At 34.1% G+C, this 230,686-nt stretch carries 204 protein-coding genes, 8 tRNA genes, 2 rRNA genes, 1 other RNA gene and 8 pseudogenes (2 of these 223 cut by a window edge); 140 read left to right on the top strand and 83 right to left on the bottom strand.

The window, feature by feature from the left end; genetic code table 11:
* The 4 genes from OOL01_RS07720 to petA all read left to right on the top strand — a co-directional run.
* Nucleotides 1-450, top strand: partial view of a tetratricopeptide repeat protein gene (locus OOL01_RS07720; protein WP_264686742.1) — the 3' portion only. Its footprint begins 417 nt before the window's first position; only the last 450 of its 867 coding nucleotides appear in the window; its start codon lies beyond the left edge, outside the window; its stop codon occupies nucleotides 448-450.
* A 64-nt stretch (nucleotides 451-514) separates the two neighbouring features.
* Nucleotides 515-587, top strand: a tRNA-Val gene (locus OOL01_RS07715).
* 51 nt (nucleotides 588-638) lie between these two features.
* Nucleotides 639-3,341, top strand: coding sequence for a DNA topoisomerase (ATP-hydrolyzing) subunit A (gene gyrA, locus OOL01_RS07710; protein ID WP_264686741.1), 2,703 nt, complete (start codon nucleotides 639-641; stop codon nucleotides 3,339-3,341).
* A 94-nt stretch (nucleotides 3,342-3,435) separates the two neighbouring features.
* Nucleotides 3,436-4,035, top strand: coding sequence for a ubiquinol-cytochrome c reductase iron-sulfur subunit (gene petA, locus OOL01_RS07705; protein ID WP_006014178.1), 600 nt, complete (start codon nucleotides 3,436-3,438; stop codon nucleotides 4,033-4,035).
* A gap of 327 nt (nucleotides 4,036-4,362) precedes the next feature.
* On the opposite strand, the pseudogene OOL01_RS07700 reads toward petA, so the two are convergent.
* Nucleotides 4,363-5,190: pseudogene (locus OOL01_RS07700) on the bottom strand (IS630 family transposase).
* Between the two features lie 118 nt (nucleotides 5,191-5,308).
* On the opposite strand from OOL01_RS07700, the gene OOL01_RS07695 reads away from it, so the two are divergent.
* Nucleotides 5,309-5,437: a hypothetical protein gene (locus OOL01_RS07695; RefSeq protein WP_264686740.1), complete on the top strand. Its 129-nt coding sequence runs from the start codon at nucleotides 5,309-5,311 to the stop codon at nucleotides 5,435-5,437.
* On the top strand, nucleotides 5,403-5,531 hold the full coding sequence (locus OOL01_RS08575; protein WP_406718456.1) for a reverse transcriptase N-terminal domain-containing protein: 129 nt from the start codon (nucleotides 5,403-5,405) through the stop codon (nucleotides 5,529-5,531). The genes OOL01_RS07695 and OOL01_RS08575 overlap by 35 nt, the downstream gene beginning before the upstream one ends.
* A 25-nt stretch (nucleotides 5,532-5,556) precedes the next feature.
* Here the strand turns inward: OOL01_RS08575 and OOL01_RS07690 are convergent.
* Nucleotides 5,557-6,377 (bottom strand): annotated as a pseudogene (locus OOL01_RS07690) (IS630 family transposase).
* 80 nt (nucleotides 6,378-6,457) lie between these two features.
* Nucleotides 6,458-6,696, bottom strand: a pseudogene (locus tag OOL01_RS07680) (transposase); the annotation flags it as partial.
* A 285-nt stretch (nucleotides 6,697-6,981) separates the two neighbouring features.
* Here OOL01_RS07680 and cutA point away from each other — a divergent pair.
* The 3 genes from cutA to OOL01_RS07665 all read left to right on the top strand — a co-directional run bounded on the left by cutA (nucleotide 6,982) and on the right by OOL01_RS07665 (nucleotide 7,946).
* Nucleotides 6,982-7,317, top strand: a complete 336-nt coding sequence (gene cutA / locus OOL01_RS07675) for a divalent-cation tolerance protein CutA (RefSeq protein ID WP_010402294.1) — start codon at nucleotides 6,982-6,984, stop codon at nucleotides 7,315-7,317.
* A tRNA-Gln gene (locus tag OOL01_RS07670) sits at nucleotides 7,308-7,379 on the top strand. The genes cutA and OOL01_RS07670 overlap by 10 nt, the downstream gene beginning before the upstream one ends.
* A 138-nt stretch (nucleotides 7,380-7,517) precedes the next feature.
* Nucleotides 7,518-7,946, top strand: a complete 429-nt coding sequence (locus OOL01_RS07665) for a hypothetical protein (protein WP_264686738.1) — start codon at nucleotides 7,518-7,520, stop codon at nucleotides 7,944-7,946.
* Here the strand turns inward: OOL01_RS07665 and OOL01_RS07660 are convergent.
* Both OOL01_RS07660 and dapE read right to left on the bottom strand, forming a co-directional pair.
* The gene (locus OOL01_RS07660; RefSeq protein WP_007301973.1) at nucleotides 7,943-8,233 is read right to left on the bottom strand and encodes a hypothetical protein; all 291 of its coding nucleotides are present in this window, start codon (nucleotides 8,231-8,233) and stop codon (nucleotides 7,943-7,945) included. The two genes, OOL01_RS07665 and OOL01_RS07660, sit on opposite strands and share 4 nt — an antisense overlap.
* A 440-nt stretch (nucleotides 8,234-8,673) precedes the next feature.
* Nucleotides 8,674-9,870, bottom strand: coding sequence for a succinyl-diaminopimelate desuccinylase (gene dapE, locus OOL01_RS07655; protein WP_264376163.1), 1,197 nt, complete (start codon nucleotides 9,868-9,870; stop codon nucleotides 8,674-8,676).
* 42 nt (nucleotides 9,871-9,912) lie between these two features.
* On the opposite strand from dapE, the gene OOL01_RS07650 reads away from it, so the two are divergent.
* Nucleotides 9,913-11,178 carry an iron-containing alcohol dehydrogenase gene (locus OOL01_RS07650; RefSeq protein ID WP_264686737.1) on the top strand — a complete coding sequence of 422 codons (1,266 nt, stop codon included), beginning with the start codon at nucleotides 9,913-9,915 and terminating at the stop codon, nucleotides 11,176-11,178.
* 554 nt (nucleotides 11,179-11,732) lie between these two features.
* Here the strand turns inward: OOL01_RS07650 and OOL01_RS07645 are convergent.
* The 6 genes from OOL01_RS07645 to dnaE all read right to left on the bottom strand — a co-directional run bounded on the left by OOL01_RS07645 (nucleotide 11,733) and on the right by dnaE (nucleotide 18,311).
* Nucleotides 11,733-11,804: transfer RNA gene (locus OOL01_RS07645), tRNA-Met, on the bottom strand.
* On the bottom strand, nucleotides 11,804-13,096 hold the full coding sequence (purB, locus tag OOL01_RS07640) for an adenylosuccinate lyase (RefSeq protein WP_010402755.1): 1,293 nt from the start codon (nucleotides 13,094-13,096) through the stop codon (nucleotides 11,804-11,806). The genes OOL01_RS07645 and purB overlap by 1 nt, the downstream gene beginning before the upstream one ends.
* A 236-nt stretch (nucleotides 13,097-13,332) precedes the next feature.
* Entirely contained in the window at nucleotides 13,333-13,887 is a 555-nt protein-coding gene (gene rplI / locus OOL01_RS07635; protein ID WP_010402757.1) for a 50S ribosomal protein L9, read from the bottom strand.
* A gap of 3 nt (nucleotides 13,888-13,890) precedes the next feature.
* Nucleotides 13,891-14,169, bottom strand: coding sequence for a 30S ribosomal protein S18 (gene rpsR / locus OOL01_RS07630; RefSeq protein ID WP_010402759.1), 279 nt, complete (start codon nucleotides 14,167-14,169; stop codon nucleotides 13,891-13,893).
* Complete coding sequence (rpsF, locus tag OOL01_RS07625; protein WP_029237619.1) at nucleotides 14,169-14,942, bottom strand: 30S ribosomal protein S6; 774 nt, start codon at nucleotides 14,940-14,942, stop codon at nucleotides 14,169-14,171. The genes rpsR and rpsF overlap by 1 nt, the downstream gene beginning before the upstream one ends.
* A 48-nt stretch (nucleotides 14,943-14,990) precedes the next feature.
* Nucleotides 14,991-18,311, bottom strand: coding sequence for a DNA polymerase III subunit alpha (gene dnaE, locus OOL01_RS07620; RefSeq protein ID WP_264686736.1), 3,321 nt, complete (start codon nucleotides 18,309-18,311; stop codon nucleotides 14,991-14,993).
* A gap of 200 nt (nucleotides 18,312-18,511) precedes the next feature.
* Between dnaE and OOL01_RS07615 the strand changes: the two genes are divergently transcribed.
* Both OOL01_RS07615 and OOL01_RS07610 read left to right on the top strand, forming a co-directional pair.
* A complete protein-coding gene (locus OOL01_RS07615) occupies nucleotides 18,512-19,666 on the top strand; it encodes an ankyrin repeat domain-containing protein (protein ID WP_264686735.1) in 1,155 nt (384 codons plus the stop codon).
* Nucleotides 19,632-19,922, top strand: coding sequence for a hypothetical protein (locus OOL01_RS07610; protein ID WP_264686734.1), 291 nt, complete (start codon nucleotides 19,632-19,634; stop codon nucleotides 19,920-19,922). The genes OOL01_RS07615 and OOL01_RS07610 overlap by 35 nt, the downstream gene beginning before the upstream one ends.
* On the opposite strand, the gene OOL01_RS07605 is transcribed toward OOL01_RS07610, so the two are convergent.
* Together OOL01_RS07605 and lipB are read right to left on the bottom strand one after the other, a co-directional pair.
* Entirely contained in the window at nucleotides 19,894-20,862 is a 969-nt protein-coding gene (locus tag OOL01_RS07605) for an LD-carboxypeptidase (RefSeq protein WP_264686733.1), read from the bottom strand. The genes OOL01_RS07610 and OOL01_RS07605 overlap by 29 nt on opposite strands.
* The gene (gene lipB / locus OOL01_RS07600; protein WP_264686732.1) at nucleotides 20,862-21,479 is read right to left on the bottom strand and encodes a lipoyl(octanoyl) transferase LipB; all 618 of its coding nucleotides are present in this window, start codon (nucleotides 21,477-21,479) and stop codon (nucleotides 20,862-20,864) included. Before lipB ends, OOL01_RS07605 begins: the two co-directional genes overlap by 1 nt.
* A gap of 239 nt (nucleotides 21,480-21,718) precedes the next feature.
* On the opposite strand from lipB, the gene OOL01_RS07595 reads away from it, so the two are divergent.
* From OOL01_RS07595 to OOL01_RS07585, 3 genes are all read left to right on the top strand, one after another.
* Complete coding sequence (locus OOL01_RS07595; protein WP_264686731.1) at nucleotides 21,719-23,332, top strand: hypothetical protein; 1,614 nt, start codon at nucleotides 21,719-21,721, stop codon at nucleotides 23,330-23,332.
* Between the two features lie 273 nt (nucleotides 23,333-23,605).
* On the top strand, nucleotides 23,606-24,781 hold the full coding sequence (locus tag OOL01_RS07590) for a phage portal protein (protein ID WP_264686730.1): 1,176 nt from the start codon (nucleotides 23,606-23,608) through the stop codon (nucleotides 24,779-24,781).
* A 53-nt stretch (nucleotides 24,782-24,834) separates the two neighbouring features.
* Nucleotides 24,835-25,284 carry an ankyrin repeat domain-containing protein gene (locus OOL01_RS07585; RefSeq protein ID WP_064085664.1) on the top strand — a complete coding sequence of 150 codons (450 nt, stop codon included), beginning with the start codon at nucleotides 24,835-24,837 and terminating at the stop codon, nucleotides 25,282-25,284.
* A 69-nt stretch (nucleotides 25,285-25,353) separates the two neighbouring features.
* Here OOL01_RS07585 and OOL01_RS07580 read toward each other — a convergent pair whose 3' ends face one another.
* Nucleotides 25,354-27,834, bottom strand: a complete 2,481-nt coding sequence (locus OOL01_RS07580) for an AsmA-like C-terminal region-containing protein (protein ID WP_264686729.1) — start codon at nucleotides 27,832-27,834, stop codon at nucleotides 25,354-25,356.
* A 396-nt stretch (nucleotides 27,835-28,230) separates the two neighbouring features.
* On the bottom strand, nucleotides 28,231-29,727 hold the full coding sequence (gene murJ, locus OOL01_RS07575; protein WP_264686728.1) for a murein biosynthesis integral membrane protein MurJ: 1,497 nt from the start codon (nucleotides 29,725-29,727) through the stop codon (nucleotides 28,231-28,233).
* Between the two features lie 144 nt (nucleotides 29,728-29,871).
* Between murJ and OOL01_RS07570 the strand changes: the two genes are divergently transcribed.
* From OOL01_RS07570 to OOL01_RS07535, 8 genes are all read left to right on the top strand, one after another.
* A tRNA-His gene (locus tag OOL01_RS07570) sits at nucleotides 29,872-29,947 on the top strand.
* A gap of 147 nt (nucleotides 29,948-30,094) precedes the next feature.
* Nucleotides 30,095-30,655, top strand: a complete 561-nt coding sequence (locus OOL01_RS07565) for a hypothetical protein (RefSeq protein WP_264375806.1) — start codon at nucleotides 30,095-30,097, stop codon at nucleotides 30,653-30,655.
* 89 nt (nucleotides 30,656-30,744) lie between these two features.
* Entirely contained in the window at nucleotides 30,745-32,793 is a 2,049-nt protein-coding gene (gene mnmG, locus OOL01_RS07560) for a tRNA uridine-5-carboxymethylaminomethyl(34) synthesis enzyme MnmG (RefSeq protein WP_264686727.1), read from the top strand.
* Nucleotide 32,794: 1 nt separating this feature from the next.
* A complete protein-coding gene (locus OOL01_RS07555) occupies nucleotides 32,795-34,591 on the top strand; it encodes an aminopeptidase P family protein (RefSeq protein ID WP_264686726.1) in 1,797 nt (598 codons plus the stop codon).
* Nucleotides 34,592-34,685: 94 nt separating this feature from the next.
* Nucleotides 34,686-35,051 (top strand): hypothetical protein, encoded by a 366-nt coding sequence (locus OOL01_RS07550; RefSeq protein WP_264686725.1) that lies wholly within the window; start codon nucleotides 34,686-34,688, stop codon nucleotides 35,049-35,051.
* Nucleotides 35,052-35,148: 97 nt separating this feature from the next.
* Nucleotides 35,149-35,793: an alpha/beta hydrolase gene (locus OOL01_RS07545; RefSeq protein ID WP_264686724.1), complete on the top strand. Its 645-nt coding sequence runs from the start codon at nucleotides 35,149-35,151 to the stop codon at nucleotides 35,791-35,793.
* A gap of 5 nt (nucleotides 35,794-35,798) precedes the next feature.
* Nucleotides 35,799-36,578: an SDR family oxidoreductase gene (locus OOL01_RS07540; RefSeq protein ID WP_007302062.1), complete on the top strand. Its 780-nt coding sequence runs from the start codon at nucleotides 35,799-35,801 to the stop codon at nucleotides 36,576-36,578.
* 90 nt (nucleotides 36,579-36,668) lie between these two features.
* Nucleotides 36,669-37,697, top strand: coding sequence for an ankyrin repeat domain-containing protein (locus OOL01_RS07535; protein WP_264686723.1), 1,029 nt, complete (start codon nucleotides 36,669-36,671; stop codon nucleotides 37,695-37,697).
* Nucleotides 37,698-37,951: 254 nt separating this feature from the next.
* Here the strand turns inward: OOL01_RS07535 and OOL01_RS07530 are convergent, their stop codons facing one another.
* The 6 genes from OOL01_RS07530 to OOL01_RS07505 form a co-directional block, all read right to left on the bottom strand.
* On the bottom strand, nucleotides 37,952-40,846 hold the full coding sequence (locus tag OOL01_RS07530; RefSeq protein WP_264686722.1) for a hypothetical protein: 2,895 nt from the start codon (nucleotides 40,844-40,846) through the stop codon (nucleotides 37,952-37,954).
* On the bottom strand, nucleotides 40,827-43,181 hold the full coding sequence (locus tag OOL01_RS07525) for a VirB4 family type IV secretion/conjugal transfer ATPase (RefSeq protein WP_264686721.1): 2,355 nt from the start codon (nucleotides 43,179-43,181) through the stop codon (nucleotides 40,827-40,829). The genes OOL01_RS07530 and OOL01_RS07525 overlap by 20 nt, the downstream gene beginning before the upstream one ends.
* A gap of 54 nt (nucleotides 43,182-43,235) precedes the next feature.
* Nucleotides 43,236-43,601, bottom strand: coding sequence for a hypothetical protein (locus OOL01_RS07520; RefSeq protein ID WP_264686720.1), 366 nt, complete (start codon nucleotides 43,599-43,601; stop codon nucleotides 43,236-43,238).
* A 104-nt stretch (nucleotides 43,602-43,705) separates the two neighbouring features.
* Nucleotides 43,706-45,085 (bottom strand): DUF350 domain-containing protein, encoded by a 1,380-nt coding sequence (locus OOL01_RS07515; RefSeq protein ID WP_264686719.1) that lies wholly within the window; start codon nucleotides 45,083-45,085, stop codon nucleotides 43,706-43,708.
* A gap of 132 nt (nucleotides 45,086-45,217) precedes the next feature.
* Nucleotides 45,218-46,213, bottom strand: coding sequence for an NAD(P)H-dependent flavin oxidoreductase (locus OOL01_RS07510; protein WP_007302056.1), 996 nt, complete (start codon nucleotides 46,211-46,213; stop codon nucleotides 45,218-45,220).
* A gap of 5 nt (nucleotides 46,214-46,218) precedes the next feature.
* Nucleotides 46,219-46,740, bottom strand: coding sequence for a cytochrome b (locus OOL01_RS07505; RefSeq protein WP_213863969.1), 522 nt, complete (start codon nucleotides 46,738-46,740; stop codon nucleotides 46,219-46,221).
* A 265-nt stretch (nucleotides 46,741-47,005) separates the two neighbouring features.
* On the opposite strand from OOL01_RS07505, the gene OOL01_RS07500 reads away from it, so the two are divergent.
* A complete protein-coding gene (locus tag OOL01_RS07500; protein WP_264685566.1) occupies nucleotides 47,006-48,178 on the top strand; it encodes an NADH-quinone oxidoreductase subunit D in 1,173 nt (390 codons plus the stop codon).
* 18 nt (nucleotides 48,179-48,196) lie between these two features.
* Here the strand turns inward: OOL01_RS07500 and recJ are convergent, their stop codons facing one another.
* Nucleotides 48,197-49,936, bottom strand: a complete 1,740-nt coding sequence (gene recJ / locus OOL01_RS07495) for a single-stranded-DNA-specific exonuclease RecJ (protein WP_264686718.1) — start codon at nucleotides 49,934-49,936, stop codon at nucleotides 48,197-48,199.
* A gap of 666 nt (nucleotides 49,937-50,602) precedes the next feature.
* On the opposite strand from recJ, the gene miaB reads away from it, so the two are divergent.
* The 3 genes from miaB to OOL01_RS07480 all read left to right on the top strand — a co-directional run bounded on the left by miaB (nucleotide 50,603) and on the right by OOL01_RS07480 (nucleotide 58,408).
* Nucleotides 50,603-51,925, top strand: coding sequence for a tRNA (N6-isopentenyl adenosine(37)-C2)-methylthiotransferase MiaB (gene miaB / locus OOL01_RS07490; RefSeq protein ID WP_264686717.1), 1,323 nt, complete (start codon nucleotides 50,603-50,605; stop codon nucleotides 51,923-51,925).
* A 436-nt stretch (nucleotides 51,926-52,361) separates the two neighbouring features.
* On the top strand, nucleotides 52,362-55,532 hold the full coding sequence (ileS, locus tag OOL01_RS07485; protein ID WP_264686716.1) for an isoleucine--tRNA ligase: 3,171 nt from the start codon (nucleotides 52,362-52,364) through the stop codon (nucleotides 55,530-55,532).
* 44 nt (nucleotides 55,533-55,576) lie between these two features.
* Nucleotides 55,577-58,408: a hypothetical protein gene (locus OOL01_RS07480; RefSeq protein WP_264686715.1), complete on the top strand. Its 2,832-nt coding sequence runs from the start codon at nucleotides 55,577-55,579 to the stop codon at nucleotides 58,406-58,408.
* On the opposite strand, the gene pheT is transcribed toward OOL01_RS07480, so the two are convergent.
* The gene (pheT, locus tag OOL01_RS07475) at nucleotides 58,405-60,744 is read right to left on the bottom strand and encodes a phenylalanine--tRNA ligase subunit beta (RefSeq protein ID WP_264686714.1); all 2,340 of its coding nucleotides are present in this window, start codon (nucleotides 60,742-60,744) and stop codon (nucleotides 58,405-58,407) included. The genes OOL01_RS07480 and pheT overlap by 4 nt on opposite strands.
* A 110-nt stretch (nucleotides 60,745-60,854) precedes the next feature.
* Nucleotides 60,855-61,124, bottom strand: coding sequence for a hypothetical protein (locus OOL01_RS07470; RefSeq protein WP_010402566.1), 270 nt, complete (start codon nucleotides 61,122-61,124; stop codon nucleotides 60,855-60,857).
* Nucleotides 61,125-61,340: 216 nt separating this feature from the next.
* Here OOL01_RS07470 and OOL01_RS07465 point away from each other — a divergent pair, with 216 nt between their 5' ends.
* From OOL01_RS07465 to OOL01_RS07440, 6 genes are read left to right on the top strand one after another with little or no spacing between them, the layout of a single operon-like run.
* On the top strand, nucleotides 61,341-62,066 hold the full coding sequence (locus OOL01_RS07465; protein ID WP_007302047.1) for a F0F1 ATP synthase subunit A: 726 nt from the start codon (nucleotides 61,341-61,343) through the stop codon (nucleotides 62,064-62,066).
* 59 nt (nucleotides 62,067-62,125) lie between these two features.
* Nucleotides 62,126-62,353 carry a F0F1 ATP synthase subunit C gene (locus OOL01_RS07460; protein WP_006014985.1) on the top strand — a complete coding sequence of 76 codons (228 nt, stop codon included), beginning with the start codon at nucleotides 62,126-62,128 and terminating at the stop codon, nucleotides 62,351-62,353.
* 3 nt (nucleotides 62,354-62,356) lie between these two features.
* A complete protein-coding gene (locus OOL01_RS07455) occupies nucleotides 62,357-62,836 on the top strand; it encodes a F0F1 ATP synthase subunit B family protein (protein ID WP_007302046.1) in 480 nt (159 codons plus the stop codon).
* Between the two features lie 7 nt (nucleotides 62,837-62,843).
* Complete coding sequence (locus OOL01_RS07450; protein WP_052264897.1) at nucleotides 62,844-63,320, top strand: F0F1 ATP synthase subunit B family protein; 477 nt, start codon at nucleotides 62,844-62,846, stop codon at nucleotides 63,318-63,320.
* A gap of 5 nt (nucleotides 63,321-63,325) precedes the next feature.
* A complete protein-coding gene (locus OOL01_RS07445; RefSeq protein WP_264686713.1) occupies nucleotides 63,326-64,915 on the top strand; it encodes a glycosyltransferase family 2 protein in 1,590 nt (529 codons plus the stop codon).
* Nucleotides 64,897-65,892 carry a COX15/CtaA family protein gene (locus OOL01_RS07440; protein ID WP_264375028.1) on the top strand — a complete coding sequence of 332 codons (996 nt, stop codon included), beginning with the start codon at nucleotides 64,897-64,899 and terminating at the stop codon, nucleotides 65,890-65,892. The genes OOL01_RS07445 and OOL01_RS07440 overlap by 19 nt, the downstream gene beginning before the upstream one ends.
* Here OOL01_RS07440 and OOL01_RS07435 read toward each other — a convergent pair.
* Nucleotides 65,875-67,854: an acetyl-CoA carboxylase biotin carboxylase subunit gene (locus tag OOL01_RS07435; protein ID WP_264686712.1), complete on the bottom strand. Its 1,980-nt coding sequence runs from the start codon at nucleotides 67,852-67,854 to the stop codon at nucleotides 65,875-65,877. The genes OOL01_RS07440 and OOL01_RS07435 overlap by 18 nt on opposite strands.
* Before the next feature lie 61 nt (nucleotides 67,855-67,915).
* Nucleotides 67,916-68,593: an ankyrin repeat domain-containing protein gene (locus tag OOL01_RS07430; protein ID WP_264686711.1), complete on the bottom strand. Its 678-nt coding sequence runs from the start codon at nucleotides 68,591-68,593 to the stop codon at nucleotides 67,916-67,918.
* A 151-nt stretch (nucleotides 68,594-68,744) separates the two neighbouring features.
* Here OOL01_RS07430 and gltX point away from each other — a divergent pair, with 151 nt between their 5' ends.
* A complete protein-coding gene (gene gltX / locus OOL01_RS07425) occupies nucleotides 68,745-70,097 on the top strand; it encodes a glutamate--tRNA ligase (protein ID WP_264686710.1) in 1,353 nt (450 codons plus the stop codon).
* A 740-nt stretch (nucleotides 70,098-70,837) separates the two neighbouring features.
* Here the strand turns inward: gltX and OOL01_RS07420 are convergent.
* A complete protein-coding gene (locus OOL01_RS07420; protein WP_264686709.1) occupies nucleotides 70,838-71,293 on the bottom strand; it encodes an Hsp20/alpha crystallin family protein in 456 nt (151 codons plus the stop codon).
* 372 nt (nucleotides 71,294-71,665) lie between these two features.
* On the opposite strand from OOL01_RS07420, the gene OOL01_RS07415 reads away from it, so the two are divergent.
* Nucleotides 71,666-72,373: a pyridoxine 5'-phosphate synthase gene (locus OOL01_RS07415; RefSeq protein WP_010402508.1), complete on the top strand. Its 708-nt coding sequence runs from the start codon at nucleotides 71,666-71,668 to the stop codon at nucleotides 72,371-72,373.
* Between the two features lies 1 nt (nucleotide 72,374).
* On the opposite strand, the gene OOL01_RS07410 is transcribed toward OOL01_RS07415, so the two are convergent.
* The 3 genes from OOL01_RS07410 to rplM form a co-directional block, all read right to left on the bottom strand.
* Entirely contained in the window at nucleotides 72,375-72,677 is a 303-nt protein-coding gene (locus OOL01_RS07410) for an HU family DNA-binding protein (protein ID WP_019236673.1), read from the bottom strand.
* 145 nt (nucleotides 72,678-72,822) lie between these two features.
* Entirely contained in the window at nucleotides 72,823-73,272 is a 450-nt protein-coding gene (gene rpsI, locus OOL01_RS07405; protein WP_010402504.1) for a 30S ribosomal protein S9, read from the bottom strand.
* Nucleotides 73,272-73,730, bottom strand: coding sequence for a 50S ribosomal protein L13 (rplM, locus tag OOL01_RS07400; RefSeq protein ID WP_006014941.1), 459 nt, complete (start codon nucleotides 73,728-73,730; stop codon nucleotides 73,272-73,274). The genes rpsI and rplM overlap by 1 nt, the downstream gene beginning before the upstream one ends.
* A 104-nt stretch (nucleotides 73,731-73,834) precedes the next feature.
* Between rplM and OOL01_RS07395 the strand changes: the two genes are divergently transcribed.
* The 3 genes from OOL01_RS07395 (at nucleotide 73,835) to OOL01_RS07385 (ending at nucleotide 76,253) form a co-directional block, all read left to right on the top strand.
* Complete coding sequence (locus OOL01_RS07395; protein ID WP_264686708.1) at nucleotides 73,835-75,073, top strand: TolC family protein; 1,239 nt, start codon at nucleotides 73,835-73,837, stop codon at nucleotides 75,071-75,073.
* 10 nt (nucleotides 75,074-75,083) lie between these two features.
* Entirely contained in the window at nucleotides 75,084-75,599 is a 516-nt protein-coding gene (locus OOL01_RS07390) for a PopZ family protein (protein ID WP_010402496.1), read from the top strand.
* 75 nt (nucleotides 75,600-75,674) lie between these two features.
* Nucleotides 75,675-76,253: an RlmE family RNA methyltransferase gene (locus OOL01_RS07385; RefSeq protein WP_264686707.1), complete on the top strand. Its 579-nt coding sequence runs from the start codon at nucleotides 75,675-75,677 to the stop codon at nucleotides 76,251-76,253.
* Between the two features lie 26 nt (nucleotides 76,254-76,279).
* Here OOL01_RS07385 and OOL01_RS07380 read toward each other — a convergent pair.
* A pseudogene (locus tag OOL01_RS07380) lies at nucleotides 76,280-77,151 on the bottom strand (IS982 family transposase).
* Nucleotides 77,152-77,278: 127 nt separating this feature from the next.
* Between OOL01_RS07380 and OOL01_RS07375 the strand changes: the two are divergent.
* Nucleotides 77,279-77,680 (top strand): hypothetical protein, encoded by a 402-nt coding sequence (locus tag OOL01_RS07375; RefSeq protein ID WP_264686706.1) that lies wholly within the window; start codon nucleotides 77,279-77,281, stop codon nucleotides 77,678-77,680.
* Between the two features lie 581 nt (nucleotides 77,681-78,261).
* Here the strand turns inward: OOL01_RS07375 and OOL01_RS07370 are convergent.
* Entirely contained in the window at nucleotides 78,262-79,839 is a 1,578-nt protein-coding gene (locus tag OOL01_RS07370) for a lysine--tRNA ligase (RefSeq protein WP_264686705.1), read from the bottom strand.
* A gap of 64 nt (nucleotides 79,840-79,903) precedes the next feature.
* Between OOL01_RS07370 and OOL01_RS07365 the strand changes: the two genes are divergently transcribed.
* The 9 genes from OOL01_RS07365 to OOL01_RS07325 all read left to right on the top strand — a co-directional run bounded on the left by OOL01_RS07365 (nucleotide 79,904) and on the right by OOL01_RS07325 (nucleotide 95,445).
* Complete coding sequence (locus OOL01_RS07365) at nucleotides 79,904-80,200, top strand: type IV secretion system protein VirB3 (RefSeq protein ID WP_006015054.1); 297 nt, start codon at nucleotides 79,904-79,906, stop codon at nucleotides 80,198-80,200.
* A gap of 9 nt (nucleotides 80,201-80,209) precedes the next feature.
* On the top strand, nucleotides 80,210-82,615 hold the full coding sequence (locus OOL01_RS07360) for a VirB4 family type IV secretion/conjugal transfer ATPase (RefSeq protein ID WP_010402460.1): 2,406 nt from the start codon (nucleotides 80,210-80,212) through the stop codon (nucleotides 82,613-82,615).
* Entirely contained in the window at nucleotides 82,608-85,160 is a 2,553-nt protein-coding gene (locus OOL01_RS07355; protein WP_264686704.1) for a TrbL/VirB6 family protein, read from the top strand. The genes OOL01_RS07360 and OOL01_RS07355 overlap by 8 nt, the downstream gene beginning before the upstream one ends.
* Nucleotides 85,161-85,177: 17 nt before the next feature.
* Nucleotides 85,178-87,709: a TrbL/VirB6 family protein gene (locus OOL01_RS07350; RefSeq protein WP_264686703.1), complete on the top strand. Its 2,532-nt coding sequence runs from the start codon at nucleotides 85,178-85,180 to the stop codon at nucleotides 87,707-87,709.
* Nucleotides 87,706-90,612, top strand: a complete 2,907-nt coding sequence (locus OOL01_RS07345; RefSeq protein ID WP_264686702.1) for a TrbL/VirB6 family protein — start codon at nucleotides 87,706-87,708, stop codon at nucleotides 90,610-90,612. The genes OOL01_RS07350 and OOL01_RS07345 overlap by 4 nt, the downstream gene beginning before the upstream one ends.
* Before the next feature lie 81 nt (nucleotides 90,613-90,693).
* Nucleotides 90,694-93,945 carry a TrbL/VirB6 family protein gene (locus OOL01_RS07340; protein ID WP_264686701.1) on the top strand — a complete coding sequence of 1,084 codons (3,252 nt, stop codon included), beginning with the start codon at nucleotides 90,694-90,696 and terminating at the stop codon, nucleotides 93,943-93,945.
* Nucleotides 93,929-94,558: a WD_0853 family protein gene (locus tag OOL01_RS07335; protein ID WP_064085846.1), complete on the top strand. Its 630-nt coding sequence runs from the start codon at nucleotides 93,929-93,931 to the stop codon at nucleotides 94,556-94,558. Before OOL01_RS07340 ends, OOL01_RS07335 begins: the two co-directional genes overlap by 17 nt.
* 104 nt (nucleotides 94,559-94,662) lie before the next feature.
* Entirely contained in the window at nucleotides 94,663-95,211 is a 549-nt protein-coding gene (gene rsmD, locus OOL01_RS07330) for a 16S rRNA (guanine(966)-N(2))-methyltransferase RsmD (protein ID WP_010402438.1), read from the top strand.
* A gap of 87 nt (nucleotides 95,212-95,298) precedes the next feature.
* On the top strand, nucleotides 95,299-95,445 hold the full coding sequence (locus tag OOL01_RS07325; RefSeq protein WP_164819305.1) for a hypothetical protein: 147 nt from the start codon (nucleotides 95,299-95,301) through the stop codon (nucleotides 95,443-95,445).
* Nucleotides 95,446-95,998: 553 nt separating this feature from the next.
* Here OOL01_RS07325 and OOL01_RS07320 read toward each other — a convergent pair.
* Entirely contained in the window at nucleotides 95,999-96,532 is a 534-nt protein-coding gene (locus tag OOL01_RS07320; protein ID WP_264686700.1) for a hypothetical protein, read from the bottom strand.
* 134 nt (nucleotides 96,533-96,666) lie between these two features.
* On the opposite strand from OOL01_RS07320, the gene OOL01_RS07315 reads away from it, so the two are divergent.
* Together OOL01_RS07315 and OOL01_RS07310 are read left to right on the top strand one after the other, a co-directional pair.
* Complete coding sequence (locus OOL01_RS07315; protein WP_264375731.1) at nucleotides 96,667-97,275, top strand: superoxide dismutase; 609 nt, start codon at nucleotides 96,667-96,669, stop codon at nucleotides 97,273-97,275.
* Between the two features lies 1 nt (nucleotide 97,276).
* Nucleotides 97,277-98,551 (top strand): M16 family metallopeptidase, encoded by a 1,275-nt coding sequence (locus tag OOL01_RS07310; protein ID WP_264686699.1) that lies wholly within the window; start codon nucleotides 97,277-97,279, stop codon nucleotides 98,549-98,551.
* Here OOL01_RS07310 and OOL01_RS07305 read toward each other — a convergent pair.
* From OOL01_RS07305 to OOL01_RS07290, 4 genes are all read right to left on the bottom strand, one after another.
* On the bottom strand, nucleotides 98,548-98,865 hold the full coding sequence (locus OOL01_RS07305) for a WD_0736 family protein (protein ID WP_010402415.1): 318 nt from the start codon (nucleotides 98,863-98,865) through the stop codon (nucleotides 98,548-98,550). The two genes, OOL01_RS07310 and OOL01_RS07305, sit on opposite strands and share 4 nt — an antisense overlap.
* A gap of 104 nt (nucleotides 98,866-98,969) precedes the next feature.
* Nucleotides 98,970-100,181, bottom strand: coding sequence for a tRNA guanosine(34) transglycosylase Tgt (gene tgt, locus OOL01_RS07300; protein ID WP_254229541.1), 1,212 nt, complete (start codon nucleotides 100,179-100,181; stop codon nucleotides 98,970-98,972).
* Nucleotides 100,182-100,682: an NADH-quinone oxidoreductase subunit NuoE gene (gene nuoE, locus OOL01_RS07295; protein ID WP_264686698.1), complete on the bottom strand. Its 501-nt coding sequence runs from the start codon at nucleotides 100,680-100,682 to the stop codon at nucleotides 100,182-100,184. It lies immediately after the preceding gene.
* A gap of 97 nt (nucleotides 100,683-100,779) precedes the next feature.
* On the bottom strand, nucleotides 100,780-102,843 hold the full coding sequence (locus tag OOL01_RS07290; RefSeq protein WP_264686697.1) for an ankyrin repeat domain-containing protein: 2,064 nt from the start codon (nucleotides 102,841-102,843) through the stop codon (nucleotides 100,780-100,782).
* A gap of 589 nt (nucleotides 102,844-103,432) precedes the next feature.
* On the opposite strand from OOL01_RS07290, the gene OOL01_RS07285 reads away from it, so the two are divergent.
* Nucleotides 103,433-105,670 carry a hypothetical protein gene (locus OOL01_RS07285; protein WP_264686696.1) on the top strand — a complete coding sequence of 746 codons (2,238 nt, stop codon included), beginning with the start codon at nucleotides 103,433-103,435 and terminating at the stop codon, nucleotides 105,668-105,670.
* Between the two features lie 157 nt (nucleotides 105,671-105,827).
* Nucleotides 105,828-106,177: RNase P RNA component class A (gene rnpB, locus OOL01_RS07280), an RNA gene on the top strand.
* A 355-nt stretch (nucleotides 106,178-106,532) separates the two neighbouring features.
* Here rnpB and OOL01_RS07275 read toward each other — a convergent pair.
* A complete protein-coding gene (locus OOL01_RS07275) occupies nucleotides 106,533-107,303 on the bottom strand; it encodes a response regulator transcription factor (RefSeq protein ID WP_010406882.1) in 771 nt (256 codons plus the stop codon).
* Nucleotides 107,304-107,626: 323 nt separating this feature from the next.
* Here OOL01_RS07275 and OOL01_RS07270 point away from each other — a divergent pair, with 323 nt between their 5' ends.
* From OOL01_RS07270 to OOL01_RS07255, 4 genes are read left to right on the top strand one after another with little or no spacing between them, the layout of a single operon-like run.
* On the top strand, nucleotides 107,627-108,604 hold the full coding sequence (locus OOL01_RS07270; protein WP_264686695.1) for an NAD(P)H-dependent glycerol-3-phosphate dehydrogenase: 978 nt from the start codon (nucleotides 107,627-107,629) through the stop codon (nucleotides 108,602-108,604).
* A gap of 19 nt (nucleotides 108,605-108,623) precedes the next feature.
* Nucleotides 108,624-109,106 carry a phosphatidylglycerophosphatase A family protein gene (locus tag OOL01_RS07265; RefSeq protein WP_029237689.1) on the top strand — a complete coding sequence of 161 codons (483 nt, stop codon included), beginning with the start codon at nucleotides 108,624-108,626 and terminating at the stop codon, nucleotides 109,104-109,106.
* Entirely contained in the window at nucleotides 109,096-109,887 is a 792-nt protein-coding gene (locus OOL01_RS07260) for a GNAT family N-acetyltransferase (RefSeq protein ID WP_064085647.1), read from the top strand. The genes OOL01_RS07265 and OOL01_RS07260 overlap by 11 nt, the downstream gene beginning before the upstream one ends.
* A gap of 35 nt (nucleotides 109,888-109,922) precedes the next feature.
* Nucleotides 109,923-111,059, top strand: coding sequence for a hypothetical protein (locus tag OOL01_RS07255; RefSeq protein ID WP_019236658.1), 1,137 nt, complete (start codon nucleotides 109,923-109,925; stop codon nucleotides 111,057-111,059).
* Between the two features lie 3 nt (nucleotides 111,060-111,062).
* On the opposite strand, the gene OOL01_RS07250 is transcribed toward OOL01_RS07255, so the two are convergent.
* From OOL01_RS07250 to OOL01_RS07220, 7 genes are all read right to left on the bottom strand, one after another.
* Nucleotides 111,063-111,848, bottom strand: coding sequence for a succinate dehydrogenase iron-sulfur subunit (locus tag OOL01_RS07250; RefSeq protein ID WP_264686694.1), 786 nt, complete (start codon nucleotides 111,846-111,848; stop codon nucleotides 111,063-111,065).
* Nucleotides 111,849-111,902: 54 nt separating this feature from the next.
* A complete protein-coding gene (ybeY, locus tag OOL01_RS07245) occupies nucleotides 111,903-112,361 on the bottom strand; it encodes an rRNA maturation RNase YbeY (RefSeq protein ID WP_015587883.1) in 459 nt (152 codons plus the stop codon).
* A gap of 339 nt (nucleotides 112,362-112,700) precedes the next feature.
* Complete coding sequence (locus tag OOL01_RS07240; RefSeq protein WP_064085650.1) at nucleotides 112,701-113,099, bottom strand: EVE domain-containing protein; 399 nt, start codon at nucleotides 113,097-113,099, stop codon at nucleotides 112,701-112,703.
* Complete coding sequence (ftsZ, locus tag OOL01_RS07235) at nucleotides 113,099-114,283, bottom strand: cell division protein FtsZ (protein ID WP_264375783.1); 1,185 nt, start codon at nucleotides 114,281-114,283, stop codon at nucleotides 113,099-113,101. The genes OOL01_RS07240 and ftsZ overlap by 1 nt, the downstream gene beginning before the upstream one ends.
* 231 nt (nucleotides 114,284-114,514) lie before the next feature.
* Nucleotides 114,515-115,003, bottom strand: a complete 489-nt coding sequence (locus tag OOL01_RS07230) for a hypothetical protein (protein WP_264686693.1) — start codon at nucleotides 115,001-115,003, stop codon at nucleotides 114,515-114,517.
* A gap of 77 nt (nucleotides 115,004-115,080) precedes the next feature.
* On the bottom strand, nucleotides 115,081-116,547 hold the full coding sequence (locus tag OOL01_RS07225; RefSeq protein ID WP_264686692.1) for a YifB family Mg chelatase-like AAA ATPase: 1,467 nt from the start codon (nucleotides 116,545-116,547) through the stop codon (nucleotides 115,081-115,083).
* On the bottom strand, nucleotides 116,477-118,108 hold the full coding sequence (locus OOL01_RS07220; RefSeq protein ID WP_264686691.1) for a recombinase family protein: 1,632 nt from the start codon (nucleotides 118,106-118,108) through the stop codon (nucleotides 116,477-116,479). The genes OOL01_RS07225 and OOL01_RS07220 overlap by 71 nt, the downstream gene beginning before the upstream one ends.
* Before the next feature lie 342 nt (nucleotides 118,109-118,450).
* Between OOL01_RS07220 and OOL01_RS07215 the strand changes: the two genes are divergently transcribed.
* The 3 genes from OOL01_RS07215 (at nucleotide 118,451) to OOL01_RS07205 (ending at nucleotide 122,063) form a co-directional block, all read left to right on the top strand.
* Nucleotides 118,451-119,647, top strand: a complete 1,197-nt coding sequence (locus OOL01_RS07215) for a hypothetical protein (RefSeq protein WP_264686690.1) — start codon at nucleotides 118,451-118,453, stop codon at nucleotides 119,645-119,647.
* A complete protein-coding gene (locus OOL01_RS07210) occupies nucleotides 119,613-120,722 on the top strand; it encodes a hypothetical protein (protein WP_141457035.1) in 1,110 nt (369 codons plus the stop codon). The genes OOL01_RS07215 and OOL01_RS07210 overlap by 35 nt, the downstream gene beginning before the upstream one ends.
* A 102-nt stretch (nucleotides 120,723-120,824) precedes the next feature.
* Nucleotides 120,825-122,063, top strand: coding sequence for an IS256 family transposase (locus OOL01_RS07205; protein ID WP_264686429.1), 1,239 nt, complete (start codon nucleotides 120,825-120,827; stop codon nucleotides 122,061-122,063).
* Nucleotides 122,064-122,096: 33 nt separating this feature from the next.
* Here OOL01_RS07205 and OOL01_RS07200 read toward each other — a convergent pair whose 3' ends face one another.
* On the bottom strand, nucleotides 122,097-125,396 hold the full coding sequence (locus tag OOL01_RS07200) for a peptidase M2 (protein WP_264686689.1): 3,300 nt from the start codon (nucleotides 125,394-125,396) through the stop codon (nucleotides 122,097-122,099).
* A 529-nt stretch (nucleotides 125,397-125,925) separates the two neighbouring features.
* On the opposite strand from OOL01_RS07200, the gene OOL01_RS07195 reads away from it, so the two are divergent.
* The 3 genes from OOL01_RS07195 to OOL01_RS07185 all read left to right on the top strand — a co-directional run bounded on the left by OOL01_RS07195 (nucleotide 125,926) and on the right by OOL01_RS07185 (nucleotide 128,790).
* Nucleotides 125,926-125,998, top strand: a tRNA-Val gene (locus OOL01_RS07195).
* A gap of 28 nt (nucleotides 125,999-126,026) precedes the next feature.
* Nucleotides 126,027-126,923: a cation diffusion facilitator family transporter gene (locus OOL01_RS07190; protein WP_264686688.1), complete on the top strand. Its 897-nt coding sequence runs from the start codon at nucleotides 126,027-126,029 to the stop codon at nucleotides 126,921-126,923.
* 55 nt (nucleotides 126,924-126,978) lie between these two features.
* On the top strand, nucleotides 126,979-128,790 hold the full coding sequence (locus OOL01_RS07185; RefSeq protein WP_264686687.1) for a hypothetical protein: 1,812 nt from the start codon (nucleotides 126,979-126,981) through the stop codon (nucleotides 128,788-128,790).
* Here the strand turns inward: OOL01_RS07185 and plsY are convergent.
* The 5 genes from plsY to OOL01_RS07160 are packed head-to-tail and all read right to left on the bottom strand — an operon-like array spanning nucleotide 128,785 to nucleotide 133,649.
* Nucleotides 128,785-129,360, bottom strand: coding sequence for a glycerol-3-phosphate 1-O-acyltransferase PlsY (gene plsY, locus OOL01_RS07180; RefSeq protein ID WP_052264701.1), 576 nt, complete (start codon nucleotides 129,358-129,360; stop codon nucleotides 128,785-128,787). The genes OOL01_RS07185 and plsY overlap by 6 nt on opposite strands.
* A 12-nt stretch (nucleotides 129,361-129,372) precedes the next feature.
* Nucleotides 129,373-130,839, bottom strand: coding sequence for an alanine/glycine:cation symporter family protein (locus tag OOL01_RS07175; RefSeq protein WP_052264702.1), 1,467 nt, complete (start codon nucleotides 130,837-130,839; stop codon nucleotides 129,373-129,375).
* 2 nt (nucleotides 130,840-130,841) lie between these two features.
* A complete protein-coding gene (locus tag OOL01_RS07170; RefSeq protein WP_264686685.1) occupies nucleotides 130,842-132,176 on the bottom strand; it encodes an alanine/glycine:cation symporter family protein in 1,335 nt (444 codons plus the stop codon).
* A gap of 22 nt (nucleotides 132,177-132,198) precedes the next feature.
* The gene (locus OOL01_RS07165) at nucleotides 132,199-132,969 is read right to left on the bottom strand and encodes a CDP-alcohol phosphatidyltransferase family protein (RefSeq protein ID WP_019236894.1); all 771 of its coding nucleotides are present in this window, start codon (nucleotides 132,967-132,969) and stop codon (nucleotides 132,199-132,201) included.
* Entirely contained in the window at nucleotides 132,966-133,649 is a 684-nt protein-coding gene (locus OOL01_RS07160) for a phosphatidylserine decarboxylase (RefSeq protein ID WP_264686684.1), read from the bottom strand. Before OOL01_RS07160 ends, OOL01_RS07165 begins: the two co-directional genes overlap by 4 nt.
* Before the next feature lie 218 nt (nucleotides 133,650-133,867).
* Here OOL01_RS07160 and OOL01_RS07155 point away from each other — a divergent pair.
* From OOL01_RS07155 to OOL01_RS07130, 6 genes and pseudogenes are all read left to right on the top strand, one after another.
* A pseudogene (locus OOL01_RS07155) lies at nucleotides 133,868-134,638 on the top strand (ankyrin repeat domain-containing protein); the annotation flags it as partial.
* A gap of 450 nt (nucleotides 134,639-135,088) precedes the next feature.
* Complete coding sequence (locus OOL01_RS07150) at nucleotides 135,089-136,321, top strand: hypothetical protein (RefSeq protein ID WP_264686682.1); 1,233 nt, start codon at nucleotides 135,089-135,091, stop codon at nucleotides 136,319-136,321.
* A 221-nt stretch (nucleotides 136,322-136,542) separates the two neighbouring features.
* Nucleotides 136,543-138,915: a DNA topoisomerase (ATP-hydrolyzing) subunit B gene (gene gyrB / locus OOL01_RS07145; RefSeq protein WP_264686681.1), complete on the top strand. Its 2,373-nt coding sequence runs from the start codon at nucleotides 136,543-136,545 to the stop codon at nucleotides 138,913-138,915.
* A gap of 186 nt (nucleotides 138,916-139,101) precedes the next feature.
* Nucleotides 139,102-140,568 (top strand): Asp-tRNA(Asn)/Glu-tRNA(Gln) amidotransferase subunit GatA, encoded by a 1,467-nt coding sequence (gene gatA / locus OOL01_RS07140; protein ID WP_064085246.1) that lies wholly within the window; start codon nucleotides 139,102-139,104, stop codon nucleotides 140,566-140,568.
* Nucleotides 140,569-140,679: 111 nt separating this feature from the next.
* Nucleotides 140,680-143,208, top strand: coding sequence for a DNA polymerase I (gene polA, locus OOL01_RS07135; RefSeq protein WP_264686680.1), 2,529 nt, complete (start codon nucleotides 140,680-140,682; stop codon nucleotides 143,206-143,208).
* 967 nt (nucleotides 143,209-144,175) lie between these two features.
* The gene (locus tag OOL01_RS07130; protein ID WP_406718772.1) at nucleotides 144,176-145,066 is read left to right on the top strand and encodes a hypothetical protein; all 891 of its coding nucleotides are present in this window, start codon (nucleotides 144,176-144,178) and stop codon (nucleotides 145,064-145,066) included.
* Nucleotides 145,067-145,074: 8 nt separating this feature from the next.
* Here the strand turns inward: OOL01_RS07130 and OOL01_RS07125 are convergent, their stop codons facing one another.
* From OOL01_RS07125 to OOL01_RS07105, 5 genes are all read right to left on the bottom strand, one after another.
* Nucleotides 145,075-145,857 carry an exodeoxyribonuclease III gene (locus OOL01_RS07125; RefSeq protein WP_017532452.1) on the bottom strand — a complete coding sequence of 261 codons (783 nt, stop codon included), beginning with the start codon at nucleotides 145,855-145,857 and terminating at the stop codon, nucleotides 145,075-145,077.
* Nucleotides 145,857-146,564 (bottom strand): uroporphyrinogen-III synthase, encoded by a 708-nt coding sequence (locus OOL01_RS07120; protein ID WP_064085243.1) that lies wholly within the window; start codon nucleotides 146,562-146,564, stop codon nucleotides 145,857-145,859. Before OOL01_RS07120 ends, OOL01_RS07125 begins: the two co-directional genes overlap by 1 nt.
* Before the next feature lie 233 nt (nucleotides 146,565-146,797).
* The gene (locus OOL01_RS07115; protein WP_264686679.1) at nucleotides 146,798-148,327 is read right to left on the bottom strand and encodes an actin-bundling T4SS effector WalE1 family protein; all 1,530 of its coding nucleotides are present in this window, start codon (nucleotides 148,325-148,327) and stop codon (nucleotides 146,798-146,800) included.
* 193 nt (nucleotides 148,328-148,520) lie between these two features.
* A complete protein-coding gene (locus tag OOL01_RS07110) occupies nucleotides 148,521-150,197 on the bottom strand; it encodes a coiled-coil domain-containing protein (protein WP_264686678.1) in 1,677 nt (558 codons plus the stop codon).
* Nucleotides 150,178-150,570, bottom strand: coding sequence for a hypothetical protein (locus OOL01_RS07105; RefSeq protein ID WP_264686677.1), 393 nt, complete (start codon nucleotides 150,568-150,570; stop codon nucleotides 150,178-150,180). Before OOL01_RS07105 ends, OOL01_RS07110 begins: the two co-directional genes overlap by 20 nt.
* Before the next feature lie 129 nt (nucleotides 150,571-150,699).
* On the opposite strand from OOL01_RS07105, the gene OOL01_RS07100 reads away from it, so the two are divergent.
* Nucleotides 150,700-152,025, top strand: coding sequence for a phosphomannomutase/phosphoglucomutase (locus tag OOL01_RS07100; RefSeq protein ID WP_010407162.1), 1,326 nt, complete (start codon nucleotides 150,700-150,702; stop codon nucleotides 152,023-152,025).
* Nucleotides 152,026-152,155: 130 nt separating this feature from the next.
* Here the strand turns inward: OOL01_RS07100 and OOL01_RS07095 are convergent, their stop codons facing one another.
* From OOL01_RS07095 to OOL01_RS07085, 3 genes are read right to left on the bottom strand one after another with little or no spacing between them, the layout of a single operon-like run.
* On the bottom strand, nucleotides 152,156-152,743 hold the full coding sequence (locus OOL01_RS07095; protein WP_064085309.1) for a CvpA family protein: 588 nt from the start codon (nucleotides 152,741-152,743) through the stop codon (nucleotides 152,156-152,158).
* Between the two features lie 57 nt (nucleotides 152,744-152,800).
* Entirely contained in the window at nucleotides 152,801-153,397 is a 597-nt protein-coding gene (locus tag OOL01_RS07090; RefSeq protein WP_064085308.1) for a riboflavin synthase, read from the bottom strand.
* A gap of 40 nt (nucleotides 153,398-153,437) precedes the next feature.
* Nucleotides 153,438-155,159: a hypothetical protein gene (locus OOL01_RS07085; RefSeq protein WP_264686676.1), complete on the bottom strand. Its 1,722-nt coding sequence runs from the start codon at nucleotides 155,157-155,159 to the stop codon at nucleotides 153,438-153,440.
* Nucleotides 155,160-155,840: 681 nt separating this feature from the next.
* Here OOL01_RS07085 and pheS point away from each other — a divergent pair.
* The 12 genes from pheS (at nucleotide 155,841) to ruvC (ending at nucleotide 164,292) form a co-directional block, all read left to right on the top strand.
* Nucleotides 155,841-156,884, top strand: a complete 1,044-nt coding sequence (pheS, locus tag OOL01_RS07080; protein WP_264686674.1) for a phenylalanine--tRNA ligase subunit alpha — start codon at nucleotides 155,841-155,843, stop codon at nucleotides 156,882-156,884.
* Nucleotides 156,885-158,120 carry an NTP transferase domain-containing protein gene (locus tag OOL01_RS07075; protein ID WP_264686673.1) on the top strand — a complete coding sequence of 412 codons (1,236 nt, stop codon included), beginning with the start codon at nucleotides 156,885-156,887 and terminating at the stop codon, nucleotides 158,118-158,120.
* Between the two features lie 78 nt (nucleotides 158,121-158,198).
* Nucleotides 158,199-158,669, top strand: a complete 471-nt coding sequence (locus OOL01_RS07070) for a P44/Msp2 family outer membrane protein (RefSeq protein WP_264687266.1) — start codon at nucleotides 158,199-158,201, stop codon at nucleotides 158,667-158,669.
* A 234-nt stretch (nucleotides 158,670-158,903) separates the two neighbouring features.
* A complete protein-coding gene (locus OOL01_RS07065; RefSeq protein WP_264686672.1) occupies nucleotides 158,904-159,368 on the top strand; it encodes an outer membrane beta-barrel protein in 465 nt (154 codons plus the stop codon).
* Between the two features lie 218 nt (nucleotides 159,369-159,586).
* Nucleotides 159,587-159,889, top strand: a complete 303-nt coding sequence (rplU, locus tag OOL01_RS07060) for a 50S ribosomal protein L21 (RefSeq protein WP_264686671.1) — start codon at nucleotides 159,587-159,589, stop codon at nucleotides 159,887-159,889.
* Nucleotides 159,890-159,899: 10 nt separating this feature from the next.
* Nucleotides 159,900-160,169 carry a 50S ribosomal protein L27 gene (rpmA, locus tag OOL01_RS07055; protein ID WP_006012184.1) on the top strand — a complete coding sequence of 90 codons (270 nt, stop codon included), beginning with the start codon at nucleotides 159,900-159,902 and terminating at the stop codon, nucleotides 160,167-160,169.
* An 8-nt stretch (nucleotides 160,170-160,177) separates the two neighbouring features.
* Nucleotides 160,178-160,254, top strand: a tRNA-Ile gene (locus OOL01_RS07050).
* A gap of 39 nt (nucleotides 160,255-160,293) precedes the next feature.
* Nucleotides 160,294-161,460: a methionine adenosyltransferase gene (metK, locus tag OOL01_RS07045; protein WP_264686670.1), complete on the top strand. Its 1,167-nt coding sequence runs from the start codon at nucleotides 160,294-160,296 to the stop codon at nucleotides 161,458-161,460.
* 109 nt (nucleotides 161,461-161,569) lie between these two features.
* Nucleotides 161,570-162,235 (top strand): TenA family protein, encoded by a 666-nt coding sequence (locus OOL01_RS07040; RefSeq protein ID WP_264686669.1) that lies wholly within the window; start codon nucleotides 161,570-161,572, stop codon nucleotides 162,233-162,235.
* Nucleotides 162,236-162,274: 39 nt separating this feature from the next.
* Nucleotides 162,275-162,934, top strand: coding sequence for a TenA family protein (locus OOL01_RS07035; protein ID WP_264374610.1), 660 nt, complete (start codon nucleotides 162,275-162,277; stop codon nucleotides 162,932-162,934).
* A gap of 47 nt (nucleotides 162,935-162,981) precedes the next feature.
* A complete protein-coding gene (locus OOL01_RS07030) occupies nucleotides 162,982-163,809 on the top strand; it encodes a cytochrome c oxidase subunit 3 (RefSeq protein WP_264682306.1) in 828 nt (275 codons plus the stop codon).
* Nucleotides 163,810-164,292: a crossover junction endodeoxyribonuclease RuvC gene (ruvC, locus tag OOL01_RS07025; RefSeq protein WP_264686668.1), complete on the top strand. Its 483-nt coding sequence runs from the start codon at nucleotides 163,810-163,812 to the stop codon at nucleotides 164,290-164,292. It abuts the gene before it with no gap.
* A 29-nt stretch (nucleotides 164,293-164,321) separates the two neighbouring features.
* Here ruvC and ruvX read toward each other — a convergent pair whose 3' ends face one another.
* Genes ruvX through OOL01_RS07010 form a run of 3 tightly spaced genes read right to left on the bottom strand, consistent with a single transcriptional unit; the run spans nucleotide 164,322 to nucleotide 167,750 of the window.
* Nucleotides 164,322-164,789, bottom strand: coding sequence for a Holliday junction resolvase RuvX (gene ruvX, locus OOL01_RS07020; protein WP_264686667.1), 468 nt, complete (start codon nucleotides 164,787-164,789; stop codon nucleotides 164,322-164,324).
* 57 nt (nucleotides 164,790-164,846) lie between these two features.
* A complete protein-coding gene (locus OOL01_RS07015) occupies nucleotides 164,847-166,631 on the bottom strand; it encodes a ribonucleoside-diphosphate reductase subunit alpha (RefSeq protein ID WP_264686666.1) in 1,785 nt (594 codons plus the stop codon).
* A 48-nt stretch (nucleotides 166,632-166,679) separates the two neighbouring features.
* Nucleotides 166,680-167,750 carry a class I SAM-dependent DNA methyltransferase gene (locus tag OOL01_RS07010; RefSeq protein WP_264686665.1) on the bottom strand — a complete coding sequence of 357 codons (1,071 nt, stop codon included), beginning with the start codon at nucleotides 167,748-167,750 and terminating at the stop codon, nucleotides 166,680-166,682.
* A 331-nt stretch (nucleotides 167,751-168,081) separates the two neighbouring features.
* On the opposite strand from OOL01_RS07010, the gene OOL01_RS07005 reads away from it, so the two are divergent.
* The 3 genes and pseudogenes from OOL01_RS07005 to OOL01_RS06995 form a co-directional block, all read left to right on the top strand.
* Nucleotides 168,082-170,846: ribosomal RNA gene (locus OOL01_RS07005) — 23S ribosomal RNA — on the top strand.
* A gap of 67 nt (nucleotides 170,847-170,913) precedes the next feature.
* A 5S ribosomal RNA gene (rrf, locus tag OOL01_RS07000) occupies nucleotides 170,914-171,020 on the top strand.
* Nucleotides 171,021-171,210: 190 nt separating this feature from the next.
* Nucleotides 171,211-172,021: pseudogene (locus tag OOL01_RS06995) on the top strand (IS66 family transposase); the annotation flags it as partial.
* A 32-nt stretch (nucleotides 172,022-172,053) separates the two neighbouring features.
* Here OOL01_RS06995 and OOL01_RS06990 read toward each other — a convergent pair.
* From OOL01_RS06990 to rpmH, 3 genes are all read right to left on the bottom strand, one after another.
* Entirely contained in the window at nucleotides 172,054-172,263 is a 210-nt protein-coding gene (locus tag OOL01_RS06990) for a hypothetical protein (RefSeq protein ID WP_264686664.1), read from the bottom strand.
* 73 nt (nucleotides 172,264-172,336) lie between these two features.
* The gene (gene rnpA, locus OOL01_RS06985; RefSeq protein WP_080589533.1) at nucleotides 172,337-172,714 is read right to left on the bottom strand and encodes a ribonuclease P protein component; all 378 of its coding nucleotides are present in this window, start codon (nucleotides 172,712-172,714) and stop codon (nucleotides 172,337-172,339) included.
* Complete coding sequence (gene rpmH, locus OOL01_RS06980) at nucleotides 172,698-172,832, bottom strand: 50S ribosomal protein L34 (protein WP_010404613.1); 135 nt, start codon at nucleotides 172,830-172,832, stop codon at nucleotides 172,698-172,700. Before rpmH ends, rnpA begins: the two co-directional genes overlap by 17 nt.
* A gap of 107 nt (nucleotides 172,833-172,939) precedes the next feature.
* On the opposite strand from rpmH, the gene pstC reads away from it, so the two are divergent.
* From pstC to OOL01_RS06965, 3 genes are all read left to right on the top strand, one after another.
* Complete coding sequence (gene pstC, locus OOL01_RS06975) at nucleotides 172,940-174,028, top strand: phosphate ABC transporter permease subunit PstC (protein WP_264375924.1); 1,089 nt, start codon at nucleotides 172,940-172,942, stop codon at nucleotides 174,026-174,028.
* Nucleotides 174,029-174,122: 94 nt separating this feature from the next.
* On the top strand, nucleotides 174,123-175,559 hold the full coding sequence (gene atpD / locus OOL01_RS06970) for a F0F1 ATP synthase subunit beta (protein ID WP_029237661.1): 1,437 nt from the start codon (nucleotides 174,123-174,125) through the stop codon (nucleotides 175,557-175,559).
* Nucleotides 175,560-175,564: 5 nt separating this feature from the next.
* The gene (locus OOL01_RS06965) at nucleotides 175,565-175,906 is read left to right on the top strand and encodes a F0F1 ATP synthase subunit epsilon (RefSeq protein ID WP_010404622.1); all 342 of its coding nucleotides are present in this window, start codon (nucleotides 175,565-175,567) and stop codon (nucleotides 175,904-175,906) included.
* A 362-nt stretch (nucleotides 175,907-176,268) separates the two neighbouring features.
* Here the strand turns inward: OOL01_RS06965 and OOL01_RS06960 are convergent, their stop codons facing one another.
* On the bottom strand, nucleotides 176,269-178,551 hold the full coding sequence (locus tag OOL01_RS06960) for a coiled-coil domain-containing protein (RefSeq protein ID WP_264686663.1): 2,283 nt from the start codon (nucleotides 178,549-178,551) through the stop codon (nucleotides 176,269-176,271).
* 409 nt (nucleotides 178,552-178,960) lie between these two features.
* Here OOL01_RS06960 and fsa point away from each other — a divergent pair, with 409 nt between their 5' ends.
* Nucleotides 178,961-179,605, top strand: coding sequence for a fructose-6-phosphate aldolase (gene fsa / locus OOL01_RS06955; RefSeq protein ID WP_007302527.1), 645 nt, complete (start codon nucleotides 178,961-178,963; stop codon nucleotides 179,603-179,605).
* Nucleotides 179,606-180,379: 774 nt separating this feature from the next.
* Here the strand turns inward: fsa and OOL01_RS06950 are convergent.
* Together OOL01_RS06950 and OOL01_RS06945 are read right to left on the bottom strand one after the other, a co-directional pair.
* Nucleotides 180,380-180,847: a hypothetical protein gene (locus tag OOL01_RS06950; RefSeq protein WP_010407187.1), complete on the bottom strand. Its 468-nt coding sequence runs from the start codon at nucleotides 180,845-180,847 to the stop codon at nucleotides 180,380-180,382.
* 132 nt (nucleotides 180,848-180,979) lie between these two features.
* The gene (locus OOL01_RS06945) at nucleotides 180,980-181,609 is read right to left on the bottom strand and encodes an SDR family NAD(P)-dependent oxidoreductase (protein ID WP_264686662.1); all 630 of its coding nucleotides are present in this window, start codon (nucleotides 181,607-181,609) and stop codon (nucleotides 180,980-180,982) included.
* A gap of 289 nt (nucleotides 181,610-181,898) precedes the next feature.
* Here OOL01_RS06945 and carA point away from each other — a divergent pair, with 289 nt between their 5' ends.
* The 36 genes from carA to OOL01_RS06765 all read left to right on the top strand — a co-directional run bounded on the left by carA (nucleotide 181,899) and on the right by OOL01_RS06765 (nucleotide 202,717).
* Nucleotides 181,899-182,987: a glutamine-hydrolyzing carbamoyl-phosphate synthase small subunit gene (carA, locus tag OOL01_RS06940; RefSeq protein ID WP_264686661.1), complete on the top strand. Its 1,089-nt coding sequence runs from the start codon at nucleotides 181,899-181,901 to the stop codon at nucleotides 182,985-182,987.
* 109 nt (nucleotides 182,988-183,096) lie between these two features.
* Nucleotides 183,097-183,178: transfer RNA gene (locus tag OOL01_RS06935), tRNA-Tyr, on the top strand.
* A 4-nt stretch (nucleotides 183,179-183,182) separates the two neighbouring features.
* Nucleotides 183,183-183,253: transfer RNA gene (locus OOL01_RS06930), tRNA-Gly, on the top strand.
* A 78-nt stretch (nucleotides 183,254-183,331) separates the two neighbouring features.
* Complete coding sequence (gene tuf, locus OOL01_RS06925; RefSeq protein WP_264686636.1) at nucleotides 183,332-184,504, top strand: elongation factor Tu; 1,173 nt, start codon at nucleotides 183,332-183,334, stop codon at nucleotides 184,502-184,504.
* A gap of 14 nt (nucleotides 184,505-184,518) precedes the next feature.
* Nucleotides 184,519-184,839 (top strand): 30S ribosomal protein S10, encoded by a 321-nt coding sequence (gene rpsJ / locus OOL01_RS06920; RefSeq protein WP_012482004.1) that lies wholly within the window; start codon nucleotides 184,519-184,521, stop codon nucleotides 184,837-184,839.
* Between the two features lie 9 nt (nucleotides 184,840-184,848).
* A complete protein-coding gene (gene rplC / locus OOL01_RS06915; RefSeq protein ID WP_264686660.1) occupies nucleotides 184,849-185,571 on the top strand; it encodes a 50S ribosomal protein L3 in 723 nt (240 codons plus the stop codon).
* A gap of 2 nt (nucleotides 185,572-185,573) precedes the next feature.
* Nucleotides 185,574-186,188, top strand: coding sequence for a 50S ribosomal protein L4 (rplD, locus tag OOL01_RS06910; RefSeq protein ID WP_006012216.1), 615 nt, complete (start codon nucleotides 185,574-185,576; stop codon nucleotides 186,186-186,188).
* Nucleotides 186,185-186,472, top strand: a complete 288-nt coding sequence (locus OOL01_RS06905; RefSeq protein ID WP_264686659.1) for a 50S ribosomal protein L23 — start codon at nucleotides 186,185-186,187, stop codon at nucleotides 186,470-186,472. The genes rplD and OOL01_RS06905 overlap by 4 nt, the downstream gene beginning before the upstream one ends.
* A 1-nt stretch (nucleotide 186,473) precedes the next feature.
* Nucleotides 186,474-187,298 (top strand): 50S ribosomal protein L2, encoded by an 825-nt coding sequence (gene rplB / locus OOL01_RS06900; RefSeq protein WP_264686658.1) that lies wholly within the window; start codon nucleotides 186,474-186,476, stop codon nucleotides 187,296-187,298.
* A 3-nt stretch (nucleotides 187,299-187,301) separates the two neighbouring features.
* Nucleotides 187,302-187,586, top strand: a complete 285-nt coding sequence (rpsS, locus tag OOL01_RS06895; protein WP_264686657.1) for a 30S ribosomal protein S19 — start codon at nucleotides 187,302-187,304, stop codon at nucleotides 187,584-187,586.
* 9 nt (nucleotides 187,587-187,595) lie between these two features.
* The gene (rplV, locus tag OOL01_RS06890) at nucleotides 187,596-187,946 is read left to right on the top strand and encodes a 50S ribosomal protein L22 (protein ID WP_007302537.1); all 351 of its coding nucleotides are present in this window, start codon (nucleotides 187,596-187,598) and stop codon (nucleotides 187,944-187,946) included.
* A 39-nt stretch (nucleotides 187,947-187,985) separates the two neighbouring features.
* Nucleotides 187,986-188,606 carry a 30S ribosomal protein S3 gene (gene rpsC / locus OOL01_RS06885; protein ID WP_007302538.1) on the top strand — a complete coding sequence of 207 codons (621 nt, stop codon included), beginning with the start codon at nucleotides 187,986-187,988 and terminating at the stop codon, nucleotides 188,604-188,606.
* A gap of 11 nt (nucleotides 188,607-188,617) precedes the next feature.
* On the top strand, nucleotides 188,618-189,031 hold the full coding sequence (rplP, locus tag OOL01_RS06880) for a 50S ribosomal protein L16 (protein WP_006012233.1): 414 nt from the start codon (nucleotides 188,618-188,620) through the stop codon (nucleotides 189,029-189,031).
* 11 nt (nucleotides 189,032-189,042) lie between these two features.
* Nucleotides 189,043-189,246, top strand: coding sequence for a 50S ribosomal protein L29 (gene rpmC, locus OOL01_RS06875; RefSeq protein ID WP_007302540.1), 204 nt, complete (start codon nucleotides 189,043-189,045; stop codon nucleotides 189,244-189,246).
* On the top strand, nucleotides 189,239-189,469 hold the full coding sequence (gene rpsQ, locus OOL01_RS06870; RefSeq protein ID WP_010404696.1) for a 30S ribosomal protein S17: 231 nt from the start codon (nucleotides 189,239-189,241) through the stop codon (nucleotides 189,467-189,469). Before rpmC ends, rpsQ begins: the two co-directional genes overlap by 8 nt.
* Before the next feature lie 18 nt (nucleotides 189,470-189,487).
* Complete coding sequence (rplN, locus tag OOL01_RS06865; RefSeq protein ID WP_264686656.1) at nucleotides 189,488-189,847, top strand: 50S ribosomal protein L14; 360 nt, start codon at nucleotides 189,488-189,490, stop codon at nucleotides 189,845-189,847.
* Nucleotides 189,847-190,161, top strand: a complete 315-nt coding sequence (gene rplX, locus OOL01_RS06860) for a 50S ribosomal protein L24 (RefSeq protein ID WP_406718418.1) — start codon at nucleotides 189,847-189,849, stop codon at nucleotides 190,159-190,161. Before rplN ends, rplX begins: the two co-directional genes overlap by 1 nt.
* A 6-nt stretch (nucleotides 190,162-190,167) precedes the next feature.
* A complete protein-coding gene (gene rplE, locus OOL01_RS06855; RefSeq protein WP_264374629.1) occupies nucleotides 190,168-190,704 on the top strand; it encodes a 50S ribosomal protein L5 in 537 nt (178 codons plus the stop codon).
* Between the two features lie 12 nt (nucleotides 190,705-190,716).
* Nucleotides 190,717-191,025, top strand: a complete 309-nt coding sequence (rpsN, locus tag OOL01_RS06850; RefSeq protein WP_007302545.1) for a 30S ribosomal protein S14 — start codon at nucleotides 190,717-190,719, stop codon at nucleotides 191,023-191,025.
* Between the two features lie 22 nt (nucleotides 191,026-191,047).
* Nucleotides 191,048-191,443, top strand: coding sequence for a 30S ribosomal protein S8 (gene rpsH / locus OOL01_RS06845; RefSeq protein ID WP_007302546.1), 396 nt, complete (start codon nucleotides 191,048-191,050; stop codon nucleotides 191,441-191,443).
* 16 nt (nucleotides 191,444-191,459) lie between these two features.
* Nucleotides 191,460-192,005: a 50S ribosomal protein L6 gene (gene rplF / locus OOL01_RS06840; RefSeq protein WP_010404706.1), complete on the top strand. Its 546-nt coding sequence runs from the start codon at nucleotides 191,460-191,462 to the stop codon at nucleotides 192,003-192,005.
* Between the two features lie 5 nt (nucleotides 192,006-192,010).
* Nucleotides 192,011-192,382: a 50S ribosomal protein L18 gene (gene rplR, locus OOL01_RS06835; RefSeq protein WP_052265059.1), complete on the top strand. Its 372-nt coding sequence runs from the start codon at nucleotides 192,011-192,013 to the stop codon at nucleotides 192,380-192,382.
* 12 nt (nucleotides 192,383-192,394) lie between these two features.
* On the top strand, nucleotides 192,395-192,907 hold the full coding sequence (gene rpsE, locus OOL01_RS06830; protein ID WP_010404712.1) for a 30S ribosomal protein S5: 513 nt from the start codon (nucleotides 192,395-192,397) through the stop codon (nucleotides 192,905-192,907).
* Between the two features lie 3 nt (nucleotides 192,908-192,910).
* The gene (gene rplO / locus OOL01_RS06825; RefSeq protein ID WP_006012263.1) at nucleotides 192,911-193,381 is read left to right on the top strand and encodes a 50S ribosomal protein L15; all 471 of its coding nucleotides are present in this window, start codon (nucleotides 192,911-192,913) and stop codon (nucleotides 193,379-193,381) included.
* 3 nt (nucleotides 193,382-193,384) lie between these two features.
* Entirely contained in the window at nucleotides 193,385-194,713 is a 1,329-nt protein-coding gene (secY, locus tag OOL01_RS06820; RefSeq protein WP_010404717.1) for a preprotein translocase subunit SecY, read from the top strand.
* The gene (locus OOL01_RS06815; protein WP_052265056.1) at nucleotides 194,710-195,351 is read left to right on the top strand and encodes an adenylate kinase family protein; all 642 of its coding nucleotides are present in this window, start codon (nucleotides 194,710-194,712) and stop codon (nucleotides 195,349-195,351) included. The genes secY and OOL01_RS06815 overlap by 4 nt, the downstream gene beginning before the upstream one ends.
* Before the next feature lie 59 nt (nucleotides 195,352-195,410).
* Complete coding sequence (rpsM, locus tag OOL01_RS06810) at nucleotides 195,411-195,779, top strand: 30S ribosomal protein S13 (protein ID WP_006012270.1); 369 nt, start codon at nucleotides 195,411-195,413, stop codon at nucleotides 195,777-195,779.
* Between the two features lie 24 nt (nucleotides 195,780-195,803).
* The gene (rpsK, locus tag OOL01_RS06805; protein WP_006012273.1) at nucleotides 195,804-196,190 is read left to right on the top strand and encodes a 30S ribosomal protein S11; all 387 of its coding nucleotides are present in this window, start codon (nucleotides 195,804-195,806) and stop codon (nucleotides 196,188-196,190) included.
* Between the two features lie 20 nt (nucleotides 196,191-196,210).
* Nucleotides 196,211-197,278, top strand: coding sequence for a DNA-directed RNA polymerase subunit alpha (locus tag OOL01_RS06800; RefSeq protein ID WP_264375913.1), 1,068 nt, complete (start codon nucleotides 196,211-196,213; stop codon nucleotides 197,276-197,278).
* 7 nt (nucleotides 197,279-197,285) lie between these two features.
* Nucleotides 197,286-197,714, top strand: coding sequence for a 50S ribosomal protein L17 (gene rplQ, locus OOL01_RS06795; RefSeq protein WP_010404731.1), 429 nt, complete (start codon nucleotides 197,286-197,288; stop codon nucleotides 197,712-197,714).
* An 11-nt stretch (nucleotides 197,715-197,725) separates the two neighbouring features.
* Nucleotides 197,726-198,079 (top strand): YraN family protein, encoded by a 354-nt coding sequence (locus tag OOL01_RS06790; protein WP_010404733.1) that lies wholly within the window; start codon nucleotides 197,726-197,728, stop codon nucleotides 198,077-198,079.
* Nucleotides 198,080-198,117: 38 nt separating this feature from the next.
* Entirely contained in the window at nucleotides 198,118-198,666 is a 549-nt protein-coding gene (atpH, locus tag OOL01_RS06785) for an ATP synthase F1 subunit delta (protein ID WP_007302557.1), read from the top strand.
* Entirely contained in the window at nucleotides 198,663-200,204 is a 1,542-nt protein-coding gene (atpA, locus tag OOL01_RS06780; RefSeq protein WP_007302558.1) for a F0F1 ATP synthase subunit alpha, read from the top strand. The genes atpH and atpA overlap by 4 nt, the downstream gene beginning before the upstream one ends.
* A 9-nt stretch (nucleotides 200,205-200,213) precedes the next feature.
* The gene (gene greA, locus OOL01_RS06775) at nucleotides 200,214-200,708 is read left to right on the top strand and encodes a transcription elongation factor GreA (protein ID WP_007302559.1); all 495 of its coding nucleotides are present in this window, start codon (nucleotides 200,214-200,216) and stop codon (nucleotides 200,706-200,708) included.
* A gap of 3 nt (nucleotides 200,709-200,711) precedes the next feature.
* Entirely contained in the window at nucleotides 200,712-201,356 is a 645-nt protein-coding gene (gene ribB / locus OOL01_RS06770; protein ID WP_007302560.1) for a 3,4-dihydroxy-2-butanone-4-phosphate synthase, read from the top strand.
* A gap of 71 nt (nucleotides 201,357-201,427) precedes the next feature.
* Nucleotides 201,428-202,717 (top strand): M48 family metalloprotease, encoded by a 1,290-nt coding sequence (locus tag OOL01_RS06765; protein WP_264686655.1) that lies wholly within the window; start codon nucleotides 201,428-201,430, stop codon nucleotides 202,715-202,717.
* 1 nt (nucleotide 202,718) lies between these two features.
* Here the strand turns inward: OOL01_RS06765 and OOL01_RS06760 are convergent, their stop codons facing one another.
* Together OOL01_RS06760 and fabG are read right to left on the bottom strand one after the other, a co-directional pair.
* Nucleotides 202,719-203,054: a TrbC/VirB2 family protein gene (locus tag OOL01_RS06760; RefSeq protein WP_007302562.1), complete on the bottom strand. Its 336-nt coding sequence runs from the start codon at nucleotides 203,052-203,054 to the stop codon at nucleotides 202,719-202,721.
* A 95-nt stretch (nucleotides 203,055-203,149) separates the two neighbouring features.
* Complete coding sequence (gene fabG, locus OOL01_RS06755; RefSeq protein ID WP_264375910.1) at nucleotides 203,150-203,884, bottom strand: 3-oxoacyl-[acyl-carrier-protein] reductase; 735 nt, start codon at nucleotides 203,882-203,884, stop codon at nucleotides 203,150-203,152.
* A gap of 566 nt (nucleotides 203,885-204,450) precedes the next feature.
* Here fabG and ppdK point away from each other — a divergent pair.
* The 4 genes from ppdK to OOL01_RS06735 all read left to right on the top strand — a co-directional run bounded on the left by ppdK (nucleotide 204,451) and on the right by OOL01_RS06735 (nucleotide 209,924).
* The gene (ppdK, locus tag OOL01_RS06750; protein WP_264686654.1) at nucleotides 204,451-207,078 is read left to right on the top strand and encodes a pyruvate, phosphate dikinase; all 2,628 of its coding nucleotides are present in this window, start codon (nucleotides 204,451-204,453) and stop codon (nucleotides 207,076-207,078) included.
* Between the two features lie 184 nt (nucleotides 207,079-207,262).
* Nucleotides 207,263-207,616: a hypothetical protein gene (locus OOL01_RS06745; protein WP_264686653.1), complete on the top strand. Its 354-nt coding sequence runs from the start codon at nucleotides 207,263-207,265 to the stop codon at nucleotides 207,614-207,616.
* A gap of 185 nt (nucleotides 207,617-207,801) precedes the next feature.
* Nucleotides 207,802-208,632: a hypothetical protein gene (locus tag OOL01_RS06740; protein ID WP_264686652.1), complete on the top strand. Its 831-nt coding sequence runs from the start codon at nucleotides 207,802-207,804 to the stop codon at nucleotides 208,630-208,632.
* Between the two features lie 257 nt (nucleotides 208,633-208,889).
* Nucleotides 208,890-209,924, top strand: coding sequence for an efflux RND transporter periplasmic adaptor subunit (locus OOL01_RS06735; protein ID WP_264375907.1), 1,035 nt, complete (start codon nucleotides 208,890-208,892; stop codon nucleotides 209,922-209,924).
* 50 nt (nucleotides 209,925-209,974) lie between these two features.
* Here OOL01_RS06735 and OOL01_RS06730 read toward each other — a convergent pair.
* From OOL01_RS06730 to OOL01_RS06715, 4 genes and pseudogenes are all read right to left on the bottom strand, one after another.
* A pseudogene (locus OOL01_RS06730) lies at nucleotides 209,975-210,795 on the bottom strand (IS630 family transposase).
* Between the two features lie 61 nt (nucleotides 210,796-210,856).
* Nucleotides 210,857-211,170: pseudogene (locus tag OOL01_RS06725) on the bottom strand (transposase); the annotation flags it as partial.
* 226 nt (nucleotides 211,171-211,396) lie between these two features.
* A complete protein-coding gene (locus OOL01_RS06720; protein ID WP_264686651.1) occupies nucleotides 211,397-212,155 on the bottom strand; it encodes a cell division protein FtsQ/DivIB in 759 nt (252 codons plus the stop codon).
* Entirely contained in the window at nucleotides 212,136-213,089 is a 954-nt protein-coding gene (locus OOL01_RS06715; protein ID WP_264686650.1) for a D-alanine--D-alanine ligase, read from the bottom strand. The genes OOL01_RS06720 and OOL01_RS06715 overlap by 20 nt, the downstream gene beginning before the upstream one ends.
* A gap of 449 nt (nucleotides 213,090-213,538) precedes the next feature.
* On the opposite strand from OOL01_RS06715, the gene OOL01_RS06710 reads away from it, so the two are divergent.
* Nucleotides 213,539-213,862 (top strand): hypothetical protein, encoded by a 324-nt coding sequence (locus OOL01_RS06710; protein WP_264686649.1) that lies wholly within the window; start codon nucleotides 213,539-213,541, stop codon nucleotides 213,860-213,862.
* A 459-nt stretch (nucleotides 213,863-214,321) separates the two neighbouring features.
* On the opposite strand, the gene OOL01_RS06705 is transcribed toward OOL01_RS06710, so the two are convergent.
* Nucleotides 214,322-214,696, bottom strand: coding sequence for a ferredoxin family protein (locus tag OOL01_RS06705; protein ID WP_010405211.1), 375 nt, complete (start codon nucleotides 214,694-214,696; stop codon nucleotides 214,322-214,324).
* 61 nt (nucleotides 214,697-214,757) lie between these two features.
* On the opposite strand from OOL01_RS06705, the gene dprA reads away from it, so the two are divergent.
* The 4 genes from dprA (at nucleotide 214,758) to OOL01_RS06685 (ending at nucleotide 218,509) form a co-directional block, all read left to right on the top strand.
* Nucleotides 214,758-215,834 (top strand): DNA-processing protein DprA, encoded by a 1,077-nt coding sequence (gene dprA, locus OOL01_RS06700; RefSeq protein WP_010405215.1) that lies wholly within the window; start codon nucleotides 214,758-214,760, stop codon nucleotides 215,832-215,834.
* 254 nt (nucleotides 215,835-216,088) lie between these two features.
* Nucleotides 216,089-216,229 carry a hypothetical protein gene (locus tag OOL01_RS06695; protein ID WP_010405218.1) on the top strand — a complete coding sequence of 47 codons (141 nt, stop codon included), beginning with the start codon at nucleotides 216,089-216,091 and terminating at the stop codon, nucleotides 216,227-216,229.
* A gap of 630 nt (nucleotides 216,230-216,859) precedes the next feature.
* Complete coding sequence (locus OOL01_RS06690) at nucleotides 216,860-217,168, top strand: transposase (RefSeq protein ID WP_264375903.1); 309 nt, start codon at nucleotides 216,860-216,862, stop codon at nucleotides 217,166-217,168.
* A 102-nt stretch (nucleotides 217,169-217,270) separates the two neighbouring features.
* Nucleotides 217,271-218,509 (top strand): IS256 family transposase, encoded by a 1,239-nt coding sequence (locus tag OOL01_RS06685; RefSeq protein WP_264686429.1) that lies wholly within the window; start codon nucleotides 217,271-217,273, stop codon nucleotides 218,507-218,509.
* 318 nt (nucleotides 218,510-218,827) lie between these two features.
* Here OOL01_RS06685 and OOL01_RS06680 read toward each other — a convergent pair whose 3' ends face one another.
* From OOL01_RS06680 to OOL01_RS06670, 3 genes are read right to left on the bottom strand one after another with little or no spacing between them, the layout of a single operon-like run.
* Nucleotides 218,828-219,193 (bottom strand): helix-turn-helix domain-containing protein, encoded by a 366-nt coding sequence (locus tag OOL01_RS06680; protein ID WP_264686648.1) that lies wholly within the window; start codon nucleotides 219,191-219,193, stop codon nucleotides 218,828-218,830.
* A 40-nt stretch (nucleotides 219,194-219,233) separates the two neighbouring features.
* Nucleotides 219,234-219,566 carry a helix-turn-helix domain-containing protein gene (locus tag OOL01_RS06675; protein ID WP_264685158.1) on the bottom strand — a complete coding sequence of 111 codons (333 nt, stop codon included), beginning with the start codon at nucleotides 219,564-219,566 and terminating at the stop codon, nucleotides 219,234-219,236.
* 51 nt (nucleotides 219,567-219,617) lie between these two features.
* On the bottom strand, nucleotides 219,618-220,550 hold the full coding sequence (locus OOL01_RS06670; RefSeq protein WP_264686647.1) for a hypothetical protein: 933 nt from the start codon (nucleotides 220,548-220,550) through the stop codon (nucleotides 219,618-219,620).
* Nucleotides 220,551-220,748: 198 nt separating this feature from the next.
* Between OOL01_RS06670 and OOL01_RS06665 the strand changes: the two genes are divergently transcribed.
* From OOL01_RS06665 to OOL01_RS06645, 5 genes are all read left to right on the top strand, one after another.
* Nucleotides 220,749-220,961 (top strand): hypothetical protein, encoded by a 213-nt coding sequence (locus OOL01_RS06665; RefSeq protein WP_264686646.1) that lies wholly within the window; start codon nucleotides 220,749-220,751, stop codon nucleotides 220,959-220,961.
* Nucleotides 220,948-221,544 (top strand): hypothetical protein, encoded by a 597-nt coding sequence (locus tag OOL01_RS06660; protein WP_264686645.1) that lies wholly within the window; start codon nucleotides 220,948-220,950, stop codon nucleotides 221,542-221,544. The genes OOL01_RS06665 and OOL01_RS06660 overlap by 14 nt, the downstream gene beginning before the upstream one ends.
* A 289-nt stretch (nucleotides 221,545-221,833) precedes the next feature.
* Nucleotides 221,834-222,187: a recombinase family protein gene (locus OOL01_RS06655; protein WP_264686644.1), complete on the top strand. Its 354-nt coding sequence runs from the start codon at nucleotides 221,834-221,836 to the stop codon at nucleotides 222,185-222,187.
* Nucleotides 222,188-222,199: 12 nt separating this feature from the next.
* Nucleotides 222,200-223,498 (top strand): recombinase family protein, encoded by a 1,299-nt coding sequence (locus OOL01_RS06650; protein ID WP_264686643.1) that lies wholly within the window; start codon nucleotides 222,200-222,202, stop codon nucleotides 223,496-223,498.
* Between the two features lie 19 nt (nucleotides 223,499-223,517).
* The gene (locus OOL01_RS06645; protein ID WP_264686642.1) at nucleotides 223,518-223,778 is read left to right on the top strand and encodes a hypothetical protein; all 261 of its coding nucleotides are present in this window, start codon (nucleotides 223,518-223,520) and stop codon (nucleotides 223,776-223,778) included.
* 136 nt (nucleotides 223,779-223,914) lie between these two features.
* On the opposite strand, the gene OOL01_RS06640 is transcribed toward OOL01_RS06645, so the two are convergent.
* The 3 genes from OOL01_RS06640 to OOL01_RS06630 all read right to left on the bottom strand — a co-directional run bounded on the left by OOL01_RS06640 (nucleotide 223,915) and on the right by OOL01_RS06630 (nucleotide 225,416).
* Nucleotides 223,915-224,286, bottom strand: coding sequence for a helix-turn-helix domain-containing protein (locus tag OOL01_RS06640; RefSeq protein ID WP_041582616.1), 372 nt, complete (start codon nucleotides 224,284-224,286; stop codon nucleotides 223,915-223,917).
* A 34-nt stretch (nucleotides 224,287-224,320) separates the two neighbouring features.
* Nucleotides 224,321-224,653, bottom strand: coding sequence for a helix-turn-helix domain-containing protein (locus tag OOL01_RS06635; protein ID WP_041582615.1), 333 nt, complete (start codon nucleotides 224,651-224,653; stop codon nucleotides 224,321-224,323).
* Nucleotides 224,654-224,756: 103 nt separating this feature from the next.
* Entirely contained in the window at nucleotides 224,757-225,416 is a 660-nt protein-coding gene (locus tag OOL01_RS06630) for a JAB domain-containing protein (protein ID WP_012673223.1), read from the bottom strand.
* A 327-nt stretch (nucleotides 225,417-225,743) separates the two neighbouring features.
* Here OOL01_RS06630 and OOL01_RS06625 point away from each other — a divergent pair, with 327 nt between their 5' ends.
* A complete protein-coding gene (locus OOL01_RS06625; protein WP_264686641.1) occupies nucleotides 225,744-226,514 on the top strand; it encodes a polysaccharide deacetylase family protein in 771 nt (256 codons plus the stop codon).
* 20 nt (nucleotides 226,515-226,534) lie between these two features.
* Nucleotides 226,535-228,091, top strand: coding sequence for a penicillin-binding transpeptidase domain-containing protein (locus tag OOL01_RS06620; protein WP_264686640.1), 1,557 nt, complete (start codon nucleotides 226,535-226,537; stop codon nucleotides 228,089-228,091).
* 99 nt (nucleotides 228,092-228,190) lie between these two features.
* Here OOL01_RS06620 and lon read toward each other — a convergent pair whose 3' ends face one another.
* Nucleotides 228,191-230,647, bottom strand: a complete 2,457-nt coding sequence (gene lon, locus OOL01_RS06615) for an endopeptidase La (protein ID WP_264686639.1) — start codon at nucleotides 230,645-230,647, stop codon at nucleotides 228,191-228,193.
* A 15-nt stretch (nucleotides 230,648-230,662) separates the two neighbouring features.
* Nucleotides 230,663-230,686 carry the final stretch of an ATP-dependent Clp protease ATP-binding subunit ClpX gene (clpX, locus tag OOL01_RS06610; protein ID WP_264686638.1) on the bottom strand. Its footprint extends 1,254 nt past the window's final position, so 24 of the gene's 1,278 nt are visible here — the last part of the coding sequence; its start codon lies off the right edge, out of view; the stop codon is at nucleotides 230,663-230,665.

Below are 230,686 nucleotides of genomic sequence, written 5' to 3'. Positions count from 1 at the left end.
GCTAACAAAGAATTTAAAAAAGCTGTAGAGATTTACACAAGACTGTTAAAAGAATATCCTAGCAACCCTTATGTATTAAAGAATTTTCTGACGATAATCTCACAATATGATCCTAATTTAGCATTGAGTGAAATGTTGAAATTGTATGATACACTCAGAAATAGCGCCCCTTTATCAGCAAATTTAGGTTTGATCTATATGAAAAAAGGGGATTACGTAAAAGCTAAAGAATATATGAAAGCAGCAATTTCTTTAGATCAAAACAATATTTTTTATACCTATAATTTAGCTGTTATTCTAGATAAGCTCTCAGATTTTAAAAATGCCACAGCATGTTATTCAAAGTTGTTGAACATGTCAAAAAATGCAAGTGAAAGAATACCTTTATACAAGGTAGCAGCAAGGCTAAAATTTATACAACTCCATAGTGCGCACCCAGCGATTCCATAAGAGTTGCTTGTATCGCTATTTTTGTTTACAACAACAACATTGAACTCTAGAATTATATCTAGAGGGGCAATTAGCTCAGCTGGTAGAGCATCTCGTTTACACCGAGGAGGTCGGCAGTTCAAGTCTGTCATTGCCCATTAGCCTAGTTGAATATTAATATTACAATTATTTCAATCAAAGTATAGAAAATGCAAGACAACATAGTACCAGTTTCAATAGTGAAAGAGCTAGAGGATTCTTATCTCTCCTACGCAATGAGTGTGATCATAAGTCGAGCTATACCTGATGTGCGAGATGGATTTAAACCTGTTCATAGGCGCATATTATACGCAATGTCGAGGGCTGGGTTCGATGCCGGTAAACCGTATAAAAAAGCAGCTCGTATAGTCGGGGATGTAATGGGAAAATATCACCCACATGGTGACATGGCTATCTATGACTCCTTGGTCAGGATGGCTCAAGATTTTTCTCTTCTTTTACCACTTATTGATGGGCAAGGTAACTTTGGTTCGATAGATGGAGATCCGCCAGCTTCAATGCGATATACAGAAGCAAGGCTCCACAGAGTGTCGCATTTTTTACTAAATGATATTGACGAAGATACAGTTGATTTTAGGCCAAACTATGATGGAAATGAAACAGAGCCTGTTGTACTGCCTGCAGAATTTCCGAATCTATTGGTAAATGGTGCAAGCGGTGTTGCAGTTGGTATGGCAACCAATATTCCTTCTCACAACCTTGGAGAAATAATAGATGCTTGTATGTTATATATAGATAATCCTGAAGTTACTTTGGATGAGTTACTTGAAGTGATGCCAGGACCGGATTTCCCAACTGGGGGAACGATTCTTGGAAGGTCTGGAATAAGATCAGCATTTGCAACGGGTCGTGGATCAATTGTTGTGCAAGGCAAGACTCACATGGAAGACCTGTTACAAGATAGGCAAGCAATAGTGATTGATGAAATACCTTACCAGGTAAATAAAGTAAAATTAATTGAGAAGATAGGTGAGCTTGTAAAAGAAAAAAGAATTGATGGCATAACAGAAATTAGGGATGAATCTGATAAGTCTGGTATTAGGGTAGTAATTGACCTCAGAAGAAATGCTGAAGCAAGTTTTATACTTAATCAAATATTGGGACTAACTCCACTAAGAAGTAGTTTTAGTGTTAACACTTTAGTCCTCAACAACAACAGGCCTGCTTTGATGTCGTTGAAAGAAATTATAGCTGCTTTTATTGATTTTAGAAAAGAAGTATTAATCAGGAGAACAGAGTTTCGTCTAAGAAAAACGAGGGAAAAAGCTCATATATACATAGGGCTCTACATTGCGGTCTTGAGCATAGATGAAGTGATAAAAATCATCCGTGGTGCAAAAGATCCTGCGGAAGCAAGTAGAGAACTTTTAAATAAAGAATGGAAAACTTCAGCTGAGATAAACACAATTATTGGATTAATCTCAGACAGCACAAGCTTTTTGAAAGACGGAGTGTATAGATTAACTGAGCTGCAAACGAAAGCTATTCTTGACATGAAATTGCAACGTTTAACAGGCCTTGAAAAAGACAAATTAGAAGCTGAGCTAAGTTCAATGATCAACCTGATAAAAGAATATATCGCTTTTCTTGGCTCAGGAGAGAAGTTGATGAAAGAAATAAAAAACAATCTACAAGAAATAAAGAACAGATTTACTGTGCCGCGAAAAACTTCAATAGAGGAATCAGATACGGACATTGAAGCTGAAGATCTAATTCCACAAGAGGATATGGTGATAACCGTAACTATGAATGGTTATATCAAGCGTGTGAAGCTTTCTCATTATAGAACTCAGCGTCGTGGTGGAAAAGGAAAGCTAGGACAAGGATTAAAAGAAGAGGATGTAACCACAAAATTATTTGTTGGGAATACCCACACTAGCCTTTTATTCTTTTCTAATATTGGCCGAGTCTATAGATTAAAAGTTTATAAGTTACCTATTGCAGAGCCAACTGCACGTGGAAGAGCACTTGTTAATATATTCCCGCTTAGCGATGGTGAAACTATAACTAATATAATGCCATTACCAAGTGAAAATGACGAAAATCAAAACATAGTTTTTGCTACTGCTCATGGGAACATAAGGCGCAACTCTTTAGCAGATTTTCACTATATTCCAAGCAATGGAAAAATAGCAATCAAGCTCGATGAAGGAGATAAGTTAATATCAGTTAAAGTATGCAATGAAATTGATCATGTTTTTCTTTCAACAAGATTCGGCAAAAGTATCAGATTTGTTGTAAGTGATGTGCGTCAATTTAAAAGTCGCAATTCAGATGGCGTAAGAGGTATCAAACTTGCAAAGAATGACAGCGTGATATCTATGACCATATTAAATGGGATAGGTGTAGCAACAGAAACAAAAGAACTTTACTTAAAAGTTCCACTTGCAAAAAGACTGGGGACTGCAATTAATAACTCCATTGATTCTAAATTGGAAAAGACTTTGAATGATTTAGGAATAGATAACAAACTGTTCTTAAAACTTGCAATGAATGAGGAGTTCATATTAACTATTACTGAAAATGGCTTTGGTAAAAGAACTTCTGCGTACGAGTATAGGGTAACAAATAGAGGTGGTGTTGGTATTACAAATATCCTTACTACCGACAGAAACGGTAATGTTGTTGCTAGCTTTCCAGTTGAACAGGGTGATAATATCATGCTTATTACAGATAAAGGAAAGTTAATTCGTATTTCAGTAAATGATATCAGAATTGCAGGACGTAGCACTCAAGGAGTCACTCTGTTTAAAACAGAGAGTAGAGAAAAGGTGGTGTCAGTAGCGAAAATTGAGGATCCCGATTCCACTGAAAATAGTATTTCCGAAATTGACAACTCTGTTTCTTCTTAACTGTATAGCAAAGGTTAAACAAATAGTGCAAATTTCTATTGATTAATCTATAATATTTAAATTAAAATATATGTCTATGTTCAAGTAGAGATTGATGGATAAGAAGTTAACTAAAAATAAAAAATCATTGACGAATGAGAAGAATAAAAAAACATCTCTTGTTAAAGATTTTGCCAAAAATAAGAGTAGAAGAGATTTTATCACATTAACTACGTGTGCCATGGCAGGTATAGGAGCTGCAAGCGGTCTTTGGCCATTGGTTAAGTCTATGAATCCTTCTGCTGAGGTTTTAGCGATGTCTACGGTTGAGGTTAATCTATCTGATATTCAAGAAGGACAAGGAAAAAAGGTAAAATGGCAAGGTAAGCCAGTATTTATCCGCAAGCGCACAAAACAAGAGATTGAGGCTGCAAGAGCCATAAATGCAGAAAATTTGAGAGATCCTGAATCAGATGAAAAAAGAGTATACAAAGGAAAAGATGAATGGTTAATTATGATTGGAATATGCACCCATCTTGGATGTGTACCAGTTGATCACGCTACAAAAGACGGCAACGGTTGGTTCTGCCCTTGTCACGGTTCATATTATGACACATCAGGCCGAGTAATTGGCGGTCCTGCACCAAAGAACATGGCTATACCTGACTACTTTTTTCCAAGTGAAAATATTGTAGTAATTGGCAAGAAGGCTTAACGGATTTTCATAATTAAAGTAATAAAAGTATATTGCATTTCAAGAAGCACACTGACTTCATAGGCAAAGCTCTTGAAGTCTATCAAGCTAATTTTATACTATGCACATATTCGGGTGATAATTAAGAAACTTGCCTGCCAAATTTTCAGAGTTGACAGCTAAATTTAAAACTTGTTCCTTTGCGTCAGAAAAATTCTGACTAACTTGCTTAAAGTTATTTTCTAACTCTTCGAGGATGGAGCTGAAATTAAAAAAACTTTTCTGCATTTTATCAAGATTTTGAGTTATATAGCTTAATATAGCTCTTTTCATAATAGTCCGAAAAGCTTATAGAAAAGCGGAATCAACAGCATGACGAAAAGATGTGAATAGAGGGATGTTTTTCCTAGCTCTGTTTTTTATAGCAAACCAATAATGCTCAATTTTGTTAAAATCGGGAGAATAAGGCGGTAGATATAAAATTTCTGCGCCAACTCCTTTAGCAAATCTTATTAGACTTATGAAAAGTAGCATTATCAAGGATAACAGTTTGTCCAGGTTTCAAAATCGGTGTCAGAAACTGCTCAAACCATTTATTAAAGATATCCATATTACAGTGGCCTTCAAATGTTAACGGAACAACTATTTTTCTGCCGTTTAAGGCTGCAATCATACTGATTCGTTGAATTTTTTTACCAGATTTTAGAGCATAAAACCTCTGTCCCTTCTGGCAATATCCATAACTCGGTGTTATCAATGCCAGACTCATCTATATAAACTAAGTTTTGAGGTTCTTTTGTTGCTATAATTTTCAAAAATTCAGCGCGTTTTTCTTCGTTTCTTTCTTTGTATCCATATGTCTTTTTTTGCGTGTGAGTCCAATTTTTTTAAGAGCTCGATGGATCGTTGGGATACTAACATTGCTCCAAAGCTTAGCCATTTCCGATACCACCATATTTTTTAGCAAATTCAGTAAATTTATTCCAGTCAGTAATTTTGTGATTATAACCTCCATTTCCAAGTTTTTTTGACTGAAAATCTCCTGTTTCTTTTCTTCTTTGCTGCCACTCCCATAACGTAGTTCTTCCAATTTTAAATCTTGCTGCCACCGTTTCCCTGCTTTCTCCTTCTTCTAGTGCTTCCATTGCTTTTTTTATAACTATATGCTGCTGGCATCCTTACCTTCACTACTATAAAACCTTATTTTACCTCGTTTGGACTATTATGAAAAGAGCTATAACTAAGAAGGTGGCCCACTAAATGCTTCTATGTGGAGGGATTGTTTAAGAAGCTAATGCCTAAAGTAATATTTGGGATATGCAGACGTAAACACTGTAATTTGGAAGGTAAAGTTGTGAATAGTAGTGAATATGTTATGAGCCAACAAAATGTTAAGTATGAATGGAATTTGGCGCAAGCTTGAGAAATCTTCATTTAAGCTACAAAAACGAATTTACCGAGCTTCACAATGTAATGATATCAAGAAGATGCATAATCTTCAGAGGTTATTACTATAGCCCTTCCCATAATAGTCCAAAAAGGTCATAAGAAAGAAGAATCGACAGCATGACGAAAAGATTTGAATAAAGGAATGTTTTTCCTGGTTCTGTTTTTTATAGCAAACCAATAATGTTCAATTTTGTTAAAATCTGGAGAATATGGAGGAAGATATAAAATTTCTGCACCAACTCCTTTAGCAAATCTTATTAGACTTATGAAAAGTAGCATTATCAAGGATAACAGTTTGTCCAGGTTCCAAAATCGGTGTCAGAAACTGCTCAAACCATTTATTAAAGATATCCATATTGCAGTGGCCTTCAAAGGTTAACGGAGCAATTATTTTTCTTCCACTTAAGGCTGCAACCATGCTAATTCGTTGAGTTTTCTTCCCAGATTTTAGGGCATAAAACCGCTGTCCTTTCTGGCAATAACCATAGGTTCAGTGTCCAGACTCATCTATATACACTAATTCTTTAGGTTCTTTTGTTGCTATAACCTTTGAAAATTGAGCTCGCTTTTCTTCATTTCTTTCTTTATATCTGTAGGTCTTTTTTTTCTTGTGAATCCTATATTTTTAAGTGCTCGATGAATTGTTTGTCTACTAATATTGCCCCAGCATCTCTGACTGAGTTTTGCCACCTTGCTCATTTGCAAATTCGGCAAATGCATTCCAGTCGGTAATTTTATGCCACGCTTCCAAGCTTTTTTGATTGAAAATCTCCCGTTTTCTCACGTCTTTTCTTCCACTCATATAAAGTTGTTTTTCCGATCTTAAATCTCTTGGCAACAGTTTCTCCACTCTCTCCTTCATCCAATGCTTCCATTACCTTTTTTCTTAAGTCATAACTATTTGCTACTGGCATCCTTACCTTCCACTACTATCAATCCATATCTTACTCTTTTTGGACTATTATGAGAAGGGCTATACTGACAAAATTCATTTTTGTTGCAAATACCCTTTTACAAACCCTACCGTTTGTCTTAAACCAATTCTAAAAAGATTAACGATTATATGCACCAAAATCACAACTTTATCACTATAAATATAGTTGCCACCCTGCATCTTTGGACTATTTTCATACCAATTTTCGATAGCTTCATCGATGTAACGAAAAATATTCCCCTTTTTTCAAGGAATTTGTTATATTCGTTTTGGTTACTGACTTTCATTTTCTGTGGCATATTTTTTCTTCAACAGTTAAATGGCTGTTTTATAATGAATTTTGTCAGTAACTGCCAGTTCTTTTCACTTGAGCGATGCAACAAAGCCATCCCAGTGTCACGCACTGGGATGACAAGAGGAGAACTACTGGGATGGCAAGAGGAGAACTACTGGGATGACAAGGGGAGAGCTACTAAATGACATCTTCAATTTCTGTGTGTCAAGCACTGAAGAGGTCTCTCCTATTTTCTCTTGATGAATAAATCTAAGTAGAGTATAGTAAAAATGCATTTATGTAGCGGTTAATGAGCAATTTAGTTTTAGTCTATATAACTTTTTCAAACTTGAAAGAGGCTAAGGCTATTTCTGAAGAATTGTTAAACGAGAAGTTAATTGTGTGTGTAAATATATTTCCTGAAGTAAATTCTCTGTATTTATGGGAAGGTAAAATTAATAGTAATTGTGAAGTGGTGACAATTATGAAGAGTAGGAATGATCAGGCTGATAAGATTGTAGAAAAAATCGAGGCAATGCATTCTTATGATCAACCAGCCGTTGTGATAATACCCATAGGAAAAGCGAATAAATCTTTTACTAATTGGGTTAATAATGTTATTGATATAAACAATATTGGGGTGTAGCCAAGTGGTAAGGCAGCGGTTTTTGATACCGTCACGCGAAGGTTCGAATCCTTCCACCCCAGCTTTATTAAAGTGTGCGTGAAATGATATCACTTTTTTATAAATTAAGGTTATTTAATTATATACTGGGCAGCTTGAAAGATATAGTTGTCAAGCTATTTCTTTTCACTCTGTATCTTTATACATCGAGCATTATGCTTATGTTTCTCACCAATGGTTTTTGGTATACTGTAGAGTTTGGCTCTTTCAAAAATGCATTTTACCATTTGTATCAATATTTAAAATGGTATTATGAAAATAGAGATGATTTGGGTTATGGAGTTTCTATTAGAATATTAGTAGCGTTTCTTACTCCGCATTTTCTCTACAAATTATTTTCTGGCACAGGCTGGAAGTCTTTTTTCAAGGAGAAGATAGTTCAGATACTCAGAACAAGAAGAAAAATGAGTAATAAACCAAATGGCAGTAGTTATGGTTATAGTAATAAGAACAGTTACGGTAACAATAATCTTCAAGAGGCAGAACGGAAAGTGAATATGATAAAGCAGCTATTAATCCAAGATATAGATGAAGCTATAGAAAAAAGATTAAATGATATTTTTCTTGGTGAGAGGGGTAAACCTCATTAAAAGGGCTTTATCTTTTTTAGAATTGGCTGTATTTTGTTTTTTACGTATAACGGATCGCAATCAGCCAGTATACATGTTTCAACAAAATCTTGACTGAAGTCTGATAGCCAGGAAATTGCTTTACGTTTCTCTACCAAGCTTTCTGTTTTTTTACAGTTACTTGCTGCATCAATCATTGCCTGTGATATCACTGATTGCCACAGTATGCAGTACCTTTGTATATCATCTAAAGTGCTATTTGCTTCGTGATGGTGAAAAAATTCTTTGAAATTGAAGTTATTTGACATTATGTACCTCTTTAAGTTGAAAATTAGAATTTGAAGTAGTGCGAAAGTTGTCTGCTGCAATGAGTAGCCTTTATGACAGTCAGACCGGGTTTTATGTGAGCTATAAATGTTTAAGAAATTATATCTATTCAGATCTATGTGAAACCAGTGCTTCTTTTCTTGTTATCCGAGCTGGGATCCAGGTTGACAAAAGCGCTTTACAACGTTTTGTGTACAAAACACCAGTGTTGCATGACACTATTTGTTCTTATACCCTTTTTGTCTATCTTATTTTGTCACTCTGCTGAACAGATAATTTTCGCCAATAAGCTTTTTACTGAGTTTTTGTTATTGAGCTTGCACAGATCAAAGACAAGTTTTGAGTCAAAAATACTCTTAATATTATAATAAGGGGCTGGTAAAATGTGTCTAGTAAGTTTTCTTCTCTATGCAACTGCACCTCAAGCTAATAATGGACCATCAGGCGTATTACCAATTACATTGATCTGGTTTAATATTTTATTAGTGGGGTAAAAATAATTTTTTATAAACTCCTTATATATAGCTGTTAATTTATGTATATCGTCTATTGATACGCATTCATTTACCTGATGTGCGGTTTTGTTGATCATACCAAATTCAATTACTGGACAAATATCCTTAATAAACGCAGCATCAGATGTGCCACCACTTGTGCTCAGCACAGCATCAATACCGGTAATTTTATTTATCGCATCAAGCATAATATCAGTATTTCTGTCAGGATTAGAGAGAAAAACGTCCCTGCTGTTCTGCATAGAAAGTTTATAATCGTTAGTCACATTGGTGCATATTGCATCAATCATCTTATATAAAACGTCTGGTGTTTGTGTATTGTTATATCGAACATTAAAACCTGCTGCTATTGAACTAGGTATTAGATTATTAGTATTATTTCCAACGTCGATAGTAGTAATTTCGCAATGTGAAGGCTGAAAGTATTTATTACCAGTATCAAAAGTGGTATCTTTTATCTTACTTAGTATCGATACCATTTTATATATTGGATTATCTGCTAGATCTGGGTAGGCAACGTGCCCTTGTTTACCATGGCAAATCAATTTAAATGTTGCAGAACCTCTTCTACCTATTTTTATGGTATCACCTAATTTCTCACTACTCGTTGGTTCTCCAACTATACAAAAATCTATCTTTTTTTGCTTACTTTTCATCCATTCCAAAACTTCCTTTGTTCCATGTTCTTCCGCGCTTTCTTCAGCACTGGTAATCAATGCACTGATTGAACCACTGAATCGAAACTTACCTGCAACTGAATCTACCATAGCAGCAATAAATGCGGCTATTCCACTTTTCATATCAGCTGCTCCTCTTCCATATAGCATTCCATCTCTAATTTCTGGCTTAAATGGATCAGATATCCAATCTTTTAACTCACCTGGTGGTACAACATCAACATGTCCAGCAAAACACAAGTTTGGTACTCCATTTATATATTTCGCATAAAGATTTTTAACTTTATCACCAAACTCTAAAATCTCACATTCAAAACCACTTTTCTTGAGAATGGCTGCTATATGCTCTATTGCCCCATCGTCTTTTGGTGTTATACTTTTAAAAGAAATTAATTTCTTAGTTAGTTCTACAGGGTCAATCTTCATATTAATCTTGAAATACTAACATTACCGTATTGTAAACATTCTATGCGATATTTAAAACAAATATTACAGCACACAGAACAAGTTCTTATTAGGGAAGTAACAGTACTTGCTGATAATATCTATGAAATATGTAGACAATATGGAAATGACATTTTTCTGATTGCAGATGAAAATACAGCAAAACTTTTAAACAAAAACATACTTAATAAAGTTTCTCATTTAATTATTCCAGCCACACCTGTCATTCCAGCGCGTGACTATGATGGATCGCAGTGTCACGCTACTTGGATGACACCAAATAGACTGAACAGAGCTGCTTCTCTCCAAGCTGTAAACCTAGTTAGAAATAAAGCAAAAGATAGTGACTTAATGGTTGCATTTGGCAGTGGCACTGTTAATGATATCTGTAAGTACGCAAGCTATTTAGAAGGCAAAGACTACATATCCTTTCCAACAGCTGCTTCCATGAATGGATATAGCTCTGCAAACGCTTCAATATTAGTTGATGGATATAAAAAATCGTTCGGAGCACATCTTCCAAAGGCAATATACATTGATACCGATATAATTGCCAACGCACCACCACGCCTCACATTAAGTGGATTTGCAGATTTCATCTGCCGTTCAACAGTACAAGCCGATTGGCTATTATCTCATCTATTACTTGGCACAGAATATAATGAACTCCCCTTTAAACTTGTTCGCAATCTGGAGGAAATTTTGCTCAGAGAACACTTGGCACTTGCTAAAAAAGATAAAAGAGTAGTTCCATTACTTATGGAAGCCTTATTGATTTCAGGACTCGGAATGGTGATGTCAAAAGGCAGTTACTCTGCAAGTCAAGGAGAACATATGATAGCTCATGCAATTGAGATGGTAACACAGGATTATTCCTCCTCGTTACATGGGGAAAAAATTGCTGTGACAACGATTACCATGGCTAACTTGCAAGAGGAGATATTGTCAATACGAAACCCGATTACCAAACCGATCACTTTAGATGTAAAACATATAACTCAGTGCTTTGGTAATACCGAATTTATAAAAATTCTAAAGCAGAAGCAAATGATGCAGCAAAAAATTCAAGAGATTATTTGCAAAGAATGGAGTAATATTTCTAGTTTAATTAAGCAAAATTTACTATCTGCAAAACACCTGCAGAAAGTATTTGAAGATCTATCAATTCCGTACTTACCGGAGCATCTTAATTGGAACAAAGAGCAATATTGCAAGGTAGTCAATCTTACATTTGCAACAAGAGATAGATTCACCTTTCTTGACCTGGCTGGTTGTATAGAAAAAAGTTAGATTTTGTGTATTCGTTCAGGAGGGTAGCAAAATAAGATAGACAAAAACACAGTAACAAATGGTGTCATGCAAGTAGCTATCCAGCCTTTCTTAACAACAAAAACTTAGCATGACTTTTGTGCTCAAAAAACTTCTGGATTCCAGCATCAAGTGCTGGAATGACATGGTAAAATATTATTCAAGTAGCCTCTGTCCCAGTACCTATTCGGTGTCATTCAAGTCAACTCTTTTCTTGTCATCCCAGTGCCTAGACACTGGGATCCAGAAAACTTCACTTTAAATGAGTGCATTAGATTGTCTTTATATAGATGCCAGTGTCAGCTACTCGGATGAAATTCATTTAGTTGTCTTTTCTCATCTACTTTACCACTTTCTTGAACGGATACCATTAGCCATTCCCCTGAATAGATACAACAAATGTTGTATCTTTATCACTTCACATACATTATTCCATATACTATATGAACAACTGAAAAAAAACTTCAGTTAATTGACAATGAATCACGTTATTTTGTCAAGTGCGCTGCTATCGCCAAACCATAGCTTAGCTTGAGTGGCTGAGGAGGGATTTGAACCCCCGACCAAGAGATTATGATCCTCCTGCTCTACCACTGAGCTACTCAGCCTAATTAAAAACCTTGCTATATATGTAATCTATATGTTTCATATAATACTTCAAATCAAACAAAGACTCAAGTTTTTCAGAGTCAATAATTCCATGCAAGGATTTATCTTGTTTCAATTCGAACAGAAAATCACTGTTATCTTGCTTTACTTTCATTGCATTATTCTGAACAATTTTATATGCCTCTTCCCTCGCCAAACCACTATTTACCAACTCGAGTAATACTCGTTGTGAAAAAACCAAGCCTTTTGAAGAATTTAAGTTCTTTTCAATGTTTTCCTTATTGATCACCAATTTATCTATCAAATCTGTTAATCGTACTAAAGCAAAATCCATTGCTATACAAGCATCAGGAGCAATGCATCTTTCCACAGACGAGTGCGATATATCTCGTTCGTGCCATAATGCAACATTTTCTAATGCAGGAAAAACATAGCTGCGTATTAAGCGTGAGAGCCCAGTCAAATTCTCACTTAAAATAGGATTACACTTATGCGGCATAGCAGAACTTCCCTTCTGACCAGTGGAAAAATACTCAGAAATTTCTCCAACTTCAGTTCTTTGCAAGTGACGTATTTCAACGGCAATATTCTCTATTGAACTTGCAATCACTCCTAAAACTGAAAAGAATATTGCGTGTCTATCACGAGGAATGACTTGAGACGATATGGTTTCAGGTATAAGTCCCATTTCTTTCGCTACATACTCTTCAACAAACGGATCAACATTTGAAAAATTACCTACTGCACCTGATATTTTACAAATCGAGATCTCTGTTTTCGCGCTAATTAATCTCTGATAATTGCGTTTAAATTCAGCATAAAATCTAGCAAATTTTAATCCAAGAGTTGTTGATTCTGCATGCATTCCATGACTGCGCCCAACACAAACAATATTTTTATAGTCCTCAGCCTTTTTTTTCAGTGCTGCAAGTATATTTTTTAAATTTTCGAGCAAAATATCACATGATTCCTTTAACTGAACCGCAAGGCATGTATCTAAAACGTCAGAACTTGTCATTCCATAATGAAGATAACGAACATCAACTCCCGCTTCTTCAGCAACATATGTTAAAAAAGCTATAACATCATGTTTTACAATGGATTCAATTTCGTTAATACGTTCAATATCAAATTCAATAACATCAGAGAGCTTCTGAGCAACACTATTTGGAATCACTCTTAACTCTGCTTGAGCTTCACACGCTAATTTTTCTATTTTGAGCCATATATTAAACTTATTTTTTTCTTCCCAAATGGAAGACATTTCTTTGCGGCTATAGCGTGGGATCATTTTTGATTTATTTCAATAATGGTGTCATTCCAGTGCATGACACTGGAATCCAGATATAAAAGTATTTGCAAATTATTCAATGGACAACGGATTCTAGAAGCATAAAATAATGTCCATGATGAAATAAACTGGATCCCAGTGTCACGCACTGGGATGACATGAGGGGAGCACTGGGATGATACCAGCTTAGCAATGGAAGACATTTCTTTACGACTATAACAAGGGATCATCTTTGATCAGCTATCATCACCATCAGTAGCTTCTTTACTCGCATCTTGCTCTGCCTCTTGTTGCTCAGATTTCTGATTTTGCAACTTTACTTGCCTCAATTCATGTGCATCTTTTTCAGATCTTACAACGTATATAGTAATTGGAACTATCACTTTACTATGTAATTCTATATTTACTTGATACTCGCCCAAATTTTTGATACTTATTCCACCAAAAGATAAACTATGATGACTTATATCATATCCTTCTTGTAATAAAGTTTTTGCAATTTCACGTGTGGTTACAGAGCCAAAAATCTTTCCATCCTCTGAAGCTTGCTTTATTAATATAATAAATTTATCATGCAGTGATGATGCAAGCACTTTTGCTGCATTTAATTTTTTGATATTTTCTTCTTCCAATAATAAACGCTGTTCCTCTAACTTTATTAAATTTTCCTTAGTGGCTTTCATCGCCTTTTTTTGTGGAAAAAGAAAATTACGTGCATAACCTGGCTTAACTTTGACAACTTCACCAAGCTTACCTAAAGTTGTTATATTTTCCTTTAAAATTATTAACATAAATTACCTAACTTTTTTAGTACAGTAAGGAGCAAGAGCTAAAAAGCGTGCTCTTATAATTGCTAAGCGCAACTTTCTTTGTTTTCTTGCGCACACACCTGTTAACCTTCTAGGTAATATTCTACCATAGTCAGAGGTGAATTTGGACAATAAATCTATATTCTTATAGTCTATGTCCTCATCTTTAGATGCAGTAAGAGGACAGACCTTAGGACGCCTAAAGCCAGTTCTGTTATTTACAGACACGTAAGAATTATTAAAACTATTTCGTCTTTTCATCATTATGCACTTTTCTCCTCAATTTGTTTATCCAGCATGTAAGATTTACCTTTAAAAAACTCATTAACCCGTACAGACAAGTGGCGAATAATATTCTCATTCAGTTTTACTCTACGCTCAAATTCATCCATAATGCTTGAAGTAAAACTTATACACATCATACAGTAATGACCACTTTTCATCTTATTTATTGGGTATGCAAAATCCAATAGACCCCAATATTCATATTTTATCAATCCTGAAGCTTCAATATTTTTCAAAAGCACTTCCAGCGTTTTACTCAATTGATTTGAGTCTACTATTTTAAAACTTTTTAAAACCTCTTGAAGGGGCTTTATTAGATGTTGTGAAATATTTTCCTTAAAAGCATTTACTACATTATAGATAAATGCACTTTTAGTGTTAGCTCCTGGAAGGTCCATAAAATTTTGTTTTATTCCCGTATCACTTAGTTCATTTTTCAATTCTTTATCGATTCTTGACTTTATTTCTTTTAAATTTGAAAAATCTTCTTCCAATTCAACCCATAAAATTTTTGTCAGAGTTTCCAAAAAATCAGAGTAAACAATCAGACTTTTTTTAATGCTTTCAGTACTTGCCTCTAGCTCTTGTTTTGTAACTGTGCTATGTTCTCTTTCTATGAGACCTTTAACCTCCTGAGAAATAACATCTGCTTTAATATTTTTCAACAAAATAGCCAATTCTTGGACCATTTCTTCTACTTCTTGCTGCAATAAGTTCGGTTGTGCTATAAAAGTAAATTCATAGAGATTCACTATATCTTCCTTTAATATCAATTAAACACTTTATTATATAAAACTTTTTTATATAAGCAAGTTATTTGTATTAATTTCTACGCCTTCAATCCAACTTAAGTGAGATATTTCATAAATAGCTTGGGGGGTGATTGAATATGTACCTGGCAACAAGATGCTGACTTTATGTTTTTTGAGAAGAAACTTTAGCATTATTTTGGTTTTGCCTCCATTTTTCAACACTGAATTCAACTCCTCAGCAACTTTTTGCGAGTCTGCACATACAGCAGTTAAAACTAATCCTTTCATTAGAGAAGTAACCTTTTCTGTAAATTCAGATATGTCCTTTCCTGATAGTCTCGTTGTGTTTTCTGAAATTTCAAGATCAATTATCACAAATGCTCCAGGTGAAAATAGATTCCTTTTTTCTTCTATTATTTCATTATTGTAGAATGCTATTTCAGAAACATTGTGGGGATCAGAAAGTGTTAGGATAACAAATCTTCCACGTTCTGAGGTTCTCATACGCACATTTAATATTACACCAGCAGTTTTTATCGTCTTACTCTCTCCGATAAACCCAATATTTAATTTTTTCAAGAGAGTTCTAAACTTTTCAAGTGGATGATTAGTTAAGTAAAATCCCAATGAAAATAACTCATGCTCTAATTTTTCCTCTTCATTAAAATCTTCCACGTTCTCAAGTTTTGGCTTCAGAATATCAAGATTACCAAATAAAGCAGCTTGATTTGACTGCCTATTTTTATTTGCAAAGTAAATCAATGTGTCTATTGACTCGTATAACTGCTTTCTATTTTTGTGCACACTATCGAAAGCTCCAGATTTAATTAAGCTTTCTAGCGCCCTCTTATTTATCATATGACCAGAATTTTGAATAAATTCCCATATGTCCTTATAAGGTGCATTTACTATTCCTTCTGCTGTAGCAAAACCAACATTACGCAAAGCAGCAATTCCGTAGCGTATGTGCTCACCCTCTATTGAAAATTCAGCCTTAGATTTGCTGATATCAGGCGAAAGAACAGCAACTCCACTGAATTTTGCAGCATGATAAAACAAATTCAGTTTGTCTCTATCATCAATGTTGAGATTCATCAAGGCCGTAAAAAATTCTAGCGGGTAGTTAGCCTTAAGGTAAGCTGTTTGGTAAGATATAATCGCATATGCAGCAGCGTGGGATTTATTAAATCCATAACCAGCAAATTTTGCAACAAGATCAAAAATATAACTTGCCCTGTCGTAATCAACACCGTTTTTTGTTGCTCCTTGAACAAAAAGTTCACGTTGTTTATCCATCTCTGCCTTAATTTTCTTACCCATGGCACGTCTGAGTAAATCCGCCTCTGCTAAGCTATATCCAGAGAGAATACGCGCTATTTCCATTACCTGTTCTTGGTAGATTATTACTCCGAATGTTTCTTTTAACACCTCCTCAAGCAATGGATGAATGTAATCTGGCTCTTCAAGTCCATGCTTTCTTGCAACATAAGTTGGAATGTTATCCATAGGCCCTGGGCGATAAAGAGAAATTAAAGCGATGATATCTTCAATGCAGTCTGGCTTTAGTTTGATTAAAGCTTCTCTCATTCCCGAACTTTCAAGCTGAAACACTCCGATTGAATCACCTCTTGAGAGCATTTCATAGGTTCTTTGATCAATCAAAGAAACCGAGGAAATATCAAATTTTTTTTCATCACGATTAATTAAACGACATACATGATCTATTAGTGTTAGCGTACCAAGTCCAAGAAAATCAAATTTTATTAACCCAGCTTTCTCTACATATTTCATGCTGTATTGAGTGATTGGCAGAGCCGAATTTGGATCATAATAGACGGGAACAAAATTTTCTAATTTTTGATCGCATATTACAATTCCAGCAGCATGAGTTGAAACGTGACGATATATTCCTTCGAGCTTTAGTGATATATCAAGAAGCTTTGCAATTACCTCATCACTATCTCGTTCTTTCTGTAGGTTTTGATCAAGCTCTATCGCTTGCGATAAAGTTACAGGATTTACTGGATTAAATGGAACCATTTTAGATATTTTATCCACTTGAGAGTAAGGCATTTGCAATACTCTACCAACATCACGCAATACTGCCCTTGCTTGCAATTTTCCAAAAGTGATTATTTGAGCAACATAACCGTACTTTTTCTGAACATAATCAATAACCAGGTCCCTTTTCTCTTGGCAGAAATCGATATCAAAGTCAGGCATCGATACACGATCAGGATTTAAAAATCTTTCAAAGATCAGACCAAACTTTATTGGATCAAGATCTGTAATTTGTAAGCTCCAAGCAACAATCGATCCAGCACCAGAACCTCTTCCCGGTCCAACTGGAATGCCATTTGCTTTGCTCCAACGAATGAAATCAGAAACTATCAAAAAGTAGCCAGCGTAGTTCATCGAAGTTATTACGCTTAGTTCGTAATTCAGCCGATCGTAGTATTGTTTAAGGTCTATGTCCGTTTCATTTGCAATGCGGAATTCTAATCCTGCAACTGCCTGCTCCCTCAGTTCTTCATTCTCAGTTTTATTTTCTCGACAAGGAAATTTAGGCAAGATAGGCTGCCTGCTTCTTGGCATGTAAGAGCACCGCTTAGCTATCACTGAAGTGTTATGAATTGCTTCGGGAATGTCGCTGAACAGTTCCTCCATTTCTGCCACAGATTTGAAGTAATGCTCGGTAGTTAACTTCTTTCTGTTATTCTCCAGGGCATAACTGCCCTCTGATATGCACGTTAATATGTCATAAGCCTCATAGTCAGACTTATTTGGAAAAAACACATCATTCGTTGCAACTAGTGGTATATTGCGCTGATAAGCAAAATCTATTAAAGCTTCTTCAAGCTCTAGCTCTTTATTCAGCCCATGACGCTGCAATTCAACATATAAATGACCATCGAATGCTGAGAGCAGTCTTTTTATCGTTTCTTTATCTTGCTTCAATAACAGTTGAGCCAATATGCCGTCATATCCACCAGTTAAGGCGATTAGGCCTGAACTTAAATTTAATAGCTCATCAAAATCAACGTAAGGAATATCGCTGTTATTCTTGCACTTTTTAAAAGACTCACTCACCAAGGTGACTAAATTAGTGTACCCTTGTTCATTTTTTGCAAGTAGCAGTATTGATAAATTTTGTTCTAAGTGTCGAACGATAATATTGCATCCTATTATTAGCTGTATTCCCCTACTTGCTGCATATTCTGCAAATTCAAGTGAGCCAAATAAGTTACCTGAGTCAGTAACTGCAACTGCCGGCATTTTGTTCTGCAAACAAAGACCAATCAGCTCCTCAATTTTAACCGAACTCTCAAGCAGAGAATAAACGCTATGAACACGCAAGTGTATGAACATAAAAAACTTTAGATTAGCAATAAAAGGATAACATTAATTTGCTCATAGGGATATGAAAAGGTCTAACACTGAAATAACACCAAAGAGGCTATTTGAATCTAATTTACTATTCACAATCCCGGTTATTAGCTTGTTTTAATTGACTTTTTATCATAATCATGTAATAATTAAACATATCGTTTAATATTGAAGGTAAAATCATGACAGGAGAATATGAATTACTGAAAAAAGTACTGAGGACGATTGAGGTTAAGGAAGGCTTAAATAAAGATAATATAAAAGATAATATAATTGAGGAAATACAAGAAGAACTAAAGAAACAGGATCAAGGTCTATATCAAGAGTGGGAGAAAGATGAATTTGATGTAAATGATGCATTTGATATTCTCCTACGCAGAAATCAGAAGTTATTAATTATAGCTGTTCAGAATGGTTACACAAAGACAGTAGGGGTTTTACTCGAAGCAGGAGCAGATGTTAATGCGAAAGATATGTTGAATCGCACTGTTTTGCACTATGCTGCTTTGTGTGGTCGCAAAGAGATAGTAGAGTTTTTAATCTCAAAAGAAGCAGATGTTAATGCGAAAGATGTGTTGAATTGCACTGCTTTGCACCATGCTGCTTTGTATGGTCGCAAAGAGGTAGTAGAGTTTTTAATCTCAAAAGGAGCAGGTGTTAATGCGAAAAATATTTTTTGGTGCACTGCTTTGCACTATGCTGCTTTGTATGGTCGCAAAGAGATAGTAGAGTTTTTAATCTCAAAAGAAGCAGATGTTAATGCGAAAGATATTTTTAATTGCACTGCTTTGCACTATGCTGCTTTTAATGATCACACAAAGATAAAAGAGGCTTTATTCGGAAGAGGAGCAGATTTTGATGTAGACGAACCTCTTTTTTTACATAATGATGCTAAGAATGGTTGCGTAGGTATAGTAGGGATTTTACTTGGAAAAGGAGCACGTGTTAATGCAGTAGATTTATTTAAAAAGACTCCTTTAGATTATGCTAAGAATCAAGACTTAGTAAAAGCTCTATTAGACGCAGGAGGACGTTCTTTTGTGGAAGAACATAATAATAAGGCAATGATTGTGAAAGCACGTAATAAGGCAATGATTGCTGGTGGAGTGAATACATTATTAGGCACTGCTATAGCAGTGGCACTTTTTACAACTGGAACAATTACAGCTCAGTTGATACCTATAGTTATAGCAGTGGTTGCAGTTACAGCAGCAGCACTGGTAGTTGGTTGTGCTACATATGCGCGGTCAAAGCCTAGTACTAAAGTTGATGGAGCAGAGAAACCATCTGCTGCCTTAATAAATGGACAGCAGGGAGTTACTAGCATTCCTTCATAGTAGAGCGCGTGACGCTGTTTCACTTTATGACGATGTCATTCCAGCGCGTGACGCTGGAATCCAGTCTATTTCATCACAAACATTGTTTTTGACATATACTCCTACAATCTTTTGTTTATTACATGATTTGTTATATATGGATCCCAGTGTCAAGCACTGGGATGACAAGAAAGAGGGCTACTCGGATGACAACGAAGGTGCTGGAATGAAAGGAGTGTTAGATAAAGCTACTTGTATAACTGTTGCACATCCATAAACTCCTTCTCGTCTTGAACGCTAATGGTAGCGTGAGTGTTGAAAGGTAAAGGGTCATTTATATGTCCATGGCCTACTCCTTTCATTGTAAATACTGGAAAGTTGACACTTTTTGCAAACCTTTCTTTTACAATTTCGACAAGATTATCATTATAACAGTTAACAAAGTCACCGAATATTACTGCATCTACTCCATCAAAAATATGAGCTTGTTTTAGGTGATCTAGACTGCGCTCAATTGAATATGGATAAACTCTTATGTCTTCTAAAAATAGAATTTTGTCTTTTGCATTTATTTGCCAAGCAGTTCCTATACTGTTTTCAACCAAAGTCATATTACCACCGATGATTTTAGACTCTAATCTGCCATTTTTTAGTCTAACTCCATTATTTATCATCTTTAAGTTGTCAAATCTGATAGAGTTGCGTTGGTTAAGAATTAATTCTTTTAATTTTTCAACAGAGCTTTCAGCAACAGAGTTATTTACTATCATTTCTAACATGGTGCCGTGAAGAGTTTGCCAATCATATTTAACTTGCAGATAAATATGTAAAGCAGTGATATCACTATAGCCTATAAGAATTTTTTTGTTTTGAGCAATTCTTTCTTTTTTATCATTGGGTAACTTTTCTAGATAGGGAATTAGCCGAGAAGCCCCTTCTCCTCCTCTGATACACCAAATTATTTTGCTATCATCAGTGAGCGCATTAACCAAATCATTCGCTCTAAACTCATCAGAGTTAGAATAAAATGGGTTGTCATTACTGTATATTTTCTCCGAAATGTGAGGATTAAAACCCAAAGTTTTTACGTATTCTCTTATAGTAGGCAGATCTGATTCTTTTCCTTTCGAAGAAGGAGCAATAATATCAACTTGATTGATTGTGTGTGCAGGATTAGTGAGTAAAAGGCATAGAAAATAAAGAATAAAGGAATACATTAAAATATCTTATGAAACTCTTGCTTTAATATATCATCTAATTCGCAAAGAGAAACTTTTACTCCTAGTTTTTCCATTGATGTAACGCCGTAATCTTTTAGTCCACAAGGAATAATACCCTTATAGTGGGAAAGGTTTGGAGAGACATTAAGTGCTATGCCATGATAAGTTACCCATTTTCTCAAGCGAATGCCAAAAGCTGCTATTTTTTCTTCTACTCCGTTGTTGTTCACCCAAATGCCTATTCTATCTTCCTTAAATTCCCCAAGTATATTAAAGTGTTTTAAAACATTTATGATCCAATTACTTAGGTCTCTGATATATAGTTTTATGTCACATTTGTTTCTTTTTTTAAGATTTAGCATTAAGTATATAATACGCTGCCCTGGACCGTGATATGTATATTTACCGCCCCTGCCTGTTTTATAGACAGGAAACAATTTTTCAATAATGTCATCATCTGTTGCACCGATTCCTGCAGTATAAAGTGGAGGGTGCTGGAGCAGCCATACTAGCTCGTCAGATAAATTATTGTAAATTTGTTGAATTTTTGCTTCCATGAATTTTATAGCATGGTTATAATCAGTAAATTGGTTAGAGATTAGCCATTCTGTCATATTCAATTTCTTTTATTTAATTTTATAATACTTACTTGCTTTTCAAGCAAATTTAGGCTTTTGGTAAGCTTTTAAGGCTTTCCGTATAAAGCTATATAGGGCTTTTGTAACAAAAAAGGAAAGTTATCACCTAATAATAAAGAATTTGACATATATTGCTAGATACGCTAATATTTTTAATAAATACTTAATATTCATGTTAAATTAAAATATTTTGGTTAATTTTGTAGGGGAATTTTATGTTAGGTACAACACAAGAAAATCAAAATGAATTGAGTCAGTTTAATCAAGAACAATGGGATCAATTCGTAAAAGACTTGATTAAAAAGGAAAAGGAAGATTTAGAAGTAGTAAAAGAACAATCTAAGAAAAATAAAAAGGAAAATATAGAAACTCTGGAAAAACATTTCCATGATAGAACAATTCAGCCTATAAGCGAGTTCAAGAAAGTAGGAGAGAAAGAAGCAGGCTGCAGCTCAGGATTTCAAGCAGAGCATGAGTATAGTAACAATGAAGGTGATAAGGCACCTTTCATGATTAAGTCTGTTCTAAATCATACGCTTACAAAAGAGGAAGAACAGTCTAAGTTAGCACAATTCAAAGAATCTTTTTACAAAGGATCAAGAAAAGCTACAAAATTGCAAAATCCTTATTTGCCAGATTTTGTAATAAACAATCTTATTGATCAATTATGGCAGCAAGTAGAAAGCAATATATGTCATGATGACCTCAATATTGCTGATTTTATCAGGGAATATGTTGCTGGTGGTTTATATAAGCTGTTTTTATATGACAGAGCTCCAATTGTTGAATTGGTAACAAATAACGATTTGCCAAAGGAAAGATTTGCTAATCGTAATGATCAATTTAAAGAGCACATTGAGAAAGAGAAATACCAGGATAAGCTTTATCTGAGATCAAAGTTTTTGGACAAATTTACAACATTAATGGATCTTCAGGAAAAAGGCAAAAATTACCAAGATGCAAAAGGTTTTGAGAAAATACTGGCTGCTCAAATATTGCTTGGAGAAGTTGACATTACACAATCAGAAAATTTTGGTGTAATAGAAGAGGAGTATGAAAATGCAAAGGGTAAAAAAGTAAAAGAAAAACTCTGGGCAAAAATTGATCATGGTAGGTCATTCTATTTAAGCTTTAGTAATACCAAGGATTATTTACAAAACTTTTTTACCTTTCTGACCGAATTGAGAAGATATGGCATAAAAATAGATCTAGAAAAGCTATCAAAAGAGTTAGAGGATTTTTTTGACTATTATGATCAGAATAAAGAAAAATTTGAAGCTTTAATAGATAGGAAGGCAAGCACTTTAAATCATGTATTGAATCCTAACATGCAATTTAACCTTAGGTATATTGATGGATCCATATTGAATGTTAGGAATTTTAAGTACATGAAAGGAGAATTTAAAGTCCAGAAGATGAAGAAGGTAGGTTTTTCTTTTTCTCTTCCAATTCTTGATAACGATTCTCCAAGTACTAGTTTTAGTGATTACTTTAAGCAAAACTTAGAAACCCAGGTTAAAATGGCAAGAAATCTTACTGGTCCATTGAAAGATCTTGCTGGACCATGGAAAAATTTCGATAGAATTGAAAAGATTTATAGTTACGTAATCAAACCTTCATTCTGTCTATTTGTTCCAACGTTAATAGCAGCTATATTTACAAGTGGAACCTTAGGCACAGCTTTTACTGTAGCTGCAATGATTACAGGAATGTGTATGCTTGTTGGAATAGTGACAAACATTTGTCTTAATGTTTATGCAATGAGTAGCTGCAATAGCAAAATTAACAATCCAAAAGTTGAGGAATACCAAAGAGAGCTTCAGCTTTGATAACAGCTTTTCTGGTTTCTTTAACGATGGTGTAGTTGAAGTAGTCCATGTTTGTCATCCGAGTAGCTGACACTGGTATCCAGCTTTTCATACAATCTAGTCAAAGGTGTTCGTTCTGGTATAAAACAGCTATGCTCACCAGTTAAGTGCGCTATCTACAATTAAATTCTTGGATCCCAGTGTCAAGCACTGGGATGACATCATTCTTGTAACACCAATTGATATAATTCAACTACAATTTCAAATTTTTAACAAAATTTTCAGGAGGCACATATGAATTTTAACATTTTTCAAAGAAAGAAAAGCAGTGAATACTCTGCTTTGCAACTAATGATGGAACCAAGTTGGAGTAGGCGTGATTATGTAAGTTTTGCTGAGGAAGGTTACATAAAAAATGTTATTGCCTTTCGAGCAATTAATATGATCGCAAGTGCTTCATCTTCGGTACCTTTTACTCTCTGCCAGCTTACTGACCAGGGAAAATCACAACTAAAAGCGCATCCATTACTGAAGTTACTTTATTCTCCTAATCCAATGACATCAAAATCGGAATTTATTGAAGGGATTGTGACTTATCGATTAGTTAATGGCAATTCTTATGTATTGATGATTGAGGCGCAGAATAAACCAACAGAGCTTTATCTTCTGCGCCCTGATAGGGTTGAAATTATTCCGGGGAGAAGTAACGTTCCTTATGCCTATCGTTATACCGTAAATAACAACAGTTATGACTTTAAAGTTGATAAATTGACTGGGCGTTCAACAGTACTGCATCTTAAAACCTTTAACCCTTTGAATGATTGGTATGGACTTTCACCAATTGAGGCAGCTGCATATAGTATAGATCAGCATAATCAGGCTGGTGCTTGGAATCAGGCAATGCTGCAAAATGGAGCAAGACCAAGTGGTGCAATAGTTGTAAAATCAGAAAAGGATGGAAGTGGTGGAAACTTAAGTCAAGAGCAGTACCAACGCTTAAAAGGACAGATAAATGATCATTACTCAGGTCCTGTCAACGCTGGAAGACCTATATTGCTTGAAGGAGGTTTAGAGTGGAAGGAAATGAGCTTATCACCGAGGGATATGGATTTTATTGAGTCAAAACATAGCTCAGCTCGTGATATTGCGCTAGCTTTTGGCGTTCCGCCGCAGTTGCTTGGCATACCAGGTGATAATACTTATAGCAATTTGATCGAAGCACGTCTTTCCCTTTGGGAACAGACGATTTTACCAACGCTAGAAAATATTATTTGTCACTTAAATTCTTGGCTAGTGCCCAAGTTTGGTAAAGATTTATGTTTGTCATATGATAAAGACGCGATAGAAATTCTAATGGAGAAAAGACAAAAGATGTGGAAATACGTGCAAAACGCAAGCTTTATGACGCTCAATGAAAAAAGAGAAGCTTTTGGCTTGCCACCGTTACCCGGTGGTGATAAGTTGAATTGATATTTATATAGTGTAGATATTTATACTAAGCTGTAATAAACTGGGGGTATTTTATGTATCAAGAACAAGGAAATTCAGTAAGTAATTCTCGATTTACTCTTCCTCATATAGAATTGTTATCGACATGCAAAGCGAATGTTAATGCAGCAGATCATAAGGGTGCTACTCCCTTACATTATGCTGCTTGCGGAAACCGCTTAGAGGAAATGAAATTATTGCTTAAAAACGGAGCGAGTGTTAATGCAGTAGATCATAATGACGCTACTCCCTTACATTATGCTGCTTGCGGAAACCGCTTAGAGGAAATGAAATTATTGCTTAAAAACGGAGCAAATGTTAATGCAGTGGACAATTCTGGTTTTACTCCTTTGCATTTGTCTGTTTGTGAAGGCTACACGGAGATAACACAGTTATTGCTTGGAGAGACAGAGAGTCCAAGCACAAGCTGCAGCGACGCAAGCATTGAGAATGTACAAACAATCAATCAGTCTTATCATTGGTGAGAGTAGAACATCTTTTACTAAGGTCTAACTTAAAGATAGATGGTCCCTTAAATCCTACATCTAAATGAGTTAACTATTTTTCTTGCTAACTAAGGTGTTGTAAATTTGGTCTACATCAAAACTCATCTTAGGGCACCAAATAGGGCCATCTAAGTGTGCCTCGATATAAAGAGGACTATTATGATTTGGTAGTATGAAAAAGAGTCTGAATATAGAAATTAAGGAGAAATTAGATAAGATTAAATTAGAAGAGATAGAACCTGATGCTTGATCGATACTAAACTGTGAACTAGTTGAACATACACCACTGTTAATACTTACTTTTCCATTAATATTTTCAAAAAGCGTACTGCCATTATATATATCAACGTAAGCAAGCTTGGAAATTTCAGGTTTATTCTTACTGCTTAACAACTTAGTGATGAATGAATTAAAATCCACATTTGTAAACTCTATTTTCTGTGCTTGAAAGTTTACATTTCCTGATAAGTTACTAGCCCAATCATCAAAGCTTGTCCCTTGAGTTTTGATTTCACCACTTAAGCTTATCTTGCCATTTATGTTATTAACTCCTATAACTTCCTTGGTGTCCAAATTTGCAATAGAAAATTTTGTGTGAATTGAGCCTGCTTTTAGATAACCCTGAAAAAACATTTGTCCATGTTCTAGTATGTAACTTATCTGTTTGATAGTGATAGTGTTGTTTCTTATCACTGTATCCAAGTTAAAATCTTTTAAGACGTTTTGCCCAATTTTAAATTCTGTAGTTTTGATTTCCACGTTTGCATCAAAATCTCCTTTCTCATCTAAAAAATTAAGCTGCTTTGTTGACCATTGAATTTGATTTATTTCATTTCTTGAGTTTCTTTTTACCTCTAATAGTTTTGGTAATTTAAAGATATTTCCATTAAATTTATTACCTGTAAGGTTTACGTCTAATAAAGGCTTAGTGTATTTTTGATCCACTAATATTTTTACACTACCGGTAATGTCGAAATCTTCTCCGAATAACTTTATTTTATCTGCAACTAGCTTGTTCTCTTGTATTTTTAATGAAAAATCCAAATCTTCAATTTTTGTGCCATTGAATATAGAATCTTTAACACTAGTTCTTATATTTACATCATATTTAAGATTTTTCAGCCATTGCACTTTGCTGAATAATGAATAATCATATTTATCTATATTAATGTTATGTATGCTAAATTTGCTATCGATCATATTGTGTTTTTTTGTGTGATTTACCTTAATTGATCCTTGCCAAGATTCTTTGTTATTTAGCAATCTGATATCTGAAAGAGATAATATTCTAGGTGCTAAATATAGTTTAGAACTTGCTGTAAATTGACTTTTCTCTCTTTCTTGCATCTTGATAGAAGGTAAAATATGTGAGATGAACGACTCACCCTTTATCAATATATCACCATTAAATTCAGACAAGTTGCCATTGTTTGAAACTCTTCCTGATAAGCGAGATATATTATTGGTTCCAGGAAATTGAAGAAGAGTATCAACGTTTATTTCGCCATTAGCAGATTTTAGCGTAGCATGAAATTTGTCCAATATCCTGTTTTGATATTGAATATTTGAAGCTTCCATATTAAAATCCAAGCTCAGGTTCTTTGGCACAACCTCTCTAAAAGATTCTAAAAGACCCTTCATATCTGTTGTTTTGTGTGAGCCGTTTTTTAGGTCGACTTTACTAAAACTAATATTGATATTAGTATGATCACTTTTTCTATCATTTTGTATTATACCAGTGCCTTGCATGCTTTTGGACTCAATTTTTAAATCAGTTGCCGTAAACTCGCTTTCATTGAGATTGATATTGGATGATATCTCAATATTTTCGCTGGGAATCACATAAGAAAGGAAGCTAAGATTAATGATTTTTGCTAAATTGCTCACAGAACCGGAACTGTTATTGATTGTCAGTATTAAATTACCCTGTTGATTTCTATTACCTTTAAATAGCAAATTTGCAAAATTTGAATCAACACTAATGTGTACATTATTTTTTGTGACATTAACCTTTCCAGAAAAATCGTAATTGTTGTCACCAATCTGTACTTCACCAAAAAACTGCTTATTTTTTTTTATAGCAACTTCCTTGATGTTAATAGTATCGGCGTTAAAACTTATTTGGCTGTCCTTTATTAATATATCAACTATATTATCATTGGCTTTCGTATTTATAATATTAAGTAAATTTTCTTTGTTGCTTTTCATGCCCAAAAATGAGATTGACTTTGGTTGCAATGAAAATGAAAACAACGATGGCCTTATTTCAATTTTTTTTGCACTAATTAAATCTGATAATTTTTGTTCCTTGTTTTTGTTATATTGTACATATACATTGTAAATAGTAAGTTTTGGAGTAATGAGCGAAACTTCAATTTTTCCTCCAACATGTACTTTAGCATCATACGTCTTCTCTAACTCTTTTACGATATATTCTCTGTAGCCACTCCAATCCTTAAAAGTTGCAGCAACGTGCATGAGAATTAATAGAAACAAGATTGATGATATGGCGTATAAAGAAAGTTTCATAATAGACCTCTCATTCCAGCATCCCTTCTCTTCTTGTCATCCCAGTCTGGGATCCAGGAAATTTGATTAGACATTAAGTTAATTAGCAAAAAAGTAGCTATTCTTATGTTAAAACACAGCATTTTTACATGAGAAGCTGGTCTGATGAGCACTGGGTTCCCAGTGGAAATTGCTCTCAAACCACAACACTCATACAGTTGTGTGTGTGACACTGTGATCCAGCGTGACTTAAATAAGGTTTTCCAGATTATATAATCAACAAAATTTCTGGATCCCAGTGTCAAGCACTGGGATGACAGGAATAGGTGCTGGGATGACAGGAATAGGTTATGGGATGAAAGGAGTGGATATTGGAATAGTAGCTGAAATGACATATAGCAATACAAAGGGTGTAATTTATACATATTTCAAATTATTCAAATTTCCTCTAAAAATTAGGTAAAGAGTGCTAGAATAAATAATAACACTCAAAGCTATTAAAGTTACTAAATAAACAATACGAGCTAGCCCTCTATCGAAAAACAACCCTGCTGATAAGTAATTAGAGAGATAAAGAACTATTGACATAACCAATGTTGCAGTGAGAATTTTTACAATATTTAGTAATAATGCTTGGCTAATCTTATACATCTTATTTATTGTTAAATAATTAATCAATAAAATAGAATTTATCCAAGTGGAAATGGAAGTAGCAATAGCAATTCCTATATGTTGGTATTTGTTCATTAATATGAGATTTAGTATTACATTAATTCCAAGGCACGTTAATGAGAACATAGTTGGTATTTTTAGCTTTCCCCTAGCAAAGAATGTGGGTAGCAATACTTTATTTATAATAAATGCGGGTAAAGAAAGAGAAAATGCTACTAATGTAGGAACAGTTTGCTGCACTGCATAATAATCAAATCGGCCGTAAGAAAAAAGCGTAAGTAAAATTATGTCAGGAATAATGATAAAAGCAGCAGTTATTGGCATAATTAATATTAACCCTATATTAAGGGCCTTGTTCTGTATTTTGACTATATTCTCAGTATCATTTATTCGTTTTGAAATCAGAGGAAGAAGTACTGTACCAATTGCAGTGCCAATTACTCCTTGCGGTAGTTGATTTAGTCTATCGGCATAATATATATAAGAAACTGCATTTGGTATAAAACTCGCCATGATTGTGTCAATCCATACACTTATTTGTATTACACAATTGTTGATAATTGCAGGTATCACACGTTTAAAAAATAATTTTACTTCGTTACTTAATTCTAAACTAAAAGAAAAGAAAGCCTTTAATTTGTATGCACTAAATATTATTAAAAGTAGCTGCAAAATCCCTCCAATCAGGACAGCTATAGAAAGGTTATGAGCCGGTGTTTCAGTGTAAGGTAAAAACAAACTGATGATTAAACAGAGGTTCAAAATGATTGGTGAAATAGCTGTTGAAGCAAAATGCTGTTTTACTTGCAACATTCCACCAATAAGTGATGCGATTGACACGAAGATTATGTAGGGCATCATAATTTTCGACAAAGTTACAGTAAAGGTAAATTTATTTTGGTCAAATCCAGGAGTGAAGATTTTGATCATGTAAGGGAAGAAGGTTTGTGTGATAAGGCAAAAAATTACTAGAATAATAAACGTAATGGATATTACACTACTTGCGAAATTAAATGCCTTTTTATTATCATATGACTCTGCAGAGTATAATGGTATGAATGAGGTAGTAAATGCTCCCTCTGCAAAAAACGATCGAAATAAATTAGCAAAGCGAAACGAGGAAAAGAATATATCTGCAAGAGAAGTTGCACCAATAACTGTAGCAATCAATACATCTCTTATTAGCCCTAAAATTCTTGAAATAGCTGTAAAAAAACTAAATGTGAAAATACTTTTAAACATATCACGATTTCAATACGATTAACTATAATGCTAAAAGCATAAATGAAAATGTTTATTCGCTAAACTTAAAACTCTATGCAAAAGTAGGTAGCTTAAATAATTAATTGACTATTTATGCTTGTGTGTTAGAAATTTTATACCTTGGCGGGCGTAGCTCAGTTGGTAGAGCGTCAGTTTGTGGTACTGAATGTCGCCAGTTCAATCCTGGTCGCTCGCCCCACTAAAAATTTCCACTTTACATAAATATAAACATTAGATATTTTTGCACGTCCGTTAGCATTCCTTGTTGCTTTAGTATTTAGATGGCGGAGGGGAAGTTTGCGATTTAGAGTAAAAATGATGCCTATTAATTAGTGAGAGGGATTGTATGTATATTTGTTTGTTAGCTTATAGTATAGTGTCAGCACTAGGAGTATTAGCTTGGTGGTTAAGTTTTGACACTTCATCACCTTTAGCCATAGGTGGAATTGCTGGTTGTATAGCTCCAGCATTGATTGCGATTTTTCACGTAGGATGTTTGCTATATAAGTTTTGCAAAAGAGATCCTATTGAGGAGGATCATGGAAAAGTAGCAAATTTTTTGAGTTTGATGATATCTACAAGCGCTGCAATTGGAGTTACACTTGCTGGAAGCATAGCTGCTATTTTTCCTAATCCAAAAATAGGATTTACATTAATAAGTGGAATGATAGGGCTGATAGCACCGATTTTAGGGCTTTTTGCAACTGTAGCTATAGTGCATTGTGTAGATGAAACAGCAATTAAATCTGCAGTAAGTGCAATTTCGATTACAGATTCTACATATGTCAAAATATCTCAGGAAGAAGAAGTAGATGAATGTATTACCTTTCCGGAAGAAGAAGTTAATAAAAGTATCATCTTTCCCAAAGTTGAAAAAGTTTTTTCTGCGAGAGAGACGGCAGTTTGAGCTAAGTTAGTGTGCAATGTTGTAATCTGTAAAATTTGACATCAATCACTGATAGTTGGAATATTATAGAGTAGGAATTACTCAAGAAGATGCATAAGTACGATGTAGTGGTAGTAGGTGGCGGTCATGCCGGGTGTGAAGCAGCTACAGCTGCAGCTCGCCTTGGTGCAAACACACTACTTATAACTCACAAAATTTCAACTATAGGAGAGATGTCTTGTAATCCAGCAATTGGAGGAGTTGCAAAGGGTGTTGTAGTTAGAGAAGTAGACGCCCTTGATGGAATAATGGGGAGAGCTATCGACCGAGCAAGCATACACTCGGTCGTTTTAAATGGCAGCAGAGGCGCAGCGGTATGGGGCCCACGTGCACAGGCAGACCGAAAATTATACAAAAAAGCAATACAGGAAATTATTCTAAATTATAACAACTTGACAGTAAAAGAAGAGTCAGTTGACGATTTTCTTATCGAAAGTGATAGCAATGGAGAATCTTATATAAAAGCTGTAATAACAGACTCAGGTGAACGTATACTGACAAGCAGAGTTGTTTTGACTACAGGGACTTTTTTACGTGGTGTGATTCATATAGGAGAGCAAACAACTCCTTCTGGAAGAATGGGGGATAAACCTGCAATAGAGCTTGCAAACACGCTAAAGAAGTATGATTTTAAACTGGGCAGATTACGTACCGGAACTCCACCGAGGCTTGATCGTGGCACTATAAACTGGTCGGTATTACAAGAACAAGTGGGTGACAATCCACCTACACCATTTTCTTATCTTACAGAGAAAATTAACCAGCCTCAGGTTTCATGTTTTATTACTCATACTAATGAACATACACACAAAGTAATTCGAGAGAATCTTCACAGATCAGCTTCTTCATATTTAGATAACGTTATTGCACCAAGATACTGCCCATCAATTGAAACTAAAGTTAAAAAATTTGCAGAAAAAAATAATCACCAAATATTTCTAGAACCAGAAGGGATTGATGATAACACTATATATCCAAATGGAATTTCAAATTCATTGCCCATCGAAGTGCAGCATGAAATGATAACGAGTATAAAAGGGCTTGAAAATGCAGAAATATTAAGACCTGGATATGCAGTTGAATACGATTATATCGATCCACGAGAGCTATTTCATACTCTCGAAACTAAGAAAGTTAAAGGACTATATTTTGCTGGTCAAATTAATGGTACCACTGGATATGAAGAAGCAGCCGGGCAGGGAATTATTGCCGGAATCAATGCAGCATTCTCTTTATCTCAAAAAAGTTTTGTTCTTCATCGTACAGACTCATATATCGGTGTAATGATAGACGACTTGGTCACTAAGGGAATTGCTGAGCCTTACAGATTATTCACCTCGCGTGCAGAATATAGACTGGCAATCAGGTCAGATAATGCAGATAGAAGATTGACACAAAAAGGTTATGACATCTCTCTTGTGTCGCATGAGAGATACTCTGTTTTGCAGGGTAAACTTAAATCCATTAAGCAACTTGAGGAGAAATTAGAGAGCCTAACAATTACTCCTGAGCAGCTCAGGTCCTATGGCATTAAAATATCTTATGATGGAATAAGAAAAACAGCATTAAATTTGCTCGGTTATCCAAATATTGACTGGAATAAATTACGAGAAATATGGCCAGAGTTAAACATGGATTCCAGTGTCAGCTACTTGCATAACACCAAAGCACCTCTTCCTGTCATCCAAGTAGCTGACACTGGGATCCAGTACTTGAATGATGATAGAATGGATGCAGTTGACACTGAAAAAAATGTAGATTCCAGCGTCATGTGCTGGAATAACACTATAACTGATAGCATAGCCAAGAATGAAATATATGAAGCAGTTGCAATTGAAGCAAAATACAAGCCTTATTTAGTAAGACAAGAAGCCGATATGAAGTTTCTACAAGAGGAAGTTAATACTCAAATTCCAACTAATTTCAACTACTCACAGATTAAAGGCTTGTCAACTGAAGTGATAGAAAAGTTGCAGTCAATAAAGCCAGCAACAATTGGTATTGCGAAGCAAATACAAGGTATCACTCCAGCAGCGATAGTTAGCATATTAGTGTACCTTAGGAATAAGAAAACGAAAATAGCTGCTAATTCTGCGTAACATGTCAAAAATCGAAGAATTTCGCTCTTTTATGCACGAAATAAATGTTGATGCATTTATGTTGCATACTAAAGACGAGTATTTAAATGAATATTCAAAAGAGTTAGCAGAGTTATGTGGCTTCACGGGAACAAATGGGCTACTTATCGTTACAAAGAGTAATAAGTGCCCATTTTTTACAGATGGACGCTATATCACACAAGCTCGCAGTCAGCTCGATCAGGGCAGTTTTCGAGTATATAATATACAAGAAGAGGATCCACACAAATGGGTAAAAGCAAACTTAACATTGACTACCTCACTGGGTTACTATCCGCAATATTTTACTATGAAGGACATAAGAAAATATGAAGGCATTTGTAAACTAGTACCATACTTAATTAAAAAAGATAGTAGTCATAAAGCACAAACAATAGTCTCACATGTATCTGGTGAGAGTGGTAAGGATAAATGTGAAAGAGTAGCTAAAAACATAGAGGCTGAAGCAGTGCTTCTGACTGATCCAAATTCAATTTCGTGGTTATTAAATTTAAGAAATGGAAGCGCTGAATACACTCCTTGTATATTGGGTCGTGCAATACTTTATAAAAACGGCAATGTTGATTTATTTATTCAAGATAAAGAACATTCAACTATAGAAGCAAATTTTGATAACCATATAAATGTTTTTGATATTAGTGAGCTAGAAAATTCACTACATAAGTTAAATTTGGTGGTGATAGATCCAAGCACGACTCCAATGAGCATTATGAATGCAATAGATCCCTTGTATAACCATTATTTAAATGAAAAATCAGCTTCGGTGTCATTCCAGTGCTTGACCAGAAATAAAAAAGCATGGATCCCAGTGTCAAGCACTGGGATGACAATAAGTAATGAAAGAGGTCTAATAGAAAATAAGCAGATAATTGAGAAGGAGGATCCTTGTTTGATTCACAAAGCAGTAAAAAATCAAACTGAAATAACTGGAGCTATAAGTGCGCACATCAAAGATGGAGTAGCAGTTATAAATTTTCTATATTGGCTTGAAAACAATATTGACAGTGAAATTACTGAGCTTGAAGCTGAAGAAAAAGTTTTAGAATACAGAAAAGAGCAGAATTTGTTTAAGCAACCGAGTTTTCCAACAATTTCAGCATTCAACGAGAATGGAGCAATCATTCATTACCGTGCAAGCAATAAGACAAATAAAGTCATTCAAGAAGATGGGCTGTATTTAATTGACTCTGGTGGTCAGTACCTTGATGGCACAACCGATGTTACAAGAACTATAGCAATTGGTAGTCCAACCAATGAGCAACGAGCTCACTACACAATAGTATTAAAAGCTCACATTGCGATAGCAAGTGCGGTCTTTCCTTCTGGCACTACTGGTGGAGAATTGGACATATTAGCGCGTATACATTTATGGAAATTTGGAATGGATTACATGCACGGTACAGGACATGGAGTAGGAAGTTACCTTTCGGTACACGAAGGACCGCAAGCAATATCAAGAGGAAATAAAGTGGAACTCATTCCAGGCATGATACTTTCTAACGAGCCTGGTTATTATATTCCAGGAAAGTATGGAATAAGAATTGAGAATCTGATGTATATTGAAAGGCGAGAAAACGTCTTTTTAAGCTTTAAACAATTGACCTCTGTTCCTTATGATAAAAAGCTAATAGATATACAAATGCTTACTGAAGATGAAGTTAAATGGATAAATAGCTATCACCAATTTGTTTATAAAAATATAGAAAATGGCATAAAAGATAAGGAATGGTTAAAGAGAGTATGTGAACCTTTAAAATAGTTAATTTGTCATTTAATCAAGTATTAATATAGTTGTTCTTGTATTGTTTTTAATTAAAAACAATATATAATATTAGTTTCAAATAGGTGTAATTATGACAGATAAAATGCAAGATGATGAATTTATGAAGCAGTACATGGATACTTGCAAAGAGCAAATAGAAAAATTGGCAAGCGACCCTAATTTGCTTCAACAGACCTTAAAGCCATTCATGCAAATGTCTCAGCAACTTATGGCTGGCGGTATGCTAGAAGGAAATATGCCTAGCATGATACCTGATATGGGTGGTATGGATATCAACAAGATGATTGCTCAGATGAAGGAAATGTATGATTACATAAAGAGTAATCACAAAGAGCTCATGAGAAAAGATACTTCACAAATTCAAGAGCTTGATGATTCCAGCAGAAGATTGAGAGGCTTGGTCAAGAAATTGATAGAGAAAGTTGAAGCTAAGTAGTATTTATTCATATCAAAGAGCTATAGCAGTAGTGAGGTCTTGTTCCTCAAATTTAGTATTACCATAAAGTTAAATATAAACATAAAGGGATGAAGAGATGATTGAACTACAAAGCCAAGAAATTTGTCCAAATGGAAATAAGAAAAATTTGATTATTTTTTTTCATGGTTGGGGTTCAAGTGGCGATAATTTCGCTCACCTTGCTAAAGTTATGAGCAAATTTTTACCCGATTCATGTTTTGTGGTACCGAATGCTCCGTTTGAGAGGGAAATAGGTAATGGTTATCAGTGGTTTAGTTTAGAGGATCGTAGTGAAGAAGCACTATATAATGGAGTGAAAAATGCTGCATCAATTGTAAATCATTTTATTGATACAAAATTAAAGGAGCTTAATTTAAAAGATACTCAGCTTTCTTTAGTTGGATTTTCTCAAGGGGCAATGCTTGCAATACATGTGGCTCTTACCCGGCTTCAGTCTTGTGCGTCAGTTGTTGCGTATTCTGGTAGATTTCTTTCGCCTTCAAAAACTGCACCGGAGATCAAATCAAAACCTAACATATGTATTATTCATGGTGACGCTGATGATGTGGTACCTTTTTCTTCCCTTGATTTAGCGGTTAAAGCTCTGAAAGAAAATGGAGTAAACGCTCAAGGATACCCAATTCATGGATTAGGCCATATTATTAATGAAGAAGGAATAAGGTTAGGGGTTGAGTTTATCAAGAAGAATTTTGGAAATTAATTTCCATGCACTTGTTTTGCTTTGGTTACGGATATGTAGCTAAATTTCTATCGAAAAAATTGCTAAATTTAGGCTGGAAAGTTAACGGTACATCAAGAAATAAAGATATACAACTTTTTGATTATGAAAAGGTTGATCAAGATCTGCTTAAAAGCGTAACGCATGTTTTAGTTTCTATTCCTCCAGACGGCGATGATGTTATGGAGAGATACGGTCATTGTCTGGAGAATATTAAATGGCTTGGTTATCTGTCTGCAACTAATGTTTATGGTGACCACTGTGGTAATTGGGTGAATGAGGAATCTGAAACAAAGCCTATAGAAATTAGAGGAGAAAAGCGCCTTGAGTCTGAAAAGAAGTGGCTAAGTAGCAAATTGCCTGTACATATTTTTCGTTTGGCTGGGATATATGGTCCTGGTAGAAATGCGCTAATTGACCTGCAGCTTGGCAAAGCAAGAAATGTGAAAAAAATTTTTTCTCGTGTTCATGTTGAAGATATATCGAATATTTTATTTTCTTCCATGCAAAATATAAAGCCTTATGAGATATACAATTGTGCAGATGATTTACCTGCTACGCAATCTGAAGTGGTCACGTATGCAGCCGAGCTTCTCAATATTAGCCCTCCAGAGCCAGTTGAGATTTCTTCCGTACCAAATTACGCACGGGGTTTTTATTTAGGGTCAAAAAAAGTAAGCAATACTAAAATTAAAAAAGACCTTGGTGTCTCTCTAGTTTATCCTGATTACAAGGTGGGTTTAAAGAGTTTGTATATATTAGAATAGAGAAAATAGATTGCCAGATGCAAAAATTTTTCTTGAATGTTCCTTGTTTTGATGTAGTACCACTAGGCATACTATTATATAGAGGTAAATATGTTCAGCAATCAATCGCTCCCGGTTGAAAATATTCTATTACATCAAGCCGCTTATAATGGTAACATAAATGAAGTTAGGTTATTACTTAATGTAAAAACTGATATCAATATCAAGGATAAAAAAGGATTTACAGCCTTGCATTTTGCTGTTTATTCAGGACATTTAGACGTAGTAAAGTTACTAATCAGTAAAGAAGCTAATATTCATGCAAGAACTACTAAAGGCAGTACAGTTTTACACTTTGCTGTTGTAGCTAAAAGCAAAGCTATAGTAGAGGAGTTAATTAAAGCGGGAGCTGATCCCAATATAAAAGACTGTACTGATGGTAAGACACCTTTACATATTGCTGCTCAAAATGGACTTGTAGAAGTTGTAAAGGTGTTACTTAATACTCAAGAAATTGAGATTGATGCTAAAGACAATGAATTTGGTATAACAGCTCTGTACTTAGCCTCTCAGAACGGACATACTGAAATAGTTGAACTATTAATTAGCACAAAAAATGCTGATGTTAACATAGTAGATAAAAAAAATAATGTCACACCCTTGTATCTAGCTGCTCAGAATGGGCATGAAGCAGTAGTCAAGTTGCTTCTTGATAATGGTGCTAAGGTCAATGGCTGTAATGTCGATAGAGATCCTTTAAGTGTAGCTATCAAGAATGGCCATAAGAAAATAGTTGAGTTATTACTTAGTATAGAAGGAATAAATGTCAATATTGGCGATAAGATTGGCAATACACCTCTACATATAGCAGCTATAACAGGCCGCAAAGAAATAGCAAGATTACTATTAGCAAAAGGAGCTGATGCTAATATTAAAAACCATTCAGGAGATACTCCTTTACAAATAGCTGAGATAATTGAAAACTCTACAGTTTTTATGCTTGAAAAGGATACAAATTCAGTACTTCTTGTGAAAAAAGGAGTTAAGGAGCTTTTGTCACAACATGTGAAGAACAACAAACCTAGCTCATCAGTAGATAAAATTGACGTATTTGTTCAGCAGAGTAGCAAAATAAGATAGATGAGAAAACTAGTTTGTGACATTGGCGTCCAGTTAAATTTACATGGATTCCAGTGTCAAGCACTGGAATGACATTATGGAAGCTGTGATGACAAGGAAGGAAGCACTAGAAAGAAATGGGTGTCACGCACTGGGATGACATTATGGGAACTGAGATACAAGAAAAGAAACACTGGTTTGACATGCACCTGAACAGATACTCTCAGTAATGTAAATTCAACTTTACCCCATTTGCAACCATCAGGGTTCTTTGACTATAGACCTAACAATTCTTTTCTAATTTCTTCTTTAATTGTATCAATAATCTTTTTATCAAGTTTATTTATTAAGGAATCATCAATACCTGTGATGTCATCTGGATTTTGTATCATTTTTTCAATAGCATCATCTATTTTTTTTACTCTTTCTTTATTAATTTCATCAAATATAGGTTTAATTTTCACATAACCAGGAGCGCCCTTGCTATAACTTTTGCTGCTTTCGTTGATACAACCACCAGCACCATATGTTTTATTCACGTAGTTTTTACTACATTTTGTTACATCTTTATACCCAATCTCACCATTTTCTATATATGCTATTTTATTATCTTTACTAGAGTTTAGCTTGTCCCCTTTCTTAATTTCTTCTTTTAATTTTAAACTTTGTTCATGAATTATTGTATCTTTGTAATTCTTTCCCCCATAGGTTCTGTATGTACCTCCGCCTGCAACAGTAATTAAATCTTTACAAATTGTTTCTGAAGAGTCTCTGCACATTTTTATTAAAGTTGGTCCCCCATCCTTGTTAGATTCATCATCTTCTTGTCCACCACCTCCTTCTGTCACTTTTACTTTAATATAGGGATAATTGGGGTTGATTTTTAGTTTAGCTTTAATGTAATCACCTGGCATTCCTAGTCTACTTACAGTAGACTGAGCTTTATCAGCTATATGACCAGCTTCACCACCTCCCCATGCTTCTATTTCAACGTAATCATACATTGACAGATCATCTGTATAGCCATCTCCAAGCTCATAAAGTTTTTGATCCCTGTTTTCAATAATCTGCTTCTTATGTTTCAATTGTGCTATTATTATTTCACGTAATCTCTTTTTTAAACCCTCTAAATCGAACCTACACAATTTATCAGCATAAAAGACTTCTGTTCTATTTGCTTTAATCGGTTGATTTTTTAATTGTGTGCACTTTTGTATTTCACCTTTCTCGTTTTTTACTGTTTTACCATCCTTATCCTTGCAATCCACTTCCTCATATCTTAAGTAAAATAGTTTATCATTCTTATCTACATACTGTGTTGAGCGACTACATACTCCATCAAAGCAGAGGCAACCATCATCACCGTGATTACAGTTTTTTTCTTCATACTTTCCATCTGTTAACTCATATACTATTTTGCATTTGTCACAATTTTGTTTTGTATCTACCTCTTTATCCTCTTTTGCCATGCAGTTATCTCTAGACTTATTTTCAGCAGGAATGGAAATATATCCTTTTTTATTAAATATTATTTCATTCAGTGCATCTTGTGGCTTTGCTAAAACCTCAATTGTTTCGTTACAGGGAAAATAATAAAGCTGATCAGACTCCTTTGAATAAACAGTATTGTATTTATTGTATCTTGCCCCCATTGATTTTAGCGATATTAGCTTACTTTCTTTTTTAAGAACAAACTCCTCTGGTTCTGGTTGCCACCCAGAAAGGCAGAGCATTTTACTTTTAGAATTTTCTTTATATTTTATTTCTACTTTTGGATATCCTGAGCCATCTAGTTTGCACTTACCATTCTGAAGCTCTTTACATTCTGCTTCGATATCGGGAACATACCCATATTTTTCTAGAACTTCAAATTGCGAATTATTTTTTAATATACCTTCTATTACGCTATCGATGTCGCTTTTACTGTTACTGCTATCAGTTGTTTTTGCCACTATTGCTGGCTTTACTACTTTTAAAGGTAGATGGCCAACATATGTAGGAGAATTTTTATTAACATAAAAAGTACAGATGCCATTACTGTGAGTTCCACGTGCGTCATAAGTACAAACGTTCTCACTCATCTTTATTTTTACTTTTAGCGTATTTTCGCCTTTACCCTCATTAGGCTTTGGTATGCTCACTTCTTCAATCTTTGGAGCAGGTGGCGCTGGGAAGCAGCGAGCAGGAAATTGTAATTTTCTTTCGGACTCTTCTTCCTCAGTACCATAGTATTCAGCGCAGAGCTGACCTTTTTTTCTATAGGTTTTGAGATAATGGATAGTATCTTTAATAGTAAATGGATAAATTGGAGTATTCTCACTATTTGAAAAACCGCGCGGAAAAGGTAGCTCCCTTCTTTCTTTCAGCTCACCAATAATGACTCCAACTCTTGGATGGAAATAATCATTTTCTTCATTTGTTATAGGAACAATTCTAACTTGTGGTGGTGACATCGCAAGTTGTTCACAAAATGGAGGTGGGCCAGGTGCAAGTGGTACAGGCACACATTGTACTTTGGTTTGATAGCAGGTATCGCAAACATTTTCCATATTCCCTGGACGGAAAATATTTTCCCCTGAAAATACTCTAGAGCCCCATGAAGAAATTCCTGACATACAAGCCCCCTTTTGACTACAAGCGCATATTTTAGGGGCATTAACAAATTTTACTTTTTCTTCATCAGTAACACCATCTGCCCATTCCCATTCAAGGCGTTTCGCAATTCCTTCTTTGATTTCTTTACTGTTATCTGTCTTAATTGTTCCATCAGCTAACATTTTATCTCCTTCCCAATCGATAAAAGCTGCTGCAGAAACTCCAGCACCTGTGGCTTGTGTGCCATATATTTTGTGGCAAGATGTTCCACTGGATAATATATAACAGTTGTCGTTCCCTTCGTAATTGCAGACCTTAATCTTTGGATCGAAGTAACCTTCTGGTCCCTGATTATTTACTGCTGTAACTTTAATAAATTGCAATAATTTTTTGTCAAAGTCTAAATCGCTCCACTTGCCTTTAAAAAAATTTGCAATACCTTTTCCTGTTTTATTTCCTACAACCTCAAGTTCAGTATTGCTCTTTACAAAATACGGACAATCAGCATATCCTTGATAAGAAAGACAAAATATCAAGGAGAATATCAATAAAAAATTAAGCTTTACATTTTTCATAGAACGCCGGTAACCACTTACTCACTTTTTCGCCTTTTTCCTTTATTGCTTCATACATATACTTTATAGTCTCTTTATTAGCTGAAAGTACATGTATTTCTTTCATATTCTTCAAATCTAGATTTAAAGTTACTAAACCTTTGTATTGCTTTATCAAAAATAAACCTTCCTGTGTTGGTGTTTGCAAAATGACATTCAGTTCCTCTTTCGACAGAGAAAATGCTTTCATGTATAACCTGTTTGCATTTATGTTCGGCATCAGGATTCTCGTATCGACATGCTTATCTAAATATTGAGTAAACTTGCTAGCAAATGCTAGGTTTAAGTTTTCAGTACTTAGAATTACTACAACATTTAACTTTGTCATTCTTTGCATCCAGTCGTCAAACTCTCCCTCTGTAGGAAAAATATTACTTATCTCCCATGCTTCATCCAAAACAAGTATTGCAGGTGAGCCATCACATTTTGCTTCGAAAGAGTATAAGAAATAGTAAAGTATCACGGACATACATTCTTTTTGCTTAGTGAGATTTGCAGTATTGAGGGATATAGTTTTTGTTCCCCAGTCAATATCTGACTCATCACCATCTTGGAATAAGTAAGCAAATTCACCTTCACCACACCATTTACTTATTTTGCCTCCAAGAAGTAAAAGCACTTCAGAAATTTGAGAAATAGATCGCGATTCTCTTGGTATAGCAAATATAGAATCTACAATTTTTTTTGTCTTTTCTTCTACGTCTACCAAACTTGCATTTGCAACCATCCTTTTGATCAATTCAACAAGCATATTGCGATTAGAAGCACTATCTTCAATGTTCAGTGGGTTAAATTTTAGACTTTTATCTTTATATTTTGGATCAATTATGTAATATTGGCCGCTTACTGCTTTAGTAAATATTATTGATTTTCCAGTATTATCCAATATAACAATCCTAGGGTTAAATTTTCTTGATTCCGAAAGTAAGAAATTGATCAGTGAGGTTCTACCTGAATTTGGAGCTCCAAGTATTGTGGTATGACCATTATTTTTCTTTCCATGAAAGTTAAAAAAGTAAGGACTGCCTTTTTTTGAAAAAAAAACTGTTACTGCTTCTTTCCATCTTCCTCCTTTTAACGTACCTGATGTAAAATCATGCAACATAGCAAAGCTGCAAGCATATTTTTCTAATATATTTTTTGGTTGTGTAACAAAAGCAAAGTTTCCAGGAAGCTGTGCCCAAAAATGATTTTCCATGTGCAGATCAGTTCTAAACATCATCAACCCGATTAACGACATTACAGAGGATAAATCGCTGATATTTTTAGCTAACCTATTCTTATCATCTGCAAAGATTGTAACAATAATTTTCTGTTGACAAAAATCCATAGCAGAAATTTTTTCAAGCTCTATTATTTCATTTATTCCTGAGTTTTGAAGTAAGGTATTGTCCTCACTGATTTGCAGTATATTAATTTGTTTTTTAAATTCTTTTACTGCTTTATTATTACTAGTAAATATTATTATTTCTGTGATGATAAGCTCAGAGTCAAGTTGCAAACACCTATCTATATTTTCTAAGGGGATTTCTCGATATTCCTTTATGCAAAAAATAGAACCAAACTTCTGTTGACCTTCAAACGATGTTTGAAATTTATTGAAACCAAAAGCTACTTTTAGGTTTTTCACATGCTGCGATAGATCCCTTTCACATATTGGATAATCTTTGTGCGTTAATGTAATAATGTAATGGAGAAATTCCATCATTTGAGAATATATTTTGCCTTCACTAGACCTAAGGCCCAGTTTTTTAGCTCCAAAAGGTTCTAAATCTTTTTGAATCAGGTCAGTTATTTTTTGTAATTCTTGATGATTTTTTTGTAAAAATAACTTGTGCCTATTCTTTATCCTGCCAAAAAAAAATGCATTATTAATATGTTTGCCAAAATCACTAAGTAACACCACAATGTATAACTCATTTATATACTGTAGTTTACTATCAACTAGTTTATTAAACCACGTTGAGTGTAGCTGATCGGAAAAGTCTGCAGTTTTATTCCACTGTAAGCTCAGTTTATTGCGCTTACGGACAGTGTGAATCCAAACTGTAAAATATAAACTCTGGATATTTTTTGATATACTTTTTCTAATTTCAGTTCTAAGATCACCATAGTTATCAACTGAAGAATAGTCTTCTAACTTGATTATTTTTAACAATTCCCCCTGTTTTGTTAGTATAGTTTCTTCATCGTAGTGGCAAGCATAAGGGATAAAATCTAAATTAATACTTTCTAGTAACGCTAAATTGTTCTTTTTTTCAGAATTAGAGCTAGTGGCCGGTACTTTTGGTTGCATACAACATTATGTGTATTCAATAAAAAGATAATTAAAAAACATAAAAATACTATCTTAATTTTTATCTTTTTCTTCGCTGTCGGGCTGTAATTTTATATCTTTTGCAAAGTTGAATTTTTCTTTCAAGTAATCTGTTGCTTTTTCTGTACTCCCAAACATCATGATCAGTACACCAAACAGTATCATGAAGAAAATTAGACCTCTGAACACTACTGCAAGTATCACTGTAGCTATACATAACCCTATAATTGTCGAAGGATTCATATTTTCCATAGTATCTTTAACTGAAAATGAAGAAATAAGTTCTTTCAACGTTCCTGGTATATTTTTCAATTCATCACTTGCTTTGCTAGAACATGACATGAAGATAAAACTTAACAGGGCTACAATAGCAAAAACTTTACCCAATTGAATACGCATCAGCTAAATACCTTTAAGATACTCCTTAACTGTAACAATTTTTACATCAATAGGCAAGAACCGAATTCACTTGCTCACCATAAGTAACTCATATTTAACTTTTATCACTGTGTTAGCCCTTTATTATCAACAAGAGGACTCACACTAATGGATATCAATTTACTTGACAGAATATTTGAACAAAATTCAGCAGCAGCAGCTGTAGCAAACACTGCAGCCACCACAAACAGTCCTGCTCCTACTAATCCTGATGTCATTGCTCCTGCAAAAATGCACCCTATTGCTAAGAGAGCAGAACTTGTTACAAGTGCGACGTGAAGGTTTTTGTTATTGAGTTGTTTAATTTTACTATTATTTTCATAATTATTGGATTGCATTGTATCTTTTACCTTACTGCCTGTCACTGAGATCACACAATGAGGACCTTCTTCAGTCTTCTTATAATGTTTAGAAGGGGATCTTCTTCCGCTTGGGCCTTTGGGTCTTGTTTTGTTCGGATGTGCTAATTTTGTTTTTCCTTCATCTTCTAGTTGCAAACTATTATCTTCCTCAGCAGGGTTTAATTTTAAGTGTACACTTTCCTCAGATGAAATGCTTGTTACTGAAGTTAAGCTGTTCCTTCTGCTACTTGATGCCAAGCTAGATGAATTTATTCGACTATCTAAATCACTACTACTACTACTGAGTTTAGAAGTATTTGCACCACTTGGCACTTCTACAGCATTCACAGTTATATTAGGCTTTTCATTTTTTAAATCTTTACTATCAATCGAAAGATCAGATTGACTATTCAATTGTGATTGTGTGATCTTCTTTCTTGCTTGCGGTTGTTTTGATGTAAGAATTGTTGAAGCATCATAACTATCTAAACTTCTCAAGGGATTATATGTTCCAGAGATTCCTTTTCCACTTACACCCTTAGCTAAAGAATCCTTTTCCAGAGGATTAATACCTGAATTTTTGGGAATTTCAACTTCACCAGAAAGAATTTGTTTGTTAAATAGTTCCATAGTATTATTTTGTCTATTTGCTTGATTACTTCTAAGACTTTTCTGATTTTGAATAGTGCTACTAGAATGATCTTTGTCACTACTTTTATTAGTAATCCCTGTAATCTCTAAAATTATTTCTAATATTTTTCCTCTTCTTGTTGGTGATCTTTGTGATGATTTTTCTTCATTGTTAAGTACTGAAGATTTCATTAATTCCTCTGACTCTATCACTTTTGTTTTCAATGCTGGAAGGAAGTTGTCAATATAATATTTATAATATTCTTCTTGTTTTCTCAATGACTTTTCTAATTCAATTAATACGTTGGGATCAGCTCCTTTGTTAAACAACTCTATGCATTTTGCGATAGTTCCATCTCCCTTTTTTAGATTTCCATGATTATGTGTTTTTTTTGTGACCTTTTTGTATATAGCATTGTACAATTGTTGATTAATATCTTCACTCTTCTGATGTTTTGCAAAACGACTTAGCATAACATTTCTCCATACATAACAAAATGTATGAATACCTCTTTAGCGTTAATTTTACATTAAAACTGGGCAGTTATGCCTTATTGCGGATAATTATAGCAATTTGCTAACAATTTTCTTTGCTGATTACTGATTTTACATTTCAACATAATTGCTTGCCTGTTGAACTAACATATCTATCACTTCTTTTACAGGCTTTTCTCTATCAACCATGCCAACACTTTGACCGGCCATTAAAGATCCTGTTTCAACATCTCCATCAATTACTGCCCTTCTTAAGGCTCCAGCCCAGAACTTTTCTATTTCAAGCTGCCCATTTTCTTTTGAGATTTCTCCATTTTGATATTTATCAATAATGTCTCTTTGATGCTCCATAAAATCGTCACTTGCTTTGTTAACTATAGCCCTTACTGGAATTACAGGGAAATCAGCACTAATCTGCACAGAAGATACAGCATTACGCGCAGCTGATTTGATGAATACTTCTTTAAAATTTTTGTGAGCGATTGACTCATTCGTGCAGACAAATAATGTACCTATTTGACAGCCACTTGCTCCCATTTCTAGGTAGTTCACTATCATTTCGCCTCTTCCTATTCCACCTGCAACAAACACCGGTGTTTTCTCATTTTTAAAATGAGGTAATATCTCTTGTGCGAGAACAGAAGTGCTAACAGGACCGATATGTCCTCCTGCTTCCATACCTTCTATTATTAACGCATCTACTCCCATTTTTACTAACCTTTTCGCGAGGCTTAATGCTGGTGCAAAACACATAACTTCAATGCCCGCACTCTTGATTTTTTCTATATTAGGCTTCGTTGGTAGTCCACCGGCAAGCACTATATGGCTTACTTTCGTTTCAATGCACACATCTATCAACTCACTCAACTTTGGGTGCATAGTAATTAGATTTACACCAAATGGTTTGTTAGTTAATTTCTGTGTCTCTATGATTTCTTTTTTCAGTAAGTCTGGAAACATTGCACCGCAAGCAATCACGCCAAATCCACCAGCATTTGAGATTGCTGAAACCAAATTTCTCTCTGAAACCCAGCTCATAGCGCCACCCATTATGGCAAACTCACTACCGAGAAAATTTGTTCCTTTTTTCCAGAGGCTACTTAACATATAACCTATATCATACGTTTAAAAATGTTTTGTTTATCTATAAATGTGTGTTTTAAAGCACCAATTATATGCAAGGCTATAAAGAGTATCATAAAATATGCAAGTATCGAGTGTAACTGATTAGCTGCACTAGCTAGATCTTCATTATGGTTAATTAATAAAGGGATATGGAAAAAATATTTGATCTCTTTGCTAGAAGCAGAAGACATGACATAACCAGATAGTGGCATTAGCACCATCAAAGCATATAAACCAAAGTGTATCGTTTTGCTCGCATTGATTACAAATCGAGAAAAATTGGCTGGTAATGGCGGAACATAAGTAAAGACGCGAAAAAATATACGTACTATAATTAATCCAAGAACGGTGATACCACAAGCCTTATGAACAGCGTATATGCTGAATTTAATTTCACTGCTAATCGGCAAACTTTTCATGTACAGCCCAGAACAAAGCATGCCAATAATAAAAGCAGACATTAACCAATGAATGATCCTTAAACCTAAACTATATTTATTGTCTTTCATTAATTTTGATTACTCTAAAGTAGAATTTATATAGTAGAAAAACTATTTCTCAATCAAAATTATCTATACATAATTTTGCTGCCTTGATCAACATAAGTGCAATAATTGTATGTGACACATAAACATTGTCTATCAGATTATGAAGAAGTGGTGAAGTTTTTGAGAGTTTTTCTATTGTAACGATGAGTTATAGCTTGTACAAGAAGCCTATTGACTTTAAGCACATTTTACCCTATACAATTCCAATACCTTAAGCTACCAAAGCATGCCTGATCTAAAGACAATGATGCTAAATTTTGGCCCTCAGCACCCAGCTGCACACGGGGTGTTACGTCTTGTTTTAGAGATGGATGGTGAAGTGATCGAGAGGGCAGATCCCCATATTGGGCTTTTGCACCGTGGCACTGAGAAGTTGATAGAACATAAAACGTATCTTCAAGCTCTGCCTTATTTTGACCGCCTTGATTATGTGTCACCAATGTCACAAGAGCATGCATATTCGTTATGTGTAGAGAAATTATTGCAGTGCGAAGTTCCGATTAGGGCAAAATATTTGCGTGTTCTATTTTGTGAGCTGACAAGAATACTAAATCATTTACTAAATATCTCTTCCCAAGCACTTGATGTTGGGGCGATGACTCCTCTTTTATGGCTCTTTGAAGAGAGAGAAAAAATACTCGAGTTCTATGAAAGGGCCTCAGGTGCAAGATTTCACGCAGCTTATATAAGGCCAGGTGGACTTGCAGCAGATATCCCAGAAGGTTTGATTGAAGATATTGCAAAATTTATAGAGCAATTTCCAAAGTATATAGATGATGTTGATGAGCTTCTAACAGAAAATAGGATATGGAAGCAACGCACTGTAGGAATTAGTGAAATATCAATAAAACAGGCGCTTGATTGGGGCTTTAGTGGACCAATGCTCCGTGCTGCTGGACTTGCTTGGGACTTGCGAAAAAGCCAGCCATATGAGATATATGATCAGTTAGATTTTGATATACCTATCGGCCAAAATGGTGACTGTTATGACCGTTATTTAGTAAGAATGGCAGAGATTAGGCAATCTATTAGCTTGGTGAAGCAATGCATAGAGAAAATTCCTAAAGGGCCAATAAAAACTGAAGATAGAAAAATTTCTCCACCGCCAAGAGCAGAAATGAAAGAATCTATGGAGGCTATGATTCATCATTTTAAGCTTTATTCAGAAGGATATCATGTGCCAGAAGGTGAGGCATATGTGGCTGTTGAAGCACCAAAAGGTGAGTTTGGAGTATATATAGTTTCAGATGGTACCAATAGACCTTATAGATGTCGAATAAGAGCACCTGGCTTTGCGCATTTACAGGCCTTAGATTTCATGGCAAAAGGACACATGCTTGCTGACATTGCAGCAATTATCGGTTCACTCGACATAGTCTTTGGTGAGATTGATAGGTAATTATTTTAAAATAGTAACTTAACTAATGGTTAAGACATCTTCTATCATAAATTGTATAAATTCATTGCCATTCCAGTAATTCATAGAGATTTTACCCAAAATGGCTTTAACATTACCCTGCATAATAGCAGAGCCGAGCTCAGTATTTGCACAGCGAAACGCAATAGCTTTGACCATAACATTATCGTCAGCAATAAAACATTTTATATGGTCAACTCCTATAACTTCCGGCTTTCTTATCTTTGCCCCTTGAATGATGAATCTTGGTTCAGGATTGCCAGCTCCAAATGGCTCTAAGCGCTGCAGTTGATTCCAAAGGGATAAGTTTATTGCTTTAGCTGTTACTATACCATCAGCTTTTATAGTTTTATCGTTTGTGGAGTTTGCAAATCTTTCAGTAAAAAAATCATGTAGATCACTTATTTTATCTTCTTCAATCGAAAATCCTGCTGCCATACTGTGACCACCACCTTCAATGATTAGGTTGGTAAATTTTGCAGAAAGAACCGCAGCACCAATATCTACTCCAGAAATTGACCTACAGCTTGCTTTTCCTATTCCATTGTTTAAAGATATCACTATCGTTGGTAAGTGAAACTGCTCTTTTAGTCTTGATGCAATGATACCAATTATTCCCTGGTGCCAATTACCACTTACCATTATAAAATTTACACCTAAGTGGGCAAAATTTTCCGCTTGTGTTGTGGCTTCCAAAATAGCCTCATTTTCTAGCATTTTTCTTGCATTATTCAAATCTATTAGTTTTAGCGCGATTGAATGTGCATCATCATCATCATCGGTGGAAAGCAACCTTGCACCGAGCGATGCTTCTCCAATTCTTCCTCCGGCATTTATACATGGCCCAATACTAAACCCTAATCGTGAAACACTTGGTTTTTCAAGGATTCCCAAAGCGTCAAACAAAACACGTAAGCCAACATTTTTTCTTGCTGACATAACTTTTAATCCTTGTAAAACAAAAGCCCTATTTAGGCCTGTAATCTGCATAACATCGCAAACAGTTCCAAGAGCAACCAAATCCAGTAGATCAAATAAATCTGGTTCTTTTTTGTTGGTAAAAAATCCTTGCTCACGTAGGATTCTGTTAAGAGCAACAATTAGCAGAAATGACATTCCAACTGCTGCTAAGTTATTATAAGGAGAGCTCTCATCAAGGCGGTTGGGATTAACAACTGCTACAGCACTTGGTAATTTTTCTGTTCCAAGGTGATGGTCGACAACTATAATATCAAGTCCAAAGACTTTTGCATCTTCTATTGGTTGATATGCAAGCGTACCGCAATCAACAGAAATACATAAATCAATACCATTCTTTTTAAGTTGTAATAAAGCATCTGTGTTCAATCCATAGCCCTCATCAACACGATCTGGAATATAGATTATAGAGCGTGTTCCAATCGCTCTTAGGTACCTATTAATCAATGCTGATGACGTTGCACCATCAACATCGTAATCACCAAATATTGCAATATTCTCATTATTGTTTATTGCTTTTATTATGTGAGAAACAGCTTTATCCATATCAAGGAGGTGAAAGGGATCTGGTAATAGCGATCTGATTAGTGGGTGTAAGAAGTCATGTGCATTTTCTATGTTAACACCACGAGCAACTAATATTCTTGCTAATATTTCTGGCAACTCAAATCTCTGTATAAGAGTAAAAATCTCCCTTTGATCTGCTTCTTGTAACTTCCACAGTGCATTTGTTATGCTGCGTTTTTCAATATCAAGTAGCATATTTTTTGTAAATAAAACTACTTTACCAGAACTTTTACGCTTGTTCTATAATTGTGTTAGACTTCTGTATAACCTAAAGAAAGATATAGGAGAGTGTCACTCGAAAGGAATCACATTTATTTTGACAAAGAGCATCTGTAAAATCTGATACTTCTTCTTGCATAACATGCTCTTTAATTAGTATTATATCTATATTAGCATATAAGTGTGAATATTATATTAGTGTAATTACTTTTTGGTATACATAACAAATTTATGCCTGGAAACAGTTTTTGGTTACTCAAACCTTTTCTACCTTTATTTCATATTCTTTAAAGTATTTTTTGCACTTTCTTTATAAAAACCATAGGTACCAATCGGTTTTTAGCTTAAGAATAAAGGTTAAGTATCTGGAATTCTGGACATAAAATCCTCCTGAAAGATTAGAAAGAAAATGCAGCGCATATACAACAGAATTTGAACACGTGCTGAAGAAGATACACTACGTTTTTTTTTGAAAAATTGACTAAAAAGTCTGCAGACGAAGATAGATTTTTGAGCTCTTAAAATACCTCTACTGTTAGAGTAAGGAAAGCGAGAAGGTTTGTCAAGCAATCTTTATTGGCTGTTGTACTAGAATTCAGTTTTTCGTATAATTTGCTAGAATTTGTGTGAAGAATTTTAAATATGAAAGGCCTATATATTAAAACTTACGGCTGTCAGATGAACGTTTATGACTCCATTTTAATGGAGAATATAGTTAAGCCTTTAGGGTTCAACGTTGTTAGTGATGCAGAACAAGCTGATTTGGTGATATTAAATACTTGTCATATTAGAGAAAAGGCAGCAGAAAAGCTTTACTCAGAGCTTGGAAGAATCCATTCATCACAAAAAAATAAGGAAATGACCATAGTGGTGGCTGGATGTGTAGCGCAAGCAGAGGGAGAAGAAGTGTTCAGAAGGGCTCCTTTTGTTGATATTGTTGTTGGTCCGCAGAGTATTTCTGCTTTACCGGAGTTAATAGTCAAAGCAAGCAGAAGTAAAGGTCATGTAATAAATACTGATTTTCCAGAAGTTGCGAAGTTTGATAAATTGCCAGATGAATGCTATGGCAATAGCCAGGGGTCTTCTGCGTTTCTTGCCATACAAGAAGGTTGTGATAAATTTTGTACGTTTTGTGTGGTACCATATACACGCGGGGCTGAGTATTCACGACCAGTAAATGAAATATTCCGTGAAACATTGAAGTTAGTTGCAAATGGGGCAAGGGAAATCAATTTGCTCGGTCAAAATGTTAATGCTTATCATGGAGAGTGCGAAGGAGAGGTGTGGGATTTAGGAAAATTAATTAGTCACATTGCTAAAATTGAAAAGCTAGAAAGAATCCGCTACACAACTTCTCATCCAAGAGATATGCACGAATCTCTCTACTTGGTACATGCGGAGGAATCAAAACTCATGCCGTTTGTTCACCTACCTGTGCAGTCAGGTTCGAATAAAATATTGCATGCAATGAATAGAAAACACACTGCAGAGGAGTATTTGGAAATAATAGACAGATTTCGCAAATTGAAACCTGAAATCGAATTTTCTTCTGATTTTATTGTTGGTTTTCCTGGAGAAACTGAAAAAGATTTTGAGGAAACTATGAAGTTAGTAGAAAAAGTAAAGTACGCTCAGGCTTATAGTTTTAAATATAGCCCAAGGCCAGGAACGCCAGGGGCGGAAAGAAAAGATCAAGTACCAGAAGAGGTTAAAACAGAGCGTCTTCTTCGTTTACAGGAATTAATTAGCAAGCAACAACTTGAATTTAATCAGAGTATGATAGGAAAAACTATTCCTGTTCTATTCAGTGATAAAAAAGGTAAACACCAAAATCAAATTATTGGTAAAAGCCCATACATGCAATCAGTATGCGTTGATGATCCTGACGATAAATACAAAGATAAAATAGTAAATGTAAGGATATTGGAAGCTCGGCAAAATAGTTTGTTGGGATGCGCTGCCTAATTAGAGAAAAGTGCTCCCATGGTCTCATGTAGAAGCACTTTGTGTGTTTTTATAAGTTTATAAGCTATCTAGATTTAATCCTTAAGGGACTACAACTCTCTGTTACGCAATCATATGAGACTTGATGTAATAGATTTGCGGGATTTTTTTTCTTTTCCCACTGATAGTGTACTTTTTCAACCTTTCCAGAATTATTATATTCATAAGAAAGCGATCTCCAAATAACGCTGCTTTTACTATTATTTTTGTTAGCATCGTGAAATTTCTAATAAGGCCAACTGTTATTGTCTTTATTCATCTTTAACTTAAGTAAATAAGTCTGATTTATTAATATGCTGTATAATAATGTCAACACCTATCAATGTTTATAGAAACAGAGTTTTTGAATTTGTAATTTTCTGGAAAGCTCTATATTCTTTGATTTTATCCAGTTAAAATGAATATGAAGTATTATCCTGATACAAGCAGCAGTCCTGATTTTTCATTGCTAGAAAAGGAAATCATAAAATTTTGGCAGGAAAATAAAATTTTTGAGCAGTCAGTCGAGAAACGTTCCAAGGATCATTGTTTTGTATTTTATGATGGGCCTCCGTTTGCAAATGGACTTCCGCATTACGGACACTTGCTTACTGGTTTTATAAAAGATGCATTTGCAAGATATCAAACTATGCTGCAAAAAAGGGTTGAACGCAGATTTGGTTGGGATTGCCATGGGCTACCGGCTGAGATGGGCGCGGAAAAGGAACTTAGAATATCTGGTAGAACTGAGATAGAGAAATTTGGCATTGAAAAATTCAATAATCATTGCCGTACTTCTGTGATGAAATTTTCATCAGAATGGGAGAAGTATGTAAATAGACAAGCAAGATGGGTAGATTTTCACAATGACTATAAGACTATGGATAAGTCATTCATGGAGTCGGTCATGTGGGCATTTAAGCAGCTTTATGATAAAGGTCTGGTGTATGAATCAATACGCGTTGTTCCCTATAGCTGGGCGTGCGAAACTCCACTCTCTAATTTTGAAACAAGGCTTGATAATGCATATAGAGAAAAAATTAGCAAAGCTGTAACTGTTGCTTTTGAACTTTTAGAAAATCCAAAGCAATTTAAACAAAAATGTAGATTACTTGCTTGGACTACAACGCCTTGGACGTTGCCGAGCAATCTTGCACTGGCAGTAGGGGAGGATATTGAGTATTGTATGGTGTTAGTAAATGGTGAAGTCTGCATCTTTGCTGAAAGTTATTTAGAGAAATTTGTCAGCCACTGTGAACAAAGCAATATTCAATATGAAAACTGTAATACAAAACTTAAAGCGAGTGATCTTGCAGGTCTTTCCTATAAACCACTGTTTGATTACTTTAAAGATACAAAAAATGCGTTCCGTGTTTTCATTGCTGATTATGTTACAGGAGAAGATGGTACTGGTGTTGTGCACACTGCTCCTGGATTTGGTGAAGAAGATTTTTACCTTTGCCAAAGCCATGATATTCGAGCTGTTTGTCCAGTTGATAACGCTGGAAAATTTACTACTGAAGTTTCAGATTTGGCAGGAGTTCATGTTTTTGATGCCAATGATACAGTAATCAAGAAATTAAAAAGGCAGGGGAGCTGGTTTAAAACTGAGCAATATATTCACAATTATCCACACTGCTGGAGAACTGACACTCCTTTAATCTACCGCACTATGCCTTCTTGGTATGTTGCTGTGACAAAGTTTAAGGGAAGAATGACAGAGCTAAATAAGAGAGTTAATTGGATGCCAAATCATATAAGAGATGGTCAATTTAGAAAATGGCTTGAAGGAGCGCACGACTGGTCTATTTCACGCAATCGATTCTGGGGTACTCCAATTCCTGTGTGGAAATCAGACGATGCAAAATATCCAAGAGTGGATGTGTATGGCTCAATAGCAGAACTAGAGCGAGACTTTAATGTTAAGATAGATGACTTGCACAGACCGTTTATCGATACTTTGACGAGACCAAATCCTGATGATCCAAAAGGAAAATCAGTTATGCGTCGTGTGCCTGATGTGTTTGATTGTTGGTTTGAGTCTGGCTCGATGCCGTTCGCGCAAGTTCACTATCCGTTTGAAAATAAAGAATGGTTCGAGAAAAATTTCCCTGCGGATTTTATCACTGAATATATAGCACAAACAAGAGGATGGTTCTATACGCTTTTTGTGCTTTCCACTGCTTTATTTGACAGTGAGCCATTTAAGAACTGCATATGCCACGGTGTGGTTCTTGATGTGAAAGGGCAGAAATTATCCAAACGTCTGAATAATTATGCGGACCCAATGGAAGTGTTTGACAAATATGGTTCTGATGCGCTGCGTTTTCTTATGCTGTCTGGTTCCATTGTCTGCGGTGGTAATTTACTACTCGACAAAGAAGGAAATTTAGTGCGTGATGTTCTGAAAAACGTAATAAAACCTATTTGGAACAGTTATCACTTTTTTACTATGTATGCAAATGCAGATGGAATTAAAGCTGAGATTTGTAGGGATTATCAGAATACTATTGATTGCTACATGATTTCAAAATGTTTTGAAGCTGTGGAAGGTATGCGAGCTTCTATGAACAACTATAACTCTCAGGAAGCTTGCAAAATCTTGACAGATTTTTTTGAAGTGCTAAATAATTGGTATATTCGTCGCAGTCGCGAGCGTTTTTGGAAAAGTGACTTAGATCAAGATAAAACCGACGCTTATAATGTTCTATACACAGTTTTTTATTACATACTACGGGCTGCAGCTCCTTTGTTGCCACTTATAACAGAGACTATATGGCAAGGGCTTAAGTACAAAGAAACATCTGTTCATTTGGCTGATTTTCCACAATTAGATAGATATAATAGTGAACTCATTGCCAAGATGGATTTGGTAAGGGAAATATGTAATGCTGCACTCTCTATTAGAAACATGTTTAACATACGTATAAGGCAGCCACTTGGTAGCATGACTATTTATCATAAGTCTTCCTGCAATTTTCTTGAAGATGAATATCAAGAGATGGTAAGAGATGAGGTGAATGTAAAAGAACTAGAAATAGTAAGTGAATTGAAAGAGGTTGCATCACTAGAGTTAAAATTAAATTTTCCTGTGCTTGGAAGAAAAGTTCCAGACAAAATCAAGAAACTAGTTCAATACGTTAAGGAAGGAAAGTGGAAGCAAGTTGAAAACGAACAGATATTTTTGGGAGATGAAACAGAGAGCTATACTATGGAAAAAGGTGAATATGAACTATTATTAAAAGCAAACAGTGAATATTCTGCTGTGTTTGATAATAACAAAGGAGTTGTTATTCTAAATACTGAATTAAATAATGAACTAATTCTAGAAGGGCTGGCAAGAGATATTGTGAGGCTTATTCAAGAAACTAGAAAACAGGCTGATTTTTATATATCAGATAGAATCAGAGTAATAATCAAAGCAGAAGATGAGAAAATTAAGGAAGCAATAAATACATGGGTTGAATATATAAAAGATCAGACCCTTGCCTTATCTTTGGACACTAATAAAGAGATCGAGGCCGATTTCTATTCTAAGGAATACCAAGGTTTGACAGTTGGTATTAAGTTAATAAAGTTGCAAAGTTAGTAATGTTTATGCTATACTTAAATTGCTTTAAGTAGGGTGGTGATATGAATCAAGTTGTTGCAGATGGTCATAGAGAAGTTATTGATTTAAATAACAACAGTGATGGTTTAGGTAAAGTAGAATCTATTTCCAATGTTGCTTTGGAAGAGGAAGAAGAGTTTTTTGATGCTATGGAAGATGTTTCTAATGTAGAAGAAGGGAATGATTTAGGTCTTGCTAATTCAGAAGAGGAAGAAGAGTTTTTTGATGCTGTAAGTAAGCAGGATTGGTTAATTAAACAAATAGCTGCTTTTAATGTTCCGCTCAGTATATTTCATTATAAAGATTATAATTCTGACTTTTTTACCTCCTGGTATAATATGTCAAGCGAAATATTGAAAGAGATAAACAGAGCTTGCCCAGAGAAGAAAATATTAAATTTAGCTCTGTCAGTTTTAATGCTTCCTTATATTGCTTTTACTGCACTGGGGTTAGTCATATACAGTAGATTTAAAGCAAATAGCAAGACACAAGAAGGTGTAGTGAAAGATAAGACAAAAAAGAGTGAAACAGGTGTGCCAAAAAGATTGGCATATGGCGCTCTTGCTGCAATGGCAATTTTTGTTAATGTGACTGTGCTTGTAGCCTTAATCGTTCCTGCAACAGTTGCTTTGGCTACTTTTTATCTTTTAAATAGAGATTTATCTCACTCTTTAGTTACTGCTCTTAAAATAACTATGGGGCAGTATTCTAATAAGCACCAAAATATAGAGGTATCTTTTCATGAAATGGAGGTTTCTGAGTCAAGCATTGCATATGATATGGAAATAAAGTTTCCACCGCAATTTAAACAATTACTTAGAGATTTATGCGATAATGAAAATAATCAGTGGTTTAGTGTAACGCGGGATTCAGAGCGCAATATCGTACTGAAATTGTCAACTAACATCAATTTAAAAAATGGTCTTAAGCCCTTGCGTAATAAAATCAAGAGTGTGCTTGCAACTTCGATTCAAGAATGCGCAAGAACTATGGAAGAGCTGATGAAGCTAGAAAAGAAAGATATTACACATGATAAACTGAAGGAATTGTTGAACGAATTCAGGCTGAAAGTTGTAGATAGTATAGGCCATCAATTGACAACTCATTTGATAGAAAATGCTTATCAAGTTGCCTTCATACAAGCAATTAAGTTTCAGCAAAATAGACGGGGAGAAGATTTTTCACTGGAGGATGAGCTAAAAAATACTTTAGTGAAACAGAAATTAGAAAGTCAAGGTAAGGAATTACCAAATGAGAAAGAGATGATAATAGGAGATATAAAAAAACTGAAAAATAAAGAGGCACTTGATTTAGCTGATGAAGATGATCGATTAGAAGCATTGGGAAAAGTAGGTGGGATAACAAGAGATATAAGTGATGATGCACTTCCTGTATTTAAAGCAGAGTGGGAACGACTTAAAGAAGAAGGGAAAATAGCTAAGAGTACAATCATTGATGTTTATAAGGATATATATCCTCAAGAAACGAAGAAAGCTCTAGATAACACTAAAAGAGAGATTGAGTGTTTAAAAAAAGAAGGACAGGAAAGATATATTAGGATACATGAAAAATTGAAAGCAATATATGATGAAGGAAAAAATAACTTAACAGACAATGATTTAAAAAGGAAATTAGAAGGTCTTTTTAAGTTCGAGTATGGTGATCAAGAAGTTGAGCGAAGGCTAGTAAAATCAGTAATGAGAAAAGCAAAGGGTGAGTTAAGCCTGTTAGGAATACTAAGCTTAATAGACCAGTTTCGAGATTTAGAAGAGGAGATAAAAGGTCCTTTGAATGGGGAAAGTTTAGAAGAAGCTTCAGGTAAAGTGAATGATTTTATAGCAAAGATGTATTTAGAAATAACGAAACGTAAAACGCAAGATTTGTTTAAAAGTCAAGCAAAGGGTATAGAGAATTCATGTAAGCTGTTAGAGGAAAAGGAGCCGGATTTAGTACAGAGGATTAATGTGCACCGAGTGAAAATTGCAGAATGCTTAGATCAACCTATATCGTTAAGAGAAGTAATAGAAGTAATAGAAGAAAGTGAGGATTTAAATAAGTACTTAGAAGATGAGCGAAAGAGAAAAGGAGAAAAGCATCCAAATACAAAGCTAATACAGAAGCACTTAGAAAATAACAAAGAAATTCTAAAAGCATTAGAACAGTTAAAATTAGAAAAAGAAGGATTATTGATAAATGAAAAAACAAAAAATAATTATAGAGAAGAGCTAGAATCTCGTGAAAAAATAAAATTTGCAATAATAGAGGATGATTTACTGGAGGCGTTCGAGCATGAAATTTTTGATGAAGAAGCAATTAAGAAGTTGCTAGAGAAAGCAGAGCTTGGGTACTATTTGGCAGAAAAGTGCATAAAAAGTCCTGTAATTAAAATGAAAGATAATATCAAACACTTTTGTCAAGATTTATTGTCTCCTCTAGTAGAGAGATTAGCAAATCTTATAATAAATAATGTACCAAAAGATAATGAGAGTGGTGTGTGGAGGATTTGGAACTCTCTCAAAGTTGGTTTTAATTATAATGTGATTGGATGGTCAGCTACTGTAAACAAAGATAATAGCACAGAAGGGAAAGCATTGAGTGTGGCACATGATACTAATAAGGAAGTAGAGACATTTCTTCAACATTTTCAATCAAGTTATGAAGAAATTGGAGTTTTTTTAGGTAATTTATTTTCTGATGATGGAACGACATTTAAAAATGATGTCTGGCCTAAAGTAGAAGAGCATTTGCATGGAATGTGGGATAGGTTTTTCAAGGATATTGAATTCAAGATAGGGAATAAATTGGATGAAGTAAACGTGACACAGCAAAATCAGGAAACGGCGATTACGGCTTAATAATGAGCTCTCAAAGTTCCTTCAGTATTTTCACACACTAAGTTTACTATCATATTTGATTCTTTTTGGATTTCCTCTTCAGTTAAAGTGTGAGTTGGAGAGCAGAAAGTAACTGAAAATGCTATAGACATCTTATTCGATTCTATATTGTTTCCATGATATACATCAAATATCAAAACTTCTGTGATGAGCTCTGAGCTTTTTTTCACCATATTGATTATACTGCCTGCTGCTACATCTTTATTTACAATAAATGCAAAGTCGCGTTTTACACTTTGATATTTATAATCGATAAATTTTTTTCTACTTATAGGTAAATTTTCGATATTTTCTAATATCAACTCAAAGCCTACAATTTTTTGTTTGATGTTAAAAAAATCCAATATACTCGGATGCAATTCTCCAAAATAACCAACTATTTTACTTCTAAAAGATAAGGAGCCTGATTTTCCTGGGTGATAATATTCTTTTTCTGCTCTCTCTATTGCTAAATTATCACAATTGACATTAAAAAGTTCCAAAGCTGTTATGAGGTCAGCCTTTGCGTCAAAAATATCTATTTTTCTATCAGTGTTATAGTGGTTTTTCGGCGAATTATTTCCTGATCTAATTCCACTTAAAACGTACTTAGACTGAGCCTCACCATTATAAATTGGTCCAATTTCAAAAATTGCGAGATCAGATATCCCGTGAGCAATATTATCTGCAGTGACTTGCAACAAATTTGGTATGACACTTGGCCTCATTATATTGAAGTTATTATTAAATGGATTATCGATAATGAATAACTTATTCAAGTAACCAAACTTTTCAGCTGTTGATTCACTCATAAAAGACCAAGTTATCACTTCATGAAACCCTCTGCTTGTCATTAAAATGCGCAAATCATCTTGTGTCTCTTCTTCTACTGTAACGTCTTCTGCTAGTTGCTCTTCCTTTATTTTATCATAGCCGTATATTCTTACTACCTCTTCAACTAAGTCAGCAGGTATGGTTACGTCCGGTCTCCAGCTTGGTACTTGTATATTCCAATTACCTTCGGTTTTTTTATCGATACTAAACCCTAGCTTTGTTAAAATATCGAATACCTCATTAGGTGATGCAGATACACTTCCAAGTTTGTTTGCATTCTGATAATCAAAATTTATCTTGGTATAAGCCTTATTCAAATTGCCAGCAGACACTATGCTTGACACTTCTCCGCCACATAAATCCAAAATCATTTTGGCTGCAAGATTGAGTCCATCAAGGGTAAATTCAGGGTCAATTGAACGTGCAAATCTGTAACTTGAGTCTGTGGAGATGCCTAGCTGCCTTGAAGATTTAGTGATGGAGATGGGGTCAAACCAAGCAGACTCTAAAAAGATATCAGTAGTTTCAAGAGTGCATTCACTGTACTTACTGCCCATAATTCCAGCAATTGCCTGAACGTTTTTATCATCAGAAATAACGCTTATGTCTTTGTTCAATGAGTATTCTTTATCATTTAAACCAATAAATTTTTCTCCATCGTTTGCTTTACGTACTGTGAGCTCTCCTTCTATTTTTTTTGCATTATATGTATGCATTGGGCGATTAAAGGATATCATGATGTAATTAGTAATATCAACTATTGCAGAAATGGAGCGCATTCCTATCGATTCCAGACTATCTTTTAGCCATTTTGGACTCTCTTTATTTTTTACATTAGTGATATATACTCCACTAATAAAACTCTCCCCATCGATGACTTTGACGTTTATTAGTGAGTTCATAGAAGCGGTAAGTTGTGGAATGATTAAAGTCTTTAACGTTCCAATTCCAGTTGCTGCTAGATCACGTGCTATTCCATAAACACCTAAGCAATCTCCACGGTTTGGAGTGATGTTTATGTCAATTGCAGGATCGCAATTGAAAAATTTATCTCCTGTTTTATAATCATCAGAAAGCTCGATTATTCCTTCACTTTCATCTTGAGTCAGCGAAAGCTCAGAGGCAGAGCAGAGCATCCCTTCACTTAGCACTCCTCTTATTTTTGTAGGCTTAATTGTAAAGTTGCTTTCTGGCAATGTGCTACCAAGAGATGCAAGTACAGTCTTCATGCCTTCTTTAACATTTTTTGCTCCGCAGACTATCTGCAGAACTTTACTTCCATCATTTACTCTACATAATTTTAATTTATCAGCATTTGGATGAGGTGCGACTTCTAATACTTCTGCAACAACAAACCCGGCCAATCTGGAATTGTCGATCACATTCTCTACTTCCAACCCTATGTGAGTTAATTTATCAGTAATTTCCTCTAAACTAGCATTGGTTTCTAAGTACTCTAATAACCAAGATAATGTGAATTTCATCTATCTAACAAGAAACAAAAATTCATAGTAATGTAAAATGTGATGTTTTTAAAGTTTGTTGTAATAAGTGGCTTCTATATTGCAAGAAACAACAGAGAAGCCTACTCTTTCTACAAAGAAAGAATTTTCTTTATATCACCTTTGCAGTCCATTTCCATGCAGAGTTGAATGTTCATATTGTGATCATCTATATGGAAATTATAAATGTAAGCATCACCAGTGAAATTTCCTATAACATCATGGCTTTCATTTAGCATTTCACCTGCCATGTGGAAAAGACCAGTGTCTGAGTTAGAAGAATAATCTGTAAACTTGATGTACCCGTTACCACATTCCTGTTCTAAATTTAAAGGTGGATTAGTAAAATCTATTTCGTTCATAATTGCCTCATATTAAAACTAAATTATAGTTAAAATAAGATGTTAAGTCAAGAATTTAGAATAAGATTGGTAGCTGACTATAATTTGCATTTTAATTGTATATTTTGTTAATATGTTAATGCTATAATAATACAGAGCTCCTTATATTAATTCTTGACTTTATTCTATAAAATTTATACTTTATTTACTGCTGCAGTTTAAGTATACAGGGTCAAAATGGCGTTAAATCCGCTAGAACAATTTAAAGTATATACAATAATAGAACTACCAAAATTATTTGGGTATGACATAAACTTTACCAACTCATCTCTTTTTATGATGATCTCGGTGATATTAATGGTACTGTTTTTGCTCCTTGGAATAAGAAAAGGTGCAGTAATACCAGGATATTTGCAAGCTGCAGTTGAATATGTATATGATTTTGTTGTTTCAATAATAGAAAGTAACACTGGAAGCAAAGGTTTGGAGCACATTCCTTTGATATTTACAGTATTTATTTTCATTTTATCGTGTAATTTAGTTGGTGTTCTTCCTTATAGTTTCACAGTTACAAGTCATGTGATAGTTACCTTCGCTTTATCAATGGTGGTTTTTACTTATATAACGATTGTTGGGTTTAAAGAAAGAGGAGTAGAATTTTTACGCATATTGCTACCAAAAGGAACTCCTTCGTGGCTTGCACCTATAATCATCATTATTAAATTATTTGCTTATTTAGTAAGACCGATTAGTTTATCAATAAGGCTTGCAGCAAATATGATTGCGGGTCATACAATCATCAAAGTGATAGCAGGATTCGTCATAAATATGAACATATTTTTTACACCTGCACCTTTTTTGTTTATAATTGCACTAATAGGATTTGAAGTATTTGTTGCAGTTTTGCAAGCTTATATATTTACTATATTAACATGTGTATATTTGTCAGATGCAGTAAAGTAATTGACTTCCTTGCAGAATATTTTACAATTATATTATAAAGAAATAGTTAAAGGTAATATATGGATTTAGTGGCTTTAAAATTTATAGCAATTGGTTTGGCTGTATTTGGAATGCTCGGTGCTGGTTTAGGTATAGCTAATATCTTCTCTGCTATGTTAAATGGGATTGCGAGAAATCCTGAGTCAGAAGGTAAAATGAAAAGTTACGTTTATATTGGTGCTGCCATGGTTGAAATCATGGGGTTGCTTGCGTTTGTACTTGCAATGTTATTAATATTTGCTGCTTAACAGATGCCACAGCTTGATGTTTCAACTTTCTCTTCTCAAATTTTTTGGTTTTTAATTTTTTTCTCTTCACTTTTTTTTGTAGTGAGTTGTTTGTTTTTACCGAAGTTAGATGAAATAATAAGCACTAGAAGTAAAGAAGTGTTAGATTCATTTAATAGTTCTATTCACCTTTTAAGACTTACAGAAGAGCAAATTGCCAAGTATAATGCAGCTTTAAATCAAGCTAGAGTACGGGCAAAAAAAATCATAGATGATGCATTTGCTCAAGTAGAAGAAATGAGAGCGAATGTTAAGGATATATTGGAAGAGGAAGACAAGAAGATGATTAAACTTGTTGAAGAAAAGGTAGTACAATTTAAATCTAAGTATATTAGTGAATTAAAACAAATGGCTACTAGTATTGCTTTGATTTACTATACTAAGTTAACTAATTCTGAGATTGAAGAGGAATTTGTTGCTGACTTGGTGTCAAAAGAATTTTAGGGTTTTTATGTCTACATTACTAGTTATAAGCCTTGCTTTTTTAGTAGGTTTTATCCTCTCATATAAATTGCTAAGGAAGGTAATAAAAAACGCGCTTAACAATAAACGTAACAAAAGCAAGTTTTCAAGTGAAGAAACTGAAAAATTCAGAAAAGATATGTTGGAGTATTACAAAAAATCTTCTGAAAAATACAAAAAATTAGATGCAGAAGTTAACAAAATGATGAATGAAGCACTTGATAAGGCTAATAGTATTATTAAGCATAATAGACAGCAACTCGATCAAACGTTAGATGAAAATGCCCATTCTAATTTGAAGAAAGTTACTGACCAAGTTGAAAAAGCTCTTGGGGATTTACAAGCTAACACAGCGAGTATAGCTGCTGATGCTGTAAAAAAAATAATGCATGAACGTAAAGATGATAAGCGTAGTAGTGAGGTTATATCTTCGTTTTCACGTGACTTGAGCAAAAAGTTGCATTAAGTTTAATGCCTGTACTTCAAACTGATAATGTAGAAAAAATTAAATTTGATTCTAGTTTATGCAAAGAACAAGAGAAACTTTTCTACTATAGGTTTAATATAATTCCTTGGCAAAAATTAAATGATACTACTTTTTTTATGGTTGAAGACATAAGCCAAGATATCAACCTTTGGGTCGAATCTCATTACGGTATTGAATATGTATTGATAAAAGTAGATAGCAAACAGATTTTAAATCTTCTTAACTCACACTTTGGTATTTCAGAATTCGCAAGTAACTACTTATATTATAAGAATCCTAATTTTTCAGCTAAAAGCATTAGGCTCAGTTCAATCTTTTTTTCCTCTTTCTTTGTTATGATTTCGACTTTAACACTGACAAAAAAATATGCATATTTTGCTTTGGTGTTGATATTTATAATCGGATGTTCTAGTTCTTTATTCAAATTTGTAACTAAAATTTTTGGCTTGCGTAAAATTTCTAACCAAAAAGCAGATTATGATAAGATGAATGAACCTATATATACTATTTTATTGCCTGCTTTTAAAGAGAATGCGGTTATAAAGCAATTGATTAAGAGCATTGAAAGTTTGGATTATCCAAAATCAAAATTAGATGTAAAGCTTGTGATAGAGAGCGATGATCAAGAAATGTTGGCAGCTATAGAAAAATGCACTTTACCACAGTATTTTGAAGTAATAAAAGTGCCTCATTCTCTGCCTAGAACAAAAGCTAAGTCATGCAATTATGCTATGAGCTTTGCTAGAGGAAAGTATGTGGTAATATATGATGCAGATGACAAGCCAGATCCGTTGCAGTTAAAAAAAGCACTAATTGAATTTAATAAGGGCGACGAAAAGTTGGCTTGTGTACAGGCGAAATTAAATTACTATAACTTTGGTTGCAATTTTCTTACAAAATTCTTTTCTCTCGAGTATATGAACTGGTTTCAATATTTTTTGCCTGGATTTCAAAAAATGAACATGCCAATACCTTTGGGTGGTAGCAGTAACCATTTTTCAGTGGAAATTTTAAAGAAAGTGCTTTTTTGGGATGCTTACAATGTCACTGAAGACGCTGACCTTGGTTTGAGACTTGCGCAAATGGGATATAAAACCAGGATTATTGATTTAGAAACATTGGAAGAATCACCAACTACTGTGTTTGCTTGGATCAAACAAAGAGCACGCTGGATTAAAGGTTATATGCAAACTTATATCGTTCATTTAAAAAATATAAAATTACTTTTTAAGCACACTGGGCTTAAGGGAGTTTTGCTATTAAACCTTTTTGTTGGTTCCTCAGCTTTTATATTTTTCACGACTCCTTTTTTGTTACTTTCATTGGTGCTGACTCAAATTTTGAATGAATTATTCTTATATTATTTTATAATAGTATACGGTATTAACTTGATTTTTTTGATAATAGCTATCAGACAACAAAAAATGCCTTTTTATTTTTATATAGTATCAATATTTTTTCCCGTCTATAGTCTACTACATAGCGTTGCAGCTTTTCTCGCTTTGTGGGAATTTGTTATTCACCCTCAGCAATGGAATAAAACTCAGCATGGATTATGGAAGCAAAACCTGTAGCTATTTGGCTTTTTCTCTGCTCTCTCATGGTGATTTGCATGGTGGGAATTGGTGGATTTACCAGACTTTCAAAAGCAGGATTGTCAATCACGGAATGGAAACCAATTACCGGAACATTGCCACCGCTGAGTGAACAAGACTGGCTAAAAGAAAAATCAAAATATGAAGCTACACCTGAATATAAAGCATTTAATTATGGTATGAGTATGGAAGAGTTTCGCACCATATACTTAATAGAATATGTGCACAGGTTAATTGCAAGGCTGACAGGTTTAGTTTTTATCTTACCATTTATATACTTTACACTAAAAAAAAGAATACCTAAAAATGCAGTAATAAGGTTATCTACAGCACTATTATTTGGAATTTTACAAGCTTTTGCTGGTTGGTATATGGTAAAAAGCGGTTTGGTATCTAATCCTCATGTTAGTCACTATAAGCTTGCACTTCACTTACTGCTTGCATTGGTTATTTTTGCATTATTGTCGTATCAATTTTTTGATTACCAAATCAAACCAAAACAGATAATTAAAATTAATAGCAACATTACATGTTACATATGGATAATTTTAATCCTAGTTACAATACAAATAATCTTCGGTGCATTTGTTGCGGGATTAAATGCTGGCTTAATTTACAATACCTTTCCACTAATGGATGGACAAATTGTTCCGGAAGATTTATTTTACTTACAGCCTACATGGCTCAATATCTTTGAAAATAGAGTAACAGTGCAATTCATACACCGGGCATTGGCATTGCTGATATTAGTTCTGACAGCAATACTCACAATAAAAAATGCCAGTGTAAAACCAGTATATATTATGCTACTCTCCGTCATTATTCAGGTAATTTTAGGAGTAGTCACTTTGTTGCTGCATATACCAATGGCCATTGCCATAGCCCATCAAATGTTTTCATTTATCTTATTTGGGTCAGGTTTATATTTCTTGTGTTATTTAAGAAAGCAGATCTAATACCAAATCACCAGCCTGTACATTTTTCCCCTCTGTAACAGGGATATTTTTTATCACCATTTCTGATTCAGCACATATGATATTTTCCATTTTCATTGCTTCCACAACAAAGAGAGGTTGTCCTATTTCTACCTGATCTCCAGCATTTACGTGTAATTTAACTAATAAACCAGATATTGGAGATTTCACAGTGTCTACTGAAATCCCTTCTGTTTTGTTGTTTAGCATTAATTTGCTTAGTTTAGCTACATGAGGTTTCAATACACAACATTTAGCTTTCATACCTGCGTGTCTTATAAAGTATTTGCTGCCTTGCCTTTCTATTTTAAGTGCTATGTTGGTATCGCCATTAATTATGATATGTAGCAATCTATAACTTGATTTCCACCTACCTACCACGGAGTATTTATTGTGGTTATATACTGTTGTTAATATATTATCTTGGTATTTTGCATTTACGGAGTACTCATTATCGTCTATTTTCACTATGAATGCTTCATCTATTGACTTACTGTAATACTTTCCCTCATTTTCTAAGTGAACATACAGTGCAGCAAAAATAAATATTTTAATATATTCCTCTGTGATAAAATCGCCTTGAAACCCACTGGGATAATGGTCTGGAATGAATCTTGTGTGGAGTTTTGCTGCAATAAAATTTGGATTATGGAAGATGGATTCTAGAAATTCTATGTTGTTTATTACTTCCCCTATATAGCACTCAGACAAAGCTTTTTGCATTCTGCTGATCGCCTCTATTCTATCTTTTCCATAGGTTATAATTTTTGCAATCATTGAATCGTAGAACATGCTGATTTCTGAACCGCTAGCTACTCCATCATCTATTCTTACATGACTATTTTCATCTGGTTTGTCGTAATATTTGATTCTTCCGCTGGAAGGAAAAAATTTCTTTGATGGGTCTTCAGCACAAATTCTACTTTCTATTGCAGAACCAGTAAGTTTAATATCATCCTGATTGAATCTCAATTTTTCTCCACAGGAAGTTCTAATCATTTCTTCTACTATGTCTATTCCAGTTATAAATTCTGTTACTGGATGCTCAACTTGTAATCTCGTATTTACCTCAAGAAAATAGAAGTTTTGGTCTTTATCTACAACAAACTCGACAGTACCTGCTGAAAAATAACCAACTTGCTTTGCCAAAGAAACACATTGGGCATACATTTTTTGTCTTACTTCTTCACTAATAAATGGACTTGGAGTTTCTTCCATTATTTTCTGGTTATTCCTTTGTATCGAGCATTCCCTCTCTCCAAGACACACTATATTGCCATATTTATCTGCTATGATTTGTATTTCAATGTGTCTTGGCAGCTCTATATATTTCTCTATAAAAATACTGCCATCTTTAAAACTTTTCTCTGCTTCATTTGTTGCTGATGTAAATGCTAGTTCAATTTCTTTTTTGGAATATACAATTCGCATTCCTTTGCCACCACCACCTGATGCAGCTTTGAGCATAACGGGAAAACCAATTTCTTCAGCAACCATGGATGCGTGGTCAGCATCTTCGATCTTACCCATATATCCTGGCACTACATTTACTCCAGCCTTTCTTGCCTCTTCTTTTGCCGTTATTTTGTTGGCTGTAACTTCTATTGTCTTTGCACTTGGACCAATGAAATCTATGTTATGTTTTTCCAGAGCACGGGGAAAATCTGGATTTTCCGCTAAAAACCCATAGCCAGGATGAACCGCTTCAGCACCTGTTTCAACTGCCACCTCGCATATTTTTTCAATATTTAAATAACTCAGGCAAGAAGGTGAAGGACCAATGTACTTCGACTCATCTGCTTGCCTTACATGCACAGAATTTACATCTGCATCTGAATATACGCATACACAAGATATACCCATCTTGCGCGCAGTTTTGATTATCCTGCAAGCAATCTCTCCTCTATTTGCTATTAAAATTTTACTATACTTCTTTCTTATCATCTTATCAGTATACTTTCTTAAGTTAAGAAAGTAAATTTCTATATTATTCCTTGCAAGTACTTCATGTTGGGGCTAAACCACCCTCTAAAAGTTGCATAACATTAGGATCTGTCACTATAGTACTTTCGTTATAGAGGCCATATACCTCGTTACATGCCTTAAATAACAGATATGAAGACCCTCCAGAAGCTATTGTCGCTATTGAAGCCAACGCAAGAGACTGAGAAACCGAAAATAGAAGATACAAAGATACACACATAGCGATAGCACACACTATAGCCCCTGCTATATATAAGCATAGATGAAATTTCTTATTACATATAAAGCCACATTTTATATCTGCAATTTGCTTAACTTCTTTCCGCTCTGCAGGGTCCAAGAAATAAAGGGGTGATACTGCCTTCTTCCCGTCATCCTTAATATAGCTTTTATCGAGGAGTGCTTCCTTAATATATTTCTTGTTATTCTTAAATTCCTTTTCTAATCTTTTTACTTTTTCCCAATCTTTAGCTTCTTTTGCTTTCTTGACTTTGCTCTCAGTATCTTTTTCTAAATACTTTATGATCTCCTGTAACGCAGATAATAGAAACCCTTTACTTGCTGCTATATGAAATGGGTTTCCATTTTCATCAATTCTATGCTTAGCTACACAAGCAACTCTTTTCTTGCAAGCTTCAATAAATTTATTTTCATCCTCTTCTGTTACAACTCCTCTTGCAATTTCAAATAAATTATCCATATATACACCTCACTGCATTCACTAATATTAAATTATACAATGCAGTTTGTTAAAAATAAATGTAAATTGATCTTTCAAATTTACTATAGTTCCACGTTGTTGCAAGTACAAATTTTAGTTATCATCGGTTACGTTATCACAATAGACAAATATGCCAGGTATAGTCACTAGATTCGCTCCATCACCAACAGGATTTTTACATATTGGAGGAGCTCGCACAGCTTTGTTTAATTGGCTCTATGCGCAGCGTCATGGTGGCCAGTTTTTACTAAGGATTGAGGATACCGACAGAAAACGTTCAACACAGGAAGCAATTGATGCAATAATAGATGGGTTAAAATGGCTTGGAATAAACTATGATGGAGAAATAATATACCAATCGAGAAGAATAGCTAGACATATTGAAGTTGCAAATCTTTTAGTTGAAAAGGGTAGGGCGTATCACTGTTACTGCCCTGAAGATGAAGTTGCAGAAAAGAAGGCAAGAGCAAGAGAAGAAGGAAAAATATATAAGCATAAGTGTACTCATTCGACATCAAGCGCAAACCCTGTTGTCCGTTTCAAAGTGCCAGACTCAGAAGATATTGTTGTTGACGATAAAATATACGGCCAAGTTACAATAAGTAGCGATCAGCTTGATGACATAGTAATCTTGCGCTCTGACAATACTCCAACATACATTTTCGCTGTGGTAATTGATGATCATGATGCCGGAATAACTGATATTATACGTGGCTCTGATCATCTCACTAATACCTTCAAGCAATTACTAATATACCAAGCTCTTGATTTTGATGTCCCACGCTTTGCACACGTACCGCTTATTCATGGAGAAGACGGGAATAAGCTATCTAAAAGGCATGGGGCTACAAGTGTTTGCGATTATGAAAAGATGGGAATATTGCCACAGGCAATGCGTAATTACTTGCTAAGACTTGGCTGGAGTCATGGCAACGATGAGATTATTAGCGATGAGCAAGCAATAGAGTGGTTTAATTTAGAAAGCATCGGTCGTTCACCTGCACGGCTCGATTTCAAAAAACTGGAGCATTTGAATAACCACTATATTAGTAATATGAGCAATGAAGATATTCTGACTCTAATGCTTAGAGAAAATACTCTAACTGACAAAAAAAAGGGCTATTTACTGCAGGGACTGACAGAGCTGAAAAAAAGAGCAAACTATCTGACCGAATTATTGGACTTAGCAAAATTTTATATTCAAGTTGATTTAAGTGAAGAAGCTCAGCAAATTGTCAAATCTAACCTCAATGTAATTAAGTTACTTGCATCATTTCTTTCGAGTGTAGGTAGTGAAGATTGGAATAAGAATTTTTTATCTTCTCAGATTAAGGAATTTTCAAAATTACATAATATAAAAATGAGCGATATATACCACTCATTACGCGCTCCAATAACTGGAATAATGGATGCGCCTGGAATCATCGATATCATGGTAATTCTTGGTAAAGATGAGTGTATAAAAAGATTGCAAGCAATTTAAATAAAAAATTGCTTGACAGACTCTAGTAGCTTCATTATAGTGGAGAATGAAGATTTTTTAGGATCCAAAATCTATCTTCACCTGCAGGTTTTTTCACCAAATAATCAAATTTCAGCAAAAAATATATAAGTTTATTTTTGCTAGCTCTTTATTCATATAGGAGGGTTTATGTCTAGAATTCCTGATACTTGACTTTTATTTTTAAGTTAAAAAAACAATTGGCGCCTATGGTTTTCACATTAAATCATTTTAAATTGTTAAAGTTAATACGGGCTTTTTTTGCCTTTTTTTATTGGTATTTTTTTCATATTTTATTATATCATTATACTGTGGTACCATATAGACTTCAGTTTCATGATAAGGGGAGCAGGCTCCGTCTCAGCTATGGAATTAAAAAATGACTATGCATAAGATCTAATGGTGTGTCTAATCTATAGATAATTTTTTGTATTGCTAAGTTAATATTTTACATATCTGTTCAGCAAAGTGGTAAAATAAGGTAGACGAGAAAAGACAACTAAATGAGTGTCATCCCAGTGCCCAGACACTGGGATCCAGTTTTTTGATTGAAAATGTTGTCTTGTTTTCGATAAATTTTGCTGGATGCCAGTGTCAAGCACTGGCATGACACCATTTGCTGTCTTCAAAAATGAATATTCGTACAGCTATGTGTCAGCTACTCGGATGACATCGTCATAAAGAAGCCAACGTCAGCTATTTTCATAACACCTACTTACTGGTTACTTTACATCAATTTTCTTGATGTGTTTCTCTGATTTAGGTATGGTTACATGCAATACTCCATCTAAAAAGTTGGCAGATACCTTATCTTGCTCTACATTTGTTGGAAGTTGAATAGATCTATAGAAAGAACCATAGTACCTTTCTTTATGGTAAAACTGCTTATCTTTTGATTCATTATTACATGTTTTTTCACCCTTCACTATTAAGTTATCGCCAGATATACTAATGTCTATGCTTTCTTTAGGAATACCTGGTAACTCTAATGATAGGCAATAGCTTTCCTTTGTTTCATAAAAATCACAAACTGGTAGTAGAATACTGCCTCTTTTGGAAAGCTCTGGGTTCCATCCTGTAAAAAAGCTATCAAATATGTCATCAACGGCTCTTTGTAACCCTCTTACACTAAAATTATCACGATTATTGTTTTTATTTAAATGAACTATATTACTCATGTTGTACCTCCTTTTACTAATACATGCATTACATAATCACTCCACTTATTAATTTCAATCCTAAATCTAAAATTTTTTAGATGCGAAAAATTTTCCCCGTTTACTATAACTTGATTATGAGAAAAAATCTTGTTTGGATTACCACGAGTAGTTCTATAAACTAGATTAACTGTAAAAAAGGGCAAGTGTATGCAAATTTATTACTTCTCTTTCCACTTCCACAATCAAACAATTTTGAATGTTTCTTATTTGACTTGCCAACAATGAGAATTGGTATAACTGCTAGCTCCGTCTTTCAGCTATGGCATTAAACAATGACATGCATAAGATCTAATAATATGTATAATTTATAAATAATTTTTGAGGTAAATTGTGAAATTGGGCGTTAATATTGATCACGTTGCAACCCTTCGCAACGCACGTGGAGCTTCTTATCCAGATCCATTAAAAGCAGCAAAAATAGCTATTGATGCTGGAGCAGATTTTATCACCGTACACTTACGAGAAGACAGAAGGCATATCAGAGATGAGGATGTATTCAATCTAAAACAAAACATTAGCACTGAGTTAAATCTTGAAATCGCAGCTACGGAAGAAATGCTCAAAATAGCAAAAGAAGTAAAACCCTATTCGATTTGTATAGTACCAGAAAAAAGAGAAGAATTAACAACCGAAGGTGGCCTGAATATCGTGAATATGCACAGTAAACTTTCTGGTATAATAGAGGAAATGCATAGCTTTGACATAAAAGTCTCACTGTTTATCGATCCAAATATTAATCAACTAAAATATCTTGAGAAGCTAGAAAGAAAGCCTGACATAATAGAAATTCACACAGGGGATTACTGTGATAATCCATCAGAAGAAAAATTAAAACTTATTACTAACTCTGCAGAATACATTAATAAGCTAGGAATAGAATGCCACGCAGGGCATGGCATAAACTATAAACATGCTAAAAGAATAAAAGAGATACCTCACATCTCAGCTCTTAATATAGGCCATTCTTTAATCAGCGAGGCTATATTTCATGGCTTACATAGTGTAACTAAAAAGATGAAAATGACAATATCTAAGTAGCTTATACTTTCTCTTTGGTATTTAAAGTACTTGAAAGAGCTTGACTTGCTTTAAACCTTACTCTTTTCTTTTCAGGAACGGTCATAATCTCACCATTTTGAGGATTACGGCATTGTCTTTCCTTACTTATAGCAGTAGAGAATGTCCCTATTCCATGCAAACGTATTTCACCTTTACGATTTAGATCGTTCTTGATTGTTTCCATAAAAATATCATGAAGCTTACCCAAACTAGCTTTTGTTATATCTATACCTTGACTAGAGCACTCTTGACTCAGTTGGTTTACTATATCTTCTTTACTCATAAATTACCTTAATATTGAAAAATTACATAAACAGCATATTATGCTAATGCCAATAGTCAACTAAATTCGTCATAAAAAGAGAAAATGTCATAAACCCTTGTAAGAACTTGTATAATATTTACAAAAAAATACCATTATGAAACAATTATCTCTTAGAAAACTGACATTTTTTCCGAGCTTTATGTTGACCATATTTCTTACGCTCAACAACACGTGAATCTCTAGTTAGGAATCCACCCTTACGTAATATAGAGTGTAGATCTTGACTTATACTACTTAAAGCTCTGCTTATTCCATGAGCTAAGGCACCTGCTTGGCCAGATAGTCCTCCACCTTTTACAGTTGCAAACACATCATACCTATCTAACATAGAAGTTACTATGAATGGCGCTTTAATCATTTGACACACTGATTCTCTTTTAAAATAAGAAATTAAATCATCTTTTTTATTAACACTAAATTTTCCACTTCCTGGCTTTATCCATACTCTTGCTACAGATTCTTTCCTTCGACCTGTGGCATATGAACGACCAAGTGAGTCAATCATTGCCTTTTTTGGCTGATCATTATTATTTATTTTCACTTTTTGCTCCATTATTTCTTATTTTTACGATTTAAAGAGGCAAAATCTATTTTTTCAGGTTGCTGTCCTTGATGCTTATGTTCTGAACCAGAATAAACATACAAATTTTCAAACCGTCTACGTGCCATAGGACCATCATCAAGCATTCTTTTTACTGCCATTTTTATCACACGCTCAGGGAATTTGCCATTTAAAATATTATCTGGAGTAGTTTTCTTTAAACCACCAGAATAACCTGTATGCCTATAGTAGATTTTATCTTTAAGTTTCTTTCCGGTAAAATGTACCTTTTCTGCATTAACAATAATTACATTATCTCCACAATCCATATGAGGTGTGTATTCAGGCTTATGCTTTCCACGCAATAGCGCTGCTACAAACGCTGCAAGCCTTCCTACTACTAATCCTTCTGCATCTATAACAAGCCATTTTTTATCGACTTGTTTCTCTTTTAAGAAAAAAGTTTTCATATATCAATATATAACAGTAGATTATGATATACTAAGTTGCTTGATAGTGTCAACAACATTAGTTATTGATTATTAAAGTAATTTATGCTAATAACTTTAATAATATGCTAGAAAGCAAAATGTTTCGATTGATTATTATATTTGTAATCGCTTTTAGTGCTATAGATTGCTATGCAATCGATTTGGAAGAGGCTATAAGCAAAGCTATCAAAAATAGCTCAAAAATAAAGTCTCAATTTTACCAATATAAAAGCGCAGAAAAATATTATAAATCTTCTGGGTTAGCTGGATTTTTACCTGACATTAATTTACAATATAATTTCGATAGTAGTTTTAGCCTGGAAAACTCTGGAAAGGATCTAATATTAAGTCAAAGAATAATAGATGGTGGTGGCACCTTTGCTACATTCAGTCGATCAAGTAATCTTCTCAAAGCAGCAAAAATGCAATTTCAGCAGTCAAAACAAGAGCTTGCACTTAATGCTGTGAAAGCATATGTTAGTGTTTTACAAAAGACAGAAATATTAAAGCTCAGAGAACATAGAGAACGCGTTTCTTTGGAACATTTGTCAGCTATGAAAAAACGCTTTTCCCTTGGAGAAGTTACTAATGCTGAAGTTTTGCTAGCAAAAGCAAAATTTTCGTCTTCTATATCCGAAAGAGTTGATGCTGAAGGTAAATTAAAATTGGCAAATATTGCTTATTATCATTTGATTGGCGAAGATGCTGATGAACTTTCTGAAGCTAATGATAAATTACCTTCTGTTCCAGAGCTAAATGAATGTTTACAATTAGCAAAAACCAATAATTTATCTCTAAAAGCAGCAGTTTATCAAAAAAGAGCTGCTGGAATGGAAGTGATCGCTGAAAGCTCCAAGTGGCTTCCTTCTTTAAATCTAAGAGCAAACAAAAATTTTGGGAAAGATGGTGTAAAATTAGACAAGCTATTAGAAAATGTTCATATAGTTTTTACTCTTGATGTTCCAATCTTTAAAAAAGGAGCGAATGCTTTTGGTGTCAGTAAAGCTAAAATGGATGCAAAAAAATCTACCTACGATTATTATGAAACGGTAAAAAATATAGAAGAAGCAGTTGTAAATGCTTGGAATAACGTGCTGACAGCAAAAGCTATTATTAAAGCAAGTCAAGAAGCGGAAAAAGCAGCAGCTTTAGCATTGGAAGGAGTTAAGCAAGAGGTAAACTTAAGTTTAAAGAGTACATCTGACCTTTTGGACACTGAAGATGCATTATTTAAAGCACGCTCCGATCTGGTTGGAGCAAAAAGCAATTATGTAATTAGTGTTTACAACTTGCTTTTTATGATAAATAGTATAAACCTTTAAATTTAATGGTATGAGCGATAATCAATCTGTAAAAGATATCCTAGAAGATATAAAAAAAGCTATATCGGGTAAAAATGCAAGTGTTGATAAAGCAGAAGTAATCGATGAAGATGATGATGTACTATGCCTTGAAGAGGAGTACCCAGAAGACATCGAAGAAAAAGAAAATAGTGAAGAAGAGAATGATTGTCAAAGTGAGAAAATGAATAACCAATTTAATAGTTACAACTCAGAAGAGAAAAATTTGTATGATAATATCCAAATGAGTAATAACAAAGTGAGCTATCAAGAACAAAGTAACGAGCATTTAGTTTTAAAAGAAAATATGGAGGAAATTAAAACATTGCTTGAAAAGATGCAAAGCGAACTACGGCATAAACAACAAAAAAGAGCGGATCTTACTGTTGAAGAATTAGTTGTATCTCTTTTAAAACCTCAGCTTTCAGAGTGGCTGAATAAGTATCTACATGCATTGGTAAAAGAAGTAGTTGAAAAAGAGCTCAAAGATATAATCAATAATAAGTAGGTTATTAGTATAAAGACCAGAGTAAAAACAGCTAGAGGTAGAAAGTTATCTTCAACAAGATGGCTACATCGCCATTTGAATGATCAGTATGTGCAAAAAACCAATAAGGACGGTTATAGATCGCGCTCGGCATATAAGTTAATAGAAATAGACGATAAATTTAAACTACTCCAACAAGGGCAAAAAATTATTGATCTTGGCGCTTTTCCTGGTGGATGGTCACAAGTTGCATCTAAGAAAGGAGCGAGTGTGATTGCTGTTGACATAAAACCAATAAACGCAATTAGTGGAGTAGAGTGTATACAGTGTGATATTATCAGCGAACTTGAAATTTTAAGAGAAAAATTCAAGGATCACAAATTTGATGTAATTTTATCTGATATGGCACCAGAATCTTGCGGTTTAAAATCGTTAGATCATATCAGAATTATGCTTTTATGCGGAGCAGCGCTCAATTTTGCAAAGCATTTTTTGAATCATGATGGCAAATTTGTAGTAAAAATTTTTCAAGGAGAGTCTGATAAAGATTTCTGCAATGAGCTAAAAAAAATGTTTAAAACAGTAAGATACTTCAAACCAAAGTCAAGTAGATCTGAATCTACAGAAATGTATTTAGTAAGTTTAGGCTTTATTGGTGGCAACTATTCTGTATAGCAGGTACTTACAACGCTAATTCTGGATTAAGGGAGGAAGAAAGTATAGGAAATAGAAGGCTTTTTGGGTTTCATGGAATAGGAAATAAGAGTAGAGAAGATATGAACCAAAAAATTAGTAAGAGATCTATGGCGAGTATGCTCAATTTCTAATCTGTTTTTCAAATAACCAAAAACCGTTTCAATAATAGACCTTTTTCTCAGCAAAATCTTTTCATTTAGAGAGATTAAAGCATTTTTCATGTTTTTTTCACTTTGGTAATAAGCTTTAATCCGCGGTCAAACAACTCTTGAAAAAGCTCCTTTTTTATGTAACCCTTATCACCAAACAAGAGACCTGTTAATTTTTTTGTCAGATGGGATACAGTTTTTTTGTCATCAACATTGCCTTTTGTTAGCGTAAGTGCCTGAATTTCTCCTTTATCATTAATAACTAGATGTAATTTAAAACCAAAAAACCAGCCGTAAGAGCTCTTGCTTAATTTTGCAATACCAGCAAAAACCTTATTTTTAGATATTCTTTTTGCATGGCAAATTGCAATAGGAGTTGAATCAATATATGAGATACCAGTATTTTTAGACTTTTCACAAAGCCACTTTAATAACATTGCTAAATGCCACAGAACCCTAGGTTTTAGTGCAACAAACCTAGTATATGAAGGCAACTTTGAAAAATCTGATTTGTAGAAAAATGTTAAGTGATGCAGGTAGAAAGCTTTGAAATTTTCACATGGAGATTGTTGATAGATAAGAATTATTGTAATGATTTCAGAAAGTGTAATTTTCGGTATTCTTGTAGGCTTTTTGTTGCTTGAAAGTAGTTTGTCTGCAAAATTTTCTTCTATAGCTTTACAAAAATCGTCGACCAAGCAAAATAGTTCCGTTATATCTTTATTCATGGGTATCCTCACTTTAATTTCTTAATATTAGCTGAGTTTACCCTATTTCCACTTCTTTTCTATTCTCTTCTAATCCAGAATTAGCGTTAGTAGTATTAATCTTCCAAATAAATATGGAGACACTCCTTTGTGCGTTGCTGCTCGGGGACATCATAAAAAGATAGTAAGAGCTCTATTAAAAGCAGGTGCTGATCCTTTATTAGGTAATCGTGATAACAAAACTCTAGATAAAGAACTTACTAAAGAAGCAATTATGCTAGCAATAATCTCGGGTGTTGGTATATTTGTTATTGCATCTGTTGTAGCTGCGATAATAGTTACTTCTGCATATTTTATTGGTGTATCATTATCAGTAGGTGCTATGGCTGGGATAGCTGTGGCTGCTGCTGTACTCACAGGACTTGTTGCTGGTGGCATTATATATGAAGTGTTGAAGCCTTGTGATGAGTTAAAGGAGGCTATTGCAAAAAAATATCAAAGCTTAGTCAGAATAGTGCAGTGGACGATAGTAAGCCTGATTGTAGTCTAGAAAATCCTGGAACACACTTACTGGCAACATTAAAAGGTTTTATAAATAATGTAAAAAGTTTTTGCACTATTTAAGGAAGAAGTCTCTTCTTCCTTTTTTTCCAATTTTTTATTTAGCAAGGTATCTAGATACCTTGCTTAACACCAAAACAGAATTAAGGTTTAAACATCCTAGGTGTATTAACATTCATTTTGAAGACAGCAAATGGTGTCATCCCAGCGCCCTCTTTCTTGTTATTCCAATACTGGGATTCAGAAAACTGACCAGGTTGGTCACGCGCTGGCTCTCTAAAATTACTTTAGCTACAAATATTAAGAAATTTACTAAATAAAAAAAGACAAAAGAATCCCCGTATAGCGAGTTTTAATAATGTAAATTGATAATGTGCTAACAAGCGCGATTTGGCTGAATGTAGAAAAAATAAAAAAAGCTGCTATAATTTTATGTAATTTGCCAATAAACACCTGAATTTTGTCGTTGAGCCCAAAAACAAGGATAAATACCTTTATTAGTATAATAAGGAAAGTGGGAAGGTTTGTCAAGTAATAAAACTAGAGGGCTCAAATGAAAGAAGGTAAACTCTAAAGTGTACGTTCAGTAGCACTTTCTATAAGAGAGATTGTATTATCTATCCCATAAAGCTTTATAAAAGATCCCATTCTAGGACCGGTTTTTTGGCCAAGCAGCGTTTCATATAGCAACTGAAACCAATCGCGTAAGTTATTGTAATTATGTTTTTTTCCGATGGAGAAAACCTGAGATTGAATCTCTTCAGCAGTGGCTGTAATAGGCAGGGAATGTAGGTTGTTCTTTAAATCTAGCAACGCTTCTTTCTCTTTTTCGTTTGAAGCTTTATACGCTTTTGTTGGCTTGATAAAGTCGTGATAATACCTAACTGCAAAATCCGAAAGCCTATCTAGCATTTTGTTGCTTTCTGGTGTAACGTTTGGTGCATAAGTTGATATAAAACCCCAAAGAATCTCTTTATTTTCAGCATTACAAGCTGCTGCCAGGTTTAAAAGTAACGAAAAATTTATGCCTGAAGTTTCTACGTTTGGAACTTTACCCTGGTGGATGTGCCATACAGGGTTATTTACATCCTTTTCTTTACTTTCATTATAACGCTTAACAAATTCCAAATATTCATCAGTTGATTTTGGTATCACATCAAAATATAAACGTTTAGCTTTTTTAGGACTCTGAAAGATGTATAACGCTAAACTCTCTGTGGGTGCATAAGTTAGCCACTCCTCAATTGAAATACCATTTCCTTTTGATTTTGATATCTTCTTTCCTTCTTTATCAAGAAATAACTCATAGCAAAACAAAAGCGGTGGCTTTTCTCCAAGTATTTTACATATTTGACTTGAAAGCACAGCAGATGGAGTCAAATCCTTTCCATGAGCTTCGTAATTAACTCCGAATGCAGCCCACCTCATCCCCCAATCAGGTTTCCATTGCAGTTTACATTTTCCTTTTGTCACTGGAACTTCTATTTTTTCCCCGTTTGGGTCTTCATACGTGATTGTTCCTTTATCTGTATTTGTTTCAATTACTGGAACTTGTAAAACTTGGGAAGTTTTTGGGCATATCGGCAAGAATGGACTGTAAGTCTGCTGCCTTTCTTCCCGAAATGATGGAAGCATTACTTCCATCACTTTATCATAATTTTTCAGCAGGAGTAAAAGTTTTTCATCGTAAACGCCAGATTTATAACACTCTGTTGCACTCCTAAATTCGTATTCAAATCCAAACAAATCAAGAAATTTACACAACAACGAATTCATGTGATGACCATAACTCTCATGAGTGCCAAATGGGTCAGGTATCATGGTTAATGGCTTGTTCAGATTCTCTCTTAGCATTTCCTGATTTGGTACATTATCTGGTATTTTTCGCAAACCATCCATATCGTCGGAAACTGCAATGATTTTGGTTTTTATACTAGGAGCTATTTTTTTTAGAGCGTTTGCAATAACTGTGGTACGAAAAACTTCCCCAAAAGTACCAATATGTGGTAAACCCGAGGGACCATAACCAGTCTCAAATATTATCTCTTTTTTATTAGGGAATTCTTGTAGTATTTTTTCTGCTTCTTGAAATGGCCAGCTTATAATCATTGAATTTAAATTAATTATCTTACCTAAAGTGCTATTCATTTCAATAGATTTTTAATTAATGATGTAGTATTAGTGTTAGAGCTCTTATTAGAAGGTTAAAGATATGTCTACTGGCAGCATACAAACGAATCAATTATTTAAAGGTCTTACAAGACCTGCAATGCTCTTTGGTGTGAGTTATATGTTTGCAATATTAAACGTTCTAATTTGCATGCTAATTTTCATTAATACAAATGATCTTAGAGTAATTCTCCTGATGTTACCAGGTATACATGGACTTGGCTATATAGCTTCTGCAAAGGAACCGTTGTTTATTGAGTTATTTATGGTAAAGTTGGGAAAATGTTCCAAATGTTTAAATCGGTTTTATCATGGAGCCAATTCTTATGACATTACTTGATGTTATGCAATGTTGAGATTTAGAGCTATTCAATCAAAGAATAAATCTATTCTAAGTAGAGAGGTTCACGCTGCCGAATTTATACCTTATTCTTGCTATTGGAATAGTACAACCTTGATAACAAAGCAGAATTGGTTAGTTAAATTTATAAAATTAAATGGCTTTGCGTTTGAAACGGCCGATGATGAAGACTTGGTGATACAAAATAATATCAGAAATCAGATGCTAAGAAGCATTTCATCTCCAGCATTTAGTTTGTACTTTCATACCATCAGGCGTAAGAAGAATATCTTTTCTGATGAATTTGCAAACCAGAGTTTACCAAATTTTTTTGCTAACCATGTAAATCTAAAATGGAGAGAAAAACACGCAACTAGGCAATCTTTTATTAATGATTTATACATTACGATTATTCGTAGGGCAGATACAAAGGGAGTAGAATTTTTATCACATCTACTGAAAAAATTTGGGCATGTAACTTCAAAACATGCTTGGGAAAGTGATATGCGTGATACCTATGAAGATTTAGAGGAAACGACAAATCGTATAGTAACAAGCCTTAGGAATTATTCGCCTAAAGTCCTTGGAGTAAAAGAAACTCCAAACGGGCTGTTTTGTGAAATAATGGAGTTTCTGTCTAGAATTGTAAATTGTGGCTTTGTTACAAATACGCTTTTTCCACTAAAAACTGAAATATCAAGATACTTACCAGTTCATAGGTTATTTTTTGGCCATAAGATGATACAGGTTGTGACTCATAATGAAAGTAAATATGCTGGAATAGTTAGTATCAAAGAATATGGAAATAATACTTCCGCAGGAATGCTTGATTCTTTTTTACAACTTCCTTATGAATTTATTATCACGCAGTCTTTTCAATTTACAAATAGGCAAATGGCAATTGCGAAAATGCAGATACAGCAAAATCGTATGATACAATCTGCAGATAAAGCTATTTCTCAAATAGCAGAAATTTCTCATGCGCTTGATGATGCAATGAGTGGTAAAATTGCGTTTGGTGAACACCATTTAACTATCTTATGTATAGAAAAAAGCCCTAAATCATTGGACAATGCTTTATCATTGGTTGAATCGGAGCTTTCTAATTGTGGTGTTTATCCTGTTCGTGAGAGGGTTAATCTAGAACCAGCATTTTGGGCGCAAATTCCTGGTAATTTTGATTATATAGTAAGAAAAGGTACAATAAGTAGTCTTAATTTGGCCGGTTTTGCATCTCAACATAATTATCCTACTGGTAAAAAATTCAATAACCACTGGGGAGATGCTGTTACAGTTTTTGATACAACATCTGGCACTCCATTTTTCTTCAACTTTCATATAAGGGATGTTGGACATACTATGATAATTGGGCCAACAGGTGCTGGCAAAACTGTTTTAATGAATTTTTTATGTGCTCAAGCAATGAAATTTTCTCCAAGAATATTCTTTTTTGATAAAGATCGCGGTGCAGAAATTTTTTTAAGAGCACTTGGTGGTATCTATACTATAATAGAACCAAGAACTAAGACAAATTTTAATCCTCTGCAACTTGACGATACTCCTGATAATAAAACATTTTTGATGGAATGGATAAAATCTTTAATTTTAGTGTACAACGATAAATTCACTTCAGAAGATATTGCTAGAATTAATGATGCAATTGAGGGAAATTTTAAATTAAAAAAAGAAGACAGATTTTTGAGAAATCTTGTACCATTTTTAGGACTTGCGGGCCCTGATACTCTAGCTGGAGCAATATCTATGTGGCATGATGATGGCTCTCATGCTGCAATATTTGACAATAAAGAAGATTTGCTAGATTTTTCAAAAGCAAGAGTGTTTGGCTTTGAAATGGCTAGCTTGCTAAAAGATCCTGTTGCTCTTGGGCCGGTCTTGATTTATTTGTTTCATAGGATTAGTATATCGCTTGATGGCACTCCATCTATTATTGTTCTTGATGAAGCATGGGCGTTAATAGATAATCCAGTTTTTGCACCTAAGATAAAAGACTGGTTGAAAGTGCTGAGAAAGTTAAATGCTTTTGTAGTTTTTGCTACTCAGAGTGTTGAAGATGCAAGTAAAAGTGCTATTAGTGATACGCTTGTACAGCAGACAGCAACACAAATTTTTTTGCCAAATCTGAAAGCTACTAGTGTCTATCGAGATGTTTTTATGTTAACTGAACGTGAGTACATACTGATCAAACACACAGATCCAAGTACTAGATTCTTTTTAGTAAAGCAGGGAGTTAATGCTGTAGTAGCTAGAATAGATCTGAAAGATTTGGATGATGTGGTCAACGTGTTATCTGGACGTGCGGAAAGTGTTCTATTGTTATATGATATACTGAAAGAAGTCGGAGATGATCCAAAGATGTGGTTGCCTGTGTTTTATCAAAAGGTGAAAAATGTTTAAAACTAAACTGTCATTACTGTTAGTTGCGATATTTTTGTTAAATATAGATTTTTTGCTCTCGTATCCAGTGTTTGCAGATACAGTAAGTGGTACTGACAAAACGGAATTTGTTAGCAGATTTAATTCTACTGGTAGCTTTAGCCGTGCCTCTAATCCTGACTGTAAGGCGTTTGAAACATCTGCAGCAGTTGCTGGGATAGCAATTGCTATTGGTGCAATATTTACTGGTATTGTTTTGATTGTCTCTTCTGCTGGTTTATTTACTGCTCTTGTTATCGTTGGAATGATAGCTGCAATTGTTGGAGTCTGGAAGGCAGTTGGGGGACTTATTGTTTGTCAGCATAGTTTTGTTAGGCATCCAGTTGCATACGATAATGATGGGAGATATAAAAATTTTAAACTAAAAGATACAGGTTATAGTGGTGATACAGATAAAAATTATCGAACAGAAGATGAATATTTTTCTGCATTACAGAAAAGATCAGGAAAAGATGGAAAACAAACAGAGAAAGATATTTTAAACTTTACTGATTGGGATGTTGTGAATGTTGATAGGGAACACTACTACTGGCCAAAAAACGGTGTGCAATACAGTGAATATATAGAAATATGTCATCGAAATCCTTTAACTTTTGGTAATCTTTTTAACAAGAAAGACTTTGATTCCAGAGAAAAACCTGGATACATAGACTTTGATGTAAGGGAAAAAGATACTGGATATGTAGATGGGTCATGGTCCCCGACGGTCGATGGTGAGCTGAAATGTAAAGTTCTCAAAGCAGGACAGAGCGAAGACATATATGGATCAACGTTCAGGGCAGTGAGAAAAATGGGTAGGTTATGTGTGGAATTGGCTGAAGTTAGGGCAGCTGGAACTGCTTGGCCGCAAGGAATTGATATAGGATGCACGGAATTACCACCTGATCCGATTGCTCCTATGTGTGAACAATCTGTGATATTATTCAAAAATAAAGATGGTACAGGTGGTGAAGAAAGGAACAGGGATGACGATTATAAAACTCTTATCAGGAAAAAAGAAAAAGAAGGAAAAATTTTTGTAGGTTATGACAATAAAAGCTGTTTTAGCTCGTATGTCTCTGAAGCTTGCTACAATCAAGCGGGAAGTAAGTCATTATCTCCTATTCCTATAACTTCTATGATAGTGCAATGTATTAAGGAGTCGTTAGATAATTTAGTGGCAGGTATTGATTCAAGTGGTAACTTACTTACAGACAAAAATGGACATGCTAAGGGTAGTTTTTTGTCTGTAGCACAAAAAAGACTGAAGAACACTGTTACTGCTATCTTAATTTTAGCTTTGATATTGTTCTCTATAAAAGCCATGTCTGGTGGAATGCGTAGTCCACAAGAAATGTATATATTGATCATTAAATTCGCTTTAGTGATTTACTTTACGACAGGTAGCACTATGTCTCATTATTACGGGGAATTAACAAAACTTTCGAACGGCTTATCAGAAATAGTGCTTAAAGCTTCATCTGAGAGTAAAAATATATGTAATTATGAGGCAGGTAAAGATTATGAATACGATCGTGCAGGGCAGAAGGTATCCTACAGTTATCTTGCACCTTGGGATAGGCTTGATTGCAGAATTTTATTTTATTTAGGTGCCCCTTTAGATGGAATTGGTGGCAAAATTGGTACTGGAGGTGTTGCAACGTTAGCGGTTTTGCTTGGCGCTGCTCCTGTCTTGTTAGTTGCAGGTTCGGTGATTGGTATTATTTTCGCTGGTGGACAAATTTTAGTAGCTCTTGTCTGTATATTTATGGCCATTTTGCTGATGATGGTTATTTTGTGGATGTGCTATGTATTTATTTTATCTCTAGTTGCTTTAAGTGTAATTGTTATTCTATCACCTTTGTTTATTCCTATGGTTTTATTCCAACACACCAAAGGATATTTTGACGGCTGGGTGAAAGAGTTGATTACCTATAGCTTATACCCGGTTATCCTTTTTGCGTTTTTATCCTTTATGTTCATAGCATGTGATAAAATCTATTTTAAAAATTTAAATTTTAAACTGGACGAGTCATATAAAAATGAACAACCAGACAAGTCATATGAAAAGAAACAAGCAGAAATCTCATATAGTAAGAAAAAACAGTGGTTTAAATTGAAAGATGGGGAATGTGATAAAAATGAAACTACTCTCGCATGTATGATGCAAAATTATAGCTTTAAAAAGAGCAGCATACTTGGTCTATTCGACTTTACATACATGGAGTTTGGCAGCTCTCTAATCGGAGAATTATTAAAATTGTGTTTAGTATTATTCCTCTTTTACCACTTTTTAAACGTTCTTCCCGGCATGGCTGCTGAGCTTGCTGGTAATCACAGGGCAGCACTTGGTTCAGGTAGCACTCCTGCACAAATGGTGAATAAAGCTTTATCTGCTGCTGGAGGTGCTGGTCAAGTTGCTGCTGCGGCTGTAAATAAGGCAAGAGGGGCTATTGGAGGAGGTGGAGATGATAATAAGGGATCGGGATCTTCCTCTAGTGAATCTATAAAACCAGGTGGAGAGTGAGCGCAGGTGAGTAACAGATGTTTGAACATTTGAGCAACCAAAACTTGGTTAAGCTATGCATAAGTTTTGTGATACTCTTTTTATTATCTGGGTGCGGGTGTATTAAGCCAGAAGATTCATCAGGCTTGCGTGAGAAATTGGATATAGTGTCAACAGAGCAGAAATGGGTTGATTCTGGAGTTTATATTTCGGATAAAATAAAAGTAACAGAGATTAATATAGTACCTAATAAGGTTAATTTTTGTTCGCAATATAAAGATTTTGCAATTGAACCTGGAGTAGGAAACGTTACATTACCGTTTGCGCTTAAAGATGGCGATGCGATAAGCTTTAGTGTTGTTGGAAGTAAAATGTGTAAAAACGATAATGGCGCGGTCACCTATAAAAAAATTGACGAGAGTTGCGGTGAAGGAGAGACGGAGTATTTTGCACATGTTTTAAATCAAGAGAATTGTCAAGGTGAAATATGCCCTAATAAATATATCATAGGTAACGCAAAATGGTTGAATGGAAAAGAATACTGGAATCCAAGTTTTGTAAAATCTGATCAAGATGAAAAGGAGATTGAAAATATCATTAATTCTATAAAACAAGGAGAAAATATAGACTGCAGGAGGCTTTCAAGCAGTCAGAAAGTTGAGATAGATACGTACCTTTTAAATCTTGCGTGTGAGAATACATGTTATTATGCCAGTCAAGATTGTGTGCAAATTGAATCTAATACTATAGATGGCAATAAACGTAATGTAGCTAAAAATCTTGCCAACGAACTAGCTGTTGGAAAAGTAAGTAAGGAAGAAGCTATCAAGAAGGCTGTAGATGGTATAATGGGAGTGTTAGATGATAGCAACATAGCTAAAGGACACAGCGATAGTTCAGATGGTGAAAAGGATAAAGTAAATACAGAAAAAAATACCAAGGGAGCTGTGGATGATATAAGAAAAAAGAAAATGAAGAGGATAAAGACTTACATTCCATCATTAAAGGTGTCGATAGGAGGAAAGGAAAGTTTTAAATATGTAAGGAGTGATGGTATACGAACTAACTTTGATTATAAGATCAAAAAAGAAAACTATGATAAGGGTACAGAGTTAGTATTTACACTTAAAAATGCTAAAGAAAAGAATGCTGGTAACGGGGGATATAATATAAGGGTCACAAAGAGCCATAGTCTAGCAAAAAACTTATATATACATGTTTCTGATAAGTTTCCTGAGCACAATCCTGGTGAAATTCTGGGGGATATACCTGTGAATATCAGTGAAGTTCATAATACTGAGTATATGGAAAGATTAAAAGAAAAGCTAAAAGACAAGAGTGGCACTATATATTACGGAATAAGAGATCATGGCTGTGATTATAAGAAAAATGAAGGTCAGTTTAGCATTAACCTTACAACTAAAGAGCCACCTGTAAGAACTTTTAGTGCGATATATAATTTTTTTGATGAAAAAGTAAAAATTGCATTTTTTGGTTCCAGTTATAAAAATTCAGAATGGAATCACTCTGAATCTAGTCCCGTGAAGTCTCTTTATCAAAGTTTTGTAGCGTCAAATAGAACAAAGACTATCAGATCCACAATAGTGTCGTTATTAGTGTTATATATAACTTTATATACCCTTTATTACTTTTTTGGATTGTCTCATGCTTCTACATATGAATTTTTAATTATATGTGTAAAGATAGGAGTTATTACCCAATTGCTGAACGATAACAGTTGGAGTTTTTTTTATAACAATGCATTTTCTATTTTTGTTAATGCTCCAAAACAGTTAATAGAAATAGCAAATTTCAGAGGTACAACATCAAATGTTTTTGAATTTCTTGATTTACCGCTCAATAGGTTTTTATCAGCACACTCAGTGTTACTCATAGTATCTCTTATATTCTCTGGTCCTTTGGGTATTGTATCGTTTTGCTTGGTGATTTGGGGTTTGATAACAGTGAGCTTATCGATGTTTAACGCCTTATTTTCTTTTATCACATCTATAGCAATAGTTGCATTATTGCTTTCCTTGGCGCCTCTTTTTATTATTTGCCTTCTATTTGGATATACTAGACAGATGTTTCACAATTGGGTCAAAAATTTAGCAAGATTTGCAATTCATCCGGTAGTGCTTTTAATTTTTATATCATTAATAAGCCAGGTTATGGATTATATTGTGTATTCGGTCTTTAATTTTGAGGTCTGCCCTACATGTATACTTAATCTTAACTTAAAGATTTTTAATCCTTGTATTATTTATGGTTATGCTTCCAAACATGCACCTAATATCACCGCTATGATGGCTTTTGTGATTTTGGGACATGCTATGAAAGCTTTAGTTGAGGCATCTTCAACAATATCTGATTCGTTGTTTGGTGTTTATGTGGCAAGCGAACCAGGAAGGCAATATCAGCAAAGCTTAATGGGAACAGTAGGTTTAGATGAACAAAGTATCCAAAGAAGAGCAGGTCAGCAATCTGGTACACCAAGTCGAAGACCTCAAATACCACAATCAGCTCAAAGATCAGCACCTAAAATACCGACAAACACAGGAAATCAATGATGAGCAGAAAATCATTATTATTGATACTATGTCTTGTAATTACTGGCTGCACAATGGATTGTGTTGAACCTGGGCTGCAGAGCAGAAATACTAGTGTCAGTATAGATGTTCCAGTTCGTGAAGCTGGCGAAGGAGTTAAAATTCATTGGGTTGATTCTGGTCAAGTAATTAGCAAGGATGAGAAAATCAAATTTACTCTTGGTGGGTCAGTAAATTTTTGTCCTCTTAAAGAAGGGAAAAATCCAAAGAGAGTACTTGTGCCCGCTGTATTTTGTGCTAATGATTTAATACCAAATTACAGTAATAAGTTAATTGATAATGCTAGTCTTGATGAACGAGAAATATGTGGGGATATAGGCTTTGGAAATAATGAATTCTATAGCAATAGACGTTATGTAGATACTGGAATTAAAGCAAATCCTGGTGATAAGTTAAGCTTTAGCTTAGTTCCCAGAGAGATAACGATTAATTATGACAATCCGGAAGGGAAAGGTATCAGCTTTGATGACAATTGCTATAGAGCTGAAGAAAATGATAAAAAAGACAAAGCTACAATAAAAGACATGCTCAATGGAGGAACGTTCTTTTGTGGAGAAAGTGGTAAGAGGACTAAAGTAGAATTTCCTAAGATTAATAAAGAGAACATAGAAGAAAGAAGAGTGCTAGTTGGTAATGGCTACACTCCATATGATAATAAGGTACATTTTAATAAGGATTATATTCAAAATTCATGGATAAATGGTGCATTGTTAGATTTACGACGAACTAAAATAGGACTGGATAAATTATGTAATGGGAAAAAATGTGATTTTAATGAGAGAAGCAAGTACAGCTCTTATGAGCTTAATTGTTACTATCAAAATATATGTTACAACGCAAAAGGTATAGGGGAGAATTGCGTCTCTTCTATAAGGTATGAGAAGTATGATAAAAGAAATACATGTGACATGTATTCTCACCTTAAACGTATTGAGGATGAACTAAAAGAGATTGAAGAAAATAAGAGGGATTCTAAGCAGATTGACATTAATTTAATATCAAATTCTAAATTAAACTTCAAAGAGGACAGAGAAGATATTTCTTGGGCTGAGGCTCTTGTTGCAAAAGTTGGCGATCTTAATAATCAGAATACTGCTAAAGGTATTCAATGTTTTCCAGAGAGAAAGGGTGCAAAAGGGGATAATGTGTGTTCGCAAATTGGTGATAATTTTGAACATTTTTCTTTGAAATTACATCATGATTATAAAATAGATGAAAAAGATATACTACCTGGTAGTAGTGTGATGCTTGCTATAGCAAGCAATGGCAATTACTTTCTTCATAGAGGTGGATATCATGTTGCAGTGACTAGATCATGTAACTTCGATAGTGGTGAAAAACTGTATATGTACTTGGGTGATAGCCCGCCAGAAGATCCATCTGCTCGAAAGACTAATAATTTCAAAAAAGTAAAGAAATTAGATAAAATAACAGAGGATAATGTAGACTATTACATAATAGATGGAAGTCATTTAAAGGATAAAGAGTCTAAAAAGATATACTTTGGTATTAATGTAGAAAACGTAAAGAAAGATGATATTACGGACAAAGAAGGCAAATATTATGAAGATAACAAATACACAGTAAATTTATTTTTAAAAAGAAAAATAAACGATTTTATTTCATCAACTGTAAACAAGATTTTTGATTTCATAACAGACGGGGGTGAAGACGGAATTAAAATTCCATATGAAGGATATAGAAAGGGGCTTCTACAAGGAATAAGAGCTTTGCTTATTCTATACGTTATATTTACTGTTGTTGGCTATATGCTTGGAACAATACAATTAAGTAAATTCGATTTTATTATAAGAATATTCAAAATAGCATTTATAGCTTTTGCTTTTAGTGATAGAAGTTGGGAATTCTTTGGTACAACTTTGTCTGGGCTTTTTGTTGATGGTAGCATTTATTTAGTTGATAGTTTTTCTGGCTATATAGGAGAAGGAGGTAAAAAATTTGCATTCTTAGATTTAACAGCGGGAGTATTATTTACAGGAGAAACATGGCTGAAATTTTTGTCTTTAATGCTATCAGGACCTTTTGGCTTTATTGCATTTTTGGCAATACTTTATGCTACTTTTGTGTTTTTAAGATGCATTATTAGTGCTACGTTTAAGTATGTAATATCTACTGTTTTAGTGGCATTTTTATTGTCATTAGCACCTTTATTTATCGTATTTATTCTATTTCAACAAACTAAAACATTATTTGATAATTGGATAAAAACGCTGGCTCATGTTTCATTGCAACCAGTCATTTTATTTTCATCCTTGTCTCTTTTAAACCAGTTAATGTATTCAGTTCTATACAACCTCACAAATTTTTCTGCATGCTATCAATGCTTAATTAGTGTAAATTTTTTATCGTATGATCTGTGTCTTATGAAATCAATATTACCTCTTGGGTATAGTCCTGGTACTAGTGTTGATGTTGCGTTCAGTACTGGAGAAAGGGCTGGTGGGCACTTTGCAGCATTACCTATAGATCTAATCCAGGCATTTATATATCTCATCATTGCTAGTGCAATGGAAGCTTTTGTTTCTATATCAGAAACTATGGCGCAGGCGTTGTTCAGCTCTGGTTATGGAGTTGCTCAAAGTGTTAGTCATATTTCTAGGAGCGCATCACAAGCTATGCTGTCAACTGTTGGCCTTGATGATAGAACCCAAAATATGATACATAACATCAAGCAGGGAATGAGTAAAGATCGTAGCAAAATTGAAGCTAAATTGCCTGATACACCAAAGCAAGCAGATGGGAAAGGGAGTGCTGGCAGAGAAATGAGCAAATCTGAAACACTAAGCCAGCCAGATAAGCAAAAGGATTCTGATAAAACAAAAGGACAAGTCAAGGAAGATTGATGAGATATATGGAGTAACTAATTAAAAAGATATTTGAAGTAAGGTTTTAGAAATTTATTCTGTATTGGAAAAAGTTTAGGTATGCAATCACGCTTAGGCAAATGTTGGTTTAGGTTATTAATTTTGGTAATCTGTGTTCTGGTTACAGGTTGTAGTAAGAATGATATGCCTTTTCCAAGATGTATATCTGCTGATTATTTTGGTCCTGAACCGGTTGCAGTTGGTGCTCATTTTCCAATCGGTCATGATGCGTTTTTTCCAGAAGGTGAAAGTGGAGAACCTATTGATCCTGAAACCGGAGAAATCAATTATGGTTTTCACCCTAATCAAGTAGTGAAGTGGAAGGATACCGGCCTTGAAACCAATGGAGATAGTTTAGTAGTACGAGTAAATGGTGCATGGACATCTTGGAGCAATAGTAATAAGAAGAAATCTCAAAGTAGTTATAGTTTGGAAAGTTTGGAGCAGTTAAAATATGCAACCAAATTTGAAAGAGGGGAAGGTGACAACAGTCTGCCTGACTTTCACTTAGTTTGTAATGATTATAAACCTAGCATGCAAAAATTTTCAAGTAAGCCTAAAGCAAGTTGCACTGTAAAGTGCAAGTGCATTAATGAAGATGATAGCGCAAATACAGTATCACGTGGTGCTCCATGTTGGTTTACCAACGGTCATGGTGCTTATCTTTTGTTTAAAACGGGGAAAGGTGATCCTAACGAAAATCTAAAGTTAATGCGCGATCCTCAATATCCTACTGTACATCTAGGTTACAACTCCATGGCAGAAAATGGGAGCGGTCTTTTTACTTTAGACAGAGATAACACCACATTACAGGACAGGAATTGTAATACGGTGAGGTTAGAAAAAGGATGGAAAATATATGTAAAGATATTAGATAGATATTATCTAGATAATGCAGGTGGCTACTCTTTTGAATTTTTGAGCGGAGTGCAGAAACCAAGTAACTTTGGATTTTTTGATTACGTTTATAACTATCTAAAATGTGTATTATTGATTAACGAAAATTGTAAAAAGCATTTTGATAGCAATGATCCTGCAGCTGCACAAGCGATGTTTCAAAATATAGCTGAAAAAAGTACGAGCTTTCACAATTTTGTTCTTTCCTTGCTTGTTCTATTTATAGTGATTTCATCGCTTCTTTATCTTTTTGGAATGATAAGAGAAACTAAGCATGATATGCTCATCAGAATGATGAAAATCACTCTAGTAATAGTGCTTATATCTCCTGGAAGTTTTAGATTTTTCTATGATCATTTTCTTGTTTTATTTGTTAAAGGTCTTGAACAATTGATAAGCATAATTACTAATTTTGCTCCCAACATGAACACCGGAGGTAATTCAAACGTTGCTCAAGGAAATGAAGCTAAATTGTTTAGCTTCATGGAGGATATGTTTAATAAGTTTTTTGCTTACTCTGTTTGGAAAAAGTTTGCAGCATTTTTACATTATCAAATGTGGGCAAGTCTCCTTATGATACCGGCAATTTTTATAGGGATTGTCTTATATTTCCTGCTGTGTATGTATGCTTACATAATATTCCTTTCTGGTTTTATGGGTATAGCTTTTCTTGTAGCTATAATGCCGCTATTCCTAATCTCTATTTTATTTTCACCACTGAAAAGTCTATTTGAGGGTTGGATAAAATTCTGTATTAGTTTCTGTTTGCAATCAATTATGATATTTACCCTGCTGTCATTACTTGCTGCGATGATAATGAATACCTTTTATAAACAGTTAGGCTTTACTGTGTGCTATAATAAATGGCTTGAAATAAAGTTATGTGCTCCAAAATGGGTATTTGGTGGTTTTTGTATAATTGATAAAGAATACTTTAGCTGGACTCCAGGGCAAATTTTTGTACCTTATGCTATTGGAGAGGCTTCTCCATTGAACGTAGATAAGAATATAGAAGGTATAGAAAAACTAAGCAGAATAGGTGGTACAGTAAAGTTTACTGGTGGCGCTGGATATATCCCTCTTCCACCAGATTACATTAATAAAGGTTTTCGTTATATAGATTATCCTTTCTTTAATCCAATTCCTGGAACTAAAGATAATCCAGCAGACCACTATATTGCGGAAAGTGATATGATAGTTAGTAATGGCTGTAGTGCAAAAGATCTAGTACGCTTAACAAATAGTTTATCTCATGCATCAGAGAGGGCTGACATTATATTACTGATCAACAATATAGAGAAAAGGATAGGTGATGTTAGTGAAATAATAAAACGCTACTGTCAAGATATAAATAAATGCAATAGTTATAGGGAAATAATTAATGAAATAAGATCTTTAGTGCGGAGTGCGATAAAAAAACAAGGTTGTAGAATACTGAAACTTCATGATTTATATAAGGATCCCAACAGTGAATACTGTCAGAAATGTAAAGATTGTGAGGATTGCAAAAATTATAAAGAAAATAGTGATTACCAAAGGGTGCAAGACATACAGAGAGGTTATTTAATCAACGCAGGAGAGATCTTTGTATTGTTCTTGCTTTCGTTTTTGATGTTTTCTTTGAAGGAGTTTGTACAACAGATGGGCTCAAGCATTGCCGGTGGTGGGTTTGGTGTTTACAATATATCTAGTATGTATCAAGCATCACCTGTGACTGGTTTAATGCAGGGATTAAAACAACAGATGCAAGATAAAATTGGTGGAGGGCTAGAGTCTTTAGGTAATTGGGCTACTCATGTACCGGACAGATTAGCTGGAGGTACAGCTAATTTGCTAGGTAGAATACCAGGAGTTGGGGGTGTGCTGAAATATGCTATTAATGTGCCACGTAAGCTTGTAGGTGCTACTATTGAAGCAACAAAATTTGCAACATCACCTAAAAATGATGTTGATAAGCTTGAGGAAAAAATCTACAGGGCGTTTGGAATTGATAAAGAAGATATTGCACATAGAAGAATTGATAAATATTTAGAATATTATAAAGGATATGTAGGATCACATTTGGGCTATACAATAGAAGATGCTATGAAGTTTACTTGGGAACATGGTCTCGACTCTATAGGAATTAACCCTGCTAAAGGAGAAAAGGATGGTTACCAGCATAATCTACTCTATAGAGCAAAAACATATAGACGGGAATTTCTTGAGAAGCTTCATGACTACACTATTGGCCGCAAGAGAGAACCAGAAGAAGATGAATCATCAAAAGAAAATAAGCCTAATCAATCAAATCGAAAATTAGGTGCGGAACCAGAAACCCTAAAAAACACTACAGAAGCTATACGTGCCGGAGAAGATAGAGAGCGTCAAGATAATGAAAGGAATGAGAACATAGAGAATGATGAAGAATCGTAATTTCAAAGGGCTAAGTTATTATGGTCTTCAGCAAGACGAAGATGGTAATATCAAGTTAAACGATTACAATGATGTTTTAAATGCGCGCAGAGCGAGGGTAGATTTGTTACTAGATAGCACTAAGCAAGGTGATGTTAGTCTTTCAAAGCTAAATAAAGCTCTGAATGAGAGACTTATAGATGATAAAGGGCTATCGTCAGAATTTGACAAAGAAGACAAAGAAATTGCACAGAAGGAGCTTAAGATGTTCTCTATTTTAGACGATCTTGATAATCTTGCAAACATTGAAAGTGAAGATCTATTAGAGGTTAGTTTGTTACTATCAGATCTTAGTTTTATAGAGAGAAATATTGTGTTGAATGCCGATCAGAGTTCTGATCTAATAGGGTTCAAAAGTCTATTTATAGAAAAAAAAGCATCTGGTGAGGAATATAGTGATGAAGAGTGTCACAATTTCCTCGATAGTATAGAGAAAATCAATACTTTAATTAAGTTAGAGTTAGAAAGTAGAATTGAAGGGATGGGTCATGATGAAAAAAACAACCATGATGATTTACAAGACGAGATTGGTCGTGCAATCAGTATAGAAAATAAATCAAAGAAAAGCGATTGATCTTGCGTTCCTCCACAAGCAACCTTCTTTCTATTAGACTGCTGAAGCTATGTTGACATTAAATGTGTATTATAAATAATTAGTTAACTTCGAACTTGTTTTATATGTTACGTGTTATTGCGGGTAAATATCGTGGAAGAAAAATAACTACAGGCAAGAATTTAGCTGCACGGCCCACTATGAGTAGTGTCCGAGAAGCAATATTTAGTATACTTTCTTCAAGAAAACCTATTTATAACCTAAATGTACTTGATTTATTCTGCGGAAGTGGCTCTTTTTCATTTGAAGCACTTTCTCGAGGTGCTAAACATGCATTCATGGTAGATTCAGATTATTACAATTTGCAACTGCCTAAAAAAACAGCAGAAGATTTTGGAATTACGAGCGATATCACGTTAATTTGTTGCAATGCTAACGGATTACCAAGACCTATTTCAAAGTGCGATATAGTTTTTATGGATCCACCTTATAATATCAATCTGTTTAACTCAACTTTAGACGAGTTAGCTCACTCAGGCTGGTTAAATGATAATGCGTTAATAATTCTAGAAATGAGGAAAAATGAAGGTTTTGAGTGCAATAAAAACTTCAATATAATTGTGGAGCGTACCTACGGTATTGCAAAAATAATTTTTCTTTCTTCACTCACTTGAATTTCTTTTGTAAACATCTATAGCTAAGCTAAGTAAGATTTTTCCGAGGACTGAAAGAAAAAATCAATTCGTTTTGTTGGGAATAGGGTGTGTAACAGCAAATCAATACGAGTTGATATACTAGAAGAAGCAGTATGGAAAGAAATGAAGATGGTACTCAAAGAACCAGAGGCAATGACTAAGGAATATCAGCTCAGACTCGTAAAACATGAAAGTACGCAAGCAAAGGATTAACTTGAAAAGCGTGCAAGTAAAATAGAACAAGGTATAGAAAAATTAGCTTATGTATATGCAAGGGGTCATATAACGAAGGAAAAGTATGACTTAGAAGTTGAGAGCATGGAAAAGGAGTTAAAGGAATCAGAGATCAAAGGGAAGAAGCTATCGATGAAAAGAGTCTACAGAGAGAATTAGATTTTATCACAAACAGTGTAGAAAGTTTTTCCTCTGAGAGAGCTTAATCAAGCAGACTATGAAACTAAACTTGATATAATAAGAAAGTTAGTTCAACGCATTGAAATTGACGATGATAACGTACATATAGTGTTTCGATTGAAAGAACTTGCTCGAAAGGGAGTGTTAAATAAACTGTGTCAAACCGAGAAGTAAAGTAATAAATTGATAAAATGGAGGTTTGACACAGTTTATTTAACACTCCCCAACATTCTATCGGGATGCCAGTGTCAGCTACTTGCATGACATCCTCTTGCTTCTATAGGTGTCTTTATCTCGTCTACTTTATTTTGCCACACAGATACAATGGTTTCACATGTACTTGGTAGGCTATCTATTTTGAAAAAGAAGGACTACCAACACCTTCACTTTTTGCATCACTAAATTTACTTGCCACTTTATCAATAGTCCAAACGAGTGGTGTAACAACGAGCGCAGCAGCCCAGATAACAGCACTAACAGCATAATTCAAAACTGCATTAACAAATTTAGATAATGCACTACTATGGTCCCATGCCTTACATGACAACATGGATGAATAATCTATTAACGATTTTGTGTTACGCTTAAGATCAAAACTATCTACTACTTTCGCTAATCCTTTTGCCGGCCAGTATGACAAATACGCCAATGCTAGATATAAAGGTTGCAGAATTACACTAGCTAACGCAAAAGTAATAATCCCAATCATAGAAAGATTTTTTTTGTAACTACCAAGAGCTACATTTTTCACTGGCCCAACAACACTGTTGATAAGGTAAACGGATTTATAGAAACTATTTTGTGGAATTTTGTTACATCCAACACTTTTGGTAGGAACATCTCCGAATTTAACATATTTCTTAAAATTACTATATGAACTTGGCATATTAACCCTCTAAAAATAAAAAAATAGTTACCTTATCAGTATAGATTATTTTAGAATAACTGCAACAAACATCACTAAATTATGTGTTGCGCAAAAGCACATATTACCATACCATCGAAAATAAAGAGGTCAGCATGAGTTTTACTTTACCTGAGCTGCCATATGATAAAGCAGCTTTAGAACCTTACATATCTGCAAATACATTGAATTTTCATTATGACAAGCACCATAAGGGATATTTAAATAAACTCAACGAACTGGTTGAAAACACAGATTATCAACATATGGAAATTGAGGAATTAGTAACGAAAGTTCATGGAAATAATAATACAGTTCCTATTTTTAACAATGCAGCACAAGTTTGGAATCACACTTTTTATTGGAATTCAATGAAAAAAAATGGTGGTGGTGAGCCTAAAGATGATGGTCTTCTAGCAAAAAAAATTCAAGATGATATTGGTGGCTTTGACAAATTTTGTGAAGAATTTTCAAATTATGGAGTAAGCCAATTTGGCAGTGGATGGGTGTGGTTAGTACTTGAAAAAGGAAAACTCAAAATCACTAAAACTCCAAATGCGGATCTACCGCTAATTTATGGCCAGGTGCCACTACTTACTATGGATGTATGGGAGCATGCATACTATTTGGATTGCCAAAATCGCAGAATTGACTACATAAAAGTTTTTCTTGATCATTTGATCAATTGGGATTTTGTAGAAGAGAATTTAAAGAAGAATATATAAGATGAATATACCACAAGTAACAAAACTAGATAATGGTCTGCGCATAATAACTGAGCGAGTGCATGAAGTTGATTCCGTAGCTTTAAATATACGAGTTGGTGTTGGCAGTAGAGCTGAAAGTGCAAGTCAAAATGGAATATCTCATTTCCTAGAGCACATGGCTTTCAAAGGAACAAAGACAAGAACTGCTTTTGAAATTGCAAAAGCTTTTGACGACATAGGTGGAGCCTTCAATGCCTGCACCGGTAGAGAAAGCACCAGTTATTATGCAAAGGTTCTTAAAAAAGATATAAAAACTGGCATTGATATATTAATAGATATATTAATGAATTCTACATTTCCAGAGGATGAATTGGAACGCGAAAAGGGTGTTGTAATACAAGAGATTTTTCAAACTAATGATTCACCGAGCGATATCATTTTTGATAAGTATTTTGAAGCAGCTTATAAAGATCAACCATTTGGTAGGTCAATCTTGGGTACGCAAGATACTGTCAAATCTTTTACTCGAGCTAATCTAGATAACTACATAAATGAGCATTACTTTGGCGAGAACATTATATTTGCTGTTGCAGGAAATGTTGAACATGAGGAGGTTGTTCAATTAATCAAAGACTTTCTCTCAAAGATTCATTCAAAAGAGCTGAAAAAAAGCGAGAATGCAAGTTATACCGGTGGCAAATATCTAGAGCATCGTAAATTAGATCAAGTACATTTATTAATTGGGCTACCTAGTGTTTCTCGTGATGATAATAAATATCACACATTTAAAGTGCTTGATTCTATACTGGGAAGTGGAATGTCATCACGCCTATTCCAGGAAGTAAGAGAAAAGCAGGGGCTTGCTTACTCCATTTACTCATTCAACTCTAGCTATGCTGATACAGGAATGCTTTCGATTTTTGCTGGTACAGATAGTAGTAATCTAGATAAGCTTTTGAAAGCTATAACGACAGAGCTGAAGAAATTGTCTACAGATGATTTAAAGGAAGAAGAAGTAAATAGAGTAAAAGAACGAGTAAAATCTCAAATTTTAATGTCACGCGAAAGTGTTAGCTCGCGTGCTGAAACGTTAGGACACTACTACGGTAACTATAATAAATACATCAGTAAAAACGAATTAATAGAAAAAATTAGTGCTGTTACTATTTACGATATAAAAAAAGCAGCAGAAGAATTGCTATCTCAGCATGAAAGAATTACTTTAGCTGCGATTGGAGAAATTAATTCATTGCCAAGTTACGATAAAGTGGTTTCTATGCTTAGTGTACTTTAATTATGTTGCTTATGCTCACTAAAAAGTTCAATGAATGGTTGCAAAATCCTTTCTATAAAAAGTTTGCTTTCTGGTTCATCGCATATACCACTAATCATTTTATTGAAAGTTTTTTCGCTGTTTTGTAAAAATAAATAGCTTTCTACTGATTGCACAATAGACAAGGCAGTTAAAATTCCTCCTATCACTAAACAAGAAGCTATAGCAGGTACGGTACCCACTGCAATTCCAGTTGCGATTAATGATAAACCAGCTAAGAGTGTAAAGGCTGAAACGCAAAACGCTATTTGATGTTTTTCTTTATTTTTAACCATAAATGCCTCACAAAAATTATATTTCTAGTATATCCGTATATATAATGTACTGTCAAGTTTTTAAAGAAGATTAAAAAATGCAACGCACATGTGCAAAATATGAACTAGGTATATAATTCACAATGCAGCGGTATTTCACTAATCCAATTATTTTTTTCCTGATCTAGCCTATCATTCAATATTGCTTGTCTTATTGATTCCATCAACTTATTCATGAAGAAAACATTGTGAATGGTAACGAGTGTATAAGCCAGCAACTCTTTAGCTTTCAGTAGATGGTGTATATAAGCTCTTGAATGTTTTCTGCAGGTAAAGCACAAACAATCACTCTCAATTGGGTTATCATCTAGTTCGAATCGTTGATTTCGCAAATTAATATGCTCTTTGCACTTTGAAGAAATAGAATCTCTATTTTTTACTTTAACAAGCGCGCCACCATGTCTTGCGAGGCGAGTTGGATGCACGCAATCAAATGTATCAACTCCAAGCTCTACTCCACGAAAAATGTCTACAATTCCACCAATACCAAGCAAATGAGTAGGCCTATCTTTTTTTAAATGTTCCATAGTAAAGGAAACTACATCATACATCTGCTCTTTACTTTGACCAAGTGATCCACCTATTGCTTGACCAAAAAATGGCAAATCGTTGATAAAATCACAACTTTCTCTACGCAAATCTTGATACACTCCGCCTTGACTAATTCCATAAAGCACCTGTTTGCCATTATTATTTTTTTCAAATTCATTTAAAGAACGTTCAGCCCATCTATGGCTCATGAGCATCGATTTCCTTGTGTACTCCTTGCTGACGTGAAATGGAGTACATTCATCTAAAACTAAGATTAAATCTGCACCTAATTTTTGTTGAATTTGTATCGACTTTTCAGGAGTTAGACAATAAGTTTTACCATTTATGTAAGAACGAAAAATTGCCCCATCCTCGTTAATTTTGATCAGAGTTTTTTGTTTCTGTCTTACTCCCTTTATCTCTTCTGAAACTGATCCGTGTCCTAAACTAAATATCTGGTATCCACCAGAATCAGTGAGCATTGGCCCACTCCATCCCATCATCTTGTGCAAGCCACCAAGCTTTGCCACAGTATCCTCTCCCGGTTGGAGCATTAGGTGATAGGTGTTGGAAAGTATTATCTGAGTACCTGCTTCTCTGATTCTCTCGATATCTGCAGCTTTAATAGCAGCTTTGGTTGCACAAAATATAAATGCTGGTGTTTCTATACTTCCATTTGGAGTTTTGATCGTTCCAACTCTTGCAGAACCTGATTGCTTGGTTATCCTAAACGAGAACTTTTCCATCTATTTACTTGAAAGTTCTGCTATGATATTTTCCACTTTTTCAGGAGTGAGGTTTTCATAAAAATCGTTATTGATCTGTGCAACAGGGGCATTAACACATGCACCAAGACATTCAACTTCCTTTAAAGTAAATAGATTATCTTTAGTGGTTTCACCGATATTGATTCCAAGCTTCTTTTTAAAGGTACTTAAAACTTCCTCGCTATTGCATAACCAGCAAGGAGTTGTTCTACAAACTTGTATTAGATATTTACCTACTGGCTTTAAATTATACATGGTGTAAAAATTTGCCACTTCATATACGCGAATATGTGGAATATGAAGCATGTCAGCAACGTAGCGCATGGCAGATTCAGAAACCCATCCGCATTGTTCTTGTACTAGATACAGTAAAGGCATAACAGCGCTTCCTTCTCTACCTTTAGGATACATCTCTATAGACTTTTTTGCTTTGCTAAGATTGTCTGGTGTAAAACTAAACTGCTCTTCTTTCTCTTTCATCTAATAAGGTTCATGTAAATCTCAACAAATTATACTTGAAGAGTTAACAATTGCAATTAGACTTCTTGCATAATCTAAGACCTACTGTAAACCAAGCTTAGTATAATCCAATTTGACGTACCTTATTATTTTTTTTACTTTGTAATTGATCTACATGAGAAACTTTTTCACCACTTTGTAATCTTTCTCCCTGGAAAATTCCTGCAGGCCTTTCAAAGTACCCACGTTCAATAGCATTGTAAACTGAGTAACCACCAAATAAGCAATTTTTTCCTATTTCTTCTCCACAATCTTTTAATTCTTTCAACCTCTCTTGATCTCTTACTTCTACCTTTATCCAGTCTTTATTTTGCTTATCAGGATATAACCTAACGTCTAACTCTCCCTTAGTGGTAGGGAAAGTCAACACTATATCACTATCGTCCGCAAGATTGGTGTAATTCCTTATACCATTCTTTGTTATAATTGCTACCTCACTTTTACCAATCTTTATTATATCTCTTTCATAGTCTATGTTTCCCTGAGCTCGCCTTAACTCACTAGCTTTTTCTGTGAGCCTTGCAACATTTATTATACTATCTTCGGAATATTCCGAGCATAAAGTAGTGTTATCTATTTTTGCATTCTTTACCATACCATTAATAACTGCTCCTTTTATAACTTCCATAAAATCTAGGGTACTCTCTAGATAATCTAGATAAGCTTCTATCATATTTTCTTTGTGCTCTTTAAATTCAGATTCTAGTGTATCAATTACTTTCATATTATCTTTATTATATAACACTGCCCCTATTGATACTAACTTGCATACTATCTTGCTTGCAACTTCAGGATTCTTTCCTAACTCACCAATCCTTTCCATAACACAATCTGTAAAATTACGCTTCTTATCTTGAGAAAATCGTCTATTAATCCTTCCTCCTGAGAGAATAGCCTCATTTACAACTCCTTCTAGTTCATCCATATTTTGAGCTTTAGAAACTTTATCTAAAAATTCTTTTAGCTTTATCTGTCGATTCGGTGGTAAATTACTCCATAAATCCCTAGAATAATACTCCTTCTCATCATAACTTGACCATTGTAAATTGATTGCATCTGCTTTCAAAAGTAATCTTTTTACTTCAAATTTATTTGCTCTTTCATCAGTACCTGAACGAGCAAAAGAATCAAGATTTTTAGCATGTTGATGCACCTGCAACTCTCCTTCATTACTTCGAAGATTCAAAACCATTCTTAGATCTTGATCATTCCCAAAATCATCTAAGAATTCTTGTAGATCTTCAACAACTGAATCACCTTCTGAGTTATTTACTATATCCAACAACTTTCTTCTCAAGCCCCCCTGTCTCTTAGTTAAAACGTAACCTGAACCATCTTCGAACCAGTCTTTTGTTTCCATTATAGAGCGTAACTTATCACTCAACTTCTCTCGCTTATAAGTCACAAAGTACTTTTCAATATGTTCATGATGATTATCACGTGCAACTTGCAGAGGAGTTTTTCCTTGTTTATCACCTTGATCAGAAATAGCTCCTTTCTCTAAGAGTAAAACTACGCCTTCAGAACAACCAACACTAGCAACATGATGCAAAGGCGTTTTTTTTTCATTATCTTCTGCATTAAGGTCAGCTCCCTTTTCTAAGAGAGCAGCTATACTATAAGGTCCAGTAGCATAGTGTAATGGTGTCCTTCCTTTATCATTCTTGATATTAGGGTCAGCTCCTGCTTCTAAAAGCAAACTTACGGCACAATCATATTGTTTTCTTGTCCAAGCCATACTTGATATTATGTGCAATATCGTCAAACTAGACTCTCCCCTTTCACAATTAAGAACGGTTTTTAGATCTTGATTATCTTTATTATTTAATAAAAACTTTTGAAGTTGTCGGTAACTATCTCCTGCACTCAAAGATCTCATTGCACTAAAAATAGATAGCAATTCCTCATCTAACTCTTCTTGACTGTCTGTCAACTCAGTTGTAACAAGCCACGCACACATTAAATTATCAAACGAGCCTTTTGTAGCTTCAGCAATATCTACCAAATGACGCCTATCAGGAAACATGAATAAACTTTTAATCAATTCATATTCATAATCCTGTTGTAGCTCGTTTTCTATTCTACTTTCCTTATTAGAATCTTCCCCAGTAACTTCTGGCATATTTACTCCTCACTTTATAAAACCGAATGTAATTATAACAAATAAAGCTAATGCAAGCTAGCTTTCTACTACTTCTTGTATAGTTATATCACTAACACGTAGCGGGATTATAAACATTAAGAAATTAACCGGATGGAAAAAAGGCAAAAGAATCCCCTAGTAGTGAGTTTTATAATGTAAATTGGCATTGTAATAATGTTCTAACGCTTATTTTAAGCGGATTTTGGCTGAATGTAGAAAAAATAAAAAAAGCCACTATAATTTTATGTAATTCGCCAATAAATACCCTGAGTTTTTTACTGAATTTTGTCATTGAGCCTGCAGATCAAAAACAAGTTTTGAGTCATAAATACCCTTGATGTCATGGTAAGGGTATTTGGGGGATTTGTAAAGGAATTTCTGTTGTCAACAAGCTGCTAAATTTATTATATGGTTTCAAAGGAAACATATTGTCTATGGGAAATCTGGGTTTATTAGCGTATTATCTTAGAGCACTTAAAAATTAATTTCTTAATTTTAGTTAAAATTTTATTGACGTTACATATAGAAATAATCATAATAGCGTTTTATTAAAATTTTAAATATAATTATGTCTATATTAAGTAGATTATTTAGAGTTAATACAACTACACTGAAAGTTAAAGAAGCGATAGGTTTTAACCCAGTAAACGTAGGGTTGATTGAAGGAAATGGAGTTACTTATGGACTCAGCTATCAAGATAACGGCAATGGAAGCAGTAGAGTAAAGTTACTTATTAGTCCATTATATCAATCGAAAACATACGAGTGTGATACATGTGTCAACGTAGCAAATGAATTCAAGGGCCAATTATCTCCCACACTAATAGAAAATTCAGCTGAAATAGATAAAGTTGGAATTATCTTTCCTACAGAAGAAATTAACAAAAAAGAAAAGTGCATCAAAGGCTTAACATTCAACACCTACGAAATCAAGCATTCAACTAATATTCCCTTAGTTGAATACGTAGGAAAAGTAAAATTATACAAGAACATTGATATAAATAGTCTTGCAAATGAAGGCAATAGTTATTTTCAACCAAAAGCAGTAAAAGTTGGTAATGGTAATGTTGTTGTAATTGCTCATAACTTAAAGGATCAAGCTTTAGTTTCTTGGTATTTACAATCAGACACAAATGGAAAATTTAGGGCTTTACCTGGAAAAAGCGGCATCACAGAAAGGAAATTATTCAAATTTGATAATCCAGGGCAATTAGTACTAGATGAAAATACGATGCTTTATGCGCAGATGAGCAAAGAGATTATTGGGAAGCCAGAAGCAAGAACAAATATTTTTAAGTTCGATATGGCTAAAGTGGTTAAGGATCTAAAAAATGGAAAGAAAGATGAATGTTTGCTTAAGAAAAATTGTCAAATAGATAAAGCATCATTTATTATCTCTAATCCAGGAAAAATAAACTTTTTACAGTATGTAAGAAGAACTGGAGGTGATGATTTAGTTGCTTTTCTTGCAAAAAAACAATCTTCTAATACGCAAGAATTGCATTTAGTAAGCCTTGCTAAGAAAGGACCAAAATCAAATTTTACTGTTTGTGAATGTGAAGATCCTATAGAACAATTGTATGTTAAAGACAATGGCCAAGGAGGTTTTATCGTCACTGCGGTAAGTGGAGAGAGTATTATAACTTTTAATAGAGAGAGCTCTGGAAAATCTTCTGAAGCAACGATAATACCGACAAGCAGTATCAAAGCTCTCAGTGATTTTGTTAATATCATTAACGGCCAATTGATGCCTAGTATTATTTCCAGCAGTACTGTGGCTCCTATAACTGTTACAGAGACGGTTGTGACTTCTAAGAAAACGACGACTGCTGCAATTACTAGCACAACAGAAACCGACACTGTAAAGACTACCAAATTAACAACAGAAGCATCAACTATCATTGTACCAACTTCCACAATGAGTAAATCTTCAACAGAGTCAACAACTCAGGCAAGTACAGTAACAGTGGAGTCAACAACAGTAGCATCAACTACCACTGCACCTACTTCTACAACGAGTAGGCCTTCAACAGAGTCAACAATTCAAACAAGTACAGTAACAGTGGGGCCAACAACAGTAGCAAAAACAACTACTACTCCACAAGCGACCACAGTTGCTACAACGTCAACTAGTGCACCGATAGTAACTTCAGAAACTGAGACAAGTACTGTAAAATCTACAGCAGCGACTGTTGAGTCAACTTTTACAGCAAGCAGTACTACGATGAGTAAGCCTTTAACAGAATTAACAACTAAGATGAGTACGTCATCAGAACCAACGACAGTAGCTGAAACTATTGCGACTTCACAAGCAACTATGATTACTACAATGCCAACTAATGCGCCAACAACAAACTCAGAGAAAACTATACAAACATTGTCCATTATCCCAAGTACTAGAACAAAAGCAACAACTCCTCTGTTCACTACAACTTTACTTCCTCAAACTACTCCTTCACCACAGCCCGCTCAGCTTGCTATAGAGTCTAATAGGGCAGGAATGATAGGTGGGTCTTTGGTTGGAGCGATAATAAGTATTGCTGGAATTATAGGATTCATAGCATACAAATATGTTAAGGGTCGTAATTCTGTCCCTGTGTTAGAACTAACTAATTTCAATGATAGAAGGCGATCATCTTCAAGTGGCAATAGCGATGAAGAAATTTTTATCGCTAATAACAGAATGAGACATATATCTATGCGAACTATGGATCAATCTGAAACAGTGCTAAACAGTATATCGGTGGAGAGTAGTAGTCGGTCAAGAAGTAGCTCATCGTCTTCAAGCGGTGGACCAGGATCTTGACTGACTGAGCTAGAGTCTAAAAGTGAAAAAAGCTTATCTTGGGATAGCGATGATGTACCGGAATATCACCTTTAGCTATTTGTCTGAATGTTTTTAGTATGTAGACTGTTAGGAAATTTTCTTTTGCTTTTGTGATTTTAATGTTAAAGTATAATTTCTAGGTGAAATAAGTAGCTGCTGTTGTGTGATAAACACAGCAGAGGAAAGTCCGAGCTCCAAGAAAAGGTAGTGACGGGTAACGCCCGCCGGAGGTAACTCCAGTTATAGGGCTACAGAAAATTACCGCCTAAAATATTATTAGGCAAGGGTGAAAAGGTGTGGTAAGAGCGCACCATAACAATGGCAACATTGGTAGTCAAGTAACCAACACTAGGAGCAAGATTAAATAGAAGTAGATTTTATGTTTTTCTCATATCTACTCGGGTAAATCGCATGAAGTAAATGGTAACATTTACTCCAGATAAATAGCTACATAAACAGAACTCGGCTTATATTTCACCTAGGCAATGCATGAATGTCAGCCATACTATGTAAATGTATCAAACATTTCACATATCCTGTACGCTCAATTTGACCACCTATATTCCTTTTACTTCTTGGCTTATCTCTTTTTTTATTTCCTTTTGAACTTAACAAAGCTTGAATTTTAACCGAGCTTTTCCTTTAACTCGTCATTCTCTATCTCTAAAACCTTATTTTCTTACCTATAACTTTTTAGCTTAGCTTCCAACTTTTCTATTTTTTGCTGCAAGTCTTTGTAAAGTTCTAAAAGACTAACCATGTTACCTCACTTTTACGATTGGTTTTTATCTTATTTCATCTACCTATTTTGTTGCTTCAATGAATGGGTGAATAAAGCATTTCATGCGTTGTCCTTCACTTGTTCTGCTTGATAGTCACTACTGCTTTCGCTTATATTAACACTAGAGTATTCTTCATCGTCAACATACTCTTTTAGAACATATCCTCTACCCCAAACGGTTTCTATGTGGCTTATTCCATCATTTGCACTTTCAAGTTTTTTACGTAATTTACACATAAAAACATCAACTATTTTGTTGTCTGAAGGTTCGTCCAAGCCATTGTAAAGATGGTTTAAAAACATTTCTTTTGTCAACACTGCTCCTTTACGCAATGCCAGCAATTCTATCATGGAATACTCTTTGTTAGTAAGGTGAACTGTTTTGCCTTTTACCTCAACAATCCTGTGATCAAAATTGATATTCATATTACCAATCTTTATCACTGATTCGGGATGGCCTTTAGTACGTCGGACTATGGCCTTAATTCGAGCTAATAATTCGCTCTTGTGAAATGGCTTGGTTAAGTAATCGTCGGCACCATACCCAAGTCCTTTAGCTTTATGGTTGGCAGCGGAGATACACGAAAGTATTAAAACAGGAACTTTGATTTTTGCACTTCTTAATCTTAACAGTATATCATATCCATCAATATCACCAGGCAGGTGTATATCTAGAATAACTAGATCGTAACAGTCTCCACCCGAGGAAACCATATTATTGTTATAATCTTGTGCAGAAGTAACAACGTCGCAAAAATGTCCATCAGAAGTTAAGGCATTAACTACAGTCCTTGCACTTACTTGATCATCTTCAATTAATAATATACGCATATTTTACACCCCATAAATAATTTATAATTTTAGTAATATATATAACCAAGGAAAGTAACAAATCAAATTTTTATTAATGAATAATAGAAATTACACTTATTAATTAATAGTTAATGTGTCGTTCCAAAATTATACAAATAGATCTAAAATACAATAGATATACTATAATAATACTATTTTTAGTAAATATTGAATAGAAGCTATTTTTATTAAAAGAATACTTAGGTTAATAGATATTTAAACTATTTTATACTTTTATGTTATATTTTTAATTTACTTATTCTACAGTTTTAAATTATAAGTAATACTTTCAGGAATATTGAGTGGTAATATCAGTTTTAGGTGCTGGCGCATGGGGTACAGCAATTGCGATTTCATTAAGTAGTAAGAAAAATGTAATTTTGTGGACTCGCAATAAGGCCATATTTGAATCAATTAAAGAGAAAAGAGAAAGTGACAAGCTACCTGATTGTCCAATTTCTGATAATGTATCAGTAAAATTAGCTATTGAAGATGCAGTTAATGCTTCAGTAATAATTCTAGCTGTTCCTACTCAGTCTCTAAGGGAGATATGTCATCAATTGAATGATTGTAACCTAAAAAAAAATGTGGCAATAATTTTGGCTTGTAAGGGAATAGAAAAATCTACATTAAAATTACCTAGTGAAGTAGTCAATGAAGTTTTACCTAATAATCCTCTTGCTGCTTTTTCTGGTCCTAGCTTTGCTATAGAAGTTGCAAGAAAATTACCATATTCGATGGTTCTTGCATGTCAAAATGAAGTATTAGGTTTAAAATTAGTATCAGAGCTACAGCAAGAAAATATTAAATTGTACCTTAGTAGCGATGTTATAGGAATACAGGTTTGTGCAGCGTTAAAGAATGTTTTTGCTATAGCATGTGGGGTTGTTCTAGGTAGGTTTGGGTTTAATGCTCATGCAGCATTAATTACGAAAAGTATGAGTGAAATTAAGGCTTTATACTCAGCAAAAGTTGGTGACGGCAATGTAGATATAAATACACTACTTGGACCAGCATGCTTAGGCGATTTGGTTGTGACATGCACATCATTAAATTCAAGAAATCTATCTTTTGGATCTAAAGTAGCTAATAGTAATGGTTCTAGTGCTCAGCAGATTTTATCAGAAGGTAAGTCGGTAATTGAAGGTTTTAACACTGCTAAGTCTGCATTTGATTTAGCAGAAAAGCTAAAGATAAAAATGCCCATATGTGAAGCGATCTATAGATTGCTATATGAAAATACTTCTATAGAAGATACTATTTCTGTTCTTGTAAATTAGTTTTATATTTCGGTATATTGTGAAATTTTTATATAAATTAATATCAACATGGTGGCTATCTGGCACGGTAAAACACATGCCAGGTACTATAGGCAGCTTAGCTGCTTACCCAATTGTTCCTATATTACTCAATGACAGAATTTTAGGTACAGCAATTATTTTTTTTTTATTCTTAGTTGGATTATGGTCTACAGGCAATTATATACAACATTACAAAGCTCCGCATGATCCAAAAGAGGTAGTAATTGATGAAGTAGTTGGTCAATTGCTGACAGTACTTCTAGTTTCAATATTATTAGAACAAGAAATGAATAGCTCTGTATTGTTGGTGTGCTTTTTCTCCTTTAGGTTTTTTGATATAATAAAAGTGTGGCCTATAAATTTGATTGATAAAAATACAAAAGGTCCTTTAGGTATTATGCTAGATGATGTTGTAGCTGCAATTTTAGCCTTTGTTTTTATAGGAGCCTTTTATTGTTTATTGTTGGTTTATGCAGAATAAAAAAATTTGTTATTCAAGCTTAATTATTCAGAACCTAAAGGATTATATACTTTATGCAACGAATTTGTCCAAGTGGGAAATACATGACGAATTTGATAATGTTATATTTACAGTAAATGGTACCAGAGAATCGTTATTTAATTTTGTGTTTTGTGAAGATCAATGTACTGAGCTTTCCATATGCAGAACTCTAGATTATCTCAAAGCACGAAATATAGAAGCAACATGGATAATAAGTCCACGTATAAAAATAGGGGGTATTTTAGAAAAATGCGAAATAAAACACGTTAGCACACCAAAAAAAGTTTTACTCAATATAAAAGATTATTTTTTGCCTGATGATGCTGTTCCAAATTTGAAGTTCAATGTTGTAAATAGTAGTGAGCTCTTAGAGCAATTAGATTTACACACTTCTAAAATTTTTTATCATAGAATTAGTATTGTTAGCACATTTTTTCGCCAATTATCGAATTATGATGATAAGAGCTCAAGGTTAAGATTTTTTCTTGTAATGCTAAATAACGAAATTGTTGGAACATGCGGTCTTTATATTCAAGACAGCATAGCTGGTTTTTATAGCGATGGAGTTTTACCAATTTACAGGGGTCGTGGAATAGGAACTCAAATGGTTCTAGAAAGAATAAAGATAGCTAGGCAATTTGAGTGCAAATACATAGTAGCACATTGCATGAAACCTTCTGTAAACCTTTATAAGAGATTAGGCTTTAGGGTATTGGGCAATCTTCACTTATATACCTCTTCAGTACAATCTCTTTGCTGAGAGGTTACAAATTTTTATATTTGTTTTAGAATACTATGTTTTTTTTGTATGAAATAGTTTTACTACTAATTCTAGTATTCTTCTTTTTCTCATATTCTAAATTAAAAATTAGTAATAAAATTAAGGACTTACAACATCAAAATGTTATCATAAATAATTTAATAGATACTGTGAATGATGGATTTTATATTTGGGACGCAAAAAAACGTATAGAAAAATTTTCTCCCAATTTACTAATTTTGCTTAATACTGTTTTTTATTCATTTAATGAGTTTGTAAATTTTTTTGAGCAATCAGAAAGCTTAATTAAAAGTTTTGCTGAGGCAAAGGAAATAAATAAATCTTTTACTCTAGATTTAAAGTCAAAAGACAGTGAGGTTTATTGCACATGTTATGGTAAAAGCATAATAGATTATTCTAATAATGTGATTGGTGTGTTGTTATGGATAAGGAATATCTCCGATTATAAGATAAAAGCTAATGAACTTGAGTTAGAAAATAGTAAGCTTATGCGAGAATTGGAGAACTATAAAAAAATTTTTGACTCTTTACCATTTCCAATACTGAAGCACAATAAGAATAAAAAAGTAAGGTTTTATAACTTATTTTATGATAAATATATAGGCAGCTCTAAAAAATTTACTGTTGCGAGTGGCTCCTATAACGTAAAACCAGGAGAGTGTGTAATAACTTACAAGAACGAACCTAAGGTTTTTAATTTTGTTGAAGTTCCAGTGCAAAATTCTAATAGCATAGTAATGTATGGAAAAGATATTAGTGATGAAAAAAAATTACATACTGAGCTAAGCAATTGTTTAGCTGCACAAGAAAGTTTGCTTGAGAAGCTATCGATTGCTGTAGCGATATATAGTAAGAATCAAAAGCTAAAATTTTATAATAATGCTTTTATAAAAACTTTTCAGTTTGATCCAAAATTTTTGGAGTCTTATCCAACTTATCACGAGATTATGCTTCACCTATTTGAATCTAAAAAGCTTTTAGGAAAAAAGGATTTTCAAACTATTAATAATCAAAGACATGAGTTGTTTAAAAGATTACTGGAATCATATGGTGAAACAATACATTTCATGAATGGAAGAACGTTTAGAGTATTAACAATACCCTATGCTTCAGAGGGTCTACTATTTTCTTACGAAGAGTGCCAGAAATAACACTCAAATTCCTTCTCTTTCTACCATAAGCTGTTTTACTTTCGCTATCGCTTTTGCTGGGTTAAGCCCTTTCGGGCAGGTTTTTGTACAATTCATTATTGTATGACAACGATACAACTTAAATGGGTCGTTTAAAGAAGCAAGTCTTTCTTCTTTCTTATTATCACGACTGTCAGCAATCCATCTATAAGCTTGCAGTAATACCGCTGGCCCTAAAAATTTATCACCATTCCACCAATAGCTTGGGCAACCAGTCGAACAGCAAGCACATAGTATACAATCAGACAGACCATCCAATTTTTTTCTATCTTCAGGAGATTGAAAGTATTCTTTATTTTGTAAGGCAGATTTATCTGTTTGTAACCAAGGTTTAATCGATTTGTATTGCTCATAAAATTGGCTTAGATCTGGAACTAGATCCTTTACTATATACATATGAGGTAGTGGATATATTTTTACTTCACCTTTTATATCATGTATAGATTTAGTGCATGCAAGAGTGTTGGTACCATCAATATTCATTGCACAAGATCCGCATATTCCTTCTCTGCAAGAGCGTCTAAAAGTTAAGGTTGAATCTATTTCATCCTTTATTTTTATTAATACATCAAGTACCATAGGGCCACAATTATCCATATCGATAAAAAATGTGTCTATTCTTGGATTTTTATCATCAGCAGACCAACGATAAATTTGAAATCTTCTAATATTTTTTGCTCCAGTAGGAGTAGGATAAACCTTGCCCTTTTTATTAACTTTAGAATTTTTTGGTAAAGAAAACTGAACCATATTGCTTACCTTTTACAGCTAAAACCCCTTTTTTGTAAATAACATATTTTGGTATTATCTACCATACTTTTCCTTTTCAAATTCAAGCAAAGCTAAAATCTTGCTCTCTAAACTTTTCATTATAATTTCTTCATCTTCTTTTTGATGATCATAGCCAAGTAAATGCAGCAATCCATGAACTAACATGTGTGCAGTGTGAGTGAGGATAGATATACAGTACTCATGGGACTCTCTTTCTATTGTATCTACTGCAATTGCTATGTCTCCTAGATCACATTCACTAGATAACTGTTCGCATGGAAATGATAGTACATTAGTTGGCTTATCTATTTCTCTAAACTTAAGATTAAGTTGATGTAGCAAGTTATCATCAGCGAGAGCTATTGATATATTTGGTTTATAATGATCTATTTTTAATTCTTTTAGAGAAGCGTTAATAATATTTAATACAAAACTCTGTGGGTCCTTCGTAATACTATGCCACCTCTTATCAAGAATATTTACTTCTAACATGAATAAAGCACCAGAAAGGACATTATCCCATCACTTGACATTGGAACCCAAAAAAGAAGAATTATAGACCATCGTATCATACACACAACTATACGAATATTGTACACTAGAAGTATGTCATCCCAGTGCTCCGACACTGGGATCCAGGAATTCTGATTAGACATTAGGTGAGTGAATATAAAAGCTATATTAAAACACAACATTTTTAATGTGGTTGCATTACAGCTGGATTCCAGTGTCAAGCACTGCTTTGTGTTTGATGAAAAATCGGCTACTTCGAAACAAACACTCATACAGCTGTATGTTGTGTGCTGAGGTAATATTGTTTGGCAACAGGTATTACACATCACTCATCCTTATTATTTCATTCCACTCAGTCTCTAAAACTGGAGAAACTGATAAACGTGATTGTTTTAATATAACCATATTTTTCAAAAGTGGGTTTTGTTTTATACTGTTTAACGTCACTTGGTTACTTAAAGGTTTCAAAAATTTTACATTCACTAGTCCAAATTTGGAATTATAAACATGATAATACTCCTTTAATACTTCAACTATTCCAAGTATAACTCTCTCTTTACCTGTATGATAAAAAAATGCAAGATCGCCTAATTTCATAGCTCTCATGTAATTTTGAGCTTGATAATTGCATACACCATTCCACTGCGTCACCTGCTCCTTTCCCATTTTTTGCCACGAGTATTCACTTGGCTCTGACTTGAGTAGCCAAAATTGCATTATTTTTTTCTTCTTAAATAAGCTGGTATATCATAAACATTGCTACCCCACTTAACTCTTTCGTTTGTTTGCTCAGTTGAAGCATATTCTTTTGTTTCTAATATTGGAATTTGATTATAAGGCCATTTAAAATTTTTTTCCTCTGCTGGGATCTTGTTTTGATTAACAGATGAATTGTTGTTACAGCTATCAATGCCAGTTGCAAGAACAGAAACTCTAACTCTTCCCTCCATCGCCTGATCAAAAGTAGCACCAAATATTATATTTGCATTTTCATCCACTTCTTCACGCACTCTATTGGCTGCAGCATCAACTTCAAATAGAGTCATATCTCCACCACCAGTAATATTAATCAATATTCCTTGCGCACCTTTCATTGATACATTATCAAGCAATGGATTAGATATCGCAGCCTCTGCAGCACTAATTGCCCTATCTTCTCCTTCTGCCTCTCCAGTACCAATCATTGCTTTACCCATCTCACTCATTACTGTTTCTATATCAGCAAAATCAAGATTAATCAGTCCTGGCATGATCATCAAATCAGTTACTCCTCTTATGCCAATATGCAGAACATTATCGGCGAGTTGAAATGCGTCAGCAAATGTAGTTTTCTCGTTAGCAATTCTAAATAAATTTTGATTGGGAATGACAATAAGTGTATCTACGTATTTTTGCAACTCTTCAAGTCCAAGCTCTGCAATGCGCATACGTCGCACACCTTCAAAACCGAACGGCTTAGTTACAACTCCAACAGTCAGTATCTTTTTTTCTTTTGCTCCTTTATCTTTAACTACCGCTCTTGCTTCTCTGGCTGCTTTTGCAATTACCGGTGCAGCACCTGTTCCAGTACCACCACCCATCCCTGCTGTGATAAAGAGCATATGGCTATCTTTTATATGCTCCATAATTTCATCAATTGATTCTTCTGCTGCACCTTTACCAACATCAGGCAAAGCACCAGCACCAAGGCCCTTAGTTAAGTTAATACCAAGTTGAATTTTTTTATCACATAATGACTTCTCTAACGCTTGAGCATCGGTATTTGCTACAACAAAATTTACTCCTTGTAAATTGGATTGAATCATGTTGTTCACAGCATTTCCACCAGCACCACCCACTCCCACAACGGTAATCCTTGGGTGCAATATGGGTAATTCTGGTAAACTAAGGTCGATTGACATTTAAATTTTACTCAAATATTAGTGAATTCACTTGATAACAAGTTACTATCTTTTTAACAGTATGCAAACATTTTTCATTTTGATATATGCAAATAGTAAACAAGATTTACTTATTCTTAAGATGTAATGATTACAGGCTTTCAAACAACACTACTTAAAACTGCAAAAAAAACAGAAAGTACTTGTAAGTAAAAAAGGACAGAAGCCTGTCCTTTTTGTTGAAAGCATAATTTATACAGGGCGAGTATTCGCCAAGCAAGGCATTACTTTAGGTTCATCAATCATAGTTTTTGGGTCTGTATTATCTTCGTTTACTTTTGCTGCTATTTCGTTAATGTTGCTATTGAGGGCTTTAATTTCCTCTGATTTACCACTGTTTTTATATGCAAGCACAGGTGCAACTATTAGAGCTGCTACTGCAGCAAGAACTATCAAACTAGCAATGAGTGGATGAGCAACTGCAAAATTAGACATTGTAGTAATAGCAGGATTAACAAGTGTTGCAGCTTTTGTTCCAACTGTACCAACAAAGGTTGCATAAGCTGGACTTAAGAAATAAGCAGCCGTAAGCGAAGCTACTGCTGCAATTGCTACAAAAGTAACAACTGTTTCACTCGGATTTTCTTTTACAAGACCCCAACCTTGCACAGGAACTTCTTTAGCTGCTGACCAAAGCCCTTCACTTCTGTATTTATTTTTTATTTCTTCAATTCTTCTCATAACTTTACTCCAAAAATATTAAAATTTCACTAATGGTAGTATATGGCAAAAAAAAGTTGTCTGTCAAGCAGATTAATTTATTTATACATTCTTATTCTGTAATTCAGCGCTTCTGCGATGTGTGCTCTTTTTATTTCCTCACTTTTCGCAAGATCTGCAATGGTTCTTGCGACTCTTAATACACGTGTATAGCCTCGATTGGAAATGTAATTTTCTTTCAGTACGTATTTTAGCAATTCTAACCCTTCCTGATCTGGTTCAGTGAATTTATTTAATGCTTCACCACTGATTTCTGCATTGCAACGAATATTAAATTTACTATAACGCTCAGTTTGAATTTTTCTCGCTGCTATCACCCTTCCTCTTATAAATTCGGTACTTTCTCCCTCCACAGAGATTTCAGGAGAAAGTATGCTAACGTTTGGCATTTCAATACATATGTCTATTCTATCAAGCAATGGTCCTGATATTTTGTTTTTGTAATCTGTGCCACACTTTGGAGCTTTGTTGCACGATCTACTTGCATCACCTAAATAACCGCACCTGCAGGGATTCATTGCAGCTATAAGTTGAAAATTAGCTGGATAAGTAATGTGAGCATTTGCACGTGCAATAGTAACTTTTCTATCTTCAAGTGGTTGACGTAGAGAATCAAGTACAAGCCTTGGAAATTCAGGTAGCTCATCAAGAAATAACACACCATTGTGAGCCATGGTGATTTCCCCAGGCTTTGCATTTTTCCCTCCCCCTATCATCGCTGACATCGAGCATGAGTGATGAGGTTCACGAAAGGGACGAGTTACTTTAAATGTTTCGTTACCGGCTTTTGTTATGCTAGAGATGATATTAACATCAATCATCTCTTGTTCAGTCAAATCGGGTAATAGCCCTATAAATCGCTTAGCAAGCATTGACTTTCCAGTACCAGGAGGTCCAACAAGGAGCATATTGTGTCCACCTGCTGCTGCAATTTCAGCTGCTCTTTTTGCAACAACTTGACCTTTAATATCCTTTATATCTGGAACTGAATTTTTTTCTTTGGGTGCAGCGCTATAGTTAAAAGTTACCGGCTGAATTAACTGCTCACCCTTAAAATGTCTGATAATATCGGTTAATTTCTCTATAGCTAGAATAGAAACATTCTTTACCCATGAAGCTTCTACTCCATTTCCCCTTGGGCAAATTACTCCTTTATTTGCCTGTTTTGCATTGATTGCTGTTGGAAGTACTCCTGAGATTGGTATGACTCTGCTGTCTAGTGCAAGCTCGCCCATAATTATATAAGACTGAACTTTTTCAACTGGTATCACATTCATTACAACAAGTAATCCAACAGCAATAGCTAAGTCATAATGACTACCTTCTTTAAGCAAATCCGCAGGGGAAAGATTAACTGTGATTCTTTTTGGAGGTAGTAGTAAATTAATTGAGTTTAATGCCGCTCTGATGCGCTCTTTAGATTCTGCAACAGTTTTATCCGGCAGTCCAACAATATTGACTGCTAGTACAACATTGCATAATTCTATTATGGCTATTTTGATCAAAATTTGCAAGACTTTTTATGCGAAATACTATATATAGGTGATTGTGGTTGATTTCAATTTGATGAATTAACATTCTAATAATATTTTGCTTAGTCTGCCAATCCACTTGATCAAGCTTTGATTCAACACTTGAGGAAAAGTTTTTCAAGCTATCTGTAACAAGGCTCAATTCTTGTTGTAGTTTTTTTTGATCAAGCGTTCTTTCTTTCTCTTCTTCAATTTCTTTCAAATGTTGTTTCATTGTTGTGATTCTTGGTTCAAATTCTTCTTGGCTTATAAACCCTTTGGCATAGCTATCAATAAATTTTTTGATACTTAATCTTAGCTTACTTTCTTGCTTTTCACGTGTTTGATTATGTAAAGGTTTTTTGTTCTCTGACAATCTACGTTGATATTCATTTGCAATCCTATCTGGCTCTTTCAAGATACTCTTGACTTCTTCCCATATAACTCCATCTAATATATCAGTGCGTATTGATTTATTATCGCAGATTTTATTGCCATTGAATTTGCTAGAGTTTGTACCAGAGCAACGATAGTAATAATATGTCGACTTTTTATGAACGTGGTTTGTACCACAATAAGTATATTGACAACGTTGACATACCATTAAACCTTGCAATAAATATGTTTCTCTTCTTTGTCGTACTCTTGCTCTTTGCCTATTTTCAGTTAGTTGTGCCTGCACTGAATCAAATAAATGCTCATTGATTATTTTTGGTACTGGAATATAAGTCCAATTCTCTTTATCACTATTAAAGCGACCACTTTTAAGTTTACCACAAGTTCCTTTTTTTGATTTTTTTACTTGTGGTTTTGAGCATGTCCTAGTTTTACCATAAGCTGCTTGTCCTATATAAGCAGGATTTTTTAACATGTTCCAAATAGTGCTCCTTTTCCAATACCTTTTTCCTGTTCGTGTTATTACCGGTATCTTATTCAGTTCATGTACAACTTCTCCTATACTTGCTCTTTCTTGGCCAACCCGACTAAATATTTTACGCACTATATTTGCCTCTTCTTCATCAACCTCAAATTGAGCACTTCCTTCACCTACGTGTTTTGCTATGTAGCGATAACCGTAAGGCGCCCTACCCATCACACTTATACACCCAGCTTTAGCTGCATGAAGTTTTCCTCTGCGATTTCGTTCCATAATCTTTGCACGTTCATACTCTGCTATTGCTCCTTGAATCTGTAGAAATAAATGGGAATCAGGATTATCATCAAACTTATGATTTAAAAATACTATTTCAGATCCAGCCTTTTTAAACTCTTCGAGTAAGATCATTTGATATGAAAATTTCCGTGATAGCCGATCAGGTGAATGAATATATATCTTATCAATCTTACCTTCTGCTACTCTATCACGTAAACTCTCTAAGCCAGGACGTTCTAAGTTTGATCCACTGTAGCCATTATCGATGAACCTATGCTCATCTAATAACTCATGTCCATCGCTACTAATGCGACGCTCCAATTCTACAATCTGACTCTCTATCGTATTCTCTTGTGCCTGTTGTCTTGATGAAACTCTTGCATACAAGCTTACGGTTGTCATTTTCTTCTACCTCCTTTATTTTATATTTCAATAATTGTTCATAAGCATCTGCCAAATATGTACCTGCCAACCGACTGGGCTCATAACGGCAATAAATAGTTAAATCCCCTTTTTGCATGTTTTTCTTCCTGTGAATTTTCTTATAGGTTAGGAGACTTCTATTGCCATAGCTAAAAGAAAACGTTTACCATTTTAAACTAAACACCTTAATTTAAAAAAGCTGTCTAGTTCGCGCAAACAAGAAATTCTCCCTAATAAATATACAAGATTTGAAAAAATTATGTCCAAAAAATCTTTACTTGAATTATCATATTATGTATGATATGGCTTATTTAAAGTATCATGAATGTTCATCCAAGTTATGAATTCTGGGAGAGTGATTTAGAGGTTCCCGTTAATCTCTTGCTAGATCGCTTTCAAGATTTAGAATTACGTAAACTATGGCTTGATTCTCTTTCTGGTAGACAATTGAGTATCATTTTTCAGCATTGCTTTAAAAATCATTTAAATGGGCAACTTTTTCAGGACGGAGATTATGACGATAGATCGACTCAACAAAAACGTAAGATACTTACCAGTTACTCTGACTCTCTTTTTGACTATTATCTCATTAGCCACTTTGATCGCACGAAACTTGAGGCTACAGTTAGTGAAGTAGCAAGATTTGCCCTCACTCAAGAGTTAATGAGATCGTACCTGATCAAAAATAATACTAAGTACGATAAAAGATCCTTGTTATTTTTACTGTTTCACATAAGTTGCGAACTTCTAAAATCTGTCTATCACTTTGATAAAGTACAAAAGAAAGGCTTCGTATCATTTGCTCTACAGAAACCACCAAGACAAATAAATACTTCATTTAAGGAATTTATGTCACAAGAATCCGTAGAGCAGATACTTAAGGATGATGACCAGTTGCAGGGTTTTTTCCATCATCAAGATCGAATATATATGTTTGTACGTCGAGGAAGTGACATGGATTTACTGCTTAACTCAAACAAAGTTGTTCATGGCCATAAACCTGAGTGGATGATTTTAAATTTTTCGATTGATGGTACAAAGGTTAATCTCTGTGCTAAAAATACCAATAAAGCTGTGGAAATAGCAAATAGTATTGTAAGTGGTTATTTTAACTGCGAATGTACTTTTGTAAATATACAGGATAAGAACTTTCTACTACAAGTGCATAAATTCCTTCAAGCATGTATAGAGGGTTCTGACCCTAATATTTGTATATTTGAGTTAAATTTTAAGTCAGATTATTTTAAAAATAGTAATACATATCTTACTTTAAGTGTAAAGCCGTATGATCCTATTGCACCAGAGTTACATATTTTAAAGCCAGCTATTGGCAACATACTACAATCTATTCAATCAGCTAAAGTAATGTTCCAAAACAAAAAGGTAACATTTTCTTTCAAATCAAGTGGGGAAATTTATTATTCAGAGCATCCGCTCAATAAAAAAGAAAGAGAGGACCTGAAGAAACATATGGAACAATCTTATGGTCTTAAAATCCTTTCACGAGCAAATTGCTGATCTTTTAAGTTCAAATAGTTCTTGGGTTAATCCAAGTCAAAATCACATTAAAGCAGCAAGATACTTATTTGATCTTGGATTGATAAAAATGCAAGAAAGGTACTATATTGTTTGCTCTCGTGAAGAAGATCATCTTGATTGGCCAAATGTAATTGATCCAAGTTGTAGCAATGAGATTTTTATCGATCCAGACTTTGATGAAGCATGTGATGACGCTATTTGTGAAAACTGTTCTCGTCATATTTTGCCTAATACTTATAAAAAACAGAGATTTCATCTCTTATCCATATACTTAAATATAGAGAAAATCATAGACTGGTTTGAAACAAAGTTGAATGATTCAAGACTTATGTGGGGAAAAATGGAAAAAGGAGTTTATTATACTTGTGATCAAGGTCATATTGTAAATCTAATAATCCTTGATTTTTGTACTGATGCGATATTTTTAACCATAGATAAACTGAGAGTCCATCCGACAGTTCTCATTACTCTAAAAAAAGATATACCTAATCTATTATTGAGCCTATATGTAGTGCGAATGGTAGAACTGTTTTGCCAGTATAAGACTGTAACTGAGATATTCCAAGAGGCAGCTAAAAAAGGAGTACCAGAGGTAGTAGAAAATACTTCTTTGCAAGTTTTACCAGCTTCATATATTTCGCTTAAACGTGTTGAACCAATTGTGCCAATAAAGCTTTTGGAGTTACAGGTAGTTAAAGGTATGGTATATGTTAATAGCGTTGAAGTTATAAATAAAAAAGCTGCATCATGCCTTAATATTTTTCGAATATTGTTCAAGCAATTTTTACATGACTGTGAGAAAGAGTTACCACCTGAAAAACATACACTTCTCAATATTAATCAGTTAGAAAAACTCTTGGGACTTAGTTTAGAAGCAGATTTAGAACATCAAATCAGAAAACCATTAAACAAGATGCAAAAAACGATCAAAGCTACATTGGCTGAGAAATTAGGATTAAGTATTGAACGTGATGATGTAATACAAACCCTTGGTTGGCAAAGATCATCACATGGTTATCGTATTAACCCTTTTACTTTGACTATAAAAAAATAGAGTTTTTTGTTATCAAAAATAGTTTTTTTCGGGAATGTTCAAAAAAGTGTGTCAAACCGAGAAATAAAAATAAAATAGAAACAAAAAATAGAGGTTTGATATATGAGTTACAAAATAGAAAATGGAACGACTGGCCTGGTAGATTACAAAGAGCTGGAAGCAAATATACTGTCATCAATAAGGGAAGGTAAACCATTGATGGGGAGAGATGGAGCATTAACACCATTTGTAAAAAGGCTGCTGGAAGCAAGTCTAGAAGGTGAAATAGAGCATCATTTATCCAATGAAAGAGAAGAAAAGAATCGAAGAAACGGAAAGAATGGCAAAACTTTGAAGACGAGTGCAGGTTCATTTGAACTATTGACACCAAGAGATAGAGAGGGAAGTTTCGAACCACAGATAGTGAAAAAAAGGCAAACAAGCTTACATCCAGAACTTGAAACAAAGGTCTTGAACATGTTTGCAAGCGGTGTGGGATACAGGGATATAGCATCCTATGTGGAAGAAATCTATGACCATAAAATATCTGCAGCAGAGATATCTGGAATTACAGATAAATTACTGCCTATAATCAATGAATGGAGGAGTCGTCCCCTACAATCAGTATACCCGATAGTATTTATGGATGGGATGTTTTTTAAGGTCAAAGAGAATGGACATTGCATAAGTAAATGCATGTACAATATATTAGGAATAGACCAAAATGGCAGAAAAGAAGTACTGGGTTTTTACTTAGCAGAAAGTGAGGGAGCTAACTTCTGGCTAGGCGTATTAAATGACTTAAAAGAGAGAGGAGTAGAAGACATTTTGATAGCTTGTGTTGACGGTCTGAAAAGCTTCCCTACAGATATAAATAGCGTATTTCCCAATGCTGAGGTACAGTTATGCATTGTGCACCAAATAAGAAATTCACTAAAATACGTATCCAGCAAAGATATAAAAGTTTTTATGAATGATTTGAAAAAAATATACCGTGCTACAAGTAGAGAAATCGCCGAAAATTATTTACTTGAACTGGAGGAAAAATGGGGTGAAAAATATCCTTTAGTCATAAAATCGTGGCAAAACAATTGGGAAAATTTGTCTAGTTATTTTAAGTATTCTGGCCCTGTTAGAAGGCTAATTTATACCACCAATCCAATTGAGGGGTTGCACAGACAAATCAGAAAATTTACTAAAACCAAAGGTTCATTTACCAGTACAAATGCCTTGTACAAATTGGTATATTGTGCTATAAAAAAGATAGAGCAAAAATGGGCTATGGCTTTGCCTAATTGGGCTCTAACTATATCTCAACTTGATATCTTTTTTCCTGATAGGTTAAAAATTGAGTTGAACTAAAAATTCGCTTTGACACACTTTTTTGAACATTCCCTAATTTGGATTATCTATTTTACTAATGCTGCTTATTACTTTGCCATTACCATTTGATATAGCCAAACTATAACTATCACCATCCTTCATTATTTTGATGGATACCTTATCTTCAGGTAACACTATAAGCTTTTTCGTGTCACTATCGTGAATTAGAAATTTGCCATCTTTAAAGTAATACTTGTCTTCCGGCAAAGCACCAATCTTATAATCCCATGTATGCAGTTTGTTCCAAAAATCTAACACAGATTGCTTATCTGCTCCTTCTGCTCTATTATACAAGGCTTTCACATCATTATAATCTATGATTACATTTGCCTTATGCTTTCCTTCTACATCTCGATCATAGCTCTTTTCTATTTTCAAGATTGTGTCTTTCAACACTACCTGCTCTTTCTCCTCCACTGAAGCTGACCTTTTTGCCCTTGTTGGAATTTGTGGTTGATCAGACTGTATTTCACTATTGTCGTTTGATACAGTTCTCTCTTCAGCAACAACATTAGTAGTACTATGAACTTCTGTCTTAGTTTCACTTAATTGCCCTTTTGGACTTTCGGTTTGTTTCTCTTTTGTGAATATTCTCTGATAGTCCGTGTAGCCTCTGTTAGTATCGCCGATATCGCCACTGCCTTGATCGAAAGTTATTTTTTTGCTTCCATTTCCCATATTCTCAATTTCAACTTGAGGAGAAACAGATGCGAGGAAATCATTATAGCTGTAGTTATAATCAGCAGAAAAGAATATTTTTCCTTTGAAGTTATGGAAATTATTAGATAACATTCCAATTTCTTCATCAGTATCACCATCAAATGGTTTTACTTTAGTGAAATATGTTTGATCTTTTATTCTAACTATTTGACCACTCGAGTTTCTTTGTATCTGATAATCATTTGGATCATGTTTAATTGTAAAAAGTTTACCAGGGGCATATTTTTCTAAGTTTATAAGGCCCACATTTATATGTTTATGAGAATAATCTCTCTTTTCATATTCATGTGCAAATACTGGGTCAATATATTTGTATTCGTCTGGTATGCTACTGTATTCTCTTCCTTCAGAATCAGATGGTGCTAATTTATATTGTCCATCTTTTTCCACCAATTTTAGGTGAGTAACATTGCCTGGCAATTGAAACCTTACGTTTTTTCCATGATCATGAATGAACAAGTTACTTTCATTTATAACTTCACCTCTTTCATTTTTCATCTCTTCAGTGATATAGAAGCCCATATTTTTGAATGCATGTAGATTTTCGCCTCCTTGCTTTACAACCGCTTCGTATACATCGTCGTCTGTTCTATCAGTCCCTTTATCATCCAATAATGTTCCTTTTTCTACGATTACGCCGCTTTCTCTTTGCTCATCAGAATATTGAGCATGCTTTGAATCCTGATGATTTAGAATTTTGGTCCCTCTAAGAAGCAGAGAATCTAAATCTTTTTGAATGTGTCCAGTGCTAGGATGCAACAATTCATTTTCATGTAAATGTGCTTCATCAAAGTATTCATCACGTTCAACTGTTCTGCCATCTATCAGAGAAGCTTTATAATGACCATTTTCTTTTGTAATAGCCATATAAGCACCACCGTCATATTGAGTATTCAAGTTGTGCAATATGTCCTCAAAAACAAAAGTTTCTTTAGTTTGACCTTCAACTTGCTTAAAAAAGCCCGATTCGCTCGACAACTCTCCAAGCTTTGTATTCCCATCATATATAGATAGTGCACCCATATCTCCGTGACCAAGAGCTTTGATAGAGAAAACTTTACCTTCTTGTAGATTAATATGAGCACCTCTGATTAGGTTTGGATCGATATTAACCATCTCTTCTAACATCTTTTCTACGTCAATGTTCTGAGTTTCTTTTACTTGTTTCAAGCCAGCGTTTATGGTTTTATCAAGCAAATCATCTTTCAGTTGTGTATATTTGTCCTGTGTAGCATTATATAATCTCTTATCTTCATTATGATAATTAGTGCTGGCTGAATTGCATTTTTCTACAAATTTCTCATAAGAGATCTCTCCTCTTTTGTATTGCTCGTATGCATCATGACGCTGTGTTTCTTCCTGTTCACGCAGGCTTTTCAACACATCATTATATTTTATATCCTTCTGCTTATCTAAGTCTTCTTTCCCATCATAGTAAGATTTTCTAAGATCTTCACCATGTTTTGATAATATCCTCAAAGCTTGCATTTTATACTCTTGACTGTTTTGATATTCATTACCTTGTTGATCAGAGTAAGTCAGCTTAACCTGCCCATCAGTAGTTTTTACTGCCTTTAAGAAATGATATTCCTTTGATATATCGAGGGTATCATTTGTTGCCCTATTAACAGCACGAGCATAATCGTAAAATGACACATGCTCTACAGCAGAGAAACTTCCAACGTTTTCTCCATCTATTTTTTCTATATTTGCTTTATAATACGATACATCTTTAATTTCTCCACCCACTATTTCTTGACCAGTTGCTATAAAATCTCCTTTTGTAACTTGCAAAGCGTTGAGATGTTCCATTGCAGTTTCTGTATCATTCTCAGCAAGCCAACTTTTGAAGTCAGCATCATGTCCTTTTATGTCTTTCAAGAAACTTTTTGATTCATCTGAGTTACCTTGACGTAAAGCATCTAGGTAGTCTCTTAATAAACTAGGATCTTTTTCCTGTAAGTACATTATCAACGCATGACCAGTTTTATACACTAAACTGTTTTCTTCACCATTGGCTGAGTATTGTAAATTTAAAATTCCACCTAGATCCAAATTTGCGGCTTCAGTTTTATCAATGCTTGACCCTTGAGCATTGAACTTGTGATCTGAATGATGTTCAAAGTAATCTGCAATTCCCTCCATTAATACTGTAGGTAGAGATTTTCCTCCTGTAGCCAAGTAAGTTAAACCATGTGCAAATTCATGCTGAAGGTTATGAACGCCACCTTGCTGATAGACATACATCTCAGCAAAAATATCAGCTTCTCCTTTGTAGTAACATTTACCACCTTCATCTCCAAGGTAAGAACCAAAACGTTCGCTTCCACCAAGGTGAGTGTAATCAGCCTTATCATCAAACACATAAATTTTGAATGTTTGTTCTGAGCTACCAGGCTCCAGCTTAAATGCATCTTTAAAATTAGTAGCTGTTTCTCTTATCTCACTTTCAATGTGAGCAACTTTACTTGTTCTTAAATCATGAGAATGAACCTCTACTTTGATATTTAAATCTTTAACTTCTATGATATGCTTATTGTTAAAATATTCTTCTTTAGTTATATTTTTATTTACTTGTTGACTGATTGTCATAACTTTAACCTCTAATTTATTAGTCTCCACAATATCAAGCATAAAGCTACTTCCGCTAAGAAAGTGTAAATTCTCATATTGATATAATTTATATCTTAATAAAAAAGTATAGATAGTTAACTCAATATGAAAAATCGAGAATATAGCTAAAATTCCATGGCTGTTAATAAGTAGCGGAATTATAATTAAGAAATTTACTGAGTAGAAAAAAAGGTAAAAAAATCCTTTAGTAGCGAGTTTTATAATGTAAATTGGCGTTGTAATAATGTGCTAACAAGCGCGATTTGGCTGAATGTAGAAAAAATAAAAAAGACATGCAGCCGCTATAATTTTTATGTAATTTGCGAATAAATATCTGAGTTTTTTACTGAATTTTTGTTGTTGAACCCGCGAGGATCAAAAACAAGGATAAGTACTCTTATTGGTATGATAAGGAAAGTGGGAAGGTTTGTCAAGGAGTTTCATTCAGCAAGAAGTCTAAAAGCAAATTGACTTTCATTTCACTGAAGCACTATACTAAGGTTAAGATGGGTAATTAGCTCAGTTGGTAGAGCACTTGCTTGACGTGCAAGGGGTCGCTGGTTCGAGCCCAGTGTTACCCACGTTTTTTTGCTCATAAAAAGATTTTGTATGACAGCAGTGCACAATGGCAAACACTCAATAGCAGAGTCCAAGCGCTTAATTTATTCTATAATAATAGTTGCAATAACAATGCTTATGGAAATAGCAGGTGGAATGATTTCACACTCACTTGCTCTGTTATCAGATGCAGGACATATGCTCACTGATCTTTTTGCCTTGGTTTTAAGCTGGATAGCACACAAATTTTCAGCTAAGAAATCTGATTTACAGAGGTCATATGGGTATCACAGATTGCAGATAATTGCAGCATTTGTTAATGGTTTAACTCTATTTTTCATTGCAGCGGTCATTATAATTGAATCAATAAAGAGATTCATTTGTCCGGTCAATGTTGAATGGAAAGTAATGCTAATAATTGCCACACTTGGCCTGATCTCTAACATTATAGTCTTTTTTATATTACATAGTAAATGCGAAAGTAATATAAACATAAAAAGTGCTGTATTGCATGTTATCGGAGATATTTTAGGTTCTGTAGCTGCTATACTTGCATCCATAATTATCATGTTTACCGGATGGCAAATAGTGGACCCTATTTTGTCAGTATTTGTCAGTGTAATAATCTTAAACAGTGGCTATAAAATTCTCAAGAATTCTTGCCATATACTCCTTGAAGGTACACCTGAGAGTGTATCTGCTGAGGAGATAAAAAGTGAGATTGTATCTAAGTTACCTGAAGTGATAGATGTGCATCATATACATGCATGGTCACTATCTGATAATTATTTTATACTTACTATGCATGCCAAGATAAAGCAAAATGGACAACACACTAATATTTTGTATGAGATAAAAAAAATACTATTAAATAGGTTCGAAATTGCGCACTCTACAGTTGAAATTGAATACGATGAGTGCGTAGACAGTAAAATACTTAAGCATTGACATCTATAGGCTATTTGTTATTACTACAATATCATAATATTATAGAGAGTAGGCTATGATAGGTGTTTCCCAAATACAATTTCCTGGAAAGGATTCTTACAGATTAAAGACAGCAAGTTACTTCGCAGCTTTTGTTTCTTTAAGCATTTTAGTTAATCCTGCCAATGTCTTTTTATCTTTTGCCACATTGTTTTTTAGATCTGAAATAAAAACTTTTTACGTTTATAAAGACATAAAAGCTGCAAAGCAGGAAAAAATAAGTAAAAAGGAATATTGGGAAATATTTTTTGAGAAAAATAAAATTAAGATAGCATCTTTCCTTTTATTTTTTGCTTCTGTAACATATCTAACTTTTACAATTACTTTTCTACTTGTTTCGTTACTTGCAACAATACCACTTGCAATGGTTTTAATTCTATTACAAAGTGAATTAAGGCCAAAGGATTTTAATCCATTTACGTTACTCAAAGCTGCTATTAGTTTCTTTTTAGAAGGCATAAAAGAAAATACTCGCAGTATGACAAATAAGTTTGATGGTACTTATGAGCATTTACTGCCCCATCAATTGAATGACGATATTAGTAATAATATTAGTAAGTTAATACGCAAATATGATCCAGTACCAGAAGACACTATTAATGATGAGGGATTTAAAGAGTTTATTGAATATATAAATCACTTACATATGCTTGATGGTCAACCATTTAGTAATGAGAATAAGGGAAAATTAGTAATGTTTTTGCAAGATTTTTGCAAAGGTAATGAGAAACATAGCTCTGGTTTCACTGGTGGACAAATTCTTCTGTTAGTTCTTAGAGCCTGCAATGATGGAGATAGAGAAGCTGTAAAAAATAAAAAAGACGCGTTAATTGCAAATTTACTGGATAGTCAAACTTTCTCTAGAAAAGAACGAATTCCTAACACATGTTTTACTGGTGTTATCTACAGAATGTTAAGTACATTAGAGGGTATTCATTCCGATCCAGAGATTAAATTTACACCACCTAGACAAATGCTCCTTACAGAAGCAGAAAATGAAGCACGTAAGTTTATGTTAGACAGGCTAAAAAATAAGAAGAACAGTAAAGAAATTCTTAGGGCTTGGCATAACGCCCAAAATAATTATGAAGATGATAAAAGTCAAAAAGTAGTTGATGATTTTATTGCAGAAGTAAGCGTTCCTTTAATGAGAAGGTTGCTAAGTTTTACTTCTCAGTATAGTGAACAAATTGTGCTGACATTAATGAAAAATATCAGCTCTGTAAAGTTAAATAAATTAGAGCACTTTGTGTTGGGTCAGCACATGAGAGATAGACTGCAGGAGCATGCTTTAGATGACCAACTCGAAAATATCAAAGAAAAAGTCTTTTTGAAGCTTTTAAACCAAAATTTACTTAGGATAGATTTTTCTCTTAAGGATTCATTTTTGAATGAAGCTAAGGGAATAGCTGACGAAATAATAAAAGAAGAAGTAGAGAAATTTAGGTCAGAAACTGCTGAAAAGGCTAGGAAAGTTAACCCTATAGAAGCTCAAATAGATGCTACATTGCAAAATCTGTCAGCCTTGCCACGAGAAAGGAAGTGTTGCATTGCATATAACAGACTAAATGGACAATATAAAGGTGATGAAAGAGAAATAATGGAGAACATCTTACTAAAAAAATTAGAGATAACGAAAGAAGAAATGAATAAGATGCTAGAAGAGTATGATATACGTAAGCTAAAATTAGCACTTGATGATGCATGTAAAAAAAGTGGAAAAAACATGGAAGAAATAATAAAAGAAGTAGAAGAAGTGGTCTCAAGTCGTCTCTCACATGGAGTATCCGCTAGTAATGTAGCAGAAGGAATGAGACATAGCTCATAAAAACTTACGTTCTCTGCCTTGCAGAAGATTTGCAATATTTTTGTAATGCTTCAAGAAAATTAATATCGCTACAGTGAGTAGTATAAGGAATAACTCCTTTTGAAAAAAGAAAGATGCTATAACAGCTGCTGCAGTAGCAGCCAAGGAAGCAAGAGAGGAGTACCGAAAGATAAAAAATACTATTAGCCAGACAAATACAAATGCTAATGCTATAGAAATGTTAAGTGCTATCAAAACTCCCAAAGTTGTTGCAACCCCTTTTCCTCCATTGAACCTTAGCCAAATAGGAAACATATGCCCTAGAACTGCTAAAATTGCAGATACATATATATAAAAATCGTTATTATCACAAAATTGTTGTGCTGTATAAACCGCGACAAATCCTTTCAAAGAGTCTAAAAATAATGCGAGGACAGCAAGTCTCTTATTTCCTGTTCTTGCAACATTTGTAGCACCAATGTTTCCTGAACCTACTTCTCTTAAATTTATACCATTTATTTTTGCAATAATTAAGCTAAACGGTATTGAACCGATTACGTAAGATAATATAAGAATTATATATTTCTCCATTATACTAAAAATCTAGTTGATCTTGTTATTCCTCAGTCTTTTTAGATAGCATTGAACTTCATCATTAATCTGATTGCTAAACAGTATAAGTGCTGTCATATTGATGAGTGCTAAACAAGAGAATAAAGCCCCACCAATATTAGCAATAGCCATTATATCTTTAGACAAACCTGACAAAAATGCAACTACCACCACCGCTATACGATATATTACTACACTTTTTACACCAAACAAATACAGCCATCCCATTTCACAACAATATACAAATGAAATTACTGAGGAAAACGCAAACAAAGGCGCAGCGATGGTTAAAAGTATAGGAAACCAAGAAGAAACTGTTTCAAATGCTTTTTGGGTGATCAATATTCCCTCGCCAATGCCAGTCTGGTATGCGCCTGTTATTACTATTGTTATTCCTGTCAAACAACAAATTAACATTGTATCGAAGCATGGTTCTATCATAGCAACTAGACCAGTCCTAACCGGCTCCTCATCTTTAGCTACAGCGTGAGTAATTGCAGCAGAACCAACACCTGCTTCACTGGCAAAAATTGCCCTTTGAATCCCAGCGACAAATGCTCCTACTACTCCACCACCAACAGCATTGAAGTCTATCATACTGGAAAACAATATTTTTAATGTATTGCTAAAATTGTGAATATTGAATGCAATAATCGTGAAACAACTCAAAATATATATGAGTGACATAATAGGCACTAGTGCAGAAGATACTCTAGCTATTCTCCTGATTCCACCGATAATCACTAGAGCAAGTAATGTAGAAATTATGAAGGAAAGAACCCAAGGATGACTATCTATCCAGCTTGAATAGCCAGATAATATTGAAACCATTTGATTAGTCTGAAATGCTACACTTCCACCAAGACCTGACAATACAAAAAACACTGCATATATTGCAGCTATCACAATACCAAGCTTCTTAAATCCAAATTCCTCTAGTCCATTTCTTATATATTGAAAGGGACCACTGAATAACTGCTCCTGGCCTTCTGTTCTGTGTCTGAATGCTAAAGTTACTTCAGCAAACTTTGCAGACATACCAAAAAAGCCTGTGATCATCATCCAAGGTACCGCTCCTGGCCCTCCCATTGAAATTGCAATTGCAACACCAGCAACAGTTCCAAGGCCGACTGTACTTGAAAGTGCAGTTACAAATGCCTGAAAATGAGTAATGTGACCATCGTGATGATCTGTGTCATATTTTCCACATAAAATAGCGAACGCATGCTTAAACATCCTTATGTTGAGAAATCTAAAACGTAGTGTTAGAAATATATAACCAAAGGCCAATAAAAGAATTATAAATGGTACGTGAAAGATCTTGAAAAACAACACTTCATTCATGAAGTTGCTTACTCCATTTAATGCAGTGTCATAACTTTTATGAAAAACTGAAGCAGCGTATACATCGTTAAACGATAGGCAAAATAACATCATGCAAAGCAATCTATAAATCATGTTTAATACCTTTTGTAATAAGAATCTATTGTATTTAAGACTTCCCTTCTCAGTAGATATATTGCAACAGCATTTGGAATCATAAGGCACATAAACAGGCTATCACCTAAATAAGATATAAATTCTATATTTTTTGATATACAGCTGATATACACTGAACCCACTATAAAAAACTGAAACAATATTAGTACTTTTTTGTTACCAAATAAGTACACTAGGGCAACTTCACAGTAGTAATAGTAAGCTATTATTGTGGAAAATGCAAAGGAAAACATTATCAGCGGAAGAGCTAGCTTGCTCAATAAAGGCAAGGCTGTTGAAAATGCTGAGCTAACTAACGTAATATCACCTACGGTATTAGTGCTATGCATATCGGTGATAATTATCACAATACCAGTCAAAAATGAGACTAATATTGTGTCTACAAATGGTGCAATCATTGCAACACTTCCAACTTTAACTGGGTCTTTCTCTTTTACAATCGAATGTGCTATAGCTGCTGTTCCAGTACCTGCTTCATTAGCAAACACTGACCTTCTTACCCCTGCTATTAATCCACTCAATACTCCACCTCCTATAGCTGATTTGTTAAAGATATCTTGAAATATTATAGATAGAGCATTCAGTAGATTATTTCCGTTTACACAGATTAAATATATACACATGCCTATATATAACATTATCATGATCGGCCCTAAACCTGTTGCAACTAAAGCAATTCGCTTTATTCCTCCCAGTATTACAATTAATACAAATAGCGAGATAATAACAGATGTGTTGTATTCAAATAAGTTACTTGACAACGCTGCAATTTGATTTGCCTGAAATGGTATGCCGCCTAGAATCATTGCAACAAGCAGCATAACTGCGTAGATAAATGCAAGGAATTTGCCAGTCTTCATAAATCCAATCTTTGCAAGTCCATGTTCCATATAATAAAAAGCCCCACCAGTTGTGTTTTCAGAGCGATGAGTAAATGCAAGCACTACTTCAGCAAATTTTATTGACATGCCAAGTACTCCGGTAATTATCATCCAAAAAACTGCACTTGGCCCCCCTATTGTAATAGCTATTGCAACTCCTGATATTGTTCCAAGACCAACTGTTCCTGAAATTACCGTTGCAAATGCCTGAATGTGGGTGATTATGCCGTTATTATTATGGCTCTCTAGGTTGAATAGTGTTTGTATCCCATATTTGAACAACCTAAAGTTAATGAATTTGAATCGAATCGTACAAAAAACCCCAGTTGCAATTACCCAAATAATTATAAATGGTATGTTGAATATCTTTATATATAAAAAAGAGTTTAATAGATCAGTTGCTTTTACAATCATGCTGCTCACTACTTTTATATATCTAATGAGTTTTATATGTGTAGTATATATAAAGTCCAGTGCTTATTGGAATAGTAAGTATATACAATGCGCCTAAAATTGGTAGTGTTATCCAGGGCTTGCTTATAAACAGTATGATCAATATTCCAAAAAACGACACAAATATATAGGATAGGCTTCTAGGAACATAAATGTACTTTGCAGAGAAAGTTGGAATATGACTTATCGAAAAAAATGAAATGGCCAAAAAGTAACAAGCTGTATTCTTTACGTTAAAAAATTGCTCTATAAGAAGTAAGTATTCACTCTCATGAGATTGAAAGGTAATAATTATTGGTAACAGAGCAAGTAAAGCGCATACAGGAGCTGGAACGCCGGAAAAGAAAAATTTTTTCCAGTATAATTGTTCTGAATGTAACGAAACATTGAATCTGGCAAGTCTTATTGATATGCAGATTACATATATCATTACTAAAATCCATCCTACAACTTTAATTTCATTTAACTTCCAAAAATATAAAAGAAAAGCAGGTGCTGAACCAAAATTTAGAAAATCTGCAAAAGAATCGAGTTGTGCTCCAAAATCGCTAGTTGATTTTAAAATTCTGGCTATCCTGCCATCCATTCCATCTATTATTGCTGCAATGATAATAAAAATTGCTGAAAATTCCCATTGTTCATTAAATGTGAATTTAAGTGAAGTAAGGCCAGCACATAAACCCAGTAAAGTTATAAAATTTGGAAATAACTTGGTAATAGGTAAGGATTTACCGTTACTTTCATCGTTATTCATACAATGTCAAAGGTAAGCTTCTCTTGTTTATTTAAATCTGCTATAACTGTCTCACCACCAATAACAGTTTGGCCTTCTGAGACTCTTACCTCTATTCCAGCAGGGATATAAATATTTACTCTACTGCCAAATCTTATAATTCCAAACCTTTCACCTGCTTTTACATTCTGAGACGCTCTTAAATTACAAACAATGCGGCGTGCGATAAATCCAGCTATTTGTTCCACAATGATTTCTTTTCCCTTTTCATATTCAATCACAATAATCTGCTTTTCATTTTCATTACTGGATCTATTACTCATTGCAGAAACAAACTTGCCTTTTTTATAGTTCATTTCCTTTATCGTACCAGATATTGGTATACGATTCACATGGACATTCAAAACGCTTAGAAATATGCTGACAAGTGTAAATTTCTTTTCTTCTTCATTCTCTTCTGATAAAGAGTAACTAACTTCTTCTATCTTTGAAATCACACCATCAGCGGGGCTTAATATAAAATCCTTATTGCTTGGTACAGCTCTTGCTGGATCACGAAAAAAATAGGTACATAATAACGTTGGAAATAAGCAAGTAATTCCAGCTCCCCAAGATATAGAGAATGCTATACATGTTACGATAAAGGAAACAACTATAAATAAATAACCTTCTCTGTTTATGTTAGGTAAACCAAAGCACATAATTTATTCTCGATAATTCATTATTAACAATTTATCATTTATAATTTCTCATGAAAAGCTTTTTTTCACTTCTTCACTTTTGGAATGCTTATATAAGCATTGATGGATATTAAATCTTTAATAAAAATTAAAGATTTTTAGCTGTTGTTAATATTATTTTAATAAAAAATTAACAATAATTCTTAATAATGTATGAATTATTATGTTCGTAATTTCGTATGACAGGGGAAATAGAAAAAGATGAATCTCCTTCCTTATACTCTGCAATTCGGATGGGTGATATTGAAGCTACAGAGCTGCTAATAAAGTTTGGTGCAAATGTCAATGATAATTATGAACGTAATCGTACACCACTACATATTGCTATCGGGTATAAGCAGTTTGAAATAGCGAAATTGCTGATAAATAACGGAGCAAACGTTAACGCAAAAACTGGAAATCATGGCAAAGATGACTTAACACCAATGCACCTTGCAATTTTTGCAAACACGCCAGAGTTTATAGAATTGCTAGCTAGCAATGGTGCGTTAATTAATGAAAGGGAAAGCACTGAAGGACATACACCTTTTCACCTTGCTGCTTTATATGGGAATAAAAGTGTAATACAAGCCTTAGTTGATAAGGGACAGGATATTGAAGATATTGATAATAATGGGCGGACAGCTTTATTTTTAGCTATTAGACAATGCACTGAAGCAAAGGATGATAGCAGAGTAGAAGTTATCGAGTATTTGATAAATAAACTCAAAGCAGACATAACGAAAAAAGATAATAATAACAACACAATACTTTTTCCTTCTGCTAATAATTGTCCTGGAAAAGTAGTGGAACTCATCATTAAACAATATATAGAAAGCTTTGGTAGAGATCGGTTGAAGAATTTTATCAACCACAAAAATAAAGCTGGAATGGATGCCTTGGATATTGCACTCAATAGTGGAAATGAAGAGGCCATTGAAGTACTTAGATCATATGGAGCAGACATTGAGAAGATAGAGGGTGAAAGTCGTCTATTTCGTACAGTAAAAGAAGGTAATATAGAAAAAACGAGGCTTCTTTTAGAGCAAGGAGCAAACGTTAATATAAAAAATGGAAAGGGGCTTACTCCTTTAGATATTGAGATGCGGGAAAACGATCAAGACATGGCTCGATTCCTAAGAGAGAATAAAGCAAAAACAAGTTTAGAGATAAAAGTTCAGTTAGCGGCATTAGTTACGCTAACTATTATAACTCTTGGTTTAGCACTAGTAGTGTATTTTGTTGTGAAAGGTATTCAAGAAATTGCTGCACAAAAAACAGGCAGTACTCTCAATAATGTGGAAAGTACAAAGATAGAACCTCCTATCAAGCAAAAATAAAGCTTTTTACAGGTAGTTGATAAGTTTCTTGCTTTATTTACATTCTTTCTATAGTATGATATATTAATGTTAGAATAGGGTATGTTTGCAGGTCAAAATAATAATCAACAGCAAAATAGAAATAGAGTACAGGCTTTAATAGAAAGAGTGCAAAATGCTTACAACAACACTAATAAAATTAAAAGATTCATTAATATAGTTTTATTAGTAAGTATGATTCCTTCATTTTTTCTTCTTGTACAGCTCTCTTTGTATTTATCATTAGTAAATTATTTTTTCAAACCAAGGGAAAATGAAAAAAGATTATCAGCGTGGCCAAAAAATGTTATTAGAATAACATTAAGCATTTTTTTAATTATACACATTATTAATTCCTGTGTGCTTTTGGTACTGCCTATATTGTGCTTATGGTTGCTAAACAAATCACTCATTGAAGAAATACAGCAGTTTAACGATTTAATACAACAAATTCCAGAGGAAGAAAGGCCTATTTTCTTTCAAGATTTAGCAGCCATTCCTTTTATGGCACAAACTACTCATGACCCAAGTGCAGTTGCTAGTATAAACTTGAGTGTTGATAGACTCATAGAAAAGTATAAAGAGAATTTAAGCAAAGATGAATTCTATGTACAGCTAAATAGAGGCAACACAACCGACATTGAAGAGTACATCAAACAGTTAAGTGAGTTTACAGAAGGCGATAAATCTCATGCACTTGAGTGCTTAAGATTTATCAATAGAACAGGAGATAATTTTAAAGACAATCATAGTAAGTTAACACTAAAGCAAGCAGCTATTTTATGTTGGAAAGCCTGCAATGATAGAAATACAGGAACAGAGAATCAAAGAATTCCTTTGAGTGATGCAGGCATAAAAAATAGAAAGGATATGTTTGTAAAAGGTCTTGTAGACGCTGCAACAACTTACGGTAATCAAGGTCAAAGTTGTGCAGGTGGAACATACAATAAATTATTTGAGTCTTTATCTGGCTTACATCCATCAGTGGTTATTACACTCGATGGAGAAGAGGCTAGAGAAATGATAAAAGAAACGATCACACAAAAATTCCCTGAAATGGCCAGAGCCAATTTCACCAATTTCTCTGGAACAGAACAAGAAAGGATCCGTAGCGAGTTACCAGAGTTATCATCTGAAACAGTAAGGTATATTATGACTACGCATTCAGCTCTTGAGAGAAGGTGTCAAGAGTTCAGCAATAGATTAAACAATGATAAAAAGAATGAAATATTAGAAGAGTGTATGAGCAACTTATCCTATGTTAAATTGGAAAATCTAAGTGGAAGGAAAAGGTAAATTGTATTTGATTGTAGCCATTTATCTTGAAATATGAAGCAGAGTTTTGTATGATTATTTGAACTTAAGTTTATGTATTGAAATAACATGTAAAACCACTTCGTGTAGGTGATGTATTATATTTTATCTACATGTCAAGGATCCTTCTTTCAACTTAAAGATGTTGCTAATCAGCACATACAAATGTAATATTAATTAATATTTATAAATAAAGCAATTCCATGGAAAGTAACTACAACGCTGACGCAATAAAAATCCTAAGAGGTCTTGATGCTGTAAGAAAGCGTCCAGGTATGTACATTGGTGATACTGATGATGGATCTGGTCTGCACCATATGGTGTACGAGGTTGTTGACAATGCGATAGATGAGTCTTTAGCTGGTTATTGTAGTAAGATTGAAGTTAGCATAAATGAAGATGGCTCAGTATCTGTAACCGATAATGGTCGTGGCATTCCAACTGATATTCATGCAGAGGAAGGAATATCAGCAGCAGAAGTAATAATGACCCAATTGCATGCAGGAGGTAAATTTGACAGCAATACCTATAAGGTTTCTGGAGGATTACATGGTGTTGGAATTTCAGTTGTTAATGCGTTATCGAGTTGGCTGGAATTAACCATCTGGCGCAATAAGAAGGAATATTTCATACGCTTTGAAGATGGTGAGTCTGTTGAATCTTTAAAGGTAATTAATGAAAACACAAATAAAAGAGGAACTAGAGTAACGTTTATGCCATCAACGGGGACTTTTAGTAGTATTGATTTTAGTTACTCCACTCTTGAGAGTCGCATCAGAGAATTGGCATTTTTAAACTCAAATATTGAGATCATTTTGTGTGATCTCCGTAATAAACCACATGTAAAGTCTCATTTTAACGATAGTAAAGAGTCTGAAGATAATTTTGGTACAGCTAATTTTGTACGGTACTTAGACAAGAATAAGACACATGTTACTAAAATTGCCAGCATTAGAGATGATGTAAAAGATCTAGGTACCAGTGTAGAAATATCAATGGAGTGGAATGATTCCTACTATGAGAATATGCTATGCTTCACAAATAATATAAGACAACGGGATGGTGGTACGCATTTGGCAGGGTTTAGATCTGCACTAACCAGATGTATCAATAACTATGCAAACAATGAAGGTTTTTTGAAGAAGGCAAAAGTGAATTTGACTGGAGAAGATGTTAGAGAAGGCTTAACTTGTGTTTTATCTCTCAAGATGCCTGATCCTAAATTTTCTTCACAGACAAAAGATAAATTGGTCAGTTCTGAAGCGCGGGCAGTTGTAGAGAGCATAGTTTTTGACAAGTTGAGTACAATACTTGAAACTGACCCCAAGTTAGCAGCAAGTATAGTAGAAAGAGCGATTAGGTCAGCAAAAGGAAGAGAAGCAGCAAGAAAAGCACGAGAGTTAGTTAAAAATAAAAACAATATTAATATTGCAACTCTACCTGGAAAGCTTGCCGATTGTCAGGAAAAAGTTCCTGAGTTATCGGAATTGTTTATAGTAGAGGGTAATTCCGCAGGTGGTACTGCAAAGCAGGGACGTAATCGTAAAACACAGGCGGTACTTGCTTTAAGAGGGAAAATTCTAAACGTAGAACGTGCAGGGCTGGATCGTATTTTTTCATCTGCAGAAATTGGCTCTCTGATCACGGCAATTGGGGCTGGAATAGGGAGTGAGCACTTCGATATTGAAAAAACTAGGTATCATAAAATTATCATTATGACAGACGCAGATGTTGATGGCTCGCATATAAGAACTTTGATTCTAACTTTCTTTTTTAGACATATGCGTGAAGTAATTGAAAAAGGATATTTATACATAGCGCAGCCACCGCTCTATAAAGTTACAAAAAATGCTAAAGATACTTATATCAAAGATGATGAAACTTTTGAAGAGTATATAGTAAATTCAGCGATTAAAAGATTAACATTAAATGGTGTAGGCAAAGATTTGCGTTTCGTTTTGAATAAGTGCCTCAGTATTTCAAACATTAGCAAAAATTATGATAGGGAAATACCAAAAGATCTCTTAGAATCATTGCTAATTTTAAGCAAAAAGAATGCTCTATTGTCTGCTGATGAGATATTAAAATATTTAAAATTGATGTATAGTGAATATAATTGGGAAGTAGAAGTAAAAGATGAGGAAATTCACATTGCTAAATTGTTTCAAGGGTTAGCAGACAAATATGTATTCTCGCTTAGTATGCTTGAAAGTAAAGAAATACGGAATATATTGAGTTCTCTTGATAACATAATTGACTTATTTAATGGTGATTCATTTTTACAGTCACAAGAAACTGAAATAAAAATAAAGTCTCCAAGTGCACTCGCAAAAATAGTGATGGATTATGGTAAAAAAGGTTTAACTCTGCAGAGATTTAAAGGCCTTGGTGAAATGAATGCTGATCAGCTTTGGGAAACTACACTCAATCCAGAAACTAGAACTCTGCTAAAAGTTGAAATAAAAGATTGTGAAGAAGCAGATAGCATATTCTCGGTGCTAATGGGTGATATAGTTGAACCACGTCGTGACTTTATAAATAACAATGCACTTAACGTGCATGATGTTGATATTTGATTTTAGAAACGCTAAACCCTTATGGCTTAGCATTGTGTGCCAAACCGGCTATTTAAAACGTACTACTAACCAATCCATTTCAGAAATCTGAATTGATCTCGGTTGTATTCCCGTTTTCGATCATAAATATATAGATTTTCTGTCCTATTGTTGTTATAATTAATGCCTCGCTAAAATTGAATATTAATGAATGAATTGAGAAGGCTCACTATTACAGAGATGCATGATGGACTTAGGCGGGGGGATTTTTCTGCTGTTGAGCTTGTAGAGACGCATGTTAATGCAGTTGAAAATGAGCAACTAAATGCATTTGTAACAAAAACCCCAGAAATCGCGATAAAAGCTGCTAAAATAGCAGATGAATACTTCTTGAAACAAAAAGATAATATTTCACCACTTATGGGCATACCAGTTGGTGTTAAAGATTTATTCTGTACAAAAGGAATAAAAACAACAGCATGCTCAAAAATGCTGGAAAATTTCATCCCGACTTATGAATCTACGGTATCTAACTTGCTTTTAAAAAATGGAGCAGCCATGCTTGGTAAACTTAACATGGATGAGTTTGCTATGGGTTCTGCGAACACAAATAGCTATTTTGGTCCTGTTAAAAATGTATGGATTAGAAAAAGTGACGGAGAAAAAGTTGTTCCTGGTGGATCATCTGGTGGATCTGCAGCATCAGTTGCTGGGTTTTTATGTGCTGGAGCACTAGGAAGTGATACTGGTGGTTCTGTACGCCAACCAGCAGCTTATTGTGGAGTTGTTGGAATAAAGCCAACTTATGGAAGGTGTTCGCGTTTTGGTATGATTGCGTTTGCAAGTTCTCTCGATCAAGCAGGAGTAATTACTCGTTCCGTTTCTGATTCAGCATTAATGCTTGAAATAATTTGTGGCTATGATGAAAAAGATTCAACATCGAGCAAAAGGACAGTGCCTAAATTTTCCAGTTTTATAAATGGTGATATTAAGGGTAAGCGCATTGGTATACCAAAAGAGTATAAGATGGATGGAATTTCAGATGAAATAGTTCATAATTGGGAAAAAATTGCTTCCTATTTAAAAGAAAACGGTGCTGAAGTTGTTGACATTACTCTGCCTCATACTAAATATGCGATACCGGTTTACTATCTAATTTGTTCTGCTGAAACTTCATCTAACCTTGCTCGCTATGATGGTGTACGTTACGGATTCAGGGTTGATGCTGATACCCTTGAAGAAATGTATTCGCTAACAAGAGCAGAAGGTTTTGGTAAAGAAGTGAAAAGGAGAATTTTAATTGGTGCTTATGCGCTTTCTTCAGGTCATTACAATGAGTATTATGAAAAAGCACAGTGCATTAGGGCATTAATTAGAAATGATTTTATAAAAGCGTTTGAAAAAATAGATTACATACTTGTGCCATCTGCTCCAACAGAAGCTTTTGGCTTAAATGAAAAGCCAGACCCGCTAATTATGTGCATCAATGATGTGTTTACCGTGCCGGCAAGCTTAGCGGGGTTACCTGCTATTTCTGTTCCTGTTGGACTTTCCAATGAAGGCTTACCACTTGCTTTGCAAGTAATTGGAAATTATTACGATGAAGCTGGAATATTAAATATGGCAAGTGTGATAGAGCAAAATTGTGGCAGAATAGTTAATTCCCTTACGTAATATGTTTTCTTATAGTAACTATAGCATTATGATTATTTTGGCTATAGGAAACAAGAGCTTGATTTTTATAGCTAAATAACAGACCATCAAAGGCACACATAAATATCTACAATGAAAGAAAAAACTTTCACAATCATTGATGGTTATGGTTTTCTTTTCAGAGCTTATTACGTTTTGCATCATTTGACTACCACAGCTGGTATTCCAGTAGGTGCTGTGTACGGTTTTCTTAATATGGTTCTGAAGTATATTTCCCATTCGGACTACTTAACTATAGCACTTGATTCTGGCAAAAAAAATTTCAGGCACAGTTTATATTCTGAGTACAAAGCAAACAGAGTAACACCTCCTGAGGATCTAATTCCACAATTTACAATACTGAGAGAAGCGGTAGAAGCTTTTAACTTCAGCTATGAAGAGATTGAAGGCTATGAAGCAGATGACATAATTGCAACACTAGCTGCAAAATATGCCAACCACGAAGACTTTAAAGTAGTAGTAGTCTCATCAGATAAAGACTTATTTCAACTTTTGAATTACAACATTCTAATATTTGATCCTATCAAAAATATATACGTAGATGAAAAACAAGTGATAGAAAAATTTGGTGTAAATTCAAATAAGCTTCTTGATTTATTTTCTCTAACTGGAGATGCATCTGATAACATTTCAGGCGTTCCAGGAATAGGCCCAAAAACTGCAGCTAAATTGCTGGATAAATTTGATTCGTTGGATAACATTATAGAAAACATCAATAACATTGAGCAAACAAGAGTTCGTAATATTCTTACTGAGCATAAGGAAAAAGCACTAATTTCAAGAGAACTTTTGTCACTATGCAAAAAAGTAGATCTTCAACATGATATTGTAAAATATGAAGTCCATCCTCCAAATATGGAAAAATTGTTATCCTTTTTGAAGAAATATGAATTTAATTCATTGATAGGAAAAGTAGAAAAGCTCTTTTCTTATAGTGGATCTAGCACAAAAGAGAAAATAGAATATAGTAGTGAAGAATTAGAAAAATTTTTGGAGCATTGCAGATATGAAGGTAAAATTGCAATTCATTGCCACTTTGAAAACAATAGATTGAACAAAATCTCCTTATCTTGCAGTGAAGATAATATTTTCTACATAGATCAAAGCTGCCTACAAGATGCACTTACTATAATAAATTCAACTTTATTTTCAAATGGGGTGCTTAAAATAGTACATGATATTAGAAAGATCAGAGAAATATTTCCTACAATAGAGAGAGTGCTAGACTCAATTTATGACCTGATGATCATGTCATACAGCCTTGACACAGGTAAGCATGATCACAGCATTCCAAACATAATTGCACACAATTTAAGTAAAAATGTAGAAACTTTCTCGGCAAAAATTTTAATAGCGATCCATGAGAAACTGACACAAAGATTATTTCAGGAAAAACTTTTTACGATTTACGAGCGCTTTGATAGACCTCTCATGAAAGTAATATTTGATATGGAGCAAAATGGAATACTGCTCAATATTCAAAAACTACAGGAATTGTCTGATAAGTTTGAGCAGCTAATTGCTGTACTTGAAAACGATATACATAATTTAGCAGGAGAAAAATTCAACATTGCATCGCCAAAACAATTAAGTGATGTTTTGTTTAATAAAATGGAGCTAAGTAAAAAGAAAAAGTCAAAATCTGGGTCTTATAGCACAAACTCTGAAGTTCTAGAGGCACTTGAAGAGGAGGGGACAGAAATCGCAGGTAAAATTTTAAGTTGGCGACATTCAAGTAAATTAAAGGGTACCTATACTGACGCGTTAATAAAACAGGTTGATCCGCTTGATGGTAGAATACATACAAGCTTTTCAATCACTGTGACTGCAACTGGAAGGCTGAGCTCTAGCAATCCTAATTTACAAAATATTCCTATCAGAAGCGAAGAAGGTAGTCTTATCAGGCAAGCCTTTATTGTGCCAAAAGGTTGCAAGATAATTTCTGCTGACTATTCACAAATAGAATTAAAAATCCTGGCACACGTTGCAAATGTTACCGCATTTAAAGAAGCTTTTGCAAACAGGCAAGATATTCATGATATCACTGCAAGACAAGTTTTTGGAGTGCAAGAAATAGATGAGCAATTAAGACGCAAAGCAAAAACCATTAATTTTGGCATTATATATGGCATTAGTCCATTTGGCCTTGCAAAGCGACTTGGCATTACCTTTCAAGAGGCTGCTGAATACATTAATTACTATTTTTCTTGTTACCCAGAAATAAAGGTCTATATGGAAAAAGCAGTATCTATCGCGAGAAATCATGGTTATGTAGAGACTTTGTTTGGTAGAAGATGTTTTGTAAGAGACATCAACAATAAAATTCCTTATCTAAGACAATTTGCAGAAAGGGCAGCAATAAATGCACCACTGCAGGGAACTGCCGCTGATATAATAAAACGCGCGATGATTCGGCTTTTTGATCAGTTAAAGTCAGGTAAAATAATCCTCCAGGTTCATGATGAATTACTTGTAGAAGTGGAAGAGAGCAGAGTGCAAGAAACAGCAAAACTTATGAAAGATATAATGGAAAATGCAGTAGAAATTTCTATACCACTTGAAGTAGAAATAAAAATTAGCGACAACTGGGGCTTTTCTTAATTATACCGTAGACCCTAAGAACCTGTCTTGAAAGGACTTAAGTAGTATCTGTTCAGATGCATGGCTAATGTGTAAATATTGAAGCAAAAGTAATGTCATCCCAGTGCTTGACACTGGGATCCAAATTGCTCACAAGCAACCTAATCATAGATATTAAAAGCAACGCTTTCAATGAGACTACAAAAGGCTGGATTCCAGTGTCAAGCACTGGAATGACACCTTATTGTTGTAAATTCACTTTTACCTTATTTTGCCACACCCCTGAACGGATGCCTTGAGTGGTTAATTTCGTAATTATAATAGTAGTCATATTAAAGAGTTCTTGAAGTAAGGAGAGTACACTCATACGTCAAGCAAACAACATTTACCTAAAATTCTGTGACATTAGCAGCTTTCTTGCCCCGTTTTCAGTAAACAGTGATTTTGTAATTCTTCTATATATTAGAAAAATTTTTATTTTAATTAGCGTTAAACAATAGGCGCCTATTGGTTTTTAGCTAAAATAAAGGTCAAGTATCTGGAATTCTGAACATAAAATCCCCCTGTGTAAAAAAGATTAGAAAAAAGTGCAGCGCACATACGACAGAGATTAAGTATACGTGTATACACTGAAGAAGATACACTACATTTTTTAATTAATTTGATTGTTTAGTAGAAAAAGTCTGCAGACAAAGATAAGTTTTTGAGCTCTCAAAATATCTCTAACTGTAATTATAATCAGATTTAAAATATATGGAAGCAATTTTTTACATTCCCTTATCATTTGTTACTTTTCTATTTCTTGCTTTATTCTTTTCTTTTTTCCCTTTCAAGACAGGTTCTAAGAAATTTGAATTAATGCGAAAAATATGCTATAATTAAAGCATAGGTTAGTACGGATAGATCAGTTATGACAGGAATACCAATTTCACAATCAAAGAATCAGGAACCTTCGAAGCCACCTGTTCAGGCGGTGGAGAAAAATGAGATGGTCCTCAAGGAGGAACATAGGGTAATTTATGATGACTTTGTGAAAGTGCTACAAGATAAGGCCAAAGAGAATCAAGGAATAACTAATGCTTTCATATCAGTTTATAAGGACATACTACTTAATAATGTCAATCCGGAAAAAATAAGACCACTCAGTGAAGAGAATTTTTGTCAGTTTTTACTTTCTGTATTTAAAGAAGTTAGAGAGAAAAAATTAGCGAACAAAGAGAATGTCAAGAATGTTGAAATAAAGAAAGTAGATGATTGTGTAGCTGATATACGTGGTACAGAAGCTAAGGATTCACTAATAAAACTTGTTGGGTTACCATTGGGAATAAAAATAGACCCGAAAAATATTTCTGATTCTTGTATGAGTGGGCTAAAAGAGAAAATACCATTCTTAGGCGGTGGTAAAAAAGAGGATGATGAACCACTACTTAGTGATGAAGAGATGGTAACAAAGTTCTTACGTAAAGTTTTTCTTCCTATTCTTTTTTCCATTGCTTCAATATTAATTTTTGGTCCTACTACACTTGCGATAATTGCTGCTGTTATTGGTACAATATTTGCTGTAAAGGGAGGAATTGAAGTTCTTTTTTCAAATAATAGGCCAGGTACTTTATATGACCCTAGCTCACCAGATAAAGATGATACAGAAAAGAGAGAAAAATTGAATGAAAAAATTCGCAATGGCATTGATGATATTTTAAAAACCGAAATCAAAGAGATTACTGAACAAATTTCTCAGGGAGACGGAGAGAATAAACAGCATTTTACTTCTGAGCGAGTTTGCAGTCCACGAAAAGAAACACCTGCTACCCTTAAACAACCTACTTTAGATCAGCCAGCTAAAAGTACAGGACAGCAAACAGATTTACCAAATATGTAAGAGGTCTTTTATTGTTTTATAACACATACAACAGGAGTATGATCAGATGGGTTTTCTAGTTTACGCAACCTATCATCTATGTAACATGTTTCCAATTTATCTGCAGCTTGTGGCGATAGCAGCATATGATCTATTCGCATTCCTTGATTGTTTCTGAGTGAATTACCTTGATAATGCCACCAAGTGAATTGTTGTAAGTTGAGGTGAGATATTCTAAATGCATCTTTAAAACCAAGATTCAAGATCGCTCTTAATTTCTCACGCTCTTTTATATGAAAGCACACTTGGCCATTTAATAAATTTGAATCAAAAACATCAATTTCATCCAGTGCAACATTATAATCGCCAGCTATAATAGTTAACTCTTCATTTTTCAACAAAGTGCCCATCCTTTCATATAGGTTATCAAAAAACTTGAGTTTATACTCAAAAGTATGAGAGTCTGGGCTTTGACCGTTTGGAACGTATACACTTCCTACCCTTACCTTATTATTGGTGTGTTTTATCACACACTCTATATAACGTGCTTCTTGATGACTCTCTACAATATCAATTTTAAACTTCTCCAGTATTGGATATTTAGATAAAACACAAACACCATTTCTTGCAACCTGTCCATAGACAGCATATTCATATCCTAATTCTTCTATCTCTGCATAAGGAAATTGCTCTTCTGTACATTTTATCTCTTGCAGCAAAACTATATCTATCTGACTATCAACTATAAAACTACAAAGTTGGTTAATTCTTTTACGTATGGAGTTTACATTCCAAGTTGCAATCTTTAGCATCAACAATCCTTATTAATTATATCAATTAAACTCTCCCCTGTAGGCAACCTCGATGTTATAATTTTTTTCCACTTGATTAACTTTAAACTATCAGCAATGTTTTTACTCATGGTATATGCAACTGTATTATTCATTACAGGAGATAGCCCACTTTTTAGAACTAATGAACAAAATACCCTTGCAGTTTGTGAGGAAAAAAAAGCAACGCTATCAATTTTACCGTCCAATAGTAAATTTTTACACCTATTAGTTAGACTCCTTTTAGTAATTGTTTTATAGAGTACAACTTCTCTTACGTTAAAACCTTCTTCAGATAATCTTTTTTTTAGGTCACATGATACTTCTTGTCCCCTTATATATAAGAACTTTATTGCATTTGAATAATGAGATTTTATGAATGATATCAGACCATCAACGTTGCTGTCTGCTGAGATTATATCGGAAAATCCCAAATTTTTTGCAGCCTGCATAGTTGAATTACCAACTGTAATAATCGAAAAGTTATCCTCTTTGCATATTTGACTGAAAGCCTTTACACTGTTTTTACTTGTAGATATCACAACATCAAATTCGTGCGCGGATATATCAGGATTTAAGTACTTTATTGTGAATACTGGCTCTATAAAAACTTTGTATCCATATTTTTTTAGCGTGCTTCTTGTGCTCAACGAATCTAATAAAGGCCTTGTCAATAAAATAGACTTCATTCTGGTTTATTTCGCTAGCAGTAAAATGATATCCCTTATACACAAATTATTGAATAAAAATTTTATTTTTCAAGTTTCTTGCATAACCTAGAAAAAAGGCAAAAGAAACTCCATAATTGGCCCAGTGCTAGAAAACTGATCTTAAATAAGCGAATGTTTTTGATCAAATGAAAAAAAGATGTTACTCAGTGAGTAACATCTTTTTTAAGAAGATAGATAGTTTTGTTTACTCTCTATATCTTCATTTTTGGAGCTTGATGCTCTACATCGACTTCAGCAGTTACTGTTGAAGAAGGTCCCACCAATTTTTCCAAAGAACCTGTCTTTCTTAAGTTATCTTGGGTTTTTAACTTGCCATTTTTCTCAGTGAACATACCATGTTGCGGAGAAGAACTTGGTGAATTGAACCCACTATCAGAATTACGACGGTAACTGGCAAAGCTAGAAGTTGTAGCAGTACTGTCAGTGCTTAAAGAACCCGTTGAATTGCTTCTTGGCGGTTTCTCCGGAGCAACATAAAAACGGCTATTTCCTATCTCCGCAGATTGTATCTGATCCAACTCAGAATCTTGATATCTTATATAAGTAGCTTCCTCTGGCTTTTTGCCACCTTTTAGTGATGGTAACAACTTGCTCCAAAATGAAGTAGGTTCTTTTACTTCCTTATGCTCATTAGGATTTAATAATTCTGCTTTGCTGCTAACAGTACTTATAGAACTCGTTGAACTACTACCTGATAAGCTATTTTCCAGTGAATTCATAGAACTTGCTTTATGCCTTTTTGCTGACTTATTAAGCCTTTCTAAAGTATTAAAACGAGTATGCTCTTCCTTGCATTCTTTAATAACTTCCTTAATCTCATCATGATATTCAGAAAAAATTTCATATAGGCTGCTATTATCTTTAGCTAACAAATGTTGCAACTTCTTAGCATCTAATTTATTGATAAAATCTATTTGCTGCTTCAATCGGTTGATCAACTGGTCCTTTTTGGCACTGTGTTGACCATCAACAGAATAAGCTTTCTCTAATATTTTTTCCCCCAGCTTAGAAAATATTTTCCTAGTTAAAGCAGAGCTATTCACACCTTTGTCTTCAAAAACTTCCTTGACAAACATTTCCTTTACACTATTAAAACTTCTCGTTTTTTCTTTTGTTTTCAAAATAACAGTTTGATCTTCATTACCTATTGAATATGCGATGCCATCTAAACTAGACATGCTTGCACCACTATCACTCATCTTCCTTCCAAGGTTTTGAATGTTATCCCCCATTTTTCTTAATGTAGAGCTAGCTCTCTCTTGTGTTGCCTGTTTTACAGAACTTGCAGTTTCTTTTACCGAATTCTTGGCATATACAGCACCATCTTTGATTTTTCCGCCAATATGCTTCGCTCCTTCAACTGTTTTTTCTGCTGACCATTTGAGCCCTTTATATCCAGATTGAACTGCTTTTACAGCAACTTTCGCAGCGAAAAATAGAGTAAGACCAACTATAGCACTTGGTATAGCAAGTGTTGCACCAACTGCCAAAAATGGTAACACTGCTGCAAATAATCCACTTGCTGTACCTACTACAAGGGCCTTATCTCCTTGCTTCATCTTGGAGAATTCTGTATCTCCTTTTAACAGATCCATAATTCTGTCTTTTAGCTTCTTGGGATCGTGAATGATATCTGAATTTAATGAAGAATCTTGAATCATTTTAAGATCATCTTGCTTAGTTTCAACAAAATTTGAAGAGTTTTTTTCACTAGGTGACATTTTAAACCTCACTATTAATTAAACATACTAATATTGTATATATCTGATTCTTAAGTTAGGGTTAATTCATCTAACAATGTCCACTTACTCTCAAATGATTTTGCTTGATGTGTTTTTTTGAAAGCACAGAAAATTAGTGATTATTGCAATATAATATCTCGTTTGGATTAGCTATAGTTGAAGTAAAAACTCATCATCCTAAAGGGGTAGATTTTTCCGTAGTCTTAGCAGGAACTGTGTTTGGATTTGATAGTTCTGTATTGACCTTAGTTGGTTCTAATGGAGTTTGCTGTTTTTCCGGTTTATCATTCGGAATTGGAACAGGCCAATCCATAATGTTTTGTGGTATGTTTGTTCGAGCTTCTTCTTCCTTAGTCTTTTTTTGATCTGTTGAAGATGATGCATCAACACCTGTACCTTTAGTAGCTTTTTGTCTTAGTTGTGTGTTTTCTTCTTGTAATTGTTTTAAATTTTTCTTTAACTCATCAATCTCTTTTGTTTTTTGTTTTAATTGTTCAGATATCATTAGTTTGTCCCTAGCCAAACTTTTATTTTCCTTTCCTAATTTACTAATTCTTTTGCTTGAAGATTTATCCGCAGCTTGTGTACCTTGGTCTTGTGTTTTAGGAACTGTAGTTTCGTGATCACTTGCCTGGATTCTTCTACTTTCATATTCAACTTCAGTTTGAGTTGAAGTAGCTACTTTCGCATTTACTTCACTGAACTCATCCGCAAGTGATCTTCCAGATTTAAGTTGCCAAATTTCCCTTTCTAAATTTCCCTTTTCTTTTTGCAGTTGATTTAATTCTCTAGCTAATTGATTTACTTTATCAGTCAATTTTTCGTTTTCATTTTTTGCTTCCATCCATTGTTCTACAAACTGCTTTTCGTGATTATCTTGTGAACCTTCTACCAATATTTTCTTGAGATCATTTTCAAAATTTGTATTCTTTTTTTCTAGTGTACTTAACTTAGCTTCACTTTGCTTAAATTTTTCCTGTAGTTCCGCATTTATTCTATTTGTTGACTGAATCTCACTTTCTTTATCTTTCAATTGATTAATTAAATCTTTTATTCTAGCATTTTTATCTTTTTGACTTTGTTCTAGTACGGTTACTTTTTGTGCTAATCGATCTATGTCTTTATCCTTTTCAGCTAACTCTTTTTCCTTTCTTTTCAATTCATCTTTAAGTCTTGTGACTTCTTTTGCCAAATCTTGCTTTTCCTCGATTAATTGACTTGCTTCTGCTTCACCTTCTTCTGTTATCTTCGTATTACGGCTTTTTAACTCCGCGTTTTCCTTCTTGAGATATGTGTTTTCTTCCTCTAACTCATTTCCTTCTTGTTTGTTCTCTTCTTCATCACTAAACGTATCACTCTCAAATATTTCATCTTCACCATTAAATTCACTACTAATAGACAAAGAACTTCTGCGTGAAGAAGGTGTATTAAGAGAAGAATATCCACTGCTACTTGGTGTAGCTGACTGTGGTGAATCTTTTGTAAATGTTTCCTCTGCTGGTGTTTGCTGCTCGTTCACACTTTTGACCATGTCAGTGAAAGTTTGATATAGAGTTTTGCCATTGATAAAAACTTCTTTATTCTGCTCAACTAATTTTAATACCTCTTCTGGGTCAGTTATTTCTCCAAATTTTGGTTCATCAATCACTCTTTTTATGCCCTTAGAATTTACTTCTACAGTCATGCTACAATCTATGCTATTGCCTTTAGAATCCTTAGCTTGCCAGTTAATGGTCATCTCACATGAGCTTGAACCAGTAAAATCATAGTGCCTTTCGCTGCCTTTTTTGGTTGCAGTTATTTGACTATCTTTCCCTAAAGATAGGTTATTAAACCTTGCCTTCGTCACTGACTCTTAAAAGGGTGCTAATCTCTATTGGTTTTTCTTTATTTTCAAATCTAATTTTAAATTCATTATCTTGTGTTGTATATACTAAGAAATTTTCACTTGGTAGAGATTCTGCGAATTTTTTATGTGTTGCATTTATTGATTGCTCAAACTTTTGAAACTCCTCTTTCCACTTTGAACTTACCTGTTCTTTAATGTTCTCATCTTTGTGTAAAGGACCAATAAAGTACCAGATTAAATTTTCTTCTTCTAGTTTTCTGATAAAATCCTGAAAATTTTTGCAAGATTTAATGAAACTTAAAATATCATTTTTCTTTTGCTCATCTACATCTAAACCTTGATTTTCAGCTATAAATAAGTTTTCTTTTAGCATAATTTCTATTTTTAGAGAACTATATTATAATATTAGCATATTTTCTTAAAAAATCAACTAATCTTATAGTTAAATAAACTTGAGTATTTGGCGGGAATGTTATATATTAACCACTCCAAGAAGTGCAGTATGGACAATACTATTATAAGAAAATACGATATTAGAGGTGTGGTAGGCAGAGACCTGCAAATCAGTGATGGGTATGAAATAGGTAGAAAATTCGGTCAAACTGCAGCTAACGTTTGTGTAGGCTATGACAGCAGGATAGATTCACCAAGCATAGAAAAAGAATTAATCAGAGGCTTGATTTTATCCGGTGCGAATGTTATACGCGTTGGGCTCTGTTCTTCACCTATGCTCTACGCTGCAACAATGCAGGCAGATCTTGGGATTATGATCACTGCTTCTCATAATCCCAGAGAATATAACGGCTTTAAATTTTTCAGTAGTAAAAAAGTTTACTCAGATCAAGAAATGAAGGAAATTATAGGCAATACAATTAAAAACAGCACGAAAATTGGAAGCTTAATTAACACGAATATATATAGTGAGTACGTTAACATATTAAAAAATGCGCTCAAGAATAACGCTACACAAAAACTAAAAATAGCTTGGGATTTTGGCAATAGCCCAACAATTGTAAGGTATATTGAAAAGATTTTACCAGATCATATACACATCGTAACCAATAGCTTTATAGATGGAACGTTTCCACTGCATGACCCAGATCCCATAGAAGAGAAAAATCTTGCTCAGTTAATAGATATTGTCAAGAAAGATAAATGTGATCTTGGTATTGCACTTGATGGTGATGGTGATAGGGTACGCTTGATTGATAATAAAGGTAATGTTGTTTCCAATGATCACTTGTTTATGATTTTTTCACGTGAAGTATTGGCGGAACACCCAAAAAGCAAGGTTATTGCCAACGTAAAAATGAGTATGAAAGTGCATGATTTCGTTAGCAAATTAGGAGGGCAAATAATTACCTGTGCCACTGGACACTCACTAGTTAAGAAAAAGATGGTAGAAGAAGGAGCAAAGTTTGCCGGTGAACTGAGTGGACATTTTTTCTTTTCTGAGCTAGGTTTTGATGATGGACTATATTCTGCTATTAAAGCCATTGACATTTTACTTAAGAAAAACCAAAGCCTATCTGAGATGATTAAAGATTTACCAAAGTTATATATCACTCATGAAGTGAAAATTGTAGTGAAGGATGAGAAAAAATTTCAAATAATTGAATCAATAAAGGAGACACTAAAGCAGCAAAACATTGTATTTTCAGAGCTTGATGGAATTAAGGTAACTGATGATAAAGGTTGGTGGCTTCTTAGAGTATCAAATACGCAAAACTGCATAACAGCAAGATGTGAAGGAAATACCTTAGAAGATTTTGAATTCACTAAAAAAGTTTTGTTGTATTACATTGATGAACTAAAATTATACATTTAAATTTTTTTGATGATTTACTTATTCGTCAATGTTTGCAGTTTTGTTTGATTAGTAATAGGAATTGGTAACCTATGGCGCACTGCTGTGGATAACAGCTGTCTAAGCTAATTTAGCTATAGAAAATGAACACTCACTTTTCTTTATTGTTTTGAGATTTTTCTTGATCAACCATTTCCTCACCAATCTCTTTTATTTTTAGTATCAATGACTCTGGTACATACATGTTAATTACTTCTTCTGTTGTCACAAATAAAGCCTGATAAGAGTGTGAATTTATTATCCAATTGGGCAATATGTCTTCTGCGTCTATTTTAGACTCTCCCTCTTTTTTATCATATACTGTGTGGCAATATAAGTGCACAGCAAAAAATAGTACATAAGAAAGCAATATTCCTCTGAGTGCTCCGACAAAGATTCCAGTAACTCTATCCATTAATCCCAACCTTATAGGTGATAATATGTACATTAGCCAGTTATTCATTGTCATGAATGTAAGATTAAGTATGATAAATACAGAGATTGTAGAAAGTATGTTTTGTGTAACTTTAGAGTCAAAATACTTACTATAATTTATAATAAAAAAATCATAGTAACTAGCTGTCAAAAAGACTGATAAGAGCAAGAACATTAATGCACATAGCTCTTTTATAAAACCTCTAGTTATCGATATTATTACACACAAGACAATAATAAAGATAATTAGGCTATCGAAAAACATATTTTGTATCTATATGATTTTCAAGATATAATAGTTGTAAATAACAAAGTTGTAAAATTAATTGTGTTGATATTTTATCAGCTGGTCTAAGTACCGAGCAATCATATCAACTTCTAAATTTAGGTAATTACCTGTTTTGTTATATTGAAAAGTTGTATTTTTCCATGTGTAGGGAATAATGTTCACAGTGAATTCTTGATCGACAACTGAATTTACTGTAAGGGAAACTCCATCTAGCGTTACAGAACCTTTTTTTGCAACAAATTTAATTAATTCTTGTGGGCATGATAGTCTGATTTCATGAGATTCTAAATTTTGATTGATTGTTAAAATTTCTGTTGTGTCATCCACATGACCCTGAACCAAGTGGCCGTCAATTCTGTCACTCAGTTTCATTGCTTGTTCTAGGTTTATTTTTTTCCCTGTTTTCCACGTATTTAAGTTAGAAACCTTCATGGTTTCTTGAGATACTTGAACTGTGAATACATTGCTCATTATGTTGACAACAGTTAAACACACTCCGGAGCAGGATATTGAATCTCCTTTGTTTATAGAGGATAAATTTTGTGTCTCAATATGGAAGATTTGATCAGAGTTAGGGTGGATAGTGATATCAGTTATAGTGCCAATATCTTTGATAATTCCTTTAAACATGCAATAAAATAAATAATTATATCACAAAAGATCTTATTTGTTAGGTGCGCAAAGGAAGATCTTTTTTACTTATCTGCTCAATAGATTCTACAGAATATTCAGAATATAGAAAGTAAGCCAGGTTCAAAACGCACAGTGTAATTAATATTGGTAACCCTATGTTTAATGTTAGACCGATACTTTCCCTTTTTTCTGTTAGCACCAATTCCTTTAAAATTGACACTTTTCCCAGCGGCAAGTGCCATAGGCAGAGTGCTGATATAGAAGCTGCTACTAAAAATAGACAAAAATAAGTCTCTTTCGAAGAAAACATAGCTTTTAATGGTGATTTGAGCCTAATATTAGTAGGCAATCGAGTTTTAGCTTCATTTGTTTTTGGTAAATGGTCTACAGCTTTGCTTGGTAAAATTTCATGAGAAACATTTTTAGGCTGTGGAGAAGGTTGGCCTGAAACTAATTTAATCAACTGCTCTTTTTTTCTATATACTTGCTTGTGTAAATACTCTTTTGGAAAAGAAGATTTGCCGGCTGTTTGTGGTATCTTCAGCATTTCTAATGCTTCTGATATCTCATCTGGTTCTAATACTTCATGTAGTTGTTTATCTTGGAAATAAATAATATTAAACATTGAGTTGAAAATATTGTGAAATATTTCTGGATCTTGATTTTTATATTCACTTACTACTTCTACGAATATTTCATCGAGTTTTTTTCCCTTGTGCTTAGCTACATTATCTATCATAGCTACTCTAGCATCAATTTGAGCTTGTTTTATGATTGATTGTTTTTCTTCTTGCAATAATTCTTTAGCCTGCTTTTTTGACTTCTTTTTTCTATTAGCCTTAAAATAATCTGTGTGTGACCTAATTTGACCTATATCCCGCTCTGTTTCTTGAGGGACTAAATTTCCTATACTACCCTCTGTTATCCGAGTGTCTAACACTGGTTCTTTTTCTTTTTGGTCAAGTGCTGGAATAACACCAGGTGGCATATTGTTACTCTGTATAGAAAATTTGGGCAGTTGTGGGAAAAAGAATTGTGCCGTATTAAAAAAATTGAATGGCTGAAAAAGAGACCTAAGCCAGGAAATATTTTCATGCATTGCAGCAACAATTACTGGTGCGCGTGTAATTTGCTTTCTGTTACTTACTATATTGTAGCCAAACGAACCTTGCACAATTTGTTTATCTTGCTTGTTCCTTTTTTCAACCACATTTTCGTTTTTATTTTCAGTTTCTTCTACTTGTGATATATCTTGACTTTGCTCCTCATTTTTGGCTTTTTCTGCATGTTTTAGCTTCTCATTTAAGAGTGCCTCGATTTGTTGCAAGCTATCTAGATTGATGTTTTTGTCTGTTTTTAGCGTTATCGTTATGCCCTGCAGAAGGATTTGAATTGAAGCATTACTTATGAATTCTTCTACAGTTTTATTCGCTTTATGGTGGTTGTTGTATAGTTCTTCACTTTCTTTTGGTACTTTTATATTGGCTGTGAAGTTTTTCTCCTGAGAAAGGCAGATTTTAAAAAAGTCAATTAAATGTTTTATTTGAGCTAATATTGTATTAGGGTTTACCTCTGTTAGCAGTTTGAGCTTAAATGAAAACTCTTGTGTATCACTTACAACACTTCTTGAGCGAATGGTGCTAATCTCCAGTACTTCATTAGAAAATGCCTTACTTATTTTTTTAGATCTATCCTTAAAAAACTTAGGTAAACCCTCAATTTCGTATTTTTTCTTAGTTTCTATGTTACTACTATTCATGAGTAAATTTTTTAATGTAGAGTGAAATAAAAAACATAATTAGTCAATAAATTAATAATTATAGCACCCTTGCATAACAGCGGCGCGTTGGATTCAATAAGAGCAGAAGAAGTTACTTTACAAACCTCATCAGTTTCCTTATCATGACAATAAGAGTATTTATCCTTGTTTTTGATCTGCGCAGATTCAATGACAAAATTCAGTAAAAAAACTCAGATATTTATTGGCAAATTACATAAAATTATAGCGGCTGCATGTCTTTTTTATTTTTTCTACATTCAGCCAAAATCCGCTTAAAATAAGCGTTAGAACATTATTACAATGCCAATTTACATTATAAAACTCACTACTGGGAGATTCTTTTGCCTTTTTTTTGCTTGGTGAATTTCTTAATATTTTGGATTGGTTAGGAGTCCTATAGAGATGTCATTCCAGCACTTGATGCTGGAATTCAGGAATTTTTTGAGCACGAAAGTTATGCTAAGTTTTTATTGTTAAGTAAAGGCTGGATTCCAGTGTCGTAGCACTGGAATGACAGAAGAAGGAAACACTCGGATAGGGGCAATTTTAATGATACCATCATAGAGATCAGCTACTCTGATGACAACTTTTTATGCGAATAGTTTTATTGATGATATTAAAGACTTCACTATAATGAAAGTTTAAGCTAGCGTTTTTAAGGTGAATAAAGAGCTAATAAGTGAAATACCTTTACTTGAAGATAAGGCAGTTTCTGAGATTGAAAATGCTGCTTCTTTGCAAGATTTAGAAAAAGTTAGGTTGTCATACTTGGGGAGAAAGGGTCTAATAAAGGCTTATTTCGATGACTTAAAGAATATAGATGATGCAGGAGAAAAACGCGACCTAGGTGCAGTGATTAATGTTTTACGCAATAAGATAGACCAGCTTATAACAAGCAAAGAAAATGAACTAAAAGATAAAGAAGTTAAGTTAAAACTGCAAAATGAAGCAGTTGATATCACACTGCCTGTCAGACCAGAAAGAATTGGCAAGATTCATCCACTGAGCAAAGTTATAAGTGAAGTAAAGCTCATTTTTGCACATATGGGCTTCAAAGCAGTTGATGGTCCTGATATTGAAGATGAATTTCACGTGTTTGATGCGCTAAATACTCCAAGTCATCATCCTGCGCGAGAGGAGCAAGATACCTTCTACTTAAAGAATAAAATAAACGATAAAAGAATGGTGCTGCGCACTCATACCTCATCTGTGCAGATTAGAACTATGGAAAAGATAAAAGCTTTTCCAATTAAAATAGTTGCTGCAGGCAGGGTATACAGAAATGACTTTGATGCAACTCACACTCCTATGTTTCATCAGATAGAAGGGCTTTATGTTAATGAAAATGTCAATATGGGCCAATTAAAATTTACTATTCATCGCTTCCTTAGTAAATTTTTCGGAGATAAAGGTCTAAAAATACGCTTTCGTAATAGTTTTTTTCCTTTTACTGAGCCTTCTGCAGAAGTGGACATAAGTTATAAAGGTAGTAAATGGATTGAAGTACTTGGATGTGGTATGGTGCATCCAAATGTCTTTAAAAATGTTGGAATAGACCATACTAAATACAGTGGCTTTGCATTTGGGATTGGTATAGAAAGGCTAGCAATGCTGAAATATCAAATTAGTGATCTAAGGAGCTTTTACGACAATAGAGTTAGTTGGCTCAACCATTATGGTTTTCATTTTTCGTCTTTAAGATAAGTGACAAATAAATCTTATACATTTGTTGTACTTGCTGCTGGGCATGGTAAACGAATGAATTCAAGCTTGCCTAAGGTTCTGCACAAAATAGGTAATTTCTCCATGCTTGAGCATGTCATTTACAATGCAAAGCAGCTGAATCCTGAAAAAATAGTTATTGTAGTCGATTTGCCTTTAACTCAAAGGCTGAAATGCTTTGAGGGTATAAAACTAATTACACAAGAGTCAACGCTCGGTACAGGGGATGCAGTCAAAATTGCAATGAGAAACCTGAAAGAATTGTCAGATATAGTTGTTGTGCAGTATGGGGATACTCCACTAATAAAAAGCAGCACAATAACTAAAATGATAAGCTGCTTAGGAGAGAGCAATGCTTTAGTTTGTCTTGGGTTTAAAACTAATAATAAAGGATACGGTAGACTAATTATTGAGAACGGTTCCCTAAGAGAAATCGTAGAAGCACAAAATGGTAGAAATAATGATGAGGAATTTCTTGCTAATGCCGGAATAATGGTTGCACGTGAAAAGAATCTACGTGAATTGGTGGAGAAAATAGAGTGTAATAACCAAGCTCATGAATATTACTTGACCGATATCGTTGCCATTGCAGTAAAGAGTAATTTAAATGTCGGCTATGTTATTGCTGATGAGGAGGAGGCAACTGGCATAAATAATAGGAATGACCTTGCAACGGCCGAGTTTTACTTTCAAGAAGAAAAAAGAAAGTTTTTCACTAACTCTGGAGTAACGCTTGTTGCTCCAGAAACTGTTTTCTTCTCTCTTGATACGCAAATTGGTATGGATTCGATTGTTTACCCATACGTTTTTTTTGGTCCTGGAGTAAAAATAGGATCTGGTGTTAGGGTTGGTCCATTTGCCAAATGTGAAAATACAACAATAGGTGATGGTGCAATCATAGGTAATTTTGTTGAAACAAAAGCAAGTGATATAGGTATAAATACTAAGATAAAGCATTTAAGTTATATAGGAAATACTCAGGTAGGGCAGGTGAGTAACATAGGTGCAGGTACCGTTATTTGTAATTATGATGGAAAAAAAAAACATAAAACAAATATTGGAAGCAATTGTTTTATTGGTGCCAATAGTTCATTAATTGCACCGCTTAATGTTCATGATGACTCTCTAGTTGCAGCAGGTAGCGTTATAGTAGAGGATGTGCCAGAGAAAAGTCTTGCAATTGCAAGAGAAAGGCAAATAACTAAGAAAATAAAATAACTCTAATTTTTATTACACGAATTATGTTATTTTTAACATATATATTAGTATACATGTATATCAATATACATGTTAAAAATGAAAAAGTTGCTTATTTTGGTGGTCTGTTGTTTCCTGTCAGTACCGTCTTTTGGAGTTGATTGGATTAAAGATAGAACCTACACCTCTTCGTCGTATGGTATGCTTGGTATTAATTATGATCTTGGCTATCATTGTACAGATAGCATTAAAATTTCATTTGGTCCTGCAGTTAAACTTGTTATGAGTGAAGGGATTTTAGACGCGGGACTTATGACAAAGCTTCATTATCATTATAAATTTGAAAATACAGATATTACTCCTTATGTTACTTTTGGTGTAGGAGGAGTTGCTAAAATTCCTCTTTCAGAAAATCAAGGGCCAGACGTAGAAGAATTTTTTTCTTATCAAATAGGTTCTGGTATTAATCTTCCACTTTCTGAGAGAACAAGTGTTTTTGCTGGCTACAAGCTGCAGAAGTTTCATGAACTTTCGCATGGGGTTGAATTTGGAATGAGTTTTAATTTGTAAGCTCCGATTGAATGTTTTTAGTGAAGTCTGGTTTGAATTTTTGTTGAAAAAAAGCAAGTGATATAGGCTAAAATGATGATTGCGGTAGGTAACAAAATGTGACAAAGAGAAGTTTGGCAATTGCAAGAGAAAGGCAAGTAGCTAAGAAAGTGATTCCGATTTTATTATGTAAGTTATGTAATTTTTAACTTTTCTGTGAGTATATATGCGTATATTCATGGTTAGAGGGTAAAAATGAAAAAATTACTTACTTTAGTAGTCTGCTGTTCTCTGTCAGCACCGTCTTTTGGAGTTGATTGGATTAGAGATAGAATCTATACTTCGTCGTCATATGGCAATCTTGGTGTTAATTATGATCTTGGTTATCACTATACAGATAGTGTTAAAATTTCGGTTGGTTCTGTAGTTAAACCTACTCTCAATAGTCAGTATAACCTTGCTGGACTAGAGTTGGGACTTATGGCAAAGCTTCATTATCATCATCAATTTGAAAGTACGGATGTTACTCCTTATATTACTTTTGGCACAGGAGGCATTATTGCAATGTCTCAAAAACAAGAAGGATTTTTTTCCTACCAGATAGGTGCTGGTATTAATCTTCCACTTTCTGAGAGAACGAATGTTTTCGCTGGCTATAAACTTCACAAGTTCAGTGATTTTTCTCATGGGTTTGAACTTGGAATGAGTTTTAATTTATAAGCTCCGATTGAATGTTTTTAGTGAAAGCTTGAGTTTTTATTAACGTCGTAAAGTTTTCATGAGACTAAGAGAATTTGAGAGTAGTCAAGTTTTAAAACTTGACTACTCTCCACGAGGAAAAGCAGATAAAGGTAGAAGTATTTCATGTTTTTATTTATATTGACAGTATGTGTAACATCATTTACGATTAGTGTTAATAACAATAATTGATATTTGTCATGTTTGCAGTAATCGAAACTGGTGGAAAGCAGTATTTAGTAAAAAAAGGCAGCATAATTAAAGTAGAAAGATTACAAGCTGAAGAAAAAGAGGAAGTGGAAATCAATAAAGTGATTTGTGTTTCAAACAATGGCTTATCTTGTTCATCCAATGCTGTTATTAAAGCTGAAGTACTGGAGCAGTGTAGAGATAAGAAAATTATAATCTTTAAGAAAAAGAGAAGAAAAAATTACCGTAGGAAAAATGGTCATAGGCAGTATATTACTGTTCTTCGTATCAATGAAATTAGTCTTCAAAAGTAAGAGGTAAGATATGGCAACTAAAAAATCAGGTGGTAGTTCCTGTAATGGTAGAGATTCGGCAGGGCGTCGACTCGGGATAAAGAAGAATGGTGAGGTTATTCCAGGTAACATAATTGTACGTCAAAGAGGTACAAAATTTCATCCTGGAAAGAATGTTGGTATGGGTAAAGATCATACGATTTTTGCTAAAACGAAAGGCTGGGTGAGTTTTAGAAAATCAGCAAATAAAAAGACGTTTATTGATGTTGTGCCTACAGATGATATGCAAGCCTTGGCTTGAATAGATACGGGTCTGTAGCTCAGGTGGTTAGAGCGCACGCCTGATAAGCGTGAGGTCGGAGGTTCAACTCTTCCCAGACCCACCATTTAAATTTGCAATAGTTTTGATATCGTGTAACTAAGCGATGGTTTTACATAAGAATTCAGTAACCAGTGAATCAGTAGCAGCCGGTCATCCAGACAAAGTAGCAGACCAGATTTCAGATGCAATACTTGACGAATACCTTTTTAATGACTCTTCCTCTCGTACTGCAATAGAGACTTTAGTTACTAAAGATAATGTTATTATAGCTGGGGAAGTATTTGGGCCGAACATTGAAAATAGCAAGATTGAAAGTATTGTACGGAATACAATAAAAGATATTGGTTATGAGCATGATGGTTTCCGCTGGGAAACAGTGAAAGTAAATATATTGCTACATGAACAATCAAATGACATTGCAATAGGTGTGGATCAAGGTGCTGGGGATCAGGGCATAATGTATGGCTATGCAACAATAGAGACAGAAAGCCTCATGCCAGCACCCATTTTTTATGCACACTCGATTCTGAGAAATATCATGAGTATGGTCAAAGAGGTAAAGCTTGGTCCGGATGCAAAATCGCAAATCACTTTGGCGTATGAGAATAACCTTCCAGTGCGTGCTGAAAGTATTGTTGTTTCAATACAGCATCTTGAGGATCTGAGTCAATCGAAAGTGAAGGAAATAATTTATCCTTACATAGCTTCATCTTTACCTGAAGGGTGGATGTGCCCTAAAGAAAATCTCTTAGTCAATCCAACAGGTAGATTTGTTATTGGCGGACCAGTTGGTGATTGTGGATTAACCGGACGAAAAGTTATGGTTGATACTTATGGAGGCTATATTCCACACGGTGGAGGAGCGTTTTCTGGAAAAGATGCAACAAAAGTTGATAGATCCGCAGCTTATATGGCGAGATACCTTGCTAAAAATATTGTCTTTGCAGGTTTAGCTGAACGTTGTCTTGTGCAGCTTTCTTATGCAATTGGTGTCTCAAAACCTACTTCATTTTACATTGATACATTTGGCACGAATACAATAGATGAAGAGAGGATTAAAGGGTTTATTGAAGGTAACATAGATTTATCAACTAAAGGCATAATAAGACATTTATCACTTAACCATCCTATATATAAACGTACAGCCTGCTATGGGCATTTTGGTAAAGAATCGGAAAGTGATGGTGGATTTTCTTGGGAAGGTGTGGACTTATCTACTGATTTTTGTAAAGAATTTAATATAGAAGAAGAAAAGAGAGAATTTCTTTAAACTATTAAACTCTTTTATTTCTAGCTTGATACTTATATAATAACTTATTATAAATTGTAAGTAACTCTTTAGTAACTATACTAGTTTTAATATTTATGAGGCTTGCAAGATGTCCGACAAACCAAAAGAAGAATTTTATGATATTGCTATAAAAGAATCATCTGGTCTTATTGAAAAAATAAAAGGACATCCTTTCAATGTTGAGTTGATGAATAATACGCTAGATTATGAAAAGTTCAAATTTTATCTTCAGCAGGATTTTTTATATTTAGTGGACTGTACTCGTGCTTTATTGATTATTGCAGCTAAAGTTCATGATATTGAAATAATGAGCAGCTTAATAAATGTGGCAAGAGGAATATTTGATGTTCGGAGGCAATATAAAGAACATTTTGGAGATTGTGATTTATCTGATAATCACAAAAAATCAAGATCCTGTTCTGCCTTTACTGACTTTTTCATGCGCGCTGCATATCACAGTTCTGTTGCTGAAGCTTTATCAGCATCTTACCCTTGCTTTAACATATACCAAATCATTCTACATAATATGATGAGTGAGGTAACACCTGATGAGGTTAAAAATAGCAAGTACGAAGGATGGATCAATATTTACAATAGCAAAGCAATGAATGCTGCAATTGATGAGTTTACTAATGTTACGAATAAATTTTATAAGAAAGCTGGCGATTGTGAAAAAAGAAGGATGCATGAGTTTTTTAAGAGAGGTCTAGAGCTAGAAATAATGTTTTGGGATGAGATGTATTCTCTAGCATAGTCTGTAGTATTAACACTAAATTATGTTATAATTTATGTGATGTTCAGTGGTATAATTAAGAGCTATTATGGGTCAAATCTTTTAAAGGATATTATTGAGCATCCTTTCAATGTTGAATTAGCAAATAATACTTTAAACATAGAAAACTTCAAATTTTATATACAACAAGATGCATTCTTTTTAGCTGATTATGTTCGTACTGTTTTAATGATTGCATCAAAAATGGAGAGTTGTAACAACATTGTTCCATTTATTGAGGTGGCTAAAGGGGTAGTAGAGATTATGAAAGTGTTATACAACCACTACTTTGCTGTGTATTCCATAAATCGTGGAGAAAAGTCGCTTGAGTGTTTCAATTTTACTAACTTTCTTTTGTCTACTTCATATAGTAACGTTTATGAAGCTGTAACAGTTCTCTACTCTTGCCATTTTATATATAAAGTTGTTGTTAATAGTATGAGAAATAAAATTAAAAAAAATAATAGGTATAAGGATTGGCTTGATTTTTTTGGCAGTAGCTTGATGGAATCTGGATGTGTTGCTTTGGAAGGTATTGTTGACGAGTATTGTAACAAAGTAAGGGAAAGTGAAAGGACCAGAATGCTTGAATTATTTAAAATAACTGCACAATTTGAGTTAGACTTTTGGAACAGCGCATATAATTTTTCAAGATTTAATCAATTTCCTAAGAAATATTGACAATTTTAAGCTAATTTGTATGCTTAATACGTATTTTTGAAGATGATATGAAAAGTAAAGAACATGATTTTCATTTAGTGGACCCAAGTCCCTGGCCAATTGCTATATCAGCAGCAATTTTTGTTCTTGCACTTGGGTTAGTTGGTGTATTTCATAAACAAACTTCTGGAATATTTGGTTTAGTTTTAGGAATCTCTGCAGTATCAGGTGTACTGTTTTATTGGTGGAGAGATGTAATAAGAGAAGCAATTTATGATAAATGCCATACTGCCATTGTAAAACATGGACTCAAGCTTGCAATGTACTTATTTATCCTCTCGGAAGTTGTGTTTTTTATAGCGTTCTTTTGTTCATTCTTTAAAGCCTGGCTTGATCCGGTTTTTTTATTTGAAGCGTTTTCTCCTACAAAAAAAGTTGAATGGCCCCCTGAAGGGATTTTACCACCGGATCCGTGGTCTTTACCATTTATGAATACACTAATATTATTGCTTTCTGGTACAACAATTACTTCAGCACATCATTTTTTACTTGAAAATGATAAAAAAAGCATGATTAAAATGCTGTCTATAACTATATTGCTTGGGATGTTCTTTATAATAGTGCAAGCAATCGAATATCATGAAGCAAGTTTTTCTTTGCGAGAAACAGGAGAAAAACTTATTTATACATCTAACTTTTACATGATTACTGGTTTTCATTGTGTGCATGTTATAATAGGTATAATATTTTTGTCAGTATGTTTATTTAGAGCTCGAAAAGATCAATTTACACCTCAAGATCACTTATGCTTTGAGTTTGCTTCTTGGTATTGGCACTTTGTCGATCTAGTCTGGATATTTTTATTTCTGTTTATTTATTGGTTAAGCCTTTATTAAGTGATTAAAATAATAGGCCTAGATCCAGGGATGAGTAAGACTGGTTGGGCCATTATTAGACTGGAAGAAAAGAATAATATTAAATTTTTGGGTGGCGGTACCATATCAACTGATGGTAAATTGGGTGTAGGTGAACGTCTACATATAATTTTTGAACAATTAAAGAAAGTAATTTTCCTATACTCTCCAAATGAAGCTGCTGTGGAAAAAATTTTTATTAATAAGAATCCAAAATCTTCGCTAACTTTAGGATATGCAAGAGCAATTGCAATTTTAATATTACGAATGACGGATTTACCCATGAATGAATATGATGCAAACTATATAAAAAAGAGCATTACTGGAAATGGTCATGCTGATAAGGGTCAGATTATATTTATGGTAAAGCAAATAGTTAAAAGCTCAAATATAAAATGTCACCATACTGCTGATGCTCTTGCTACAGCAATTTGTCATGCTTATACGAAAAATTTTTGTTATTGAGTAGTTTTACATGAATTCAGTTTAAAAAACTATTTGATGGCGTTTATCTTATCTAATGTTTGTTGTAGAATAATACATGCAGCAATTTTATCATCTATTTTTTTTGATTTTGTGATTGATATTCCAGTAATTTTTAGTGCGTGAGTTGCAAGAGATGTTGATAGACTTTCGTCTTGTAGGTATATGTGTACTTTGCATTTTTTTATTATTTTATTTGCAAACTGGATTATTACTTTGCACCATTCGGTCTCTTGTTCATCTATTGTGAATGGTAGTCCTATTACCATTGATCCAGCTTCATTTTCTTTAAGCACTCTATTTAGATAACCTAAATCTTTGCTCATATTTCTTCTATAATATATACTATGAGGTGTAGCTATAAGCTGTGTTTTATCACTAAATGCTATGCCTATTTGTTTTTCTCCCATATCAAGGCACATTATACGTTTATCTCTTGGAATAGACTTTAGAAATTCATCTGGATTTCTATGTAGCATCTATGAAAACATAACTTTTGTACAATTGTATTTTTGTGACAGTAAGTTATGTACAGTCTACTGGCATGATAGACATTCATCATAATTAATATCTGTTTTTTGTTGCAATATTTCACTTTTTTTGAATATGTCATGTGAGACCTTGTCAGCTCTCTGCATTGATTGTGATCTGCAATAATACAAGCTTTTTAATCCTTTTTTCCAAGCAAGCATATGTATTTTGTGTAAGTAACGTTTATGCACATTGGCAGGTAAGAACAGATTTACTGATTGAGATTGACAAATATAAGGAGTTCTATCACTTGCATGTTCTATGATCCATTGTTGATCAAGTTCGTATGCTGTTTTAAATGTCAGTTTTTCATGCTTGCTAAGAAAATCTAAATGCTGAACAGAACCCTCATTTGTTGAAATTGAGGACCATGTTTCATCATTGTCTTGATTTTTTTCTGCTAGTAGTTTTTGCAAGAATTTATTTCGTACTACAAATGAACCTGTAAGTGTCTTCTGTATAAATACGTTTGCTGCATACGGCTCTATTCCAGGAGAAGTGTTGCCTGCGATAATCGAAATTGAGGCAGTTGGAGCAATAGCGAGCTTATGTGTAAACCTTTCCATTAGATCGATTTCTTTAGCGTCAAGACATGGCCCTTTTTCTTCTGCTAATTTTTTAGAAACTACATCCGCTTGCTCGCGCAAATGCTTAAATACTTTTTTATTCCATTGTTGGGCTGTTACTGATTCAAAAGGAACCATTTTACTTTGTAAAAATGAATGAAAGCCCATCACACCAAGACCGATACTACGCTCTCTTATTGCGGAATATTTTGCTCGCTGTATTTCATTTGGTGCGTGGTTTATGAAATCCTCTAATACATTATCAAGAAAACGCATTATATCTTCTATGAAAAGCTCATTATCTTTCCATTCTTCGTAGTATTCAAGATTTACGGATGATAAACAACATACAGCAGTGCGTGACTTTTTCAGGTGATCGTAACCTGTAGTTAAAGTTATTTCACTGCATAGGTTTGACATTTTGATATCTAAATTGAGCTTTTTGTAAGGTTCTGGTTTATTGTTATTTGTTGCATTAAGAAAGATAATATAAGGTTCTCCAGTTTCAATTCTTGCTGTTAATATTTTAATCCATATATCCCGTGCTTTTACTGTTGAAATAACTTTATTGTTATGAGGGCTTATTAAATCCCATTCTTGATCATCTTCAACAGCTTGCATAAACTTATCTGTTACTATTACAGCATGATGTATATTTAATGCTTTGCGATTTGGGTCACCACCAGTTGGCTTACGTAAGTCTAGAAACTCTTCTATTTCTGGATGCCATACAGGAAGATAAACTGCTGAGCTTCCTCTTCTTAAGGATCCTTGGCTGATTGCAAGCGTCAGAGCGTTTTGTACTACGATAAATGGCACAATTCCTGATGTTTTACCGCTACCTTTGACACTTTCACCAATTGAACGTAAATTTCCCCAATAACTACCTATTCCACCACCACGTGCAGCGAGCCAAACATTTTCATTCCATAGATCAACTATTCCCTTCAAGCTATCTTCAGTTTCATTAAGAAAGCAGGAAATAGGCAATCCTCTTTTGGTACCGCCGTTACTAAGTATTGGTGTTGAAGGCATGAACCACAAGTTGCTCATGTAATCATAAAGACGTTGTGCATGTTTTCTATCATCAGAATAGTAATTAGCAATACGTATAAAGAGATCTTGATAACTTTCATTTTCTATTAAATACCTATCCAATAGAACTGCTTTTCCAAAATCGGTTAATTTACTATCTTTTGCGTAATTAATAGTAATGTAATTCATAAGGCTCCTTTTATGATAATATAGAAATTTATTTGAGCGATTTCTCGATTAAGTTGTTGAATTTGTTTGTGGATGTTGTAATGCAAATAAGATACCATCAACCTGACTGCCATATATTTTACAGTAACTCATTTGACTTATTTGCATATTTGTTTCTTTTGCAACATGCTGAATATAATCTTCTGAATGACGAAAATAATCTCCTTTGTTTACAAAGTCAATACCTTTACCTTCCTTTCTTCTTACTAAACATACAATAACCCCTTTTTTGTTTGTCAATCCTTTTGCTAGTTCCAATTCTGCTAGAAAATCATGTAGATAGTGTAGCACTTCAGCAAAGATAATTACATCATACTGCTGGTTCTTCTCTTGTTTAAGAAATTCTTTCATTTCTGTATGTATTAACTCATCGTAAACAGGTTTACCTTTTATAAGGCATCCTCTTGCAATATTGAGCATTCTATTTGAGATGTCAACTCCTGTTATGCGACTTCTAATATTACTTATTTTTAGGAAGTGACCACATATTCCAGTACCGCAACCAAGGTCGAGTATATTCAGTTTAGAAGTGGAGTTGTTAAAGACTTTTGTAATTATCATGTGTACTAGTTCATGCCCTCTGTATTGTTTGGCAATTAGCCAATGCTCAACAAAATATTCACCTGTGTAATCAAAATATTGTTTTATGAGATTTTCAGGCAATTCTACGATATCTGATGTGTTTGTTATTTTTTTAAAGTAGTAAGAAGCTTCTTTGTGACTACTATCTAATTTTAGTGTCTTTGTTAAATAATTATAAGCTTTATTAGTATTTCCTACTGCAAAATGACATCTTCCAATATTATAACAGACTAGAGGTAAATTGGGGTAGAATATGCTAATTAACCAAAATCTTAACTTTGCATCTGATATATTACCTTTATAGAAGTGATATAACCCGATTTCAATGTTGGTATTTAACAGGTTTTTAGATTTTTCAAGAAACACTACAATTTCTTTATGGAGAGTATTGTATTTATCCATAATGAAATTTTTTACTTTTTTAATATTTAATAAGCCAGTGAGCTTAGATATACAATTTAAAGCAAAGTTTTTTATAAAAGATAGATTACTTTTCATACATTAGAAATACTCCAAATGTTCATTTTCATTTTTAGGTAACTAATTTTAACACATTTTATCTTACAAAATATCTTTTTCATTAATTTTTCTGTACATATCAATTTGTCGAATATTTCTCAGATTGTACTGTTTAAGATTGCTGGTATATTGTTGTTGATAATAATAGGTAAATGTTTTGTGTAAAAAGGCGTTGACATATGATTTATCAGATTGTAACATATAAAAGATTAGTTTTTAGATGTTTGAAAAGTTTTATGGTAGAGATTATTTAATCTCAATTCAATTATAAGTTAATATTTAACTCTGCATATTCTACATATAGTCAGGTAAATAAATTATTAAGAGCACTTGATGGATGCCTTGGCGTTAAGAGGCGATGAAGGACGTGGCAGGCTGCGATAAGCTGTGGGAAATTGTCAACAAATTTTGATCCGCAGATTTCCGAATGGGGAAACCCAACTAGCTTAGCTAGTTATTATATACTAAGTATATAAAGCAAACTTGGTGAACTGAAATATCTAAGTAGCCAAAGGAAAAGAAATCAACCGAGATTCTGTTAGTAGTGACGAGCGAAAGCGGAAAAGGCTAGTGATTTGAAAATAAGAATTAGAATACTCTGGAAATGGTAACCATAGAAGGTGATAGTCCTGTATAAATAGAAAGTTTTTAAATCCTTGAGTAGAGCGGGGCACGTGAAATCCTGTTTGAATATGGGGGGACCATCCTCCAAGCCTAAATACTCCTTAACGACCGATAGTGAACAAGTACCGTGAGGGAAAGGTGAAAAGAACCCCGGGAGGGGAGTGAAATAGAATCTGAAATCAAGTGCTTACAAACAGTTGGAGCTCTATATCAATTTATTGATATTTAGAGTGACAGCGTACCTTTTGCATAATGGGTCAGCGAGTTAATCTATGAAGCAAGCTTAAGCCGGTAGGTGTAGGCGTAGCGAAAGCAAGTCTGAATAGGGCGTTTAGTTTTATGGATTAGACCCGAAACCAAGTGATCTAGTCATGACCAGATTGAAGGTATGGTAAAACATACTGAAGGATCGAACCAGTTAATGTTGCAACATTATTGGATGAGTTGTGATTAGGGGTGAAAGGCCAATCAAACTTGGAAATAGCTGGTTCTCCGCGAAATCTATTTAGGTAGAGCGTTGTATGTATGTTGTTGGGGGTAGAGCACTGGATAGACTAGGGGGATTCATCATCTTACCAAATCTAACCAAACTCCGAATACCAACAATTAATTATACAGCAGACACACTACGGGTGCTAAGTCCGTGGTGGAAAGGGAAACAGCCCAGATCACTATCTAAGGTCCCAAAATTACAGCTAAGTGGGGAAGGAAGTGGAAAAACCATTACAGCTAGGAGGTTGGCTTGGAAGCAGCCATCCTTTAAAGAAAGCGTAACAGCTCACTTGTCTAAATAAGTTTTTCTGCACCGAAAATGTACCGGGGCTAAAGCTGTATACCGAAGATGTGGGTGCTTATTAATTTCGATTAATAGGCGCGGTAGCGGAGCGTTCCGTAAGTCTGTGAAGGCGGTTTGTGAAAACTGCTGGAGATATCGGAAGTGAGAATGCTGACATAAGTAGCGTAAAAGAGTGTGAAAAACACTCTCACCAAAAATCTAAGGGTTCCTACGTTAAGTTAATCTGCGTAGGGTTAGTCGGTTCCTAAGGCGAGTCCGTAAAGGAGTAGTCGATGGCAATTAGGTTAATATTCCTAAACCTCTTAAGTGTGACGGGTTTTGTATTTGTATAGGTCTTATTGGATTGATCTATGCTTAAAAGAAGCTCCAGGAAATAGCACTTATATTTATGAGGCCGTACCGTAAACCGACACTGGTGGATGAGTAGAGTATACTAAGGTGTTGAAAGAATGATGTTGAAGGAACTCGGCAAATTATACCTGTAACTTCGGAAGAAGGGTAACCTGCTTTTAGGCAACTATGAGTAGGTGGCACAAAATAGGGAGTAGCGACTGTTTACTAAAAACACAGGACTCTGCAAACACGTAAGTGGAAGTATAGGGTCTGACGCCTGCCCGGTGCTGGAAGGTTAATAGGAGGGGTGCAAGCTCTGAATTGAAGCCCCAGTAAACGGCGGCCGTAACACTGACGGTCCTAAGGTAGCGAAATTCCTTGTCGGGTAAGTTCCGACCCGCACGAATGGCGTAACGATTTCTCCACTGTCTCCAACATCACTTCAGCGAAATTGAATTCCCCGTGCAGATGCGGGGTACCCGCGGTTAGACGAAGAGACCCCGTGCACCTTTACTATAGCTTTACATTGCCATTAAAAGTGTGATGTGCAGGATAGGTGGGAGACTTTGAAGTTATGGCGCTAGCTATAATGGAGTCAACCTTGAGATACCACCCTTTACACTTTTGATATCTAACTACGTTTCATTATCTGGAACTAGGACATTGTATGGTGGGTAGTTTGACTGGGGCGGTCGCCTCCTAAAAAGTAACGGAGGCGTGCGAAGGTAAGCTAGAGCTGGTCGGAAATCAGCTTGATAGTACAATGGCATAAGCTTGCCTGACTGCGAGGCTGACAAGCCAAGCAGAGACGAAAGTCGGTCATAGTGATCAGGTGATTCTGTATGGAAGGGTCATCGCTCAACGGATAAAAGGTACGCCGGGGATAACAGGCTGATGGTGTTCGAGAGTTCATATCGACGACACCGTTTGGCACCTCGATGTCGACTCATCACATCCTGGGGCTGGAGAAGGTCCCAAGGGTTCGGCTGTTCGCCGATTAAAGTGTTACGTGAGTTGGGTTTAGAACGTCGTGAGACAGTTCGGTTTCTATCTGCCGTGGGTGAAGGAAATTTGAGAAGATCTGACTCTAGTACGAGAGGACCGAGATGGATATACCTCTGGTGTACCAGCTGTTATGCCAATAGCATCGCTGGGTAGCTATGTATAGATGGGATAATTGCTGAAAGCATATAAGCAAGAAACCCTCTTCAAAAAGATTTCCCAATTAAGGCCGTGGAAGACTACCACGTTGATAGGCTAGGTGTGGAAGCATGGTAACATGTGAAGCTAACTAGTACTAATAGCCTGATTGATTTATTTCCTTTCTATATGTGCATATGCAGTGTTAAATATTAAATTGAAATTTGTTAAGTCAGAAATTTTTATTGACTTGGTGACTATAGCAAAAATGAACCACCCGATCTCATTTCGAACTCGGAAGTGAAACTTTTTAGCGCCGATGATACTTAAAGAGGGAAAGTAGGTCGTTGCCAAGTTTATAAAAATTTCTTTTTATTTATATCTGTTCAGTAGAGCGATGAAACAAGGTAAACATAGAGTAGCTGTGAGGTAATATAACTGATCTTTTAGAACTTTGCGAAAACTTTAAAATAAAAGTAGAAAATTTAAAAGTAGAATTTGTTACCTATTTGCAAATGAGGAGAGAGATAGCAACATTTAACAAATCATCAAACAATTGGTCTTCCGAAAATCAAACTTTATATAATTGAATATTAATTAAGTTGTTGGAGATGAGGAGAAAGAAGAAGTAGCAAACTACCAAAAAGCAGATACATTTGGTCCAATAGTTAGGTGATAATTGTAGCACTCAGTGGATTTTATAAAAATTAAAAACGTGAAAATTATAAGTGATGTTTTTAATGTGAATTGAAAGCGTATCAAATAGTGAATATAGAATTCCCTCAAAATGCAAAAAGGTGTATGAGCAAATCGAATAAGAAAAGTGAGGTTTTGCGCATCAACGTGTTATAATAAAGGTAAACTTGGTTAGTGCTGAAGCAATACTGCAAGTTTTAAAGGGAAAGAAGATTTAAAAGACAGTGTATGTTGCAATCGTAATAGTCGCTGACAGGTACTTTGAAACATAGCTGGACTATTGAAGTTAAAATTCTGGGCTGTTACTTAAAAAACGCATCCACTGAATTATTTATGCTAAAAAAAGCTTTATTAAAAAATGAAACAGAAGTGTAAGAAAGTTGCAAAACGTATAAGGTATTACTTGAAGCTACCTATCTGAAGCAACTGGAGCTTTTCAAGTTGCGAAAAATATTTTAAAATCTGAAAGAATGATGTGAAATTTTTTAAGTAAACCAGAAAGTATTCCACTATCGCGCTGAACAGCAAATTAGGCATTATATCATTTACTGTAAAAGCTCATATTTTACGTAATCAGAGCTAGGAATTTGAAAGGATAATTTCATTATACTTAACATGGAAACAAAGAGAACTATACAATCCCCTGCCTATCGTTTCTTGAACCACTCCCCTGAACGGGTACTTTTACTTTTATCAAACTATTCTCTTATTGTAATAAGTTGCTTCTATATTCAAATTTAGCAACTTCCCTCTAGGATTATCCTTATTTTGTTCTAAGTATTGGCTTTGTTCAAATGCCATTCCCCATTGTGTACGATAGCTAGACTTTCTATATTCATAAAAACTCTCTTCAGCATTATTTGTATCGAGCTTTTTATCTTGTTTTCTTATACTCTCTACCATCAAGCACCCACATCTATTAATTTATTTTAAAAAGTTTACTTATCTTATCATAAAAAATATAGCTGTAAATACTTTAGTGAAAATTTCTTCTTATTTTATCTTTCTTTAAGCAAATATTGAGGTCTTTTTGTAAATTTTTATAGCCTGCTTGCATAATGTTTTTATGGGTTAGTATTATGTAATAGTATCCTACATTACTTATATTAGAAATGCTAACTTTAGCTAGCATTCGTAATTGCCTTTTTATTTTATTTCTTTTTGCTGCTTTTCCGACTTTTTTACTGATAGCCAGACCTACTCTAATAACATGAATATACTTTTCAGGTTCTCTTTCTTTTATAGCATATAGTGATATATATACCCCTCGATAAAAAAGACTGTCAGGTGCTAATCTGTTTTTAAAAGCAAAGGAAAACTCTTTTTTTTTATGCTTACTATGCGCATAATTTATTACACCCTAATGAGCGACGCTTATTAAGAATTTTTCTTCCAGCTTTTGTTGACATACGTGAACGAAATCCATGTTTGTGCTTTTTTTTTAAATTTTTTGGTTGAAATGTTCTTTTCATTGTTTTTATATTAATATAACTATTTATTTTAAATTATTTTTCTCTATTGTCAAATAATGGTCAACTTCTATGGCATTCTTATTGAATAAAATTTGATATATGGAAAAATGAATTTAATTATAGGCGTACCTGTTTTACTAATCCTTTTATTTTGTTTGAGTAAGTTTCAAGCAGTAAGTAAAGTTAAGTCTTATATATATTTGAGTTGTATGTGGATGCTACCTTGTTTGTTAGCATTCTATGATGGTTATTTTATAACTTCTATTTCTATAGCGTTACTTTTTTTTATGCTGATTTTTATCTTTAAAGGTAAAAGAAATAAGATGGTAAAATTTTTGTTATTTATGGCTTTAGCAATATCACTTTTTATCACTTTATTTATAATGCTATCTATTTTTGTTCAGTCCATTTCTTTTTTTAATAAAGTAGCTATTTCAGAATTCTTATTTTGCTTAAAATGGAAGCATAATGTAGCTATTATTGGTGAAGGAGAGGTGGGGTGTTTTGGTATAGCGCCACTTTTAGTGGGGACATTACTTATAACTATTGTAGCAATGTTAGTTGCGGTGCCGCTTGGTTTATTTTCTGCAATATATATTAGTGAGTATGCGAGTGAAAAAGTGCGTTATGTTATTAATACAGCCTTACAGGTTTTGTCTGCTATTCCTACTGTTGTATATGGATACTTCTCAGTTGTATTTTTGTCTTTTTTTATAAAGCAGGTAGCGAATTTTTTTAATCTAAGTATACACTCAGAAAGTGCTTTGATTGCTGGTTTATCGATTGGAATAATGATTCTTCCTTTTATTATTTCTTTGCTTGAAGATGCTATAAGATCTGTTCCAAAAAGTTTACGTTATGGTTTTATGGCGCTTGGCGCAACACCAGCGGAAACTATATGGCATATAACAATACCTTATGCAATGCCTACAATTTTAAGTGCAGTTTTATTATCAATTTCAAGGGTGATAGGTGAAACAATGATTGTACTAATGGCTGTGGGAATCAATGCAAATTTGACCTTTAATCCTCTCAATTCAGTTACTACTATCACTGTACAAATTGCTACATTACTTACCGGAGATCAGGATTTCAATAGTGTGCAAACTCTTGCTGCTTATGCGCTTAGTTTGGTGCTGTTTGTTATTACTTGGCTATTGAATGCATTTGCACTATTTATAATGAAACGTAACTAGTAAGTGTTTTAATATTGCAAAATTTCTGTTAATAATATAAGATTTATTTTTTAGAAGTTCTTTTATAGAATTATAGTGTTAGGTGATGAAAGAGATGAATATAGGTAGAACGGTTAAGATAACTCAAGCAGTTGTTGATCTAAAATTTGAAGGCGAGTTACCTAAGATATTTAATGCTTTAAAAAGCAAACTAAAATGTAAGGGCAAGGAGCTAGTTTTAGAGGTTTCACAACATATAGGTGATAATATAGTTCGTTGCATTGCTATGGATAGCACAGATGGTATGTCAAGAGGTGATGAGTTTGTTGATACAGGTGCACCAATATCAGTTCCGGTTGGACGCTCAACTTTAGGAAGGATTTTTAATGTTGTAGGGGAGCTTATAGATGAGTGTGGTCCTTTAAAAGGAAAGTATAATTTAGAACCTATACATAGATCACCTCCAAGTTTTACTGAGCAGAAGATACAGGAAGAGGTTTTAGTCACAGGAATAAAGGTTATAGATCTTCTTGCTCCTTATCTTAAAGGAGGAAAAATTGGCTTATTTGGTGGAGCTGGTGTTGGTAAAACAGTTCTGATAATGGAGCTGATTAACAACATAGCAAAAGCTCATAAAGGATTTTCTGTGTTTGCCGGAGTAGGAGAGAGAACGCGTGAAGGTAATGATCTTTATAACGAGATGATTACTTCGAATGTAATAGATATAAATGAGCACGAAAAATCTCAAGCCGTTTTGGTTTATGGTCAAATGAATGAACCTCCTGGAGCAAGAGCTAGGGTTGCTTTAACAGCACTAACTATGGCGGAGTATTTTCGTGATCATGAAAATCAAGATGTTCTATTTTTTGTAGATAATATCTTCCGTTTTACTCAAGCTGGCTCTGAAATTTCTGCTTTGCTTGGAAGAATACCGTCTGCTGTTGGTTATCAGCCAACTCTTGCGACTGATATGGGCGCTATGCAAGAGAGAATAGCCTCAACTACTGCTGGTTCTATTACTTCTGTACAGGCTATATATGTTCCTGCAGACGATTTGACCGATCCAGCTCCAGCAACGACATTCTCTCATCTTGATGCAACCACAGTGTTGTCAAGGCAGATAGCTGAAATGGGTATATATCCTGCTGTTGATCCACTTGACTCAACTTCTCAGTCTTTATCTGCTGAAATCATTGGTGAAGAGCATTATAATGTGGCTTCTGAAGTGAAACGTATATTGCAAACTTATAAGTCGCTGCAAGATATTATCGCAATACTTGGTATGGATGAACTATCTGATGAAGATAAAATTATTGTTGATAGAGCTCGTAAAATTCAGAAGTTTCTTTCTCAACCTTTTCATGTTGCGGAGGTATTTACTGGCATGTCTGGCAAATTTGTTTCACTTTCTGATACTATTTCTAGTTTTAAAGGAATTATTGAAGGTAAATATGATCACCTGCCAGAAGCTGCTTTTTATATGGTGGGAAGTATAAGTGAAGCAATAGAAAAGGCTGAATCAATAAAAGCTGAAGTTGGAGCCGGACATTAAAGATTATGAACACTTTTAAGGTGCAATTTTTTTCTCCTGATAATCGAATTTCATTCGATGAAGTGGTTTCGCTTTCAGTGAATGGGCTTGAAGGAGAGCTAGTGATTTTAGCTTACCATTCTCCTTACTTAATTTATTTATTGCCTGGTATAATTACTGTTCAAATGAGTAACCAGACAAAGGAAAAAGTTGTAATTGATAATGGTATATTAGAGGTTGCAAATAATAATTGTAGCATTATAACGAATCAAATTCAGGTTTTTGATCATTTGACTCATGATGAGGAATCATTAAAAAATAAGAGAGTTGGTATATATTTAAGTTATCTTGATGTCAAATCTCTTTAGGGGCTCTTTTTGTGTTCAAGAAATGAGTTTACTCTTGTCATTCCCACTTCAAGTAGCTGACACACAACTGTACGAACATTATGGTTCAGGGAAGATGTCATTCCAGTATCTTCCTTCTTGTCATCCCAGTGCGTGACACTGGGATCCAGATATAAAAAGTATTTGAAAATTATGCAGTAAACAATAGTTCTTAAGGACATATGTCAAAAACAATGTCCAAAAACTAGATCCCAGTGTCTAGGCACTGGCATGACATTATTTATTATGTGCCGTATTGCAATGTTCGTACAGCTATGTCTCACACTACTCGGATGACAAGAGGGGCTACTTGAATAAAGAAGCCGCTGGTCTCATGTGCATCTTTAAACATTTTCACGCTGACTTTGGCTACACACCTTTGAGGGACTGCTGATTAAGTCTAGAAGTGAATTACAGTGATCGCTATGAAATGCGCTATCAAGGCTTAAAGACCTAGATTTTTTTTCTGAATCATCAATTTTCTCTGTAAGCTGGTAAAACATTTTTGAATTATTATCAAAAACTTCCTTTTTATTAACAAGTACTTGATCAATTACTGGACTTAACAGTTCTACTTGGCTATTTAAGTATTGTACTTTATCGTTTAGCTCTTTTTTTTCTCTTATTAATCTTTCAATCTCATCTTCATATTCTTTAAACTTTAATTCCAGTGATGGACGGTACTTATTAACTATTTCTTCTTCTATCTCCTGCCGTAATTGCCCTCTTATTGTCTCGATCTGCTCATCTTTAAGCTCTAGCTCGTTCTTTAACGTTTCAAAATCCCACGTTAGCTGATCTGCCTCTTGTTCATCAGATTCCAAATGTGCGTTATGCTCATTTTCTAAATTTTGTATTTGAGATTTATAACTCGCTATACACTTATCCCTTGCACTTATCATGTGTTCTGCTTCCTCTATCTCTTCCTCTTTTTTTTCAAACTGGTTCAATTTACCTTGTCGTTTCTCTTGTTCTGCATTAGCAGTTTTTAGCTTTTCCTTCAGTTCTTCTACCTTTTCTTCCAGTTCCTTATTTTTTCCATAAATTTCTTGAATTTTCTGCTCTTGCTCCTTATTGAGCTGGATTATTCGCTCATCTGTTTTACTCATTTCTTTCTCAAGTCTTTGTTCCTTTTCTTTACACTCAACTTGTAAATCATTGCACTGTTCCTCCAATTCCTCAATTTTTTGCTTAGCCTCCACGAGTTCTTGTTCTGATTCTACTTGCTTTGCTTTTAACATTTGATTTGCTTCTTTCAGTAATAATAACTCTTCTTTCAAATCTGATATTTGTTGTTCACTGCTTTCTTTTGTACTATTGCTATAGTGTTCTAATTGATCAAGCTTGTCTTCCAAACTATACTTTTCTTCTTTCAGTTGATTTAATTCCTCGTGCAATTTTCTTAACTCACTTATCAACTCTTCTTTTCCTGCATTGGCAACTTCCAGCTTTTTCTTCAGGTCTTTCTTTTCTTCATATGCACCTTCAAGTTCTTGCGCTCTTTCTTGCAGCTCTGTTGACATATTTGCTAGCTTTGCATTTTTTTGTGTCAGTTCAGCTTGCAATTTTGCATTTTTTTGCTTTTCTTCTCCAAGTTCATTCTGTAAATCACTATTATGCTTTTCAAATTCTTGCTTGGCCTCTTCGAGCCTATGCTGTAAATTGTTCCTCTGCTCATTTAATTCTCTAATTTCTTGCTCAGCTTTTGTAAGCTTTTGATCTAGTTGTTGTGAATTAACTTCTGTTTGAGTTGCAATTGCCTGAGTTGCAATCTGCTGTGGATTAACCTCTGATACATTGTTGCTAGTGAAAGAAAGAATAGGATTGCTTTTAGCATCATTTTCAAGATCTTTCATCTTTTCGTCTTGATTGATTACGATATGTTCGTTATTTTGCAGATTACTAACAGCCGGTGCAATGTTAGCATTTTTGTTCTTTTTCAATAATGCTTTTACAGCATCATGTAGAGAGAGGCCTTGAATATATAATTCCTCATTTTGTCTTATTAATTCCAAAAACTCCTCAGGTGGCGATTCAAAATCTTTACCATTAAACTGTAGTACTTTAGTTATACCAGAATTACTTACATTCATAACCATAGTACAGGTAAAAGTTTTCCCATCCTTGTCCTGCACAGGCCAAGTGCTTGTCATTTCATAATATGCACCCTCTTTAAATTCATAATGTCTTTCCTTACCTTTTCGGTAAGCGTATATGTCATGCTTTTTATCGCAATAGATATTCAATGTGCTAATATCCCTTTCTTGCTGTAAGATATCACTAATTCTTATTGGCTCACTTCTATTGTAATTAATAAGATTAATGTTTAACACTTTATCAGAATTGTTAGTTTCTACATAAAAAGCTCGAAGGTCTATGTCTTTGTCTCTAAAATACTTACTTACAGCTTTTTTTGCCTGATTTGCTAATTCTATAAAGTTTTTTTTAAAGCTCTTGTTGAAAGATAGATCTATATATGCTTGCTTAAAATTTTCATCATTTGTTAAATCCATGAGCAAGTCATAAACCTCCCATTTTTCCTGACAATGTTCTTCTAAAACAGTAATGCTATTTTTTCTTTTCAGCTCTGCTAATATGTTTTTCAATGTCGGGAAATTTGTTGACATAGTATACCCCTTGTTACTATTGTTCTGATAATATATTTACTTTAGGAGTGATTAACTCCTTTTATATTAACCTTTTTAGTTGAATTTAATTGCGAGCGTTAAACTCGAACTTAGTCATTTTGTTTATTGTTCCTCACTACCTATTTGTGTTACTATACTAATAGTAGCACTAAGTTTTAGGCTATGCAAGAATTTCTATTGAACGTAAAGCTAGTAAACTTCAGAAATTGGTTATGCTAATTTTGTTAATAAAATGCAACCAATTAAGGAAAGCGCTATACTGTGTCTCAGTGCAATATTTTCTTTCCTAACGGACTGAAAATTGAGTTGAGTTAAAAATCCGATTTTATTTAATACTTTTCAAAGATGACAATATTTTGTAAAAATAGGTTTTTAATAGGACAATAATATGGAAATTTTTCTTGATAGTGTTGATTTGAATGAAATTAAGGAGCTAAAAGAGTTCATTGATGGTATAACAACTAATCCTTCTTTAATAGCAAAATCTGGACATAAAGATAAGTACGAAGATTTAGTAAGCGAAATATGTTCTATTATAAAAGGACCTGTTAGTGTTGAAGTTGTTGCAGATAGCCATGAAGATATGGTTAAGGAAGGCCTTAAGTTAGCGAAAATCGCTAGTAATATCGTAGTAAAGTTACCCCTTACACATGAAGGATTAATTTCTTGTAAAAAGTTGTGGACAGAACATAAAATACCTGCTAATATCACATTATGTTTTTCTCCTGGACAAGCACTGTTTGCCGCTAAGGCCGGTGCTTGTTTTATTTCTCCCTTTGTTGGTCGCCTTGATGATATAAGCTATGATGGCTTATCGCTAATAGAAGATATATGCACTATATATTCTAATTATAATTTTAAGACAAAAGTTCTTGTTGCATCAGTAAGAAGTCCAGCACATGTAATAGAAGCTGCACGGCTCGGTGCTCATTCAATTACTGTGCCAGCAAAAATACTTAGACAGTTAATTAATCATCCACTTACTGATCAAGGGCTCGCAATATTTGAAAAAGACTGGGGCGTAAAACAATAAATGACATTGCTAAAAAAGACATAAAAACACAATAATTTATATAAAAAGGACATAGGTACCATCTGTCCTTTAAAGACATGTAGGTCAATGATATGCGTAATTCAGTGTTTTAAACATGATAGTCCTCCACTAATAAAAAAGATTGAGAAAAATGTATACAGCTACGACCGAAGTATAGCTAAAATATATTTTAACTGAAGATTATAGATTAGTTGAATTGAAAAGTCTGCAGACGAAGATAGATTCCGAGCTCTAAAACACCTTCACTGTGCATGGTAACAAAACTATTAGAGTTTGTCAAGTAATTTTTTATCGTAATTTTACGAACGTGCCATGCCAGTAATTATATCTAGTTAAATTTGTAAAGTAATACAGTGTTTTCGATAGTTATAAAAAAGCTGGATTTCAGTACTGGAGTAACATTTTGGAAATTGGGATGAAAAGAGGGAAAGTACTGGTTTGAAATTAAGTTTTCTGGATTCCAGTGCTGGAATGACAAGAGAGGAGCTCCAGGTACAGCTGTTACCTATAGAATGGCAGTACTAGAATGATAACAAACTGAATGACATATTTAATCTCTATACAGATGTACATCACGCACCGATTTCCATTCAAGGTAATGTCATTCCAGCATTGGAATCCAGTTAGATTTGCGAGTATAAAAGTAATACAACATTTTTGATGATGGAAGCCATTACTAGGATAACAAGAAAGGAAGTGCTGATTTCAGTGTTTATACGTTAGCCATGCATCTAAAAATTTATAAACAAAAGATTACACTTCACAACTTTGTGATGGAATAAGTTTTTCAATGCTGTTGACGCAAAACTCAGTTGTATTATTAGCTATTTCATCGAATTTATCATTTATATCCTTACCTATTTTTTCATCTTTAATATATTCATACAGAGCTAAAATAGCTATAGTTGAACATATTGCGATGAAACCAACTTTTGCTGTAATAAGTAATGATATCCCACCTGCAAGTATGGACACTGCTCCAATAGCTAGGTTTATAATTTTATTTTGTGTTGATTGATTCTCTTTATCCTCTAAAACGTTTGATATTGCTTTTGAGGCAATTTTTATTGCTATTGCTGTAGTTGAGATTATAACAAACATCATAGCTATTTTTGCTAAGAGAAAAATTGATGGTAGCATTATTACAAGAAACAGTGAAGCACCTCCTATAAATAACCATTTCTCATTTATTTTTTTAGACTGATCTGTATTATTAGGCATTGCAACCCTCCACTTTCATTAACAGTTTATTCATATAATATGAAACATGCGATAGTCAAGATGTTTTTGTGTGGAGAAGCTTGCGATTGAGTTTTGAAGAGCTTTAGCTTTACAAGATGGTAGATTTGGTGATTATCGTAAGATTCTTGCAGTCATTTTAGTGGGAAGAATTTGTAAAATATGAAAAAATAACCGCCAGAAAATTGGAAACGCTATAACTTTCTTTCCTTTAAATATACTTTTTAAAATATATGCTGCAGCTTTTTCTGGCTCCCATATGAAGGGAAGTGGTTTATTAGACTTAAACATATCTGTTTTTACTGGCCCTGGCATTATGGTGATAAACTTTGTGCTACTGTTAGCATATTGGATTTTTAGTGATTGAAAACAACTTGTTAGTGCTGCTTTGCTGGCACAGTATGCAGAAGCATGTGGTGTTGCATGCATAGCAACAAGAGAAGATATAACCGCAAAAGTTGCCAAGGAATTATGATGAATCCATTCTTCAATCCAGTTGATAACTCCAAAATAATTGGTTTCAAATGTTTTTCTATGAATGTTGGTATGAAACTTATCTTCTATTTCGCCACATCCTGCATTAAGAAAAAAGAGATTTGGTATAATATTTTGCTTTTTTAAAAAATCAGACGAGTTTTTAATATTTTCACTTTTGCTTACATCACATGTTATAGGTAAAAAATTACTACCTAATTCTTCTTTTAATTTTTCCAGTTTTTCAGTGCGCCTTGCAATGCCAACCACAAATCATCCATCTTTAATGAGCAACCGTGCTAGACTTTCTCCAATGACAGATGATGCTCCTGTAATGAGACAAGTTTTTCTATCCATGTGAATTTATATAACATGAAGTATGAATGTAATGACTATTGCCTATTCACACAAGTTAAGTTTGCTATAATTTTGCTAAATAATAAAAAAAGAAAGCTACTTATAATTTTGAATTTTATATAAACTTAAAGGGAAGTTTAGTATTTGCTTACTTGTAATTTAAAATTCTTATATAATATTTTAAATGAGTTGAGAGAATTAAATGCAGGATGCAGCTTTAGTTTTACAAGATGGCAAGTGCTTTTTGGGAAAATCGGTAGGTAAAAGAGGCAAATGTATAGGTGAAGTTTGTTTTACCACTGGTATGACCGGGTATCAACATACTATAACCGATCCTTCTTTTACTAATCAAATCATAGCGTTCACTTTTCCTCATATTGGTAATGTTGGAATAAATCATAAAGATAATGAAGGAGAGAAAATTTTTGCAAGTGGTGTGGTTATGCGTGAACTTTCTCCTATGTCTCACTCTTCTTCATATATTAGTTTAAATGATTGGTTGGAGAAAAATAATGTAGTTGGGATATCGGGAATTGATACTAGAGCTTTGACGACATATTTGAGAAAACATGGATCTCAAAATGGAATGATATGTCCGTCAAGTGAGGCACATATATTAGATGAATTGAAGAAATACAAATCTGTAAATGGAATAGAAATAACTAAGAAAGTCAGTTTAAGTAATAACTTTCAAAGCGCTCTTAATGCAAAATATAGGGTTGTAATTGTTGATTTCGGTGTAAAAAATAGTATAATCTCACGCTTAGTAGAACTTGATTGTACGGTTGAATTAGTCAAACCAGATACAGGTTTTGCTCACAAAATATTAAGCATGAATCCAGATGGTATAGTGCTTTCAAATGGCCCTGGTGATCCACAAGAGATAGGAGAGAGTGTAACTTCAGAAATAGAAATTATTGTGAAATCTAAAATACCAGTTTTTGGAATATGCCTGGGCCATCAATTACTTGCAGTTACTTTGGGAGCAAAGACTGTCAAGATGGATATTGGTCATCGAGGGAGTAATCATCCAGTTTATGATCTGGAGAGTAAAAAAGTTGAGATAACTAGCCAAAATCATGGTTTTGTTGTTGATTCAGCTTCTCTTCCAAGTAACGTTGAAGTTACTCATATTTCTCTATTTGATAATAGTGTAGAGGGGATAATGATGAAGGATTACCCAGTCTTTTCTACTCAATACCATCCAGAAGAAGCGCCAGGTACACATGATTCACATTATTTATTTGGGCGTTTTATTGACAATATTTTATTATATAAAAGTAAAATCTAACTGAAATCAGTTAGATTAGCTTTTATTACTTGATCTTTTGGATTTGGATGTTTAATATTAGGAATAATAAAACTTAAGTTAAGGTAGTGTTCTCTTAACAGATTTTTGTGGAGGAGTGACCGAGTGGTTAAAGGTAACAGACTGTAAATCTGTCCGCATTGCGTACGTAGGTTCGAATCCTACCTCCTCCATTGTGCGGGTATAGCTCAATGGTAGAGCTCTAGCCTTCCAAGCTAGTGACGTGGGTTCGATTCCCACTATCCGCTCTTTTTTTTGTTGTATTTATATGAAATCAACATATTATTTATTGATGTATTTGTATTTTAGGTAGAAGAGTTAAGATTATGACAGCGATAGTAGAAGCATTTGGAAAGCCGCATGTAAACGTGGGAACGATAGGACATGTGGATCATGGGAAGACAACGTTAACAGCGGCGATAACAAAGCATTATGGTAATTTTGTAGCATATGATCAAATAGATAAAGCGCCAGAAGAGAGAAAGAGAGGTATAACAATAGCAACAGCGCATGTTGAATATCAAACAGAAAAGAGACACTATGCACACGTTGATTGCCCTGGACATGCTGATTATGTAAAGAATATGATAGTAGGTGCAGCACAGATGGATGCAGCGATATTGGTAGTGTCAGGGGTTGATGGGCCGATGCCACAAACGAGAGAGCATATATTGCTGGCAAAACAGGTGGGTGTTGGATATATCGTGGTATATATAAATAAAGCTGATGTTGCTGATGCTGATATGATAGATTTGGTAGAAATGGAAGTGAGAGAGTTGCTGAGTAAGTATGGATTTCCAGGTGATGAAGTGCCTGTGATAGTTGGGTCTGCGTTAAAAGCATTAGAGGATGATAATAGTGAGTATGGAAAGAAATCAATAGATAAATTGATGGAGAAGTTAGATGAGTATGTGGCAGTACCTCCAAGGCCTGTAGATTTGCCGTTTTTGTTGCCAATAGAAGATGTATTTTCAATATCGGGCCGAGGGACGGTAGTAACAGGAAGAATAGAGAAGGGGGAGATAAAGACAGGGGATGATATAGAGATAATAGGTCTGAAAGCGACGCAAAAGACGACATGTACTGGTGTTGAGATGTTTAAGAAGTTGCTAGATAAGGGAAGTGCAGGACTCAATGTAGGAATACTACTAAGAGGAACAAAGAGAGAAGAAGTGGAGAGAGGGCAAGTATTGGCAAAACCAGGGACAATAACCCCGCATAAGAAATTTAATGCGGAGGTGTATATATTGAAGAAAGAAGAAGGAGGAAGGCATACACCATTTTTTGGAAATTATCAGCCACAGTTTTATTTAAGGACAACGGATGTAACTGGGAGCATAAAATTGCTAGATGGAAAGGAGATGGTAATGCCAGGGGACAATGTAAGTATAGAAGTGGAGTTGCAAGTACCAATAGCAATGGATAAAGGATTACGTTTTGCGATAAGAGAAGGTGGTAGAACTGTTGGTTCTGGCGTTGTTTCGGAAATTTTAGAATGAGTATAATAACTAAGATGAAGCAAGATATATATATTAGAATCAAAGCTTTCGATTGTTCTTTGTTGGAAAAGTGTATTCGCGAGTTTATTGATCAATTAAAGCAGTTTAATGCAGATTTATCTGGTCCGATTGCGTTGCCAAGAAAAGATTCTAAATTTACTGTTAATAGGTCTCCTCATGTTGATAAAAAATCTCGTGAGCAATTTGAAATGAGAATTTCTAAGCGGTTAATTATTGTGCATAATCCTACTTCTACTATGATGAAGATGCTTGCAGATTTATCTTTTTCTGCTGGTGTAGAAGTGGATTTAAAGGTTAAGGAAGTTAATATTTAGGAAAAGGAAATGAAGAGAATAAATTCGCTTAGGAGAATTGGTTTGTTAATGACGAATGTTGGCCATACTGCTATGTATTTTGATAATAGTCGCATGGCTGTAACCTTATTGCATCTCAGCGAAACTTATATTATCGATATAAAAGGACAAGATAAATGTGGCTACAATTCAGTCATTTTAGGCACAGGAGATTTAAAAAAAATAGTAAAACCTCAGTTGGAATATTTAAAGAAAAAGGGTATAAATAGTAAATGTAAATTATACGAAAGTAGATTAACTGATCTATTCGGAATAGAATGTGGTAAAAAGGTGGGGGTTAATCATTTTGTAGTTGGTCAATATCTTGACATTGCGGGTTATTCTTTAGGTAAAGGGTTTGCTGGTGTGATGAAGCGGCATAACTTCAGTGGGCTTAGGGCATCTCATGGCGTTTCTATTGCTCATAGATCACAAGGTTCTACTGGTCAATGTCAAGATCCTGGTAGAGTATTCAAGGGGAAGAAAATGGCTGGTCATTTAGGTAATAGCAGAGTAACTGTACAGAATATGAAAATATTATCCATTGATTATGAAAATAGCATAATTGCTGTAAAGGGTAATAATGTTCCTGGGTTTAAAAACTCTTATGTTTTTGTGAGAGATGCAGTTAAAAAGCCTTTACATAAAGATGTTCCTTTTCCAGCAGGTCTGCTGTTGAATATGAGTGATGATGCTAATAATTTGGTGAGTTAGTTATGGAATGTGAATTAGTTGATCTATCTAATAATAATGTAGGTAGTGTTGAGCTTAATCCCTTGATATTTTCTGCCAAGCAAAAATTGAGTATTTTGCATGATATAGTGAGATGGCAATTAGCAAAGAGAAGAGTTGGTGCTCATAAAACAAAGGGTATCAGTGATGTTTCTGGTACAACAGCTAAGCCGTATGGTCAAAAACGTACCGGTAGGGCGAGACAGGGGAGCTTGCGATCTCCTCAGTTTAGAGGTGGTGGAATTATTTTTGGTCCTGTTGTGAGGAGTCATGCTTATTCTCTTAATAAAAAAGTACGTAAATTTGGTTTGAAAATTGCTTTATCTCTAAAATATTTAAATAATCAAGTTATTGTTCTTGATAGTTTGAATGTTGATGTGAAGAAAACATCTAAAATGTGTGAATATATTAAAAATTTTAAATTTTCTTCTTTTTTAATAGTTGGTGATTATGGAGATGATTTGTTACGTGCTGCTAAAAATTTGCATTATGTAGATTTAATCAAACCTATTGGGTTAAATGTTTTTGATATATTGAATCATGAATGCGTGATGTTAACAAAAGACACTTTAAAGCATCTTGAAGGTAGATTGTTATGATTAAATATAATAATATAATAAAATCTCCTGTAATCACAGAAAAGGCTTCTCTTTTAAGAGAGAAGTTTAATAAATACTCTTTGTATGTTTCTGTAAATGTAAATAAGCGTCAAATAAAATCGGCAATAGAGTCTTTATTTAATGTCAGAACTTCTTCTATAAATGTTATTAGAGTTAAACCTAAATATAGACGTTTCAGGGGTGTGGTTGGTTGTAAAAAACAGAGAAAAAAGGTTTATTTTTCTTTGATGGATGGTCAAAAATTAGATATAATGAGCGTTTAATATGGGTATGAAATTTTTTAATCCTGTTACTCCGTCTTCTCGTGGGACTATATTAATAAGTAAAGTTGGTTTATCAAAAGATAAGCCGGAGAAGTCTCTTGTATTTGGTAAAAAATCCAGTGGTGGAAGAAATAATCATGGTAGAATTACAACTCGTCATAGAGGTGGTGGTCACAAGAAGAAGTATAGAGTTATAGATTTCAAACGTAATAGAAGTGATCAGGGTATAGTTGAGAAAATAGAGTATGATCCAAATAGAAGTGGGTTTTTAGCATTAATATCATATAAGGAAGATGATACTAAATCTTATATATTAGCTCCTCAAGGTATGAAGCCTGGTGATGTTGTGACAGCTGGAGATGATGCTGATATTTTGCCAGGGAATTGTTTACTACTCAAGCATATACCTGTTGGTTCTTTCGTTCATAATGTTGAGCTGAAGCCAGGTAATGGTGCTGCGATTGCTAGAGCTGCTGGTTGTTATGCACAAATCGTTGGTCGTGATGGCCAATATGTTTTATTACGACTCAGGTCTGGTCAAATTAGGTTGATTTTATCTTCTTGCAAGGCTACTATTGGTGTAGTATCTAACCCTGACCATAAGAATAGAAAGTTGGGTAAAGCTGGGAGAAGTAGGTGGCTTGGGATTAGACCTACTGTACGTGGAGTTGCAATGAATCCGGTTGACCATCCTCATGGAGGTGGAGAGGGAAAAACTTCTGGCGGTCGTCATCCTGTTACTCCTTGGGGTGTTGCAACAAAAGGAAAAAAAACTAGGAAAAAAAATAAATCTAGTGATAAGTATATAAAAAAATTGAAAGGTTAATTTATGAGTAGATCTGTATGGAAACCACCTTTTTTACACCCATCTGTACTAAGATTAGTTCAGAGAGCTTTAAAAGAGGGTTCTATTAATAAGGTGATAAAAATTCATTCCAGGGCTTCTGTAATTCTTCCTAATTGTTTGGGTTTAAAATTTGCTGTTTATAATGGTAAAGATTACATTCCTGTTAGTGTTGATAATCAGAATATGATAGGTCATAAATTCGGTGAATTTTCACCTACTCGTAAATTTACTGGGCATGGTGGTGATAAAAAGGCAGCAAGAAGGTAGGCAATTGATATGAAAAATAGGGATATAATAGTTGAGGCTGGTTCTAAGGTTTTAAGATCAACTCCTCGCAAATTAAATTTGGTTGCTGATTTAGTGCGTAATAAAAAAGTTTCTTTTGCTAATGTACAATTAAGATTTTGTGAAAAAAAGGCTGCCGGTTTTATAATGAAGGTGTTGAATTCTGCAATTGCTAATGCTCAAAATAATTATGGATTGAACGTTGATAATTTATATATAAAGGAAATTTTAATAGGTAAGTCACTTACTTTGCGTAGAGTATATCCAAAAGCTATGGGTAGGGCTAATAGAATGAGCAAATTTTATAGTAATATAACTATAAAATTGAAAGAAATTGTATGATTTATAGAAATGGAAAATTAATAAGGAAAGTGTAAAAATATGGGACAGAAGGTTAATCCTAAAGTATTTAGATTGCAAATAAATAGTAATACCTGGGATTCTGTTTGGTGTGCTACGGACGATTATAAACAGAAATTGCATCAAGATCTATTTATTCGCAGTTATATAAATGAATCCTTTAAGCATGCTGGTATTTCTAAAGTAACTGTAGAGCGTACAGTTACTTTAGTGTCTGTAATAATACATTCTTCTAAACCTGGGGTTATAATAGGTAAGAAAGGTTTGGATGTTGAGAAGATAAAGCAAAAAATAGCTAAAAAAGTAGAAAGTAGTGTCGAAGTGAATGTAGTAGGAGTTAAAAAGTCTGAAATAGATGCAGTTTTAATATCAAGGAGTATTACACATCAGCTAGAAAAAAGGATTTCATGTAGAAGAGCGATGAAAAAAGCTATTCAAAATTGTTTGAAGATGGGTGCTGAGGGTATTAAAGTAAGTTGCTCTGGGCGTCTTGGCGGAGCTGAAATAGCTCGTACTGAATGGTACAAAGAAGGTCGTTTGCCTTTACACACTTTGCGTGCTAATATAGATTATGCTTTTTGTGAAGCGAAGACTATATGTGGTATTATAGGAGTTAAAGTTTGGGTTTATGTTGGTAGTTAAGGTATATTGAAATGTTTGTTCCCAAAAAGAGTAAATATAAAAAGGTATTTAAGGGGAGAATTAAGGGTAATGCTAAGGGTGGTAGCACGCTGTCTTTTGGAGATTATGGATTAAAAGCTATGGAAGTAGGTAAGGTTCAGTCTAAGCATATTGAAACTGCAAGGCGTGTAATATCTAGAACGTTAAAACGCTCTGGTAAAGTGTGGATAAGAATTTTTCCTGATACCCCGGTTAGTAAAAAGCCAGCAGATGTACGTATGGGTAAAGGGAAAGGTAGTGTTGAATTTTGGGTATTTAAAGCTAAGCCCGGTAGGGTTTTGTTTGAAATTAGTAGTGATGTTCCCATGCATTTAGCAAGATTGGCGCTTGAAAAAGCGACTGCTAAGCTTCCTATGAAGTGTAAATTTATATCTAATCATAATTGAATGGAGTTGCAATGGATATAGTTAAATTTGAATCAGAATCTTCACAAGGATTACATGAACTTCTTGTGAATTTGAGGAAAGAATTTGTTAATTTGGCTTTTCAAAAAAAGCTGGGCCAGTGCAACAATTTTTCGCGTTTTAGCTTAATAAGAAAGAGCATAGCTCGTAGTCTAACTGTATTAAATAGAAGAAAGAGAGAGGGAAAAAATGCCTAAGAAGGTTTTTTGTGGTGTCGTAACTAATGCTGAGTCTGATAAGACTGTAAAGGTTTCGGTGTTACAAGTGTATAAGGATAGGCTGTATAAAAAAGTTATTAAAAAATACAAGAAGTATACAGCACATGATGAGAATAATAGTTGCAAAAAGGGAGATAGGGTTTTAATACAGGAACATAAGCCTATTTCTGTTACTAAAAAATGGGTTGTTATCAATAGCTAAAAAGGAATAGGTATTTATATGATTCAAAAAAATACATTGTTAGAAGTAGCTGATAATTCTGGTGCGCGTGCAGTGCTTTGTATTGGCTTGTTAGGTGGTAGGAAATCTGCATCTGTAGGTGATACGATTATTATATCTACTAAGTCTATTAACCCAAAAGGTAAAGTTGAAAAAGGAAAAGTATATAAAGCAGTTGTTGTTAGAGTAAAAAATAGTGTTAAGAAATCTGATGGTTCTGTAATTCGTTTTTCTAGCAATGCTGTGGTTTTAATTAATGCTCAAGGTGAACCACTTGGCACTCGGGTGTTTGGTCCAGTAAAAAAGTTGTTATCTGGTTCTTTTATGAAAATAATGTCATTAGCTGATGAGGTTTTATAATGAGTGCTAAAATAAAAAGTGGTGATGATATTATAGTTTTAACTGGTAAAGATAAGAGAAAAATTGGTAAGGTAATCAAAGTTATAATACGTGATGCTAAAAAGAAAGTAGTTGTTTCTGGCGTAAATGTGTGTAAGAGACATACTAAACCAAGAGCTGGTAGTGGTGGTATATTGAATAAAGAGTTAGCTATTGATGTATCCAATGTTGCAATATTGGATCCTAAGTGTAAAACTCCAACTAAAGTAGGATTTAAGATTATAGATGGTAGAAAAGTGCGTTTTGCAAAAGTTTCTGGAGAAGTGATAGATTAGGTTGATATGTTTAAACAATTGTATAAAGATAATATAGTAAAATCCTTAAAGGATAAGTTTAATTACGGCAATGTAATGCAAGTGCCTAAACTTGTCAAGGTGTGTATCAATATGGGCGTTGGAGATGCTGCTACGGACAATAAAGCGATAAATGAGCCATTTGATAATCTACATTTGATTGCTGGGCAAAAGCCTGTGTTAACCTTTGCAAAAAAATCTATTTCTGGTTTCAAAATTAGAAAAGGTGCAACTGTAGGTTGTAAAGTGACTTTGCGTAGAAATAAAATGTATGAATTCTTAGAAAGATTAATATATATTGCTTTGCCAAGGGAAAAAGATTTTAGAGGGTTTAGTGTGAAGCAATTTGATGGTCATGGTAATTTTTCCCTTGGTATCAAGGAGCATATATCATTTTTAGAAATAGACTATGATAAAATAAGTAAAATTAGAGGTATGGATATTAATATTATAACAAGTGCAGTTAGTGATAAGGAAGCAAAGGAATTATTACTGGCTCTTAAATTCCCTTTTTTTGATAATTGAGAGAAAATATATATGGCAAAAAAATCCATGATACAGAAGAATCTTCGTAGAATAAAGTTATGCGATCAGTATAGGGAGAGAAGGGAAGAATTAAAATCTATAATGAATAATAAGGATTTATCTATTGCAAAAAGGTTTGCAGCTCAAAGTAAGCTGATTAAAAAATTGCCTAGAGATTCTTCTAAAATCAGAATTAGGAATAGATGCGCTTTAACTGGTAGGCCGAGAGGAGTATATAGAAAATTTGGTTTATGTAGGATTGTTTTACGTGATTTGTGTTCTTTTGGACAAGTTCCAGGGGTTACAAAATCTAGTTGGTAAATGTGATATAAGGAGTGTAATAGTGTCGTTATCTGATGGTATTGGTGATTTTTTAACAAGAATACGTAATGCTCAATTGGCAATGCATAGGGAAACAAGAGTCCTATTCTCTAAAGTGAATTCTTCTATATTGAAGATCTTAAAAGAGGAAGGGTATATTCTTAATTATGAAAAGCAAGAGAGTGATAGTATCCCTTCGCTTGTTGTGCAGTTGAAGTATTATGATAAATCACCTGTGATTAATGATATAGCTAGGGTATCAAAGCCCGGTTGTCGTTATTATTCTAAGTGTAAGGACATTTCTAAAGCATATAATGGTCTTGGAATTTTTATTATATCTACACCGAAAGGAGTGATGACCGATTATAATGCACGTAGATTAAAAGTTGGTGGAGAAGTTTTGTGTCGTGTATTTTAAATGATAGGAGAAATGTATGTCTCGTATAGGTGCCGCACCTATCAATATTCCTGCTGATCTTTCAGTTGAATATAATGATGGTAGGGTATTAATAAGAAGTGTTAGGGCAGAAAAAGAGCTGAACTTGTGTAGTGGCATTCTGTGTCAGATAGTTGATAATCAATTGTTACTTTCTGTTGATCAAGGCAGGGATGATTATGATAAAATAAAATCTATATGGGGCACTTATAGAAGTAATATTAATAACATGATTAACGGTATGGTTAATGATTTTTCTGTTGATCTTGAGATTAATGGTGTGGGGTATAAAGCAGAATGTGATGATAAGTATTTGACTTTATATCTTGGTTATAGTCATAATATTAAGTATAAAGTGCCTAAAGACGTTGAGATTAAGTGTATAAAGCCAACTCATTTAGTGATTCGCGGTATGGATAAGCAAAAAGTCTATATGGTGGCTTCTGATATATGCAAAATTAGAAAATATGATCCTTATAAAGGTAAGGGTATTGTAATAAAAGGCAAATTTATGCTGCGTAAGGTTGTAAATAAAAAGAAGTAATTAAAATGAAAAGATTGTATAATTTTTTAAGTAGCTATGAAAAAAGGAAACTTCGTAATAGAGCGAAGCTCGATAAGAGCGCTGGACGTTTACGTATATCCGTATTTAAGTCTAATAAACATTTTTACGTTCAGTTGATTAACGATGCAAAAGGAATAACCCTAGCTTCTGCTTCTACTTTGGATGATAAAATTAGGAATGTATGTAAAGGTAGGGTCAATGCTGAAACTATAAAACAGGTTTCTTCTTTATTGATTGAGCGTCTGCCTAGTACAAAATTGCAGCAGCGGTTCGTCTTTGATCGGGGAGCATATAAGTATACAGGATTGATTTCTCAATTTGCTGAGGCTTTAAGAAGCTCTGGATTTAAATTTTAGAAGGTTTTAAATATGGCTGTAAAGAATTTACAAAATAATAATGATTTATCAGAACTTTTGGTTTCAGTGCGAAGGGTAACAACGGTTACTAAAGGTGGTAGAAGATTTTCATTTTCAACTTTGGTTGTTGTTGGTGATGGTAAGGGTAGGGTAGGATGTGGAATAGGTAAACACGCAGAGGTTGCTGAAGCAAGAGTGAAAGCTGTAAATGCTGCAAAGAAGTCGATGATTAGGGTGTACTTACGTGAAGGTAGAACTTTACATCATGATATTAAAGCTAAATTTTGTTCTGGTGAGATAGTTTTAAGAGCTGCAAGAACTGGAACAGGTATTATTGCTGGTGGAGCAATGAGGTCGGTTTTTGAGGTATTAGGTATAAAGGATGTGGTCGCTAAGTCTACTAGATCAAATGATCCCCATAATATTATATGTGCAGTATTTAAGGCTTTTGATGTTATGTTATCTCCTCGCCAAGTGGCAGGTAAGAGGGGTAAAAAGATTAGTGAGATAGTTGGAAATAGGTAAAGTATGAATGATGCTGTAAAATTAAATTCTGTGTTTACCAAATTATCTAAGAAAAAGAAGCCTAAATTATTAGGTAGAGGTATTGGTTGTGGTAAAGGTAAAACATCTGGTAGGGGGCATAAAGGGCAAAAAGCGAGAAGTGGCGTTTCTATAAATGGTTTTGAAGGTGGACAGCAGTCTATATATACTCGTTTACCTAAAAGAGGTTTTAAGCCTATACGCAAAAACTTATACTCTATATTTAATGTTGGTGATGTACAGTGCTTAATGGAAGCTAAAAAAATAGTCAAGGATTCTATCATAGATAAGGAGCTACTGCATAAATTAGGTTTTATCAGATCTGTTAAAAGTAAAATCAAACTTCTTAATAAGGGTAAATTAAGCGAAAAATTTGTGTTTCATGTTGATTTTGCATCAGAAGCTGCAAAAAGATCTGTAGCTTCAGTTGGTGGTAGTGTAGAAATACTATCGTAAATCATGAGCAGTAAATTTGCATTTAATAGTTTGGATTCTACGTTGTTATATAAAAGTGATTTACTAAAGCGTATATTTTTTACGCTAATGGCTTTAGTTTGTTATCGTTTAGGCACTTATGTTCCTATTCCTGGAGTTAATCTTGATATAATCAATGATATATTTCCAAAAGAGAGTTCTGGTGTTTTTGGAGTATTTAATTTATTTTCTGGTGGCGCTTTAGCTAGAATGACGATCTTGGCGTTAAACGTTATGCCATACATAGTTGCATCCATAGTTATGCAATTATTATCTTCTGCCGTTAAAGGAATCAATGAAATTAAAAATGAAGGAGAGTTAGGACGTCGAAAGATGAACTCTTATATACGCTATATGACTATAGTGTTTTGTATCTTTCAATCAATTACGATCTTAATAGGGTTAGAAAGAATGAATAGGGAAGGGGTATTAGTTGTAGTTGAACCTGGTATTATGTTTCGTACTATAGGTGTCTTTAGCCTTTTAGGTGGAACTATATTTTTAATATGGCTTGGTGAGCGGATCAGTGTGAGCGGTATAGGCAATGGTATCTCATTAATCATTTTTACTGGCATAACATCTGAATTACATAATGCTTTATCATCTCTGCTAACATTAAATAAAAATGGTAGTATGTCGTTTTTCATTACCCTTTTTGTTATAGCATTGTTTTTTTTACTGCTCCTTTTAGTCATTTTTACAGAATCTTCTTATAGAAAGGTAATTGTTCAATATCCCAAAAAACAGTTTAAAAAATTACATAATGATGATTTTACTTACATTCCATTGAAGATCAATTTATCTGGTGTAATACCAACTATTTTTGCTAACGCAATTCTATTAACACCTATTTCAATTGCAAATTTCTATAAAGGTCATGCCATTGCTGATTTTATTTTAAACTACTTTATGGCAAATAAAGTGATGTACATTATAACTTACTTAATACTCATAGTACTTTTTAATTTTTTCTATACCAATTTTATATTTAATCCAGAGGAAAATGCTGATTTTCTTAGGAAAAATGGTGGTTTTATTCCTGGTAGAGGGCCTGGAAAACATACTTCTGATTATCTTCAAGATATAGTTTTTAAATTAACATTTATTGGGTCTGCGTATTTGGTGGTAATATGTACTATACCTGAAATTATGAGGTATCATTATGATATACCATTTATTTTTGGTGGGACGAGCTTGCTGATTATAGTTAACGTTATTACTGATACTATTATGCAAGTACAATCTTATGTTTTTTCAAATAGGTACGATAGTTGGATAAAGAAATATGAGTCTAAAACAAGGAGACTAAAGTGATTATTACAATTTTTGGTCCTCCTGGCTCTGGTAAGGGTACTCAGTCCAGTTTGTTAATAGCAAAGTATAATTTTAAATTAGTTTCAGTAGGAGATTTATTAAGGAATATTATATCTAGTGGGAGTAAATTAGGTAAAGGAATAAAGGATACTGTTGAATCTGGTAATTTAATTCAAGATGAAGTTATATGTAAATTATTGTGTGACCAGCTTGCATTAATAGATGGTGATTTTTTGTTAGATGGTTTTCCAAGAAATTTAAATCAAGCTCATTTTTTAACTCAAGTTTTGCAAAAAAGATGCAATAGGGATGTTGATCTTGTAATTGAGTTGCAGCTTGACGATAATATTGCAATTGATAGATTAAAAGATCGTCTTACTTGTTTGGATTGTAAAAGTATATATAGTATATCTTCTTTTAAGAATACTACTTGTGCTAAATGTAAAAGTACGAGATTGGAGAAGAGAATTGATGATGCTAATATGCTTGCAATTAATAAGAGGATAAGAGAATATCATTCTCAGATAGAGGGTTTGCGCGAGTATTATAAGGACAAGTTGTTAACAATTAACGCTAATTTGAGTGTTGATAGAGTAATGCAAGAGATTGAAAGTAAAATTTCTTGTAATTTGATTTGACTATAAGTTGTTTTATGGTATAAATTAAGAGTTATTATTAATAAAGTATCGAGGTATCAGTGGCACGTATTGCAGGCATAAATGTTCCGGTGAAGAAGTGTATTCCTTTTGCATTAACTTATATACATGGTATAGGTATTACTACTGCGAATATAATTTGTCGTAGCTGTAAAATTGATGAGCGTAAGCGTGTTTCAGAATTACAAGATGAAGATATAGAGAAAATTAGTAGTTTTATTAGGCAAAAATATGTCATAGAGGGTGAGCTCAGAAAAAAAGTGGCTATGGATATAAAATCTTTAATGGAAATCGGTTGCTATAGAGGATTAAGGCATAGAAAAGGTTTGCCTGTGAGGGGACAAAGAACCCATACTAATGCTAAAACTCGTAAAGGCAGATCTAAATTGCCTATTGCTGGAAAAAAATAAAATTTGTTATTATCGTGAGTTTTTATGAAAAAAGTTAAAACGGTTGGTAAGAATACAAAAAGGTTTATTACTGGTATTGTCCATATTCGTGCAACTTTTAATAATACTTTTGTAAATGTGACTGATGTTTGTGGTAATACGCTTTACCAGACTTCTGTTGGTGCATGTGGTTTTTCTGGTTCGAGAAAATCTACACCTTATGCTGCAGGTAAGGTTGCCGATTCTGCTGCGAAGAAAGTAATAGAGAGATTTGGTATGAAGGTTGTTTCTGTAATAATTCGTGGTCCTGGTTTTGGTGCAGAAGCTGCAGTTAAAGCACTTAGGAATTGTGGATTGACTGTCACTTCAATTGCAGATAAAACGGCGATACCTCATAATGGGTGTAGACTAAGGAAAAAAAGAAGAGTATAGGATATTTGGAAGGTTTTTGTATGTATTATAGTGATAATGTCTCTTTCTGTGGAAATTTAGATAGATTAACTAAGCCTAATGCGATTAAGGTAATATCAGGTGATTCAAGTAAAAAAGGTGATATAGTTCTAGAACCTTTGGAAAGTGGTTTTGCTTTAACGTTGGGTCATGCATTAAGGCGTGTAATGTTGTCTTCTCTTCGCGGTAGTGCTGTTTATGGAATAAAAATTGAAGGCGTGAATCATGAATTTACTTCGATCCAAGGAGTTAGGGAAGACATAACTGATATAGCATTAAATATGGGCATGTTGAGATGTAAGCTAAATAACACGTCTAATAAGTGCTTAAATTTGAGCGCTAAAGGGCCTTGTCAAGTATTAGCTGGAATGATAGAAACTGATGACCAATGCTCTATTGTTAATAAAGATTTGGTGATATGTACACTAGGTCAAGATGTGGAGCTTAACATTACTATATATGTTGCTAGCGGAAAAGGTTATCTTCCTGTAAATAAATATAAAGAAAATGAATTTTTAAAGCTTATGAATGAACAAGATTTAATTGGTTTTATTCCAGTTAATGCTTTATATAGTCCTGTCGAGAGGGTTTCGTATAGAGTAGAGAATAGTCGTGTTGGTCAAGTTACTGATAAAGATAAGCTAATATTGTCAATTGAAACTGATGGTACAATCTCTCCAAGTCAAGCTGTTGACTATGCTGCAAGAATATTACAGGAGCAATTTCAGCCTTTTATTAGTTCTGATATGAGTTATAAAAAATCGCAGGTTTCTTTGTCTAGTGGTGCTAAAGATTTGGGCTATGATCCTGTTCTATTGCGTAAAGTAGATGAAATGGAATTATCTGTTAGATCTCATAACTGTCTGAAAAATGAAAATATCACTTATATAGGTGATCTTGTGCAAAAGACGGAAGTTGAAATGTTAAGAACTGCTAATTTTGGCCGAAAGTCTTTGAATGAAATCAAGGCAATTTTAAATAATTCAGGTTTGTCTTTGGGTATGAATATACCAAATTGGCCGCCTAAGGATATAGATGAACTGGCTAAACAACATACTGATGAGGATTAGGTAGTATATGAAACATGGAATAAAGAAAAATAAACTGTCTCGTTGTACCGAGCATAGGTTATCAATGTTAAAGAATCTATCTATCTCGTTAATTAATCATGAGCAGATTGTAACTACTTTACCAAAGGCTAAAGCACTTCGTCCATATGTGGAAAAGTTTATTACAATTGCTAAGAATAACGATTCTTTACATGGTAGAAGGCTTTTGCTTTCACGTCTTCATAATAGTAAGTTAGTAGTTGATAAATTATTAAGCGTTCTAGCTAATCGTTATCAAGACCGTAAAGGTGGATATTCTAGAATAATAAAATTTGGTACTCGAAAGGGTGATTGCGCTCCAATGGCAGTGATAGAGCTAGTTGATAGAGATATTTCAGCAAAAGGTGAGATTTATAGTAAAAATAAAAAAGGAAGCAAAGTAGTTACACAAAGCTAATTATTCTTTTTATGGTAAGTAGGTTACGCTATTTTGTAGGTTACTTTGGAGAATTGTTAGTTTCGATATATTTAAAGCTGAAATTCTATAATGTTATAAAACGTCGCTTCCGTTGTAAGTTGGGTGAAATTGACTTAATTGTATCTAAAAAAAGGGAGCTGATTTTTATAGAAGTTAAAACAAGTTTATTTGGAAAAGAAGTACCGATATCTCATTTTCAGTGTCAGTCTATTATAAATTCTTCTAAATATTTCTTAAGTAAAAATCTTGATTTTTTAGATTATTCAGTCAGATATGATTTATGTTTTCTTTCCTTAAGGAGAAGACCTATTTATATAAAAAATGCTTGGATTGAACAATGGTAGCTAAAATAATTTAGATTTACTAGAACAGGTAATTGAATATGAAAAACAATAATTTAGTTTCATCTTATGCTAGAGCACTGTTTCATGTCTCAGGAAGCAGATTAGGTATTATAAGAAAAGAAGTAGAATTTTTGTTAGCTTTTTTTAAAGATCAAGATGTTTTTGTGTATCTATCTCATCCTATGGTTTCTCTTTTGCACAAAAAAGAAGCGATACTTTCTATAAAGGAGAACTTGAGTGAAAACTTAGTCAAATTTATTATGGTTACACTTGCAAACAAGCGCTCCCGTTTATTAATCCTTATATTAGAAAAATTCTTAAATCTTGTAAGGGAAAGTGAAAATGAATTGGAAATTACTATAAAATCAGCAGAGATTTTAAAGAAACCTGATATAAAAATAATTACTGAATCTTTGAACTTTCTTGGTAAAATAATAAAAGTCAGTCATGTGGTTGATCCTTCTATACTAGGTGGCTTTGTAGTTAGGTATGGTTTTAACGTGATTGATGCTTCGCTTAAGAGTTATTTGGATAGATTGGTTGATTTGAGTAAAATGGAAATGTTGAAAATAAGGAATTGTATATGAAGAATAGCATAAATGCCTCTGAAGTAGTAAACATAATAAAAGAGAAGGTTGAGACATTTGATAATCCTATAAAACGAGAAAATATAGGTGAAGTAATTTCAGTAACGGATGGTATCACATTGGTCTATGGGCTGGAAAAAGCAAAGTTTGGTGAAAAGGTATCTTTTGCAAGCGGTGTAGAAGGAATAGTTCTTGATTTAGATCATGATACAGCTGGAATAGTTGTGCTTGGCAATGACCGTGATGTAAAAGAAGGGGACGTTGTAAAATGTAGTGGTGATGTTGTACAGGTGCCTGTAGGTCATGAATTATTAGGGAGAGTTGTAAATGCATTAGGCGATCCTATAGACGATGGCGGAGAAATTAGAGCCAAGAACAAAATGTATATAGAATCTAAAGCGCCAGGTATTATTGACCGTAAATCTGTGCATGAACCTCTGCAGACAGGAATTAAAATTATAGATTTGTTGATTCCTATAGGTAGAGGGCAACGTGAATTAATTATTGGCGATAGACAAATTGGTAAAACCACTATTGCGATTGATACTATTATCAATCAGAAGAAGATTAACGATGAGGTAAACGAAAATCAAAAAATTTACTGTGTTTATGTTGCTATTGGACAAAAAATTTCGACAGTAGCAAAAGTGGTGAATAAGCTAAAAGAAAGTGGAGCATTAGAGTATACAACCGTAGTTGTGGCTAGCGCATCTGACTGCGCGCCTATGCAATTTTTAGCACCTTATACCGGTTGCACTATTGGAGAATTTTTCCGTGATAATGGAATGCATTGCTTGGTGGTATATGATGATTTATCTAAGCATGCTGTGGCATATAGGCAGATGTCCTTATTGCTCAGACGTCCTCCTGGTCGTGAAGCTTATCCTGGAGATATATTCTATGTACACTCTCGCTTGCTTGAAAGAGCTGCCAAAATGTCTGATGAAAAAGGACAGGGATCTTTGACTGCTTTGCCGATTATTGAGACTCAGGCTGGCGATGTATCTGCATATGTTCCAACTAATGTGATTTCAATTACAGATGGACAAATTTTTCTTGAGTCTGAATTGTTTCACAAAGGATTTCGCCCTGCAGTGAATATAGGTTTATCGGTTTCTCGGGTTGGCTCTGCTGCACAATTGAAATCTGTGAAAAAAGTTGCTGGTTCTATAAAGCTGAGTTTGGCCCAATATAGAGAACTGGAAGACTTTGCTAAATTTGGTTCTGATCTTGATGCTACTGTTCAATTGTCCTTAAACAAAGGTAAATACCTTATTGAATTATTAAAGCAAAAACAGTATTCACCTATGCAAATAGAAGAGCAAGTATTGCTTATGTATATCTTTTCTAATCTGTATGGTCAATTAAATAAGGTACAGGTGAGCAACATCAATAGGTTCGAGTGTGATCTTATCAATTATTTTCAAACTGTTCACCCTGGAGTTTTAAAAAAGTTGTCAGGTGACATGAATGATGATATAAAAGATGATATTCTTGGTATTGTGAGTGATTTTGTCACTCAATTTAATTGCGTTTAGGCGGTGATTATGACTTCATCCATTGTTAACAAGTTTCCTATTACAAGGGAAGGTTTTGAGAGTATGCAAGTTGAACTTGAGAAATTAAAGGAAGAAAAACCTTCTATCATACAGGCTATTTCTGATGCTCGTGATCAAGGCGATTTATCTGAAAATGCAGAATATCATGCAGCACGGGAAAGATTAAGTTTTATTGAAGGCCGCATAATTGAGGTAGAGAGTAAACTTTCACATGCAGAAGTGATAGAAGTAAAAAATTTGTCTGGTGATACAGTAATGTTTGGTGCAACTGTTACGGTAAGCATGCTCGGTGATGATAACAGTGAAATAGAATATGTTTATAAGATTGTAGGTGGGTATGAAGCTGATGCTTCAAAGCAGTTGATCTCTACGGATTCACCACTCGGTAGTGCTTTAATTGGCAAAAAAGTTGGTGAGTATGTGGAAGTGATAGTGCCAAATGGAGAGAAATTGTATAAAATAGTTAAGATTGAGTTTAAGTAAATCATGGTACAAGTAACTTATCCTTCAATTAGTCTACCCGGTATTTCTTCTGTGGAAGATGTATTGAGGGATGCTAGTTCTGGTAAATTATTCATTTTAGTTGACGATGAAAACAGAGAGAATGAAGGTGATCTGATTGTATTAGCTGAGAAATTAGAGCCAGAACATGTGGCTTTTATGGTTAGATACGGTACAGGGATTGTTTGTTTAGCAATGACTAAAGTTCACATGAAAAGGTTAGGCCTTAGTTTCATGGAAAAAAAAAATGTTGGTGAAAATCATACTGCTTTTACTACATCAATTGATGCACGTTATGGTATTACTACGGGTGTTTCAGCTGAGGATAGAACAAAAACTATACATGTTGCTATTGATAAAAATAGAACTCAGGATGACATTATAACTCCCGGTCATATTTTTCCTGTGATTGCACATGAGGGTGGAGTAGAGCAACGTGCTGGTCATACTGAAGCAAGTGTTGAGATAGCTAAGTTAGTGGGATGTAATCATTCTGCAGTTATTTGTGAATTAGTGAATGATGATGGCTCTATGATGCGCTTACCCCAGTTGCTTGAATTTGCTGAACAACATAATATTAAGTTAACTACCATTGATAAACTTATCAGTTACGTTCAAAATTTAAACTAGCGTTTATAGATTCGTATAGTTTAAGTGTTAAAATATAAAATTCCTCAAAGTTATACAAACAAGGAATTTCCATGTCTAAGCTTTTTGTTTTACTATTTTTTTTCGTATACTGTAATAGCGCTTACTCTGTTAGTATTATTAGAGATAGTGAAGTGGAAGCGGTAGTTAAGGATCTAGCGCAACCTTTATTTTCTGCTGCGGGTATTGATAATGATAAAATAAAAGTTTTTATAGTTGATGATAGATCGATTAATGCTTTTGTAATTAACAATAATAGCATTTTCATTCATTTAGGGCTTTTACAATATTCGACTGAACCTTATGTCTTACTTGGTATATTAGCACATGAAATTGCTCATATATCTGCTGGTCATGTATTACAAATGAGTAGTGCTGTAGGTTATTTTCAATCAATAGCAATGATTAGTTATATGGTAGGATTAGTTTCTAGTATTGTCATTAACCCTCAGGTTGCGAGTGCAATCTTGCTTAGTGGTGTAACGCTTAGTTCAAGGTTGTTTTTTAACTATTCTCAAGAGCAAGAGAGTGTAGCAGATAGCTATGCTTTAAGATACCTAGATGAATCTGGCTATGATAATTTGGGTATGAAAGAGATTTTTGACTATTTTAAGAGTATTGAGCATGAAAACACTGAAGAGTATTTCCGCACTCACCCACTTAGTGATAAGCGTATATTTGCTGTACAGAATTATAAGGTTAAAAACAATATAAAACCAATCCTTGCAGATAAATTGCTGAAGTTTGAGCATATGGTTGCAAAGCTAGACTCTTTCTTTGCTCCTATTCATGTGTTATCTAATAAATATGAAGGTAGTTCTAAGTATGTAAATTCTGTAATTCACTATAGGCAAGGAAAGATCGAAGAGGCTATTACTAAAGTTAATTCATTGATTCAAGAGTCACGCAATGATCCTTATTTATATGAATTAAAAGCGGAGATGTTATACAAAGCTGGAAATTTAAGTGAAGCAATAAAAATGTATGAAGAATCACTTAGATATTTATCTGAGAAGAATAACTATTTAGTGAAACTTGCATTATCTCATACTTTATTGTTATACGGTGACGTAGAGAAGGCAATTTTTTACCTGGAGCAGATTGCAAGCGTAGAAGCAAATAACGCTTTTGTCTGGAAGTATTTAAGTATTGCATATAAACGTAGCGCTGATATGGCAATGTATTACTTTGCTTTGACAAAGAAGGCTTGTATTGAAGGTGATTTAGAGAAATTTATGAAATACGCTGAGGTAGCTGTTAAAACTTTACCGAAAGACAGTCATTATTTGTTACAGATTGAAGACATGAAGGAACAATACACACAAAAATATCCTGATTTTTAAGTTATTTTTCCCCACACTTGCTCAACATACTATCTTGTTTAATGCTATCGGGTATAATTTTCATTATAATCGCTTTGGCACCAAAAAATACACCACAAAACATACCTAGGGCAAAGAGAGCTGGCCATGGCATTCTACCAAATATTGCAAGCAAAGCTGCACCTATTATGACTACAGTCATAAGTGGCCCACCTATTCCCCAAATATAACCAATAATATTGCATATTACTTGGGCAGTTGTATCATCTATATCAGTAGCAGCATTTGCGTAATCTGAAAAAGAGAGAAACAGCACTATACATAAAGCATTAAAAAATTTTTTTATTATATAGCTCATTCTTTTGCCTCCAAGTAATAAACTAGTGTGAATCTAAATTTATATATATATTTATTTTAGGGTAAAACTCATAGTTTGTCCATAAATAAGTGTTGCTACATAAATAGCCCACCATTGATGTTAAGCACATGCCCCGTTATATATCTTGCTTCGTCGCTTGCTAAAAACAATACTCCTGCTGCTATTTCTTTCCCTGTTCCCATTCTTTGCATTGGAATATTATCTAATATTTTTTCTTTTTGTTTTTCATTTAAAACTTCAGTCATCTTAGTATCTATAAACCCAGGAGCAATGCAATTTACTGTTACACCGCGACTTGCAACTTCTTTTGCTATAGATTTACTCATGGCTATTATCCCAGCTTTAGAAGCTGCATAATTTGCTTGCCCGGCATTGCCTGTTAAACCTACTATTGAGGAAACATTTATAATTCTTCCCCAGCTATTTTTAATTAATTTCCTGCATGCTTCTCTATTTAGTGTAAATGTAGAGCTCAAATTAATATCAATCACCTTTTGCCATGATTCATCTGTCATTCTCAGTAATAAACTGTCTTGTGTAATGCCTGCATTGCATATGAGCCCATCAAAGCCTTTCATCAACTCACTTGCTTTATTTATTAGTTGATTTACCTCTTCAGGATTTGATAAGTCGCAAGGAAGTACATGAATGTTTTTTTCATATTTTTTAGCAACTTCTTCTAGTACTTCTTTTTTTGTGCCAGAGATACATAAAGTTGCTCCGGCTTTATGCATAACCTCTACAATTGCCTGCCCTATTCCGCCTGATGCACCAGTAATCAGAAATTTCCTGTCTTCTAATCCGAACATGATAATTTTTATATTATCCCAGCTCTTAACAGAATATTAAAAGACTTGCAATAGATTTTTTTCATAACTTTCATTTAATAGAAGATTCTTGACAAATCTTGTGTTTATTGGCGAAATTATGGCGGCTGCATGCCTTTTTTTATTTTTTTCTATTCAGCCTAAACACGCTTCGTTTAAGCGTTAGCACATTATCAATTACAGTAATAAAATCAGCACCATGTGGATTCTTTTGCCTTTTTTTGATTGGTAAATTTCTTAACACTTATAGCTAAAGTAATTTAAGAGAGCCAGCGCGTGACTAGTTCTTATTACTTGATCAGTCTTCTGGATCCCAGTGTCTGGGCACTGGGATGACAGGAGTGTGAGATAAGGCTACATTCATACTCCAACAGGAATGACATCATAGAGGTCATTGAGATGACAGACTTGAATGACAATAGGGACACTAGAATGAAAGGGAGAGAGGCTATTTAATTGTGCTGAATTTTACAAAATTTATTACTCCTGCCTGACAAATTTATTAGAATAGTATGTATAGTATGTTTATTAGTGAAAATCCGAAAAAAATGCAAGAAAAGTTAATATATTACTTTAGCCAAAGCAACTGTGAAGGTAATGCAGCAATGAGAAATCTACTAGGAGGGAAGGGAGCAAATCTGGCAGAGATGTGTAACATTGGCATTCCTGTTCCACCTGGTTTTACAATTTCCACTGCTGTTTGTCAGGCCTATTGTCAAGATAATGAATTGTCTTGTGATCTACGTAACGAGATAAAAAACTACATGGCGATGCTCGAAAGTGACATCGGTTGTAAATTCAGGGATTCAAATAATCCTTTATTAGTTTCCATACGCTCTGGTAGTGTGAATTCAATGCCGGGCATGCTTGATACTATTTTAAATGTTGGTCTAAATGATGAAACCGTTGTTGGGCTTGCAAAAAAAAGTGGCGAACGTTTTGCTTACGATAGCTACTGCCGTTTCATCATGATGTACTCCAATGTTGTACTACAGCTTGATCATCACCTATTTCAAGATGTTATTGATAATGAGCAGCAAAAGAGTGGAGCAAAAAGCTTAGCTGATCTTGATGTTAATGTTTTAAAGAAAATTGTTAATGATTTTAAAGAGATAGTATGTGAGAAAATAGGAAAAAATTTCCCGCAGAACGTTGAAGAGCAATTGTTAAACTCAGTTAATGCAGTATTTGCCTCTTGGAAAAATGATAGGGCTGTTTCCTATAGAAGAATACATAATATTCCTGAAAACCTTGGAACAGCGGTCAACGTGCAAGCAATGGTTTTTGGTAATTTAAATGATAATTCTGCAACCGGCGTGATATTTACACGTAATCCTTCAACTGGAGAAAAAAAGCTTTTTGGTGAGTTTTTAGTTAATGCTCAGGGTGAGGATGTGGTTTCTGGTGTTTATACTCCTATGCCAATTGACGGGGAGCAAGAAAGTACCATGGAGAAGTTGCTACCAAGTGTCTACCGAGAATTATGCGCGGTATGTGAAAAACTTGAAAGTCATAATAAGGACATGCAGGATATCGAATTTACTGTACAGGACGGTAAGTTATGGATTTTGCAGACTAGGTCTGGCAAGCGCACAGCCGAAGCTGCTATTCGCATAATAGTTGATATGGTAAACGAAGGAGTGATTACAAAAGAGGAAGGAATATTGAGAATTGATCCAAAAACTTTTGACAATTTATTGCATCCAGTTCTTGATGTTAAAATCGATCAAGAAGTAATAGGCAAAGGACTGCCAGCTTCTCCAGGTGTTGCTTCTGGATATGTAGTATTCAGTGCAAGTGATGCTGAAAAAGCTGCAGAGCAGGGTAAAAAAGTAATTTTGGTAAGATCAGAGACGAGCCCTGAAGATATTAATGGAATGAATGCTGCAAGTGGAATAGTAACAGCGCGAGGAGGTATGACCTCGCATGCCGCTGTTGTAACTCGTGGAATGGGTAAACCATGCATTTGTAGTCTAAATGGACTTTATATTGATAAAGATGAAAAATTTCTTTCTATGGGGGATATAAAAGTAAATAAAGGTGAATCAATCACCATCAATGGAGGAACAGGAGAGGTTATGCTTGGTATTCTTCCTACAATTTTGCCTGAATTATCTCAAGAATTCAAAACGATAATTAACTGGGTAGATGAAATCAAAACAGTGAAGGTGAGAGCGAATGCTGATACTCCAAAAGATGCAAAAATTGCAAAAGAATTCGGTTCAGAAGGTATAGGATTATGTCGCACAGAACATATGTTTTTTGCTAGTGATAGAATCGAATTCATTCAAAAGTTGATAATAGCTGATGATGAAAATGAAAGGACAAATGCATTAAATAAACTCGAAGAAATGCAAAAGTCTGATTTCAAAGAAATATTTTCTATTATGGAGGGCAGGGAGGTTACTATACGTTTACTTGATCCACCTCTACATGAGTTTTTGCCCCACAATCAATCTATTATAGAGAAAATTGCCAAATCACTGAATAAGTCAGTTGAATCAGTAAAAAATAAAATAGCACAGTTATCAGAAAAAAATCCAATGCTTGGCCATCGAGGTTGTAGACTTGCTATTTCTCATCCTGAAATATATAAAATGCAGATTAGGGCAATACTCAGTGCTGCAAGTGAATTAAGGAAAGAAAAGAAGATAGAAGTGAAACCTGAAATCATGATTCCTTTTATCATGAGTGAGAAAGAGTTTATTCTGATATGCGAGTTAATAAAGAAAGAAGCCGAAAATTTCGATGTGAACTATTCAATTGGAACGATGATAGAACTGCCAAGAGCAGCACTTATTGCTGACAAACTCGCAAAACACGCAGAATTTTTTAGTTTTGGCACTAATGATTTAACACAAACAACTATGGGACTTTCACGAGATGATTCAGTTAATTTTCTCGATTCTTATAAGGAAAGCAACATATTCAAAAACGATCCCTTTGAGGTGCTAGATGTCGAAGGGGTAGGGGAATTAATCAGAATAGCTATCGAAAGGGGCAAAAAAACCAGAAAAGAAATTAAACTTGGTATATGTGGAGAGCATGGAGCGAATCCACAGTCCATAGAGTTTTTCATCAAATCAGGGGTTGATTATGTGTCATGCTCGCCTTATAGAGTACTGGTTGCAAAATTAGTGGCAGCACAGCTTAGCATAAGTTTGTTGGGTAAATAGCGATAACTAACTGTGCGAACATAGATTCCGCTAACAAGTAGCGGAATGATGATTTTTCAAATTGTCGATAAATCTAAGTCAGTTTAGCTATTTTGCTGCTGCTTTTTCTTTTCTTAATATCTTAAGAAAGATTGACTTTTTGTCTAAAATAATATAGGATAAAATAATAGTGAGTGAGGTAAAAATGTCAATATCAAAAGAACGTAAGGAATATTTACTAGAAAAGTTTAAATATGCTGCCAAAGAATTTGGCAAGTCTGGTACAAAGTCCAATCATCTAGCAGTACCAAAGGAACAGCAACTCTCTATTGATTTAGGTAATAGAAAAGTTTTTGGTATCATAAATAAGATTCTGTATTGGATAGAGAATAATTTTACTTATTTTTTTCCACGATATAATTTGTTTCCAGAAGTTGGAGTTGAAGGAAGAAAAATTCCTGGAACTAATACAAGGGTTAAGTATTTTAACTCTGATGAACAATTTGATCAAAGAAAATTTATTGGCGAGCAAGATGGGAACTTAAGTTATACAACTTAGAGGGCAAATTATATGATACAACTGATAAAATTAGTAAGGGTAAAAAAGGTTGTGTAGCTTATGTTATCACGCTTGATGGAAAATTAGTAACTCATGAACATATTAATGTTAACAAAAGCGAATGGGCTTATCGTCATTCAACTCTTGCAGGCGGTAAGCCGATTTTATGTTCTGGTTTAATGAAAGTGGTAAATGGTAAAATAACTTATATAGACAATAATAGCGGGCATTATAAACCAGAATCAGCAAACTTATACAATGCAGTGAAAAAGTTAGAAGGTCTATTTTCGAAAGATGCGAAAGTTGTTTGCTTACCATATTGGATTAGCTTGAAAAAACAAATTCCGCTTACACGCAAAATTAATCTAGCCAAACGAGAGCCAGTAGAGGAATTCTTGAAAAGGATGGAGAAAAAAGGGAAAGATGGATTGACTCAATATGAAAGACATTTTGAAAAGATAAAGAAATTTAATGAGCAATATGAACAAAAATTGCTTCTTGCAAACTATAAGTCACCTACAAATGAACTGTCCTACAAACCAACTATACATAAAAAACACAGATTGAAATACTCTGAATATATTAACTTACACCTTAATTTTTTGAAAGAGTTTGATGAAAGTCCTGAAGTGCAAAAAATAGCAATAGAACATTCAATAAGAAGGGTTATTGGAGCAAATTATGGCCATAAGCCTACAGTTGCGCTTGCTAAGGCACAGGTAATAGATAAAGATGGAAAGCTGCAAGAAACGGACGAAATAGTAGGTGTAAATGTTGCTTTTCACCATGAGAATGATCGTGATGGCTTTGCTAAACTTCTAGATTTTAAAAAGTATAGCTATATTTGCGAACCTCATTTGCAAGATAAAAAAAATAGAGCAGATATGGAAAAATTAATGCCCAATAAACATACAGTTTTTATGAGTACAGACCAGGCTAATAAATTTATAAAGGGCACTTTACAAATTAAAATTGATAGTGTTGAGCAATTGGGTGTTGGTTTAGTGATGGGCTAAAGCTCTGTTTAAATATATATTTAGTTTTGTTACAATATTCTTATTTTCATCATATAATATGATGGAAATTTTATGCACAACTTTTTTATTTGATTAAAAATTGCATTTTTGCAATAAAAACTTATTTATTGTAAGAAAACTTGCTCATATAAAACTATTTATAGAGTGACAATAGCTGTGTTATACTTACACTTCTGATTCGAAAACTTATGCAGTTATTTCTAACAAGATTGGTCAATAAATTTTACTGTTTAAGGATGAGAAACAAAGTAATCATCGTTTCTGGTATTGCTCTTATTCTACTGTTTTTTATCAACAGTACATTTTTAAAAAAAGATCAGGCGGTTCATAGTGATAATCCAATTAGTAGTTTTTCAGTAAAAACTCAGGATTATACTCCACAAAATCGCACTGTATATTTAAATTTTTCTGGTACGGTAAATCCCTTGCATAGGGTCAGCCTTGTCTCAAGAACAAGTGGTCAAGTTATTGCTATTTATTTGTCTGATGGTGAAAAAGTAAAAAGAGGCGATGTAATTTTAAAGATAGAAGATTATGACAGAGTTGCACAGGTTGAGAAAGCCAAAGCTTTATTAAATCAGCGTGAAATTGAGTATGATTCCTCTCGAAAATTGAATAAAAAAGGCTATGGAGCACAGATAAGAGTGGAATCAGCTTTTACTGCATTGCAGAGTGCAAAAGCTGACCTAAAAAGGCTAGAATTGGATTTAGAAAACACTGCGATTAAATCTCCTATTGATGGTTATATAGATAAGATCAACGTAAATGAAGGGGATTTTGTTAATCTTGGACATAAGATAACTGACATAGTTAATTTTGATCAGGTTCTTGTAGTGTTGTATGTTTCAGAAAATGAAGTAAATAAAATAAAACTGGGTAGTGCAGCGCAAATTAATTTGCTAGACGGAAGGGAATTAGTAGGTGAAGTGAGTTTTATTAGTAAAATTGCTGAGCCTAAAACTGGATCTTATAGAGTGGAGGTCAAGGTAACTGATAATGAAATTATATCCTTGCAAGGACTGACTGCTAGTGTAAGCCTACCTTCAGGTGAAAAATTTGCATATAAAATTCCTTCTTCAGCCTTGAGCTTAAGTGACGATGGTGTTCTTGGAATAAAGATTGTTGATGACAATAATTATGTAGTATTTACACCAATAGAAATTGTTGATCATGAAAACGATGGTGTTTGGGTGGTGGTAAATAACGAAGATAAGCCTATAAAGTTAATAACATTGGGCCATCTATTTGTTAAGCCTGGTGATAAGGTTTAAGACATAACTTCAGTATCAGTTATAGCCCTTCCCATAATAGTCCAAAAAGGTCATAAGAAAGAAGAATCGACAGCATGACGAAAAGATTTGAATAAAGGAATGTTTTTCCTGGTTCTGTTTTTTATAGCAAACCAATAATGTTCAATTTTGTTAAAATCTGGAGAATATGGAGGAAGATATAAAATTTCTGCACCAACTCCTTTAGCAAATCTTATTAGACTTATGAAAAGTAGCATTATCAAGGATAACAGTTTGTCCAGGTTCCAAAATCGGTGTCAGAAACTGCTCAAACCATTTATTAAAGATATCCATATTGCAGTGGCCTTCAAAGGTTAACGGAGCAATTATTTTTCTTCCACTTAAGGCTGCAACCATGCTAATTCGTTGAGTTTTCTTCCCAGATTTTAGGGCATAAAACCGCTGTCCTTTCTGGCAATAACCATAGGTTCAGTGTCCAGACTCATCTATATACACTAATTCTTTAGGTTCTTTTGTTGCTATAACCTTTGAAAATTGAGCTCGCTTTTCTTCATTTCTTTCTTTATATCTGTAGGTCTTTTTTTTCTTGTGAATCCTATATTTTTAAGTGCTCGATGAATTGTTTGTCTACTAATATTGCCCCAGCATCTCTGACTGAGTTTTGCCACCTTGCTCATTTGCAAATTCGGCAAATGCATTCCAGTCGGTAATTTTATGCCACGCTTCCAAGCTTTTTTGATTGAAAATCTCCCGTTTTCTCACGTCTTTTCTTCCACTCATATAAAGTTGTTTTTCCGATCTTAAATCTCTTGGCAACAGTTTCTCCACTCTCTCCTTCATCCAATGCTTCCATTACCTTTTTTCTTAAGTCATAACTATTTGCTACTGGCATCCTTACCTTCCACTACTATCAATCCATCTTACTCTTTTTGGACTATTATGAGAAGGGCTATACTTAAAACCTTTGCTTCAAGTTCGGTTGTTTGCCTTTTTCTGACTACTTGTGGCTCGAAACTTCCTTCTCTATCTCTTGGTGTCAATAGTTCAAATACTTGTCCGTAAAGTCTTTGAATTTCTTCGGTTGTTTTCTTCGCTTTCAGCTGACAAATGGTTTTCTATCTCGCCTTCCCTCTAGCAGTTTTTTGATAAATGGTGTTAATGCTCCATCTCTTCCTGTCAATGGTCTTCCTTCTCGTATAGATGATAAGATATTTGTTTCTAATTCTTTATAGTCTACCAAACCGGTAGTTGTGTTTGCTTGACTCATTGTCAAACCTCCATTTTTTTATCAATTTATTACTTTACTTCTCGGTTTGACACAGTTTATTTAACACTCCCCTTTTTGTTTAGTAATGGTTAATGCTTCCTTCTATAATGCAAAACCCATACTCACCCAACCCAATCAATTACTTGCAATCTGGATTCCAGTTTTAAGCTACTCATATGACAGAGAAAGGGCTACTTGCATGAAATGAAAAGGAGCACCGAGCAGATCACTTCTTCACAAAGATCTTATCAGCAACACGCATATCAATTATGCTCCAATTGCTAAAAGTAAAGTCGGTTGTATTTTGCAAGTGGCTTAAATAATCCCATGCGCTATAAGGATTATCTTCAGGCAATTTTACTGTGGCACTGTTATCGAGTATGATATTCCATCTTCTATTGCCTACATAAACACAAGAAGAAATATGATCACTTAATTGAGTTTTCCTCTCTAGTATATCTTTAATGAATTTTAGGCTTGATAACGAATTTTGTCCTTTGATTATAACGAGGTTATCTATCTGGTAATCATCTACGATTACTTTACCTTCAGAGTCAATTACTGAAGTTCTGTTATCATCTTTCCAAAGAGCAAAAGGTTTGTGTTCATTTACATCAATGCGTAAGGTGTTGGGTAAAATCCTATAAATTCTTACATGTTTTATCCATTCGCTTACAGATTGTATATTATCTGTTAGTTTTGAGAGTGATACATACATGATAGGTTGTGTTCTATCTACTAAACTTAGAATGTCCTGTTCATTTGTAAATTTGTTTCCAATAACGGTTACTTTGTCGATTGAAAATCCATTGCTAATTAATAAGCTCGATAAGCGATCGTTACACCAAGTAAAGTAGTAATTGAATCGATTTGTTATTTTATCAAGTGAACTATAAAGTACTAGTGTAAGGAAAAGTGCAGTTATAATCATGAAAGCACACTTGCGCAAAAAACTCCTTTGGCTTCTAGTAACATTGTTCAACATCGGCTTGATCTCTAATATTCTTGTGGTGTAAACTGTCTTTGACAATAATTTTAATTAATTCATTAAAATCAATTCCTTTTGTCAATTTTGCAATTTCTGGTACTAACGATAATTCAGTAAAGCCAGGATGTGTATTAATCTCAAGCATTTTTAAAGTGTTATTTTGGGGATTATAACGGAAGTCTGAGCGGGAAACAGTTTTGCATCCTAAAAATTGATGAACTTTTAGTGCGTGTTCCAAGGTCATTCTATATATGTTGTCAGGAATTTTAGCAGGAAATATATGTTCTGCAAATCCATCTGTATACTTTGCTTCATAATCATAGAATTCATTTTTTGGTCGTATTTCCATAGTGCCAATTGCTTCATTCAGCAACACAGCAGTATGTAACTCTATACCCGGTATGTATTCTTCTATGATCATCTTTTCCATTATAGTAGAACTGTTATTTTTCAGCTCTAAGTAATCCTCATGTGAGAAAATCATGTGTACTCCAATGCTTGAGCCTTCGTTAATCGGTTTTAAGACGTACGGATAATCAACTTTAATATTATTTTTTAGCACATCTTCTCGACTAATTACATAACCTCTTGGAGTGTCGATATTAAGAGAATGGAATATATGCTTTGACATCACTTTATTCATAGCAACAGCCGAAGCCATAACTTCTGAGTGTGTATATTTTATACCTAAAATCTCCAGTAAACCTTGAATACAGCCATCTTCACCATAAGGTCCATGTAGAGCAATAAAAGCAAGAGCGGGATTAGTTTTTTTAAGCTTTTGAGCAATGTTGCTATCAACATCTATTTCTATTGCATTATATGAAAGGCTATCAAGCGCCTTCTTTACTGCTTTTCCGCTCATAAGCGATATTTCTCTTTCGCAAGAAAATCCACCACTTAAAATTGCTATAGTTGGAACCATAAGCACCCTAATATTTTGCTATATATCATATATAAAAGATACTTTTATCTTCAATAGAAAAAACGCTTTGAAAAATTCCACAGCTGTACAGATATTGCAATTTGCAGGTGGCAAGTAGTTTTATGTAAACTGGTTCCTTTGTGATCAGACACCAGATTGCAAGTAATACATTGGGTTTTGCATTATAGAATAGGGTTATTGCAAAACATATTTCCTTCAAACGTAAATGGTGTCCCTATATCCTATTGTAACGATAGTTACTTCATGTTTTTGGTGTCTGTATAATACACATCGCCAACTCTTAGTCTTCTAAACCCTTTAAAGCTATGGTGCAAGATTCACTGAATCAACTGTAAGACGTTCCTGTATTGCTTTATTTACTTTTGATTCCATATTTAATATAGTATTAATACTTTTATACTATATTAAATATAATATTAATTAAGGAGAATATTATGTCAGAAAAAGATAATAATCAATGTTCATTAAGTAAAGTTTGTATTAAATCAATCACTGGACCGTTATGGGGAGCGCATTATAACTCAAAGAAGACAATTGAAACAATTAAAGAAGATTTCAAGAATCTAAGCAATAATATTCATTTAACCAATACCAAGTTATGGGGAGAGTATGGTAATTTAAAGAAGACAATTGAAACAATTCAAAAAGATTTCGAGAATCTGAACAATGAACTTAAACCAGACAATATTGATAGTAATATATCATCTGCTGATATATTTTCTGATGAAACGCACATTTACGATTCAATGTCTATTTAACCAAAAAGATGTGAGGCTTCTTTTGTACTCTCTATTTATTCTGAACTTTTCAATAAAGTAATAAACGTATCTGAAAAGTAATTATGCTAATATAAATATTACAATTTTATTAACACATAAATGCTACCGTGGAGTTAGTTTTTTAATTTAGGAGTATATTATGGTTATGTCTACACAAAACTCGAATTCATTAACGTTTCAGGCACGCAACCTATCTCATATTTGCCATAAAAACTGTGAAGAGGCGCTCAATGAAACAGACAAACCTCTGTGCAAGGCTAGATGTGATGCTTTCTTTTCAGTGCCTGAACCTCGTTCACAAATTAGTGAGAAATTAATAGACATTGCAAACAATCTCCGTTTTGAGAGTGCACAATTATCGTCTATGGCAGATGAAATAGATGCTTACAATTCAATGTCTATTTAATCAAAAAAGTGTGAGTCCACTTTCGTACTCTATTACCCTAAATTTTCGTCAAAATAAGCTGTTTTATCCTTTTTTTCTTTATACTCTTCTGCTGTATCTAGGGGTTGCTTTTTAGCTGTGACATTTGGCCACTTTTGCGAATATTCTACATTTATGTTGTAAAATGATTTAAAGATTTTTTGTTCATTGTTCAGTAAGCCTTCATCTAGCTCTAGAATATCTTTTATGGAATCATCAGTTACAATTGCATCTACTGGACATTCAGGTATACACACTCCACAATCAATACACTCATCTGGGTTAATCACGAGCATATTTTTACCTTCATAAAAGCAGTCAACGGGACATACTTCTACACAGTCCGTATATTTACATTTTATGCATTTATCTGTAACAAAATGCGTCATAAAATACTGTATATTTGCATTATCTTGGGTACACTAAACTGATAAGAAATTCAAGCCTTTTATGAAGATAAATAAATTAAATAACGAAGAATTAGAAATATGGCTAAGCTTGGCTAGAACTGTGGGACCAGTAAAGTTTTTTAGTATACTAAGAGCATGTGGCTCACTAGATGAAGTGCTTAAGTATCTTAATGAATTGGCTAACAAGGATTATGGAATTAAAAATGTACAAGAAGAAATTAAGAATGCAGAAAAAATTGGAGCCAAAATAATACCAGCATGTGATCCAGATTACCCTGACATTTTAAGGAATATACCGAGTTGTCCTCCTGTAATAACTACACTTGGTGATATATCATTGTTAAGCCGTGAGATAATTGCAATAATCGGTGGACGTAATTCTTCAATCAATGGAAGAAATTTTGCCAATAAGTTGGCACTTGATTTAAGCGAAGTTGGTTTCATCGTAATTTCTGGACTTGCAAGAGGGATCGATACTGCAGCAAACAGTGTAATATACAAAAATCACCCAACCATTGCTGTCACAGCAAGCGGAATTGACGTAGTATACCCAAGAGAAAATTTTGATCTATACAAAAGAATCACTGAAAATGGCGGGTTAGTAATTACCGAGCTTCCATTTGCTACTAAACCAAAGCCTCAGTATTTTCCCCAAAGAAACCGAATTATATCTGGCCTTTCACTCGGTGTTGTGGTAATTGAAGCATCAAAAAAGTCTGGTTCTCTCATCACAGCAGATTTTGCTTTGAATCAAGGAAGAGAGGTGTTTGCAGTTTCTGGTTTCCCTTTAGATTCACGCTGTAGTGGTAGTAATTATTTAATTAAGAACGGCGCTAAACTTGTTGAATCCGCTGATGATATAGTAGAGAGCGTGAGATTTAGTTTACCGCTTCAGCAAAAAAATCTATTTGATACCGTTGCTGACCAAAAACAAGAAAAATTGCAACAGGCAAAATCTGTTATAGTTGATCATATTAACTCTGTACCTGTTGATATAGATGAACTTATATTAGCAAGCGGACTTTCTACCAACATAGCTCTAATGGCTCTTTTGGAACTAGAGACGGAAAATAAAATAGAGCGTTTGCCGGGGAATAAAATATCATTAATTTTCTAGATTGCTTTAGTTATAAATCCACAACCGTACAAACATTATGATTTGAGTCCACCAAGAAAGATGTCATTCCAGCGTGTGACGCTGGCTTTCCGTAATCTCACTAAAAACGTTGTATTTTTACATAACTTTTATACTTACTAACTTAATATATAATCAGAATTCCTAGATTCCAGACTCATGCATCAATAGACCTGCTGCAAAAGGTAATGATAAAATGATGAAAGAGGAATAAGCAGATAGAGTAAGGTAAAAAAATGAGCTTTAGTTACTACAATATAAAGAAACACCCAAGAAATTTTCGTAATATAACAGGCTTAACTGTAGAAGAATTTGAAAAGGTGATAGAAAAAGTGGGGAACGTTCAAAAAAGTGTGTCAAGCCGAAAAGAAAAGTAATAAATTGATATAAAAAATGGAGGTTTGAAATGAGTCAAGCAAATAGAACTACCGGATTAGTAGACTATAAAGAACTAGAATCAAATATTTTATCATCTATAGCTAACCCAAGAAAGGTTTAGCTATATGGCAAAATTGGTTAGAATGGTATAATAAGTAATGAGAAAGAAGAAGATGCCAAGTCCATATAGTGAGGATCTGAAAGAACGTGTTCTCAAAGGAGTCGATAAAAAAACAATGACGATAAAAAAATCAGTCAAATATTCAAAGTGAGCATAAAACCAATATATTTGTGGAGGAAAAGGAAAAAAGAAACAGAAACCATCTTCAGGCTATCACAAAGGATATGGTCATAAGATTAAAGACTTAGATAGATTTGCCAAATTTCTGAATGGAAATTAAGATATTAGAATTGAAAAGATAATTGAAGAATTTGGTAATATGTGTAGAAGCACAGTATATAACTACCTTAGCAAAGTAAACTATACATATAAAAAAAACTTTTCTTTATCGAGAAAGAGATAAAGAGAAACGCAAAGAGTTCATAAAAAAAGTAGAAGAAATAAATAAAGGAAACTTGATATACATAGATGAGTCTGGAATAGAGGACAATGAATTTTATGAATATGGGTGGTCTCAAAGAGGCAAGAGGTTATTTGCCCAGGGTTTAAAAGAAAGAGGGTAAGCATAATTGGAGCACTGAATGAAGGAAAAGTTAAAGCATCATGGATAATTGATGGCTACTGCAACAGGGAGATTTTTGATGCTTATGTAGAAAATGTACTTGTTCCTGTATTTAAACCTGGACAGACTATTGTTCTCGACAATGCGAGCTTTTATAAATCTGCAAGGATGAAAAATTTGATAGAAAATATTGGGTGTAAAATTTTGTTCTTGCCTCCATACTCGCCAGATTTAAATCCGATTGAGAAGTTCTGATCAAGCACGCCATAAGAAAGGCTCTACAAAGGGAATGTTCAAAAAAGTGTGTCAAACCGAGAAATAAAAATAAAATAGAAACAAAAAATAGAGGTTTGATATATGAGTTACAAAATAGAAAATGGAACGACTGGCCTGGTAGATTACAAAGAGCTGGAAGCAAATATACTGTCATCAATAAGGGAAGGTAAACCATTGATGGGGAGAGATGGAGCATTAACACCATTTGTAAAAAGGCTGCTGGAAGCAAGTCTAGAAGGTGAAATAGAGCATCATTTATCCAATGAAAGAGAAGAAAAGAATCGAAGAAACGGAAAGAATGGCAAAACTTTGAAGACGAGTGCAGGTTCATTTGAACTATTGACACCAAGAGATAGAGAGGGAAGTTTCGAACCACAGATAGTGAAAAAAAGGCAAACAAGCTTACATCCAGAACTTGAAACAAAGGTCTTGAACATGTTTGCAAGCGGTGTGGGATACAGGGATATAGCATCCTATGTGGAAGAAATCTATGACCATAAAATATCTGCAGCAGAGATATCTGGAATTACAGATAAATTACTGCCTATAATCAATGAATGGAGGAGTCGTCCCCTACAATCAGTATACCCGATAGTATTTATGGATGGGATGTTTTTTAAGGTCAAAGAGAATGGACATTGCATAAGTAAATGCATGTACAATATATTAGGAATAGACCAAAATGGCAGAAAAGAAGTACTGGGTTTTTACTTAGCAGAAAGTGAGGGAGCTAACTTCTGGCTAGGCGTATTAAATGACTTAAAAGAGAGAGGAGTAGAAGACATTTTGATAGCTTGTGTTGACGGTCTGAAAAGCTTCCCTACAGATATAAATAGCGTATTTCCCAATGCTGAGGTACAGTTATGCATTGTGCACCAAATAAGAAATTCACTAAAATACGTATCCAGCAAAGATATAAAAGTTTTTATGAATGATTTGAAAAAAATATACCGTGCTACAAGTAGAGAAATCGCCGAAAATTATTTACTTGAACTGGAGGAAAAATGGGGTGAAAAATATCCTTTAGTCATAAAATCGTGGCAAAACAATTGGGAAAATTTGTCTAGTTATTTTAAGTATTCTGGCCCTGTTAGAAGGCTAATTTATACCACCAATCCAATTGAGGGGTTGCACAGACAAATCAGAAAATTTACTAAAACCAAAGGTTCATTTACCAGTACAAATGCCTTGTACAAATTGGTATATTGTGCTATAAAAAAGATAGAGCAAAAATGGGCTATGGCTTTGCCTAATTGGGCTCTAACTATATCTCAACTTGATATCTTTTTTCCTGATAGGTTAAAAATTGAGTTGAACTAAAAATTCGCTTTGACACACTTTTTTGAACATTCCCCAAAAAGCACAGGAATTTGGCTACATCTTAGTTCAAAAAGATGAACTGGTTGAGGGAGTTTCTTAGAAGCGTTTTCTGCTACAACCTTTTCTTGCACTACCTTATCTCTGTGAACGGTTGCAATTATTTTAGAAAAGTTTATAAATTACTAACTTAATATATAAAATAGTTTTTTTTCATCTTCTTTTTTCCTTATTCTACTTTTCCTTAACTTGACGCAATGGTTTATTGAAAACTTCTTCATGTTATGAAAATATCCAGGTATTTGTACTTTAAAACCTGTATTATTTGTGAGTAAGAGCCTTAATCACTAAATGAACAATGTCACACAAAGTTTCATCCTCAATTTTTCTATATTCCCTCACTAGCCTTGATATTTCTTCGCTGCCTACATCGCTATTGAAGGCCTTATCATGTAAGTCTTCAGAGGCTTTGGTAAAAAAATACGACATATCAACCGATAGTACTTCTGCTAATTTATATAACCTATCAACTACAAGCCTAATCTCTCCGCTTTCATATCCTTGTACATGCTGGAATGAAATTTCAAGCTTTTTTCCTAAGTCTCTTTGACTAAAACCACACATTAGCCTTCTTTTCCTTATTCTTTCACCTATTTGTTTATCAATAGGATGTTGTTTATCTTGCACAATCACTTATTAATACCTTAACTTGTATATTAAAGTAGTACTAACTTTCATTATAACTTTGAGAAAAAGATTTTACCAATGTATAAACTACACTACGTAACCTTTTGCCTTTAATTTCATTATATCCTTTGACTAACTTTAGTATTTCTTCATCATAAGCTTCATGTGAGTCAGTGTGCATATCAGTAAAAAAGTTAGCAACATCTATCGATAGTGCTTTTGCTAAATCATATAATCTACTGGCCAAAACACAATTTGAACCATTTTCGTACTTTTGTATCTGTCTATACGAAACACCTATTCTCTTTCCCAATTCGGTCTGTGTCAAAGCACGATCTAACCTAAGTTGTTTTATTTTTTTACCTAATTGCACTTTTCACCTCTTATTCAAATTTACAACAAATTTTATGAAGTGGAAAAAAAGCTAGCAAAGTAATTGCTTTAATAATTTCTGCCTCTCGCTAATTAAATCGTTTGGCCTTACGTATTTTTTCTCAATTTCCCTCATCTCTTTTTCTCGTTCTGCAATGCTATTTCGTATTACTTCAGCCGAGTATCTGCTTTTGCCACATGCAAACTCTGATCTTAATCTTCTAACCTTATATTCGAGCTCAACAAATCTTTCATGCTGCTCAAGAAGCTCTATCATGTGTTTGATTTCAGAATTCAGCTTTTTTTCCTCAACATCTTTCACAATAAAAGAAAGCAGAAGCTTATCTATTTGGTAATCAATATTTGGTTGGGTAGCAAACAGATTGATCATAGCTTTTACATCAGTAGGATTTGCAACTAATAAGCTAAAATTACTACATAAAAAACTATAGAACTTTATCGTCTTCACAAGATAATTTTTCATATCTTGTGATAATTGCAATTCTTTGTGAATTCCTGATAACGATATTTTTAATTCTTCCAAATATTTCGTATCAAAATTACTTGCTTTTTCAGGTACAAGAATCATGAGCAGCTTTTTTATGAGCTCAACATCATTTGACTTAACTGCATTATAAAGAGCTTTATCCTTATCTTTTTTTAAATCATAAAGCTCTGATGAGTTATCTATACTGAATAAATAGTTTGCTACGTCAGTGTTTCCTTGAGGAGAATAGATCAGAATATCCAATTCTCTTAGCGGGTGGTCATCATTAAACTTTTCTAGTAACTGCTTATCGGTAGTTTCCTCTATTGCTAAAGCAGCTTTACTGATCTTTTTCAGTTCAGAAACATTATCTCTTGAATTTTCAAGTATGTCTTTAGCCTTGTCTAGCAGCTGCTCATATAGAACTATTTTTTCTTCATCATCAAGTAGCTGACAATGCTTTTTCAGCTTTTCAGTAGAGTAAGATAGGATATCCATTTTTTTCAATTTTACGATTACGATACCCCATTTTTGTTGAAACTGAAATAATTTTTATAGGATGTGTTTTTCTAGTGTAGATGCCCGCAAAACTTGTTATTATAATATACAGTAAATCAATAAGTCGTATAATATTAACAATTAAATAATATTTATCACGATATGATCGAATAGTAATGAAATTAAGTGAGGGTTACAATGAAAAAAATAAATGGTAAAAAATTGTCTAGTAAAATGTTAAAAGCGGTAGAGCGAATAGCAAAAGAAGGGTTATTACCTAATTTTATAAAAGCTGCTCCAACAGCAAATAAAAAGATTAGTAAATTACCTGTCTTAACATATCCTGAGGAGCTCAATCCATTTCGATCAGCTTTATGCAAGATAAGGCTAAGTGAATATGAAACTAAATGAATTCTTGGAAAAAGCTATTGCAGCTGAAAATATAGACAAATTAAGTAAAATTGTCGATGAAGTTTTGGATTTAGGAATAAGAATAAATGCTGCCAATGAGGATGGCTTTAGCTTTGCTAACGTTACAATGTTTAAGATGTATCGTGATGAGTTCAAAGGAAATAAACAAGAAGATATAATCAGGAAGTTAGCCTTACATGGAGCAGATTTTAATGTACAAGTTGATAAGAAAATAGCTGAAAAAGTGCAAAAAGAAATTGAGCCACAAATATATAGTAGGCTCAAAAAGCTCAGGGAAGTTGGAGAGAACGCTACTATAGAAGGAACTGTTGAAAATGTAGAAATTGATAATAAGACCTTCTATATGGAATTTTCACATAGCTGCATAGTTGATGTTGCCAAAGTTGTAGAAGGCGCAAAAAACTTGGGCCTGAGCAAGGGAGATTTAAATCTCGGTGGCAATATCATAAAAATAGGTGATGGTGAAGTTGAGGTCAAAACTGGGAAAGACGGTAAAAGAAATTACGTAGATATATCCGATAACAGCGCTTTTACACTACCGACAATGTTGCAAAAAACATAAAAATAAAACTAGAGAAAACCATTTCTCGAAAACTTCTGTGTCCAGAACCAAGAGTCCGATTTACTTATAGCGCTAATAATCAATTAACCATCGGCTTTAAGGAATGATATGAACATATTATTTCAAGGAAAAGTCATGAGAAACAAGAGATTAGCTATCCAAATTAGCTGTAGCTATGAACCTAATCGGTTAGCAGAACAATGCTTATCAGATGCTTATGAAAAGGTAGTGTCAAAGGAAATAAGTCAAAAAAACTTAAAACATAAAAATGGGATTCAAGGAGGGTCAAATGGTAACAGTATGTTTATATGCGAGAGTTTCTTCGGGGAAACAAGTAGAAGGAAATACGATAGAAAGTCAAATTGCAGCTTTAGAGAAGCAAATTAATCTGGACGGATACAGATTGTTAAGTGAGTATAAATTTATTGATAACGGCTACAGTGGATCTCATTTAGTCCGCCCTGATTTAGAAAAATTACGTGATAAAGTAACAGAAGGTAAAATTGATAAGATTTACATTCATTCTCCTGATCGTTTATCTAGAAAATATGCATATCAAATGGTGCTGATTGAAGAATTTGAAAAAGCAGGAGCAAAAGTGGTTTTTTTAAATTATGAGATTAACGGTAACCCAGAATCTTAATTACTGTTACAAATGCAAGGTATGATAGCAGAATATGAACGTGCGAAAATTATGGAACGAAGTCGTCGTGGTAAAATCTATGCAGCTAACAAAGGCTATGTAAATGTAATGGGAGGAGCTCCTTATGGTTATCGTTATATAGATAAGCATATGGGAGGAGGACAAGCTTTATTTGAGATTAACGAAAAAGAAGCTGATGTCGTTCGTAAAGTATTTTTGTGGATAGGCAGAGAAAGAACAAGTATTGGGGAAGTATGTCGTCGGCTAAATACTATGTCCATTAAGACACAAAAAGGAAAAGAACGCTGGAATAAAGGTACAATTTGGAGTATGTTGAAAAACCCTGCTTACAAAGGACAAGCAGCTTTTGGTAGAAGAAGGTTAGGAGTAAGATTAAAGCAAGTAAGACCACAGAAAGGCTCTTGTGAGCAGCCAAAAAGTAACCACTCTGTCTATCCTGTTGAAAAAGCAAATTGGATTTATATTAAAGTGCCAAATATAGTAGATGAAGATATATTTGATATTGTTCAAGAACAATTAGCTGAAAATAGAAAAGTAGCAAGGACAAGAAAAAGAGGAGCAAAGTACTTACTACAAGGTTTAGTCATATGTAAGCGTTGTAATTACGGATGTTACGGAACTTGCATGAGAAGTAGACGAGAAGAAGAAGGTGGTCATTATGCATATTACCGTTGTAGTGGTAAAGATTCTTACCGTTTTGGTGGTAATAAGATTTGTGACAATAAACCCATTCGCTCAGATGCATTAGAAACAGCTGTGTGGGAAGAGGTTAAGCAGTTATTGAAAAATCCAAACAGGATTTTAGAAGAATACAAGCGTAGGCTTTCAGAACTAAAAAAATCATCATTGGATCAAAAAAGTGACCTGCTAGAGAAACAAGAAAATAAATTAAAACGTGGTATTGCTAGACTTATCGATAGTTATGCTCAAGAATATATCAATCAAGAGGAATTTGAACCACGAATTAAAGCAATGAAACAAAGCTTAAAAACAATTAAAGAAGAGAAGAAAAAGATATTTTATCAAAAGGAATTAGAACAGGAGGTAACTCTGGTTGTGGCCAATTTAGAAGACTTTTCTTCCAATATTACGTTAAACCTTGATAACGCAGACTGGTTAACTAAACGTGATATTATCAGAACATTGGTCAAGAGAATTGAAATTAACCTTGAGGACGTAAATGTGGTATTTCGCGTAAAAGAGCTACCGAACTCTTCTGGACATAATGGAAAGGAAAATAAAAATTTGCAACATTGTCGTAGGTATATTTACAGTAACACTTTGCACTAGCCTAGGAGAGCTAAATTTAATGATATATCATGACACAGAAGACTATCATCAAGTACAAGTTGAGGTAGAAGATGAAGAAATGTGGAACGAGTTGCAAGAAATAGGAGAAATCGTAGGAAAGGGTTGTTTATTTGGTGGAATGTCTGTTAAAGAAGTAGTGGAAAAAGGCAGCTTTACTAGATGTGGAAGGTGGGGCGACCAAAATTCTAAAAGTAGTGAGACCTTTTCTTGGGTGAGCAAATTAAAAGATACCAAAACGACATCTGTAGGACGTTCTTGATTGGTGGCTATGTTTTTACATAGCCATAATTATTGCAAAGTAAAGTAGTTCTTGAAATTTAATCAAAATTACCATAAAAAATTTACCTTAACTAGCATTGCTTGTAGAAGTGGATTGAAGATATATTCAGGCAATATTATTTATTGGCAAGCGCTTTTATCACTGAATGCACAATATCACGCAACGTTTCATCCTTAATTTTCCTGTATTCCCTCACTAGCCTTGATATTTCTTCACTACCCACATCGCTACAAAAGGCCTTATCGTGTAAGTCTTCAGAAGCTTTGGTAAAAAAATATGACATATCAACGGACAAAGCTTCTGCCAAATTATACAATCTATCAATTACAAGCCTTACCTCTCCAGTTTCATATCCTTGTATATGCTGAAATGAAATTCCGAGCTTTTTTCCTAAGTCTCTTTGGCTAAAACCGCATATTAACCTTCTCTTCCTTATTCTTTCACCTATTTGTTTATCAATAGGATGTTGTTCATCTTGTACAATCATTTATTAATATATTAACTGAGGTATTGAAGCAATACTAACTCTCATTGTAACTTTGAGAAAAAGATTTTACCAATATATAAACTACGCTACGTAACCTTTTGCTTTTAATTTCATTATATCCTTTGACTAATTTTAGTATTTCTTCATCATAAGTTTCATGTGAGTCGACATGCACATCAGTAAAAAAATCAGCCACATTAATCGATAGTGCTTTTGCTAAGTCGTATAGCCTACTGGCCAAAATTTGGTTTGAACTATTTTCGTACCTTTGTATTTGTCTATACGAAACGCCTATTTTCTTTCCCAACTCAGTTTGTGTTAAACCACAGTATAATCTAAGTTCTTTTATTTTTTTGCCTAATTCCACCTTTCATTACTAATTTTAGCTGCTCAAGCTTATATTGAATTTTTTAATTTATGAAGTAGAAAAAAAGAAGGAAAGTTGGAGAACTTTCCTTCCGGTCTACAGATTACAATAAACCACTATCATAAAAACTAAAGTGGCTCTTCTGTGTTACGATTATGTGATCTATTAATTTCATTCCTACATTTTCGCAGGTTGCAGCTAATGTAAGTGTGTTATCCTCATCCTCCTTTGATGGTTCTGTATCTCCACTTGGATGATTATGTGAAATTGCAATAGATGATGCATCGATCAGTAATCCCTGTTTGATTATTTCTCTCACATATAGAGGTACTCTGTCTATAGTTCCACAGTCTTGAATATACTCGTATATCAAATGACCACTTCGATCTAAGTATATTACTCGCAAGCTTTCCTTTCGTGACTGCCCTATTGCTGTTTTAAAGTATTTTAGTAGCTCTTCTCTGTTATCAAGAATCGACAGCTTTTTTAACTTACCTTTCAGTATCCTATCGAAAATCTCTTTCAGACAAAAGATACTTGCTATTGCTCCATCATTCATTCCTGTAACATTTTTTAGCTCATGAAAGTCAGCGTTAATTACCCTTCCTAAACTACTAAAGAGCTCTATTAGCTTTTTGGCCACTTCTCTTCCTTCTTCACATTCAGATAGAGTACGTTCCAGTAGCTCATGGTCAAGTAAAGACCTGCCTCTACTTGATAAAATGCGAGTTTCCAATTTTTCTTTTCTCTCACTATTATTCATAAAAACCTCCAAGGTCAACATTATATACAAATTCAACGCCAGCTTTCTGACGCAGTAGTTCTCGAGGAATAACCCTTTTGAACTCTAAATTTGCAATGTTGTCCTTGTTGCTTTAAAAGCTGGAATACCATTTGCCATGTGAATTTGTGCATTAACATTTACTGTGCTGGTTCCCTGAAGAGCAACGGTATTTATATTTGCAATCATACTATATTATATAAAGTTATTAATATAATATATTGACAAAGTAACGAAGTAAACAGTAGCTGTTAAAAGTGGTTTAATTTAGCAAAAAAGTGTAGTACTCTATCACTTTGCTGATTATATATGTTTATAAGAATAATCGCTTTTCTTTTGCTATATTCAAGCGCAGTTTTCTGTAGTGATTGTAACTTTAACTTACCATATCGTGGGCTCAGTTGTGATTTGGATCTATCATATAGAAATTTAAGTAATATAAAGAAATTATTGAATAACAAAGATAAGTTCGTTGCACTTACGTTTGATGATGGACCGTCTTATAATAGAGCAGGAGATATTATTAATATTCTGGAGAGCAATAAAACAAAAGCGACATTTTTTGTGCTTGGTGGACGTATAAATAAAAAAACATATGAGATAGTAAAGAAAATCCATGAAGCAGGTCATGAGTTAGGCAATCACTCTTGGTCGCATAGGAAGTTGACATCACTTTCAAGTGAGGAACAATTGCAAGAGCTGGAAAAGACAAATGTGGCAATTAAAAATGCAACAGAACAGAATGTAAAATGGTTTCGCCCACCATATGGATGTCATAACGATAATTTGATCGAAAATACTAATCGATTAAATATGTATTCCATATTATGGACAGTCGATTCTCTGGATTGGCAAGGTGATAAATCAGAGATTTTGGTTGAAAGAGTTTTAAGCAATGTACATAATGGAGCGATTATATTGTTCCATGATCACGATAACAAATCAAATACAGTTGAAGCTTTACCTCAGATTATTGAAATACTAAAAAAATCGGGTTACAAACTTGTTACCTTAAGTGAGTGGGAAGAAAGGGTTTGTGATGTAGTGAAAGCTAGAAATGTGCCAATAAAAGGAGGATGAGTGCGTTCTAAAGGAATTCTATGTGGACAAAAAACAAGGTCTTCAACCGCAGGGCATTCATATTAGGTGGTATTCAGCTTACTATTTCTGCTATTTTTAGTTATAGGTTGTATACTTTACAAGTACGAGATAGACAAAAATATGAAGTGCTATCCAATAATAATAGGATAAAAGTTGTTACTATTGTGCCTAAACGAGGTAGGATTTTGGATAGGAATAGCGTTGAACTCGCAGTAAACAAAATTTCGTATATTGTTTTATTTGATGGGCAAAAAACCTTTACTAGGGAAGTTGATTTTCAGATGTTATCAGAAATTAAACCTGATGCGATAAAATCATCAGAAAGAAGAATAACTGCTCTTTATAAACGTTACTACCCATTTGGTTCGATATGTTCTCATATAATCGGATACACGAAAAGACAGCAAGGCATAAACGAAGCAGGGGTTAGTGGCATTGAATATACATATGATGATATATTAAAAGGCAGGACAGGCAAGTCTGAGCAGGAAATAAATTCTAAGAAGCGTATCATGAGAGAGTTGTCTAGCATACCTCAACAAGACGGACAAGATGTACAGCTGACAATTGATGTTGATTTACAGAAAAAAATCGCAGAGATATTTAAAGACCACCAAGGTTCCACAGTGGTAATTGATGTAAATAACGGAGAAATTTTAGCATTGTATAACTCACCTTCTTACGATAATAATCTTTTCACTAGCAGATTATCAAATGAAACTTGGGAAAGTTTAAATATTCCTTCGTTACCGCTTGTAAACCGTGCATTATCATATCAAATTCCACCTGGTTCAATATTTAAAATAATAGATGCGCTTGCGGGTTTAAAAGATGGAATAATAACACCAGAAGAAAAATTCTCGTGTAGGGGATATATGAAGATAGGTGAGCGGAAATTTCGTTGCATGAAAAGCAAAGTTCATGGATATGTATCTTTAAATGAGGCAATGGCTCTCTCATGCAACACTTACTTTTATAATATAGGAAAAAAAATAAATGTAGATTCTCTACTAGAAATGGCTAGCAAATTTGGTATAGGAAGTGGACCATTAATTGGAATGTTTAAGGAAGAAGCTCCGGGATTGTTGCCTGACATGAATTGGCGTGCACGCAAGCTATATTCAGAGTGGTATTTAGGTGATACCATTAACTTAGTTATAGGACAAGGGTATTTACTTACAACGCCATTACAGCTTGCGGTTCTTGCAGCGAGGGTTGCAACAGGAAAGGAGGTAATTCCCCACATTGAGATGAGTAAATCAGGGCAAGACTTTCTTGATATTGATGTGAATCATGAGCATCTTAGTGTGGTTCGAAAAGCTATGTTTGACGTGGTGAATTCTAACTATAGAAAAGGACTAGGCAGTATACAAATTGCTGGCAAAACCGGAACACCAGAGATAAACTCTAAAGGTGAAAGTCATAAATTGTTTATCGCTTATGGCCCCTACCATGATCCGCGCTATGCAATCTCAGTGTTTATAGAACATGGTAAAACTCCACGCCAAGATGTTGCAATTGCTAGTGAGATATTGCAATATATGCTTGAAAAATGAACTTATGAAATTGCCATATATGTTACTTGTAATTTATATATTCAAATCAGAGCTTTGAGGTTAAAAAAAAGAAACGAAAATTGCATAAACCTTTTCAATTTAGTGCTTTAATGTTTCTGATGAAGGGAAGGTATTATCCTTATTTTCTATGGAGGTAGACACACTAATTTCGTTATTATCATCAATTGAAGTAATAGGGTGCATCAAAGCAACTTTTATAACTTCATCAATATTCTCAGCAAAAATTACATTGATTTCTTCTTTTATATTTGCAGGAATCTCTTGCATATCTTTCTCATTTTCACTTGGTATAATCACAGTTTTGATTGATCCTCTTAGCGCAGCAAGCAATTTTTCTCTCAAACCCCCAATAGCCAACACTCTACCACGCAATGTTACTTCACCTGTCATAGCAACACTTTTGTTAACTGGTATATTTGTCATAAGAGAAACAATAGATGTACATACTGCACTGCCAGCAGAGGGACCATCTTTTGGCACAGCACCCTCAGGTACATGCAAATGTATATCATTATTTTGAAATTTTTCGGGTTTTATACCGAAAAATAAACAATTTGATCGCACATAACTATACGCAGCTTTTATAGACTCTTGCATAACCTCTCCAAGCTTTCCTGTGTATTTTATTTCCCCCTTGCCCGGAATTAGGACTGACTCTATCATTAAAATATCACCACCTGTTTCAGTATAGGCGAGACCAGTTACTACCCCTACCAAACTCTCATTTTCTGCAATGCCAAAGGTATACTTACGTACCCCTAGGTAATCTTGTAAATTACCAACCTCTACGGATATTTTCTTATTTTTATCAGTTAATATTGCTTTAACTGCTTTTCTCATGAGCTTTGCAAGTTCCCTTTCCATGCTTCGCACGCCGCTCTCACGTGTATATAAACGTATCAACTCGTATAATGCTTCATTAGTTATTTTCCACTCCTTCTGATGCAAACCATGCTCTTTTTTTAATTTTGGAATAAGGTGATGCGTAGCAATACTGATCTTCTCATCTTCGCTATATCCAGATAATTGTATAATTTCCATCCTATCACGCAAAGGATGTGGCAAATTTAAGCTGTTTGCCGTAGCTACAAACATTACACTTGAAAGATCAAATTCAACTTCCAAGTAATGATCCGTAAAGTGTTTATTGTGCTCAGTATCCAAAACCTCAAGTAATGCAGATGCAGGATCACCACGCGAATCAGAACCCATCTTATCTATTTCATCAAGCAGAAAAAGCGGGTTGCATGAATTAGCTTTTTTCATGTGTTGAATGACTTTACCAGGCATTGAGCCAATATAAGTTTTTCTGTGTCCTCGTATTTCAGACTCATCACGTATACCACCAAGAGATATGCGAACAAAATCTCTTCCTACTGCTTTTGCCATAGACTTAGCTAAAGAAGTTTTACCAACACCAGGTGGTCCAACTAAGCAAAGTATAGGACCCTTTATCTCTTTTACTCTCTTTAATACTGCTAAAAATTCTATTATTCTATCTTTTACTTTCTCTATGCCATAATGATTTTCATCTAAGATTTTTTTAGCCGCATTTAAGTTAATTTTTGCATCTTTGTACTTTCCCCATGGCAAATCAAGCAACCAATGCAAGTAACTAGATATAACTGTTGCTTCAGGAGAAATGGGATTCATTTTCTTATATCTCTTTAAGTCAGTTATGGCTTTCTCTTTTGCTTCCTCAGAAAGCTTTGTTTCATTTATCTTTTTTTCAAATTCATTGAGTATATTCCCTTCATCTCCATTTTCAAACTCACCTAATTCTTTCTGTATAGCTTTTAATTGCTCATTAAGGTAGTAAACTTTTTGAGTACTTTCAACCTGTGATTTAATTGTCTTATACAAGCGGTTTTGTGCACTCAAAATACTTATTTCTCTCTCAATAAGAGCAAAAACTTTTTTTAAACGCTCTTTTGGGTTATAAACTTCAAGTATGTTTTGCTTATCTGATACCTTTATATTTAAGTGCGAAGCTATCATATCTACAATTTGATTAACCTCTTTAACTTGATCAATGGGGTCAATAATAATCTCGGGTCGACTTTTCTTGCTTAGTTTACACCAATTGTCGAATGCATCTATAACAGAACGCCTTAAAGCTTCTAAATCAATATTATCTTCATTTTCTCCATACTCATAATGACCATCTAACGCTACTCTGGCCTGTAACAAAGTGTGAGAGCTAATATATTCTATAACTCTTCCCCTTCTTACCCCATGAATCATGACTTTTACTGCATTGTCAGGCAGTTTTATTAATGGTTGTATAATGTTTGCTAGCACGCCTACTTCATAAAGATTCTCTGGCTCTGGATTATCAATAGAACCATCTTTTTGTGCTATGAGAAAAATCTCGTTTTGGTGACTACTGCTACTTATTGCATACTCTAGTGCATGAACAGATTTTTCTCTACCTACGAATAAAGGCAACATTATATTTGGAAAAATTACTACATCTCTTAGAGGTAATACTGGTAATACAGTAGAATTAAAGTTTACAGCACGTCCAATACTCATAATATATGCCTCAAATTAATCATTAACCGTTATAACACT

The organism is Wolbachia endosymbiont (group B) of Rhopobota naevana, assembly GCF_947250615.1.
In the GTDB taxonomy this organism is placed as follows: Bacteria; Pseudomonadota; Alphaproteobacteria; order Rickettsiales; family Anaplasmataceae; genus Wolbachia.
Note: the sequence above shows the minus strand (reverse complement) of the source record. Positions and strands in the feature narration are given on the sequence as shown.

Bases quoted from the DNA above. Each gene is read 5' to 3' on its own strand.
- gyrA (WP_264686741.1), top strand. From the start codon at position 639: ATGCAAGACAACATAGTACCAGTTTCAATAGTGAAAGAGCTAGAGGAT.
- petA (WP_006014178.1), top strand. From the start codon at position 3,436: ATGGATAAGAAGTTAACTAAAAATAAAAAATCATTGACGAATGAGAAG.
- OOL01_RS07695 (WP_264686740.1), top strand. From the start codon at position 5,309: ATGCCTAAAGTAATATTTGGGATATGCAGACGTAAACACTGTAATTTG.
- OOL01_RS08575 (WP_406718456.1), top strand. From the start codon at position 5,403: ATGTTAAGTATGAATGGAATTTGGCGCAAGCTTGAGAAATCTTCATTT.
- cutA (WP_010402294.1), top strand. From the start codon at position 6,982: ATGAGCAATTTAGTTTTAGTCTATATAACTTTTTCAAACTTGAAAGAG.
- OOL01_RS07665 (WP_264686738.1), top strand. From the start codon at position 7,518: ATGTTTCTCACCAATGGTTTTTGGTATACTGTAGAGTTTGGCTCTTTC.
- OOL01_RS07660 (WP_007301973.1), bottom strand. From the start codon at position 8,233: ATGTCAAATAACTTCAATTTCAAAGAATTTTTTCACCATCACGAAGCA.
- dapE (WP_264376163.1), bottom strand. From the start codon at position 9,870: ATGAAGATTGACCCTGTAGAACTAACTAAGAAATTAATTTCTTTTAAA.
- OOL01_RS07650 (WP_264686737.1), top strand. From the start codon at position 9,913: ATGCGATATTTAAAACAAATATTACAGCACACAGAACAAGTTCTTATT.
- purB (WP_010402755.1), bottom strand. From the start codon at position 13,096: ATGATCCCACGCTATAGCCGCAAAGAAATGTCTTCCATTTGGGAAGAA.
- rplI (WP_010402757.1), bottom strand. From the start codon at position 13,887: ATGTTAATAATTTTAAAGGAAAATATAACAACTTTAGGTAAGCTTGGT.
- rpsR (WP_010402759.1), bottom strand. From the start codon at position 14,169: ATGATGAAAAGACGAAATAGTTTTAATAATTCTTACGTGTCTGTAAAT.
- dnaE (WP_264686736.1), bottom strand. From the start codon at position 18,311: ATGTTCATACACTTGCGTGTTCATAGCGTTTATTCTCTGCTTGAGAGT.
- OOL01_RS07615 (WP_264686735.1), top strand. From the start codon at position 18,512: ATGACAGGAGAATATGAATTACTGAAAAAAGTACTGAGGACGATTGAG.
- OOL01_RS07610 (WP_264686734.1), top strand. From the start codon at position 19,632: ATGGACAGCAGGGAGTTACTAGCATTCCTTCATAGTAGAGCGCGTGAC.
- OOL01_RS07605 (WP_264686733.1), bottom strand. From the start codon at position 20,862: ATGTATTCCTTTATTCTTTATTTTCTATGCCTTTTACTCACTAATCCT.
- lipB (WP_264686732.1), bottom strand. From the start codon at position 21,479: ATGACAGAATGGCTAATCTCTAACCAATTTACTGATTATAACCATGCT.
- OOL01_RS07595 (WP_264686731.1), top strand. From the start codon at position 21,719: ATGTTAGGTACAACACAAGAAAATCAAAATGAATTGAGTCAGTTTAAT.
- OOL01_RS07590 (WP_264686730.1), top strand. From the start codon at position 23,606: ATGAATTTTAACATTTTTCAAAGAAAGAAAAGCAGTGAATACTCTGCT.
- OOL01_RS07585 (WP_064085664.1), top strand. From the start codon at position 24,835: ATGTATCAAGAACAAGGAAATTCAGTAAGTAATTCTCGATTTACTCTT.
- OOL01_RS07580 (WP_264686729.1), bottom strand. From the start codon at position 27,834: ATGAAACTTTCTTTATACGCCATATCATCAATCTTGTTTCTATTAATT.
- murJ (WP_264686728.1), bottom strand. From the start codon at position 29,727: ATGTTTAAAAGTATTTTCACATTTAGTTTTTTTACAGCTATTTCAAGA.
- OOL01_RS07565 (WP_264375806.1), top strand. From the start codon at position 30,095: ATGTATATTTGTTTGTTAGCTTATAGTATAGTGTCAGCACTAGGAGTA.
- mnmG (WP_264686727.1), top strand. From the start codon at position 30,745: ATGCATAAGTACGATGTAGTGGTAGTAGGTGGCGGTCATGCCGGGTGT.
- OOL01_RS07555 (WP_264686726.1), top strand. From the start codon at position 32,795: ATGTCAAAAATCGAAGAATTTCGCTCTTTTATGCACGAAATAAATGTT.
- OOL01_RS07550 (WP_264686725.1), top strand. From the start codon at position 34,686: ATGACAGATAAAATGCAAGATGATGAATTTATGAAGCAGTACATGGAT.
- OOL01_RS07545 (WP_264686724.1), top strand. From the start codon at position 35,149: ATGATTGAACTACAAAGCCAAGAAATTTGTCCAAATGGAAATAAGAAA.
- OOL01_RS07540 (WP_007302062.1), top strand. From the start codon at position 35,799: ATGCACTTGTTTTGCTTTGGTTACGGATATGTAGCTAAATTTCTATCG.
- OOL01_RS07535 (WP_264686723.1), top strand. From the start codon at position 36,669: ATGTTCAGCAATCAATCGCTCCCGGTTGAAAATATTCTATTACATCAA.
- OOL01_RS07530 (WP_264686722.1), bottom strand. From the start codon at position 40,846: ATGAAAAATGTAAAGCTTAATTTTTTATTGATATTCTCCTTGATATTT.
- OOL01_RS07525 (WP_264686721.1), bottom strand. From the start codon at position 43,181: ATGCAACCAAAAGTACCGGCCACTAGCTCTAATTCTGAAAAAAAGAAC.
- OOL01_RS07520 (WP_264686720.1), bottom strand. From the start codon at position 43,601: ATGCGTATTCAATTGGGTAAAGTTTTTGCTATTGTAGCCCTGTTAAGT.
- OOL01_RS07515 (WP_264686719.1), bottom strand. From the start codon at position 45,085: ATGCTAAGTCGTTTTGCAAAACATCAGAAGAGTGAAGATATTAATCAA.
- OOL01_RS07510 (WP_007302056.1), bottom strand. From the start codon at position 46,213: ATGTTAAGTAGCCTCTGGAAAAAAGGAACAAATTTTCTCGGTAGTGAG.
- OOL01_RS07505 (WP_213863969.1), bottom strand. From the start codon at position 46,740: ATGAAAGACAATAAATATAGTTTAGGTTTAAGGATCATTCATTGGTTA.
- OOL01_RS07500 (WP_264685566.1), top strand. From the start codon at position 47,006: ATGCCTGATCTAAAGACAATGATGCTAAATTTTGGCCCTCAGCACCCA.
- recJ (WP_264686718.1), bottom strand. From the start codon at position 49,936: ATGCTACTTGATATTGAAAAACGCAGCATAACAAATGCACTGTGGAAG.
- miaB (WP_264686717.1), top strand. From the start codon at position 50,603: ATGAAAGGCCTATATATTAAAACTTACGGCTGTCAGATGAACGTTTAT.
- ileS (WP_264686716.1), top strand. From the start codon at position 52,362: ATGAATATGAAGTATTATCCTGATACAAGCAGCAGTCCTGATTTTTCA.
- OOL01_RS07480 (WP_264686715.1), top strand. From the start codon at position 55,577: ATGAATCAAGTTGTTGCAGATGGTCATAGAGAAGTTATTGATTTAAAT.
- pheT (WP_264686714.1), bottom strand. From the start codon at position 60,744: ATGAAATTCACATTATCTTGGTTATTAGAGTACTTAGAAACCAATGCT.
- OOL01_RS07470 (WP_010402566.1), bottom strand. From the start codon at position 61,124: ATGAACGAAATAGATTTTACTAATCCACCTTTAAATTTAGAACAGGAA.
- OOL01_RS07465 (WP_007302047.1), top strand. From the start codon at position 61,341: ATGGCGTTAAATCCGCTAGAACAATTTAAAGTATATACAATAATAGAA.
- OOL01_RS07460 (WP_006014985.1), top strand. From the start codon at position 62,126: ATGGATTTAGTGGCTTTAAAATTTATAGCAATTGGTTTGGCTGTATTT.
- OOL01_RS07455 (WP_007302046.1), top strand. From the start codon at position 62,357: ATGCCACAGCTTGATGTTTCAACTTTCTCTTCTCAAATTTTTTGGTTT.
- OOL01_RS07450 (WP_052264897.1), top strand. From the start codon at position 62,844: ATGTCTACATTACTAGTTATAAGCCTTGCTTTTTTAGTAGGTTTTATC.
- OOL01_RS07445 (WP_264686713.1), top strand. From the start codon at position 63,326: ATGCCTGTACTTCAAACTGATAATGTAGAAAAAATTAAATTTGATTCT.
- OOL01_RS07440 (WP_264375028.1), top strand. From the start codon at position 64,897: ATGGAAGCAAAACCTGTAGCTATTTGGCTTTTTCTCTGCTCTCTCATG.
- OOL01_RS07435 (WP_264686712.1), bottom strand. From the start codon at position 67,854: ATGATAAGAAAGAAGTATAGTAAAATTTTAATAGCAAATAGAGGAGAG.
- OOL01_RS07430 (WP_264686711.1), bottom strand. From the start codon at position 68,593: ATGGATAATTTATTTGAAATTGCAAGAGGAGTTGTAACAGAAGAGGAT.
- gltX (WP_264686710.1), top strand. From the start codon at position 68,745: ATGCCAGGTATAGTCACTAGATTCGCTCCATCACCAACAGGATTTTTA.
- OOL01_RS07420 (WP_264686709.1), bottom strand. From the start codon at position 71,293: ATGAGTAATATAGTTCATTTAAATAAAAACAATAATCGTGATAATTTT.
- OOL01_RS07410 (WP_019236673.1), bottom strand. From the start codon at position 72,677: ATGAGTAAAGAAGATATAGTAAACCAACTGAGTCAAGAGTGCTCTAGT.
- rpsI (WP_010402504.1), bottom strand. From the start codon at position 73,272: ATGGAGCAAAAAGTGAAAATAAATAATAATGATCAGCCAAAAAAGGCA.
- rplM (WP_006014941.1), bottom strand. From the start codon at position 73,730: ATGAAAACTTTTTTCTTAAAAGAGAAACAAGTCGATAAAAAATGGCTT.
- OOL01_RS07395 (WP_264686708.1), top strand. From the start codon at position 73,835: ATGCTAGAAAGCAAAATGTTTCGATTGATTATTATATTTGTAATCGCT.
- OOL01_RS07390 (WP_010402496.1), top strand. From the start codon at position 75,084: ATGAGCGATAATCAATCTGTAAAAGATATCCTAGAAGATATAAAAAAA.
- OOL01_RS07370 (WP_264686705.1), bottom strand. From the start codon at position 79,839: ATGAATAGCACTTTAGGTAAGATAATTAATTTAAATTCAATGATTATA.
- OOL01_RS07365 (WP_006015054.1), top strand. From the start codon at position 79,904: ATGTCTACTGGCAGCATACAAACGAATCAATTATTTAAAGGTCTTACA.
- OOL01_RS07360 (WP_010402460.1), top strand. From the start codon at position 80,210: ATGTTGAGATTTAGAGCTATTCAATCAAAGAATAAATCTATTCTAAGT.
- OOL01_RS07355 (WP_264686704.1), top strand. From the start codon at position 82,608: ATGTTTAAAACTAAACTGTCATTACTGTTAGTTGCGATATTTTTGTTA.
- OOL01_RS07350 (WP_264686703.1), top strand. From the start codon at position 85,178: ATGTTTGAACATTTGAGCAACCAAAACTTGGTTAAGCTATGCATAAGT.
- OOL01_RS07345 (WP_264686702.1), top strand. From the start codon at position 87,706: ATGATGAGCAGAAAATCATTATTATTGATACTATGTCTTGTAATTACT.
- OOL01_RS07340 (WP_264686701.1), top strand. From the start codon at position 90,694: ATGCAATCACGCTTAGGCAAATGTTGGTTTAGGTTATTAATTTTGGTA.
- OOL01_RS07335 (WP_064085846.1), top strand. From the start codon at position 93,929: ATGATGAAGAATCGTAATTTCAAAGGGCTAAGTTATTATGGTCTTCAG.
- rsmD (WP_010402438.1), top strand. From the start codon at position 94,663: ATGTTACGTGTTATTGCGGGTAAATATCGTGGAAGAAAAATAACTACA.
- OOL01_RS07320 (WP_264686700.1), bottom strand. From the start codon at position 96,532: ATGCCAAGTTCATATAGTAATTTTAAGAAATATGTTAAATTCGGAGAT.
- OOL01_RS07315 (WP_264375731.1), top strand. From the start codon at position 96,667: ATGAGTTTTACTTTACCTGAGCTGCCATATGATAAAGCAGCTTTAGAA.
- OOL01_RS07310 (WP_264686699.1), top strand. From the start codon at position 97,277: ATGAATATACCACAAGTAACAAAACTAGATAATGGTCTGCGCATAATA.
- OOL01_RS07305 (WP_010402415.1), bottom strand. From the start codon at position 98,865: ATGGTTAAAAATAAAGAAAAACATCAAATAGCGTTTTGCGTTTCAGCC.
- tgt (WP_254229541.1), bottom strand. From the start codon at position 100,181: ATGGAAAAGTTCTCGTTTAGGATAACCAAGCAATCAGGTTCTGCAAGA.
- nuoE (WP_264686698.1), bottom strand. From the start codon at position 100,682: ATGAAAGAGAAAGAAGAGCAGTTTAGTTTTACACCAGACAATCTTAGC.
- OOL01_RS07290 (WP_264686697.1), bottom strand. From the start codon at position 102,843: ATGCCAGAAGTTACTGGGGAAGATTCTAATAAGGAAAGTAGAATAGAA.
- OOL01_RS07285 (WP_264686696.1), top strand. From the start codon at position 103,433: ATGTCTATATTAAGTAGATTATTTAGAGTTAATACAACTACACTGAAA.
- OOL01_RS07275 (WP_010406882.1), bottom strand. From the start codon at position 107,303: ATGCGTATATTATTAATTGAAGATGATCAAGTAAGTGCAAGGACTGTA.
- OOL01_RS07260 (WP_064085647.1), top strand. From the start codon at position 109,096: ATGCAGAATAAAAAAATTTGTTATTCAAGCTTAATTATTCAGAACCTA.
- OOL01_RS07255 (WP_019236658.1), top strand. From the start codon at position 109,923: ATGTTTTTTTTGTATGAAATAGTTTTACTACTAATTCTAGTATTCTTC.
- OOL01_RS07250 (WP_264686694.1), bottom strand. From the start codon at position 111,848: ATGGTTCAGTTTTCTTTACCAAAAAATTCTAAAGTTAATAAAAAGGGC.
- ybeY (WP_015587883.1), bottom strand. From the start codon at position 112,361: ATGTTAGAAGTAAATATTCTTGATAAGAGGTGGCATAGTATTACGAAG.
- OOL01_RS07240 (WP_064085650.1), bottom strand. From the start codon at position 113,099: ATGCAATTTTGGCTACTCAAGTCAGAGCCAAGTGAATACTCGTGGCAA.
- ftsZ (WP_264375783.1), bottom strand. From the start codon at position 114,283: ATGTCAATCGACCTTAGTTTACCAGAATTACCCATATTGCACCCAAGG.
- OOL01_RS07230 (WP_264686693.1), bottom strand. From the start codon at position 115,003: ATGAGAAGAATTGAAGAAATAAAAAATAAATACAGAAGTGAAGGGCTT.
- OOL01_RS07220 (WP_264686691.1), bottom strand. From the start codon at position 118,108: ATGACAACCGTAAGCTTGTATGCAAGAGTTTCATCAAGACAACAGGCA.
- OOL01_RS07215 (WP_264686690.1), top strand. From the start codon at position 118,451: ATGAATGTTCATCCAAGTTATGAATTCTGGGAGAGTGATTTAGAGGTT.
- OOL01_RS07210 (WP_141457035.1), top strand. From the start codon at position 119,613: ATGGTCTTAAAATCCTTTCACGAGCAAATTGCTGATCTTTTAAGTTCA.
- OOL01_RS07205 (WP_264686429.1), top strand. From the start codon at position 120,825: ATGAGTTACAAAATAGAAAATGGAACGACTGGCCTGGTAGATTACAAA.
- OOL01_RS07200 (WP_264686689.1), bottom strand. From the start codon at position 125,396: ATGACAATCAGTCAACAAGTAAATAAAAATATAACTAAAGAAGAATAT.
- OOL01_RS07190 (WP_264686688.1), top strand. From the start codon at position 126,027: ATGACAGCAGTGCACAATGGCAAACACTCAATAGCAGAGTCCAAGCGC.
- OOL01_RS07185 (WP_264686687.1), top strand. From the start codon at position 126,979: ATGATAGGTGTTTCCCAAATACAATTTCCTGGAAAGGATTCTTACAGA.
- plsY (WP_052264701.1), bottom strand. From the start codon at position 129,360: ATGGAGAAATATATAATTCTTATATTATCTTACGTAATCGGTTCAATA.
- OOL01_RS07175 (WP_052264702.1), bottom strand. From the start codon at position 130,839: ATGATTTATAGATTGCTTTGCATGATGTTATTTTGCCTATCGTTTAAC.
- OOL01_RS07170 (WP_264686685.1), bottom strand. From the start codon at position 132,176: ATGATTGTAAAAGCAACTGATCTATTAAACTCTTTTTTATATATAAAG.
- OOL01_RS07165 (WP_019236894.1), bottom strand. From the start codon at position 132,969: ATGAATAACGATGAAAGTAACGGTAAATCCTTACCTATTACCAAGTTA.
- OOL01_RS07160 (WP_264686684.1), bottom strand. From the start codon at position 133,649: ATGTGCTTTGGTTTACCTAACATAAACAGAGAAGGTTATTTATTTATA.
- OOL01_RS07150 (WP_264686682.1), top strand. From the start codon at position 135,089: ATGTTTGCAGGTCAAAATAATAATCAACAGCAAAATAGAAATAGAGTA.
- gyrB (WP_264686681.1), top strand. From the start codon at position 136,543: ATGGAAAGTAACTACAACGCTGACGCAATAAAAATCCTAAGAGGTCTT.
- gatA (WP_064085246.1), top strand. From the start codon at position 139,102: ATGAATGAATTGAGAAGGCTCACTATTACAGAGATGCATGATGGACTT.
- polA (WP_264686680.1), top strand. From the start codon at position 140,680: ATGAAAGAAAAAACTTTCACAATCATTGATGGTTATGGTTTTCTTTTC.
- OOL01_RS07130 (WP_406718772.1), top strand. From the start codon at position 144,176: ATGGTCCTCAAGGAGGAACATAGGGTAATTTATGATGACTTTGTGAAA.
- OOL01_RS07125 (WP_017532452.1), bottom strand. From the start codon at position 145,857: ATGCTAAAGATTGCAACTTGGAATGTAAACTCCATACGTAAAAGAATT.
- OOL01_RS07120 (WP_064085243.1), bottom strand. From the start codon at position 146,564: ATGAAGTCTATTTTATTGACAAGGCCTTTATTAGATTCGTTGAGCACA.
- OOL01_RS07115 (WP_264686679.1), bottom strand. From the start codon at position 148,327: ATGTCACCTAGTGAAAAAAACTCTTCAAATTTTGTTGAAACTAAGCAA.
- OOL01_RS07105 (WP_264686677.1), bottom strand. From the start codon at position 150,570: ATGCTAAAAGAAAACTTATTTATAGCTGAAAATCAAGGTTTAGATGTA.
- OOL01_RS07100 (WP_010407162.1), top strand. From the start codon at position 150,700: ATGGACAATACTATTATAAGAAAATACGATATTAGAGGTGTGGTAGGC.
- OOL01_RS07095 (WP_064085309.1), bottom strand. From the start codon at position 152,743: ATGTTTTTCGATAGCCTAATTATCTTTATTATTGTCTTGTGTGTAATA.
- OOL01_RS07090 (WP_064085308.1), bottom strand. From the start codon at position 153,397: ATGTTTAAAGGAATTATCAAAGATATTGGCACTATAACTGATATCACT.
- OOL01_RS07085 (WP_264686676.1), bottom strand. From the start codon at position 155,159: ATGAATAGTAGTAACATAGAAACTAAGAAAAAATACGAAATTGAGGGT.
- OOL01_RS07070 (WP_264687266.1), top strand. From the start codon at position 158,199: ATGAAAAAGTTGCTTATTTTGGTGGTCTGTTGTTTCCTGTCAGTACCG.
- OOL01_RS07065 (WP_264686672.1), top strand. From the start codon at position 158,904: ATGAAAAAATTACTTACTTTAGTAGTCTGCTGTTCTCTGTCAGCACCG.
- rplU (WP_264686671.1), top strand. From the start codon at position 159,587: ATGTTTGCAGTAATCGAAACTGGTGGAAAGCAGTATTTAGTAAAAAAA.
- rpmA (WP_006012184.1), top strand. From the start codon at position 159,900: ATGGCAACTAAAAAATCAGGTGGTAGTTCCTGTAATGGTAGAGATTCG.
- metK (WP_264686670.1), top strand. From the start codon at position 160,294: ATGGTTTTACATAAGAATTCAGTAACCAGTGAATCAGTAGCAGCCGGT.
- OOL01_RS07040 (WP_264686669.1), top strand. From the start codon at position 161,570: ATGTCCGACAAACCAAAAGAAGAATTTTATGATATTGCTATAAAAGAA.
- OOL01_RS07035 (WP_264374610.1), top strand. From the start codon at position 162,275: ATGTTCAGTGGTATAATTAAGAGCTATTATGGGTCAAATCTTTTAAAG.
- OOL01_RS07030 (WP_264682306.1), top strand. From the start codon at position 162,982: ATGAAAAGTAAAGAACATGATTTTCATTTAGTGGACCCAAGTCCCTGG.
- ruvX (WP_264686667.1), bottom strand. From the start codon at position 164,789: ATGCTACATAGAAATCCAGATGAATTTCTAAAGTCTATTCCAAGAGAT.
- OOL01_RS07015 (WP_264686666.1), bottom strand. From the start codon at position 166,631: ATGAATTACATTACTATTAATTACGCAAAAGATAGTAAATTAACCGAT.
- OOL01_RS07010 (WP_264686665.1), bottom strand. From the start codon at position 167,750: ATGAAAAGTAATCTATCTTTTATAAAAAACTTTGCTTTAAATTGTATA.
- OOL01_RS06990 (WP_264686664.1), bottom strand. From the start codon at position 172,263: ATGGTAGAGAGTATAAGAAAACAAGATAAAAAGCTCGATACAAATAAT.
- rpmH (WP_010404613.1), bottom strand. From the start codon at position 172,832: ATGAAAAGAACATTTCAACCAAAAAATTTAAAAAAAAAGCACAAACAT.
- pstC (WP_264375924.1), top strand. From the start codon at position 172,940: ATGAATTTAATTATAGGCGTACCTGTTTTACTAATCCTTTTATTTTGT.
- atpD (WP_029237661.1), top strand. From the start codon at position 174,123: ATGAATATAGGTAGAACGGTTAAGATAACTCAAGCAGTTGTTGATCTA.
- OOL01_RS06965 (WP_010404622.1), top strand. From the start codon at position 175,565: ATGAACACTTTTAAGGTGCAATTTTTTTCTCCTGATAATCGAATTTCA.
- OOL01_RS06960 (WP_264686663.1), bottom strand. From the start codon at position 178,551: ATGTCAACAAATTTCCCGACATTGAAAAACATATTAGCAGAGCTGAAA.
- fsa (WP_007302527.1), top strand. From the start codon at position 178,961: ATGGAAATTTTTCTTGATAGTGTTGATTTGAATGAAATTAAGGAGCTA.
- OOL01_RS06950 (WP_010407187.1), bottom strand. From the start codon at position 180,847: ATGCCTAATAATACAGATCAGTCTAAAAAAATAAATGAGAAATGGTTA.
- carA (WP_264686661.1), top strand. From the start codon at position 181,899: ATGCAGGATGCAGCTTTAGTTTTACAAGATGGCAAGTGCTTTTTGGGA.
- tuf (WP_264686636.1), top strand. From the start codon at position 183,332: ATGACAGCGATAGTAGAAGCATTTGGAAAGCCGCATGTAAACGTGGGA.
- rpsJ (WP_012482004.1), top strand. From the start codon at position 184,519: ATGAAGCAAGATATATATATTAGAATCAAAGCTTTCGATTGTTCTTTG.
- rplC (WP_264686660.1), top strand. From the start codon at position 184,849: ATGAAGAGAATAAATTCGCTTAGGAGAATTGGTTTGTTAATGACGAAT.
- rplD (WP_006012216.1), top strand. From the start codon at position 185,574: ATGGAATGTGAATTAGTTGATCTATCTAATAATAATGTAGGTAGTGTT.
- OOL01_RS06905 (WP_264686659.1), top strand. From the start codon at position 186,185: ATGATTAAATATAATAATATAATAAAATCTCCTGTAATCACAGAAAAG.
- rplB (WP_264686658.1), top strand. From the start codon at position 186,474: ATGGGTATGAAATTTTTTAATCCTGTTACTCCGTCTTCTCGTGGGACT.
- rpsS (WP_264686657.1), top strand. From the start codon at position 187,302: ATGAGTAGATCTGTATGGAAACCACCTTTTTTACACCCATCTGTACTA.
- rplV (WP_007302537.1), top strand. From the start codon at position 187,596: ATGAAAAATAGGGATATAATAGTTGAGGCTGGTTCTAAGGTTTTAAGA.
- rpsC (WP_007302538.1), top strand. From the start codon at position 187,986: ATGGGACAGAAGGTTAATCCTAAAGTATTTAGATTGCAAATAAATAGT.
- rplP (WP_006012233.1), top strand. From the start codon at position 188,618: ATGTTTGTTCCCAAAAAGAGTAAATATAAAAAGGTATTTAAGGGGAGA.
- rpmC (WP_007302540.1), top strand. From the start codon at position 189,043: ATGGATATAGTTAAATTTGAATCAGAATCTTCACAAGGATTACATGAA.
- rpsQ (WP_010404696.1), top strand. From the start codon at position 189,239: ATGCCTAAGAAGGTTTTTTGTGGTGTCGTAACTAATGCTGAGTCTGAT.
- rplN (WP_264686656.1), top strand. From the start codon at position 189,488: ATGATTCAAAAAAATACATTGTTAGAAGTAGCTGATAATTCTGGTGCG.
- rplX (WP_406718418.1), top strand. From the start codon at position 189,847: ATGAGTGCTAAAATAAAAAGTGGTGATGATATTATAGTTTTAACTGGT.
- rplE (WP_264374629.1), top strand. From the start codon at position 190,168: ATGTTTAAACAATTGTATAAAGATAATATAGTAAAATCCTTAAAGGAT.
- rpsN (WP_007302545.1), top strand. From the start codon at position 190,717: ATGGCAAAAAAATCCATGATACAGAAGAATCTTCGTAGAATAAAGTTA.
- rplF (WP_010404706.1), top strand. From the start codon at position 191,460: ATGTCTCGTATAGGTGCCGCACCTATCAATATTCCTGCTGATCTTTCA.
- rplR (WP_052265059.1), top strand. From the start codon at position 192,011: ATGAAAAGATTGTATAATTTTTTAAGTAGCTATGAAAAAAGGAAACTT.
- rpsE (WP_010404712.1), top strand. From the start codon at position 192,395: ATGGCTGTAAAGAATTTACAAAATAATAATGATTTATCAGAACTTTTG.
- rplO (WP_006012263.1), top strand. From the start codon at position 192,911: ATGAATGATGCTGTAAAATTAAATTCTGTGTTTACCAAATTATCTAAG.
- secY (WP_010404717.1), top strand. From the start codon at position 193,385: ATGAGCAGTAAATTTGCATTTAATAGTTTGGATTCTACGTTGTTATAT.
- rpsK (WP_006012273.1), top strand. From the start codon at position 195,804: ATGAAAAAAGTTAAAACGGTTGGTAAGAATACAAAAAGGTTTATTACT.
- OOL01_RS06800 (WP_264375913.1), top strand. From the start codon at position 196,211: ATGTATTATAGTGATAATGTCTCTTTCTGTGGAAATTTAGATAGATTA.
- rplQ (WP_010404731.1), top strand. From the start codon at position 197,286: ATGAAACATGGAATAAAGAAAAATAAACTGTCTCGTTGTACCGAGCAT.
- OOL01_RS06790 (WP_010404733.1), top strand. From the start codon at position 197,726: ATGGTAAGTAGGTTACGCTATTTTGTAGGTTACTTTGGAGAATTGTTA.
- atpH (WP_007302557.1), top strand. From the start codon at position 198,118: ATGAAAAACAATAATTTAGTTTCATCTTATGCTAGAGCACTGTTTCAT.
- atpA (WP_007302558.1), top strand. From the start codon at position 198,663: ATGAAGAATAGCATAAATGCCTCTGAAGTAGTAAACATAATAAAAGAG.
- greA (WP_007302559.1), top strand. From the start codon at position 200,214: ATGACTTCATCCATTGTTAACAAGTTTCCTATTACAAGGGAAGGTTTT.
- ribB (WP_007302560.1), top strand. From the start codon at position 200,712: ATGGTACAAGTAACTTATCCTTCAATTAGTCTACCCGGTATTTCTTCT.
- OOL01_RS06765 (WP_264686655.1), top strand. From the start codon at position 201,428: ATGTCTAAGCTTTTTGTTTTACTATTTTTTTTCGTATACTGTAATAGC.
- OOL01_RS06760 (WP_007302562.1), bottom strand. From the start codon at position 203,054: ATGAGCTATATAATAAAAAAATTTTTTAATGCTTTATGTATAGTGCTG.
- fabG (WP_264375910.1), bottom strand. From the start codon at position 203,884: ATGTTCGGATTAGAAGACAGGAAATTTCTGATTACTGGTGCATCAGGC.
- ppdK (WP_264686654.1), top strand. From the start codon at position 204,451: ATGCAAGAAAAGTTAATATATTACTTTAGCCAAAGCAACTGTGAAGGT.
- OOL01_RS06745 (WP_264686653.1), top strand. From the start codon at position 207,263: ATGTCAATATCAAAAGAACGTAAGGAATATTTACTAGAAAAGTTTAAA.
- OOL01_RS06735 (WP_264375907.1), top strand. From the start codon at position 208,890: ATGAGAAACAAAGTAATCATCGTTTCTGGTATTGCTCTTATTCTACTG.
- OOL01_RS06720 (WP_264686651.1), bottom strand. From the start codon at position 212,155: ATGTTGAACAATGTTACTAGAAGCCAAAGGAGTTTTTTGCGCAAGTGT.
- OOL01_RS06710 (WP_264686649.1), top strand. From the start codon at position 213,539: ATGTCAGAAAAAGATAATAATCAATGTTCATTAAGTAAAGTTTGTATT.
- OOL01_RS06705 (WP_010405211.1), bottom strand. From the start codon at position 214,696: ATGACGCATTTTGTTACAGATAAATGCATAAAATGTAAATATACGGAC.
- dprA (WP_010405215.1), top strand. From the start codon at position 214,758: ATGAAGATAAATAAATTAAATAACGAAGAATTAGAAATATGGCTAAGC.
- OOL01_RS06695 (WP_010405218.1), top strand. From the start codon at position 216,089: ATGAGCTTTAGTTACTACAATATAAAGAAACACCCAAGAAATTTTCGT.
- OOL01_RS06685 (WP_264686429.1), top strand. From the start codon at position 217,271: ATGAGTTACAAAATAGAAAATGGAACGACTGGCCTGGTAGATTACAAA.
- OOL01_RS06670 (WP_264686647.1), bottom strand. From the start codon at position 220,550: ATGGATATCCTATCTTACTCTACTGAAAAGCTGAAAAAGCATTGTCAG.
- OOL01_RS06665 (WP_264686646.1), top strand. From the start codon at position 220,749: ATGAAAAAAATAAATGGTAAAAAATTGTCTAGTAAAATGTTAAAAGCG.
- OOL01_RS06660 (WP_264686645.1), top strand. From the start codon at position 220,948: ATGAAACTAAATGAATTCTTGGAAAAAGCTATTGCAGCTGAAAATATA.
- OOL01_RS06655 (WP_264686644.1), top strand. From the start codon at position 221,834: ATGGTAACAGTATGTTTATATGCGAGAGTTTCTTCGGGGAAACAAGTA.
- OOL01_RS06650 (WP_264686643.1), top strand. From the start codon at position 222,200: ATGCAAGGTATGATAGCAGAATATGAACGTGCGAAAATTATGGAACGA.
- OOL01_RS06645 (WP_264686642.1), top strand. From the start codon at position 223,518: ATGATATATCATGACACAGAAGACTATCATCAAGTACAAGTTGAGGTA.
- OOL01_RS06640 (WP_041582616.1), bottom strand. From the start codon at position 224,286: ATGATTGTACAAGATGAACAACATCCTATTGATAAACAAATAGGTGAA.
- OOL01_RS06630 (WP_012673223.1), bottom strand. From the start codon at position 225,416: ATGAATAATAGTGAGAGAAAAGAAAAATTGGAAACTCGCATTTTATCA.
- OOL01_RS06625 (WP_264686641.1), top strand. From the start codon at position 225,744: ATGTTTATAAGAATAATCGCTTTTCTTTTGCTATATTCAAGCGCAGTT.
- OOL01_RS06620 (WP_264686640.1), top strand. From the start codon at position 226,535: ATGTGGACAAAAAACAAGGTCTTCAACCGCAGGGCATTCATATTAGGT.
- lon (WP_264686639.1), bottom strand. From the start codon at position 230,647: ATGAGTATTGGACGTGCTGTAAACTTTAATTCTACTGTATTACCAGTA.